General features: G+C 71.6%; 198 protein-coding genes, 4 tRNA genes, 1 other RNA gene and 5 pseudogenes (1 of these 208 only partly in view). 134 read left to right on the top strand and 74 right to left on the bottom strand.

The annotated features are described in order from the left end of the window. Positions 1–678 precede the first annotated feature (678 nt). The gene (locus ACT2CW_RS30915) at positions 679–1,050 is read right to left on the bottom strand and encodes an Rv3235 family protein (RefSeq protein ID WP_037954809.1); all 372 of its coding nucleotides are present in this window, start codon (positions 1,048–1,050) and stop codon (positions 679–681) included. Between the two features lie 58 nt (positions 1,051–1,108). Between ACT2CW_RS30915 and ACT2CW_RS30920 the strand changes: the two genes are divergently transcribed. From ACT2CW_RS30920 to ACT2CW_RS30930, 3 genes are all read left to right on the top strand, one after another. Continuing rightward, a complete protein-coding gene (locus tag ACT2CW_RS30920) occupies positions 1,109–1,528 on the top strand; it encodes a hypothetical protein (RefSeq protein WP_445519025.1) in 420 nt (139 codons plus the stop codon). Positions 1,529–1,871: 343 nt separating this feature from the next. Then, entirely contained in the window at positions 1,872–2,378 is a 507-nt protein-coding gene (locus ACT2CW_RS30925) for a DUF6912 family protein (RefSeq protein WP_432048460.1), read from the top strand. Positions 2,379–2,413: 35 nt separating this feature from the next. Continuing rightward, entirely contained in the window at positions 2,414–3,082 is a 669-nt protein-coding gene (locus ACT2CW_RS30930; RefSeq protein ID WP_445519026.1) for an HAD family hydrolase, read from the top strand. A 155-nt stretch (positions 3,083–3,237) separates the two neighbouring features. Here ACT2CW_RS30930 and ACT2CW_RS30935 read toward each other — a convergent pair whose 3' ends face one another. Further along, positions 3,238–3,804: a DJ-1/PfpI family protein gene (locus ACT2CW_RS30935; RefSeq protein WP_414084636.1), complete on the bottom strand. Its 567-nt coding sequence runs from the start codon at positions 3,802–3,804 to the stop codon at positions 3,238–3,240. 454 nt (positions 3,805–4,258) lie between these two features. Between ACT2CW_RS30935 and ACT2CW_RS30940 the strand changes: the two genes are divergently transcribed. The 3 genes from ACT2CW_RS30940 to ACT2CW_RS30950 all read left to right on the top strand — a co-directional run bounded on the left by ACT2CW_RS30940 (position 4,259) and on the right by ACT2CW_RS30950 (position 13,762). After that, positions 4,259–9,235, top strand: a complete 4,977-nt coding sequence (locus tag ACT2CW_RS30940; RefSeq protein WP_164436491.1) for an NAD-glutamate dehydrogenase — start codon at positions 4,259–4,261, stop codon at positions 9,233–9,235. Between the two features lie 176 nt (positions 9,236–9,411). Further along, a complete protein-coding gene (locus ACT2CW_RS30945) occupies positions 9,412–11,664 on the top strand; it encodes a bifunctional glycosyltransferase/CDP-glycerol:glycerophosphate glycerophosphotransferase (RefSeq protein WP_445519027.1) in 2,253 nt (750 codons plus the stop codon). An 88-nt stretch (positions 11,665–11,752) separates the two neighbouring features. Then, the gene (locus ACT2CW_RS30950) at positions 11,753–13,762 is read left to right on the top strand and encodes a glycosyltransferase family 2 protein (RefSeq protein WP_445519028.1); all 2,010 of its coding nucleotides are present in this window, start codon (positions 11,753–11,755) and stop codon (positions 13,760–13,762) included. 250 nt (positions 13,763–14,012) lie between these two features. Here ACT2CW_RS30950 and ACT2CW_RS30955 read toward each other — a convergent pair whose 3' ends face one another. After that, the gene (locus tag ACT2CW_RS30955; RefSeq protein ID WP_445519029.1) at positions 14,013–16,025 is read right to left on the bottom strand and encodes a glycosyltransferase; all 2,013 of its coding nucleotides are present in this window, start codon (positions 16,023–16,025) and stop codon (positions 14,013–14,015) included. A gap of 214 nt (positions 16,026–16,239) precedes the next feature. Continuing rightward, on the bottom strand, positions 16,240–18,294 hold the full coding sequence (locus tag ACT2CW_RS30960; protein WP_445519030.1) for a hypothetical protein: 2,055 nt from the start codon (positions 18,292–18,294) through the stop codon (positions 16,240–16,242). A gap of 146 nt (positions 18,295–18,440) precedes the next feature. On the opposite strand from ACT2CW_RS30960, the gene ACT2CW_RS30965 reads away from it, so the two are divergent. Both ACT2CW_RS30965 and ACT2CW_RS30970 read left to right on the top strand, forming a co-directional pair. Beyond that, complete coding sequence (locus tag ACT2CW_RS30965) at positions 18,441–20,249, top strand: glycosyltransferase family 39 protein (RefSeq protein WP_445519031.1); 1,809 nt, start codon at positions 18,441–18,443, stop codon at positions 20,247–20,249. Positions 20,250–20,290: 41 nt separating this feature from the next. Beyond that, positions 20,291–20,644: a VOC family protein gene (locus ACT2CW_RS30970; protein ID WP_445519032.1), complete on the top strand. Its 354-nt coding sequence runs from the start codon at positions 20,291–20,293 to the stop codon at positions 20,642–20,644. A gap of 81 nt (positions 20,645–20,725) precedes the next feature. Here the strand turns inward: ACT2CW_RS30970 and ACT2CW_RS30975 are convergent, their stop codons facing one another. The 4 genes from ACT2CW_RS30975 to ACT2CW_RS30990 all read right to left on the bottom strand — a co-directional run bounded on the left by ACT2CW_RS30975 (position 20,726) and on the right by ACT2CW_RS30990 (position 26,581). Continuing rightward, entirely contained in the window at positions 20,726–21,832 is a 1,107-nt protein-coding gene (locus ACT2CW_RS30975) for an FkbM family methyltransferase (RefSeq protein WP_445519033.1), read from the bottom strand. Next, positions 21,805–23,652, bottom strand: coding sequence for a stealth family protein (locus ACT2CW_RS30980; RefSeq protein WP_445519034.1), 1,848 nt, complete (start codon positions 23,650–23,652; stop codon positions 21,805–21,807). The genes ACT2CW_RS30975 and ACT2CW_RS30980 overlap by 28 nt, the downstream gene beginning before the upstream one ends. Positions 23,653–23,711: 59 nt before the next feature. Beyond that, positions 23,712–26,012, bottom strand: a complete 2,301-nt coding sequence (locus ACT2CW_RS30985) for a bifunctional glycosyltransferase/CDP-glycerol:glycerophosphate glycerophosphotransferase (protein WP_445519206.1) — start codon at positions 26,010–26,012, stop codon at positions 23,712–23,714. A gap of 152 nt (positions 26,013–26,164) precedes the next feature. After that, complete coding sequence (locus ACT2CW_RS30990) at positions 26,165–26,581, bottom strand: hypothetical protein (protein WP_445519216.1); 417 nt, start codon at positions 26,579–26,581, stop codon at positions 26,165–26,167. Here ACT2CW_RS30990 and ACT2CW_RS30995 point away from each other — a divergent pair. Then, positions 26,481–26,705 (top strand): annotated as a pseudogene (locus ACT2CW_RS30995) (hypothetical protein); the annotation flags it as partial. The gene ACT2CW_RS30990 and the pseudogene ACT2CW_RS30995 overlap by 101 nt on opposite strands. 210 nt (positions 26,706–26,915) lie before the next feature. Here the strand turns inward: ACT2CW_RS30995 and ACT2CW_RS31000 are convergent. The 4 genes and pseudogenes from ACT2CW_RS31000 to ACT2CW_RS31015 all read right to left on the bottom strand — a co-directional run bounded on the left by ACT2CW_RS31000 (position 26,916) and on the right by ACT2CW_RS31015 (position 30,229). Further along, positions 26,916–27,645 (bottom strand): annotated as a pseudogene (locus ACT2CW_RS31000) (phosphotransferase family protein). Between the two features lie 921 nt (positions 27,646–28,566). After that, positions 28,567–29,109 (bottom strand): DUF4232 domain-containing protein, encoded by a 543-nt coding sequence (locus tag ACT2CW_RS31005; RefSeq protein WP_445519035.1) that lies wholly within the window; start codon positions 29,107–29,109, stop codon positions 28,567–28,569. A gap of 105 nt (positions 29,110–29,214) precedes the next feature. Next, the gene (locus ACT2CW_RS31010; protein WP_445519036.1) at positions 29,215–29,352 is read right to left on the bottom strand and encodes a DUF397 domain-containing protein; all 138 of its coding nucleotides are present in this window, start codon (positions 29,350–29,352) and stop codon (positions 29,215–29,217) included. Then, positions 29,315–30,229: a helix-turn-helix domain-containing protein gene (locus ACT2CW_RS31015; protein WP_445519037.1), complete on the bottom strand. Its 915-nt coding sequence runs from the start codon at positions 30,227–30,229 to the stop codon at positions 29,315–29,317. The genes ACT2CW_RS31010 and ACT2CW_RS31015 overlap by 38 nt, the downstream gene beginning before the upstream one ends. 168 nt (positions 30,230–30,397) lie before the next feature. On the opposite strand from ACT2CW_RS31015, the gene ACT2CW_RS31020 reads away from it, so the two are divergent. Further along, complete coding sequence (locus tag ACT2CW_RS31020; RefSeq protein ID WP_445519038.1) at positions 30,398–30,859, top strand: ATP-binding protein; 462 nt, start codon at positions 30,398–30,400, stop codon at positions 30,857–30,859. A gap of 64 nt (positions 30,860–30,923) precedes the next feature. Here the strand turns inward: ACT2CW_RS31020 and ACT2CW_RS31025 are convergent, their stop codons facing one another. From ACT2CW_RS31025 to ACT2CW_RS31040, 4 genes are all read right to left on the bottom strand, one after another. Continuing rightward, the gene (locus ACT2CW_RS31025; protein WP_445519039.1) at positions 30,924–31,805 is read right to left on the bottom strand and encodes a carbohydrate ABC transporter permease; all 882 of its coding nucleotides are present in this window, start codon (positions 31,803–31,805) and stop codon (positions 30,924–30,926) included. Further along, entirely contained in the window at positions 31,802–33,175 is a 1,374-nt protein-coding gene (locus ACT2CW_RS31030) for a carbohydrate ABC transporter permease (protein WP_164436759.1), read from the bottom strand. The genes ACT2CW_RS31025 and ACT2CW_RS31030 overlap by 4 nt, the downstream gene beginning before the upstream one ends. A gap of 24 nt (positions 33,176–33,199) precedes the next feature. Continuing rightward, the gene (locus ACT2CW_RS31035; RefSeq protein ID WP_445519040.1) at positions 33,200–34,558 is read right to left on the bottom strand and encodes an ABC transporter substrate-binding protein; all 1,359 of its coding nucleotides are present in this window, start codon (positions 34,556–34,558) and stop codon (positions 33,200–33,202) included. Positions 34,559–34,913: 355 nt separating this feature from the next. Beyond that, complete coding sequence (locus ACT2CW_RS31040; protein ID WP_445519041.1) at positions 34,914–39,545, bottom strand: FtsK/SpoIIIE domain-containing protein; 4,632 nt, start codon at positions 39,543–39,545, stop codon at positions 34,914–34,916. A 683-nt stretch (positions 39,546–40,228) separates the two neighbouring features. On the opposite strand from ACT2CW_RS31040, the gene ACT2CW_RS31045 reads away from it, so the two are divergent. From ACT2CW_RS31045 to ACT2CW_RS31060, 4 genes are all read left to right on the top strand, one after another. Continuing rightward, on the top strand, positions 40,229–41,959 hold the full coding sequence (locus ACT2CW_RS31045) for a serine/threonine-protein kinase (RefSeq protein WP_445519042.1): 1,731 nt from the start codon (positions 40,229–40,231) through the stop codon (positions 41,957–41,959). A gap of 244 nt (positions 41,960–42,203) precedes the next feature. Beyond that, positions 42,204–43,544: a serine/threonine-protein kinase gene (locus tag ACT2CW_RS31050; protein WP_414082059.1), complete on the top strand. Its 1,341-nt coding sequence runs from the start codon at positions 42,204–42,206 to the stop codon at positions 43,542–43,544. Positions 43,545–43,584: 40 nt separating this feature from the next. Next, positions 43,585–44,697 (top strand): peptide chain release factor 2, encoded by a 1,113-nt coding sequence (gene prfB, locus ACT2CW_RS31055; protein ID WP_164435293.1) that lies wholly within the window; start codon positions 43,585–43,587, stop codon positions 44,695–44,697. A 294-nt stretch (positions 44,698–44,991) separates the two neighbouring features. Continuing rightward, positions 44,992–45,660, top strand: a complete 669-nt coding sequence (locus tag ACT2CW_RS31060; RefSeq protein ID WP_445519043.1) for a hypothetical protein — start codon at positions 44,992–44,994, stop codon at positions 45,658–45,660. 235 nt (positions 45,661–45,895) lie between these two features. Here the strand turns inward: ACT2CW_RS31060 and ACT2CW_RS31065 are convergent, their stop codons facing one another. Continuing rightward, positions 45,896–46,090 (bottom strand): hypothetical protein, encoded by a 195-nt coding sequence (locus tag ACT2CW_RS31065; RefSeq protein WP_020870883.1) that lies wholly within the window; start codon positions 46,088–46,090, stop codon positions 45,896–45,898. Between the two features lie 327 nt (positions 46,091–46,417). Between ACT2CW_RS31065 and ftsE the strand changes: the two genes are divergently transcribed. The 5 genes from ftsE (at position 46,418) to ssrA (ending at position 50,292) form a co-directional block, all read left to right on the top strand. Continuing rightward, positions 46,418–47,107 (top strand): cell division ATP-binding protein FtsE, encoded by a 690-nt coding sequence (gene ftsE / locus ACT2CW_RS31070; RefSeq protein WP_009717451.1) that lies wholly within the window; start codon positions 46,418–46,420, stop codon positions 47,105–47,107. A gap of 9 nt (positions 47,108–47,116) precedes the next feature. Then, positions 47,117–48,028: a permease-like cell division protein FtsX gene (gene ftsX, locus ACT2CW_RS31075; protein ID WP_020870885.1), complete on the top strand. Its 912-nt coding sequence runs from the start codon at positions 47,117–47,119 to the stop codon at positions 48,026–48,028. 68 nt (positions 48,029–48,096) lie between these two features. Beyond that, the gene (locus ACT2CW_RS31080; protein WP_445519044.1) at positions 48,097–49,308 is read left to right on the top strand and encodes a S41 family peptidase; all 1,212 of its coding nucleotides are present in this window, start codon (positions 48,097–48,099) and stop codon (positions 49,306–49,308) included. Between the two features lie 18 nt (positions 49,309–49,326). Beyond that, positions 49,327–49,806 carry an SsrA-binding protein SmpB gene (gene smpB, locus ACT2CW_RS31085; protein WP_164435300.1) on the top strand — a complete coding sequence of 160 codons (480 nt, stop codon included), beginning with the start codon at positions 49,327–49,329 and terminating at the stop codon, positions 49,804–49,806. Between the two features lie 116 nt (positions 49,807–49,922). Then, positions 49,923–50,292, top strand: a transfer-messenger RNA (tmRNA) gene (gene ssrA / locus ACT2CW_RS31090). Positions 50,293–50,357: 65 nt separating this feature from the next. Here ssrA and ACT2CW_RS31095 read toward each other — a convergent pair. Together ACT2CW_RS31095 and ACT2CW_RS31100 are read right to left on the bottom strand one after the other, a co-directional pair. Then, positions 50,358–50,582: pseudogene (locus ACT2CW_RS31095) on the bottom strand (ATP-grasp peptide maturase system methyltransferase); the annotation flags it as partial. A gap of 12 nt (positions 50,583–50,594) precedes the next feature. Then, positions 50,595–51,520, bottom strand: a pseudogene (locus tag ACT2CW_RS31100) (zinc-binding dehydrogenase). A gap of 99 nt (positions 51,521–51,619) precedes the next feature. Between ACT2CW_RS31100 and ACT2CW_RS31105 the strand changes: the two are divergent. Next, on the top strand, positions 51,620–52,321 hold the full coding sequence (locus ACT2CW_RS31105) for a TetR/AcrR family transcriptional regulator (RefSeq protein WP_445519045.1): 702 nt from the start codon (positions 51,620–51,622) through the stop codon (positions 52,319–52,321). A 289-nt stretch (positions 52,322–52,610) separates the two neighbouring features. On the opposite strand, the gene ACT2CW_RS31110 is transcribed toward ACT2CW_RS31105, so the two are convergent. After that, entirely contained in the window at positions 52,611–53,018 is a 408-nt protein-coding gene (locus tag ACT2CW_RS31110; RefSeq protein ID WP_445519046.1) for a DUF3592 domain-containing protein, read from the bottom strand. Positions 53,019–53,144: 126 nt separating this feature from the next. Between ACT2CW_RS31110 and dacB the strand changes: the two genes are divergently transcribed. After that, the gene (gene dacB, locus ACT2CW_RS31115) at positions 53,145–54,749 is read left to right on the top strand and encodes a D-alanyl-D-alanine carboxypeptidase/D-alanyl-D-alanine endopeptidase (protein WP_445519047.1); all 1,605 of its coding nucleotides are present in this window, start codon (positions 53,145–53,147) and stop codon (positions 54,747–54,749) included. 70 nt (positions 54,750–54,819) lie between these two features. Here dacB and yicI read toward each other — a convergent pair whose 3' ends face one another. The 5 genes from yicI to ACT2CW_RS31140 form a co-directional block, all read right to left on the bottom strand. Then, a complete protein-coding gene (gene yicI, locus ACT2CW_RS31120) occupies positions 54,820–57,105 on the bottom strand; it encodes an alpha-xylosidase (RefSeq protein ID WP_445519048.1) in 2,286 nt (761 codons plus the stop codon). A 13-nt stretch (positions 57,106–57,118) separates the two neighbouring features. Beyond that, positions 57,119–57,883, bottom strand: coding sequence for a carbohydrate ABC transporter permease (locus ACT2CW_RS31125; RefSeq protein WP_445519207.1), 765 nt, complete (start codon positions 57,881–57,883; stop codon positions 57,119–57,121). A 113-nt stretch (positions 57,884–57,996) separates the two neighbouring features. After that, complete coding sequence (locus tag ACT2CW_RS31130) at positions 57,997–58,911, bottom strand: carbohydrate ABC transporter permease (RefSeq protein WP_445519049.1); 915 nt, start codon at positions 58,909–58,911, stop codon at positions 57,997–57,999. Between the two features lie 7 nt (positions 58,912–58,918). Beyond that, positions 58,919–60,223: an ABC transporter substrate-binding protein gene (locus ACT2CW_RS31135; protein WP_164435313.1), complete on the bottom strand. Its 1,305-nt coding sequence runs from the start codon at positions 60,221–60,223 to the stop codon at positions 58,919–58,921. A 150-nt stretch (positions 60,224–60,373) separates the two neighbouring features. Next, on the bottom strand, positions 60,374–61,267 hold the full coding sequence (locus tag ACT2CW_RS31140) for a LysR family transcriptional regulator (RefSeq protein WP_182471306.1): 894 nt from the start codon (positions 61,265–61,267) through the stop codon (positions 60,374–60,376). 93 nt (positions 61,268–61,360) lie between these two features. Between ACT2CW_RS31140 and ACT2CW_RS31145 the strand changes: the two genes are divergently transcribed. Then, positions 61,361–62,245: an alpha/beta fold hydrolase gene (locus ACT2CW_RS31145; RefSeq protein ID WP_445519050.1), complete on the top strand. Its 885-nt coding sequence runs from the start codon at positions 61,361–61,363 to the stop codon at positions 62,243–62,245. Here the strand turns inward: ACT2CW_RS31145 and ACT2CW_RS31150 are convergent, their stop codons facing one another. Together ACT2CW_RS31150 and ACT2CW_RS31155 are read right to left on the bottom strand one after the other, a co-directional pair. Further along, a complete protein-coding gene (locus ACT2CW_RS31150; RefSeq protein ID WP_164435316.1) occupies positions 62,246–62,497 on the bottom strand; it encodes a hypothetical protein in 252 nt (83 codons plus the stop codon). Then, a complete protein-coding gene (locus tag ACT2CW_RS31155) occupies positions 62,494–62,850 on the bottom strand; it encodes a hypothetical protein (protein WP_164435317.1) in 357 nt (118 codons plus the stop codon). The genes ACT2CW_RS31150 and ACT2CW_RS31155 overlap by 4 nt, the downstream gene beginning before the upstream one ends. A 420-nt stretch (positions 62,851–63,270) precedes the next feature. Between ACT2CW_RS31155 and ACT2CW_RS31160 the strand changes: the two genes are divergently transcribed. The 8 genes from ACT2CW_RS31160 to ACT2CW_RS31195 all read left to right on the top strand — a co-directional run bounded on the left by ACT2CW_RS31160 (position 63,271) and on the right by ACT2CW_RS31195 (position 72,967). Further along, positions 63,271–64,245 carry a LysR family transcriptional regulator gene (locus tag ACT2CW_RS31160; protein WP_445519051.1) on the top strand — a complete coding sequence of 325 codons (975 nt, stop codon included), beginning with the start codon at positions 63,271–63,273 and terminating at the stop codon, positions 64,243–64,245. A 364-nt stretch (positions 64,246–64,609) separates the two neighbouring features. Continuing rightward, positions 64,610–64,975 (top strand): MmcQ/YjbR family DNA-binding protein, encoded by a 366-nt coding sequence (locus tag ACT2CW_RS31165; protein ID WP_037954790.1) that lies wholly within the window; start codon positions 64,610–64,612, stop codon positions 64,973–64,975. 214 nt (positions 64,976–65,189) lie between these two features. Beyond that, a complete protein-coding gene (locus tag ACT2CW_RS31170) occupies positions 65,190–66,590 on the top strand; it encodes a nitrate/nitrite transporter (protein WP_445519052.1) in 1,401 nt (466 codons plus the stop codon). A 233-nt stretch (positions 66,591–66,823) separates the two neighbouring features. Continuing rightward, complete coding sequence (locus ACT2CW_RS31175; RefSeq protein WP_164435323.1) at positions 66,824–67,993, top strand: uroporphyrinogen-III synthase; 1,170 nt, start codon at positions 66,824–66,826, stop codon at positions 67,991–67,993. A gap of 250 nt (positions 67,994–68,243) precedes the next feature. Continuing rightward, complete coding sequence (locus tag ACT2CW_RS31180) at positions 68,244–68,846, top strand: CGNR zinc finger domain-containing protein (RefSeq protein ID WP_164435325.1); 603 nt, start codon at positions 68,244–68,246, stop codon at positions 68,844–68,846. Positions 68,847–69,107: 261 nt separating this feature from the next. Further along, complete coding sequence (locus ACT2CW_RS31185; RefSeq protein WP_020870913.1) at positions 69,108–69,629, top strand: sigma-70 family RNA polymerase sigma factor; 522 nt, start codon at positions 69,108–69,110, stop codon at positions 69,627–69,629. Continuing rightward, positions 69,626–70,390 carry an anti-sigma factor family protein gene (locus tag ACT2CW_RS31190; protein WP_138915384.1) on the top strand — a complete coding sequence of 255 codons (765 nt, stop codon included), beginning with the start codon at positions 69,626–69,628 and terminating at the stop codon, positions 70,388–70,390. The genes ACT2CW_RS31185 and ACT2CW_RS31190 overlap by 4 nt, the downstream gene beginning before the upstream one ends. A 63-nt stretch (positions 70,391–70,453) precedes the next feature. Beyond that, positions 70,454–72,967 carry a HelD family protein gene (locus ACT2CW_RS31195; protein WP_445519053.1) on the top strand — a complete coding sequence of 838 codons (2,514 nt, stop codon included), beginning with the start codon at positions 70,454–70,456 and terminating at the stop codon, positions 72,965–72,967. 255 nt (positions 72,968–73,222) lie between these two features. On the opposite strand, the gene ACT2CW_RS31200 is transcribed toward ACT2CW_RS31195, so the two are convergent. Next, positions 73,223–73,432, bottom strand: coding sequence for a cold-shock protein (locus ACT2CW_RS31200; RefSeq protein ID WP_020870916.1), 210 nt, complete (start codon positions 73,430–73,432; stop codon positions 73,223–73,225). A 280-nt stretch (positions 73,433–73,712) separates the two neighbouring features. Here ACT2CW_RS31200 and ACT2CW_RS31205 point away from each other — a divergent pair, with 280 nt between their 5' ends. Both ACT2CW_RS31205 and ACT2CW_RS31210 read left to right on the top strand, forming a co-directional pair. After that, positions 73,713–75,134, top strand: a complete 1,422-nt coding sequence (locus tag ACT2CW_RS31205; protein ID WP_138915386.1) for an NAD-dependent malic enzyme — start codon at positions 73,713–73,715, stop codon at positions 75,132–75,134. Between the two features lie 255 nt (positions 75,135–75,389). Continuing rightward, positions 75,390–75,671, top strand: coding sequence for an HU family DNA-binding protein (locus tag ACT2CW_RS31210; protein ID WP_009717479.1), 282 nt, complete (start codon positions 75,390–75,392; stop codon positions 75,669–75,671). Positions 75,672–75,779: 108 nt separating this feature from the next. Here the strand turns inward: ACT2CW_RS31210 and murA are convergent, their stop codons facing one another. After that, a complete protein-coding gene (murA, locus tag ACT2CW_RS31215; RefSeq protein WP_037954796.1) occupies positions 75,780–77,123 on the bottom strand; it encodes a UDP-N-acetylglucosamine 1-carboxyvinyltransferase in 1,344 nt (447 codons plus the stop codon). A gap of 255 nt (positions 77,124–77,378) precedes the next feature. Between murA and ACT2CW_RS31220 the strand changes: the two genes are divergently transcribed. The 11 genes from ACT2CW_RS31220 (at position 77,379) to ACT2CW_RS31270 (ending at position 90,776) form a co-directional block, all read left to right on the top strand. Then, entirely contained in the window at positions 77,379–77,966 is a 588-nt protein-coding gene (locus tag ACT2CW_RS31220; RefSeq protein WP_044581864.1) for a YqgE/AlgH family protein, read from the top strand. Between the two features lie 21 nt (positions 77,967–77,987). Further along, positions 77,988–78,275: a DUF3039 domain-containing protein gene (locus ACT2CW_RS31225; protein WP_075200572.1), complete on the top strand. Its 288-nt coding sequence runs from the start codon at positions 77,988–77,990 to the stop codon at positions 78,273–78,275. A gap of 165 nt (positions 78,276–78,440) precedes the next feature. After that, a complete protein-coding gene (locus ACT2CW_RS31230; RefSeq protein ID WP_020870921.1) occupies positions 78,441–78,851 on the top strand; it encodes a hypothetical protein in 411 nt (136 codons plus the stop codon). A gap of 157 nt (positions 78,852–79,008) precedes the next feature. Then, on the top strand, positions 79,009–80,346 hold the full coding sequence (locus ACT2CW_RS31235) for an extracellular solute-binding protein (protein WP_445519054.1): 1,338 nt from the start codon (positions 79,009–79,011) through the stop codon (positions 80,344–80,346). Continuing rightward, positions 80,343–81,341 (top strand): carbohydrate ABC transporter permease, encoded by a 999-nt coding sequence (locus tag ACT2CW_RS31240; protein WP_445519055.1) that lies wholly within the window; start codon positions 80,343–80,345, stop codon positions 81,339–81,341. Before ACT2CW_RS31235 ends, ACT2CW_RS31240 begins: the two co-directional genes overlap by 4 nt. Continuing rightward, positions 81,338–82,207: a carbohydrate ABC transporter permease gene (locus tag ACT2CW_RS31245; protein WP_037954800.1), complete on the top strand. Its 870-nt coding sequence runs from the start codon at positions 81,338–81,340 to the stop codon at positions 82,205–82,207. Before ACT2CW_RS31240 ends, ACT2CW_RS31245 begins: the two co-directional genes overlap by 4 nt. A gap of 93 nt (positions 82,208–82,300) precedes the next feature. Continuing rightward, positions 82,301–83,956: a beta-N-acetylhexosaminidase gene (locus ACT2CW_RS31250; RefSeq protein ID WP_445519056.1), complete on the top strand. Its 1,656-nt coding sequence runs from the start codon at positions 82,301–82,303 to the stop codon at positions 83,954–83,956. Between the two features lie 275 nt (positions 83,957–84,231). Beyond that, positions 84,232–85,131: an FAD binding domain-containing protein gene (locus ACT2CW_RS31255; RefSeq protein WP_138915390.1), complete on the top strand. Its 900-nt coding sequence runs from the start codon at positions 84,232–84,234 to the stop codon at positions 85,129–85,131. Next, complete coding sequence (locus ACT2CW_RS31260; protein ID WP_445519057.1) at positions 85,128–87,485, top strand: (2Fe-2S)-binding protein; 2,358 nt, start codon at positions 85,128–85,130, stop codon at positions 87,483–87,485. Before ACT2CW_RS31255 ends, ACT2CW_RS31260 begins: the two co-directional genes overlap by 4 nt. Next, complete coding sequence (locus ACT2CW_RS31265; protein ID WP_445519058.1) at positions 87,482–89,803, top strand: xanthine dehydrogenase family protein molybdopterin-binding subunit; 2,322 nt, start codon at positions 87,482–87,484, stop codon at positions 89,801–89,803. The genes ACT2CW_RS31260 and ACT2CW_RS31265 overlap by 4 nt, the downstream gene beginning before the upstream one ends. A gap of 169 nt (positions 89,804–89,972) precedes the next feature. Then, positions 89,973–90,776 (top strand): polysaccharide deacetylase family protein, encoded by an 804-nt coding sequence (locus tag ACT2CW_RS31270; protein ID WP_164430238.1) that lies wholly within the window; start codon positions 89,973–89,975, stop codon positions 90,774–90,776. A gap of 79 nt (positions 90,777–90,855) precedes the next feature. Here ACT2CW_RS31270 and gntA read toward each other — a convergent pair whose 3' ends face one another. From gntA to ACT2CW_RS31290, 4 genes are all read right to left on the bottom strand, one after another. Beyond that, positions 90,856–91,548: a guanitoxin biosynthesis heme-dependent pre-guanitoxin N-hydroxylase GntA gene (gene gntA, locus ACT2CW_RS31275; protein ID WP_445519059.1), complete on the bottom strand. Its 693-nt coding sequence runs from the start codon at positions 91,546–91,548 to the stop codon at positions 90,856–90,858. A gap of 202 nt (positions 91,549–91,750) precedes the next feature. Further along, positions 91,751–95,761: an amino acid adenylation domain-containing protein gene (locus ACT2CW_RS31280; RefSeq protein WP_445519060.1), complete on the bottom strand. Its 4,011-nt coding sequence runs from the start codon at positions 95,759–95,761 to the stop codon at positions 91,751–91,753. Between the two features lie 316 nt (positions 95,762–96,077). Further along, a tRNA-Cys gene (locus tag ACT2CW_RS31285) sits at positions 96,078–96,152 on the bottom strand. 182 nt (positions 96,153–96,334) lie between these two features. Beyond that, complete coding sequence (locus tag ACT2CW_RS31290) at positions 96,335–97,210, bottom strand: alpha/beta fold hydrolase (protein ID WP_414082035.1); 876 nt, start codon at positions 97,208–97,210, stop codon at positions 96,335–96,337. Positions 97,211–97,473: 263 nt separating this feature from the next. Between ACT2CW_RS31290 and ACT2CW_RS31295 the strand changes: the two genes are divergently transcribed. The 9 genes from ACT2CW_RS31295 (at position 97,474) to ACT2CW_RS31335 (ending at position 106,738) form a co-directional block, all read left to right on the top strand. Next, positions 97,474–98,379, top strand: coding sequence for a LysR family transcriptional regulator (locus ACT2CW_RS31295; RefSeq protein ID WP_164430250.1), 906 nt, complete (start codon positions 97,474–97,476; stop codon positions 98,377–98,379). Positions 98,380–98,462: 83 nt separating this feature from the next. Next, positions 98,463–99,032 carry a cysteine dioxygenase family protein gene (locus tag ACT2CW_RS31300; RefSeq protein ID WP_445519061.1) on the top strand — a complete coding sequence of 190 codons (570 nt, stop codon included), beginning with the start codon at positions 98,463–98,465 and terminating at the stop codon, positions 99,030–99,032. After that, positions 99,029–100,117 (top strand): YeiH family protein, encoded by a 1,089-nt coding sequence (locus ACT2CW_RS31305; protein WP_445519062.1) that lies wholly within the window; start codon positions 99,029–99,031, stop codon positions 100,115–100,117. Before ACT2CW_RS31300 ends, ACT2CW_RS31305 begins: the two co-directional genes overlap by 4 nt. A gap of 122 nt (positions 100,118–100,239) precedes the next feature. Then, a complete protein-coding gene (locus ACT2CW_RS31310) occupies positions 100,240–101,697 on the top strand; it encodes an MFS transporter (protein WP_445519063.1) in 1,458 nt (485 codons plus the stop codon). 41 nt (positions 101,698–101,738) lie between these two features. Continuing rightward, complete coding sequence (locus ACT2CW_RS31315) at positions 101,739–101,936, top strand: ribbon-helix-helix protein, CopG family (RefSeq protein WP_014061073.1); 198 nt, start codon at positions 101,739–101,741, stop codon at positions 101,934–101,936. After that, complete coding sequence (locus ACT2CW_RS31320) at positions 101,937–102,320, top strand: type II toxin-antitoxin system death-on-curing family toxin (protein ID WP_445519064.1); 384 nt, start codon at positions 101,937–101,939, stop codon at positions 102,318–102,320. Between the two features lie 111 nt (positions 102,321–102,431). Further along, a complete protein-coding gene (locus ACT2CW_RS31325; protein WP_445519065.1) occupies positions 102,432–104,228 on the top strand; it encodes a DEAD/DEAH box helicase in 1,797 nt (598 codons plus the stop codon). A gap of 752 nt (positions 104,229–104,980) precedes the next feature. Beyond that, on the top strand, positions 104,981–105,622 hold the full coding sequence (locus ACT2CW_RS31330; protein ID WP_037962091.1) for an IclR family transcriptional regulator: 642 nt from the start codon (positions 104,981–104,983) through the stop codon (positions 105,620–105,622). 330 nt (positions 105,623–105,952) lie between these two features. Then, a complete protein-coding gene (locus ACT2CW_RS31335; protein ID WP_182471291.1) occupies positions 105,953–106,738 on the top strand; it encodes a S16 family serine protease in 786 nt (261 codons plus the stop codon). Here ACT2CW_RS31335 and ACT2CW_RS31340 read toward each other — a convergent pair. The 4 genes from ACT2CW_RS31340 to ACT2CW_RS31355 form a co-directional block, all read right to left on the bottom strand. Next, positions 106,677–108,035 (bottom strand): MFS transporter, encoded by a 1,359-nt coding sequence (locus ACT2CW_RS31340; RefSeq protein WP_445519066.1) that lies wholly within the window; start codon positions 108,033–108,035, stop codon positions 106,677–106,679. The genes ACT2CW_RS31335 and ACT2CW_RS31340 overlap by 62 nt on opposite strands. Position 108,036: 1 nt before the next feature. Next, the gene (locus tag ACT2CW_RS31345; RefSeq protein WP_138915401.1) at positions 108,037–108,252 is read right to left on the bottom strand and encodes a hypothetical protein; all 216 of its coding nucleotides are present in this window, start codon (positions 108,250–108,252) and stop codon (positions 108,037–108,039) included. 21 nt (positions 108,253–108,273) lie between these two features. Next, the gene (locus ACT2CW_RS31350) at positions 108,274–108,870 is read right to left on the bottom strand and encodes an ArsR/SmtB family transcription factor (RefSeq protein ID WP_445519067.1); all 597 of its coding nucleotides are present in this window, start codon (positions 108,868–108,870) and stop codon (positions 108,274–108,276) included. Positions 108,871–108,961: 91 nt separating this feature from the next. Then, positions 108,962–109,429, bottom strand: coding sequence for an Lrp/AsnC family transcriptional regulator (locus ACT2CW_RS31355; protein WP_037962099.1), 468 nt, complete (start codon positions 109,427–109,429; stop codon positions 108,962–108,964). Positions 109,430–109,588: 159 nt separating this feature from the next. On the opposite strand from ACT2CW_RS31355, the gene hppD reads away from it, so the two are divergent. From hppD to ACT2CW_RS31370, 3 genes are all read left to right on the top strand, one after another. Beyond that, positions 109,589–110,737, top strand: coding sequence for a 4-hydroxyphenylpyruvate dioxygenase (gene hppD / locus ACT2CW_RS31360; RefSeq protein ID WP_445519068.1), 1,149 nt, complete (start codon positions 109,589–109,591; stop codon positions 110,735–110,737). A gap of 258 nt (positions 110,738–110,995) precedes the next feature. Beyond that, positions 110,996–111,991 (top strand): phage baseplate protein, encoded by a 996-nt coding sequence (locus ACT2CW_RS31365; protein ID WP_250853137.1) that lies wholly within the window; start codon positions 110,996–110,998, stop codon positions 111,989–111,991. A 123-nt stretch (positions 111,992–112,114) separates the two neighbouring features. Further along, entirely contained in the window at positions 112,115–113,482 is a 1,368-nt protein-coding gene (locus tag ACT2CW_RS31370; protein ID WP_445519069.1) for an FAD-binding oxidoreductase, read from the top strand. Positions 113,483–113,633: 151 nt separating this feature from the next. Here ACT2CW_RS31370 and ACT2CW_RS31375 read toward each other — a convergent pair whose 3' ends face one another. Together ACT2CW_RS31375 and ACT2CW_RS31380 are read right to left on the bottom strand one after the other, a co-directional pair. Beyond that, positions 113,634–114,683 (bottom strand): NAD(P)-dependent alcohol dehydrogenase, encoded by a 1,050-nt coding sequence (locus ACT2CW_RS31375; protein ID WP_138915410.1) that lies wholly within the window; start codon positions 114,681–114,683, stop codon positions 113,634–113,636. A gap of 150 nt (positions 114,684–114,833) precedes the next feature. Next, positions 114,834–115,754 carry a helix-turn-helix transcriptional regulator gene (locus ACT2CW_RS31380; protein WP_138915411.1) on the bottom strand — a complete coding sequence of 307 codons (921 nt, stop codon included), beginning with the start codon at positions 115,752–115,754 and terminating at the stop codon, positions 114,834–114,836. Between the two features lie 303 nt (positions 115,755–116,057). Between ACT2CW_RS31380 and ACT2CW_RS31385 the strand changes: the two genes are divergently transcribed. The 3 genes from ACT2CW_RS31385 to ACT2CW_RS31395 all read left to right on the top strand — a co-directional run bounded on the left by ACT2CW_RS31385 (position 116,058) and on the right by ACT2CW_RS31395 (position 119,223). Next, entirely contained in the window at positions 116,058–117,863 is a 1,806-nt protein-coding gene (locus tag ACT2CW_RS31385; protein WP_445519070.1) for an RDD family protein, read from the top strand. Positions 117,864–118,007: 144 nt separating this feature from the next. Continuing rightward, positions 118,008–118,601 (top strand): RDD family protein, encoded by a 594-nt coding sequence (locus ACT2CW_RS31390; RefSeq protein ID WP_445519071.1) that lies wholly within the window; start codon positions 118,008–118,010, stop codon positions 118,599–118,601. A gap of 115 nt (positions 118,602–118,716) precedes the next feature. Continuing rightward, positions 118,717–119,223 carry an RDD family protein gene (locus ACT2CW_RS31395; RefSeq protein ID WP_138915414.1) on the top strand — a complete coding sequence of 169 codons (507 nt, stop codon included), beginning with the start codon at positions 118,717–118,719 and terminating at the stop codon, positions 119,221–119,223. Positions 119,224–119,248: 25 nt separating this feature from the next. On the opposite strand, the gene ACT2CW_RS31400 is transcribed toward ACT2CW_RS31395, so the two are convergent. Continuing rightward, the gene (locus tag ACT2CW_RS31400) at positions 119,249–119,530 is read right to left on the bottom strand and encodes a hypothetical protein (protein ID WP_445519072.1); all 282 of its coding nucleotides are present in this window, start codon (positions 119,528–119,530) and stop codon (positions 119,249–119,251) included. Between the two features lie 320 nt (positions 119,531–119,850). Here ACT2CW_RS31400 and ACT2CW_RS31405 point away from each other — a divergent pair, with 320 nt between their 5' ends. Together ACT2CW_RS31405 and ACT2CW_RS31410 are read left to right on the top strand one after the other, a co-directional pair. Further along, complete coding sequence (locus tag ACT2CW_RS31405; RefSeq protein WP_445519073.1) at positions 119,851–122,238, top strand: immune inhibitor A domain-containing protein; 2,388 nt, start codon at positions 119,851–119,853, stop codon at positions 122,236–122,238. A gap of 134 nt (positions 122,239–122,372) precedes the next feature. Then, the gene (locus ACT2CW_RS31410; RefSeq protein WP_086886108.1) at positions 122,373–122,687 is read left to right on the top strand and encodes a hypothetical protein; all 315 of its coding nucleotides are present in this window, start codon (positions 122,373–122,375) and stop codon (positions 122,685–122,687) included. Between the two features lie 1,060 nt (positions 122,688–123,747). On the opposite strand, the gene ACT2CW_RS31415 is transcribed toward ACT2CW_RS31410, so the two are convergent. Then, on the bottom strand, positions 123,748–124,332 hold the full coding sequence (locus ACT2CW_RS31415; RefSeq protein ID WP_445519074.1) for a nicotinamidase: 585 nt from the start codon (positions 124,330–124,332) through the stop codon (positions 123,748–123,750). Positions 124,333–124,495: 163 nt separating this feature from the next. Further along, entirely contained in the window at positions 124,496–125,830 is a 1,335-nt protein-coding gene (locus tag ACT2CW_RS31420; RefSeq protein ID WP_445519075.1) for a nicotinate phosphoribosyltransferase, read from the bottom strand. Positions 125,831–125,913: 83 nt separating this feature from the next. On the opposite strand from ACT2CW_RS31420, the gene clpS reads away from it, so the two are divergent. The 8 genes from clpS (at position 125,914) to ACT2CW_RS31460 (ending at position 131,513) form a co-directional block, all read left to right on the top strand. Continuing rightward, positions 125,914–126,225, top strand: a complete 312-nt coding sequence (gene clpS, locus ACT2CW_RS31425) for an ATP-dependent Clp protease adapter ClpS (RefSeq protein ID WP_164430304.1) — start codon at positions 125,914–125,916, stop codon at positions 126,223–126,225. Continuing rightward, entirely contained in the window at positions 126,225–126,836 is a 612-nt protein-coding gene (locus ACT2CW_RS31430; RefSeq protein WP_445519076.1) for a DUF2017 domain-containing protein, read from the top strand. The genes clpS and ACT2CW_RS31430 overlap by 1 nt, the downstream gene beginning before the upstream one ends. A gap of 211 nt (positions 126,837–127,047) precedes the next feature. Then, a complete protein-coding gene (locus ACT2CW_RS31435) occupies positions 127,048–128,466 on the top strand; it encodes an amino acid permease (RefSeq protein ID WP_164430308.1) in 1,419 nt (472 codons plus the stop codon). Between the two features lie 81 nt (positions 128,467–128,547). Next, positions 128,548–128,973, top strand: a complete 426-nt coding sequence (locus ACT2CW_RS31440) for a Mov34/MPN/PAD-1 family protein (protein WP_182471280.1) — start codon at positions 128,548–128,550, stop codon at positions 128,971–128,973. A gap of 91 nt (positions 128,974–129,064) precedes the next feature. Next, positions 129,065–129,181, top strand: coding sequence for a putative leader peptide (locus ACT2CW_RS31445; protein WP_014061047.1), 117 nt, complete (start codon positions 129,065–129,067; stop codon positions 129,179–129,181). A gap of 94 nt (positions 129,182–129,275) precedes the next feature. Next, a complete protein-coding gene (locus ACT2CW_RS31450) occupies positions 129,276–129,554 on the top strand; it encodes a MoaD/ThiS family protein (protein WP_445519077.1) in 279 nt (92 codons plus the stop codon). Continuing rightward, entirely contained in the window at positions 129,554–130,504 is a 951-nt protein-coding gene (locus ACT2CW_RS31455; RefSeq protein ID WP_138915421.1) for a PLP-dependent cysteine synthase family protein, read from the top strand. The genes ACT2CW_RS31450 and ACT2CW_RS31455 overlap by 1 nt, the downstream gene beginning before the upstream one ends. 256 nt (positions 130,505–130,760) lie before the next feature. After that, on the top strand, positions 130,761–131,513 hold the full coding sequence (locus ACT2CW_RS31460) for an MBL fold metallo-hydrolase (RefSeq protein WP_037962143.1): 753 nt from the start codon (positions 130,761–130,763) through the stop codon (positions 131,511–131,513). Between the two features lie 95 nt (positions 131,514–131,608). Here ACT2CW_RS31460 and ACT2CW_RS31465 read toward each other — a convergent pair whose 3' ends face one another. Next, positions 131,609–132,859, bottom strand: a complete 1,251-nt coding sequence (locus ACT2CW_RS31465) for a PTS transporter subunit EIIC (RefSeq protein WP_138915422.1) — start codon at positions 132,857–132,859, stop codon at positions 131,609–131,611. 198 nt (positions 132,860–133,057) lie between these two features. On the opposite strand from ACT2CW_RS31465, the gene ACT2CW_RS31470 reads away from it, so the two are divergent. From ACT2CW_RS31470 to rdgB, 4 genes are all read left to right on the top strand, one after another. Beyond that, positions 133,058–133,291: a glucose PTS transporter subunit EIIB gene (locus ACT2CW_RS31470; protein ID WP_037962146.1), complete on the top strand. Its 234-nt coding sequence runs from the start codon at positions 133,058–133,060 to the stop codon at positions 133,289–133,291. Positions 133,292–133,377: 86 nt separating this feature from the next. Continuing rightward, complete coding sequence (gene rph / locus ACT2CW_RS31475; RefSeq protein WP_164430320.1) at positions 133,378–134,109, top strand: ribonuclease PH; 732 nt, start codon at positions 133,378–133,380, stop codon at positions 134,107–134,109. Positions 134,110–134,205: 96 nt separating this feature from the next. Next, entirely contained in the window at positions 134,206–134,601 is a 396-nt protein-coding gene (locus ACT2CW_RS31480) for a hypothetical protein (RefSeq protein ID WP_445519078.1), read from the top strand. 48 nt (positions 134,602–134,649) lie between these two features. Further along, a complete protein-coding gene (gene rdgB, locus ACT2CW_RS31485) occupies positions 134,650–135,285 on the top strand; it encodes an RdgB/HAM1 family non-canonical purine NTP pyrophosphatase (RefSeq protein WP_164430324.1) in 636 nt (211 codons plus the stop codon). A 66-nt stretch (positions 135,286–135,351) separates the two neighbouring features. Here the strand turns inward: rdgB and ACT2CW_RS31490 are convergent. Together ACT2CW_RS31490 and bcp are read right to left on the bottom strand one after the other, a co-directional pair. Next, a tRNA-Leu gene (locus tag ACT2CW_RS31490) sits at positions 135,352–135,435 on the bottom strand. A gap of 58 nt (positions 135,436–135,493) precedes the next feature. Then, positions 135,494–135,961, bottom strand: a complete 468-nt coding sequence (bcp, locus tag ACT2CW_RS31495) for a thioredoxin-dependent thiol peroxidase (RefSeq protein ID WP_037962151.1) — start codon at positions 135,959–135,961, stop codon at positions 135,494–135,496. Positions 135,962–136,113: 152 nt separating this feature from the next. Between bcp and ACT2CW_RS31500 the strand changes: the two genes are divergently transcribed. Both ACT2CW_RS31500 and ACT2CW_RS31505 read left to right on the top strand, forming a co-directional pair. Continuing rightward, positions 136,114–136,476, top strand: a complete 363-nt coding sequence (locus tag ACT2CW_RS31500; RefSeq protein WP_086884603.1) for a DUF3618 domain-containing protein — start codon at positions 136,114–136,116, stop codon at positions 136,474–136,476. 130 nt (positions 136,477–136,606) lie between these two features. Next, positions 136,607–136,909 (top strand): GroES family chaperonin, encoded by a 303-nt coding sequence (locus ACT2CW_RS31505; protein WP_044581870.1) that lies wholly within the window; start codon positions 136,607–136,609, stop codon positions 136,907–136,909. Between the two features lie 347 nt (positions 136,910–137,256). Here ACT2CW_RS31505 and ACT2CW_RS31510 read toward each other — a convergent pair whose 3' ends face one another. Next, the gene (locus ACT2CW_RS31510; RefSeq protein ID WP_445519079.1) at positions 137,257–139,608 is read right to left on the bottom strand and encodes a transglycosylase domain-containing protein; all 2,352 of its coding nucleotides are present in this window, start codon (positions 139,606–139,608) and stop codon (positions 137,257–137,259) included. Positions 139,609–139,930: 322 nt separating this feature from the next. Between ACT2CW_RS31510 and ACT2CW_RS31515 the strand changes: the two genes are divergently transcribed. From ACT2CW_RS31515 to ACT2CW_RS31530, 4 genes are all read left to right on the top strand, one after another. Beyond that, on the top strand, positions 139,931–140,731 hold the full coding sequence (locus ACT2CW_RS31515) for an ABC transporter permease (RefSeq protein ID WP_445519080.1): 801 nt from the start codon (positions 139,931–139,933) through the stop codon (positions 140,729–140,731). Between the two features lie 71 nt (positions 140,732–140,802). Next, a complete protein-coding gene (locus tag ACT2CW_RS31520; protein WP_244202629.1) occupies positions 140,803–141,567 on the top strand; it encodes an ABC transporter permease in 765 nt (254 codons plus the stop codon). A 32-nt stretch (positions 141,568–141,599) separates the two neighbouring features. Beyond that, the gene (locus tag ACT2CW_RS31525) at positions 141,600–142,577 is read left to right on the top strand and encodes an ABC transporter ATP-binding protein (RefSeq protein ID WP_445519081.1); all 978 of its coding nucleotides are present in this window, start codon (positions 141,600–141,602) and stop codon (positions 142,575–142,577) included. An 84-nt stretch (positions 142,578–142,661) separates the two neighbouring features. Continuing rightward, on the top strand, positions 142,662–143,426 hold the full coding sequence (locus ACT2CW_RS31530) for a DUF1707 SHOCT-like domain-containing protein (RefSeq protein ID WP_233361813.1): 765 nt from the start codon (positions 142,662–142,664) through the stop codon (positions 143,424–143,426). Between the two features lie 224 nt (positions 143,427–143,650). Here the strand turns inward: ACT2CW_RS31530 and ACT2CW_RS31535 are convergent, their stop codons facing one another. Continuing rightward, positions 143,651–144,961 (bottom strand): SGNH/GDSL hydrolase family protein, encoded by a 1,311-nt coding sequence (locus ACT2CW_RS31535; protein ID WP_445519082.1) that lies wholly within the window; start codon positions 144,959–144,961, stop codon positions 143,651–143,653. 247 nt (positions 144,962–145,208) lie between these two features. On the opposite strand from ACT2CW_RS31535, the gene ACT2CW_RS31540 reads away from it, so the two are divergent. The 6 genes from ACT2CW_RS31540 to ACT2CW_RS31565 all read left to right on the top strand — a co-directional run bounded on the left by ACT2CW_RS31540 (position 145,209) and on the right by ACT2CW_RS31565 (position 151,822). Further along, positions 145,209–146,561, top strand: a complete 1,353-nt coding sequence (locus ACT2CW_RS31540; RefSeq protein WP_445519083.1) for a DUF445 domain-containing protein — start codon at positions 145,209–145,211, stop codon at positions 146,559–146,561. 176 nt (positions 146,562–146,737) lie between these two features. Then, complete coding sequence (locus ACT2CW_RS31545; RefSeq protein ID WP_445519084.1) at positions 146,738–147,532, top strand: class E sortase; 795 nt, start codon at positions 146,738–146,740, stop codon at positions 147,530–147,532. Positions 147,533–147,859: 327 nt separating this feature from the next. Then, positions 147,860–148,180, top strand: coding sequence for a DUF6412 domain-containing protein (locus tag ACT2CW_RS31550; RefSeq protein ID WP_445519085.1), 321 nt, complete (start codon positions 147,860–147,862; stop codon positions 148,178–148,180). Between the two features lie 165 nt (positions 148,181–148,345). Further along, on the top strand, positions 148,346–149,005 hold the full coding sequence (locus ACT2CW_RS31555) for a YidC/Oxa1 family membrane protein insertase (protein ID WP_445519086.1): 660 nt from the start codon (positions 148,346–148,348) through the stop codon (positions 149,003–149,005). A 158-nt stretch (positions 149,006–149,163) separates the two neighbouring features. Then, positions 149,164–150,030: a fumarylacetoacetate hydrolase family protein gene (locus tag ACT2CW_RS31560; protein WP_086885923.1), complete on the top strand. Its 867-nt coding sequence runs from the start codon at positions 149,164–149,166 to the stop codon at positions 150,028–150,030. A gap of 319 nt (positions 150,031–150,349) precedes the next feature. Then, positions 150,350–151,822 carry a hypothetical protein gene (locus ACT2CW_RS31565; RefSeq protein WP_445519087.1) on the top strand — a complete coding sequence of 491 codons (1,473 nt, stop codon included), beginning with the start codon at positions 150,350–150,352 and terminating at the stop codon, positions 151,820–151,822. A gap of 2 nt (positions 151,823–151,824) precedes the next feature. On the opposite strand, the gene ACT2CW_RS31570 is transcribed toward ACT2CW_RS31565, so the two are convergent. Continuing rightward, positions 151,825–152,310, bottom strand: coding sequence for a heme-degrading domain-containing protein (locus ACT2CW_RS31570; RefSeq protein ID WP_445519088.1), 486 nt, complete (start codon positions 152,308–152,310; stop codon positions 151,825–151,827). Further along, entirely contained in the window at positions 152,307–153,407 is a 1,101-nt protein-coding gene (locus tag ACT2CW_RS31575) for a Gfo/Idh/MocA family protein (RefSeq protein ID WP_445519089.1), read from the bottom strand. Before ACT2CW_RS31575 ends, ACT2CW_RS31570 begins: the two co-directional genes overlap by 4 nt. Before the next feature lie 69 nt (positions 153,408–153,476). Here ACT2CW_RS31575 and ACT2CW_RS31580 point away from each other — a divergent pair, with 69 nt between their 5' ends. Both ACT2CW_RS31580 and ACT2CW_RS31585 read left to right on the top strand, forming a co-directional pair. Beyond that, on the top strand, positions 153,477–154,739 hold the full coding sequence (locus ACT2CW_RS31580) for an ROK family protein (RefSeq protein ID WP_445519208.1): 1,263 nt from the start codon (positions 153,477–153,479) through the stop codon (positions 154,737–154,739). Between the two features lie 118 nt (positions 154,740–154,857). Beyond that, complete coding sequence (locus ACT2CW_RS31585) at positions 154,858–156,432, top strand: hypothetical protein (protein WP_445519090.1); 1,575 nt, start codon at positions 154,858–154,860, stop codon at positions 156,430–156,432. A 42-nt stretch (positions 156,433–156,474) separates the two neighbouring features. On the opposite strand, the gene ACT2CW_RS31590 is transcribed toward ACT2CW_RS31585, so the two are convergent. Beyond that, positions 156,475–156,663: an antitoxin gene (locus ACT2CW_RS31590; RefSeq protein ID WP_020870990.1), complete on the bottom strand. Its 189-nt coding sequence runs from the start codon at positions 156,661–156,663 to the stop codon at positions 156,475–156,477. A gap of 222 nt (positions 156,664–156,885) precedes the next feature. Here ACT2CW_RS31590 and ACT2CW_RS31595 point away from each other — a divergent pair, with 222 nt between their 5' ends. The 4 genes from ACT2CW_RS31595 to ACT2CW_RS31610 all read left to right on the top strand — a co-directional run bounded on the left by ACT2CW_RS31595 (position 156,886) and on the right by ACT2CW_RS31610 (position 160,227). Continuing rightward, the gene (locus ACT2CW_RS31595) at positions 156,886–157,668 is read left to right on the top strand and encodes an HAD-IIA family hydrolase (RefSeq protein WP_182471261.1); all 783 of its coding nucleotides are present in this window, start codon (positions 156,886–156,888) and stop codon (positions 157,666–157,668) included. A gap of 147 nt (positions 157,669–157,815) precedes the next feature. Further along, positions 157,816–158,427: a hypothetical protein gene (locus ACT2CW_RS31600; RefSeq protein WP_164430356.1), complete on the top strand. Its 612-nt coding sequence runs from the start codon at positions 157,816–157,818 to the stop codon at positions 158,425–158,427. A gap of 44 nt (positions 158,428–158,471) precedes the next feature. Continuing rightward, positions 158,472–159,176 carry a class F sortase gene (locus ACT2CW_RS31605; RefSeq protein WP_166483679.1) on the top strand — a complete coding sequence of 235 codons (705 nt, stop codon included), beginning with the start codon at positions 158,472–158,474 and terminating at the stop codon, positions 159,174–159,176. Continuing rightward, positions 159,166–160,227, top strand: a complete 1,062-nt coding sequence (locus ACT2CW_RS31610; protein ID WP_445519091.1) for a glycoside hydrolase family 6 protein — start codon at positions 159,166–159,168, stop codon at positions 160,225–160,227. The genes ACT2CW_RS31605 and ACT2CW_RS31610 overlap by 11 nt, the downstream gene beginning before the upstream one ends. 27 nt (positions 160,228–160,254) lie before the next feature. Here the strand turns inward: ACT2CW_RS31610 and ACT2CW_RS31615 are convergent, their stop codons facing one another. Continuing rightward, positions 160,255–162,201, bottom strand: coding sequence for a galactose oxidase-like domain-containing protein (locus ACT2CW_RS31615; protein ID WP_445519092.1), 1,947 nt, complete (start codon positions 162,199–162,201; stop codon positions 160,255–160,257). 403 nt (positions 162,202–162,604) lie between these two features. Between ACT2CW_RS31615 and uppS the strand changes: the two genes are divergently transcribed. Together uppS and ACT2CW_RS31625 are read left to right on the top strand one after the other, a co-directional pair. Further along, positions 162,605–163,306: a polyprenyl diphosphate synthase gene (gene uppS, locus ACT2CW_RS31620; RefSeq protein WP_164430364.1), complete on the top strand. Its 702-nt coding sequence runs from the start codon at positions 162,605–162,607 to the stop codon at positions 163,304–163,306. After that, entirely contained in the window at positions 163,228–164,814 is a 1,587-nt protein-coding gene (locus tag ACT2CW_RS31625; protein WP_445519093.1) for an oxygenase MpaB family protein, read from the top strand. The genes uppS and ACT2CW_RS31625 overlap by 79 nt, the downstream gene beginning before the upstream one ends. Before the next feature lie 5 nt (positions 164,815–164,819). Here ACT2CW_RS31625 and ACT2CW_RS31630 read toward each other — a convergent pair whose 3' ends face one another. Next, positions 164,820–165,500 carry a FadR/GntR family transcriptional regulator gene (locus tag ACT2CW_RS31630; protein ID WP_445519094.1) on the bottom strand — a complete coding sequence of 227 codons (681 nt, stop codon included), beginning with the start codon at positions 165,498–165,500 and terminating at the stop codon, positions 164,820–164,822. A gap of 126 nt (positions 165,501–165,626) precedes the next feature. Here ACT2CW_RS31630 and ACT2CW_RS31635 point away from each other — a divergent pair, with 126 nt between their 5' ends. Further along, a complete protein-coding gene (locus ACT2CW_RS31635) occupies positions 165,627–165,854 on the top strand; it encodes a hypothetical protein (RefSeq protein ID WP_445519095.1) in 228 nt (75 codons plus the stop codon). A 540-nt stretch (positions 165,855–166,394) separates the two neighbouring features. Here ACT2CW_RS31635 and ACT2CW_RS31640 read toward each other — a convergent pair. The 5 genes from ACT2CW_RS31640 to ACT2CW_RS31660 form a co-directional block, all read right to left on the bottom strand. Further along, positions 166,395–167,171, bottom strand: a complete 777-nt coding sequence (locus tag ACT2CW_RS31640) for a hypothetical protein (protein ID WP_445519096.1) — start codon at positions 167,169–167,171, stop codon at positions 166,395–166,397. Further along, positions 167,168–167,689: a hypothetical protein gene (locus ACT2CW_RS31645; protein WP_445519097.1), complete on the bottom strand. Its 522-nt coding sequence runs from the start codon at positions 167,687–167,689 to the stop codon at positions 167,168–167,170. Before ACT2CW_RS31645 ends, ACT2CW_RS31640 begins: the two co-directional genes overlap by 4 nt. Further along, positions 167,686–169,923, bottom strand: a complete 2,238-nt coding sequence (locus tag ACT2CW_RS31650; protein ID WP_445519098.1) for a glycoside hydrolase domain-containing protein — start codon at positions 169,921–169,923, stop codon at positions 167,686–167,688. Before ACT2CW_RS31650 ends, ACT2CW_RS31645 begins: the two co-directional genes overlap by 4 nt. Before the next feature lie 30 nt (positions 169,924–169,953). Beyond that, the gene (locus tag ACT2CW_RS31655) at positions 169,954–170,484 is read right to left on the bottom strand and encodes a hypothetical protein (RefSeq protein WP_445519099.1); all 531 of its coding nucleotides are present in this window, start codon (positions 170,482–170,484) and stop codon (positions 169,954–169,956) included. 392 nt (positions 170,485–170,876) lie between these two features. Beyond that, positions 170,877–170,950: transfer RNA gene (locus ACT2CW_RS31660), tRNA-Lys, on the bottom strand. A 173-nt stretch (positions 170,951–171,123) separates the two neighbouring features. Here ACT2CW_RS31660 and ACT2CW_RS31665 point away from each other — a divergent pair. Continuing rightward, entirely contained in the window at positions 171,124–171,717 is a 594-nt protein-coding gene (locus ACT2CW_RS31665) for a lytic polysaccharide monooxygenase auxiliary activity family 9 protein (protein ID WP_164430373.1), read from the top strand. A 51-nt stretch (positions 171,718–171,768) separates the two neighbouring features. Here the strand turns inward: ACT2CW_RS31665 and ACT2CW_RS31670 are convergent, their stop codons facing one another. Continuing rightward, complete coding sequence (locus ACT2CW_RS31670) at positions 171,769–171,978, bottom strand: DUF397 domain-containing protein (RefSeq protein WP_051573419.1); 210 nt, start codon at positions 171,976–171,978, stop codon at positions 171,769–171,771. Positions 171,979–171,995: 17 nt separating this feature from the next. Next, positions 171,996–172,880 (bottom strand): DUF5753 domain-containing protein, encoded by an 885-nt coding sequence (locus tag ACT2CW_RS31675; protein WP_164430376.1) that lies wholly within the window; start codon positions 172,878–172,880, stop codon positions 171,996–171,998. A 154-nt stretch (positions 172,881–173,034) separates the two neighbouring features. Between ACT2CW_RS31675 and ACT2CW_RS31680 the strand changes: the two genes are divergently transcribed. The 6 genes from ACT2CW_RS31680 to ACT2CW_RS31705 all read left to right on the top strand — a co-directional run bounded on the left by ACT2CW_RS31680 (position 173,035) and on the right by ACT2CW_RS31705 (position 178,163). Beyond that, positions 173,035–173,436 carry an ATP-binding protein gene (locus ACT2CW_RS31680; protein WP_445519100.1) on the top strand — a complete coding sequence of 134 codons (402 nt, stop codon included), beginning with the start codon at positions 173,035–173,037 and terminating at the stop codon, positions 173,434–173,436. Positions 173,437–173,485: 49 nt separating this feature from the next. Then, complete coding sequence (locus ACT2CW_RS31685) at positions 173,486–173,920, top strand: hypothetical protein (protein WP_445519101.1); 435 nt, start codon at positions 173,486–173,488, stop codon at positions 173,918–173,920. Between the two features lie 390 nt (positions 173,921–174,310). Then, on the top strand, positions 174,311–175,105 hold the full coding sequence (locus ACT2CW_RS31690) for a response regulator transcription factor (protein ID WP_445519102.1): 795 nt from the start codon (positions 174,311–174,313) through the stop codon (positions 175,103–175,105). Positions 175,106–175,159: 54 nt separating this feature from the next. Continuing rightward, positions 175,160–176,032, top strand: coding sequence for a helix-turn-helix transcriptional regulator (locus ACT2CW_RS31695; protein WP_445519103.1), 873 nt, complete (start codon positions 175,160–175,162; stop codon positions 176,030–176,032). 488 nt (positions 176,033–176,520) lie between these two features. Continuing rightward, a complete protein-coding gene (locus tag ACT2CW_RS31700) occupies positions 176,521–177,084 on the top strand; it encodes an ABC transporter permease (RefSeq protein WP_240813168.1) in 564 nt (187 codons plus the stop codon). Positions 177,085–177,110: 26 nt separating this feature from the next. Continuing rightward, entirely contained in the window at positions 177,111–178,163 is a 1,053-nt protein-coding gene (locus tag ACT2CW_RS31705; RefSeq protein ID WP_182471245.1) for an ABC transporter substrate-binding protein, read from the top strand. Between the two features lie 16 nt (positions 178,164–178,179). On the opposite strand, the gene ACT2CW_RS31710 is transcribed toward ACT2CW_RS31705, so the two are convergent. From ACT2CW_RS31710 to ACT2CW_RS31725, 4 genes are all read right to left on the bottom strand, one after another. Beyond that, entirely contained in the window at positions 178,180–179,490 is a 1,311-nt protein-coding gene (locus ACT2CW_RS31710; protein WP_445519104.1) for an MFS transporter, read from the bottom strand. Continuing rightward, positions 179,487–180,269, bottom strand: a complete 783-nt coding sequence (locus ACT2CW_RS31715) for an LLM class F420-dependent oxidoreductase (protein WP_037956226.1) — start codon at positions 180,267–180,269, stop codon at positions 179,487–179,489. The genes ACT2CW_RS31710 and ACT2CW_RS31715 overlap by 4 nt, the downstream gene beginning before the upstream one ends. Positions 180,270–180,355: 86 nt before the next feature. Continuing rightward, positions 180,356–181,372 (bottom strand): zinc-dependent alcohol dehydrogenase, encoded by a 1,017-nt coding sequence (locus ACT2CW_RS31720; RefSeq protein ID WP_182471244.1) that lies wholly within the window; start codon positions 181,370–181,372, stop codon positions 180,356–180,358. A 76-nt stretch (positions 181,373–181,448) separates the two neighbouring features. Next, entirely contained in the window at positions 181,449–183,014 is a 1,566-nt protein-coding gene (locus tag ACT2CW_RS31725; protein WP_138915464.1) for an MFS transporter, read from the bottom strand. A 344-nt stretch (positions 183,015–183,358) separates the two neighbouring features. On the opposite strand from ACT2CW_RS31725, the gene ACT2CW_RS31730 reads away from it, so the two are divergent. The 21 genes and pseudogenes from ACT2CW_RS31730 to ACT2CW_RS31830 all read left to right on the top strand — a co-directional run bounded on the left by ACT2CW_RS31730 (position 183,359) and on the right by ACT2CW_RS31830 (position 201,528). Beyond that, a complete protein-coding gene (locus ACT2CW_RS31730) occupies positions 183,359–184,108 on the top strand; it encodes a LuxR C-terminal-related transcriptional regulator (protein ID WP_445519105.1) in 750 nt (249 codons plus the stop codon). Between the two features lie 286 nt (positions 184,109–184,394). Then, on the top strand, positions 184,395–184,646 hold the full coding sequence (locus tag ACT2CW_RS31735; protein ID WP_020871025.1) for an acyl carrier protein: 252 nt from the start codon (positions 184,395–184,397) through the stop codon (positions 184,644–184,646). A gap of 38 nt (positions 184,647–184,684) precedes the next feature. Further along, positions 184,685–185,926 carry a beta-ketoacyl-[acyl-carrier-protein] synthase family protein gene (locus ACT2CW_RS31740; RefSeq protein WP_086883395.1) on the top strand — a complete coding sequence of 414 codons (1,242 nt, stop codon included), beginning with the start codon at positions 184,685–184,687 and terminating at the stop codon, positions 185,924–185,926. Beyond that, positions 185,923–187,086, top strand: coding sequence for a beta-ketoacyl synthase N-terminal-like domain-containing protein (locus tag ACT2CW_RS31745; protein ID WP_445519106.1), 1,164 nt, complete (start codon positions 185,923–185,925; stop codon positions 187,084–187,086). Before ACT2CW_RS31740 ends, ACT2CW_RS31745 begins: the two co-directional genes overlap by 4 nt. Continuing rightward, a complete protein-coding gene (locus ACT2CW_RS31750) occupies positions 187,083–188,285 on the top strand; it encodes a beta-ketoacyl synthase N-terminal-like domain-containing protein (protein WP_445519107.1) in 1,203 nt (400 codons plus the stop codon). Before ACT2CW_RS31745 ends, ACT2CW_RS31750 begins: the two co-directional genes overlap by 4 nt. Further along, positions 188,282–189,274 carry a hypothetical protein gene (locus tag ACT2CW_RS31755; RefSeq protein ID WP_445519108.1) on the top strand — a complete coding sequence of 331 codons (993 nt, stop codon included), beginning with the start codon at positions 188,282–188,284 and terminating at the stop codon, positions 189,272–189,274. The genes ACT2CW_RS31750 and ACT2CW_RS31755 overlap by 4 nt, the downstream gene beginning before the upstream one ends. Continuing rightward, positions 189,274–190,518, top strand: a complete 1,245-nt coding sequence (locus ACT2CW_RS31760) for a beta-ketoacyl synthase N-terminal-like domain-containing protein (RefSeq protein WP_445519109.1) — start codon at positions 189,274–189,276, stop codon at positions 190,516–190,518. Before ACT2CW_RS31755 ends, ACT2CW_RS31760 begins: the two co-directional genes overlap by 1 nt. Then, positions 190,515–191,600, top strand: coding sequence for a beta-ketoacyl synthase N-terminal-like domain-containing protein (locus tag ACT2CW_RS31765; RefSeq protein WP_445519110.1), 1,086 nt, complete (start codon positions 190,515–190,517; stop codon positions 191,598–191,600). The genes ACT2CW_RS31760 and ACT2CW_RS31765 overlap by 4 nt, the downstream gene beginning before the upstream one ends. After that, positions 191,597–192,388 (top strand): SDR family oxidoreductase, encoded by a 792-nt coding sequence (locus ACT2CW_RS31770; protein ID WP_037956204.1) that lies wholly within the window; start codon positions 191,597–191,599, stop codon positions 192,386–192,388. Before ACT2CW_RS31765 ends, ACT2CW_RS31770 begins: the two co-directional genes overlap by 4 nt. Continuing rightward, positions 192,385–192,711, top strand: a complete 327-nt coding sequence (locus ACT2CW_RS31775) for a DsrE family protein (protein ID WP_037956203.1) — start codon at positions 192,385–192,387, stop codon at positions 192,709–192,711. The genes ACT2CW_RS31770 and ACT2CW_RS31775 overlap by 4 nt, the downstream gene beginning before the upstream one ends. Next, a complete protein-coding gene (locus tag ACT2CW_RS31780; protein ID WP_086883415.1) occupies positions 192,711–193,118 on the top strand; it encodes a DsrE family protein in 408 nt (135 codons plus the stop codon). Before ACT2CW_RS31775 ends, ACT2CW_RS31780 begins: the two co-directional genes overlap by 1 nt. A gap of 3 nt (positions 193,119–193,121) precedes the next feature. Further along, on the top strand, positions 193,122–193,517 hold the full coding sequence (locus tag ACT2CW_RS31785) for a hypothetical protein (protein ID WP_182471238.1): 396 nt from the start codon (positions 193,122–193,124) through the stop codon (positions 193,515–193,517). A gap of 50 nt (positions 193,518–193,567) precedes the next feature. Continuing rightward, entirely contained in the window at positions 193,568–194,686 is a 1,119-nt protein-coding gene (locus ACT2CW_RS31790) for a beta-ketoacyl synthase N-terminal-like domain-containing protein (RefSeq protein ID WP_445519111.1), read from the top strand. Positions 194,687–194,723: 37 nt separating this feature from the next. Next, a complete protein-coding gene (locus tag ACT2CW_RS31795; RefSeq protein WP_445519112.1) occupies positions 194,724–195,713 on the top strand; it encodes an ACP S-malonyltransferase in 990 nt (329 codons plus the stop codon). Positions 195,714–195,762: 49 nt separating this feature from the next. Continuing rightward, complete coding sequence (locus tag ACT2CW_RS31800; protein WP_020871038.1) at positions 195,763–196,017, top strand: acyl carrier protein; 255 nt, start codon at positions 195,763–195,765, stop codon at positions 196,015–196,017. A 1-nt stretch (position 196,018) separates the two neighbouring features. Next, on the top strand, positions 196,019–196,480 hold the full coding sequence (locus ACT2CW_RS31805) for a 3-hydroxyacyl-ACP dehydratase FabZ family protein (protein ID WP_445519113.1): 462 nt from the start codon (positions 196,019–196,021) through the stop codon (positions 196,478–196,480). Next, positions 196,477–196,983 carry a 3-hydroxyacyl-ACP dehydratase FabZ family protein gene (locus ACT2CW_RS31810; RefSeq protein ID WP_414083927.1) on the top strand — a complete coding sequence of 169 codons (507 nt, stop codon included), beginning with the start codon at positions 196,477–196,479 and terminating at the stop codon, positions 196,981–196,983. Before ACT2CW_RS31805 ends, ACT2CW_RS31810 begins: the two co-directional genes overlap by 4 nt. Before the next feature lie 34 nt (positions 196,984–197,017). Then, a complete protein-coding gene (gene fabG, locus ACT2CW_RS31815) occupies positions 197,018–197,839 on the top strand; it encodes a 3-oxoacyl-ACP reductase FabG (RefSeq protein WP_445519114.1) in 822 nt (273 codons plus the stop codon). A gap of 26 nt (positions 197,840–197,865) precedes the next feature. Next, positions 197,866–198,657, top strand: coding sequence for a DsbA family protein (locus tag ACT2CW_RS31820; RefSeq protein ID WP_445519115.1), 792 nt, complete (start codon positions 197,866–197,868; stop codon positions 198,655–198,657). A 146-nt stretch (positions 198,658–198,803) separates the two neighbouring features. Continuing rightward, positions 198,804–199,733, top strand: a complete 930-nt coding sequence (locus tag ACT2CW_RS31825) for an alpha/beta hydrolase (RefSeq protein ID WP_445519116.1) — start codon at positions 198,804–198,806, stop codon at positions 199,731–199,733. A gap of 54 nt (positions 199,734–199,787) precedes the next feature. Further along, positions 199,788–201,528, top strand: a pseudogene (locus ACT2CW_RS31830) (acetyl/propionyl/methylcrotonyl-CoA carboxylase subunit alpha). Positions 201,529–201,622: 94 nt separating this feature from the next. Here ACT2CW_RS31830 and ACT2CW_RS31835 read toward each other — a convergent pair. Beyond that, positions 201,623–202,534: an alpha/beta hydrolase gene (locus ACT2CW_RS31835; RefSeq protein ID WP_037953182.1), complete on the bottom strand. Its 912-nt coding sequence runs from the start codon at positions 202,532–202,534 to the stop codon at positions 201,623–201,625. Between the two features lie 278 nt (positions 202,535–202,812). On the opposite strand from ACT2CW_RS31835, the gene ACT2CW_RS31840 reads away from it, so the two are divergent. The 3 genes from ACT2CW_RS31840 (at position 202,813) to ACT2CW_RS31850 (ending at position 205,008) form a co-directional block, all read left to right on the top strand. Further along, positions 202,813–203,646 (top strand): 4'-phosphopantetheinyl transferase family protein, encoded by an 834-nt coding sequence (locus ACT2CW_RS31840; protein ID WP_445519117.1) that lies wholly within the window; start codon positions 202,813–202,815, stop codon positions 203,644–203,646. Between the two features lie 30 nt (positions 203,647–203,676). Next, positions 203,677–204,531, top strand: coding sequence for an alpha/beta fold hydrolase (locus ACT2CW_RS31845; RefSeq protein WP_445519118.1), 855 nt, complete (start codon positions 203,677–203,679; stop codon positions 204,529–204,531). A gap of 258 nt (positions 204,532–204,789) precedes the next feature. Then, positions 204,790–205,008: a DUF2277 domain-containing protein gene (locus tag ACT2CW_RS31850; RefSeq protein WP_164435911.1), complete on the top strand. Its 219-nt coding sequence runs from the start codon at positions 204,790–204,792 to the stop codon at positions 205,006–205,008. Positions 205,009–205,056: 48 nt separating this feature from the next. Here the strand turns inward: ACT2CW_RS31850 and ACT2CW_RS31855 are convergent. The 6 genes from ACT2CW_RS31855 to ehuB form a co-directional block, all read right to left on the bottom strand. Beyond that, positions 205,057–205,130, bottom strand: a tRNA-Lys gene (locus ACT2CW_RS31855). A 61-nt stretch (positions 205,131–205,191) separates the two neighbouring features. Then, positions 205,192–205,953, bottom strand: a complete 762-nt coding sequence (locus tag ACT2CW_RS31860; protein WP_445519119.1) for an IclR family transcriptional regulator domain-containing protein — start codon at positions 205,951–205,953, stop codon at positions 205,192–205,194. A gap of 260 nt (positions 205,954–206,213) precedes the next feature. After that, positions 206,214–206,984 (bottom strand): ectoine/hydroxyectoine ABC transporter ATP-binding protein EhuA, encoded by a 771-nt coding sequence (gene ehuA / locus ACT2CW_RS31865; RefSeq protein ID WP_051573182.1) that lies wholly within the window; start codon positions 206,982–206,984, stop codon positions 206,214–206,216. 22 nt (positions 206,985–207,006) lie between these two features. Next, a complete protein-coding gene (gene ehuD, locus ACT2CW_RS31870; protein WP_037953178.1) occupies positions 207,007–207,657 on the bottom strand; it encodes an ectoine/hydroxyectoine ABC transporter permease subunit EhuD in 651 nt (216 codons plus the stop codon). Then, positions 207,654–208,406, bottom strand: coding sequence for an ectoine/hydroxyectoine ABC transporter permease subunit EhuC (ehuC, locus tag ACT2CW_RS31875; RefSeq protein ID WP_138915484.1), 753 nt, complete (start codon positions 208,404–208,406; stop codon positions 207,654–207,656). Before ehuC ends, ehuD begins: the two co-directional genes overlap by 4 nt. Beyond that, positions 208,403–209,326, bottom strand: a complete 924-nt coding sequence (ehuB, locus tag ACT2CW_RS31880) for an ectoine/hydroxyectoine ABC transporter substrate-binding protein EhuB (protein ID WP_445519120.1) — start codon at positions 209,324–209,326, stop codon at positions 208,403–208,405. The genes ehuC and ehuB overlap by 4 nt, the downstream gene beginning before the upstream one ends. 120 nt (positions 209,327–209,446) lie before the next feature. On the opposite strand from ehuB, the gene ACT2CW_RS31885 reads away from it, so the two are divergent. Then, entirely contained in the window at positions 209,447–209,956 is a 510-nt protein-coding gene (locus tag ACT2CW_RS31885; RefSeq protein ID WP_086882731.1) for a DUF3830 family protein, read from the top strand. Positions 209,957–210,083: 127 nt separating this feature from the next. Here the strand turns inward: ACT2CW_RS31885 and ACT2CW_RS31890 are convergent, their stop codons facing one another. Both ACT2CW_RS31890 and ACT2CW_RS31895 read right to left on the bottom strand, forming a co-directional pair. Continuing rightward, a complete protein-coding gene (locus ACT2CW_RS31890; protein WP_164435917.1) occupies positions 210,084–211,499 on the bottom strand; it encodes an amidase in 1,416 nt (471 codons plus the stop codon). A gap of 26 nt (positions 211,500–211,525) precedes the next feature. Beyond that, entirely contained in the window at positions 211,526–212,473 is a 948-nt protein-coding gene (locus ACT2CW_RS31895; RefSeq protein ID WP_445519121.1) for a D-2-hydroxyacid dehydrogenase, read from the bottom strand. A 209-nt stretch (positions 212,474–212,682) separates the two neighbouring features. On the opposite strand from ACT2CW_RS31895, the gene ACT2CW_RS31900 reads away from it, so the two are divergent. The 6 genes from ACT2CW_RS31900 (at position 212,683) to ACT2CW_RS31925 (ending at position 220,572) form a co-directional block, all read left to right on the top strand. Beyond that, positions 212,683–213,666, top strand: coding sequence for a maleate cis-trans isomerase family protein (locus ACT2CW_RS31900; RefSeq protein ID WP_445519122.1), 984 nt, complete (start codon positions 212,683–212,685; stop codon positions 213,664–213,666). 114 nt (positions 213,667–213,780) lie between these two features. Beyond that, a complete protein-coding gene (locus ACT2CW_RS31905; RefSeq protein WP_086882728.1) occupies positions 213,781–214,536 on the top strand; it encodes a maleate cis-trans isomerase family protein in 756 nt (251 codons plus the stop codon). A 139-nt stretch (positions 214,537–214,675) separates the two neighbouring features. Continuing rightward, positions 214,676–215,923, top strand: a complete 1,248-nt coding sequence (locus ACT2CW_RS31910; RefSeq protein ID WP_414084461.1) for an EfeM/EfeO family lipoprotein — start codon at positions 214,676–214,678, stop codon at positions 215,921–215,923. Then, entirely contained in the window at positions 215,920–217,143 is a 1,224-nt protein-coding gene (efeB, locus tag ACT2CW_RS31915) for an iron uptake transporter deferrochelatase/peroxidase subunit (protein WP_445519123.1), read from the top strand. The genes ACT2CW_RS31910 and efeB overlap by 4 nt, the downstream gene beginning before the upstream one ends. Positions 217,144–217,310: 167 nt before the next feature. Further along, a complete protein-coding gene (locus ACT2CW_RS31920) occupies positions 217,311–219,185 on the top strand; it encodes a phospholipase C (RefSeq protein ID WP_445519124.1) in 1,875 nt (624 codons plus the stop codon). A 256-nt stretch (positions 219,186–219,441) separates the two neighbouring features. Next, positions 219,442–220,572 carry an LLM class flavin-dependent oxidoreductase gene (locus ACT2CW_RS31925; RefSeq protein ID WP_138915492.1) on the top strand — a complete coding sequence of 377 codons (1,131 nt, stop codon included), beginning with the start codon at positions 219,442–219,444 and terminating at the stop codon, positions 220,570–220,572. Here ACT2CW_RS31925 and ACT2CW_RS31930 read toward each other — a convergent pair. Further along, positions 220,569–222,212: a putative bifunctional diguanylate cyclase/phosphodiesterase gene (locus tag ACT2CW_RS31930; protein ID WP_445519209.1), complete on the bottom strand. Its 1,644-nt coding sequence runs from the start codon at positions 222,210–222,212 to the stop codon at positions 220,569–220,571. The two genes, ACT2CW_RS31925 and ACT2CW_RS31930, sit on opposite strands and share 4 nt — an antisense overlap. 696 nt (positions 222,213–222,908) lie before the next feature. Here ACT2CW_RS31930 and ACT2CW_RS31935 point away from each other — a divergent pair. The 3 genes from ACT2CW_RS31935 to ACT2CW_RS31945 all read left to right on the top strand — a co-directional run bounded on the left by ACT2CW_RS31935 (position 222,909) and on the right by ACT2CW_RS31945 (position 226,754). Further along, complete coding sequence (locus ACT2CW_RS31935) at positions 222,909–224,174, top strand: M6 family metalloprotease domain-containing protein (RefSeq protein ID WP_445519125.1); 1,266 nt, start codon at positions 222,909–222,911, stop codon at positions 224,172–224,174. Between the two features lie 190 nt (positions 224,175–224,364). After that, positions 224,365–226,008 (top strand): AMP-binding protein, encoded by a 1,644-nt coding sequence (locus ACT2CW_RS31940; RefSeq protein WP_445519126.1) that lies wholly within the window; start codon positions 224,365–224,367, stop codon positions 226,006–226,008. 140 nt (positions 226,009–226,148) lie between these two features. After that, positions 226,149–226,754 (top strand): response regulator transcription factor, encoded by a 606-nt coding sequence (locus ACT2CW_RS31945; RefSeq protein ID WP_445519127.1) that lies wholly within the window; start codon positions 226,149–226,151, stop codon positions 226,752–226,754. Between the two features lie 84 nt (positions 226,755–226,838). Here ACT2CW_RS31945 and ACT2CW_RS31950 read toward each other — a convergent pair whose 3' ends face one another. Beyond that, positions 226,839–228,045: the 3' portion of a sensor histidine kinase gene (locus ACT2CW_RS31950; RefSeq protein WP_233361809.1), read on the bottom strand. Its footprint extends 14 nt past the window's final position; 1,207 of the gene's 1,221 nt are visible here — the last part of the coding sequence; the start codon falls outside the window, past its right edge; its stop codon occupies positions 226,839–226,841.

Consider the following 228,045-nt stretch of genomic DNA (forward strand, 5'->3'; position numbering starts at 1 on the left):
CCCCGTGACCTGGGGCTCCGCTTCCGGGTCCCCGTGACCTGGGGCTCCGCTTCCGGGTCCCCGTGACCTGGGGCTCCGCTTCCGGGTCCCCGTGACCTGGGGCTCCGCTTCCGGGTCCCCGTGACCTGGGGCTCCGCCTCCGGACCCCTGTGACCTGGGGCTTTGCCTCCGGGCCCCCGGTGCCTGGGGCTTCGCTCCCGGGTCCCCGTGACCTGGGGTTCCGCCCTCGGGCCCCGGTGCCTGGGGCTTCGCTCCCGGGTCCCCATGACCTGGGATTCCGCTCCCGGGTCCCCGTGACCTGGGCTTCGCCTCCAGACCGCCGTAACCCGGGGCTCTGCCTCCGGACCCCGTTACCTGGGGCTCCGCCTCCGGGCCCCTGTGACCTGGGGCTTCGCCTCCGGACCCCCGTGACCAGGGGCCCCGCCCCCGTCACGCGGTGGAGCCGCATACCTACCGCTGCTGCGGGAAGGGGCGGGGAGCCAATCCAGCCCCTCCAGGGGGTACCTCCCAGCGGTAGCTGGGGGAGTTTGAGGAGCGGGGTCCAGGGGCGGAGCCCCTGGTAGCGGGAAGGGGCGGGGAGGGGAAAGACCCCGTCACCACAACCCATAGGTGCCCCTGGCGTCGCAGCCCCGGCCGAGGACCAGCCCGCCGCAGGCGTCGAGATCCGTCGGACACCGCCTACGCGAGCGGCCCAAGGTCGATCGCGGCGCAGCGCCAGCGCGCGTCGGCGCCGAGCTCGAGCCGGAACGCGAGCGCTGTGAGCCGGTCTCCGGAGGCGATCCGGGCGAACGCCTCGATCACCCCATGCCTGGGCTGGTACTCGCCACAGCGCCGCACCAGGGGCGCTGTGGCCCGCTCTCCGGCGGGACGCAGCGGCGCGCGCGGAGCGAGCTCGATCAGCTGGTCGTAGGCGGCCGGGAGGGCGTGCCCGAGGAGCGTGTGGACGGGGCGCTGACCGCTGAGGGTGAGCACCAGCCGGTTGGCGAACCAGTAACGCGGCAGCCGATCCCGCTCCCGCCACGCCGCGGCGGCCGCCGCGGACCGCGACACGGCCGCGGCACGGGACGCGGTGGCCGCGCGGTGCGCGGCCGGGGCAGGCGGTGCGGTGATGCCCAGCGCGGCCGTCCTGGGCGGCGCGGCCGGGGCGGGCGGTGTGGTGATGCGCGGTGCCGTAGTCGTGGGCCGTGCGGCCGGGGCGGGCGGTGTGGCGCCGCGTGGTGCCGTCGTCGCGGGCGGTCCTGCTGTCGCGCTGGGCCGTGCGGCCGTCGTGCGGGCCGTCTGGGGTGGTGTGGTCGTGGGCGGCGCGGCCGTGGTGTGGGGTGTCGCCGTTGTGGGGGTGGTGCGGGGGCGGCGGGGGTCCTTGCGGCCGGGTGGGCCGCTTCGTCCTGGGCCGCTGCCGCCGCGCCGGCGTACGGCCTCCCCGGCCGTCGTAGCGCGGTTCGTGGCCCGGTTCGTGGTGGCCCGGTTCGTGGCCGGGTTCGTGGTGGCCCGGTTCGTTGCCCAGTTCGTGGTCCCGTTCGTGGTCTGATCCGTCGCGTGGACGCCCTCGCTCATGCCGCTCGCCCCGTTCTCCGCGGCCCGGTGGAATACCGGGCGGTAGCTTTCGTCGGAGAGTCTTCTACCGGCGGGTTTTCGGCCTCCGCAATCAGCGCCGAGCCCCCTTCGCGCTCGCACCGCGGTTCACCTATTCGGGGCATGCGGCGGATCGTCGGCCCCGGTCATCGGCTCGAGCGCGGCTCGGTCTCGTCTTCGTACGGGCCCTTCGGCCGCTGTCCCCCGAAAGGGGACCAGCGGCCCTTCGCGGAAGGCTCGGGCCCGGGGACGGGCGATCGTATGCTGGGGGCCTATTGGTCTCTATGAAAGCGGCAGTCATGCGCGTCTACGTCCCCCTGACCCTCTCCGGTCTCGCCGAGGCGTACAAGGAGGGCCACCTGGGGCCGATGCCGCTCACCGCCTATGCGGTCACCCCGGCGCTCCGCGAGTGGTATCTGTCCGACGACATCGAGGAGCTGGAGTACGCGGCGCTGAGCCGAGCCGCGCAGGCGTCGCTGCGGCTGCTCGCCGTCGACCCCCAAGCGCCCCGCCGCCGGGTCGTGGTGGCCGTGGACGTGCCCGACGGTCAGGCGGTCGCCGATCCGGACCGGGGGCTGGACCAGTCCGCGCTGGGCGAGGTGCGGATCAAGGCGGCCATACCGCTCGCGAAGGCGGCCGCCGTCCATCTGGACGCCGACGACGCCGAGCGGGACATCGCCGCGGCCGCCGACGCGCTCGGCGCGGCCGACCTCGGTGACGACGACGCGCAGTTCACCGTGGACGGCGCCGAGGACCACGAACTGCTCTGGTACGCCACCCAGGAGATCCCCAATCTGATCGATTGATGCCCGCTGTCCGACCCTCCGGGTACGGTCGTGGGATGGGGAAGAACCACGTGACGCACCTCGTCTGGGACTGGAACGGCACGCTGCTCCACGACATCGACGCCGTGATCTCGGCGACGAACGCCTCGTTCCAGGAGATCGGGCTGCCGCCGATCACCCTCGAGCGCTATCGCGACCTGTACTGCGTCCCGGTGCCCCGCTTCTACGAGCGGCTGATGGGGCGGCTGCCCACTGACGAGGAGTGGGCGGTCATGGACCAGGCGTTCCACCGGCACTACTGGGCGCTGGCCGAGAGCGCCGCGCTGGCGATCGGCGCCCGGCAGCTGCTCACCGAGTGGCAGGAGGCGGGTCTCACCCAGTCGTTGTGCTCACTGGCCCCGCATGAGTATCTGCTCCCCCTCGTGCGGACGCACGGCATCGAGCGCCATTTCGTCCGGGTGGACGGCCGCACAGGACAGAGCAACACCGGCAAGGCCGAGCAGATGATGCGCCATATCGCCGCGCTCGAAGGGGTGCCGCCGCAGCGGATGGTGGTGATCGGGGACGCCCTGGACGACGCGGTGGCGGCGCGGCACGTGGGGGCGCGCGCCGTGCTCTACACGGGCGGTTCGCACAGCCGGGCCAGTCTGGAGGCGGCCGGGGTGCCGGTCGTGGACACGCTCGAGGAGGCCGTACGGGAGGCCGAGCGCATGGCCGACGAGTGAGCCAGGTGAGACATGCCGATGAGTGGGTCGTGTGAGGCGGTGAGCCAGGTGAGACGAGTGCCCCCGGGGCCGCACCGTCACCCTCACACCGCCACTGCCCCCTCAGACCACCGTCACCCTCACACGGCCACCGCCCCCTCACACCCCCGCCCCCCTCACACCACCGGCGCCTTCGACCGCAGCACCGCCAGGAACTCCCGCATCCACGCCGGATGGTCCGGCCACGCCCGCGATGAGACCAGCGTGCCGTCGACCACGACCTCCGCGTCCTGGTAGTCCGCCCCCGCCGCCTGCATGTCCGGCTCCAGCGCCGGATACGCCGTGACCCGCCGGCCGCTCAGGCCGCCCACGGCCGCCGTCAGCAGCGGGCCGTGGCAGATCTGCGCCACCGGCTTGTCCGCGTCGAAGAACGCCTTGCAGATCTTGCGCAGCTCGGGGTCGTTCCGCAGATACTCCGGGGCCCGGCCGCCCGGGATCACCAGCGCGGCGTACTGCCCGGGGTCCACCTCGGAGAAGGCCAGGTCGGCGGGGATCGTATAGCCCGGCTTCTCGGTGTAGGTGTCGAAGCCCTCTTCGAAGTCATGGACCACCAGGCGCAGCGTCTTGCGGCTCGGGGCCGCGACATGGACCTCGTACCCCTCCTCGCGCAGCCGCTGGTACGGATAGAGCACCTCCAGCGATTCGGCCGCGTCGCCGGTCACCAGCAGGATCTTCGCAGCCATGCCACGCACCTCCAGGTCCACGCCTACCACCGTGCTTACCACCGTCCAGATCACGGTGCATCCGCGTCCACGCTTTGCCAAGGGTGCATAAGCGGCGCATCATCGGCCCGTGCGCCCCTCCAGGTCGCTGTCCATTTCGTCAAACTTCAGGGCCCGGTTTTGTACACGAACGGCTCATGACGGCCCCCTGGGGAGGAGCGATAGCCTTACTGCGTGATCAGCGCGATAGTCCGTGAGGGCAACGAGGCCCTCGCTCCGCGCCCGGCGCCCCACCAGGCCCGGGCCCGAGCCGCCGCTGACCCGTGGCGCGTGGGGTCTTGGTCACTTACGGCCGAGTACACCCCGGCCATTTCCCGATCCGGCATACCGTCGTTCACGACCGGATTTTTCGCGTCGCGGCGTCATGCCACCGCCATCGATGTCACGCAACGGCGCGCGACAGGAGCCAGAGGACATGCAGACCAAGCTGGACGAAGCCAAGGCCGAGTTGCTCGAACGGGCCGCCCGGGTCGCTGAGAACAGCCCTGCCGGGGGGCAACCGGTACAGGGCCCAGGACCGGAGACCCTGACCGCATACCTCCAGCACTACTACCTGCACACGCCTCCCGAGGACCTCGCCGATCGTGACCCGGTCGATGTCTTCGGGGCGGCGCTCTCCCACTACCGGCTCGCCGAGGTGCGTCCGCAGGGCACGGCGAACGTCCGGGTGCACACCCCGACCGTCGAGGAGCACGGCTGGACGTGCAGCCACTCCGTGGTCGAGGTGGTCACCGACGACATGCCGTTCCTGGTCGACTCGGTCACCAATGAGCTCACCCGCCAGGGGCGCGGCATCCATGTCGTGATCCACCCGCAGGTGATCGTGCGCCGTGACATCACCGGCAAGCTGATCGAGATGCTCGACATCTCCCCGGACGGCCCGTCCCGGAAGAAGCGGAAGAAGCTCCCGCATGACGCGGTCGTGGAGTCCTGGATCCATGTCGAGACCGACCGCGAGACCGACCGCGGCGATCTGAAGCAGATCACCGCCGATCTGCTGCGCGTCCTGTCCGATGTCCGCGAGGCCGTCGAGGACTGGGAGAAGATGCGCGACTCCGCGCTGCGCCTCGCCGAGGGCCTGCCGGACGAGCCGAAGGCCGCCGAGGTCCGCGAGGAGGAGGTGGAGGAGGCCCGTGAGCTGCTGCGCTGGCTCTCGGACGACCACTTCACCTTCATCGGCTTCCGCGAGTACGAGCTGACGCGGGTCCCCACCGAGGCCGGTGGCGAGGAGGACGCGCTGACCGCGGTGCCCGGCACCGGCCTCGGCATCCTCCGCTCCGACCCGCAGCACAAGGACACCGACGAGAGCGCCCACGCGGGCCCCGGCACCCCGGTGTCCCCGGCCTTCAACCGGCTGCCGGCCGACGCCCGCGCCAAGGCGCGCGAGCGCAAGCTGCTGGTGCTGACCAAGGCGAACAGCCGCGCCACCGTCCACCGCCCCTCGTACCTGGACTACATCGGCGTGAAGAAGTTCGACGCCGAGGGCAATGTGATCGGCGAGCGCCGCTTCCTGGGGCTGTTCTCCTCCGCCGCGTACACCGAGTCGGTGCGCCGGGTCCCGGTGATCCGTCGCAAGGTCGACGAGGTGCTCGCGGGCGCGGGTTTCGCGGCCAATAGCCACGACGGCCGTGACCTGATGCAGATCCTGGAGACCTACCCGCGCGACGAGCTGTTCCAGACCCCGGTCGACCAGCTCCGCTCGATCGCCACCAGCGTGCTCTACCTCCAGGAGCGCCGTCGGCTGCGGATGTTCCTGCGCCAGGACGAGTACGGGCGCTACTACTCCGCGCTGGTCTACCTTCCGCGCGATCGTTTCACCACCGATGTGCGGCTGCGGCTGACCGACATCCTGCTGGAGGAGCTGAGCGGCCGCCCGCCGGTCGACTTCACCGCCCTGCACACCGAATCGGTGCTCTCGCGGCTGCACTTCGTGGTCCGCGTCCAGCCCGGCACCGAGCTGCCCGACCTCACCGACTCCGATGTGGAGCGGATCGAGAGCCGGCTGATCGAGGCCGCCCGCTCCTGGGCCGACGGCTTCACCGACGCGCTGGTCTCCGAGGTCGGCGAGGAGCGCGCCGCCGAGCTGCTCCGCCGCTACCAGCACGCCTTCCCCGAGGGCTACAAGGCGGACCACACCCCGCGCGGCGCCGTGGCCGACCTCCAGCACCTGGAGCGGCTGAAGGACGGCGAGAAGGACTTCGCGCTCAGCCTCTACGAGCCGGTGGGCGCGGCCCACGCCGAGCGCCGCTTCAAGATCTACCGGGCCGGGGCCCAGATCTCGCTGTCCGCGGTGCTCCCGGTGCTCAACACCCTCGGTGTCGAGGTGGTGGACGAGCGCCCGTACGAGCTGCGCTGCTCGGACAAGACCACCGCCTGGATCTACGACTTCGGGCTGCGGCTGCCGCTGCGCGAGGGCGAGGCGCTGGCCGACGACGCCCGTGAGCGCTTCCAGAACGCGTTCGCCGCGGTGTGGACCGGCCAGGCCGAGAGCGACGACTTCAACCAGCTGGTGCTGGGCGCGGGTCTGGACTGGCGGCAGGCGATGGTGCTGCGGGCCTACGCCAAGTACCTGCGGCAGGCCGGTTCCACCTTCAGCCAGTCGTACATGGAGGACACCCTCCGCAACAATGTGCACACCACCCGGCTGCTGGTCTCCCTCTTCGAGGCCCGGATGTCGCCGGAGCGGCAGCGGGCGGGCCTGGAGCTGACCGACGCCCTGCTGGAGGAGCTGGACGCGGCGCTGGACCAGGTGGCCTCGCTGGACGAGGACCGCATCCTGCGCTCGTTCCTCACCCTGATCAAGGCCACTCTCCGGACCAACCACTTCCAGAAGAACGCCCACGACAAGCCGCACGACTACCTGTCGATCAAGCTGGACCCGCAGGCGGTGCCGGATCTGCCCGCGCCCCGCCCGGCGTACGAGATCTGGGTCTACTCGCCCCGGGTCGAGGGTGTGCACCTGCGGTTCGGCAAGGTCGCGCGCGGGGGCTTGCGCTGGTCCGACCGGCGTGAGGACTTCCGCACCGAGATCCTCGGCCTGGTCAAGGCGCAGATGGTGAAGAACACCGTCATCGTGCCGGTGGGCGCCAAGGGCGGCTTCGTCGGCAAGCGGCTGCCGGACCCGTCCGTGGACCGCGACGCCTGGATGGCCGAGGGCATCGCCTGCTACAAGACCTTCATCTCCGGTCTGCTCGACATCACCGACAACATGGTCGCCGGGCAGGTCGAGCCACCGAAGGACGTGGTCCGCCACGACGGGGACGACACCTACCTGGTCGTCGCCGCCGACAAGGGCACCGCGACCTTCTCCGACATCGCCAACGACGTGGCGCAGGCGTACGGCTTCTGGCTCGGGGACGCCTTCGCCTCCGGCGGCTCCGCCGGATACGACCACAAGGGCATGGGCATCACCGCCCGCGGCGCCTGGGAGTCGGTCAAGCGCCACTTCCGCGAGCTGGGCCATGACACCCAGACCCAGGACTTCACGGTCGTGGGCGTCGGTGACATGTCCGGTGACGTGTTCGGCAACGGGATGCTGCTGAGCGAGCACATCCGGCTGATCGCCGCCTTCGACCACCGGCACATCTTCCTGGACCCGAACCCGGACGCGGCCACCTCCTACGCCGAGCGCCGCCGCCTGTTCGAGCTGCCGCGCTCCTCGTGGGAGGACTACAACGCCGAGCTGCTGTCGGCGGGCGGCGGCATCCACCCCCGTTCGGCCAAGGCCATCCCGATCACCCCGCAGGTGCGGGCCGCGCTCGGGATCGAGAAGCGGGTCGCCAAGATGACCCCGGCCGATCTGATGAAGACGATCCTCAAGGCCCCGGTGGACCTGCTGTGGAACGGCGGCATCGGCACCTACGTCAAGGCGTCCACCGAGTCGCACGGCGATGTGGGCGACAAGGCCAATGACGCGATCCGGGTGGACGGCCAGGATCTGCGGGTCAAGGTCGTCGGCGAGGGCGGCAACCTGGGGCTGACCCAGCTCGGCCGGATCGAGTTCGCCTCGAACGGCGGCCGGATCAACACCGACGCGATCGACAACAGCGCCGGTGTGGACACCTCCGACCACGAGGTGAACATCAAGATCCTGCTCAACGCCCTGGTCACCGAGGGCGATCTCACCCTCAAGCAGCGCAACAAGCTGCTCGCCGAGATGACCGACGAGGTCGGCGCGCTGGTGCTGCGCAACAACTACGCGCAGAACGTGGCGCTGGCCAACTCCGTCGTCCAGTCCTCCAGCCTGCTCCACGCCCACCAGCGGCTGATGCGCCGCCTGGGCCGCGAGGGGCGGCTGGACCGGGCGCTGGAGTTCCTGCCCACCGACCGCCAGATCCGCGAGCGGCTCTCCGCCGGGCGCGGTCTGACCCAGCCCGAGCTGGCGGTGCTGCTGGCCTACGTCAAGATCACGGTGGCCGATGAGCTGATCACCACCGGGCTGCCCGACGACCCGTACCTCCAGCGGCTGCTGCACGCGTACTTCCCGCAGGCGCTGCGCCAGCGGTTCCCCGAGTACATCGACGGCCACGCCCTGCGGCGCGAGATCATCACCACGGTGCTGGTCAACGACACCGTCAACACCGCGGGGTCGACCTTCCTGCACCGGATGCGGGAGGAGACCGGGGCCTCCACCGAGGAGGTCGTGCGCGCCCAGACCGCGGCCCGTGCGATCTTCGAGCTGAACCAGGTGTGGGACGACGTCGAGGCGCTGGACACGGTGGTCGACGCCGACATCCAGACCCGGATGCGGCTGCACTCCCGCCGGCTGGTCGAGCGCGGCACCCGCTGGCTGCTGAACAACCGCCCGCAGCCGCTCGAGCTGGCCGAGACGATCGACTTCTTCGGCGAGCGGGTCAGCGCGGTCCGGGCGCAGCTGCCCAAGCTGCTGCGCGGCTCCGACATCGAGTGGTACCAGCGGATCTACGACGACCTGACCGCGGCGCGTGTCCCGGAGGACCTGGCCACCCGGGTGGCGGGCTTCTCCTCGGCCTTCCCGACGCTGGACATCGTGGCCATCGCGGACCGCACCGGCAAGGACCCGCTGGCGGTCGCCGAGGTCTACTACGACCTGGCCGACCGGCTGCGGATCAGCCAGCTGATGGACCGGATCATCGAGCTGCCGCGCGCGGACCGGTGGCAGTCCATGGCCCGGGTCTCCATCCGCGAGGACCTGTACGCGGCCCAGGCCGCCCTGACCGCCGATGTGCTGTCGGTGGGCAACGGCGGCTCCACGCCCGAGCAGCGCTTCAAGGCGTGGGAGGAGAAGAACGCCGCGATCCTCCAGCGGGCCCGCACCACGCTCGATGAGATCCAGTCGTCGGAAACCTTCGACCTGGCCAATCTGTCGGTCGCGATGCGGACGATGCGGACGCTGCTGCGCACCCACAGCTGACGCGGTCGGCACGCTCCTACGGCGCCCCCGGTGGACTTCATGCCCGCCGGGGGCGTTTGTCACCCGCTTGGACGACCCTCCAACGACCGAGCGGGCATACCGGGACGAACCCACCTAGCGTGGGTGGTCAGTGAGTGCTTCGCGCCTCGAACCGCCACCGCGTCCCGAGGAGCCTTATGCCCCGCTTCACCATCGTCATCGCCGCCTATCGCGTCCAGGGCTATCTGGGCGCCTGCCTGGACTCCGTGCTGACGCAGTCGTATCCCGACCTCGAGGTGGTCGCCGTGGACGACCGCTCACCGGACCACTGCGGCGCGATCATCGACGTGTACGCGGCGCGCGACAGCCGGGTCGTGCCCGTGCACCAGCGGGTCAACTCCGGCCCCGGCCGGGCCCGTAACGCCGGGGTGGAGCGGGCGAGCGGGGACTATCTGCTCTTCCTGGACGGCGATGACACCCTCGCCCCGGGCACCCTCCAGGGCCTCGCCGACCGGCTCGCCCTCACCCACGACCCGGAGATCCTCTACTTCAACCACGTACGCACCTACTGGTCGGAGCGCCGGGCCCCCAGTCTCTTCGGGGAACTGCTGGCCTCGGCGGGCACCGATGTCTTCTCCGCCGTCGAACGCCCGGAATTCCTGCGGCTGTTCGCGATGTCGTCCAATCGCGTCTACCACCGGGATTTCTATACCCGGCACGGCTTCGCGTTCAGCGAGGGCATCTACGAGGACGCCCTGCTCTCGTACAAGACGATGCTCACCGCGCGCCGAATAGCCTGTGTGGACCTGGTGGGCCTGGAATACCGGCAGCGGCGGGTCGGGGCCAGTACGTCAAGCCCCGGCGAGAAGCACTTCATCATCTTCCAGCAGTACACCCGGCTCTTCGACTTCCTCGACGACCGGCCGCATCTGGATCCGCTGCGCCCGCTGCTCTTCGAGCGGGCCGTATCGCATTTCCTGTTCTGTCTTGACCGGACCTCCCGGGTGGCGACGGCGGACCGGCCGCGCTTCTTCGCCCGCGCCGCCGAGTGGTACCGCGCCCATCTCCCGGCCGGGTTCACCCCGCCGGTCGAGGGCCGTTGGCGCTTCGAGGCGCTGGCGTCCGGCTCCTTCCTCCGCTACCGCGAGCACGAGCTGGCCGTACGGGCCGCCGCCGGGGCCCGCAAGCTGCGCCGTACCGTCCGGCCGCCGCTGGCGGCGCGCGCCAAGCAGGGTCTGTACCGGCTGCACCGGCAGCGGCCTGTCGACCCCCAGTTGGCCGTCTACTCCGCGTACTGGGGGCGTGGGGTGCTGTGCAATCCGGGGGCGATCTACCACAAGGCGCGGGAGCTGGCGCCGGAGATCCACGGGGTGTGGGCGGTCAAGAAGTCGGAGATCGAGACGCTTCCGGAAGGCGTCGACTACGTCGTCATCGGCACCCGCGACTTCTACCGCACGGTGGCCCGCGCGAAATACCTCATCAACAACGTCAACTTCCCCAATGAGGTGGTGAAGCGGCCGGGCACGGTGCATCTTCAGACATTCCACGGCACCCCGCTCAAATGCATGGGCCTGGATCAGCAGCGCTATCCCGCCGCCGCGGGCGGAATGAGCTTCGGCAATCTGCTCAAGCGCATCGACCGCTGGGACTTCGCCCTCTCCTCCAATCCGCACTCCAGCCAGATCTGGGAGCGGGTCTACCCCGCCGCGTACCGGCTGCTGGAGTACGGATATCCGCGCAATGACGTCTTCTTCACCGCGACCGAGGACGATATCCGGCGGATCCGCGAGGAGTTGGGAATCCCGGCCGGGAACACCGCCCTCCTCTACGCGCCCACCCTCCGCGACTACCAGAAGGGGTTCACGCCCCGGCTGGACCTGGAGCGCCTCAGCCGCGAACTCGGCCCGGAGACCACGCTGTTGGTGCGGGCCCACTACTCCTACCGGCCGGATGACGAGCTGGCCCGGCTCCAGGAGGCCGGGTCGGTGATCGACGTCTCGCGCCACCGGTCGGTGGAGGAGCTGTGCCTGGCGGCCGACGCGCTGATCACCGACTACTCGTCGATGATGTTCGACTACGCCGTGCTGGACCGCCCCGTCGTGATCTACGCCGACGACTGGGACATCTACCGGTCCTCCCGCGGTGTCTACTTCGACCTGCTGTCGGGGTCCCCCGGCGAGACCCCGGGGGCCGTCGCCCGCACCGAGCGGGAGCTGGTCGAGGTCTTCCGCGAGGGCCGCTGGTGCGACGCGGACGCGACCGCGCTGCGGACCGCCTTCCGGGCCCGCTTCTGCCGGTTCGACGACGGCCGCGCGGCCGAGCGGGTGGTGCGGGCCCTGATGCTGGGCCAGGACGAGACGGCGCTTCCCGTTCCGCCCGTGCCCCAGGTGCGACCCCTGGCGGACAGCGCCCCGGCGGGGCCGCACGGCGGCGTCCTCACCGCCGAGTGACCGATCCGCTGCGTGGTCCGGCGGTCCGCCGTGTCCTAGGTCCCACCCCGACCCCGACCCGTCGAGAGCCCGGAGTCAGGAGCCCGTCATGCCCGCTCTGTCCCGACCTCGTGTCAGTGTGATCATCCCCGCCTACAACGCCCTGCCGGAGCTGACCCGGGCCGTCACCTCCGCGATGGACCAGACCCTCGGCCAGGACCGGGTCGAGATCATCGCGGTGGACGACGGTTCGGCCGACGGCACCGGCGAGGAGCTGGAGCGGCTGGCCCGCACCTGCCCCGCGCTCCACGTCATCCACCAGGAGAACTCCGGCTGCGCGGGCGTCCCCCGCAACACCGGCCTCGACCACGCCCGGGGCGACTTCGTCTTCTTCCTCGACTCCGACGACTATCTGGGCCCGGACGCGCTGCGCCGCATGGTCGCCATGGCCGACGCCCACGGCACCGACATCGTCCTCGGCAAGATCGCCTCCGTGGGCGGACGGGCCGTGCCCCGGGCCGTCTTCCAGCGCAATCAGCCCCGTACGGACATCTTCTCCTCCCACGCCTATCTGACCCTGGGCCCGTGGAAGCTGTTCCGGCGCTCCCTCATCGAGCGGTTGCAGCTGCGCTTCCCGCCCTACCGCAACTGCGAGGACAAGCCGTTCACCGCGGCCGCCTACCTCAACGCCTCCGGAATCTCGGTGGTCGCCGACTACGACTGCTACTACGTCCGCTACCGCGAGAACCGCACCAACCTCACCCTCACCGCCTCCGACCTCGCCCACCGCATGGACGGCACCCGGCTGTGCTTCGAGACCGTGGCCCGCTATCTGGAACCGGGCCCGCGCCGGGACCAGATCATGCGCCGCCATGTGGAGTGGGAGCTGTGCGGGCCACTGCGCGCCCTGCTGCCCCGCGAGAGCGAACAGGACGCGCGGGAGCGGTTCTTCCCCGAGTTCCGGCACTGGGCGAGCACCTGGGTGACCGACGCCCTCTTCCAGCGGCTCGACGCCCCCGACCGGCTGCTGGTCCATCTGCTGCGCGCCGACCGTTTCGACGATGTGCTGACCGTGGCCCGGAACGCCGGACGGGACGAGCGGCGCGGCCATCTCGTCGACAAGGGCCGGGTCTACTGGCTGCACCCCTTCTTCCGCGACCACACCGCCGCCGTCCCCGACATCTGCTTCGACGTCACCGACCGGCTGCCGGTCCAGCACCACCTGGAGGCGGCGAGCTGGCACGGCGGGGTGCTGCGGCTGGCCGGGCACGCGTATGTCGAGGACGTGGACTCCCTCGAACCGGCCACCGAGATCGTGCTGCGCAAGTACCGGGCCGACCGCCCCGAGGTCCGGCTGCCCACCACGCCGTGCCCGTCCGCCCATCCGCTGCCGGGCGAGGGGCGGCGGTACGAGATGGCGGGCTTCACCGCCGAGATCGACCCGGCCACCGCCGACGGCGGCGCCCCCCTGGAGCGGGGGCTGTGGAACATCTACCTGGACGTCCGTGCCCAGGGCGTCAGCCGTACGGTGCGGTTCGGCAACCGGCGCGAGGGCGGTGAGGTCACCCGTCCCACCCGGCGCCGCGTCACCACCTGCCAGGGCCCGGTGACGGTGGTGCCGTACTTCACCCCGTACGGAAATCTCTCGCTCGACGTCGGCGAGGTGGCCCATCCCCTCGACCCGCCCTGCCAGGTGCTCAGGACCATCTGGCGCAGCCGCGGCACCCTGCTGGTCGGCGGACGGCTGACCGAGGAGGCGGTGCGGGACGGCGGGGTGCTGCGGCTGCGCGCCGAGACGGGGGCGGGCGGGGTGTACGAGGTGCCGGTGCGCGGTGAGCAGGGCGGCTCCGTGAACGTCTTCACCGCCCGGCTGCCGATCGGCCGCCTGGGTCCGGGCTGCTGGACGCTGACGCTGGTCATGGACGGCCCCGGGGAGGACGCGCCGCGCCGCACCGCGATCGTGCCGTACTTCGACCGGCTGGCCGCCACCCGCTGGCTCCGCTTCGGCTGCCGTCCGTACTACGCCAAGCCGGTGGCCCTGGGCCCGGCGCGGGCCCTGGGCCTGGAGGTGGCCCCGATCAAGGTCGTCACGGGGGTGCGGCGGCGGCTGGGGTGGTGAGCGGGACAGATTCCCCTACCCGCCCCTTCCCACAACTGGGGCTCCGCCCCAGACCCCGCTCCTCAAACGCCGGAGGGGCTGAAATCAGCCCGTCAGGGGGCACCTCCCAGCGGTAGCTGGGGGAGATTGAGGACACGCCCGAAGGGCGTCCCGGGGTCCAGGGGCGAAGCCCCTGGTAACGGGAAGGGGCGGGTAGGGGAAAGCGTCGATATGCGGCTCCGCCGCGTGGCCCGCCGCAGGCGCCCGGCGGTCAGTTCAGGCCCAGCCGGTTGCGTACGGCGGCGAGCAGTCGGACCGGGGCCACCCGCAGCTCCAGGGTCACCTCGCCGCGCCCCATGAGCGGCTTGGCGTAGTACGGCCGCCCGCGCCGCACCCAGCGGGCGCCGGGCAGCCGGGCGGGCGGCGGCACGGGCGCGGCGGGCGGCGCGGTGCGGCCCCGGCCCTGGTCGTCGCCGGGGGAGACGACGGCCAGCGTCACCGTCCACCGGCCGCGGCCCAGGTCCCGCACCGGCAGCCGGGCGGTGAAGGCGCCCGCCGGATGCCCCGCGGCGAACCGCACCGGATGGTCGTGGACCCGTCCGTCGGTGTGCTCGGCGCGCAGCCGCAGCACCCGCCCGCGCGCCGGGGTGCCGGGCGGCAGCAGCCGTCCGGCGACGACGAGGGTGCCTTTGTCCGACGGGTGCCACACGGCCTCCGTCACCTCGCAGGGCGCCCCGCGCGGGGCCGGGCCGATGTCGAGGGAGAGATTGCGGTACGGGCTGGTGAAGTACGGCGTGACCCGGGCGCGCAGCCCGGGCCCGGCGGCCACCACCCGGCGCGCGGTGCCGATGTCGAGCAGGTCGTCATGGCGGCTGCCGAACCGCACGGTGCGGCTGATGCCCTGGGCGCGGACGTCGAGGAAGACGTCCCAGACCCCGGGGCGCAGCGGGGTGCCGCCGTCGGCGGTGGCGATGTCCACGTCCGCCTCGAACCGCGCGGGATCGTCCTCCGACACGGCGTCCACCGGGATCCGCACCTCGTCCCGCGCCTCGCGGCGGCGCAGCACCAGCTCGGCGCGGTCCTCCTCGGGGTCGGCCTCCAGCCCGTCGATGGCCGCCCGGCCGCGCACCCGCAGGGTGCTGCGGCCGTGCCAGCCCGCGCCCGCGAGGTGGTGCCGGACCGGCAGCCGGTCGGTGACGTCGAAGCAGGCGTCGGGGACCTCGGCGTCGGGGTCGCGGAAGAAGGGGTGCAGCCAGTAGACGCTGCCCTTCTCCACCAGATGGCCGCACCTGGCGTCCCGCTTGGCGTTGCGCACGACGGACAGCAGATCCTCGTAGCGGCCGGTGCGCAGCAGATGCACCATCAGCCGCTCGGGCGCGGTGAGGGTGGGGAAGAGCGCGTCGGAGCAGTGGGCCAGCGCCCAGCGGCGCAGCTCGGGCAGGAACCGCTCGCGGACCTCGGTCTCGTCCTCGCGCGGCAGCAGGCGCAGGGCCGGGCACAGCTCGCGCCGGATGTGGTGGCGCATCACCGCGTCGCGGCGGGCGCCGGACCGGGTGTGCCGGGCGGCGGTCTCGAACAGCGGCCGCATGGCCTCGACGCGCTCGGCGAGACCGGGGGCGGCGCGGCCCGCGTTCGGGCCCAGGTGGTAGCAGTCGTAGTCGGCGACGACGGAGATCCCGGAGGCGTTGAGATAGGCGGCCGCGGTGAAGGGCTTGCCCTCGCCGTGGCGGAGGTGGGCGGGGAAGCGCAGCCGCAGTCGTTCGATCAGGGAGCGGCGGAAGAGCTTGCACGGCTCCAGGCTGGCGTAGGCGTGCGAGCTGTGGACGTCGGTGCGCAGCTGGTTGTGGCGGAAGACCGCCTTGGGGACGCCGCGCCCGTCCGGGGAGACCATCTTGCCCAGGACCACGTCGGTGCCGTTCTGGTCGGCCATCGCGACCATGCGGCGCAGCGCGTCGGGCGCGAGCCGGGCGTCGGCGTCCAGGAAGAAGACGAAGTCGCCGGTGGCGCGGGCCAGTCCGGTGTTCCGGGGGCCGCCGGCGCCGCCGCGGCAGGGGTGGGGGTCGCGGACCACATGGAGCGAGGGGCAGCCGGCGGCGAGCCGGTCCAGCTCCTCCGCGGTGCCGTCGGCCGATCCGTCGTCGACGGCGATGATGTCGAGGCGGCTGAGCCCGAGGGTCTGCTCCATGGCGGAGGTGACGGCCCGGGTGATTCCGGGCATGGCGTCACGGGCGGGGACGATCACGCTGACACGGGGAGGCGGGCCGGTGCGGTGATTGCGCGGCATGCTGGCTCCGGAAGGTGTGCGGGGGGCTCAGGAGGCGTGGGAGGGGGGCTCCTGGGGGCGGGGCCGGGGGCGGAAGCTCATGGTGGGGGCCTGGGGTGAGATCCGGGTGTGGGAAGTGCTGCCACCGGGTGACGTAGATGTGGGGTGTCGTGTTACCGGGTGCTGTACGTGTGGGGTTTCGTGTTACCGGGTGACGTACGTGGGGGATGTCGTGTTACCGGGTGATGGACCAGCGTCCGGCGCCGGGCGGCGGGGCCGTGTGGAGGTCGCGCAGCCGGACGACCGCCTCTCCCTTCTCGGCGAGCGCGTCGACGGCGTCGGTGAAGCGCTGGATGGACGGTGGTGTGGCGGGGCCGAGGAGAAATTCCTTCACCTCGCGGCGGGCGGTGCGCAGCTCGTCGAGGGAGGGGTCGAAGAGCGGGCGCAGGAGGTTCCGCATTGCTGATGCCCCGGGACCGAGTGGATAGGCCGCCCTGGCCATGACGTGTCGCCGCCGGAACTCCTCCTCGCCGAGCCCCGCCGGGACGGTGAGGGCGTACGGCTTGAGGGTGGCGAGGAAGTCGCCGACCACGTCGGAGGGGTCGCCGATCAGCAGATCGGCCTGGTCGAAGCAGGAGTGGAGGGTGGGGGTGTCCCCCTCGATCACCTGGTGGAGCCAGGGCGGTGAGGCCGCCCAGTGGGCCTGGTGCCACTCCCGGCGCAGCCCCTCGGCCTCGGTGAGCAGGGCCGGGTCGGGTGCGGCGCGGTCTCTGGTGAGCATGGCCTCGTCGGCGTCCGCCCGGCGCAGGCGGGCGTCGAGCGCGGCGATGCGCTTGGTCAACTCGGCGCGGCGGCGGGCGGCTTCGGTGCGGAGGGCCTCGGCGGCGAAGGTGCCGTTGTCGAGGGCGTTCGCCGCGAGGGCCGCCGCGGCCCGTCGCTCGTTCGCGGCCTGGATCAGGGCGACGATACGGCGGTGGGCGGCCTGGTCCTCGGGGGAGCGGTGGCCGGTGGGCGGATGCGGCCGGTAGAGCACCCGGACCGGGCGTTCGCTCTCCAGCAGCGCTCGGACGATCGGCTCACCCGCCGGGAGGTCACGGGTGGGCGCGTACAGCACGGTGGGCAGGGGCGTGGGCGTCGGCGCGGGGCCATGGCCGGCTCCCGCGACGCGCAGGCCGTCGAGCTGGGGGCGGCCGATCTCCACGATGTCGGCCTCCTCGACGCCGACCGCGGCCCGCACATAGCGGCGGCGCCCCGCCTCGCCCGCGACCCACACCTGGTCGTAGACCTTGCTGTACGGATCGACGTCGGCGGTCTCGTCGCCGTCGCCGGGGGCCAGGAAGACGTGCTGCATGGTGGGGATCCGCAGGAGGTGGATGTTCCGGCCGGTGTTGGCGGGGTAGAGCGCGACCCGTACTCCGCTCAGGTCCAGCTGTGACAGATGCGCGGCGCTCGGCACGCACAGCACCGGCAGCGGGGTCGGCTCCAGGGCCTCCAGCAGTTCCCGTTCGCGCAGGATGACCAGGGACGGGGTGTGCAGCGCGGCCACCGGCCCCAGCCAGCGGGCGACCTGGTCGGCGCGTTCGCGCGGGCCGGAGAAGTAGAGCACCGTGCGGGGGCGGTGACGGATCAGCCAGGCGTCCACCTCGGCCAGCACCTCGGCGGCGCCGGGCAGCCGACGGGTGGCCCGGACCAGGTACGGAACGAGCGCCACCACCGTGATCAGGGAGGACCCGGCGGCGAGGGTGAGCGCCGCCACCACCCAGCGGGCGTCGCCGGTGGTCAGCGACGCGGTGAGCCCGAGCAGGGCGGACAGCTCGTAGACCAGGATCCGCTGACCGGGCCATTCGGTGAGTCTGCGGGGCGGCCGGTCGCTGATGTCCAGTCGGCGCAGATCGATGTTGCGGGCCGCGACCGCGAGGGCGCGGCGCCGCCGGATGAGGGTGGTGAGCGCGGCGTGCAGGGCCTGCCCGGCGAGCAGACACAGCACCAGCGTCATGGCGGCGGCCAGCCCGATGGGCCCGGTGACATGGAGTCGGCCGAGCAGCAGGAGCAGCAGTACGCAGCGGAACTCGAAGCGTGAGGTGGCGCCCATGTGGAGCCGCCCCAGACGGGTCATCAGCCCCGGCGCGGTGCGGTGCAGCAGCAGCTCGCAGCCGCATCCGGCCAGCCCGGCGGCGGCGAAGACCTCTCCGGCCCCGGTGAGCGCCGCCACCGCCATGGTCACCAGACACCCGGTCAGCGCGGCGAAGGCCACGAGACCGCGGGGGCTTTCGATACCGAGGCGGTTCATGACGCGTGCCCTTCGCGGCGGATGAGTCGTTCTGACTGCACACTGTAGGCGAATAGTCGTATTTATGCCTTTTGTTGCCGTGTGGAGTGGGTGAGGTGAGGGTGCGAAAGCGCGGGATCTCCAGGCCAACGGCGATCGTGGTCCCGATGGCCGTCATGCTCGGCCTGGGGCTGTGGGGGCTGGACCGGGGCACGATGTGGCGCGATGAGTCCGTGACGTACCAGATGGCCCGGCGGACCCTCCCTCAGATCCGCCACGCGCTCGGCACGGTGGACGCCGTCCACGGGCTCTACTACCTGCTGATGCACCCGGTCCTGGCGCTCTGGCCCTCCGAGGTGACCATGCGTCTGCCCTCGGTGCTCGCCGCCGTGGCCGCCACCGCCCTGGTCGCCGCCCTGGGCTGCCGCCTGGCCCGCCCCCGGGTGGGCCTGTGGGCCGGTCTGCTCTACGCGACCACGCCCGTGGTCACCCACTACGCCCAGGAGGGCCGCTCCTACGCACTGGTCGCGGCGAGCGCGGCGGGGGCGACGTATCTGCTGGTGGGCGCGGCGGGGCTGGCGCCGGAGGCGAGCGGAGGGGGCAGTAGGGCGGGCAGTAGAGGGGTCAGGCGGGCGGCGAGCCGGACGACCGGCCGTGCGCGCGGATGGTGGGTCGGTCGGACGGCCGGGCCAGCGGCCGGTCGGGCGACCAGCCGAGCGGGCTGGGCGGGTGGCCAGGCGGGCAGCCGGGCGGACCGGCCCGCGCGGGGTCCGGCGCTCGGGCCCGGCGAGGGAACGGCCCTCGCGCCCGGTCCCGCGCCGGGCGCGGCCCCCACGCCCCCGCCCGCCTCCGGCCCGGGGGCGGCGTCGGCCACACGGGTCCGTTCGGCCGTACGGGTACGCGGCGACGCGCCCCGCCTGGCGCCGGGTCCGGGTCCGGGTCCGGGCGGGCCCGAGGCGCGGGGCCGTGCGGCGGGGTGGCGCTGGGCCGCGTACGGGGGAGTGGTGGCCGTGACCGCGCTGCTGCACGTGTTCGCCGTGCTCATGCTCGCCGCGCACGCGCTGACGCTGCTCGTCTCGCGCGCCCCGCGCCGCGTGTGGTGGGGCTGGGGGAGCGCGGCGGCCGGGGCGGTGGGGGCGGTGGTCCCGCTGGCGTTGGTGGCCCGGCGGCAGAGCGCGCAGATCGCCTGGATACGGCATCCGACGCCGGGTCGGCTGTGGGCGGTGGTCGAGGAGTTCGCGGGCCCCAGCGCCCTCGTCCTCGCCGTCAACCTCCTGCTGCTCGCGATCGCCGTGATCCGCCCCCGCCGACGCACGCTGACCGCCGTCGCCCTGCCCCTGATCTGCGTCCCGCCCGTCCTCCTCTTCGCCCTGGCCCTCCACCGCCCCTGCTTCCACGAGCGCTACCTCCTCTTCGCCCTCGCGGGCATCCCCCTACTGGCCGCAGCGGGGGCCGACCGACTGGCGGAGGCGGTGGCCGGTCGGCCGGTGGAGACGCTGGCCGCTCGGCGCCGGGCCGTGGTCGCGGCGGCCGGGGTCGTCGCGATCGGCTGCGCGTTCGGCTGGCAGTTCCCGCTGCACCAGCGGGAGCGGGAGCCGTTGAGCCGTCAGGACGATCTGGCGGCGCTGTCCGCCGCGGTGGGGCGCCTCACCCTGCCGGGTGAGCCCGTGCTGTACGACCCGCCCAAGGAACGGCGGATCGCCATCGCCTATCCGCGCCCCCTCGCCGGGCTGCGCGACATCGCGCTGGCCACCCCCGGCCCGGCCTCCGGCACGCTCTACGGGGTCGATGTCGGCCCCACCGAGCTGCTGCGACGGCTGGACGGAGCGCGCTCGGCATGGCTGATCGCGGCCGATGAACCGGAGACCCGCGGCCCGAAGGCCCCGGTGCTGACGGGGCACTTCCGGCTGGCGTACTCGCTGTGCCTGCCCGGCGTCCGCCTGGAGCGCTATGTGCGCGTGGGGCCCGCGCACTGAACCGATGGTTTTCCGCAGCCTCGCAGGTCTAAGCTCTGCGGATGACCTTGGAATGGGAACAGGTAATCGTTCATTCGGAAGATCCGGTGGCCCTGGGGCAGTGGTGGGCCGAGGCTCTTGGCTGGGTTGTGGTCCACTCCTCCGATGACGAGTTCGAGATCCGCCCGGCGCCGGATCGCGTGCCGGGGTTGGACTTCGTCCGGATCAATGAGAGCAAGAAGGCCAAGAGCCGGCTGCATCTCGACTTCCGGCCCGATGACCAGGACGCCGAGGTGGCTCGTCTGGTGGCGCACGGCGCACGGCGTGTCGATATCGGCCAGGGTGAGCAATCGTGGGTCGTATTGGCGGATCCCGAAGGCAACGAGTTCTGCATCCTGGGTCAGCGGCGCCAGTAAGGCTCGGTTATCCAGCCCCTCCGGGGATTGAAGAGCGGAGCCCGGGGCGGAGCCCCGGCGCGGTAAGGGGGCGGAGCCCCCTCATCCCCGCAACGACCCACTCCCCGTAGCCTGCGCACCGGGCGCCCGCCGAGCCGGAACAACGGCGCGGCGCGCCATCGCCGCGGCGCCCGCCAGCCGCAGCAGCCCGGTGAGCGGAACCCGCGCCGCACCCCGCGGACCCGTACGGGGCACCCGCACAGCACCCCGCGCCGCCCCCCGCGCCGAGCGGTACGGCGCGTTCCAGCCGTACGGGAAGGACGCCTTGTCGGTCGTGATGATGTTCGTCGTCTCGTCGCACGCCAGAATCGCGATCAGCCACCGCCGCACCACCCGGTGGAAGGCGGGCGTCAGCGGCCGCGGCGCCAGCAGCCAGTCGCGGCACTGGCCGCTCACCGCGGACCGGTACGTGGTCTCGTCATAGCGGTGCCAGGGCGCCTCCGGGGTGATCGGGTGGAGGCCGTAGTCCATGGCGGTCAGCGGCGCCAGCGCGGTGCGCAGCGCCGTGTGGTCCGCGCCGGGGAGCAGTTCGCACACGATCCACGGCCGGTGACGCCGGATCGTGTCGTACGACCCGCGCAACACCGCCGCCTCGAACGTCTCCACATCGATCTTGATCAGATGCGGGGCGAGACCGCGCTCCCCGGTGAACGTGTCGACCGTCGTGACCGGCACCGTGACCGACTCGGTGTGCCGGCGGTGGGCCGGGTTCAGCGAGTTGGAGGACTCCGACTTGAGGGAGAAGTACAGCTCGGCGGTGCCCGGTTCATCGGCCAGCGCGGTCTGCTGCACCTCGAAGCCGAGCCGGTTGCAATCCCGGATCCGGCGGCACAGGGCGGCCGTCTCCGGGGTCGGCTCGAACGCGATGGCCCGCGGTCCGCGCCCGCCGTCCCCGTACACCGCGCTGATCAGCGCCGAGTACAGCCCGATGTGCGCGCCGATGTCGTACACCGCGCTGCCCTCCGGCGCCTGCTGGGCCAGCGCCAGCAAGGTGGCTTGGGTGGTCGGCTCGTAGCCCGCGAGCCCGGCGCGCCGCAACTGCCGCTGCACGGCGGTCTGTTTGCGGCTGAGCACATTGAGCGCCCGCGGATACGGCCCGCCCGCCTCGAGGACGTCCGGGTTCAGGGGAAGGGTGATGGCGAGGGGCATGGCTGCCGCGTCTCCTGTCGGGTGACGGCCCGCTCCAGCGGGCTGGGGAGGGGGAAGTAGGCGTCGAGGAAGGGGCGGACCAGCGCCAGCTGGTCCTCGAGGTCGTGCGCGGAGGAGACCGTGTCGTTGAGGCAGAACGCCTGGCAGTGGCGGGCCCGCAGCAGTCTGGCCAGCCGGGCGCGGATGGCGGGCTGGGCCAGGTCGAAGTAGTCGTAGCGCAGCTGGGCGGGGACCGCGCGCCCGGTCAGGAACGCGTAGTAGTGGTGGAGCGAGGACGGTACGGAGATGTCCGACGTCGAGCGCACCCGGCTGGCCATGGTCGCGCGGACCGCGTCCGGGAACTCCTTCTCGATCTCGGCGAGCACGCTGGTGCGCAGGGCGTGCGGGGTGTGCTTCATCTTCTGGGTGATGGCCGGGCCGAACCGCTCCTCCAGCAGCGCCCGGTTGTTCTTGCCCGCCGCCGATACGGGCACGTCGCCGGGGCCCACGGGGGTGAGCGGGATCAGCGCGCGGGACGGGAAGAACTTGGAGACGCCGTTGGCCAGGAAGAAGTCCTGCGGAGTGACCGGCGAGCCGAGGAAGACATCGTCGTTGAAGTAGAGGAAGTGCTCGGCGAGTCCGTCGATGTGGTGCAGCCGGGTCTCGATGGCGTGGGAGTTGAAGGTGGGCAGCACATCGGGGTCGTCGAAGATGTCGTGGTGGTCCACGACGGTGATCCCCGGGTGCGAGACGGCCAGCCAGTCGGGCACCTGACGGTCGGTCACCAGGTAGATGTGTCGCACCCAGGGGGCGTACAGGTACAGCGAGCGCAGCGAATAGCGCAGCTCGTCGCGGTTGGCGTAGCGGGCGGCGTTGGCGGCCTGGGCGTGATAGCCCGTGCCCGCGAGGGCCGCACGCCGCCGCTGCCACTGCGGATCCGAGCCGTCCACCCAGGTGTAGACGACGTCGATGGGGAAGCGGACCTCGTCCGGCAGCCGGGTCAGGAACTCCGGGCGGGTGCGCACCAGCGGCCCCGGCTGCCAGCCGACGGGCGGGGCGAGCCGGGTGAACAGCTGGTCGGGGGCGCGCACCGGCTCGCCCACGAGCGGCACCGACGCGGTGGTGCGGTTGAAGCGCGGCGCGATCAGCACCCGCTCCTCGCCCTGCCCGCCCGGCTCCCAGAACTCGATGTCGCAGCCGTGCGCCGGGCCGAGGACCAGCCGTCCGCCCGGCCCGGTGTGGAAGCGGGTGAAGCGGACCACGGGGGCGGCGGCCAGCCGCCGCCAGGCCCGTCGGGTACCGCCGAGCCGGGGCGGGGGCGCCGGGTGGCCGCGCCGCGGGGGCAGTGAGACATACCCGGCCTCCTCGGCGCACAGCGCGGCCAGCGCCTTGACCACCTCGGCCCGCTGATCGGCCCGGACGCCCACGGCCGAGCCGACGTTGCTGTAGCAGCGGACCACGAAGTGGTCGATCCGGGCCCGGTCCAGGGCCTCGCACACCAGCCGCAGATTCTCGGCGCGCGCGAACAGCGGGGTGGGGGAGGGGACCAGGGTCGCCACGAGGGCGCCGCCCCGTCCGTCGGCGATCACCATCCGGCCGGATGATCCGGCCAGCAGCCCGGCCCGCCGCATCCGCCGCCGGGCCCGGCGCAGCCGCAGCGAGCCGGAGGCGGCCGACAGCCCGCCCAGGCCCCGCATGGCCGCCCGGCGCAGCCCGGGGCCGGTCACGGCGACGACCGCGCGGCGCAACGGCAGCGGGACCGTACGCCGGTAACCGCGCACCAGCGGCGGCGGGTCGGCGAGCCAGGGGCGAGGGGCGACGGGCGGTGCGGTGAGGGGCATCGTGCGTCCTGGGTCGGGGCGTCGGGACGGGGGCGCGTCGGGGCGGGACGGGGCGGGGGCTAGGGGAGGCGGCTCCGGTGGGGGAGTGCGGCAGCGGGCGAGGCGGCCGGTAGAGGGCACACGACGTGAGCGACCGGAGCGGTACGCACGACGGCCGGGGCCGGACGTCGCTCGGCGAGCGGGACGACGGGCGGCAGCAGTTCGGGGCGCTCGCCGAGGAACACCCGGCGCACCACCCGTTCGGCCGCCCGCCCGTCGTCGTACGGACAGAAGCGGTCCCGGAACGCGGCCCGCAGCGCGGCCGAGCGCGGACCACACCAGGCGCCCGTGGCGAAGAGGGCGATCAGCTCGTCCTCGGTGCGGGAGACCGGGCCGGGCGGGGCGGCGGTGATGTCGAAGTAGGTGCCGCGGGCGGCGCGATAGGCGTCCCAGTCGTCGGCGTGGATGACGATGGGGCGGTCGAGGTTGGCGTAGTCGAACATGATGGACGAGTAGTCCGTCAGCAGCGCGTCCGCCGCCAGGCACAGCTCCTCCACCCGGCCGTACCCCGAGACATCGAGCACCCGGCCGCCCGCACTGTCGATGGCCCCGTCCGGCGCGTGGAAGTAGTGCGGCCTGACCAGCAGCGTGAACCCCGGCCCCAGCGCGCGGGCCATCCGCTCCGGGTCCAGCCGCGGCACGGCGCGCCGCTGGTAGTCGCGGTGGGTCGGCGCGTACAGCACGGCCACGCTGCCCTCGGGGATGCCGAGCCGGGCGCGCAGCCGGGCCACGTCGTCCTCGGTGGCGTGCTGGAAGACGTCGTCGCGTGGCGAGCCGTAGGGGAGCGTGGTGTAGCCGGAGGGGTAGACCCGCTCCCAGACCAGCGTGGTGTGGCGGTTGGCGGAGAGGCTGTAGTCCCAGCGGTCCACCCGCTCCAGCAGCTTGCCGAAGTCCATGCCGCGGGCGGCGGCCGGACGGTCCCGCAGATCCAGGCCCATGTGCTTGAGCGGGGTGCCGTGGTGGGTCTGGAGATGGATCTGCCCGGGCCGCTTCCGCATCCCCGGCGTGAAGTTGACGTTGTTGACGAGGAAGCGGGCGCGGGCCAGCGCCGTCCAGTACGCGGCCGAGCCGGGGTGCAGCCGGCGCACCCCGGGCGGCAGGGTGGGGGCGTACTCGGGGGTGGTGATCCAGGCGGTACGCACCCCCGGCACCAGCTCGCGCGCCTTCGCCTCGATGGCCGCCGGATGGCAGGCGTAGCCCTTGTGCCAGTACGCGGCGAAGACGGCGAGCCGGGGATCGACGGGGAGGCACAACTGCACCCGGTAATGCACCCGAAGCGCGGCCGCGCGCGCCTGCCCGTACGCCGCGCGGGCGCATTTGTGGACACTCCGCCACACCCGATCGCCGTCCCGCAGCAGCTGATACGCGTGGCCCGCACCCAGCCGCAGCAGCAGACACCGCCACCCGGCACGCCCGGGCGGGGTGGCCGCGCCGTACGGCCGGTAGCGCCGGTGGTGCGCGCCCGCCCGGCGGAAGAACTCGGCCCGGACCCGCACCGGCAGCCGGTCCGGCGCGGCGGCGATCACGCCGAGGTGGTCGACCATCCGCCGGAACAGCGCCGGGCGCCAGTGGGCCAGCTCGGGCCGCGCGTCGAGAAATCGGAACACCCGGTCGTACTGGTCGAACACATCGAGGTGGCGCCGGCTGGTGGTACGCAGGATCCCGCCGCGCCGCCGCTGCCGGTAGTGGACGCACACCCGGTCCAGGACGGCGATGGACTCCGCGCTGAGCAGCACGGAAAAGGTCCAGGGCGTGTCCTCATAGAACCCGGGCGGAAACGCGAAGTCTCCTTCCCGGACGAAGTCCCGCCGATACGCCTTGTTCCAGGCGACCATCAGCAGCCGCAACAGCTCAGGCCGCTGATCGAGCCGGAACACCTGCCGGACGCATCCAGGATCCCCCTCCCGGAGCAACTCGGCCCGGACGTTCCGTACGACGTCCCCCGTCCAGTCCACCCGCGCGTAGTCGAAGACCAGCACCTGCGGCTCGCCGGTCCGCGCCAGCCGGTCGGCGACGGCGCGCAGCGAGCCGGGGGCGAGGGTGTCATCCCCGTCGAGGAAGAGCAGATAGTCCCCGGTGGCTCGCCGAATCCCGGCGTTCCGCGCCCGCCCGAGCCCCGCGTTCTCCGCCAGATGCACGGCCCGCACCCGAGGGTCCCGCTCGGCGGCCTCATCGATGATCGCGCCACACGCGTCCGGCGAGTGGTCATCGACCGCGATCAGCTCCAGGTCCGTGAAGTCCTGCTCCAGCACGGACCGCAGACAGTCACTCAAGTACGGCTGGACCTCGTATGCGGGCACGATGACGCTGAACCGGGGCACGGCGCATCCCATCGGTCGAAGCGGCACGGATGGTTCCTCACACCATCATCTGAACGCCCACCGAATAGGACGACGCCATGGCGAGGCACCCCGCAAAAGCCCCCCGTTCGGCCCAACACCCGACCGCTCATGACGTTCAGGACACGACTGTCCTACCGATTGACCCCGCCCGCCGAGGCCGCCCGCGCGCTGCGCGACATCGAGCAGCGCCGCGACCAGGCCCGCGCCTCGGCGCAGGAATCCCGCTGGGTCAGCGTCGTGTTCGGCGTCGCGATCTTCGCCCAAATGGCGGCATCCGACTTCGTCGGCGACGACGTGCGCTCCTGGATCTCCACGGCGATCGCCGTACTCTCCTTGGTGTACGTGGTGATGCTGCGCAACCCCCGAGGCGGCGCCCTCCTGGGTCGGCCCACCCGCGTGCGCAGGGACGAAATCTCCCCGCGCTTCATACGGCTGGCCCAGCTGGTGATGGCCGCCGTGGCGGTGATCTGCTTCCTCGCCACACGCTTGCTGCCGCACGCGCCGTTCCCGTACACGGGGACGGTGGTAGGCGCGGTGATCGGCGCCACCCTCATCCTCTTCGGCTCGGTCCTGCTCGACCCGACGCGGCTGTCGATCGTGTCGCTGCTGGTGAGTGTGGAGTGGGCCGAGTTCGGATGGGTCCGCGAGTCGGCAGGATTGTCGCCCAGCGCGCTCTCCGAGCAGGTCAGCACGCTCGAGACCCGGGGCTACGTCGAGGTGAAAAGGGCTACGTGGGCAAACGCCCCCGAACCTGGTTCGCGCTCACCACGGCCGGACGGACCGTCCTCGAAAGACACGTGGCGGCGCTGCGCCGCGTCGTCGAGGAGTCCCAGGTTGCGCCGCACTGGTTGCGCCGCCTGCGCATCCGCTGGGAGATCCGCCTCACATCCGGGATCTCAGCACCTCGACTTCACAGCCCGGCGCGAACGGGTCAAAGCCGAACCCCCAGCAGGCTTCGCAATGACCACCACGCGCGGATCACGTCGGGGTCAACGTCGGTGCCATAGCCGGCAACGACGTCGCCGAGGTGCTCCTCGTGTCCGAGCGTCAACGTGGCGAGGTCGAACAGGGCATCACCCTGGCCCGCCTCGGACCAGTCGATGATGCCCGTGATCTCGTCGCTGTCGACGAACACGTGAGTGATCTGTAGGTCGCCGTGCGTGAATACCGGAGTCCACGGCCGGAGCGCGGCCTCGGCGACCTGGCGGTTGGTGGTGACCAGGTCGGCGGGCAGGACGCCGTTCGTCACGAGCCACTCGCACTCGCCGTCGAGTTCCGCGGCCAACTCGTCGAGGCCCTGGCCCGCCCGGCCGGGCCAGGGCGGCAACGGCGCGTCGTGCAACTTCCGGATGGCGGCACCCGCCGCAGCCCACGCCGCCGGGGACGCGGTCGACGGCTCGCCGAGGCGGCCGAGCGCCGTCCCCGGGACCGCCGCGATCGCGAGCACGGGCGGCTTGCGCCACAGGACCTTCGGGGTCGGGACCGGCGCCAGGGCCATCGCCTCGACCTCGACGTCGATGCGCGCCTGATCTGCGTCCACCTTCAGGAACACGTCGCCGACGCGCAGGGTCGCGCGCTCGGAATGGGCAACGACGACTTTGACCTCATTCATGGGCGACCAGTATCCCGGGGATGATCGTCGACGTCGCCGGGTTTATCGCGTGCGATGGCGCGGCTGACCGCGCTCCGCTATCCGGCTGCCTCGTGCGTGACGCCAACCGCTGGCCAGGTCAAGTCCACCACTTTTGTTAGGAGCTCTAAGCAGGTCGGAGGAAGTCCGCTACGGTTCGGGCAGCGCCCCGAAGGGGCGCGGGGCTGTGTCGATATGCGGCTCCGCCGCGCGGGCGCGACCAGCCGCGACGGCGCCGCAGTCGGCCGACGACGCATCGCGACACTTCCAGCGGAGTGCTTAGCCCTTACGTGCCCGCTCCTCGGTGAGCCACCCAGGCCCGAGCGGCCCCGACCATGTCTTCGAGCCAGGAGGCGTCGGCGAACCGGCGGGCCCGCGACCGGTACATGCGCAAGGTGGCGGCGGCGAACGCGTCGATCGCGGCAGAGTCCGCATCCCCCAAGCCTGACAGCGAACGGCCCAGGACTCGGCACCCCGGGCCGTGTGCCCGGCCGCGATGAGCTGGATGACGAGGGAGGCCACGTCAATGAACGCGGCCCCTCTCGTCGGCCACGCCCAATCCACGGCCCAGGCGCCGTTCTGACTGATGATCAGGTTGCTCGGATTGATGTCCCAACGGGTCTCGGGCCAGCCCCGCGCGACCTTGGGCAGGTCGAGCGCGCTGATCCGGTTCAAGGTGTCGACCACGGCGGGCAGATCCGGCGGTGCGGGTGCGGATGGTGCCCCCAGGTCCGCGTTCCCGTCGCCGCTCCAGGTATCCGGCGGACTCCAACTCCCGTAACGCCCGCGAGATCAGGATCTCGCCCTCGGCTGAAGTGCTCGCACAGTGCGGCGATGCTGACGGGGGTGCCGTCGGGGAGCGAGCCGGACCCCCGCGTACGAGGGTCCGGCGGGCCGGCCTGGCTACAGCCCGACCGGGTTGAGGTAGGTGGCCGGGTGGGTGGCGCCGTCCTGCTTGAGGATCTGGCCGCCGAACGGCCACTTCAGGGTGAAGTGCGCCGCCTCGTTCGGCGGGGTGACCAGGAACTTCGCCGGAACGAACTTCTCCTTCTGCGGCGTGGACTCGGCCACCGGGAGCAGGTTGATGCTGAAGTCCGTCGTATCTCCCGGCTCCAGGACCATCTTTTCGGGCGTCTTGGAGGAGCGTGCCAGCGACCAGGTGCCGTCAGTCCCCTGAGCGCCGATCATGTCGACACCGGCGAAGCCGGACAGGGTGCAGGTGCGGGTGCTCTTATTGGTGAACCAGATGTACGCCTGGGTTTGCCTCTCGGTCTGATCCATCTCCGGTCTCGCGTCCTCCCCCGTGGCGAAACCGGCCTTCAGGTCGGCGGTGTGGCAGCGGGTCGGCGCGGCCTTGGCGGTGGCGGCCGAGGCCGGGATGGCCGTAGCGGCAGCGCCCGCGACGACGAGGGCCGCAAGGGCCACGGCGGTCAGCTTGTTCTTCATGAAGTTCGGGGTTCCCCTCGCATACGAATCGGCGCGCGAAGTCAGTCGGCGCCTGCGCACCGGAAGATGTGCGGTGACCGGGGGAAGTTCCGTGTGCCGGAGAGCCTATTTCGGACAGTCATGCTCCCAACTTTTCAGCTCATCGATGAAGGTGGCCCAGGAACCTGCCGGGAAGACCAGAGCGGGGCCGTCGGGCTGCTTGCTGTCACGGACGGGGACGACGCCGGGTATGCCGTCGGCCACCTCTACGCAATTGCCACCCTCCTGATTGCTGTAGCTGCTCTTGCGCCAGGCGGCGCCGCTCAGATCGGGACGGGACGCTCGCTCCACGGTGGTTGCCCTCCATCACGGATCGGATCATGTCGAGCGACATGAGTGGGGGCAGGGACGCTGCCCGCAGCCGATCGTAGGACAGGGAGAAGCGCTTGACGTCGTCCGGTTCCTCGATGAGTTGGCCGTAGTGGGCACCTTCCGTGTAGGCCACTTCCGAACCGTCAGGGGTCGTCAGGATGGTCAGGGAGCCGCCCATCACATCGTGCTCCCTTTGGTCGAACGGCAGCACCTGCACCGTGATGTGGGGTTGCGTGGCCACCTCCAGCAGTCGGGCCAACTGGGCTCGCATGACTGCCCGGCCACCGATCGGGCGTCTCAGCACCGCCTCGTCCAGGACAACCCACAGCTCGGGGCGGTCGGGTGAGGAGAGCCGTTCCTGGCGCCTGAGCCTGGCGGCCAAACGGTCTTCCAGCTGTTGCTCACTGGTGAGCGACACACCCACGCTCAAGACGGCCCGAGCGTAGTCCGGGGTCTGCAACAGACCCGGGACAACGTGGGCCGCGTACTCATGAACAGAGCTGGCCCGCTCCGAGTACGCCATGAACGCCCGCGACCAGTCCGGGAACGCCTCCCGGTAGACGTACGGCCACATGTCCACGAGCAGGCTGTCCGCCCCGAGGACGGTGTCGAGCGTCCGTGTCAGCTCGAACGTCGGTTTCGCCCCGGACGCGCGCTCGATCTGCGTGATCCGGGTGCTGACCACATGCGTTCGCTCGCCCAGCTCGGCCTGGGTCAGACCGGCGGCCGTGCGGAGTCTGCGGACCCGCGAACCGAATAACGCCGCCATGGACGAGCGGGGATCAACTTCTTTGGCCAAAACATCACTTCCGTTCCTTACGGCCTGAAAGGTAAGGCGTTACGGCCTTTCGAGCGTAGACCCGCGCCACGATCCTTGGGCACGGAACGTCACGATGCGCACACGCTGCGAATCGTACGGACAATCGATCGGACGGAAATGGACAACACCGTGCTGAAGACGACCACGGCGCCGGACCCCGAGCCCGAACTCCGGGAGCTCACCCAGCAGTTCCCCGCCACACCGCGCGGAGCGCGCCTCGCTCGGCGGCTGGCTGTGCGGCGCATGGAGGAGTGGGGCTATCCGCCCGCGTCGGACGCGTCCTGCACGGTGGCCCTGCTGGTGGCGGAGCTGGCCTCGAACGCCGTACGGCACGGCCGCGTACCCGGGCGGGACTTCCGGCTCCGTCTCGCCTGCGCGCCCTCGACGCGGACGATCCGTATCGAGGTCTCGGACGCCCGCGAGGACCGCCTCCCGGCCATTCCGTCGGCGCTGACGGCCGATGACGAGTCGGGGCGTGGGCTGCTTCTGGTGGATCTGCTGGCCGTCCGCTGGGGGACGACCCGGCGTATCCCCGTCGGCAAGACGGTGTGGGCGGAGGTGCGGTGCGCCGTGAGGTGAAAAAGGGGGGCGGCCCGGCGCCCCCTGGACGGGGTGCCGGGCCGCCTGCCGGTTTCGGCGCGCGTTACTTCACCGCGCCCGCCATCACGCCCGCCACGAACTGCCGCTGGAAGGCGAAGAAGACCGCCAGCGGGATCAGCATCGAGACGAAGGCGCCGGGGCCGAGGATGTCGATGTTGTTGCCGAACTGGCGGACCTGCTGCTGGAGGGCGACCGTGATCGGGGGGTTGCCGCTGTCGGCGAAGATCAGGGCGACCAGCATGTCGTTCCAGACCCAGAGGAACTGGAAGATGCCCAGGGAGGCGATGGCCGGGCCGCCGAGGGGCATGACGACGCGCAGGAAGAGCCGCAGCTCGCCCGCGCCGTCCAGGCGGGCGGCCTCCAGGAGCTCGCGGGGGATCTCCGCGAAGAAGTTGCGGAGCAGGAAGATCGCGAAGGGGAGGCCGAAGGCGGTGTGGAAGAGGACCACGCCGGTGGTGGTCTGGAAGATGCCGATCTCGCCGAAGAGCTTGGCCACCGGGATCAGGGCGACCTGGATCGGGACCACCAGCAGGCCGACGACGATGAGGAACCACGCGTCGCGGCCGGGGAAGTCCATCCAGGCGAAGGCGTAGCCCGCCAGGGCGCCGATCACCACGACCAGCAGGGTCGCCGGGACGGTGATCGCGAGCGTGGTCCAGAGGGAGTCGGTGATCTGCTGGTTGCCCAGCAGATTGTCGTAGCCGCTGAAGGTGAGCTGCCCGGGGTCGGTGAAGACCTTCCACCAGCCCGAGAGGTCCACCTCCGACGGGTCCCGCAGGGAGGACAGCAGCAGTCCGGCGGTCGGCATCAGCCACAGCAGACCGACCAGGATGAGGACGACACGCAGGGCCCCGCCGCCGACGCTCGCGGCGATCCGCGCGACCGGGGACTGCTTCGCCTGTACGACCGTGTCCGCACTGGTCATCGGCGGCTCTCCCTTCGGATCCGGCGGATGTTGATGAACATGACGGGCAGCACGAGCAACAGCAGCAGCACGGCGATCGCGCTGCCGAGCCCCTGGTTGACGTCGGTGCCGAAGGACGACTGGAAGAGCTGGAGGGCGAGGACGTTGGCGTCGTCCTGGGAGGGGCCGGGCGCGATGATGTAGACGAGGTCGAAGATCTTCATCACGTTGATCATCAGCGTGACGACGACGACCGAGAGCACCGGCGCCAGCATCGGCACCGTGATCCGCCGGAAGACCTGCCACTCATTGGCGCCGTCCATCCGCGCGGCCTCCATCAGCTCGCGCGGCACCCCCGCGAGCCCCGCCGCGATCAGCACCATCGCGAAACCGGCCCAGATCCAGACGTACGCGCCGATGACCGCCGGGGTGACGAGGGACGGGCCGAGCCAGTCCACGCCGTTGTACGGCTCGGAGAAGTTCCAGGCGGGCAGCCGCAGCTGGGCGCCCTCGGCCTTGGCGGGGAGGGTGTACGTACCGTCCGCCGCCGTCGTGGTCTTGGCGACCACCTTGCCGTCCTTGACCGCCTCCACCTTGAGGTCGGCCATCGCCTTCTCGCCCTTGTCGATGGCGCCCTGCTCGCCACCGCCGCCCCGGGTGAAGTCGAACCAGACGGTGCCGGTGATCTTCCCGGGCTCGGCCTTGGCGGGCTTGGCGTCCTGCGCCCCGCTGATGTCCCCGCGCTTGGCCGCGACCAGCGGCAGCGAGGCGGGGGTGCCCGCGCGCACGGTGTCCTTGGTGGTGAACGAGCCGTTCGACGCCTCGGTCAGCCCGGCGGTGGGACGCGGATGGGCGCCGGGGAACGGCGGCGACTCGCTGAAGGAGTCATGGACGCTCACCCACATGGCGTTGGCCACGCCCTTGTCCGGGTCCTGCTCGTAGACCAGCCGGAAGATGATGCCCGCCGCCAGCATCGAGATCGCCATCGGCATGAAGACGACCAGCTTGAAGGCGGTGGCCCAGCGCACCCGCTCGGTGAGCACGGCGAAGATCAGGCCCAGTGCGGTGGAGACGGTCGGGGCCAGGATCAGCCAGATGACGTTGTTCTTGATGGCCGTCTTGGTGGCGTCGTCGGAGAACATCTCCTGGTAGTTGTCCAGGCCGACGAAGCCATTGCCCGAGGCGTCGAAGAAGCTCCGGTAGACGGAGTAGACGATCGGATAGACGACGAGCGCCCCGAGCAGCACCAGGGCGGGCAGCAGGAACACCGCCGCCAGCCAGGGCCGGGTGCCCATGAGGCCCTTACGCTTTTTCGCGCTCGGCCGTTTGGCCGGTGGGGAGGACGATGCCCGGCCAGGTGTGGCCGCGCCGTCCGCTGTCGCGGTCGACATGATGTGGTTCTCCCGGTCGAGTCGTCAGTTCTTGTACGCCTTGGCGGCATCCCGCTCCAGCTGGCGCTGGATGCCGTCGACATTCCTCGGGTTCTTGAGAAAGTCCTGGAGCGCTTTCCACTCGCCCTGCGCCGGCTTGCCGCCGAAGGAGGCGGGAGCCTGGTCGGACATGTCGAACCGGAAGTCATTGCCCGCCGCGATCAGCGCCTGTGCGATCTTGCGCATGGAGGCATTGGGATAGGCGCTGAACTTGACGTTCTTGTTCGCCGAGATGAACCCGCCGGACTGGGCCCAGATGGTCCCGGCGTCCGGTGAGGCGAGGAAGGTGAGCAGCGCCTGCGCCGCCTTGCTGTTCTTCAGCGCCACGCCGACGTCGCCGCCGGTCACCACCGGCGCGTCCGCGCCCACCGCCGGGAACGGGAACACCTTCGCGTCCTGGTCCAGCTCCGCGCCCGCGTCGGCGACGTTGGCGGCGACGAAGTCGGCCTCGAAGACCATGCCCGCGTCCGGCTCGGCCTTGTTGCCGAACGCCTTGGTGACGGAGTCCGGGAACGCGGTCTGGAGCGCGCCGCTCCGGCCGCCCGCGACCAGGCCCTTGGTGCCCCAGAGCTGGGCGAGCGTCTCGAGCGCCTTCTTCACCGAGGGATCGGTCCACTTGATCTTGTGCTGGGCGAGCTGGTCGTACTTCTCCGGGCCCGCCTGGGAGAGATAGACGTTCTCGAACCAGTCGGTGAGCGTCCAGCCGTCCTGGCCGCCGATCGCGACCGCGTCGGTGCCGGAGTCGGAGATCAGCTGGGCCTGCTCCAGGAATTCCCGCCAGGTCTTGGGCACCTTGGCGCCCGCGTAGTCGAACGCGGAGGTGTTGTACCAGAGCAGGGATTTGTTGCTGGTCTTGAAATACACCCCGTAGGGCTTGCCCTGGTACGAGCCGAGGTCCTGCCAGCCCTTGGCGAAGTTCTTGGCCAACTCGGCCTTGGCGGCGGCGTCGAGCGGTTTGGCCCAGCCCTTCTGGGCGAACTCGCGCATGACGCCGACCTGTCCGACCATCGCGACATCCGGCGGGGCGCCACCCGCGATCTTCGAGCCGACGAAGCCCGCCATGTCGTCACCGCTCGGTACGAAGGAGACCTTGGCGCCGGTGCGCTTCTCGAACTCCTTGAGCACCTTGGTGAAGTTCTCCTGCTCGGTGCCCGTCCAGACCGCCGTGACCTGGAGTTTCTGCCCTTTCAGATTCGGCAGTTTCACGGTGTTGGGCGGCGGGCCGCCGCTGACCGTGTCTCCGTCGTCGCCGCCGCAGCCCGCGGCGGTGAGCATGAGTGCTCCCGCCGCCAGCAGGGCCACCGCGGCTCGTGTCGAACGCTTCGCAGGAAGCGATACGTGCATCCCCGTGTTCCCTCCGATGCCGGCCGCCCCCGCGCGGCCGTGTCCCGTGCTGAGTAGTCCTACGCCCGGTCACCGAACGTGGCAATACTGCGTCCGGCGTTCACTCACGGATCGTGACCGGGCCGTGATGAAGGGTCGGCCGTGAAACGGGGCAGGTGGGACAGACGGGCGGATGGCCGGAATGGATCGGGAAGTCGGCCGGGGGCGGGGGGAACGGTCGGGAACGGGCGCGAAACGGGCAGGAATCGAGCAGGAAACGGGCAGGAATCGGACCGGTATCGGACCGGTATCGGACCGGTATCGGGGCAGGTATCGGGCAGGGTGCGGGCGGTGGTGGACGCGGTCGGTCGGCCGGTCAGATCAGCGCGGGTGCGGTGGGCGCGTCCGCCGACTGCGCGGCGCGCTGGAGCGCACTGGCGAGAAGTGCCAGGTCGGTGGGGCCGTTCCCGAGCTCGCGCAGCGGACGGCGGGCGGGCGGATCGCCCATCCGCCGCCACTCCAGCGGTACGACGGTGGGCCGCTGGGTCGCGGTGCGCGGTATCCGTCCGGTCACCCGGCCCGCCTGAAACGGCGTTCCGACGGCGTCATCCGGACGGAACAGCCGCCCACGGCCCGGCGCCGGGTCGCCGCCCGGGGCGGCCGCGGCGGCCGGGGTGGATGTGACCGAGCGTGTCGATGCGGCGGGGGATGTATCGGGCCTTCCGGGCTCGCCGGGGCGGGGGGAGCCGGTGGGATGCGCGGGGGTCGCCGAGGGCGCGGGGTTGAGCGGGCGCGCGTCCAGGGCGATCCGCATCGCGGCCCGCTCGACGGCCGCCGTCTCCGCCGTACGGTCCGGCCGGCCGGACGCCACGACCAGATGCACCCCGAGCCGGGCACCGTCACGGGCGACCGCCTCCAGCGCGCGCACGACCGAACCGGACGCCGGCCGGCCGGGGCTGCCGAGGGCCGGGGCCACCAGCGCGTCGAAGTCGTCGACGATCACGACGAGGCGGGGGAGCAGGGAACGAGGACGGGCGGACACCGCGCTCGCGGTGCGCGTGCGCTGTGCGCGCAGATTGAGCGTATGGAGGGTGTCGCTCGGGGGCGGGTCGATATCGCCGGGCGGACGAGGCGCGACGACGCGGGGCGTGCCAGGGTCGGACGGGCCCGTGTTGGTGCCCATGGTGGCGCCCGGGTCCGTGGCGCCCTCGCCGTCGCCGGGGTCTTGGGGCCGGGCGTGCCAATCCGTGAAGTCCTGTCGGCCCAGCAGTTCGGCGCGGCGCTTGAGCTCTGAGCTGAGCGCCTGCGCGAACTCCCGCATCCGTACCGGGTCGGTGGCCGACAGATGCGTCGAGACATGCGGCAGATCCGTGCACACCCGCAGCCCCTCGCCCGCCCCCGCCCCGGACCCCGACCCGGCGCCGTCGACCAGGATGAGCTCCAGCCGGTCCGGCCGTTCGGCGGCCGCGAGTGAGGCGGCGAACGAGCGCAGCAGCTCCGTCTTACCGGTGCCCGCCGCGCCGTCGATCAGTGCGTGCGGACCCTCCTCGGCGGCCAGATCGACCGCGAGCGGGCCGCGCGGACCGGCGCCGAGCACCGCCAGCGCCCGGCCGCCCGCCGGGACCTCGTCCGCCGCGGCCGCCCAACGGGCCAGCAGGGACGCGGGCGTGGCCCGCGCGAGCCCCAACTCGTCCAGCAGCCGCGCCGAGTCCGGCAGCGGCACGGTCGGCGGACCGTCGGAGCCGCCGAACGCGCCGTCCTGCGCGGAGGCGGCCGGGCGCAGGGGCGCGAGCGCCCGCGCGAACCGCTCGGCCCACGCCGCCGACACCGCGTCCACGGTCACGGTCGTGGTGGCGCCGGTCGCACCGGTGATCCCGTTGACCCCGCTGGTGCCGGGCGCCGTCCCGTCCCCGTGGACGATCTGGAGACCCGTGGCCACGTCACCGCTCAGCACGGCCGCCACTCCGCACGCCGCGAACGCGGCGGACGCGGAACGCGCGGCCTCATAGCTCATGGGCAGCGGGGAGGTGGGCGACGCGGCGGGCGCCTCGGCCAGAGAGAGCAGATGGATTCCGGCCGCGGAACCGCTCACCGCCAGCCGGGCGAGGGTGTCGTGCAGCGCGCCCGGACCGGGGGCGCCGTCCACGACCACCACGGTGTACGGCCCGAAGTGGCGTGCTGCCACGGACTGCGCGGCGGCCGGGGAGGCGCTCGCCCAGCCGGGGCCAAGCGGACCGTCCTCCAGCCGCCGGGTGAGCTCCTCCGTACGGGCCGCGGCCTGCTCCACGTCGTACGCGAGCAGCAGCCGGCAGTCCTGCCCGCGCAACGGCTGGACGTGCGGCAGCCAGCCGAGCCACGACCACTCCGCGAGCCGCTCCTCGCCGCTGATCAGCACGATCTCCAACACGGCCGGTGAGTGCAGGGCCGCCAGCTGCGCCACGACGGACCGGGCGAGCCCCGCAACCCGCGTGCGCGGGCCCGCGAGCCCCAGCGAACCGCACTGCCGCAGATCGACGGTCACGGGCGCGGCGGGGAGCAGCCCGCCGTCGGCCGTCAGCTGGTCGGCCGAGCCGAGCCGTACGGTGAGCGTGTCCGGATGCCCGGGGGCGCGCTCCCACAGGCGCGAGCCCGGCCCCAGCGCCGTCATCAGCATGGTGGCCGGATCCGGCCACCGCCGCTGCAACGCCTCGGCCTCCGCGGCCGCCCGCGCCGCCGCGCCCCGGTCCTCCCGCACCCCACCCCGCTCGGCTGCTTTCCCTCCGGCCAACTGCCGCACCCAGGCCCCTATCCCCCGCCGCCGAGCCTGCGCCCCCGGCGCATCCAGCGCATATCCCGCCCCATGCGTACGCTCCCTGGCGCCCGGCTGCCCGGGGGCGCCGTGGCCCGCACCGGCGGCCTGCGGCCGGCCGCCGCGCGGCCCGGCACCCGGCTGGGCCCCGGGGTGGGGCGTCTGCTGTCCGGACCCGCCGTACCCAGCGCCCCCGGCCTGCGGCCGCCCACCGCGCTGGTCCCTGTTGGCGGGAGCCCCGCCATCGCCCGCGCGGCCGGGGTCGGCCGAATCGGAGCCGCCGCGCAGCCCCGCGTCCTGCTGGCCGCCGGGGTAGGGAGTGCGCTGTTCGGGAGCGGCGGACCGGCCGTCGTACGGCGCCGCGCCGTAGCCCACGTCGGCGGAGGGCCCCTGCGGGCCCTCCTGGCCGCGTCCTCGGGCGTACCTCGCGCCCGGACCGGGCTGCCGCCCGGATTCGGCGTCGCCTTCGCGATACCGGCTGCGGCCCGCGGCCGCGCCGCCGTACGGCGAGCCGCCGGGGTCCGCGTCGGCGGGCCGGTCGCCAGCGGACCGGGCCCGCTGCGGGCCCTGGCCGCGTCCGTCCGTGTCGCCGCGTCCTCGGCCGTACCGCCGACCGCCGTGCGGGGCGTCGCCGTACCCCGCCTCGGCCTCGTCCGGCCCGCTGCGGCCTGCGGCCGTGCCGTCGTAGGGGGCGCCACCGGGGCCTGCCGGGTCGCCGGTGGTTCCACGGGAGGTGGGCCGGTGGTCCTGGGCCGCGTCCGGGTGGCGGGTGCCGGTCGGGCGTGGGCCGTGGCCCGGATGGGCGCTGCCGCCCGCGCCGGGGCGGCCCTGGTCGGCTCGCGTGGGCCGCCCCGCCGGGCCCTGTCCGGTGGCTCCGGCCCCGGGGGCGCGCTCGCTGCGGCGGGTGCGGGCGGTGGACGGGTCGTCGTACGGCTGGTCGCCGGGGGCCGAGGGGCGGCCCTGCGGGCCCCGGCCGCGTCCGGCCGCGTCGCCGCGCGGCCCGGTGCCCGTACTGCCGCTACTGCCGCGTGGCCCGGGCGCCGCATCCGCACCGGGTCCCCATCCGTCGTCGTTCCGGTGGGCGTAAGAACTCGCCCCGTCCGGGGTGCCGGTGCCCGCGTCGCCGCGTGGCCCGGGGGCCGCGCCCGCACCGGGCCCCCACCCGTCGTCATTCCGGTGGGCGTAGGGGCTCGCCCCGCCGCCCTGGGTCCCGGTGCCCGCCTCGCCGCGCGGTCCGGGGGCCGCGCCCTCGCCGGGGCCCCAGCCGTCATCCCCGTAAGCGGCAGCCCGGTCATGGGCCGCGTGAGACTCGTCACCCGATTGGCCCACCCTCGTCCAGCCCGTGCCGGGGTGGTGGGTGGGAGGGGTCCAGGGGCCCTGGGTGGTGTGGGTGGGGGCGGCCGGTTGGGGGGCGCCGGGCCAGGGGGCCTTGGTGTGGGTGGGGTGGTCACCGGCGGGGGTGACGCGGAGGTGGCCCTCGCCGTCCGCCTGGACGGGGAGGCGGGTGGGGGCCGAGGGCATCGCCGATGCCGTGGAGGGGACGCGCAGCCGCAGGGCGGACTCGCCGATCCGTAGCAACACCCCGGGCTCCAGGGGCACCGGCTGGGGGCCCACGGGGACGCCGTCGGCGGCGGTGCCGTTGGTCGAGCCGAGGTCGGCGATGGTCACCCGGCCGTCCTCGGCGACCGTGACCGCGCAGTGCAGCCGGGAGACATCGGGGTCGTCCAGGGGGACATCCGCGTCGGCGGAGCGGCCGATGCGGACCTGGCCGCCGTGCAGCAGATGGACGCCGCCCGCGTCGGGCCCCGCGACCACGTCCAGGTGGACCGTGGCGTCGGCGACGGCGGTCTCGGGCAGGCCGGGGTAGCCGGGGTAGTGGTCGGAGTCGGGGTCGGCCGGGCCGTGCAGGGAGAGCACCGCGCCGTCCACCAGCGGCGGCTCGCCGAGCGCACAGCGCTGCGGGTCCAGCCGCTCGCCCCCCGCGTACAGCACCACCGGGCCGCCGCTTCCGCCGCCGGCGCCCCCCGCCTCGTACCCGGCCGCGGCGACCGCGTCGGCCAGCCCGCCGGCCACCGCGGCGAGTGCCGTGCCGGCGGGGGCGGTGACCAGGACGTCCACCGCGCCCACGAGGGCGTGCGGCCCGGACGCGGGCGCAGGATGGTGGCCGGAACGGCCCGGGTGGGCGCTGCGCGGCCCGAGGACGGTCAGCCGAATCTGCATCGCCGTCAACGGTCCCTTCTGTCCAGGGGGCCGGGCAGGGGTGCCGACCCCCACCACCGCCCCCAGGCCCTTCGGCACGTACAGGTCCGTACGGGGTCGTACGGGTCACGGAGCGTGAGCCTCCCGCCGCTCGGCGCTTCCGTGCTGCCTGCATCCTCGCACCTGCCACCGACACTTCGCCCGCCGCCCGGCGCTACATGATCTTGATTGGTCGGCTAGTCGGCCGAAACTGGCTGATTGCGACCGGAACGGCCTCCCTTGGGCCGCCCTTGAGCCGTCCTCGCGGTGATGGAAGGTGATGGAAGGTGATGGAAGCCGCCCGGTCGCGCCCCTCCGCGCCCCATCGCGCCCGTTTGAGCGGCGATTGAGCGGTCAACGAGCGATCTCGACCACCGTTGGCAACCAACCGTTGGCAACCATCCGTCCGGATCACACGTCTTCCCCCGCGCCGGACACCCGAGCCGGACCCCGTGTCGGACGCCCTTCCCGGACACCCGCGCCGGACCCGTTCCGGACCCTCGTGTGGTGATCGGATAGGGCTCACCGTGCGCCGCCATTACAGTGGGGCGGACGAGTACAACAAGTCGAGCACCAGAGCAGACCCACCCAGCAGATCACCATCAGACCACCCAGCAGACCAACGCAGTACGCCGATGTAAGACCACGATCAGGGAGCGCATGACGTGCGGCCGGTAGGCAGCAAATACCTGCTCGAGGAGCCGCTCGGGCGCGGAGCCACGGGCACCGTCTGGCGAGCCAGCCAGCGGGAGACGGCGGGGGCCGAAGCGGCCGTGGCCGGGCAGCCCGGCGAGACCGTCGCGATCAAGGTCCTCAAGGAGGAGCTCGCGAACGACGCGGACATCGTCATGCGCTTCCTCCGCGAGCGCTCGGTGCTGCTCAGGCTCACCCACCCCAACATCGTCCGCACCCGCGACCTGGTGGTCGAGGGTGATCTGCTGGCCCTGGTCATGGATCTGATCGACGGCCCGGACCTGCACAACTACCTGCGCAGCAACGGCCCGTTCACCCCCGTGGCCGCGTCGCTGCTCACCGCTCAGATCGCCGACGCGCTCGCCGCCAGCCACGCCGACGGTGTGGTGCACCGCGATCTGAAGCCCGCCAACGTGCTGCTCGCGGGCACCGGCGAGGGCCAGGAGATGCACCCGATGCTGACCGACTTCGGCATCGCGCGCCTCGCCGACTCGCCCGGCCTCACCCGCACCCAGGAGTTCGTCGGCACCCCCGCCTATGTGGCGCCGGAGTCCGCCGAGGGCCGCCCGCAGACCTCCGCGGTGGACATCTACGGCGCGGGCATCATGCTGTACGAGCTGGTCACCGGCCGTCCGCCGTTCGCCGGCAACACCGCCCTCGAGGTGCTCCACCGCCACCTCAGCGAGGAGCCGCGCCGCCCCTCGACCGTGCCCGAGCCGCTGTGGACCGTCATAGAGCGCTGTCTGCGCAAGCGGCCCGAGGAGCGCCCGAGCGCCGAGAGCCTGGCCCGGGCGCTGCGCGTGGTCGCCGCCGGTGTCGGGGTGCACGCCTCGCCCGCGCAGGCCGAGGCGGCGCTCGGCGTGGCCGCGCTGCTCGCCCCGGACCCGGCGCCCGCGCCGGTCCCGGACACCGCGCCCGCGGGCTCGGCCGACCCGACCCAGGCGCTCCCCACGAACGCCCCGGGCGGCACCCCCTCGTACGACCCCGCCGCGGCCACCAATGTGATGCCCACCACAGGCGCGAACGCCGGGGCCAACGCCGACCCCACCCAGGTGCTGCCGACCGGCTCAGGACCGGCCGGGGGCGCCGATCCGACGCGCGCCATGCCGCCCGTACCGCCCGGTGGGCCCGGCCAGGACGATCCGCACCCCTGGCAGAACCAGCTGCGCGCGGCCCGCGACCGCAATGAGCAGACCCAGGTCCAGTACCTCGACCCGAGCGAGGACCCGCTGCGCCGCCGCCCCCACCGCGCCGCGCCGCAGCAGCCGTACCAGCAACAGCAACAGCAGTACCAGCAGCCGCAGCAATACCAGCAGCCCCAACAGCCGCCCCAGCGTCGGCGGGGCCGCCAGCAGCCGCAGCAGTACCAGCAGCCCCAGCAGTACGCCCCGGCGCCGCACCACCCGCAGCAGCCCCAGCCGCAGCGCTACGCTCCGCCGCCGCAGCAGCCGGAGCCGCGCCGCGAGCCGCGGCAGCGGGGCTCCAACCCCAACCGGATGAAGATCCCGGGCCTGGGGTGCCTCAAGGGCTGTCTGTTCGTGATCGTGGTCCTGGTCATCGGCTCCTGGCTGGTCTGGGAGCTGAGCCCGCTCAAGGACTGGATCGCCGACGGCAAGGGCTACTGGGACGCGGTCTCGGGCTGGGCCAAGGACATCGGCAACTGGATCGAGGATCTCGGCGGCCCCAGCAAGCCCGGCGGCTGATCCGCCCCGGCCCTGATCCGGCCCCGGCCCTTTCGGGCCCGGGGCCGGATCCCGTATCTCCGCCTCCGTATCTCCGCCTCCGTACCTCTCATTCCGCTTCCCATTCCGGTGATTTGTCGACATCCGAAGGGTGTTTTCCGCCGCAGAAGTGACAGTTGGCGTTGTCTGGTGCACCCAACGCGCCAGTAGCCGCGTAGCTTTGTCGCCAACGTGCCCCCCTTGTTCGTGAGGATTCGGAGCAGTCTTGTCACGGAAGATCGGCAGTCGGTACACCGCGCATCAGCTCCTGGGGCGCGGCAGCGCCGGCGCGGTGTGGCTGGGCGACGGGCCCGAGGGACCCGTCGCCATCAAGCTCCTGCGTGAGGACCTCTCCTCCGACCAGGAGCTCGTGGAGCGCTTCGTCCAGGAGCGCACCGCACTGCTCGGCCTCGACCACCCCCGGGTGGTCGGGGTGCGCGACCTGGTGGTCGACGGCAATGACCTCGCGCTGGTCATGGACCTGATCCGCGGTACGGATCTGCGCACCCGCCTGGACCGCGAGCGCCGCCTCGCCCCCGAGGCCGCCGTCGCGATCGCGGTGGACGTCGCCGACGCGCTGGCCGCCGCGCACGCCGCCGGGGTCGTCCACCGCGACGTCAAGCCGGAGAACGTACTGCTGGACATGCAGGGGCCGCTCGGTCCCGGCGGTGCGCACCCCGCCCTGCTCACCGACTTCGGCATCGCCCGGCTGGTCGACGAGCCGACCCCGATCCGCGCCCAGCCCGCCCGCGACCGGACGTCCTCCCAGGGCCGCTCGCCGAACCCGCGCAGCGTGATCGGCACCCCCGACTATCTCGCCCCCGAGATCGTCGAGGGGCTGCCGCCCCGGGCCAGCGTGGACGTGTACGCCCTGGCGACGGTCCTGTACGAGATGCTGGCCGGCTTCACGCCCTTCGGCGGCGGCCACCCCGGCGCGATCCTGCGCCGCCATGTGACCGAGACCGTGGCGCCGCTGCCCGGGATCCCCGACGAGCTGTGGCAGCTGCTCCTCCAGTGCCTGGCCAAGGCACCCGCCTCCCGACTGCGCGCCTCCGAGCTGGCCGCCCGGCTGCGCGAGCTGCTGCCCGGTCTGGCCGGATATCCGCCGCTGGACATCGACGAGCCCGATGAGCAGCAGGAGGGCGGCGAGCGGGAGGGCGCGGAGGCCGAGACTCCGCACCGCGGCGTCTCCGTCCCCGCCTCCGGGCCCGCGCCGCATACGCCCCCGCGGCGGCGTGGCGCGGTGCCGCTGGTCCCGGGCGCCGTGCCGGACTCCAGCCGCGAGACCCACACCAGCATGCGGGTGCCCAGCGCGGACGAGCTCGCGGGCGGCGCCCACGGCACCGCGCGCGCCCCCCGGGTGCACGGCCAGCGCCGGGCGGGCTCGGCCCGCAACCCCGCGGTCGCGGGCGCGCTGCGCCGCCGCCGGCTGAAGGTGGCCGCGGTCACCCTGGCCGCGCTGATCGCGGTGGGGCTCGGCGGATGGCTGGCGGCGAGCGGCGACGACGGCGGCGATCCGCCCAAGGGCGGCGAGCACTCCGTCTCCCAGGACCCCGGTACCCCATGACCGGGGACGGTCAGTCTTCCGTAGCGGTTACGCTGGTCCCGTGGCAGTCGTCGATGTATCCGAAGAGCTGAAGTCCCTCTCCTCGACCATGGGGTCGATCGAGGCCGTCCTGGACCTCGACAAGATGAGGGCCGACATCGCCGTGCTCGAGGAGCAGGCGGCGGCCCCGTCCCTGTGGGACGACCCGGAGAACGCGCAGAAGGTCACCAGCAAGCTCTCCTATCTCCAGGGGCAGCTGCGCCGGGCCGAGGAGCTGCGCGGCCGGATCGACGACCTCGAGGTGCTGTTCGAGCTCGCCGCCGACGAGGGCGATGACGACGCCCGCGCCGAGGCCGAGGCCGAGCTGGAGGCCGTGCGCAAGGCCGTCGACGAGATGGAGGTGCGCACCCTCCTGTCCGGCGAGTACGACTCCCGTGAGGCGGTCGTGAACATCCGCGCCGAGGCGGGCGGGGTGGACGCCGCCGACTTCGCCGAGCAGCTCCAGCGGATGTATCTGCGCTGGGCCGAGCGCCACGGCTACAAGACCGAGGTCTACGAGACGTCGTACGCGGAGGAAGCCGGCATCAAGTCGACCACCTTCGCCGTGCAGATCCCGTACGCCTACGGGACGCTCTCGGTCGAGCAGGGCACCCATCGCCTGGTGCGGATCTCGCCGTTCGACAACCAGGGCCGCCGCCAGACCTCCTTCGCGGGCGTCGAGGTGCTGCCGGTCGTCGAGCAGACCGACCACATCGAGATCGACGAGTCCGAGCTGCGCGTGGATGTCTACCGCTCCTCGGGCCCCGGCGGCCAGGGCGTCAACACCACCGACTCCGCGGTGCGGTTGACCCACATCCCCACCGGCATCGTCGTCTCGTGTCAGAACGAGCGCTCGCAGATCCAGAACAAGGCCACCGCGATGAACGTCCTCCAGGCCAAGCTGCTCGAGCGGCGCCGCCAGGAGGAGCAGGCCAAGATGGACGCGCTCAAGGGCGACGGCGGCAATTCCTGGGGAAACCAGATGCGTTCGTACGTCCTGCACCCGTACCAGATGGTCAAGGACCTGCGCACGGAATTCGAGGTCGGCAATCCGCAGGCCGTGCTCGACGGTGAGCTGGACGGTTTCCTCGAAGCGGGGATCCGCTGGCGCAAGCAGCAGGAGCAGGGGAAGTAACCTTCCCGCTCGCCCCCGCAACGGGCCGCGCCCGCCGCGTTTTTGGTCACAGTCCTGTACCCATGCATCCGGCAAGCACTTCCATAGCGGACATCTCGCGTGCAATGGGCTTGACGGTGGTTTGAAAACTGGGAAGGCTGACGCGCGGCATGCGTATGACTGGGGCGCGTGTTGCACGGGGGCCGGCGGACCGCCTCGGAGGGATAGGGGCCCGCGGACACTGAGACACCCCGAGCCGCTGCCCCGTGCATAGCTGCTCCATTGACGAGTACAGCTACTGGGGGTAGCAGGCAGATGACGAAGAAGACGCGGCTGCGCGTGGCGCGAATAGCTGCCGGTGCGGTGATCGCCGCCGGCGCGTCGCTCACCGCCGCCGGCGCCGCATCGGCCGTTGGTGTTGATGTCGGTATCGGTGGCGTGAACGTTTCCGCGAACGCGGACGAGAAGGGTCTGGACGTCGGCGTCGGCATCGGCAAGGACGACCCGACCGACGAGCCCACCGACGAGCCGACCTCGATCCCGACGGGCGAGCCCACGGACGAGCCGACCGTCCCGCCGACGGACGAGCCGACTCAGCCGCCCACCGACGAGCCCACTCAGCCGCCCACGGACGAGCCGACCGAGCCGCCGACCGGCGAGCCGACGGACGAGCCGACCGGGCAGCCGACCGACGAGCCCACCGACGGCCCGACCGCCCAGCCGAGCACGCCCGGCCAGGGTGGCGGCGGCGGTGGTGACGACAGCACCTGCACGGTGGACCTCGACAGCACCAACTGCGACGACAACACCGGCACCGACAATGTCGGCTCCAAGCCGGTGGAGCAGGGCAAGGCCAAGGAGCAGCTGGCCGAGACCGGTGCCTCCGAGACCACGTTCCTGCTGGTCGGCGCCGCGACGATGATCGCCGGCGGTATCGGCTTCCGCTTTGTGCCGCGTCTGGTGAACCGCAACAACGTGGCCTGATCGCGCGCCTCACGCACGGTAAGGGGCCCGGAGCGCTTCCGCGCTCCGGGCCCCTTGTTCGTTTTTTTTGCCCCGGTCGCGTTTCGGGGCGCCCCCCCCCCGGGGGATGGAGAGAAAACAAAAGAAAGGGGGGGGGACAAGGAGATCTCAAACCCCCCGGGCCCCTTGTGCGTTTGTCTTGCCCCGGTCGCGTTCAGGGGCGCCCCTATCCGGCGTATCGCCTCGTAACGCTCCGCTACGCCGTCGCCATCTCATGCGCGAGCACGGCCACCGCGATGAGCGCCACCAGCAGCGCTATCAGCGCGGCCGGGGTCAGCCCGCCGAACATGCCCTCCTGCTGGAGGCGCTCCCTGCTGGCCCGGCAGACCGGGCAGCGGCCCTCGCTGACGGGGCTCGCGCAGTTGGCGCAGACGAGCCTGTCGTACGTCATGCGCTTTCTCCTCCCGCGCGGCGGTGCCGCAGTAGACACGGGGCCAACGCTCAGGGAAATGGGTTGGTTCCCCTTCCACTGTGCCAGCTTCCGTCCGGTTCGGCGCGCCCCGCACGATTCCGTGCCGCATCCGTACCGGTTTCGTGGCCGTTTCAGCCGCGCCGACAGGCGGTTTGTCAACCGTTTGACCCCAATAGTGCAGTGAAGAAACCCACCCACGCCGGACGGCGGACTGCGCGCCCATGCGCGCTTCGCGTATGGTCACGCTCACCGACGGGAGCCGCTCCGGCAGCCCGTACCGCTACCCAGGTCGACCGTGGTGCATCAGTGATCCGATTCGACAACGTATCCAAGACTTACCCCAAGCAGACCCGTCCCGCACTTCGGGATGTCTCGCTCGAGATCGAGAAGGGCGAGTTCGTCTTCCTGGTGGGCTCCTCGGGGTCGGGAAAATCCACTTTCCTCCGGCTGCTGCTCCGCGAGGAGCGCGCCAGCCATGGCGCGGTCCATGTGCTGGGGAAGGATCTCGCGCGACTGTCCAACTGGAAGGTGCCGCAGATGCGCCGCCAGTTGGGGACCGTCTTCCAGGATTTCCGGCTGCTCCCCAACAAGACGGTCGGCGAGAATGTCGCCTTCGCGCTCGAGGTGATCGGCAAGCCGCGCGGCGCCATTCGTAAAACCGTTCCCGAGGTGCTCGACCTCGTGGGTCTGGGCGGTAAAGACGACCGTATGCCCGGCGAGCTCTCCGGTGGTGAACAGCAGCGGGTGGCCATCGCCCGCGCGTTCGTCAACCGTCCGATGCTGCTGATCGCCGACGAGCCGACGGGAAACCTGGACCCCCAGACCTCCGTCGGCATCATGAAGCTGCTGGACCGGATCAACCGGACCGGCACCACGGTCGTCATGGCCACGCACGACCAGCAGATCGTGGACCAGATGCGCAAGCGCGTGATCGAACTTGAGAAGGGCCGCCTCGTCCGCGACCAGTCCCGCGGCGTCTACGGCTACCAGCACTGAAAGGACGCCATGCGCGCCCAGTTCGTCCTGTCGGAGATCGGCGTCGGTCTCCGCCGCAATCTCACGATGACCTTCGCGGTCATCGTCTCCGTGGCCCTTTCGCTCGCCCTGTTCGGCGGGTCCCTGCTCATGCGCGAGCAGGTGAGCACGATGAAGGGCTACTGGTACGACAAGGTCAACGTCTCGATCTTCCTCTGCAACAAGAACGACAAGGAGACCTCGGCCAACTGCGCCAAGGGCGCGGTCACCGAGGCGCAGAAGCAGGAGATCGAGTCCGAGCTCAAGCAGATGAACATCGTCGAGTCGGTGCACTTCGAGACCAGTGAGGAGGCGTACAAGCACTACAAGGAGCAGTTCGGCGACTCGCCGCTGGCCGACTCCCTGACCCCGGACCAGATGCAGGAGTCCTTCCGCATCAAGCTCAAGGACCCCGAGCGCTATGACGTCATCTCCACGGCCTTCGCCGCGCGGCCCGGGGTGCAGGAGGTCCAGGATCAAAAGGCCCTGGTCGACGACTTGTTCAATCTGCTCAACGGCATGAATTTCGCGGCGCTCGGCGTGATGACGCTGATGCTGATCGTCGCGCTGATGCTGATCGTCAACACGGTGCGGGTGTCGGCGTTCAGCCGCCGCCGGGAGACCGGCATCATGCGATTGGTCGGCGCGTCCAGCTTCTATATCCAGATGCCGTTCATCATGGAGGCCGCCATCGCGGGGCTGCTGGGCGCGGGCTTCGCCTGTGTACTGCTGGTGAGCGGGCAGTACTTCCTGGTCAACAACTGGCTGGTGGACAAGATCGATGTGATCAACTTCATCGGCTGGGACGCGGTGCTGGCGAAGCTGCCACTGGTGCTCGCGATTGGCCTGCTCATGCCCGCTCTCGCGGCGTTCTTCGCGCTCCGCAAGTACCTCAAGGTGTGACATTCGCCTAGGGCGCCGTACCGGATAACGCCCGGTACGGCGCCTGTTGGTGCCCTACACTCACCGGCATGTCGGGCCCGTGTTTGTTCGTCCATCCCCGCCGCATTCGCCGTGGGGCCGCCCTGACATTGGTCTTCGCCAGCGTGCTCGCCACCGGGGCGGCCGTCGGTTCCTGGGGCGCCGAGCCCGGATCGCGCCGGGACCCCCAAGCCGCCCGGATACCGGCCCGCGCCTACGTCGGCGCGGTCGAGAGCGACCAGGTCAAGGCGGCCGCGGCCGCGGCCCAGGAGGACGGGAAGTCCGGTTCCAAGGCCGCCCGTGAGGTGGTGAGCCGCAGCGGAGACCGGTGGGGCGCGGTCTACAGCGCCCGTGAGTACGAGGGCTACCGCCAGACCCTCGACGGCGCCTACGTCGGCGTCGGGATCTCCGCCCGCCGGGACGCCCAGGGGCGGATCGCGGTGGAGCGAGTGGAGCCCGGCAGCCCCGCCCAGAAGGCCGGGGTCCGGGCCGGTGACCGACTGCGCACGGTCGACCACAAGTCCGTGACCGGGCGGCCCGTCACCGAGGTCGTGGCCCTGCTGCGCGGCCCCGCCGACGGCTCGCCGGGCACCCGGGTGGAGCTCGGGCTGCGGCGCGACGGCCACGAATGGACGCAGGAGCTCCGCCGGGCCCGGCTGACCACGGACCCGGTGACCGTCGACCGGCTCAGCGGCTACGACGACCACAGACCCGGCACCGTCCGGATCAAGGTCGACTCGTTCACCAAGGGCACCGGAGAGCGCATCCGGCGCGCGGTGCGCTCCATCCCCCGGGGCGACGGCATACTGCTCGATCTGCGGGGCAACTCGGGCGGACTGGTCTCCGAGGCCGTCACCGCCGCCTCCTCCTTCCTCGACGGTGGCCTGGTCGCCACCTATGACGTCCGCGGTGACCAGCGAGTTCTCGACGCGCGATCGGGCGGTGACACCGACACCCCGCTGGTGGTGCTGGTCGACGGCGGCACCATGAGCGCCGCCGAGCTGCTCACCGGCGCCCTCCAGGACCGCGGCCGCGCCGTGGTCGTGGGCTCCCGGACCTTCGGCAAGGGCTCGGTCCAGATGCCCAGCGAACTCCCCGACGGCTCGGTCGCCGAGCTCACCGTCGGCCACTACCGGACCCCCGCCGGGCGTAACGTCGACGGCGAGGGCATCGACCCGGACCTCACGGTCAGGGGCGACGACGGCCCGTCCGCGGAGGCGCGGGCGCGCACGGTATTGAGTGGCCTCGGGGGCGGGTCCTAGTGCGAGAATGGCCTGACCATGGCTAAAGAGACGGGTCGCAAGCTGATCGCGCAGAACAAGAAGGCGCGGCACGACTATCACATCCTGGACACCTACGAGTGCGGTCTGGTGCTGACCGGGACCGAGGTGAAGTCGCTGCGCCAGGGGCGGGCCTCGCTCGCGGACGGCTTCGCCCAGCTCGACGGCGGCGAGGCATGGCTGCACAACGTGCACATCCCCGAGTACAGCCAGGGCACCTGGACCAACCACTCGGCCCGCCGCCGGCGCAAGCTGCTGCTGCACCGGGCGGAGATCGACAAGCTGGCCGGCAAGACCCAGGAGACCGGCCACACCCTGGTGCCGCTGGCCCTGTACTTCAAGGACGGCCGGGCCAAGGTCGAGGTCGCGCTGGCCAAGGGCAAGAAGGAGTACGACAAGCGCCAGACCCTCCGCGAGAAGCAGGACCGCCGCGAGGCCGAGCGGGCCATCTCGGCGGCCCGCCGCCGCCAGCGCGCCTGACCAGCCGGAAGGCGCACCCCAAGCGACGGGAATGATGTGGCCCCGTCGCGCGTTGTTCACCTATGATGGCGCTGTGCCCCTCCGAGGGCGCGGCACCACCATTGAAAAATCAACATGGGGATGATCGGTTTCGACAGCGGCTGTCGAAGCAGGGGAAGCGAGCCGAGGAAGCGGCAATGATCTCGTTAACCATATGTCGCAACCAATAATCGCCAACACCAAGCGCGATTCCTTCGCCCTCGCTGCCTAAGTAGCGACTTGCGAAGTGTCAGCCCGGGGCTGTTCCCGACCCGGATCCTGGCATCGACTAGGGAACTAAACCACTAGACCCGGTCACGGGGTGTAGTGGGAAATCAAACAGTGACTGAGCCCGTCGGAGACTTGTCCGCGTGATCTCCGGGGCCGAGAAAATCACAGCGGACTGCGCTCGGAGAAGCCCTGATTCCGCACCGTTGGACGCGGGTTCGATTCCCGCCATCTCCACTCATCCCATGTACGACGAAGGGCCCCGCCACCACGGCGGGGCCCTTCGTCGTGTCTGCGGCCCGTGATCAGCCGAGCCGGTGTTCCCAGCGCAGTGCGGCGGGCCGGTCGTCGATCCAGTACGTATGCGAGCGGGGGGTGACGCGGAGCCGCACGGTGGTGATATCGGGACGTTCGGCGTCCTGCCAGGCGAGTAGCGTCCGCTCGATGTCATCCCACAGCGCCACCGGGCCGCCTTGCCGGACGGTCCAGCCGGAGCCGTTCTCGGTGAACGCGGCGAAGGACTCGCGGTCGGCAGGTGATGGTCAGCCGATGTCCAGGACCGCCTTGCCGTGGAGGCGGCGGTCCAGGAGGGCGGTGACGGCCTCTTCGGCTCGGTCCCAGCCGCCGCGCCAGGCGATCTGGGGGTCGAGGTCGCCCGTCGCGACGCGTTCCGCGAGCCAGCCGAGGTCCGGGCCGATGTCGGGGCGGTCGAGGAGGTAGAAGGTGACGATGGAGCGGTTGTGGCGGCCCTCGTTGCCGTAGAGGGCGCCGAACGGGAAGGTCTCGGGCTGGCCCGTGACATGACCGACGGAGACCAGGGTGCCGTGCGCGGCGAGCTTGTCGTACGCGGCGACCAGCTGTGGTCCGCCGACCATGTCCACCACTCCGTGCACCGGCTCGCCGACCTCCTCCGGCTTCGCGATCACCTCATGCGCGCCGAGCGCCCGTAGGTCGTCGCCGTGGGCGGCGGGGTCGCCGGTGGTGGCGATGACGTACGCGCCGCCGAGCCGGGCGAGCTGGACGGCGTACCGGCCGACCCCGCCGGTGGCGCCCTGACCAGGATGCGCCGGCCGAGGGTGTCGCCGATCCGGCGCAGTGCGCGCAGGGCGCTGCCGCCCGCGACCGGGATGGTGCTGATCGCGCCGGGATCGGCACCGGCGGGCGGGAGGCCGAGCATTCCGGTGTCCACCGCGCGCAGCTCCGCCCAGCCGCCGTCCGCGCCCAGGGTGACGACGGGGGTTCCGGCGGCCGGTCCCGAGCCGTCGGCGGCCGCGCGCTCGACCACTCCGGCGGCGTCCCAGCCCAGCACGGTGCCGTCGGGGGCCTCGGTCCGGTGGGCGACCTCGCCGTAGTTGAGGGAGGTGGCGGTCACCCGGACCAGGGCTTGGTGGGAGGCGGGTTCGGGGTCGGCGGCTTCGCCGATGCGGAGGCCGGAGGGGGAGGAGTGGTCAACGAGCAGGGCGCGCATGGCGGTTCGCCTTTCCGGTGAATGATGGCGACATCAGTTATGCCACTGAGTGGCAAACGCGTGCAAGTGGCATCGTCGATGACGGCTACACTTTTCGCCGTGACTGCCGCTCCCAACTCCTCACTGCGCGAACGCAAGAAGCGGCGCACCCGTCAGACGCTGATAGACACCGCGCTGGAGCTGTTCACCCGGCGCGGCTTCGGCGGGGTGACGCTGGATGAGCTGTGCGAGGAGGTGGAGGTCTCCAAGCGCACCTTCTTCCGCACCTTCACCAGCAAGGAAGATGTCGCGATGGCCCCCGACCAGGACCTGTGGCGGGCCTTCCTGGAGGAGCTGGAGACCGCGGACCCGGCCGGGCTGCCGGTGGTGGAGCTGGGGCGGGACGCGCTGCTGGCCGCGCTGGCGCGGATGGACGACGAGGGCTGGGCCCGCCGGTTGCTGCTCAGCCGGCGGCTGGCCGAGCGGACGCCCTCGATGGGCGCGCACGGTTTGCAGTTCTGCGAGGCCACCACGCAGGAGGCGCTGGCGATCCTCCGCCGACGGTTCGGCCTCGGCGCGCCGGGCGACCTCCGGCCGCGGCTGGCCGTGGACATGCTGGTCGCCGCGTTCCACGGGGCGCTGGCGAGCTGGGTGGCGCGGGCGGATGAGGCCGACGCGGCGGTTGGCGCGGGCCGTACCGAGCCGCCCACCGCCGGGGAACTGGCCGACCGCCTCCGCGAGGCCGTCGCCGCCCTCCCCGCGAGCCTCGCCCTGACGGCCGCGGATGGCGGGGACGGCGGTTCCGGCGGGGACGGCGGTTGATGTTCGGGCCTTGGCGCCCGTGGATGGCCCTGCGGCTTCGCGCGGCCTGCCGGCGGCCCGCCGACGCCCCGCGCGGTCGATGGGTGACGCCCCACGTCGGCCTGCCCTTGGGCCCGCGCTCCGCGCCGACGGCGGCTGATGGCAGCCGGGCCAGGCCGCCTGCGGTCGGCCCAGCTGCGGCATGGGTGGGGCCGGGTCGGCCCGGACCCACCCGCACCCGGCGCAGCTTGCCCGCCCACGGCGGTGACCCCCCGCCCCGGGGCCGCGCCCCCCGCCCCGCGGGCGGTGGTCAGCTGAAGGTGATCACCAGGCCGAAGCCGAAGAAGATCGTGCCGCCCAGGGTCAGGCCCGCCGCCGGGCCGAGTATGTGGCGTCGCATCCATACCCGGGCCTTCTGCGACTCGCCCGGGAGGTACCTCACGTCCACCCTCCGGCCGGTCGCCAGGCCCAGGCCGACGCCCTGGATCGCGGTGGTGAACTCCACCATGTAGCCCTGGTGGTCGTGGAACCGGATGACCGGCGTCTGGGTCGGGTGCCGGTTCCGCTCCCGGCGGTCCACGACGTTGGCGACCACCACGCCCTCCGTACGGACTCCCTCGCGGCGCAGCCGTCGCACCAGCCGGGCATCGCGGACGGCGCAGGCGTAGAGCAACAATCCGACCGCGACGCACAGCAGATCGGCTCCGGGCACGGCCATCGGTGGTTCGCCTCTCGTCGTGTTCGGTTCCCCCTTCTGACACAGGGGACGCGGTGATCCGGAACTTCGGTTGCCACCTTCGGGCGCTCTGTCGCGAAGGGGCGGGGTGCGGGATCCTCCCGTGGCATGAGGAGACCTGTGAATCGTCGTGCGCGCGCCTGGAGCTGGCCCCTCGTCATCGGGCTGGTCTGTACTCTCACCTGGAGCTCACCTGCCGGTGCCGACGCCTCCCGCGCCGCCGACGCCTCCCGCGCCGGGATCGGCGACGCCATCGACACCATCCTCGCCGACCCCCTCCTGAAGGGCGGCGCGGCCGGGGTCGTGGTCGCCGACGCCGACTCCGGTGCCGTGCTCTACCGGCACCGGCCCGACGACCGGCTGATGCCCGCCTCCAACACCAAGCTGTTCACCTCGGCCGCCGCCATGGGGCTGCTCGGCCCCGACCACCGCTTCCGCACCGATGTGCTGACCGACGGCGCCCGCCGCGGGCACACCCTCCGGGGCGATCTCTACCTTCGCGGCACCGGCGACCCCACGATGCTCGCCGGGGACTACGACCGCCTCGCGAAGGGCGTCGCCGACGCGGGGATCACCAAGGTCAGCGGGCGGCTGATCGCCGATGACACCCGCTTCGACGCCCAGCGGGTGGGCCGCTCCTGGGCGGCCGACGACGAGTCCTCGTACTACGCGGCGCAGATCTCCGCGCTGACCCTCGCCCCCGACACCGACTACGACGCGGGCAGCGTCATCGTGGAGGTCACCCCGGGCGCGGCGGCCGGCGACCGGCCGAAGGTCACCGTCACACCGCCGAACGCGTACGTACGGATCGACAACCGCGCGACCACCGGAAGCGGCACCGGAAGCGGCAGCCTCACCTTCGAGCGGCAGCACGGCTCCAACACCATCACCGTCAGCGGCGCCCTCCCGGCCGGGTCGGCGACCGCCAAGGAGTGGGTGAGCGTCTGGGAGCCCACCGGCTACGCCACCTCGGTCTTCGCCGACGCCCTCGAACGGCACGGCGTCCGCGTGGCCGGGCCCACCCGCCTGGGCCTGGCCGCCCCGGCGGACGCCCAAGAGCTCGCCTCGCACCGCTCCATGCCGCTCAAGGAACTGCTCATCCCCTTCATGAAGCTGTCCAACAACATCCACGCCGAGGCCCTCACCAAGGCCATCGGCTATGCGACGGCCGGGCGCGGCACCTGGGACGCGGGGCTCGCCGCCATCGCCGACTGGCTGAAGAAGCAGGGCGTGGACACCGGCGCGGTGCGCCAGGTGGACGGCTCCGGGCTGTCCCGGATGGACAACATCGCGGCCGGGCGCCTCACCGAACTGCTGCTGTCGGTGCGCGACGAGCCCTGGGACGCCGACTGGTACGCCTCGCTGCCGGTGGCCTGCGCCCCAGACCGGTTCGTGGGCGGCACCCTGCGTACGCGGATGTGCTCCACCCCGGCGGCCGGGAACGCGCGCGGCAAGACCGGCTCCCTGACCGGCGCCTCCGCGCTCTCCGGCTATGTCACCGACGCGGACGGCAGGGAGCTGGTCTACAGCGTCGTCCTCAACAACTACCTCGCCCCGTCCGTGAAGAACCTGGAGGACGCGATCGTGGTGACGCTCGCGAAGTCCGGCGAGGGCCATGCGGAGGCGGTGCGGCCCCGTGCCGTACGGGGTGCCGCGGCCGCCACGGCCGACGCCGGACGCGAATGCTCCTGGGTCAAGCCCCGGCGTTGCTGAGGTCAGGCCCCGCCGCTGGTGAGGGCAGGCCCCGGAACTGCTGAGGCCAAGCCCCAGCGCTGAGCTGAGGTCAGGCCCCGCCGCCGCCAGGCGGAAGCCGCACCGTCAGCACCGCCGTCCCCGCCGCCGCCTCCGCGGACGGCCCGCCGGCCACCTCCAGCCGCCATGGCGCCGAGGTGCCGACGGCCTCGGCGCGCAGCACCGCCCCGTCCCGGACGACGGTGAAGGTGGCGGCCGTCGTGCCGTCCGGGCGGGGCACCCGCACCGTGACCGGGCCCGCCGCCGGTTCGTACACCCGCAGCGTGACCCCGTCCGCCCAGTCCGCGTCGGGGCGGTCGTCGGCCGCGCCGAACGGGATCACCGCGCCGGGGCGGGCCAGCAGCGGGACGCTGCGGAAGCCGTGGGTCTCGCGCACCCAGCGCGGGCCGCGCACCGTCCGCCCGCTGGGCACATGCGTCCAGACGCCCTCGGGCACGTAGTACGTCACCTCGCCCTCGTCGTCGAAGACCGGGGCGACCAGCAGATCCCCGCCGAGCATGTACTGCCGCTCCAGACCCGCGCACCCGGGGTCGTCCGGGAACTCCAGGACCATGGCGCGCATCACCGGGACGCCCTCGGTGTGCGCCTGCCGCGCCGCCTCGTACAGATACGGCATCAGCCGCAGCTTCAGCCGGGTGAAGTGGCGCAGCACCTCGACCGACTCCTCGTCGAAGAGCCACGGCACCCGGTACGAGGACGAGCCGTGCAGTCTGCTGTGCGAGGACAGCAGCCCGAAGGCGATCCACCGTTTGAACAGGGCCGGGTCCGGGGTGCCCTCGAAACCGCCGATGTCATGGCTCCAGAAGCCGAAACCGGAGAGGCCCAGCGAGAGCCCGCCGCGCAGCGATTCGGCCATCGCCTCGTAGGTGGACTCGCAGTCGCCGCCCCAGTGCACCGGGAACCGCTGGCCGCCCGCCGTGGCCGAGCGCGCGAAGACCACCGCCTCGCGCTCCCCGCGCCGCTCGCTCAGCGCCTCGTGGACGGTGCGGTTGTAGAGGTGGGTGTAGTAGTTGTGCATCCGCTCGGGGTCGGAGCCGTCCGCGTAGACCACGTCCAACGGCACCCGCTCGCCGAAGTCGGTCTTGAAGCAGTCCACGCCCATGTCCAGCAGCGCGGTCAGCTTGGCCGCGTACCAGGCGCGGGCGGCCGGGCTGGTGAAGTCCACCAGCGCCATGCCCGGCTGCCACAAGTCGCACTGCCACACCGACCCGTCCGGCCGCTTCAGCAGATGCCCGGCCGCCTTGCCCTCGGCGAAGAGCGGGGAGCGCTGGCCGATGTACGGATTGATCCAGACGGAGACCTTCAGCCCCCGTTCCCGCAGCCGCCGCAGCATGCCCTCCGGGTCGGGGAAGACCCGGGGATCCCAGGTGAAGTCGCACCACTGGTACTCGCGCATCCAGAAGCAGTCGAAGTGGAAGACGGACAGCGGCAGCGCGCGCTCCGCCATGCCGTCCACGAAGCCGGTGACGGTCTCCTCGTCGTAGGAGGTGGTGAAGGAAGTGGACAGCCACAGCCCGAAGGACCACGCGGGCGGCAGCGCGGGGCGGCCGGTGAGCGCGGTGTAGCGGCGCAGGATGTCCTTGGGGGTGGGCCCGTGGATGACGTAGTACGTGAGCTCCTGGTCCTCGGCGCTGAACTGGATCCGGGAGACCGCCTCCGAGCCGACCTCGAAGGAGACCCGTCCCGGGTGGTCCACGAAGACGCCGTAGCCCGCGTCGGTGAGGAGGAACGGGACGTTCTTGTACGCCTGCTCGGTGGCAGTGCCGCCGTCGGCGTTCCAGATGTCGACGGCCTGGCCGTTCCTCACCAGCGGGCCGAAGCGCTCGCCGAGGCCGTAGACGAAGGTGCCGACCCGCAGCGCGAGCCGTTCGCGCAGGTGGTGGCCGCCGTCGGCGGTCTCCATGATGCCCATGTCCTTGACGCCGCTGCTGGTGAGCGTCTGCCCGGCGGCCTCGAAGTCCATCCGCCAGGGCCCGGTGCGGGCGAAGCGCACCGAGAGCGCGCCCGAGGTGAGCCGGGCCTCCCCGTCGTCACAGCGCACCTCGGCGTCGTACGTCTCGTGGGCGATCTCGAACGACGGGCCGCGCTCGACCCCGCCCGCGAAGTGGGTGATCCGGACGGCGATCACATCGGGCATGGGGGCGGTGCAGGTCAGGGTGAGGGCGGGGCCCTTGAGCAGATCGCCGCGGTGGCGTACGGGATGGGTGGGGGCGTGGACGGTGAGGGTGCCGGGGCCGGTCTCCACGTCGAGCACCCCCTGGGGGTAGGCGGCGTGGACGCCCTCGCGCAGTCTCCAGTAGCCGTCGCTGAACTTCATGCGGGCCTCCTCGTCATTTGACCGCGCCCATGGCGATGCCACGGGTCAGGGTCCGCTGGAAGATCAGGAAGAAGCAGAACGCGGGGAGCACCCCCAGCAGGGCGGCCGCGTTGGTCATGGTGGCGTCCATCAGCCGCTGGCCCTGGAGGACGCCGAGCGCCACCGAGACCGTCTGGTTGTCGTTGGAGATCAGCATCACCAGGGGCAGCAGGAACTCGTTCCAGGTCCAGATGAAGAAGAAGACCAGCAGCACCCCGATGGTGGGGCGGCTGACCGGCACCACGACCCGCCACAACACCTGCCACTTGGTGGCGCCGTCGATCCGGGCCGCCTCGATGACCTCCCTGGGGAAGGCGCCGAGCACGGAGGAGAGCAGATAGGTGCCGAAGGCCGACTGGATCACGGTGAAGACGATGATCACGCTCAGCCGGGTGTCGTACAGGCCCACCTGCTTGGACAGGTAGTAGACGGGGTAGACCAGGGCCTCCTGCGGCAGCATGTTGGCCAGCACGAAGAAGGCCAGCACCCAGGGGCGGCCCCTGACTCGCCCGATGCCGATCGCATACGCGTTGAGCACCGACAGCAGCGCGGCGAGCACCGCCACCGAGCCGGAGATCAGCGCGGAGTTGAACAGCTTTTGGCCGAAGTCCACGCGCTGCCAGAAGTCCCTGAGGCCGTCGAGATGGATCCCCTCGGGCAGGCTCAGCGGGCCGTGCGCGGAGTAGTCGGTGGGCGATTTCACGGCGTTGAGGGCCACTACGAGGAAGGGCAGCACCATGAGGGCGGCGGCCACGATCAGCGCGGTCAGCACCGGGAAGCGGGCCGGGGCGCGTTGTCCCTTGACGGCGTTCACCGGTCCTCCGACGGCGTTCACCGGTCCCTTGACGGCGTTCACTGGTCCTCCGCCCGGGTTTGCAGGCGCAACGCCACCAGGGCCAGCGCCAGGATGATCACGGTGAGGGCGGTGGAGACCGCGGAGCCGTACCCGACCTGCGTCTTCTCGAAGAAGGACTGGAAGGAGAAGTACGAGGGGACGTTGGTGGCCCCACCCGGCCCGCCCTTGGTGAGCACATACACCGCGCCGAAGACCTTGAGCGCCGCGATGGTGCACCACAGCAGCACGACATAGATCTCCGGGCGGATCTGGGGCAGCGTCACATGCCAGAACCGCCGCCACCACGAGGCCCCGTCCAGCTCGGCCGCCTCGTGCAGGGACGGGTCGGCGCGCTGGAGCCCCGCCATGAAGACCACCAGCGGAAAGCCGAGCTGGACCCACACCATCACGGCCATCACGCTGTAGAGCGCGAAGTCCGGGTCGCCCAGCCAGTCATGGCGCAGCGAGTCGAACCCTACGGCGCCCAGCGCCTCGTTGAGCGCGCCGTTCTCCGGGGCGAGGATCCAGCTCCAGACGATTCCGGCCACCGCGATCGGCAGCACCTGCGGCAGATAGAAGCAGGCGCGCAGCACGCTCGCGGTGCGGGTGCCGATGTGTTTGGCGATGTAGTCGAAGAGCGCGGCGGCGAGCACCAGGCCGAGGGCGGTGGGGAGTACCGCCATCGCCACCACCATGGCCAGGCTGTGCCGGAAGGACTCCCAGAAGGCGGAGTCGTCCAGCAGCTCGCGGTAGTTGGCGAGCCCGGCCCACTTCGGGCTGCCCACCCCCTGCCAGTGGGTGAGGCTGATCCCGGTGTTCATCAGGAACGGGACGACGATGACGGCGAGGAAGGCCAGCGCGCCGGGGAGCAGGAACAGGGCGTACGGATACTCGCGGCGCCGCAGCGGCGGTGCCTTGCTGTGGGAGCTCATCGGGAGCTCATCCCTTCGGCGCGCCCGCGTCGTACGCCTTCTTCACCGCGTCCAGATAGGCGTCGGGCTTCGCGCTGCCGTTGATCAGCTTCTGGGTCTCGGAGACGAGGACGTCGTAGAAGCCGGGGACCGGCCAGTCGGGGTAGAAGGCCAGGCCGTCGCCGTCGGCGTAGCTGGTGAAGTCCTTGATCAGGGCCTTGGACTTGGGGTCGCTGATCGCCGAGGGGTCGGCGGCCACGGGCACTCCGCCGTTGTTGCCGAGGGTGTTCTGGATGCCCTTCTTCATCGTGATGTCGATGAAGTCGTAGGCGAGCTCCTTGTTCTTGGCGCCCTTGGGGACGACCCAGAGATTGCCGCCGGAGCCGAGGGTGAGCTTGGAGCCGGGGAAGGGGAAGGTGCCCCACTCGTCCTTCATCTCGGACTTGAAGCGGCCGAACCACCAGCTGCCGGAGAAGAACATCGGATACTTCCCCGCGATGAAGGCCGCGCCCGCGTCCTCGGCCTTGGCGCCGCTCGAGCTCTTGGCGATATAGCCCTTCTTCACCCAGTCGGCGAAGGTGGTGGCGCCATAGGTCCAGGCGGCGTCGTGGAAGTCCGGCTTGCCCTGGTACTGCTCGTAGGCGTCCACCCAGGAGCGGTCGGCCTTGGAGAGGGCGAGCTGGTAGACGTACTGGTGGGCGGGGTATTCGGCGCCCGCGCTCGCCAGCGGGGTGACGCCCTTGCCCTTGAACGCCTTCAGGGCGGCGGTGAACTCGTCGAAGGTGGTCGGGACCTTGATGTGGTGCTTGGTGAAGAGGGTCTTGTTGTAGAAGACCATCGTGTACTCGGCGTAGTTGGGGATCCCGTACCAGTTGCCGGAGCCCATCACGCCCTGGGCGTCATAGCGGCTGGTGGTGCGCACGCCGGAGCTGAGCGGCTTGTCCCAGCCGCGCTTGGTGACCTCGGGGGTGAGGTCGGTGAGCAGGCCCTGCTTGGAGAGCAGCCCGGTGGTGGCGTTGCCCTTGTTGTACTCCATCAGATCGGGCGCGTCACCGGAGTTGAGGACCATCGAGGCGGTCTTCTGGATCTGTTCGAAGCCCTTCTCCTCGACCTTCACCGTGACGCCCGGATGGCTCTTCTTGAACTCCTCGATCGCCTGCTTCCAGGCGATGCCCATGGCGCTGTTGGGCGCCTCGTAGTGCCACAGCTTGAGCGATTTGCCGTCCCCGGCCTCGTCCCCGCCGTCCCCGCAACCCGCGATGACCAGGGATGCCGCGAGCGCGGCCGCGATGGTGGCCACCGTTCGTTTCGTCCGTTTCCGTGCCGTCAACATCCGCTGCCTCCGGAGTGTTGGAAGGAAGGGCGCATGTGCAACGTTCGTCGAAGCGCTTCGATGGGGAGAGGTATACGAGGGGTGGTAGAGATATGTCAATGGCGTTGACAAAACGGGCGGGAGCAGGCGCACCCGAAAACGCTGTGGGTCTCAGCCCTTGTGGACCTGGCGCACCGTGCGGAGGAAGGCGCCCAGGACGCTCGGGACCGGGCCGAAGCGGTGGGCCAGGTGGAACTCCAGCCCGGCGGCGGCCGGTTCCAGCGGCAGCAGGGTCACCCCGACATGCCGGAAGCGCCGCATCCCCGCCGGTCCGATGCCGATGCCGAGACCGCAGGCGACCAGCCCCAGCAGGGTGTGCAGATTGTGCGCCTCATGCGCGATCCGCGGCTCGACCCCGGCGGCACGGCATACGGCCAGCGCCACATCGGCGGCGGCGGGCTCGGCCTGCCGCGAGGAGAGGATCAGCGGCTCGCTGTCCAGCGCCCGTACGGGCACGGCGGCGGCGCTGGTCAGCGGGTGGCCGGACGGCACCGCCGCCACCAGGGTCTCCCGGCCCAGCGGCAGGCTGGTCAGCCGCCGCCGGGCGGCCGCGGGCGGTGGGCCGCAGATGACCCCGGCGTCCAGGCTGCCGTCCAGCAGCGCCTCGATCTGCCGGGCGCTGGGGAGTTCCCGCAGCTCCAGCCGGACCTGAGGGCGGCGGGTCCGGAAGGCGGTGAGCACCTCGGGCAGTACGGCGGCCAGCGCGGTGCCGAGGAAGCCGATGGCGAGCGAACCGGTCTCACCCCGCCCGGCGTCGGCCGCGTCCCGTACGGCGAGGTCGAGGTGGTCCAGCACCTGCCGGGCCCGGGCCAGGAACGCCTCACCCGCGGCGGTGGGCCGCACCCCGTGCCCGGTGCGGTCGAAGAGCCGTACGCCCAGCTCGGTCTCCAGCGCCTTGATCTGTTGGGACAGCGGGGGCTGCCGGATGCCCAGCGCGGCGGCGGCGCGGCCGAAGTGGGCGTGCTCGGAGAGGGCGAGCGCGTAGCGGAGATGGCGCAGCTCCATAACGACCAAGCCTATATCTGATCGCGAATAATCCCTTTACCTCTCATATATCAAAGAGGAAAGTATCGTCGCGCCGGTGTTCGACTGGCCCGCATGAGCGAAACGCTGGAACACCGCGAGACGACGATCGAAGGCGTACGGCTGCACTGGGTGCGGGCGGCGGGGCCGGGAACCCCCGTCGTGCTGCTCCACGGCTGGCCGCAGACCTGGTACGCCTGGCGCAAGGTGATCCCCGAACTCGCCCGCCACCACGAGGTGTTCGCGGTGGACCTGCCGGGCCTGGGCGACTCGGGCTCCTCCCCGCGCGGCCACGGCGTCCGGATCGCCGCCGACCTGCTCGACGCCTGGCGTGCCGAGCTGGGCCTGGACCGGGTCCATGTCGTCGGCCACGACCTGGGCGGCCCCATCGGCTACGCGTGGGCCGCCGCCCACCCCGCCCCGGTCCGCAGCTTCACCCTGCTCGCCGTGCCACTGCACGGCTTCGGGCTGAGCGAACTGATCGCCCGCGCCGGGCTCTGGCACTTCGGCTTCTTCTCGGTGCCCGGCCTCGCGGAGCGGCTGGCGGAGGGCCGGGAGCGGATCCTGCTGGAGCACTTCTACGGGCATGCCCTGGAGGCCGGGGCCATCCGCCCCGCCGATGTCGACACCTATCTGCGCAGCTACACCCGCCCGGGCCGGCTGGCCAACGGCTTCGCGTACTACCGCAACGCCCCCGCCGATACCGCCGCCCTCACCGAACTCGCCCGCACCCCGCTCCCGATGCCCGCCCTGGCCGTCGGCTGCGGCCGGGCCGGCGGCCCGGCCCCCGTCCACAGCCTCGGCCAGGTCGCCCCGGCGACCCGCGGCGCCGTGATCGACGACAGCGGCCACTTCCTCCCCGAGGAACGCCCCGGCCCCCTGCTGTCTCTGCTCAGGCCCTTTCTGGCGGAGGCGGACGCGTCGGAGGGCGGTCCCCGCCGCTTTGGCGCTTCGGGGTGATCACCAAGCAGTGATCTGAAGCAGGTAGACCCGCTCATGCCGGGGAACCACCTGGCAGAAGAACATGCCGCCGGGCACGAGAACGTTCTCACCGCGCGGCGACGGCCCCTGGTACGCCGAACCGTCCAGATACAAGGCGGCCGCCGCACGGACCAGCTCGTCCGCCTTCTTCTCCACTTCGGCGATCAAAGCGGGCGGGGCGCCGCTCGCGACGTGGTCTTCGCTGGGGTCGTACTCCCAGGCCCAGCTCACGCGGTGGCCTGCCGGGCCTCGTTCACCACGGCCAGGAGTTCGTCCATGGCGGCCCGCCAGGTTGGGTCGTCCTTGTCGAGCGTGTGCACCGCGTGTTCGGCGTTACGCCGTCGTGCGGCCAGGTCCGGGCGGCGCTCGATCTCCACCTCGCCGGCCCAGATGGTCAGCCATTGGTGGATGGGGCCGAGGTTGTTGTGTTCGGCTGCCAAGGCGAACGCCTCGTTCTTCTGGGTTTCCATCTCGCCCAGCCGATGGGGAGCTACGCGGGCGAGCGCGAGGCGCAGGGATTCGGGAGTGCGCTCCGGCCGGGGGATGAGGCCCCCCGTGGGCGGCTCCATAGGGTGTGCGCTCATGCGGTCCTCCGGGCTGTTCGGTGTCCGTATGCACCGTACTGGCCATGACGGGGCCTGCGCGGCGAGCGGCGGCTTGTATGACGAATCCGGCCGATGGCGGGGACCCGCGTCGGCCGGGAGCGTCAGTCTCGCGACGGCCTGGGGTCGCGTGGCCGGGATGTCGGTTCGGCCGCGCGGGTGCGGTTCTGGGCTCGCAGTCGTCGGGCGAAGGCCGCGAGGGTGGTGAGCGGGGAGCGGCGGCGTGGTGGGGTGGTGCCGGGGCGGGGGACGACGGGGCGGGAGGCGAGGAAGAGGATCACGTCACTACGGTCCCGGGCCCGGCCGGGGGCGGTCCAACACCTGATCGGGGGCCATTCACGCATCTGTGTTGTCAATGGCGGCCGGGTGAGGATCGCGGGGCGCGTCGGTCACCATGTGCGGGTGAACCGGGACATCGAACCGCGCCTGCTGCGCGCCTTCACCGCCGTCGCCGACGAACTGCACTTCACCCGCGCCGCCGCCCGCCTCTACGTCGCCCAGCAGGCCCTCAGCCGTGACATCCGGCGCCTGGAGCGGGAGTTGGGCGCGGAGCTGTTCGTCCGTACCACCCGCCAGGTCGCCCTCACGGCCGCGGGTGAACGGCTGCTGCCGCACGCCCGGCGGGTGCTCCAGGCCCAGGACGATCTGGCGGCGGCCTTCAGCGGGGCCGAGCGCCGTCCGCTGCTCGTGGACGTGAGCGCCCCGGTGAGCACCGGATACCAGGTGCTGGCGGAGGCGCGGCGCCGCATCGGCCCCGAGACCGAGCTGGTGGCCCGCTTCCACAGCGGGCTGGCCGGGGCCGCCGCCGAACTCCTCGCCGGGCGCCTCGACGTCTCCTTCGGCCGGGCCCGCGGCCTTGACCCGGCCGTGCTCGCCCGGCTGGACCACCGGCTGATCCGCTATGAGCGCATCGCGGTGGTCCTGCGCGAGGACCACCCGCTGGCCCGGTTCGAGGAGATCCCGCTGGCCGCGCTCGCGGGCGAGACCCTGTACGCGGCGGCGGGCAACGACACCACCACCGAGTGGACGGACCTGGCCGCCCAGCTCTTCGCGGGGCGCGGGATCGCGATGGCGGAGCCGTTCCCGGAGATCGACGGGGACGAGGAGTTCATCCGGGTGGTGACCAAGCGCCGCTGGTCGGTGCTGGCGAGCGAGGTGTTCACCCACCTGCCCGGCGCGGTGCTGCGGCCCCTCGCCGAGCCCGTGCCGCTCTCGCCGGTCTCCATCGTGTGGCGCAAGGGCCTCGTCCACCCCGGACTGGACGCCCTCCACGCGGCGGCCCGCGCGCTCGCCACGACGTCCGGCTGGCTCCATCGCCCACCGGGCGCTTGGCTGCCGCGTCCTGAGGCGGACCATGGGGTGTCCGGCGGATCGTGAAGCCTGCGGCGGGCTGCTCCCCTCCCCGCCCCTTCCCACGACTGGGGCCCCGCCCCAGGCCCCGGGCCGGTGCTCCGCCCCTTCCCACGGCATCGATATGCGGCTCCGCCGCGTGGCGGGGCTCTCCGCCCCAGCCCTCGGGGTCCAGGGGCGAGGCCCCTGGTAGCGGGAAGGGGCGGGGAGGGGAAAGCATCGATATGCGGTTCTGCCGCGTGGTCCGCCGGATACTCCTAGAGGCGGATCGGCGGTGTGCGTCCGTCGCGTGCGCCGCTGCCGTCACCAGTCCGCTGTCGGAGGCGTGCTCTACGGTGGGGATCGTTCTGGCCCCTTCGGCCGAGCGAGTCCAGTGCGAGGAGAATCCGGAGTGACCCCTGAGCAACTGCGGTCCTTCTGCCTCTCCTTCAACGCGGTGGTGGAGGAGTTCCCTTTCTCCCGGCACCCGGAGGTCTCGACCTTCAAGGTGCTCGGCAAGATCTTCGCCCTGACGACGCTGGACGCGCGTCCGCTCACGGTGAATCTGAAGTGCGACCCGGCGGACGCGGGCCGGCTCCGCGAGGGGCACCCGGAGCTGATCGTCCCGGGCTGGCATATGAACAAGCGCCACTGGAACACGGTGACGGTCGACGGCGGCCTTCCGGACCGGCTGGTCCGGGAGCTCATCGAGGACTCCTACGACCTGGTGGTCGCGGGGCTGCCGAGGGCCGAGCGGCTCCGGCTCGACCGGCCATGAGAGTGCCGCGGTCGGCCTCGAGGGTGTCGCGGTCCTGGCTCTCGCGAGTATCGCGGTCCTGCGCGCTCCCAAGGTCCCGGGCCCCCGGGAACGCCCCTCACCGCCACCCGGTCCCCCTGGTGAGAGCAAGGTTTCGTCCGCGTCACCTGCCGCCACAGCCCGGAAATCCGCCGTCCCTACCGTCTGTGGCGACACCGAGAACTGTGGAGGCGTGATGACTGCCCCGACCACCACCGCCGTACGCAAAGGGGGCCGCTGGATCGAGCAGTGGGACCCGGAGGACGAGAGGTTCTGGAGGGAGAAGGGCGAGCGGATAGCCGCCCGGAACCTGGTCTTCTCCATCCTCTCCGAGCACATCGGGTTCTCCATCTGGAGCCTGTGGTCGGTGATGGTGCTGTTCATGGGGCCGGAGTACGGCGTCGACCCGGCCGGGAAGTTCTTCCTGGTCGCGATGCCCACCCTGGTCGGCGGGGTGCTGCGGGTGCCGTACACCTTCGCCGTCGCGCGGTTCGGCGGGCGCAACTGGACGATCGTCAGCGCCGGGATGCTGCTGGTGCCCGCGATCACCGCCGCCGTGGTGATGGAGCCCGGGACCTCGTACACCACGTTCATGGTGGTCGCGGCGCTCACCGGGGTCGGGGGCGGCAACTTCGCCTCGTCCATGACCAACATCAACTCCTTCTACCCGCTGCGCAGGAAGGGCTGGGCGCTCGGCCTCAACGCGGGCGGCGGCAACATCGGCGTGCCCGTGATCCAGCTGATCGGGCTGCTGGTGATCGGCACCGCCGGGGCGGCCCATCCACGGCTCGTGCTCGCCGTCTACATCCCGCTGATCGTCGTCGCGGCGGCGCTCTCGGCGCTGTTCATGGACAACCTGGCGCCGGTGCGCAACGACGCCGGGGCGGCCAAGGAGGCGGCGCGGGACGCCCACACCTGGATCATGTCGCTGCTCTACATCGGCACCTTCGGGTCGTTCATCGGCTACAGCTTCGCCTTCGGCCTCGTGCTCCAGAACCAGTTCGACCGCACCCCGCTCCAGGCCGCCTCGCTCACCTTCATCGGCCCGCTGCTCGGCTCGCTCATCCGCCCCGTCGGGGGCAGGCTCGCCGACGCCCACGGCGGCGCGAAGATCACGCTGTGGACCTTCGCCGCCATGGCCGCCGCGACCGTCGTGGTCGTCTACGCCTCCGCGCAGAAGTCGCTGGCCGTCTTCCTTGTCGGCTTCATCGCCCTCTTCGTCCTCAGCGGGCTCGGCAACGGCTCCACCTTCAAGATGATCCCCGGCATCTTCCAGGCGAAGGCCGTGGCCCGCGGCCTGACCGGCGAGGAGGCCGCGGCCTACGGGCGGCGGCTGTCGGGCGCGGCGATGGGGCTGATCGGGGCGGTCGGCGCGCTCGGCGGGCTCGGGATCAACCTCGCCTTCCGTGAGTCGTTCGCGAGCGCCCACTCCGGGACCCCCGCCTTCGTCTCCTTCCTCGGCTTCTACGCGGTGTGCTCCGCGGTCACCTGGGCCGTATACCTCCGTGGCGCGCGGCGCCCGGCGACGGTGCCCGCAGGGCAGGCGGGTGCGCATGATCCGCGGTCGGAGCGGCAACCCGCCTACGCGGACGTCTGAGCGGGGTGCCCAGGGGGCGCCGGGCGTCCTACGGGCGGGCGTCCCGGCGGTCCGGGGCGTACGGTCGGCCGGGAGAAGCCCGTACGGTCGGCCGGGGAAGCCCCCGGCCGTCACCTCCGTTACGCCTGGGAAACCTCCGTGAACCGCCACCGACACGGGACGGCGACAGGATGCGGAACCGAAGGCGCCCATACACGAGCGAATCGGGAGATCGGAAGATCGGGACGAGAGCCATGCACCGAGAACAGACCGGAGCCGCGGGCGACGACGAGCAGCCCGTCGGTCCTCTCGCCGGATTCACCGTGGGGGTCACCGCCGCGCGCCGCGCGGATGAACTCGGCGCCCTGCTGCGGCGCCGAGGCGCGGAGGTGATGCATGCGCCCGCGCTGCGGATCGTGCCGCTGGCCGACGACTCCGAACTCCTCGCCGCCACGAAGCAGTTGATCGACAGCGCACCGGATGTCGTGGTCGCCACCACCGCCATCGGCTTCCGCGGCTGGGTCGAGGCCGCCGACGGCTGGGGCTTGGGCGACGCCCTGCTCGACCGGCTGCGCCAGGTGCGGCTGCTGGCCCGCGGGCCCAAGGTGCGCGGGGCGATCCGGGCCGCCGGGCTGACCGAGGAGTGGTACCCGGCCTCCGAGTCGATGGCCGAAGTGCTCGAGCGGCTGCTGGACGAGGGCGTCGAGGGGCACCGTATCGCCGTTCAGCTGCACGGCGAGCCGCTGCCCGGCTTCGTCGAGTCGCTGCGGGCCGGGGGAGCGGAGGTGGTCGGGGTGCCGGTGTACCGCTGGATGCCACCGGAGGACATCGGGCCCGTGGACCGGCTGCTGGACGCGACGGTGGCCCGGACCCTGGACGCCGTCACCTTCACCAGCGCGCCCGCCGCCGCGAGCCTGCTGGACCGGGCGGAGCGGCGCGGGATGCGCGAGGAGCTGCTGGACGCGCTCCGCCATGATGTGCTGCCCGCGTGTGTCGGGCCGGTCACCGCGCTGCCGCTGGAGGCCCACGACATCCCCACCTCCCAGCCCGAACGGTTCCGGCTCGGGCCGCTGGTGCAGCTGCTGACCGCGGAACTTCCCGGGCGGGTGCGGCCGTTGCCGGTCGCCGGGCGGCGGCTGGAGATCCGTGGCCACGCGGTGGTCGTGGACGGGGAGCTGCGTACGGTGCCGCCCGCCGGGATGGCGTTGCTGCGGGCCCTGGCCCGGCGGCCCGGCTGGGTCGTGGCGCGGTCGGAGCTGCTGCGGTCGTTGCCGGGGGCGGGGCGTGACGAGCATGCGGTGGAGACGGCGATGGCTCGGCTGCGGACGGCTCTCGGCTCGCCGAAGCTGATTCAGACGGTGGTCAAGCGGGGGTATCGGCTGGCGCTTGATCCGTCCGCCGACACGAAGTATGGGGGCGAGTAGCTGTTTTGTCGGCGGGGCTCCGCCCCGGACCCCGCCGGGGCTCCGCCCCGGGCCCCGCTCCTCAAGCGCCGGAGGGGCTGGAATATGGGGCTCTGCCCCGGGCCCCGCTCCTCAAACTCCCCCAGCTACCGCTGGGAGGTGCCCCCTGGAGAGGCTGGTTCCCCTGGTCTTGAGGGGTTACGGGTAACCCGCGAGGCGGGCACTCTGAGGGGTGACCGGATCGGGCCTTCCCCGAAGGGGTGACAGGAACATGGCGTCGGCGTCGGCCTACGACCTGCGGTTCGACTCGGGGCGGATCTGCCTGGACCTGGTGGCCACGGTCGGCGGTCGGCTCAGCGAGGCGCCCGTCGAGCGACTCGGCGGGGTGGAGCCCCTCAGGGCGTGGCTGCTGGGTGCCGGGCTGGTGCCCGGCGGCACCTCGCTCGACGCCGTGGACCACCGCTGGCTCATCCGCTTCCGGGCCGCCCGCGACCTGCTGCACCGCATCGTCCACACCGAGGTCGAGGGCCATGCCGCGGCCGCCGATCTGGAGCGGATGAACGCGCTGGCCGCCACCGCCCCGCCCGCTCTGCGCGCCGTACGGGCCCCCGACGGCGTCTTGGTGAGCGCCCTCGCGGGGAAGCCGGACTGCGGCGCTCTGCTCTCCCAGATCGCCCGGGACGCGGTGCAGCTGCTCACCGACCCGGTGGCGCGCGGGCAGTTGCGGCGCTGTGCGGGGGAGACCTGCTCGCTGGTCTACCTCGACACCTCGCGCGGCCGCCGACGCCGCTGGTGTTCGAGCGAAGTCTGCGGAAACCGCGAGCGGGTTGCCCGTCACCGCCGTCGGGTAAACCCAAGCATCAGCAAAGCATGAGCGATATTCGGCCATGACCCGGACATGACGCAGGCCCCGGATGGGGGGACCGGGGCCTGCGGGGCGGATTTGGGGAGGGAGCCCTTCCTGGTGGCCGGCGCCCGCCCGGCGTCGGCCTTACTCGGACTCAAGTACGCACCGCACAGGGGGAGATGTTCAGCCCGGGAATGGGATGTACATCACACGTGTGTCGATGAACGGCGAGCGTTTCCAGCCCGTACCCCCCTCGACCCGGCGGCTTGCGTACGCAAAGATGCCCTCGTGACCGAGAGGACGACACCGGACGACGCGCTCATGCGCGCGCTCTACGCGGAGCACGCAGGCCCGCTTCTCGCCTTCGTCCTGCGCCTGGTCGCGGGCGACCGGCACCGCGCCGAGGACGTGGTCCAGGAGACCCTCCTGCGGGCCTGGCGCAACGCCGACCAACTGCGGCGCTCCGGAGGATCGGTACGACCCTGGCTGGTGACCGTGGCCCGCCGCATCGTCATCGACGGCCACCGCCAACGCCGCGCACGCCCCCACGAAGTGGACGCGGCGCCGCTCCATGTGATGCCCGCCGCGGACGACATCGACCGCGCATTGCGCCAGATGACCATTTCTGACGCGTTGAATGACCTCACCGATGCACATAGAGCGGCCCTCGTAGAGACATACTTCAAGGGACGGACGGTGAGTGAGGCGGCCGAAGTGCTGGGCGTTCCCGCCGGGACGGTGCGGTCCCGGGTCTTCTACGCGCTGCGCTCCCTGAAGCTCTCGCTCGAGGAACGGGGGGTCACGGCATGATGCCGGCAGCGGACGACCAGCAGCACACCGCGGTCGGCGCCTATGCGCTCGGGGTGCTCGACCCCGCCGACGCGGCGCGCTTCGAGGACCATCTCATCGGGTGTGAGCGGTGCGCCGCCGAGCTCGACGAGCTGATGGGCCTCCCGCCGCTGCTGGCCGAGTACGCCACCGCCGCCGACGGCACCGCGCTCCCGGATCCGGCGGTGGTCACCGCCCGCCCGGGGCCCGAACTGCTCGACCGGCTGATGGACGACGTCGCGGTGAGTCGCAAGGCCTCCGGCAGAAGGCGGCTCTTCCTCGTCGCCGCGGCCGCCGTCCTCATCGTCGGCGGCCCGCTCGCGGGAGCGGCCATCACCGCGAGCTCCGACGACGACGGGGGCAAGGGCCAGGTGGTGGCCTCCTCCTCCAAGCAGGTGTACGACCAGGGCCAGAAGTTCAGCGCGGTCGACCCCGTCACCAAGGTGGACGCCTCCGTCTCGCTCCAGCAGAAGGGGTGGGGCACCTCCGTCGCCCTCAAGCTGGGCAACCTCAAGGGGCCGCGCACCTGCGACCTGGTCGCCATCGGCAAGGACGGCCACGAGGAGACCATCACCACCTGGGCCGTGCCCACCTCGGGCTACGGCGTCAAGGACGGGGACGGCTCCCGCTGGAGCAAGGAGCCGCTCTACGCCCAGGGCGGCGCCGCCATGAACACCGACGACATCGAGCGGTTCGAGGTCCGCACCCTGGACGGCCAGCGCCTGGCCCAGGTCAGGCTCTGAGAAACCCCCTCCCTGGAGGTGTACGGTTGACGGCTGCCCTTAAGAACACAGAAGGGGGCCTGGGTGGCCGCGCAGAACGCCACGCATGACGACCGGACGGCCCCGCGGGGGGACCGCGGGGACGGGGTCCGGGACAGCGAGATCCGGATCGAGCAGGCGCATCTGGACCGGGTGTACCACCGCCTCGCGGAGAAGATCCACGAGGCGGAGTTCCTCATGGACGACGCCGCCAAGCGCGGTCAGGTCGGCACGCCCGGCGCGCTCGCCGAACGGGACGCCCAGGTCTTCCGGGCCGGGGTACATCTCAACCGGCTGAACAGCGAGTTCGAGGACTTCCTCTTCGGCCGCATCGATCTGCTGCCGGGCAAGGACGGCCAACGCGGCCCCGACGGCGCCTACACCTCCGTGGAACCGGCCGACGACGCCATCCGCAGCGGCCCGGACGGCGACCGCGCGGAGATCGCCGAAACGTTGCACATCGGCCGCATCGGCGTCCTGGACGCCGACTACGCCCCGCTGGTGATCGACTGGCGAGCGCCCGCCGCCGCGCCCTTCTACCGCTCCACCCCGGTCGCCCCCGGCCGGGTCGTCCGCCGCCGGGTGATCCGCAGCAAGGGCCGCCGGGTGCTCGGCGTCGAGGACGACCTGCTGCGCCCGGAGCTCAGCGCCACCCTCGACGGCGGGGCGCTGCCGGTGGTCGGCGACGGCGCGCTGATGGCCGCGCTGGGCCAGGCCCGCGGCCACACCATGCGGGACATCGTGGCCTCCATCCAGGCCGAGCAGGACCAGGTGATCCGCGCCCCCGCCGCCTCCGTCACCGAGGTCGAGGGCGGCCCCGGCACGGGGAAGACGGCGGTCGCGCTGCACCGCGCGGCGTACCTCCTCTACCAGGACCGGCGGCGGTACGCGGGCGGCATCCTCGTGGTCAGCCCCACCCCGCTGCTGGTCGCCTACACCGAGGGCGTGCTGCCCTCGCTGGGCGAGGAGGGCCAGGTGGCCATCCGGGCGGTGGGCTCGCTGGTGGAGGGCGCCGAGGCCACCACGTACGACACCCCGGCCGTGGCCCGCGTCAAGGGCTCGTCCCGGATGGTGAAGGTGCTGCGCAAGGCCGCCCGGGGCGCGCTCGAGCTGCCGCGCGGAGCCGCCGCGCCCGCCGGTACGGACCCTTCGCCGTCATCGGCTTCGGCTTCGGTTTCGGCACCGTCGTCCGACAACGGCCAGCTGACGCTGGACGGGGCGATGGACGGGGCCCTGGACACCCACGGCGGCAGACCCGGCGCGGGCTCCGGGTCCAGACCCGGCGGTCCGCCCGAGCGGCTGCGCGTGGTCGCCTTCGGCGCCCGGATCGAGCTGGGCGCCGATGAGCTGCGCACCATCCGCCAGAATGTTCTGAGCGGGACCGCGCCCGTCAATCTGCTGCGCCCCCGCGCCCGCCGGCTGCTCCTGGACGCGCTGTGGACCCGCTCCGGCGCCCCCAGGCGGTACACCGACCCCGAGCTGGCCGCCGAGGCGCGGGAGGGCTTCGACGAGGACATCTCCTCCGAGGACTCCTTCCAGGAGTTCCTCGACGCCTGGTGGCCCGAGCTCACCCCGCGCTCCGTCCTCGCCGCCATGGCCGATGAGAAGCGGCTGAACCGCTGGTCACGGCGGGTGCTCAACACCCGCGAGGTCCGTCAGGTGGCCCGGTCGCTGGCCCGGCTCGGCCCGGACGGGCAGGGCCCGCTGTCGGTGCACGACGTGGCGCTGCTGGACGAGCTGACCACCCTCCTGGGCACCCCCGCCCGCCCCGCGGCCCCCCGCGAGGCCGATCCGCTGGACCTGCTCACCGGTCTGGACGAGCTGACCACCTACGCCGACCGGGCCAGCCCCCGCCGCAGCCGCGCCGAGCGGGCCGAGCGGGAGCGCGCCGACTACGCCCATGTGATCGTCGACGAGGCGCAGGACCTCACGCCGATGCAGTGGCGGATGATCGGACGCCGCGGCCGCCACGCCACCTGGACGGTCGTCGGCGACCCGGCCCAGAGCTCCTGGTCCGACCCGGACGAGGCGGGGCGGGCCCGGGACGAGGCGCTGGGCAGCCGCCCGCGCCGCCGGTTCACCCTCACCGTCAACTACCGCAACCCGGCGGAGATCGCCGAGCTGGCCACCAAGGTCCTCACCCTCGCCATGCCCGGCACCCCCGCCCCCGAGGCGGTCCGCTCCACGGGCGTGGCGCCGCGCTTCGTACCGGGCGCGGACGGCGGCCTCGGCGCGGCCGCGCGCCGCGAGGCGGTCCGGCTGCTGGAGGAGGTGGACGGCACCGTCGGCGTCGTCGTCGCGATGAACCGGCGCGCCCAGGCCCGGCAGTGGCTGACCGGCCTGGGCGACCGGGTGGTGGCGCTGGGCAGCCTGGAGGCGAAGGGGCTGGAGTACGACGCGACGGTCGTGGTCTCGCCCGCCGAGATCGCCGACGAGTCCCCGGCCGGGCTCCGGGTGCTGTACGTGGCGCTCACCCGCGCCACCCAGCGGCTGACGGTGGTCTCGGGCGACCGCGACGAGCCGGACGGAAACGCCGTCCCGGACCTGCTGCGGGACTGACCGCAACCCTGGTCGGAGGCCCTGGCGCCCGGTGTTCGGAAGACCTCAGAACCCGGTGCTCCGAGGCGCTCCAAAATCCACCCCCGGGAGGGGAATCCCTTCCCGGGCCTGTTTGTTAGCCTTGACGTGGCACCGGCCCGATCCAAGCCCCCGGGCCCAACCTTCGTCGCTTCGAGCGACCACTTGCCGCGAGGCGAGCATGGCGGGTCGGTGCCACCTTTCATCTCTTCCGTAAGGGGTCCGCGCCCGGCGGCGTCAGCCGCCCAGGACGCGGACCTCTTCCGCTTGGGGGCCCTTGCGGCCCTGCACGATCTGGAATTCGACCCGCTGCTCGTCGACCAGGCTGCGGTAGCCGCTGCCGTCGATCGAGCTGTAGTGGACGAAGACATCCGGTCCGCCGTCCTCCTGGGCGATGAAGCCATAGCCCTTCTCGGCGTTGAACCACTTCACGGTGCCCTGAGCCATGCCCGCGCTCCTCGTTGTCTCTTCCTCGACGTCCTTACGACGCTGTAGCGCGCCAGAGCCTAGGGCGGCGGCTGCGGCGGACGGTCCGCCTCGCCAGGCGTTCCCGCGAAGGAGTGGGGCTTTCCACTCGCCTGACCCCACTCTGCTATGTCAGAACAATATGTCCGAAAGTCGGGCCGGGTTACCCCGTACCCAGAGGTAGGTGTAACCATCTGAGGACGTGGCCCCGGCATCCCGCGGCCCCGACAGCATGAACAAGGGAAAGCAGAGGAAGCAGGCCATGGCAACGGCGCCCAGCGTCTCGTACTCGATGACGGTCCGGCTGGAGGTGCCCGCGAGCGGTACCGCGGTCAGCCAGCTGACCACGGCCGTGGAGTCCTCCGGTGGCTCGGTGACGGGCCTCGATGTGACCGCGTCCGGCCACGAGAAGCTCCGTATCGACGTGACCATCGCCGCGACCTCGACCGCGCACGCCCAGGAAATCGTGGAGAAGCTGCGGGGCATCGAGGGTGTCTCACTCGGCAAGGTCTCCGACCGTACGTTCCTGATGCACCTCGGCGGCAAGATCGAGATGTCGTCCAAACACCCCATCCGCAACCGTGACGACCTCTCCATGGTCTACACCCCGGGTGTGGCCCGGGTCTGCCAGGCGATCGCGGACAACCCCGAGGACGCGCGCCGCCTCACCATCAAGCGCAACAGTGTGGCGGTCGTCACCGACGGCTCCGCGGTGCTGGGCCTCGGCAACATCGGCCCCAAGGCCGCCCTGCCGGTCATGGAGGGCAAGGCGGCCCTCTTCAAGCGGTTCGCGGGCATCGACGCCTGGCCGCTCTGCCTGGACACCCAGGACACCGACGAGATCGTCGCGATCGTGAAGGCCATCGCCCCCGGCTTCGCGGGGATCAACCTGGAGGACATCTCCGCCCCCCGCTGCTTCGAGATCGAGGCGCGGCTGCGCGAGGCCGTGGACATCCCGGTCTTCCACGACGACCAGCACGGCACCGCGATCGTGGTGCTGGCGGCCCTCACCAACGCGCTGCGGGTGGTCGACAAGAAGATCGAGGATGTGAGGGTCGTCATGTCCGGCGCGGGCGCCGCCGGCACGGCCATCCTGCGGCTGCTGATCGCCGCGGGTGTGCGGCACGCGGTGGTGGCCGACATCCACGGTGTGGTGCACGCCGGGCGTGCGGACCTGGTCTCCGCCGACCCGGAGTCCCCGCTGCGCTGGATCGCGGACAACACCAACCCGGAGGGCGTCACGGGCACCCTGCGCGAGGCCGTGCGGGGCGCGGACGTCTTCATCGGCGTCTCGGCCCCGAACGTGCTCTCCGGCGACGACGTGGCCGCCATGGCGGACGGCGCGATCGTCTTCGCACTGGCCAATCCGGACCCCGAGGTGGACCCGGCGATCGCCCGCCAGACCGCGGCCGTGGTCGCCACCGGACGCTCGGATTTCCCGAACCAGATCAACAATGTCCTGGTGTTCCCGGGCGTTTTCCGTGGTTTGCTGGACGCGCAGTCGCGTACGGTGAACACCGAGATGATGCTGGCTGCTGCCGGTGCACTCGCAGACGTCGTCCACGACGACGAGCTCAATGCCAACTACATCATTCCGAGCGTCTTCAACGACAAGGTCGCGGGGGCGGTCGCCGGGGCCGTGCGAGACGCGGCCCGCGCTGTGACCGGTACCACTGCGGTCTAGGCGGGGCACGGCGCGTCGCGCGCTCCGGGGTCCCGGAAGCGGCCATAGGGTGGCGGACAGGAAAACGACCGCCACGGCGCTTTTCGTGTGACTCTCCAGGGCTCCGGATTGGCATTCCCGCCACAGGTGGGGGCAGGATGCGTTCCGGGCGCGAGGGTCTGAACAGCAGACCCGGGTCCGGGGACTGTCCGAGGGCCCTGGCAGCATCGGCTTCGATCTCACGCCTCATTGGCAAGATGAACACGGGAGTACAACATGAACCGCAGTGAGCTGGTGGCCGCTCTGTCCGAGCGCGCCGAGGTGACCCGAAAGGACGCCGACGCCGTGCTGGCCGCCCTCGCCGAGGTGACTGGTGAGGTCGTCGCGAAGGGCGACGAGAAGGTCACCATCCCCGGCTTCCTGACCTTCGAGCGCACCCACCGTGCCGCTCGCACCGCGCGCAACCCGCAGACCGGTGAGCCGATCGAGATCCCGGCCGGCTACAGCGTGAAGGTCTCCGCGGGCTCCAAGCTCAAGGAAGCCGCCAAGGGCAAGTAAGCCCCCGCGAACAAGAGGGGCGGCCACCCAGGAGGGTGGCCGCCCCTTTCGGCGCTCCTACGGGCCCTGAGGCCCGTCCACGGGCCTCTACGAGGCCCCACGGAGGCCCTACACCGCGTTGCCGCCGCCCGGGAGCTCAACCTTCGCGCCGAGCTCGACCAGTTTCTCCATGAAGTTCTCGTAGCCGCGGTTGATCAGGTCGATGCCGTGGACGCGCGAGGTGCCCTGCGCGGCCAGGGCCGCGATCAGGTAGGAGAAGCCGCCGCGGAGGTCGGGGATGACCAGGTCGGAGCCCTGGAGCTTGGTGGGTCCCGAGACGACCGCGGAGTGCAGGAAGTTCCGCTGGCCGAAGCGGCACGCCGAGCCGCCCAGGCACTCCCGGTAGAGCTGGATGTGCGCGCCCATCTGGTTGAGCGCCGAGGTGAAGCCCAGCCGGGACTCATAGACCGTCTCGTGGACGATGGACAGGCCCGACGCCTGGGTCAGGGCCACCACCAGCGGCTGCTGCCAGTCGGTCTGGAAGCCGGGGTGGACGTCGGTCTCCAGGGCGATCGCGTTGAGCTTGCCGCCCGGGTGCCAGAACCGTATGCCCTCGTCACCGATGTCGAAGGCGCCGCCGACCTTGCGGTAGGTGTTCAGGAAGGTCATCATCTCGCGCTGGCGGGCGCCGCGCACATAGATGCTGCCCTCGGTGGCCAGCGCCGCGCTCGCCCAGGAGGCGGCCTCCAGGCGGTCCGGGAGGGCGCGGTGGTTGTAGCCGCCGAGCTGGTCGACACCGGTGATCCGGATCGTCCGGTCGGTGTCCATGGAGATGATGGCGCCCATCTTCTGAAGGACGCAGATGAGGTCCTCGATCTCCGGCTCGACCGCCGCGTTCGAGAGTTCCGTCACACCCTCGGCGAGCACCGCCGTCAGCAGCACCTGCTCGGTGGAGCCCACCGACGGGTAGGGCAGCCGGATCTTGGTGCCGCGCAGCCGGTGCGGGGCCTCCAGGTACTGGCCGTCCGCCCGCTTCTCGATCGTCGCCCCGAACTGGCGCAGCACGTCGAAGTGGAAGTCGATCGGCCGGCCGCCGATGTCACAGCCGCCCAGGCCCGGGATGAAGGCGTGGCCGAGGCGGTGCAGCAGCGGGCCGCAGAAGAGGATCGGGATCCGCGAGGAACCTGCGTGTGCGTCGATGTCGGCGACATTGGCGCTCTCCACATGCGTGGGATCGAGCACCAGCTCACCGGACTCGTCACCGGGGCGCACCGTCACACCGTGCAGCTGGAGCAGCCCGCGCACCACCCGCACATCGCGGATGTCGGGGACGTTGCGCAGCCTGCTGGGCGCACTGCCGAGCAGGGCGGCCACCATGGCCTTCGGCACGAGGTTCTTCGCGCCGCGGACACGGATCTCGCCTTCGAGCGGGGTGCCGCCATGGACGAGCAGGACATCGTTCGAGCGGGTCATCTGGTCTCGCGTTCCTGAGACGGGCAAGGGCCAAAAGGCACAAGGGCCAAAGGGCAAGAGTAATAGCCCCGGAGACCGCCTCCGTAAGGCTCTTGCACCCTTTGCGTCACCCCGTAGGCGACACAACACGTTCCGTTTCGATCGAAAGGCCCACCGTCACGTGCGCCGCATCTGCTGTCTTGCGCCCCGACCTGCTCTCATACGGGACTCGACTTCCACTCCCCCTCCGGCCCGGATATGGGGGATCATGTGGCCATGACCGAGGTGTCCTCGCTCACAGGACGGCTGCTTGTCGCGACACCGGCGCTTGCTGACCCGAATTTCGACCGTGCGGTGGTGCTGCTCCTCGACCATGACGAGGAGGGCTCGCTCGGCGTGGTCCTGAACCGTCCGACCCCGGTGGGGGTGAGCGACATCCTGGAGTCGTGGGCCTCGCTGGCCGGGGAGCCGGGGGTGGTCTTCCAGGGCGGTCCGGTTTCGCTGGACTCGGCGCTGGGCGTGGCCGTCGTACCGGGCGAGTCGGGCCGGTCCTCGGCGCGCAGTGAGGACGGGCCACTCGGTTGGCGCAGAGTGCACGGCGCCATCGGCCTGGTGGACCTGGAGGCGCCGCCGGAGCTGCTGGCGGCCGCCGTGGGCTCGTTGCGCATCTTCGCCGGTTACGCGGGCTGGGGGCCCGGTCAGCTGGAGGACGAGCTCGCCGAGGGCGCGTGGTACGTGGTGGAGTCCGAGCCGGGCGATGTGTCCTCGCCCGCGCCCGAGCGGCTGTGGCGGTCGGTGCTGCGCCGCCAGCGCAGTGAGCTGGCCATGGTCGCCACGTATCCGGACGACCCTTCTCTCAACTAGGCATGAGTACCCTAGGGCTGTATGAGCACTCTTGAGCCCGAGCGCGGGGCAGGCACGGGGACCCTCGTTGAGCCGACACCACAGGTGTCGCACGGTGACGGCGACCACGAGCGCTATGCCCACTATGTACAGAAAGACAAGATCATGGAGAGCGCCCTCTCCGGATCTCCCGTCGTCGCACTCTGCGGCAAGGTCTGGGTCCCGGGTCGTGACCCGAAGAAGTACCCGGTCTGCCCGATGTGCAAGGAGATCTTCGAGGGCATGGGCGCCGGTGGCGACAAGGGCAAGGACGGCGACGGCAAGAAGTAGCCGGTCCGTCGGCCCTGGGCACTGACGAGAACAGCCTCGCCGAAAAGCCTCGCGCGCGAAACAGGCGGCACGCCCGGTCCGCGATCCCGAGACGGGGTCGCGGGCCGGGCGTGCCGTGCCTTGTGCGCCCTGCCGCGCGCCGGACGGCCCCAGTAGGGTCGGCCCATGAGCGGGCGTACGGAGAACGGGGCGGCGCGGGCCGCCTATCTGGTGTTCGGGGCGCGTGAGGTCGACGAGCCCGAAGCGGAAGGCGCCAGCGCCTACTGCCAGTTCGAGAAGGACTGGGACGCCCAGCTGGAGCGGTGCGGCCGGCTGGCCGCCGAGCGGGGTTACCGGCTCTCCGGCGGCTGCGTGATGTCGGTCGCCCAGCCGACCCTTCCCCGGCTCCTGGAGTGGGCGGAGGACCCGGGTGCCGAGGTGGTGCTGGTGGCCAGCGACCGCGTTCTGGAGCGGTTCCGGAAGACCTGGCCGGACTGGGACCGGGTGGTCGAGCGCCTGGCGGAAGCGGGTGCGCGGGTAGAGGCCGTGCCGTATGTTGAACCCGCCTATCCGGGCGAGGAGTTGCCGCGTCGCTAGCGCGAATTCCCTTTTGTGGCGGAGTGCTTCGGCTCGCTTTATCACGAAGTGGTTCAGACCTCTTGTGGGGTCGCTCAAGGTTCCCTAGCCTCACGCGTATTGTGCTGAGCGAAACATGCGTTGCATTACTTGCAACGCCAAATGTTTAAGGGTCCTTATGAAGTCGTCCCATCTCGCTGTTTCCTCCCGGCTGTCCTCCCGCGTCACCGTGCCCGTGGTGGCACTCGCCCTGGCGGGGCTGGCCATGACCGGATGTGCCCCCTCCACCTCCGACAACAGCTCCAAGGAGGACGAGAAGAGCGGCAAGCTGCGTGTCTGGCTCTTCCAGGAGGTCAATAACGCGCCCAAGAAGAAGGTGATCGACGAGGCGGTCGCCGGCTTCGAGAAGGAGCACGACGGAACCGACGTCGAGGTGACCTACATCCCCGTCGACACCCGGGCGCAGAAGATCAAGGCGGCTTTCAACGACCCCAAGAGCGCTCCCGACGTCATCGAGTTCGGCAACACCGACACCGCCGGCTATGTCAAGGACGGCGGGCTGATGGACATCAGCAAGGAGATCGGCGCCTGGGGCGACTCGACCAATATCGACCCCACCGCGAAGTACTCGCTGACCATCGGCGGCAAGGTTTACGGCGCCCCGCTCTTCGTCGGCGTACGGGCGCTGTACTACCGGACGGACGTCTTCAAGGAGCTCGACCTGGAGCCGCCGGCCACCCAGGACGAGTTGATTGCGACCGCGAAGAAGATCCGCTCGGAGCGGCCGGATCTGTACGGTCTCGCGGTCGGCGGCGCCTACACCTACGGCGCGATGCCCTTCATCTGGGCCAACGGCGGCGACCTCGCCGACGAGAAGGGCAAGTTCGGCTCCAACGAGTACGAGGCGGCCATCGACAGCGCCGACGCCCAGAAGGGCGTGAAGGCGTACACCTCGCTCTTCGGCAACGACAACTGCCCGGCCGCCAAGTGCGCCCAGTGGGGCGGCAACGACACCGTCGAGGCGTTCGCCTCGGGCAAGGCGGCCATGGCGATCGGCGGCGACTTCAGCCGCCAGGCCATCGAGGCGGGCAAGGTCAAGGGCAAGTACAAGGTCGTGCCGCTGCCGGGCGTGAAGAAGGGCGAGATCGCACCGGCCTTCGCGGGCGGGAACAACCTCGGGGTGCTCAAGAGCAGCTCGCACCGCACGATCGCCGTGGACCTGGTCAAGACGCTCGCCGGGAAGAAGACCCAGCGCGAGCTCTACGACGCCATGGGCTTCCTGCCCACCTTCACCGATGTGCGCGGCGACATCGCCCACAAGGACGCCTTCGTGAAGCCCTTCGTGAAGACCCTCAACGACAGCGCCAAGTTCGTGCCCGCCTCGCCCGGCTGGGCGGCCATCGACGCGCAGCTCGTCCTGCCCACCATGTTCCAGGAGATCGTCAGCGGCCGTAAGAGCGTGCCCGCCGCCACCCAGGACGCCGCGAAGAAGATGGACGAGGCATTCGAGCAGTGAGCGCCGGCACCGCACAGCACGCCCGGCGAGCCCCCGCCAAGGGCCGCCGGTCCCGGCCGGGATCCACCGTCCCGGCCGGGCGCCGATCCGGGAAGGGCGCCCGGCGCTCCACCTGGACCCCCTGGCTCTATCTCGCCCCGGCGCTCGTCGTCCTGGGCGGGCTGCTCGTCTACCCCATCTACCAGCTCGGCCTGATCTCCTTCCTGGAGTACACCCAGGCGCAGGTCAGCGGCGGCGCACCGACCACCTTCCAGGGATTCGCCAACTACGCCGAGCTGTTCGGCGACAGCGAGTTCTGGAACGTCGCCGTCGCCACCCTGCTCTTCGCCGCCGTCTGCGTGGTGTCCACCCTCGCGGTCGGCTGTGCGCTGGCGGTGCTGCTCACGCGCGTACGGGCGATTCCGCGGCTGGCGCTGATGCTGGCCGCGCTCGGCGCCTGGGCCACCCCGGCGATCACCGGCTCGACGGTCTGGGTCTTCCTCTTCGACCCCGACTTCGGGCCGGTGAACAAGGTCCTGGTGTGGTTCGGCCTCTCCGGCTTCGAGGACTACTCCTGGACCTACGACCGCTACAGCGCCTTCGCCCTGGTGCTGTTCGAGGTCGTGTGGTGCTCGTTCCCGTTCGTCATGGTCACCATCTACGCGGGCATCCGGGCCATCCCCACCGAGGTGCTGGAGGCCGCCGCCCTGGACGGCGCCTCCACCTGGCGGATCTGGCGCACGGTCATGGCGCCGATGCTGCGGCCGATCCTCGTCGTGGTGACCATCCAGTCCATCATCTGGGACTTCAAGGTCTTCACGCAGATCTACGTGATGACGAACGGCGGCGGGATCGCCGGCCAGAACATGGTGCTCAACGTGTACGCGTACCAGAAGGCGTTCGCGTCCTCGCAGTACAGCCTGGGCTCGGCGATCGGCGTGGTGATGCTGCTGATCCTGCTGGCCGTCACGCTGGTCTATCTGCGGCTGCTGCGACGCCAGGGAGAAGAACTGTGAGCCACTCGCGCGTCTCGCTGCGCATCCGCCGTCCCTGGCGCTTCGCCGCCGAGGCCACCGCCCTGCTCGTGGCGGCCGTGGTCGCCTTCCCGCTGTACTGGATGGTGCTCTCGGCCTTCAAGCCGGAGGGGGAGATCCAGTCCACCGAGCCCCGGCCGTGGACCGGGTCCCCGTCGCTGGACTCCTTCCGGCGCGTCTTCCAGCAGGAGGACTTCGGGCGCTACTTCCTCAACAGCCTCTTCGTGGCCGGGGTGGTGGTGGTCGCCTCGGCGCTGATCGCCTTCCTGGCGGCCACGGCGGTCGCCCGCTTCACATTCCGGTTCCGCACCACGCTGCTGATCATGTTCCTGGTCGCCCAGATGGTGCCGATCGAGGCGCTGACCATCCCCATGTTCTTCCTGATGCGCGATCTGGGGGAGTCGGTGCCGGGGGTGGGGCTCAACACCCTGGGGTCGCTGATCCTGCCGCATATCGCCTTCTCGCTGCCGTTCGCCATCTGGATGCTGCGCGGCTTCGTCAAGGCGGTGCCCGAGGCGCTGGAGGAGGCGGCCTATCTCGACGGGGCCAGCCGCTCCCGCTTCCTGTGGCAGATCCTCTTCCCCCTCGTCTTCCCCGGACTCGTGGCGACGAGCGTCTTCTCCTTCATCTCCGCCTGGAACGACTTCCTCTTCGCCAAGTCCTTCATCATCAGCGCGACCGAGAACTCCACCCTTCCGATGGCGCTGCTGGTCTTCTTCAAGGACGAGGGGAACGACTGGGGAGGGATCATGGCGGCGTCCACCGTCATGACCATCCCCGTGCTGATCTTCTTCGTGCTCGTCCAGCGCCGGCTGGTCTCCGGGCTCGGCGGCGCGGTGAAGGACTGACGAGCAATTGATGGCTGACGATTACCGAGGATTGCCGAGCACTGCGGACCGACGAGCACTGACAAGAACTGACGAGGGCCGACAGGGGAGCAGATGACTCACGACGCCGCGGGGCTGATCCCCGCGCCCCGCCATGACCAGAGCCGTCCCGGCCGCGCGGGCGCGCGGATCCACCCGCGGCGCACCGCCCTGGCCGCCGGGCCCGGGACCGAAGGGGTGGCGCGGCTGCTGCGCACCACCCTCGGCCAGGCGCTCGGCCTGTCCCTGCCGGACGGCGAGCCCGGCGGCGACGACACCGTCAGCCTGCGGATCGACACCGCGCTGGAGCCCGAGGGCTACCGGCTCACCGTGGCCGACGGCCGGGTGGAGATCGCGGGCGGCACGGCCGCGGGCGTCCACTGGGGCACCCAGACCCTCCGTCAGCTGCTGGGCCCCGACGCGTACCGCCGCGCCCCGCTGAGGAGCGCGGAGACCGGCTGGGAGCTGACGGAGCGGACGGTCGAGGACGCGCCGCGGTTCGCCTGGCGCGGGCTGATGCTGGACGTGGCCCGCCACTTCATGCCCAAGGACGGCGTCCTGGCCTATCTGGACCTGCTCGCCGCCCACAAGCTCAATGTGTTCCACTTCCATCTCACCGACGACCAGGGCTGGCGCGTCGAGATCCGCCGCTACCCGAGGCTGACCGAGGTCGGCGCCTGGCGCGAGCGCACCAAGCTGGGCCACCGGGCGTCCCCGCTGTGGGACGAGCGGCCGCACGGCGGTCACTACACCCAGGACGACATCCGCGAGATCGTCGCCTACGCCGCCGAGCGGCATATCACCGTCGTGCCCGAGATCGACATCCCCGGACACTCGCAGGCCGCCATCGCCGCGTACCCGGAGCTGGGCAACACCGATGTCATCGACACCGCCTCCCTCGGAGTCTGGACCACCTGGGGCATCAACCCGAACGTACTCGCACCCACCGACAACACGCTCCGCTTCTACGAGAACGTGCTGGAAGAGATCCTGGAGCTGTTCCCCGGCAGCTTCGTCCACATCGGCGGCGACGAGTGCCCCAAGGACCAGTGGAAGGCGTCCCCGGCCGCCCAGGAGCGCATCCGCGCCCTGGGTCTCGCCGACGAGGACGAGCTCCAGAGCTGGTTCATCCGCCACTTCGGCCACTGGCTCGCCGCGCGCGGCCGCCGGCTGATCGGCTGGGACGAGATCCTCGAGGGCGGCGCGCCCGACGCCCCGCTGCCCGAGGGCGCCGCGGTCTCCTCCTGGCGCGGCTACGCGGGCGGGATCGCCGCCGCGCGGGCCGGCCACGACGTCGTCATGTGCCCCGAGCAGCAGGTGTACTTCGACCACCGGCAGGCGCCGGGCGAGGACGAGCCGGTGCCGATCGGCTATGTCCGCACCCTGGAGGACGTCTACCGTTTCGAACCGGTTCCACCGCAGCTCACCGGCGTAGGAGCGGACCGGGTGCTGGGCGCCCAGGCCAATGTCTGGACCGAGGTGATGGAGGACCGCAGGCGGGTGGACTACCAGACCTTCCCCCGGCTCGCCGCCTTCGCCGAGGTCGTCTGGTCGGCGCTGCCGCCGTCTCCCGAACGGGACTTCGAGGCGTTCCAGGGGCGCATGGAGGCACATTACGCGCGCCTGGACGCGCTCGGCGTGAGCTACCGCCCGCCCGCCGGGCCGCTTCCCTGGCAGCGGCGCCCCGGCCTTCTCGGACGCCCGCGCGAGGGGGCGCCCCCGATCGTGTGAGCCGCCCGTAAGGTGCGCACCGCGCTCCGCCGCCCCTGGGAGCGTAGTCCCACCGGCGCAAGCCCAAATCGCACAAGGGTCCCTGAAACGTGGCAATCCACTCCCGACGGAGACGTCGTAAGAAACCCGTACCATCCCCCAGGTCAGGGACGGATCCACGGATCACGGACCCCCGCGACGGCGGGCTCGCAAGATGTGCCAGAGTTGCCACGTCCGGGCTGTCAGCACGTACCGTACGGCGCAACAGCCGGGACACCGGGGAAGGGGCAGCTGGGTTGACCACGCACGCACCGCAGGCGGCGCACACGGTGACGTTGCCGGGCACGCTCGACGAGGCCGTGGCGGCGCTGGCCGCCATGCCCGCCGCCGTGCCCGTGGCGGGCGGTACCGATCTGATGGCCGCGGTCAACTCCGGCCTGCTGCGGCCCGCCGCGCTCGTCGGGCTCGGCCGGATCAGCGAAATCCGCGGCTGGCGCTATCTGGACGGGCACGCCCTCCTCGGCGCCGGACTCACCCACGCCCGGATGGGCCGCCCCGACTTCGCCGCGCTGATCCCGGCGCTGGCCGCGGCCGCGCGCGCCGCCGGGCCCCCGCAGATCCGCAACGCCGGCACCCTGGGCGGCAACATCGTCACCGCCGCCCCCACCGGCGACGCGCTGCCGGTGCTCGCCGCCCTGGAAGCCACGGTGATCATCGCCGGCCCCGAGGGGTCCCGCCGCGAGATCCCGGTCAGCCATCTGCTCGCCGGGGTCGATCTGCTGCGCCCCGGTGAACTCGTCGGATTCGTCCGGGTTCCGCTGCTGCACGCCCCGCAGACCTTCCTGAAGGCCACCGGGCGCACCGGGCCCGGCCGGTCCACCGCCTCCGTCGCCCTCGTCCTGGACCCCGCGCGGCGCGGGGTGCGCTGTGCCGTGGGCGCGGTCGCGCCGATGCCGCTGCGCCCCCTGGAGGCCGAGCGCTGGGTCGCCTCGCTCATCGACTGGGACGGCGACCGAGGCCATCTGGACCCGCAGGTCACGACCGCTTTCGGCGAGTACGTCGCCGCCGCGTGCATCCCCGATCCGCTGCCTCCGCAGGACGGCGGCGAGCCGGTCCCCCTGCCGCCTGCCGCGATCCACCTGAGGCGTACCGTGGCAGCTCTGGCCCGCCGAGCACTGGGGAGGGCACTCGCGTGAGTGATGAACAGCAGCCGCACCGGCCGGAGCCGGGGAGCGGATGGCAGCCGATGCCGCACGGCCCGGAGTACGACGCCGAGTCGACGGCCTTCGTCCAACTGCCGCCCGAATTCGCCCACCCGGACCCGACCGACCCCTCCGGCCGTTGGGACCCGCTCGCGGCGCCCGGCACGGGCTACGCGCCCCCGCCCATGGACACCGGGCACGGCGACCCGTCCCAGGGCGGCCACTGGCAGCCGTCAGGACATGGCCAGGGCGCGCCCCATGACCAGGGCATGCACGGCCAAGGTATGCATGACCAGGGCATGCACGACCAGGGCATGCACGACCAAGGCATGCACGACCAGGGCATGACCGGGCACTGGACCACCGCCGAGACCGATGGCGGCTACCTCTACGGCGGCCACCACGATCCCCACCACGGGTCCGGCCAGTGGCCGGCGCCCACCGAGGACCAGCAGGGCCACCATCCGCCGCACACCGGCCACTGGCCGGCTCCGGCGGCCGAGGAGCCGGTGGACGACTGGCCGGTGCCCGCCCCGTCCGACGACGGCGCCGGCGGGCCCGTGCACACCAGCCAGTGGACCATCCCGGTCGCGGGCGACGACGGTGTGGACGAGACCGGTGAGTACCGCGTCGACGACCACCCCGGCCCGGCCGCCCCTCCGTACGGCGGCCACGCGGACGGTCCCCAGGACCCGCAGACGACGGCCCAGTTGCGGATGCCGTTCGCCGGGCAGACACAGCCCCGGCAGCAGCCGCAGCAGCCCCCTCAGCCGCAGCAGCCCCTCCAGCCCCAGCCCGGGCAGCAGCAGGGGCACTCCGGCCAGTGGTCGGTTCCGGCCGCCGACGAGGGCACGGAGGACTCCGGGGAGTACGCGGTCGAGGGCCATCCGGGCCCGGCCGCGTCCGCGCCACCGGCCGTGCCCATGCCGCCGCCCGCCCGCCGCCGGCTGCGCATGCCCGACCGCGATGAACCGGCCCCGGCCGCGGACCCGGCGTGGCCGGGCCCCGCCGCCGGGGACTCGGGCGAGTTCGCGACCGACGGGCACCAGGGGCTGCACACCCCGCCCCGCGGCACCCCGCCACACGGGACCCCGCCACATGGCACGCCCCCTGGCACCCCGCCGCACGACGGCCCCGCGTCCGGGCGGCCCGCCGCCGACGACCCCGGCCGGCGGCCGGGCGATCCGGCCGCCGGGGGCTCGGGCGAGTTCCCGGTCGACTTCCCCGTCGACGGGCAGCACACCGGGCTGGAGACCCCGCCGCACGGCAGCCCGGCGCCCGCGCTGCCCCAGGAGGCGTCCTGGCCCGGCGCGTTCGCGGACGACCGGTTCGCGGACGACCGGCTGACGGACGACCGGTCGGCGGACGACCGTTTGCCGGGCGCCCCCTTCGCGGGGGACGCCCATGGGCACGCCCCGCACCCCGGCCCCGAGGACGGCGCGGGCCACACCGGCGCCGCCGACGCCGCCGACGCCGCGCCGGGCGCCCCCGAGGCCCCCGCCGAGGCGGTACCGGACGACGCCGGGCCCGAGCTCGCCGATCCCTCGGCCGAGCCCGAACCGGCCCCGGCCGAGGGCGAGTTCACGGACGCGTCCGACGCCGCCGGAGCGCCCGCCCCGGCCGGGACCCCGGCCGACGCCCCCGAGGCCGCTGACACCCCCGTCGAGCCCCTTGCCGAGCCTCTTCTCGCCGAGGCCGCCCAGGCCGCGGACGAGGGCCCGAGCCACAGCGAGCATCCGCTCGCCTCGTACGTGCTGCACGTCAACGGCGCCGACCGCCCCGTCACCGACGTCTGGATCGGCGAGTCGCTGCTCTACGTGCTGCGCGAGCGCCTCGGCCTCGCCGGGGCCAAGGACGGCTGCTCCCAGGGCGAGTGCGGGGCCTGCTCGGTCCAGGTCGACGGGCGGCTCGTCGCCTCCTGCCTGGTGCCCGCCGCCACCGCCGCGGGCAGCGAGGTCCGCACCGTCGAGGGCCTCGCCACCGGCGGACAGCCCTCCGACGTCCAGCGCGCGCTCGCCCGGTGCGGGGCCGTGCAGTGCGGCTTCTGCGTGCCCGGGCTCGCGATGACCGTGCACGACCTCCTCGAGGGCAACCACGCCCCGACCGACCAGGAGACCCGCCAGGCGATCTCCGGCAACCTCTGCCGCTGCTCCGGCTACCGCGGGGTCCTCGACGCCGTCCGCGAGGTCGTCGCGGGCCGTGAGGCCGCCGAGGACGCGGAGGCCGAGGCGGACGAGGGACACGACGCCCACCAGGACCCGGCCCGCATCCCGCACCAGACGGGACCGCACGGCATCACCGGCAACGGGAGCGTCAACGGAAGCGGCAGCGGAAGGGCATCGGCATGACCGGAATCGCGGACGGCACGGGCGCCGTCACCGCCACCCCCGCCGCCGGAACGCCCGTCAAGAACCCGTCCACCATGGGGCTCGGGGTGTCCCTGCCGCCCACCGACTCGGCCGCCAAGACCTCGGGCACCTTCCCGTACGCGGCCGACCTGTGGGCCGAGGGGCTGCTGTGGGCGGCCGTGCTGCGCGCCCCGCACCCGCACGCCCGCATCGTCTCCATCGACACCAAACAGGCCGTCGAGATGCCCGGCGTACGGGCCGTGGTGACCCACAACGACGTGCCCGGCGACGCCTCCCACGGCCGCCGGGTCGCCGACCGTCCGGTGTTCGCCAAGGACCTGGTCCGCCACCACGGCGAGCCGATCGCCGCGGTCGCCGCCGACCATCCCGACACGGCCCGTCTGGCGGCCGCCGCCATCGCCGTCGAGTACGAGGTGCTGGAGCCGGTCACCGACCCCGAGCAGGCGTTCTCCGCCGAGCCGCTGCACCCCGACGGCAATCTGGTCCGCCACATCCCGCTGTCCTTCGGCGACCCGGACGTGGTCGGCGAGGTCATCGTCGAGGGGCTGTACCGGATCGGCCGGCAGGACCCGGCGCCCATCGGCGCCGAGGCGGGCCTGGCCGTGCCACGCCCCGACGGCGGGGTGGAGATCTACACCGCCTCCACCGATCCGCACGCCGACCGCGACCTGGCCGCCGCCTGCTTCGGTCTCGAGCCGGAGCGGGTGAAGGTCGTCGTCACCGGCGTCCCCGGCGCCATGGGCGAGCGCGAGGACCCGGGGATGCAGCTTCCGCTCGGGCTGCTGGCGCTGCGCACCGGCCATCCGGTGAAGCTGGCCGCGACCCGTGAGGAGTCCTTCCTCGGCCACGCCCACCGCCACCCCACCCTGCTGCGCTACCGCCACCACGCCGACTCGCAGGGCAAGCTGGTCAAGGTCGAGGCGCAGATCCTGCTGGACGCGGGCGCGTACGCCGACTCCTCCGCGGACACGCTGGCCGCCGCCGTCTCCTTCGCCTGCGGCCCCTATGTCGTTCCGCACGCCTTCATCGAGGGCTGGGCGGTGCGCACCAACAACCCGCCCTCCGGCCATGTGCGCGGCGAGGGTGCGATGCAGGTGTGCGCCGCGTACGAGGGCCAGATGGACAAGCTGGCGGCCAAGCTGGGCCTCGATCCGGTCGAGATCCGGATGCGCAATGTGATGGCCACCGGCGATCTGCTGCCCACCGGACAGACCGTCACCTGCCCGGCCCCGGTCGCCGAGCTGCTGCAAGCCGTAAGGGACGCACCGCTGCCCACGCTCCCCAAGGACGACCCCGAGGAGGAGTGGCTGCTGCCGGGCGGCCTGGAGGGCGCGGGCGATCCGGCCGCGGTGCGGCGCGGGGTCGGCTACGCCCTGGGCATGGTCCATATGCTCGGCGCCGAGGGGAGGGACGAGGTCTCCACCGCCACCGTCAAGGTCACCGGGCCGGTGGCCACCGTCATCTGCGCGGCCGTCGAGACCGGCCAGGGCTTCACCACCCTGGCCCGCCAGATCGTCCAGGACGTCCTCGGTATCGAGGAGGTCCATGTGGCGCCCATCGACACCGACCAGCCCCCGGCCGGGCCCGCCTCGCGCGGCCGCCACACCTGGGTCTCGGGCGGTGCGGTCGAGCGTGCGGCGAAGATGGTCCGCACCCAGCTGCTCCAGCCCCTGGCGCATACGTTCGGCATGTCCACCGAGCTGCTCAGCATCGCCGACGGCAAGATCACCTCGTATGACGGGGTGCTCAGCACGACCGTCGAGGAGGCCCTGGAGGGCAAGGAGCTGTGGGCCACCGCGCAGTGCCGCCCGCACCCCACCGAGCCCCTGGACGAGACCGGCCAGGGCGACGCCTTCGTCGGGCTCGCCTACTGCGCGGTGCGCGCCGTGGTGGACGTCGACATCGAGATCGGCGCGGTACGGGTCGTCGACGTGACGGTGGCCCAGGACGTGGGCCGGGTCCTCAACCCGCGTCAGCTGAGGACCCGTATCGAGGCGGGTGTCGCCCAGGGCATCGGCGCGGCCCTCACCGAGAACCTGCGCACCTCACGCGGTGTGGTCCGGCACCCGGACCTGACCGGCTACGCCCTGCCGACCGCTCTGGACGTCCCCGACATCCGCATCGTCAAGCTGGTCGAGGAGCGGGACGTGGTGGCCCCCTTCGGCGCCAAGGCGGCCAGCGCGGTGCCGGTGGTCACCACCCCGGCCGCGGTGGCGGCGGCGGTCCGCGCGGCCACCGGCCGCCCGGTCAACCGCCTCCCGATCCGCCCCCAGGCGGCGGTCGTCAACCGGGGCTAGGCACCCGACAAGGAGGCCGCGGGCGGGCCCACCGCCCGCGCCTCGCCGCCCGCGTCGCCGGCTACGGCGCGGGATTGTCCGAGATGTGTAACAGAGGGATCCCTCCCCGCCCCAACTCCATCCTCATGTTTGCGAAAGCGACACGGGAGACATGGGGAGCGAGGCGGACATGGCACGGCACCGGTTCATGGGGGCGAACAGCCGGATACTGGCGGCGGCGTTCGGTGTGGTGGGGGTGACCGCCCTGGCCGCCGTGTGGACCGCCCAGTCCGGAACCGCCGAGGCCGATCCGGGCGCGTCCCCGACGCCGAAGCCGACCCCGATCGTGGGCCAGACCTCCAAGCCGGACCCCGAACTGCCCGCTCCCGTGGTCAACATGGACATAGCCCACGCCTCCGACAAGGGCGCCAAGGGCGTCAACATCACGATCGACGACGGCCCGGATCCGACCTGGACCCCGCAGGTCCTCCAAGTGCTCAAGGCCAACGGCGTCAAGGCCACCTTCTGCATGGTCGGCCCGCAGGCCCAGGCCCATCCGGACCTGGTCAAGGACGTGGTCGCGGACGGGCACCGGCTGTGCGACCACTCCATGTCGCACGACACGACGATGGACACCAAGTCATCCGCGTACCAGTCCAAGGAGATCCTCGACGCCCAGCGAATGATCACCAAGGCCTCAGGTGGCGTCAAACCGCTCTACTACCGCGCCCCGGGCGGTGCGTTCACCCCGTACAGCCGCCAGATCGCCGCCTCGCAGGGCATGCGGCCGCTGGGCTGGAACGTGGACTCCAAGGACTTCAAGCAGCCGGGTGTCGAGACCGAGGTCAACACCGTCAAGAACGAGATCTCCAACGGCCCCACCGTCCTCTTCCACGACGCGGGCGGCGACCGCGGCCAGACGGTCGAGGCACTGCGCCAGGTCCTGCCGTGGCTGAAGGAACAGGGATACAGCTTCGGCTTCCCGGTCCGCTGACGCCGCATACATGGACCCGCGCCGACGACACCCTGGTCACCGGCGGGCGTCGTCCGCCCGCCGGTGACGGGCGCTCCGGTCAGGCCGGGGGGCGACCCATCAGGGCGGGTTCGCGTTCGTCCTCGCGGGCGGTGAACGGGCACTGCCAGTCGGCGGGCTTGGGGCGGCCGGAGTAGCGGCGGGCCTCGGAGAGCTCCTCGTACTCGAGCAGGTTGGGGTTTATGTCGCCCTGGAGTTGGATGTCCTGCTTGCGTATCTTCTCCGCGAGCCGGTCCCACATCTTGGCGCCCTTGATGCGGTCGAACTGCTCATGCGAGTTGAAGGCCAGCATCGGGAAGGGCGGACGGCGGCCCCAGCGGCGGTGGGTCTCGTGCAGGCCGATGACGAAGAAGGGGTGACCGGCGACGCTGTAGGCGAACTCCCTGGTCTGCGGGTCGGACGAGCGGCCCTCGGCCCAGCGGTGGGACCGGGAGTCGTGTTCGTGGAGCAGCTGGAGCTGTTCCCACAGCAGCTCCTCGAACCGCAGCTCATCCACTCCGCGAGGGTGCTCGAAGGTCGCGATGAAGCTCGTGAACGACCGGTGGCTCCAGTCGGCCGAGGCCACGAAATCCGCGAGGTCGAGTGCCATCAGCCGGGCCGACTCGTCGGATCCCATCCGGTCGTAGTGACGATGGGTGATGCCGCCCTTGCGCCAGGCGGACCGTCCCGCCAGGCAGGCGAACCGGTCCCCCAGGATGAACCGCTCGACCTCGTCCGTTGCGTCCACTGTCATGGCCAGCCTTCCTTCCAACTACGTGCCTCCTCGCTGGGAGCTCATCTCCTTCTCCACATGAAGGCGCCCACCCTGCTCACCTGCGTAGGAGAGCAGGAGAACGAGATGGGGCGCCTGGCTGAATTGTGATCGTCGAGGGCCCGATCGGCGAAATCGGGTCGCGGGCCGCCCTCCGGGGGAAGGGGGGAGCGGCCCCGGCCCGTCAGCTGCGGGCGCGGTCCAGTGCCGCCGCCACCACCGGGCCGATCCGGTCCAGGGACTCCTCCCGCATCATCCGGTAGTGGTGATCGGGGACGCCGTGCACCACCAGGGCGCCGTCCACGAAGGAGAGCCAGGCGTCCGCCACGTGCAGTGGGTCGCGCCGGTAGCCGGGGATCTCCTCCACGGCCCGGAACAGCAGCATGTCGCCCTGGAACCGCTCGGGCGCGAACTTCCGCATCAGCTCCTGGTCGTTGAGCAGGATGTCGAGCAGCGGGAAGCTGGTCTCGCCCTCCAGCAGCCGGGCCGGCAGCCCGGTCTCCCGGCAGAGGTCGGCCACCAGGTCGGCGGTGCCGTCCGCCCCGTCGGGGTGGGCTTCCAGCCAGCCCGGCGCGAAGATGTCGCCGCCGCCGATGTCGTCGAGCAGCACCCCCAGCCACTGGCGCTTGCTGAGCTCGGGCGCCTCGGGCAGGGCCTGGGCGTTGTCGGGGTAGGCGTCCACCACGGCCAGCGTGGCGACCTCCTCGCCCCGCGCCTGGAGCCGGGTGGCCATGGCGTGGGCGATCAGCCCGCCGAAGGACCAGCCGAGCAGATGGTAAGGACCGGTCGGCTGGACGGTCCGGATCTGCTCCAGATAGTCGGCGGCCATCTCCTCGACGCTCGCCGGGAGGATGTCCGGTTCGGTGAGACCGCGCGCCTGGAGGGCGTACACCGGCTGGTCAGGGGCGAGATGGCGGAGCAGCCCGGTGTACGACCAGCCGAGACCGCCGCCGGGGTGGACGCAGAACAGCGGCGGGCGCGCCCCCTCGCCGCGCAGCGGCAGCAGGATGTCCAGCGGCTGCCCCTGGTGCGCCTCGGCGGGGCCCGCGGCGTCCAGGCGGGCCACCAGCCGGGCGACGGTCGGCGCCTCGAAGAGGTCGCGCATCGACAGCTCGGTGGCCAGTGCGGCGCGGGCCTGGCTGGCCAGCTTGGAGGCGAGCAGCGAATGGCCGCCGAGCAGGAAGAAGTCGTCGTCCACGGTGACGCCGTCGACGCCCAGGACCTCGCCGAAGAGCGCGCACAGCGTCTCCTCGCGCGGGGTGCGGGGCGCGCGCCCGCCCGTGGTGGCCTCGAAGGAGGGCGCGGGCAGCGCGGCGCGGTCCAGCTTGCCGTTGGCGTCCAGGGGCAGGGTGTCGAGGACCACGAACGCACTCGGCACCATGTGCTCGGGCAGCACCTCGTCCAGCGCCTCGCGGACCGCGGCGACGTCCGGCGGGGTGTCCCCGGCGGCCGTCACATAGCCGACCAGCCGCTGGTCGCCGGGCCGGTCGGCGCGGACCGCCGCGGCGGCCTCGGCCACCTGGGGGAGCGCCCGCAGCGCCGCCTCGACCTCGCCCAGCTCGACGCGGAAGCCGCGCAGCTGGACCTGGCCGTCGGTGCGGCCCACGTACTCGACCTCGCCGTCCGGCCGCAGCCGGGCCAGGTCGCCGGTGCGGTACATCCGGGTGCCGGGCGGGCCGTAGGGGTCGGCGACGAAGCGTTCGGCGGTCAGGGCGGCCCGGCCCAGATAGCCGCGGGCCAGCTGCGCCCCGGACACGTACAGCTCGCCGGTGACCCCGGCCGGGCAGGGCTTCAGCGCGGTGTCCAGGACGTACATCCGGGTGTTCCACACCGGCCGGCCGATCGGCACCGGGCCCTCACCGCCGGGCGCGGAGGGGTGGTGGGCGATCTGGATGGTGGTCTCGGTGGGCCCGTAGAGGTTGTTCAGCGGTACGCCGGGGAACCGCTCGTGGAACCGCTCGGCGGTCTCGCGCGGCAGCGCCTCACCGCCGCTGGAGGCGTGCCGCAGGATGCCGGCGCACGCTTCGGCGGCGCCCGGCTCGGCGAGGAACGCCTGGAGCATCGACGGCACGAACTGGAGCGCGGTGATGCCCGCCTCGCGCACCGTACGCGCCAGGTACGCCGGGTCCTTGTGGCCGCCGGGCCTGGCCACCACCAGGGTGGCGCCGCTGAGCAGCGGCCAGAAGAACTCGCAGACGGAGGCGTCGAACCCGGCCGGGGTCTTCTGGAGCATCCGGTCCCCGGGAGCGAGGTCGTACGTGCCCCGCATCCACTCCATGCTGTTGGCCACGGCCCGGTGGGGCACCAGGACGCCCTTGGGGCGGCCGGTGGAGCCCGAGGTGTAGATGATGTACGCGGGGTGCTCGGGGTCGATCGCCACCGCCGGGGCGGAGCCGCCCGCGGCGCCGCCGGCGCCCGTGAGGTCCACGACGTCCAGCAGCAGCCGCCCCACGCCACTTCGCGCGGGCAGCGCACCGGCGCTGTCGCCGCGGGTGACCACGAGGGCGGGACCCGCGTCGTCGAGCATGTACGCCAGCCGCTCGGCCGGGTAGTCCAGGTCCAGGGGCAGATACGCGGCCCCCGTCTTCAGCACCGCGATCAGCGCGATGACCAGGTCCGCGGAGCGGGGCAGGGCCACGCCTACGGTGCGCTCGGGCCCGGCGCCACGCGCGATGAGCACCCGGGCCAGCCGGTTGGCCGCCCGGTCCAGCTCCGCGTAGCTGAGCACGGTGTCGTCGCAGACCAGGGCCTGGGTGCTGGGGGTGCGGGCGGCCTGGGCGGTCAGCAGCTCCGGGAGGGTGGCGCCGGAGGTGGGGTGCGCCGTGTCGCCCGGTGCGCCCAGGACCCGCCGGCGCTCCTCGGCCGACAGCAGCTCCAGCGAGCCGACGGTGCGTTGCATGTCGGAGGTGTCGGAGAGGGTGCGCAGCAGGCCGAGATAGCGCTCCCGGTGGGCGATGAGGGCGTCCTCGGTGTAGAGGTTGGAGTTGGCGTTGAGGTCGATCCGGATACCGGTGCCGTCGGACCGGTCGTATGCCATGATCGAGAGGTCCTCGACGGTGCCGTTGGAGAGGTTGTGCGCCTTGACCCGGTGACCGGCGAAGTGGAAGTCGTAGTCGTACGTCATGATGTTGACGTGCGGGCCGAGCAAACCGTTTCCGCCGTCCGGCAGTCGCAGATCCCGGGCCAGGTCGATACGGCGGTAGCGCTGATGGCGAAGGGCCTGCCTGACTTCCCGCGAGATCTGCCGGACCAGGTCCCGTATTCGCATATCGGCGCGCACCTGGATGCGCAGCGGCACCACATTGGCGAACATCCCGGGAATGGCGCGGGAAGTGGCATCGGTACGGCCGGATACGGGCAGCGTCAGAATGATGTCCGATTTACCGGTCAATCGGTGCAGATACAGCGCGGTCGCCGTGATGATCATAGCGGACCAGTGGGTGGCGTATTTACGCGCGGCGGCCCGCAGCTCGACCGCTTCCGCCTCGGTCAGGTAGGCGGTCTGGCGGAGGACGGTGGAAAGTTCCCTGGTGGGGTGGGTGGAAAGCCGTGCCGGGCGCGGGGAATCACCGAAGTGTTCCAGCCAGTACGCGCGGTCTTTGGCGAAATCCGGTGAGGCCCGGTATTCCGCGTCCTGGTCGAGCATCGCCCGCAGGGAGCCGAAGACCGTTTCCCCCTCGGCCGGGTCGGTCCCCTCGACGAGCGCGGTGTACACCTCGGCGGTCCGCCGGCCCAGCAGGGCGGCCGAACCGGCGTCGGAGACGATGTGGTGGGTGCCCTGGTACCAGAGGAACCGCTCGGCCTCCACCTTGATCAGGGCGAACGAGAACGCCGGGTGGTCGCCCAGCTTGAGCGCCCCCGTGGCCAGGTCGTTCTTCATCCACCGCTCGGCCGCGGCCCAGGGGTCGTCCTCGGCGGTGAGGTCCAGCTTCGGGAGCTCCCAGTCGGTCACCGGGTCCAGGGCCTGCCAGGGCTCCCCGTCGTCCTCGCCGACCCGGATGTTGTAGGGCTCGGCCTCCGCCACGGCTCTGCGCAGGGCCCGCTCGAATAGCTCGGTGTCTATCGGTCCTTGTATCTCCAGGTACTCACCGACCCGGAAGGTGGTGCTCTCCGGCGGCTCCAGCTGCTCTATGAACCAGATTTCACTCTGGCCGGTCGAGAGCGGCAGACGGGCGGCCGGTACGGCGGGCTGCACATTTCCCCCACTGAGAATGGGACCACGGTCGAAAATGTGCCCGCCGACCGGGAGTAGTTTTCCGCGCGGTCGCAGGCACCACACGCGACCCTATGAGACGGAATTGCACTCAGTGCGGGGGTCAAGAGACCGTTCGGTGGCGAGACTGTGAAAATCGCCGGGCCCTAGGTGTTTACCTGGAGTATCGCGATGCCGGAACGGCATGAGCGCGTGCATGAGCATGCGCTCTACGGGCGCGAGTGTCCAGAGGGTGTCGGGAGTTCACCGGGAGGCAACCCAAAGCGCGGGCGCCGAGTGAGGCGCCCGCGCCGGGGTGTGGAGGCCGTGGCGGGAATCGAACCCACGTAACTCGATTTGCAGTCGAGCCCCTCAACCACTCGGGCACACGGCCGATGTCGTGTTGTGTTCTCGACGATAGGACCGGGGTGGGGCGGGCACAACGGAGCGGCGGGGGCTGCCATACGACTGACACACTGCGTTCACGGCCGCCGTTGACGGCCGCTGTTCACGGCCGTCGTTCATGGCCTGACGGCCGCGCCCCCGCCGGGCCCCCGGCCCCTGCGCCGTCCGCCTTCACTGCGTGGGGCGCTGGGCCAGGAAGTCCTCGACCACCTGGCGGAAGAGGTCCGGCTCGTCGACCCATGGGTAGTGGCCCACTCCGGGCAGCGGCCGCGCCCGGCCGTCCGGGAAGGACTCGGCCACCAGTTCCCCGGCCCGCATCCCGGTCACCGCGTCCCGGTCGCCGGTGATCGCCAGCACCGGGCAGGGCACCTCGCGCAGCCGGGCCAGCACCGCGCGCCGCCCCGCCTCGTCGACGCCCTGCCAGAAGCCCGCCCGTGCCACCCGCCCCAGCTGCTCGCCCTCGCTCTCGGCGTGCGCCCGCTGGGGCTCCTCCCAGCGGCCGTACGCCATGGGGGCGGCCTGGAGCAGCAGCCTGCGCATCTCGGGGAGGTCGGTGGTGTCGGGCAGGAGCTGCACCGCCGTGTACGCCTCCTCCCACCAGGGCTCGTCGGCGCGGGACTCGAAGATCTCCCGGGCGTCCTCGGGGAGTTCGCCCTGAAGCCGGGCACCCGGGCTGACCACGATCAGACGGCTGAGCCGCTCGGGGTGGGCGGCCGCGTACGCCTGGGCGGTGGCGGCGGCCGCGTCGTGGGCGAGCAGCGGGAAGCGGACGAGGTCCAGATGGCGGCGGAGCGCCTCGAGGTCCTCGGCGAGCCCGGGGAAGGCGTAGCCGATGGGGTCGACGGACGGCGGCGAGTCCCCGGTGCCGCGGCTGTCGGGGATGATCAGGGTGTGATGGGCGTCCAGCCCGCCGAGGTCGCCCAGATACGCGGCGTCCCGCCCCGGCCCGCCCGCCAGGCAGATCAGCGGTGGCCCCGCCGAGCCGTCCCGGGCCTCCAGGACGCGGTAGGCCAGCTCGGTTCCGTCGTACGAGGTGTAGTGCGGCATGGGGTCAGCTTGCCCCAGCTTTGTCATCTTGACCGTCCTTGACCGGGTGTCTCTCGCGCAACGGGTGTGGCGCCGGGCCGTATGCCTCGTGGCGCCGGGCGGTATGTCTCGTGGCGCCGGGCCGTGGGGCGGCTCCGGCCCGGCTCGGTGGCCCGGCTCGATGTCCCGGCCGCCCGCGTGACGCAAAAGCGCCGGTAGGGGCGATCTTGTGCGGCCCCAAATCCCGCTTATGGTTTCCGTTCCGGGCTCCGTATGATGCGAGTGTGTTCGATTCCCGGCACATCAAGACGTTCCACGAGGTGGTCCGCTCCGGCTCCTACTCCGGGGCCGCCCGTGCCCTCGGCTACACCCAGCCGGCCATCACCCAGCAGATGAAGGCGCTCGAACGGGCCGTGGGCAGCCCGCTGTTCATCCGGGTCGGCCGGGGGATGCGGCTCACCGAGGCGGGGGAGACCCTCGCCCGGCACGCCGACACCATTCTGACCAGCATCTCCACCGCCCAGCAGCAGATGAGCGCCATCACCCGGCTGCGCTCGGGCCGGGTGCGGGTCTGCGCCTTCCCCAGCGCCAACGCGACCCTCATCCCCGAGACCATGGCCCGGCTCGCCGCCGCCCATCCGGGGGTGCGGGTGGAGCTGCTGGAGGGCGAGCCGCCGGACTCGCTGGGGCGGGTGGTGCGCGGGGAGTGCGACATCACCCTCGCGTTCACCTATCCGGGGCTGCGCGAGGAGACCCCCGCCGAGCTGGTGGAGATCCCGCTGCTGGAGGACCAGCTGACGGTGCTGCTGCCGACCGGCCATCCACTGGCCCGGCGGCGGGCGGTCAAGCTGGCCGAGCTGAGCGAGGAGCGCTGGATCGCCGGATGTCTGCGGTGCCGCGCCAACTTCCTGCACGAATGCGCCGAGCAGGGCTTCGCCCCGGACATCGCCTACACCACCGACGACAATCTGGTGGTGCAGAGCATGGTCGCGGCCGGGCTCGGCGTGGCGATGATGCCGGGCCTGGTGCTGTCGTTCCTCTGCCACCAGAAGGTCACCGGGCGCGCCCTGGACCCCGCCTCGCGCCGCCATGTCTCGGCGTACGTCCTCCGCGAGCACCTGGGGATACCGGCCACCGCGCGGGTGCTGGAGGAGCTGAAGACCGTGGCCGGGAACCGGGTCGGCTGTTGACCCCTGACCCATAAGCGGAACTTGGGGAGGGCTCAACAACCTGTCGTTGGACGTGATGGTGCGGGCGGCAGGACGCTGCCACCATGACCACCCCGACCGCGTATCCGTCCTCCCGTCTTCTCACGGCACGCCTCGGCGCGTTCGTCGGCGACGTCCGCGAGGCCGTCGGCCGGGGCCTGGCGCCCGATGTGACCGCCTATCTGGTGGGTGAGCGGCTCGCCCCCCACCTCGGCGCGGACGATCTGCTCACCCCCGAGCAGCGCGCGGGCGACCCCGACCGCTACCGCCAGCACGTCCTGCACGCCGAGCCCGACGGCAGCTTCTCGATCGTCGCGCTGGTGTGGTTGCCCGGCCAGCGCACGGCGATCCATGACCATGTGTCCTGGTGTGTGACCGGCGTCCACGAGGGCGAGGAGCACGAGCGGCGCTACCGCCTCGTCCCGGACGGGCCGGGCTCGCGGCTGATCGCGGTGGAGGATGTGGTCAACCCGCGCGGCGCGGTGTGCGGATTCGCGCCGCCAGGAGATATCCACAGGGTGTGGAACGCCTGCGGGTCGAAGGCGATCTCGATCCATGTCTACGGGGCAGACATCGCCCGCCTGGGCAGCAGCGTCCGGCGGGTCTACGACCTCCCGACGGCGGACGGCCAGTGACGCTCACCGCCGCGCCCGGCCGGGCGCGGCAGGCTGCCGGATGGCGGCCGCCCGCCCCGGCGTACGGGCTCGGGCTGGCCGCGGCCGGGGTCGCGACCGCCTGGGGCGTCCACCGGCTGCTCCCCGTCGTCCCCCTGCTGACCGCCGCCGTGGTGCTGGGCATCGTCGCCGCGCATCTGCCGGGGGCGCGCGGCCTGGTCCGGGGCGTCTGCCGGGCCGGGCTCTCGCTCGCCGGGAAGCGTCTGATGCGCCTGGGCATCGTGCTGCTCGGCCTCAAACTCAGCCTGAACGATGTGCTGGGCCTGGGCTGGGCCACCGTGGCGATGGTCCTGGGCGTGGTCGCGGCCACCTTCTGCGGCACCTGGTGGCTCGGCCGCCGGATGGGGCTGCGCGGCGACCAGCCGCTGCTGATCGCCACCGGCTACTCGATCTGCGGGGCGTCCGCGATCGGCGCGGTGAGCGAGGTGTCGGACAGCGATGAGCGCGATGTGGCCACCTCCGTGGCGCTGGTGACGCTCTGCGGCACGCTCGCCATCGCCGTTCTGCCGCTGCTCCAGCACCCCTTGGGGCTCGGCGACGAGGCGTTCGGCCGGTGGGTGGGGGCCAGCGTGCACGACGTGGGCCAGGTGGTGGCCACCGCGCAGACCGCGGGGCCGTCGGCGCTGGGCGACGCGGTGCTGGTCAAGCTGGTGCGGGTGGCCCTGCTCGCCCCGCTGGTCGCGGCGCTCGCGACGTCCGTACGGGCGCGGGGGCGCGCCAAGCGGACGGAGGACCGGGCGGCGCAGGGCGAGGGGGCGGTACAGGGCGAGGAGACGCAGCGGCGGCGGCCGCCGCTGGTGCCGCTCTTCGTCCTCGGCTTCCTCGCCATGACGGCCCTGCGCAGCACGGACGTCCTGTCCAGCACCGTGCTGGACACCGCCGCCACGGCCCAGGAACTCCTCCTCGCCGCCGCCCTCTTCGGCCTGGGCAGCGCCGTCCACCTGCCCTCCCTCACCCGCACCGGCGCCCGGGTCGCCGCGCTGGGGCTGTGCGCGTGGGTGGTGATCGCGGGCGCGTCGTACGGGGGCGTCCTGCTCACCACGTAGGGCCGGGGGCCTCACCACGTAAGGCGTCACGTAGGGCGGCGGATGTACCTAGGCCCAGCGGCCGAGCGCGGCTCCGTCCCGCGACAGGTGTGACGTCCTGGAACGCCACTTACCCTGACGCCATGACCCCTCGCGACCCCCTCGACGTCGGTGCCGCCGACGCCGCCGTCCACCCCGAGCCGACAGCCGGAGGCCGGGGTCCGGCGGAAGCCGGTGACACCGTACTGGGGAGGCGCTACCGCGCCCTCACCCTCGGCATCGTCAGCGTCGTCTCCCTCATCGCCTTCGAGGCGAGCGCGGTCAACACCGCGATGCCGGTCGCGGCCCGCGCGCTGGACGGGGTCGAGCTCTACGCGTACGCCTTCTCCGCCTACTTCACCGCGAGCCTGTTCGCGATGGCCCTGTCGGGGGAGTGGTGCGACCGCAAGGGGCCGCTGGCGCCGCTGTTCGCCGGGATCGCGGCGTTCGCGGCCGGGCTGCTGGTGGCCGGTTCGGCACAGCGGATGTGGATGTTCGTGGGCGGCCGGGCGGTGCAGGGCATAGGCGGCGGGTTGGTGATCGTCGCGCTGTACGTGGTGGTGGGCCGCGCCTATCCGCAGCGGCTCCAGCCCGCCGTGCTGGCGTCCTTCTCCGCCGCCTGGGTGCTGCCGGTCATCGTCGGCCCGCTCGCCGCCGGGACCGTCACCGAACACGTGGGCTGGCGCTGGGTGTTCCTCGCCATCCCGGTGCTGGTGCTGGCGCCGCTCGCGGTGATGCTCCCCGCGCTGCGCGCTCTGTCCCCGAGCGAGCTCTCCGCGGGCATGGACCGCCGCCGCATCCTGCTCGCGCTCGCCGTCGCGGTGGGCGCCGGGCTGCTCCAGTACGCGGGCCAGGACCTCAGCTGGCTCTCCCTCGTCCCGGCCGCCGCCGGGCTCGCCCTGCTCGTCCCGTGCGTACTGCGGCTGCTGCCCAAGGGCACCTTCCGCGCCGCCCGCGGCTTGCCCTCGGTGATCCTGCTGCGCGGGGTGGCGGCGGGGTCCTTCCTGGGCGCGGAGAGCTTCGTCCCGCTGATGCTGGTGACCCAGCGCGGCCTGTCCGCGACCGCCGCCGGGCTCTGCCTCACCGGCGGTGGCCTCACCTGGGCCCTGGGCTCCTACACCCAGAGCCGTCCCCGCCTGGAGCCGCACCGCGAACGGCTGATGGGCCTCGGCATGCTCCTCATGGCCGTCTCCATCGCCATGGTGCTCCTGGCCCTCACCGACTCCGTCCCCGCCTGGATCGTCGCCGTGGCCTGGGTGATCGGCGGTTACGGAATGGGGCTGACCATCTCCAGCGGGAGCGTGCTGCTGCTGAAGCTCTCCCGCCCGGAGGACGCGGGCAGCAACTCCGCCTCCCTCCAGGTCTCCGACGCGCTCGGCAACATCACGCTGGTCGGCCTCAGCGGTGTCCTCTTCGTCACCTTCGGCGGCGGCGAGATCGCCCCCACCGGCACCGCGGCCACCCACCAGCCGGCCGCCTTCGGGGCGGTCTATGTGGCGATGGCGGCGGTGGCACTGTGGGGCGTCTGGGTGACGACGCGGTTGCGGCCCGTCACCGAGTAGTACCATTTTGGCCCCACCAGTGGTACCGTTTTGGTATGGCTATGAATCTCCGACTGCGCGACGACCAGCAAGAGGCGCTCAAGCAGCGGGCCGAGGAGGAGGGCCGCAGTATGCACGCCATAGTGCTTCAGGCGATCGACCGGTATCTCGAGCAAGAGGCGGACCGGGAGTCGGTCCAGCGCCTGGGGGCGAAGTACGCGGCACGCCACGCGGACCTTCTGCGGAGGCTGGGGGAGTAAGTGAAGTACCTGACGGTCCAGGAAGTGCTGGACCTGGTGGAAATCGCCTGCGGGGGGCAGCAGATCGCGGTGCGCGATCTGGGGTTGCTGAGCTCGGCTGTGCATCGTCCGCAGTCGCAGATGTTCGGCATAGAGGCGTACACCGACCACTTCGAGAAGGCCGCCGCGCTGCTCCAGTCGCTCGCCGTCAACCACCCGCTGGTGGACGGCAACAAACGGATGGCGTGGATGTGCACGGTGGTCTTCCTCGATCTCAACGGCACCGAAATGCTCGACGTCGACCAGGACGAGGCGTACAAGCTGGTGGTCGGCGTGGCCGCGGGCGCGCTTGAGGACGTCGTGGACATCGCGGCCAGATTGCGGAGGCTGCACGAGGGAATGTGAGTCTGATCCCACCCCCGGGTGGGATCGGCCCGTACCCCGGAGTGTGAAGGACGGCACCGGTAGGCTGACGCGGTTCCCGATCGACCCCGCCGAGTCAGCCCGACGGAGACCGTGAGTACTACTGCCGCCTCCACCAGCCATCACCTCTCGCCCGCCTTCCCCGGCCGGGCGCCTTGGGGTACCGCGAGCAAGCTGCGCGCCTGGCAGCAGGGTGCGTTGGACAAGTACATCCAGGAGCAGCCGCGGGACTTCCTCGCGGTGGCGACCCCCGGGGCCGGGAAGACCACCTTCGCCCTGACCCTCGCCTCCTGGCTGCTGCACCACCACGTCGTCCAGCAGGTGACGGTCGTCGCGCCGACCGAGCACCTGAAGAAGCAGTGGGCGGAGGCCGCCGCGCGGATCGGCATCAAGCTGGACCCGGAGTACAGCGCGGGCCCGCTGAGCCGGGAGTACCACGGCATCGCCATCACCTACGCGGGTGTCGGCGTCCGGCCCATGCTGCACCGCAACCGGATCGAGCAGCGCAAGACGCTGGTCATCCTCGACGAGATCCACCACGCCGGTGACTCCCGCTCCTGGGGCGAGGCGTGTCTGGAGGCGTTCGAGCCGGCCACCCGGCGGCTCGCGCTCACCGGCACCCCGTTCCGGTCCGACACCAACCCCATCCCCTTCGTCACCTACGAAGAGGGCAACGACGGCATCCGGCGCTCCTCGGCCGACTACACCTACGGCTACGGCAACGCGCTGGGGGACGGCGTCGTGCGCCCCGTCATCTTCCTCTCCTACAGCGGCAACATGCGCTGGCGCACCAAGGCGGGCGACGAGATCGAGGCGCGGCTCGGCGAGCCGATGACCAAGGACGCCGTCTCCCAGGCGTGGCGCACCGCGCTCGACCCGCGCGGCGAATGGATGCCGAACGTGCTGCGCGCCGCCGACCAGCGGCTGACCGAGGTCCGCAAGGGCATCCCGGACGCGGGGGCGCTCGTCATCGCCTCCGACCAGGACTCGGCCCGCGCCTACGCCAAGCTCATCCGCGAGATCACCGGCACCAAGGCGACGCTCGTGCTCTCCGACGAGGCGGCGGCGTCCCAGCGGATCGAGGACTTCAGCCACTCCGACGACCGCTGGATGGTCGCGGTCCGCATGGTGTCCGAGGGTGTGGACGTGCCCCGGCTGGCGGTCGGGGTGTACGCGACCACCATCTCCACGCCGCTCTTCTTCGCCCAGGCCGTCGGCCGTTTCGTACGGTCGCGGCGGCGCGGCGAGACCGCGTCCGTCTTCCTCCCCACCATTCCGAACCTGCTCGGCTTCGCCAATGAGATGGAGGTCGAGCGCGACCACGTCCTGGACAAGCCGAAGAAGGAGGGCGAGGAGGAGAACCCCTACGCGGAGGAGGAGAAGCTCCTCGAGGAGGCCGAGAAGCAGCAGGACGAGGACACCGGCGAACAGGACCAACTCCCCTTCGAGGCGCTGGAGTCGGACGCGGTCTTCGACCGGGTGCTGTACGACGGCGCCGAGTTCGGCATGCAGGCGCATCCGGGCAGCGAGGAGGAGCAGGACTACCTGGGCATCCCGGGGCTCCTCGAACCCGACCAGGTGCAGATGCTGCTCCAGAAGCGGCAGGCCAAGCAGATCGCGCACAGCCGGAAGAAGCCGGACACGGAGGCGGATCTGCTGGAGCTTCCGGCGGAGCGGCGGCCGGTGGTCACCCACAAGGAGCTGCTGGAGCTGCGCAAGGAGCTCAACTCGCTGGTGGGGGCGTATGTCCACCAGAGCGGAAAGCCGCATGGCGTGATCCACACGGAGCTGCGGCGGGTGTGTGGTGGGCCGCCGAGTGCGGAGGCGACGGCGGGGCAGATCCGTGAGCGGATCAAGAAGGTCCGGGAGTGGGCAACGCGCATGCGCTGACGCACGGATCCTTCCCCTCCCCGCAAGGGCTCCGCCCCTGGCCCCCGGGGGGTCGAGGGGTGGAGTCCCGGACACCCCCTAGCACGGCGGCACGCCAGCAGGGCGGGGCCTGGCGGCGGGTCTTTCCCCTCCCCGCCCCTTCCCGAAACTGGGGCCAGCCCCAGCCCCCGGGTTCGGGGGCGGGGCCCCGGACACCCCTTGGCCGACTGCCTCGCCAGGACGGCGGGGCTTGGCGGCTGGGCCGGCGCGACTTTCCCCTCCTCGCCCGTCCCCGTGCATCGATATGCGGCTTTCGTTCGCGCTGGGGTCTGGGCGCGGCCCTTCCCTGGCCCTACCTCTGCGTCGATTTGCGGCTCCGCCGCGTGGTGGGTCCGGGGGCTGGGGCGGAGCTCCAGTTGAGGGGAGGGGCGGGTTTGGGGAGTGGCCCGTTGCAGGCGTCTTGGCCTCCGCAACCCCCTTTCGAAAAATTTCATGAACCGGCCGCAGGCCTCCTTCGTGAATCCGGGCAAACCGCAACCTTTTGGGGTGCCCGCGCACCGCGCACCTTGGCAGCTCCGCTCGGATTCTGGACAAACCCTTCCGCAAAGCGGACCGGCTCGCTAGCGTTCGGGCACGCACACGCCCCGTGGCAGCGCCGCCGCGGAGCGCAGCCGGTGCGTACCACCGCGACCGGCGGCCTCTTCGCGCGCCGTCGTCGGGACCGGCGGGCCACCGCACGAAGAGCCGCCACTCATCACCGAGGAGGGGGCGTCGTGACCGCGGAGACCTCTCAGACGCTCGATCGGGGACTGCGCGTCCTCAAACTGCTCGCCGACACCGACCACGGGCTGACCGTGACCGAGCTGTCCAACAAGCTCGGCGTCAACCGCACCGTGGTCTACCGGCTGCTGGCCACCCTCGAGCAGCACTCCCTGGTCCGCCGGGACATCGGCGGGCGGGCGCGCGTCGGGCTCGGGGTGCTCCAGCTCGGCCGCCAGGTGCATCCGCTCGTACGGGAGGCGGCGCTGCCCGCGCTGCGCTCCCTCGCCGAGGACGTCGGCGCGACCGCCCACCTCACCCTGGTCGACGGCACCGAGGCACTCGCCGTAGCGGTCGTCGAGCCGACCTGGACCGACTACCACGTGGCCTACCGGGCTGGATTCCGGCATCCGCTCGACCGGGGCGCCGCCGGGCGCGCGATCCTCGCCGCCCGCGCCGGCCGCCCCGACGACCCCGGGTACGCCCTCACCCACGGCGAACTGGAAGCGGGCGCGAGCGGCGCGGCCGCCCCGCTCGTCGGGGTGACGGGGATAGAGGGCAGCGTCGGGGTCGTGATGCTCTGCGACTCGGTCCCGGAGCGCGTCGGCCCCCGGGTGGTCGACGCGGCCCGGGAGGTCTCGGACGCCCTGAGGTGAGGGCGGGCGGGCCGCCACGCGGCGGCCCGGTGGCAGCGGTGGCCCTCGCCCGGTGGAGGTGGTGGGCCCGCGCCCGGCGGTAGCGGTGGGCCCGCGCCCGGTGGCACTGGTGGGCATGCGACCGGCAGTAGCGGTGGGCTCGCGCCCGGCGGGACCGGGGGCGGCCCCCCAACCCGCACGCCCCCAACCCGCACGCCCCCAAGCCCGCCCGCCCGCGCGGGGCCCCGCCTCGCGCGGCCGGGCGCCGCGGCCGAGTTCACGCCGCCCCGGGCGGCCCCATGGAGCCGGGGTGGCGGCTCATGCTCCCCGGCGGTCAACTAGATTCACACCATGCCTGCCGTCTCCCCCCGCGCCCGCACCCTCGCGCTCTGCTCCGCACCCGTGCTCGCCCTGCTCGCGGTGGCCGCGTTCGCGCCGCTGCCGTTCACCGTGGCCCAGCCCGGTTCGACCGTGAACGTCCTGGGCTCCGACCGCGGCAAGCAGGTGATCAGCGTCTCGGGGACCGGCACCCGCAAGACCGCCGGGCAGCTGCGGATGACGACGATCCTGGCGACCGGCCCGGAGGCCACCGTGCGGGTGAAGGACGTGGTCAGCGGCTGGTTCGCCACCGACCGCGCCGTCATGCCGCATGACTCGGTCTACGTCGGCGGCACCACCAAGGAGATCGAGCGGCACAACGCCGAGGAGATGGAGGAGTCCCAGTCCTCGGCCACCAGCGCCGCGCTCGGCTACCTCCACCGCTCCCCGCGCGACGTCAAGGTCACCCTGCGCCTCGCCGACGTCGGGGGTCCGAGCGCCGGGCTGCTCTTCTCTCTCGGCATCGTCGACAAGCTGGACGGCGACGGCCGCGGCGGCGACCTCACCGGCGGCCGGACCATCGCGGGCACCGGCACCATCGACGCCAAGGGCAAGGTCGGGGCCGTGGGCGGAGTCCCGCTGAAGACGCAGGCCGCCAAGCGGGATGGCGCCACGGTCTTCCTGGTGCCGAAGGCCGAGTGTGCCGACGCCACGGCCGAACTGCCCAAGGGGCTGCGGCTGATCCCCGTCACCACCCTCAAGGGTGCGGTGACGGCTCTGCGGGCGCTGCGGTCGGGCGGCGCGGTCCCGCACTGCTGAGCGGTGCCGCCCCCTCCTCCGCCGTCATCGCCGCCCCCTCGTCCATCCCGCGCCAGGCCGGGAAGACCAGCGGACTGAGCGTGGCCAGGAAGTAGACACCGCCCGTCACCAGGAAGGCGGCGGTCAGCCCCACCCCCTCCACCAGGCACCCGGCCGCGAGCCCGCCGAGCGGCATCACCACCCACACCCCCGCGGTGAGCGCCCCCGAGACCCGGCTGCGCAGTTCGTCGGGGACGGCCTCGTACGTCACCGTGGTCAGGATCGGGTTGAGCATCCCCGCCGCGACCCCGCTGATCGCCATCGTCACGGCGAGCGGGGACACCCCGGGCACGAACGCGGCGATCAGGAACCGCGGCAGCCCGCACACCAGGAAGCTCACCGCGAACACGGTCCGGCGCGGGAAACGGTCGCCCACCGCCCCGTACAGCAGCGCCCCCACCAGCGCCCCGCCGCCGAACAGCGCCGTGAGCAGCCCCAGTTGCACCGAACCGCCCAGATGCCGCTCGGCGTGGACCGGCAGCAGTACGGAGGACAGACCCTGGTCGAGGCCGTTGGTGACCATGACCATCAGCACGATGGCGAGCAGCAGCCGATGGCGCAGCAGGAAGCGGTACCCCTCGCCCAGCTCCGCGCGGTAGGCGCGGGCGGACACCGGGACGACGGGCTTGCGTGGCGCGGCGGCGGGCAGTCCGCCCAGCCCCGCCATGATCAGCACCGCGGACGCCGCGAACGTGGCCGCGTCCAGCAGCAGTACGGACGGCGGGCCGAGCAGCGCGATCAGCAGCCCGCCGAGCGCGGCGCCCAGCATCCTGGCCCCGCGCGAGGCCCCGTCGTAGAAGCTGGCCGCGCGGCTGAGGGTGGTGCCCGCCCGTTCGGCCAGCGCGGGGACGAGCACCTGGCGGGCGGTCTCGCCCGGCGCGTGGAGCAGCCCGCAGAATGCCATCAGCGCGCACAGCTGCCAGAACCGCAGCAGCCCGGCGAAGTGCAGCACCGGAATCGTGGCGACGGCCACCCCGCACAGCGAGTCGGACGCGACGGAGACCCGTCGCCGGCCGATCCGGTCGATGACCGGTCCGCCGATGACGGCGGAGACGACCACCGGCAGGGTCGCGCAGAAGGAGACCAGCCCGGCCTTGGCGGCGCTGCCCGTGGTCTCCAGGACGAACCACGGGACGGCGATCAGGGTGAGGGAATTGCCCGCTATGGAGACGGTGTTGGCGGCGAGGACGAGTAAGAGTGGTCCTCGGTCGTCCCCGCCGTTCCCCCGGCGCTCTCTGTCTCCTGTGTCGTCGGCCATGTCAGTGGTCGAACCGGGCGGTCAGACCGGATTGCGGCAGCCGCGGCGTGGCCAGCCGCAGCCCGACCTCCACCAGCGTCCAGCCGACCCGGGTGCGCAGCACCCGGGCGCGGGCGGTGCGGGAGCGGCGGTGCGGCCGGGACGCCGCGCGGGCCTCGTCGCGCAGCCGCTCGGCGCGTATGTGGTGCAGCCACAGATGGATCTCGTCGCCGTACATGTGGTTCCCCCCAGGGATCGGTCAGTCCTCGTCGCGCGGGAAGGCGTGCAGATGGACGCGGTACGGGGCGGAGCCCTCGGTGTCCCGGTCCACCTCCTTCTCGCGGTAGCTCTCGATCAGTTCGTGCACCTTGTCGCGCATTTCGCGGGCGAGTTCAGGGGTGAGGCGCATACCGAAGTCGCTGATGTCCCAGGCGGCCCGCCACTCCTCGGACCAGTCGTGCAGGGTGCCCAGCCAGGTGGACATCCGCTGGGTGTGGAGGGTTGCCACCTCGTGCAGCACGGTGTTTATCGCCCCCCTCACGGCCGCGTCGGGGTGGGCCAGGAACTTGTCGCTGCCCAGCCGCGTGCCCATGTGCGCGGCCTTCCACCACCGCTCCCGCCCCTTGCCCCGCCCCGGGTCGTCCTTGACGAATCCATGGGCGGCCAGTTGCCGCAGATGGTAGCTCGTGGCGCCGCTGGACTCGCCCAATCTGTCGGCCAGTTGGGACGCGGTGGCCGGTCCGTACTCGCGTAGCGCTCCGAGCAGGCGTATCCGCAGCGGATGCGCGAGTCCGCGCAGGGAGCGTGGGTCGAGCACCTCGACTTCGTCGGGCACAGGCTGTTCGTTCTCTGCCATGAGCGGAGCCTAAGCATGCAAAGATGTGCTTGCAACACCTTCTTTGCAACGGAGTCTTTGGATCCGCTTCAACGGCTCGAAACCGCCCCGCTCAGTCCCGCGCCGCCTGCCGCACCAACGGAATGATCCGCAGCGGCACCGGGTTCTCCATCACGATCGCCGTCGAGGCCCGGACGATCCCCTCGATCCCCACCACCAGGTCGATCACCCGCTGGAGATCGGCGTTGGAGCGGGCCACCAGGCGGCACAGCATGTCCCCGTGGCCCGTCGTGGTGTGCAGCTCCAGCACCTCCGGAACGGTCGCCAGATGGGCCCGTACGTCCGGCCCCTGCCCCTGCTTGATCTCCAGCGTCGCGAACGCCGTGACCGGGTAGCCGAGCGCCGCCGGGTCCACATCGGGGCCGAAGCCCCGGATCACTCCCTGTGCCCGCAGCCGGTCCAGCCGCGCCTGCGCCGTGCCGCGCGCGACACCGAGGCGGCGCGACGCCTCCAGCACCCCTATCCGCGGCTCCTCGGCGAGCAGCTCGATCAGGCGGGCGTCGAGCCCGTCGATTCCCATGCGGTCCCCCTCCAGGTCCCAGGCTTCTCTTGAGGTGTCCTCTGTGACGGTAGTCACCCTGTACAGGATGCGCTGCCGAACGCGACTCTAGCTATACAGCCTGACCAGCAATTTCGTGAAGTGTTGCGCACCTTGAGCCGTCGGGGGACGCTTCGAAGTATGACTGAGACGACAGAGATGCTGAAGCATGGGGACGCACGGCACGCCGACCCGTTCCCCGTGAAGGGGATGGACGCGGTCGTCTTCGCCGTCGGCAACGCCAAGCAGGCCGCGCACTACTACGCCACGGCCTTCGGTATGAAGCTCGTCGCCTACTCGGGTCCGGAGCACGGCAGCCGGGAGACGGCCAGCTACGTCCTCGTCTCGGGCAGCGCCCGCTTCGTGTTCACCTCCGTCATCAAACCGGTGAGCGCCTGGGGCCACTTCCTGTCCGGGCATGTCGCCGAGCACGGCGACGGTGTGATCGACCTCGCGGTCGAGGTGCCGGACGCGCGCGCCGCGTACGCGTACGCCCTCGAGCACGGCGCCACCGGGATCGAGGAGCCGCACGAGCTCAAGGACGAGCACGGCACGGTGGTCATGGCCTCGATCCGCACCTACGGCGACACCCGCCACACCCTCGTCGAGCGCACCGGCTACTTCGGCCCGTACCTCCCCGGCTACGCCGAGGCCGAGCCGATCGTCGCCCCGCCGGCGCGCCGGAACTTCCAGGCCATCGACCACTGCGTGGGCAATGTGGAGCTCGGCCGGATGGACGAGTGGGTCCGCTTCTACAACGACGTCATGGGCTTCACCAACATGAAGGAGTTCGTGGGCGACGACATCGCCACCGAGTACTCCGCGCTGATGTCGAAGGTCGTGGCGGACGGCACCCGCAAGGTGAAGTTCCCGCTCAACGAGCCCGCGGTCGGCAAGAAGAAGTCCCAGATCGACGAGTATCTGGAGTTCTACGGCGGCCCCGGCGTCCAGCACATCGCGCTCGCCACCAACGACATCGTCGCCACGGTGCAGGCGATGCGCGCGGCCGGGGTGAGCTTCCTGGACACGCCGGACTCGTACTACGACACCCTGGGGGAGTGGGTCGGCGACACCCGCGTCCCGCTGGAGACCCTCCGTGAGCTGAAGATCCTCGCCGACCGGGACGAGGACGGCTATCTGCTCCAGATCTTCACCAAGCCGGTCCAGGACCGGCCGACCGTCTTCTTCGAGCTGATCGAGCGGCATGGCTCGATGGGCTTCGGCAAGGGCAACTTCAAGGCGCTCTTCGAGGCGATCGAGCGCGAGCAGGCCAAGCGCGGCAACCTCTGACTCCGAGCCCTGACCGCCGCGCGGGGCGGGCCGCGCGACCGCGGCCCCGCCCCGCACGGCCGCGCCCATCCCCCCCACTCCCCTCACACCCACCCACACCCCCTCCCCCCCCCTCCCCCCCTTCCCAAAAATGCGAACACCTGAATGGGAGCGCTTTCCCACCGTCTACACTCACGGCGATCTGTTCACTCCAACACGGCGTGATCACACGGGAGTTGTTGAGTATCAATGCACACGGAAAAGTACGCTGCGGGCCGTTTGACCAGGCGTAGGTTCACCCTCGGTGGAGGAGCCGCCGCGGCCGGCGCGCTCGGTGCCTTCGCCGCCCGCGCGGGGGCCACCACCGTGGCGGGGGGCCGGTTCGATCTGTCGGTGCCCTCCACCCAGCTGATCCGCGAGAAGACCCCGCACAACTCCACCGTGCTCCAGTCCTTCGCGTTCGACGACGTGGGTGGGCACATCTACACGATCCAGCTGATGGAGGGCGGGATCCGGCTCAGCGGGGAGTCCGCCCCCGTCTCCGGTGCCGACCGCGCCGCCCACGGCGATCTGTGCGTCACCAAGCTGTCCCTGGCCGGTGCCGAGCTGGGCTCGATGTACCTCAAGGGGTTCGGGCACGGCGTCGCCATGGGCTGTGAGCCGGTCGGCTCCACCGTCTATCTGTGGACCGAGTCGGACGCCAACCCCGACTCCGGCTACGGCCGCGCCATCAGCCGCTTCAAGTTCGCCGACGGCACCGTGCTGTCGTCCGGTTCGTCCTCGCCGGCCAAGCACCGCCCGGTGCCGGGCTCCACCAGCAACCAGCCCGCCGTTGACATGCTCAACCGCCGGCTGCTGCTGCGCTACCGCCTCGACGGCGAGGTCCGCTACCGGCTGATGAGCCTGTCCGGGGTCAGCGCGGGCGACTACACCGCCGTGTACGACGACATACCCCAGACCGGTGTCGAGGACGGCGAGGTCTTCCAGGGCTTCACGGTGCTCGGCGACTACGTGTACCAGCTGACCGGAACGGCCTACACCGGCGAGGACGGCGCCAACCCGCCCTCCGGCCACGGCAACACCTACGTCTCCTGCGTCGATCTGCGCACCGGCGAGCTCGTCCAGCGCACCCGCACCGAGGCCGCCTACTCGCTGAGCTACCGCGAGCCGGAGGGCATGGCCGTCCAGCTGTCCAGCCCGCGCCGGCTGTGCATGGGCTTCGCCTCCGGCGCCGCCGGGGACCGTAAGGTCAGCGTCTACTACAAGCCGCAGTAGCCCCGTACCGCACGGCCGCCCTCCTCACGGCCCTCCTCGCCGCCCTGCTCACGGCCCTCCTCGCGGTCACCCGTCCGTTGCAGCGATCTTCCCCGGGCGCTTCCCGGGTGCGAGTCTGGAGATATGACGGACCTCATCGAGCTGCTGCGGGAGGGCCTCCCCGAGGAGGCGGTGCTCACCGACCCCGACGTGACCGGGGCCTACGCCAATGACATGGCGGGCTTCTGCGAGGCGGGCGCGCCCGCCGTGGTCGTCCTCCCGCGCACGGTGGAACAGGTGCAGCACGTGTGCCGCACCGCCACCGCGCTGCGCGTTCCGATCGTGCCCCAGGGCGCGCGCACCGGGCTGTCGGGCGCGGCCAACGCGTCGGACGGCTGCGTCGTGCTGTCCCTGGTCAAGATGGACCGGATCCTGGAGATCAACCCGGTGGACCGGATCGCGGTCGTCGAACCGGGCGTGATCAACGCGACCCTGTCCCGCGCGGTCATGGAGAAGGGCCTCTACTATCCGCCGGACCCCTCCAGCTGGGAGCAGTGCACGATCGGCGGCAACATCGGCACCGCGTCCGGCGGGCTGTGCTGTGTGAAGTACGGCGTCACCGCCGAATACGTCCTCGGGCTCGATGTCGTCCTCGCCGACGGCCGACTGCTGAAGACCGGCCGCCGCACCGCCAAGGGCGTCGCGGGCTACGACCTGACCCGGCTCTTCGTCGGCTCCGAGGGCAGCCTCGGCATCGTCGTACGCGCGGTCCTCGCCCTCAAGCCCGCCCCGCTCGAACAGCTCGTGCTCGCCGCCGAGTTCCCCTCCACCGCGTCCGCCTGCGACGCCATCTGCCGGATCATGGAGCGCGGCCACGCCCCCTCGCTGCTGGAGCTGATGGACCGTACGAGCGTCCGCGCGGTCAACGCGATCGGGAACATGGGCCTCCCGGAGTCCACCGAGGCCCTGCTGATGGCGGCCTTCGACACCCCGGACCCGGCCCCCGACCTCGCCGCCGTGGCCGAGCTGTGCACGGCGGCCGGTGCCACGGAGGTGGTCCCGGCCGAGGACGCCGCCGAGTCCGACATGCTGCTCCAGGCCCGCCGGATGACGCTTCCGGCGCTGGAGGCGGTCAAGGGCGTCACCATGATCGACGACGTCTGTGTGCCCCGCTCCCGGCTCGCCGAGATGATCGACGGCACGGCCGCCATCGCCGAGAAGCACTCCCTCACGATCGGCGTCGTGGCCCACGCCGGGGACGGCAACACCCATCCGACGGTGTGCTTCGACCCGGCGGACCCCGACGAGTCGCGGCGGGCCCGGGAGTCGTTCGACGAGATCATGGCGCTGGGCCTGGAGCTCGGCGGCACCATCACCGGGGAGCACGGCGTCGGCGTCCTCAAGCGGGAGTGGCTGGCGCGTGAACTGGGCCCGGTGGGGGTGGAGATGCAGCGCGGGATCAAGCAGGTCTTCGATCCGCTGGGCCTGCTCAACCCCGGCAAGCTGTTCTGAGAACCGGCTGTTGTGGGGGGCCGGCTGTTGTGGGGGCCGACTGTTGTGGGGGCCGACTGTTGTGAGGCCGCCCGGACCCGGGGGTGGTCCGGACGGCCTCGGTCTCAGTGGCTGATCAGCCCTTAGTCGCTGATCAGCCCTTGGCGGCCGATCACGCCTTGAGCGAGGCGATGTCGATCACGAAGCGGTAGCGCACATCGCTGCTCACGACGCGGTCGTACGCCTCGTTGATCCGCTCGCCGTCGATCAGCTCGATCTCCGCGCCGAGCCCGTGCTCGGCGCAGAAGTCGAGCATCTCCTGGGTCTGCCGGATGCCGCCGATCTTCGATCCGGCCATCGACCTCCGGCCCATGATCAGCGAGAACTGGTTGAACGCGCTGGGGTTCTCCGGCGCGCCCACGTGCACCAGCGTGCCGTCCAGCTTCAGCAGCGACAGATAGCCGTCCAGCGGGAGGTTCGCCGAGGTCGTGTTGACGATCAGGTCGAAGGTGCCGGCCAGCTCGGTGAAGGTGGACTCGTCGCTGGTGGCGTAGAAGTGGTCGGCGCCCAGCCGCAGCCCGTCGTCCTGCTTGCGGAGCGTCTGGCTGAGCACGGTCACCTCGGCGCCCATCGCATGGGCGATCTTCACGCCCATGTGGCCGAGGCCGCCGAGGCCCACGATGGCGACCTTCTTGCCGGGACCGGCGTTCCAGTGGGCCAGCGGGGAGTAGAGGGTGATCCCGGCGCACAGCAGCGGGGCGGCGACGTCCAGCGAGATCCCCTCGGGGATGCGCAGCACGTAGTTCTCGTCCACCACGATGTGGGTGCTGTAGCCGCCGTAGGTGGGGGCGCCGTCGTACTCGTTGCCGTTGTACGTGGGCACCTCGCCCTTGAGGCAGTACTGCTCCTCGCCCGCGAGGCAGTTCTCGCACTCGCGGCAGGAGTCGACGAAGCAGCCCACGCCGACCCGGTCGCCGACGGCGTACTTGGTGACGGCGGGGCCGACCTCGGCGACCACACCGGCGATCTCATGGCCGGGCACCATCGGGAAGAGGGCGGTGCCCCACTCCTCGCGGGCCTGGTGGATGTCGGAGTGGCAGATACCGGCGTAGGCGATCTCGATCAGCACGTCGTGCTCGCGCAGGGCGCGGCGCTCGACGGTGGTCCTTTCCAGCGGGGCCTTCGGAGCGGGGGCTGCGTAGGCGGTGACGCTGGTGGTCATAAACGTGTCTCCCTGTGACGAACTAGGAAAAAGGGGATGGGCGAAGGGAAGGGGGAGGTAAGGAGGGGAGAGGGGAACGGGGAAGGGTGTGCGGGGGAAGGGGATGGGATCAGAAGGGGCGGATCGGGCGGATCAGGGGGATCGGGCGGATCAGGGGGAGACGTCGGAGGACGGTCCCCCCGAAGGACGCGCTTCGGACGAGGGCGCGGAAGGATCGGCCGAGGGAGTCGCGGTCCAGCTCGCCAGCAGCCGCAGGGCCGCTTCGGAGGGGGAACCGGGCTCGACCGTGTAGATGCACAGAGCCTGGTCGGGATCGCCGGGCACGGTCACGTTCTCGTAGGCCAGCGTCATGTCCCCGACCACCGGATGGTGGTAGAGCTTGACGCCGTGGGTCTTCTCCCGCACGTTGTGGTCGGCCCACCAGGTGCGGAACTCAGGGCTCTTGATGGTGAGCTCGCCCACGAGCTCGGTCAGCCGGGGATCGTCGGGATGACGCCCGGCCTCCAGCCGGAGGGACGCCACCATCTCCGCCGCGACCGTCTCCCACTCCGGCCACAGTGAACGGGCCGCCTCGTCGAGGAACATGAAACGGGCCATGTTCCGCTCGTGGTACGGGAGCGCCTCGAAGTCGATGATCAGCGCCCGGGCCAGCTGGTTGGAGGCCAGGACATCGCCCCTGCGCCCGAGGACGAAGGCCGGTGAGACCCCGTCCAGCATGCGCAGCAGCGCGTGCACCCCGGGCCGCACCCGCTGGGGGCGGGGCGGTCGGCGGCGCACCGTGCGCCGGGGGCGCGGCCGGGTCAGCTCGAAGAGGTACGCACGTTCGGTTTCATTGAGCTGAAGAGCGCGGGCCACGGCGTCCAGCACCGTCTCCGACACGTTGAGGTGACGGCCCTGCTCCAGCCGCGTGTAGTAGTCCGTGCTCACGCCGGCCAGCTGCGCCAGCTCCTCGCGGCGCAGCCCCGGCACCCGGCGGGGGCTGTCGTTGCTCACGCTCACGCCCGCGTCGCCGGGGCTCAGACGTGCCCTGCGGCTCCGCAGGAACTCACTGAGCTCGGTATTGCGGTCCATGGGTTCCAGTATTGGCAACGGAAAAGGCATCTGAGCGTGCCAAAGTAGGTCTGCTGAACCTAGGCCGGGCGGGGCCATGCGGGCCGTCGCCGCTCGTATGGCTTCGTGGCGCTCGCACGGGAGAGTGGTGGCGGGAGCGGTGGGCTGGTGCCGGGGGGCCGGTCTGATAGACCTTGACCGCGCGCTCCGGGTTGCACTGCGGCTCCTGTACGGCAAACTGCTTACGCCCCACCCTCACCGCGAGGCACCGCAAAGGCGCAGCGCAGTACAGCACGGCCGAGCAGATATGGGACATCGGAGATCATGAGCGCCCCTACCTCAGGATCCGCGGACGGCAGCTCCATTCCTGGTTTTTATCCCGATCCGTCCATCCCTGGCTACATCCGTTATTGGAACGGCGCCGCCTGGGTGCCCGGCACCAGCCGTCCCGCTCCGGCCGAGGGCGAGGCCATGCCCGCCCCGCCGCCCGGGGTCACCCATACCCAGGTGATCAGCCCGCCGCCGGACGAGACGGGCCCGATGTTCCTGGACGAGGATCCGGCGCCGCGGGCCGCGGAGGAGACCGGCAGCGCACTGCCCGAGCTGCGCCGGAGCGCCGAGATGGACGTCCGGGGCGCGGGCGGACCGCCCGAGCAGGCGGCCGGTGGCATGGGGACCCAGCCGGTGCCGCCCGGCGGGGTCCCGGCGTCCGTGGACTGGAACGATCCCCAGCGGCTGCACGGCACCCGCCCCGACGCCGGGTCGGCCTGGCAGGCGGACGCCGCCCAGCAGGGCGGATTCGGCGGTGAGCAGGACCGCCGGGTCTCCTGGGGCGCGGAGTCGGACGCCCCCGGCGACCCCCGGGCGGGTGGTGGGCAGCCCGGCGACCCCCGGGCCGGTGGCGGGCAGCCCGGTGGTGCCCAGGCCGGTGCCGGGCAGCCCGGTGGTGGGCAGTGGCCCGGGGTGCCCGACCCGCGGCGCGCGGGCCCGGGTGAGGACGCCGGTCGCGATGACGGCACGCTGACCATGCGCGCGGGCGGGAGCGGGCGCACCGGGGACCGCTCGACGCAGGCCCTGCCGCCCGTCCGCCGGGCCCCGGAGCTGCCCCCGGCGGACGAGGGCGAGACCCCCGCTCCGGCGGGCGACGGGACGATGACGTTCCGCACGATGGGGCGCGGCGGCGGAGCGGCACCCGCGACCGGCCAGGGTCAGGGTCAGAGCCAGAGGCAGGGCCAGAACTCGGGGCAGGACCAGGCCCGGGGCCAGGCGGCCGGCCGGGACGACGGGACGATGGCGATCCGGGCGATCGGCCGCGGCAGCACGCGGCGCAAGGGCGCCGAGGCCGCACCCCCGGCCCAGCCCCCGCACCAGTCCCAACAGCCCCCGCAGACACAGCAACCCCAGCAGCCCCCGCAGCCGCACCAGCCCCAGCAGCCTCCGCAGCCCTTCGGCGGTATCCCCGCCCAGGGCGGCGGCCCGGCCTGGCAGCCGCAGGGGCAGTTCGCCCAGCGGCCCGGCCCGCCGCAGGCCACCCCGCATGCTCCCCAGGCGGCCCCGCACGGCGCGGGCCCGGGCGCGCCCGAGGGCGTCATCCCCTGGAAGCCGCCCGTCGACAACCCCTTCCTGCTGGCCGCCCAGGCCGAGGGCCGGCCCGCCTCGCTCGGCCGCCGCCTCGCCGCCCGGCTGATCGACTCGGTCGTGCTGCTCGGCGTCGTCGGCGCCGTCGCGTTCCCGCTGTGGAGCAAGGCGAGCGACCACATCGACGAGAAGGTCGAGTCGGCCAAGCAGAGCGGCGAGACCGTCACGGTCTACTTCCTGGACGGCACCACCAGCGGCTATCTGGGCATCGTCCTCGGTCTGCTGCTCGTCCTCGGCGTCGTGCTGGAGGCGCTGCCGACCGCCAAGTGGGGCCGTACGCTCGGCAAGAGGCTGTGCGGGGTGCGGGTGCTGGACATCGAGGAGCACGACACCCCGTCCTTCGGCGCCGCGCTGCGCCGCTGGCTGGTCTACTCGGTGCTGGGGGTGCTCGTCATCGGCGTGCTGAACGTGCTGTGGTGCCTGTTCGACCGCCCGTGGCGGCAGTGCTGGCACGACAAGGCGGCCCGCACGTTCGTCGCGTCGGCAGACTGAGCGTCGGCCGACTGAGGCAGCGGCCGACCGAACCGCCCGCCGCCGAACCGAACATCCGCCCAGGCTGCGGCGGATGGACGATCCCGGTCGCCCGAACGGGGCGCGCCGGATGCGGCCGTCCCGGCTCCGGGGTCGACTCGGGCCATGAGCACCGACCAGCCGCCGCCCGGGCCCGATGAGCCCCGGGACCGGGACAGCAGCGATCCGTTCGCGAAAAGGCCGCGCGCGAACGGCTCCCCGTACGGGGACCACGGGGACTACGGGGACCACGCCGCCGGGCCCGAGCCGTACGCCGGGATGCCCCCGCTCGCGCACCTCGGCCGCCGTCTGATCGCCCGGATCATCGACGCGCTGCTCATCGGCATCCCGGTCGGGCTCGTCGTGACCGCCGTCGCCGGGGCCTACGACCCGATCGAGGGCAGCGCGCGTTCGACCACCGTCACGCTGGTCTACGTCCTTGTCTACTTCCTCTACGAGGGGCTGATGCTGACCCGGGACGGCCAGACCGTCGGCAAGAAGGCGATGAAGATCCGGGTCGCCATGCTGGAGAACGGCCGGCCGCCGGCCGGCCAGGCGGGCTGGCTGCGCGCCGGGGTGTACGCCCTGCCCGAGATCGTGCCCTGCTGCGGCTTCCTCTTCTGGCTGATCAATGTGTTGTGGTGCACCTGGGACCGGCCCTACCGGCAGTGCCTGCACGACAAGGCGGCCAAGACCCTGGTGGTCTCGGCCGTACCCTGAGCCCCGGGGCGCCCCCGAGCCCCGGAGTGCCCCCGAGCCCCCGAGGTGCCCCCCCCGGCCCCCGGAGTGCCCCCTGAGCTTCCGGTCCTCCGGCACCGCTGATGTAATCGGGGGCATGGCCCCCGATCCGCTGTCCTCGCCCCCGCCTGTGATCCCCCCGGGGATGCCCCCGCTGGCCACCCCCGGTCAGCGCTTCACCGCCCGGCTCATCGACATCGTCATCCTCGGCGCGATCTGGACGGTGGCGCTCACGGCGACCGGCGCGCTCCAGTACACGATGGACCACCCGGGCGAGCAGGACATGGGCAAGGTGACCCTCGCGCTCATCATCACGATGGCGCTCTACTTCGGCTACGAGGGCGTCATGCTGGCCCGCAGCGGCCAGACGCTCGGCAAGAAGGCGCTGCGCATCCGGGTGGCGATGCTGTCCGACGGGAATGTGCCGGCCGGTCAGGGCTGGGTCCGCGCGGCGGTCTACGTACTGCCGGGGATGCTCATCCCGCTGCTGGTCGGCACGGTCTTCTGGCTGGTCAACTCCGCCTCACTGCTGTGGGACAAGCCGCTCCAGCGCTGTCTGCACGACAAGGCCGCGCGGACCGTCGTGGTGTCGGCCGTGCAGTGAGCGGATCAGCCGCACAGTAAGTGGGTCAGCCGCGCACTGAGTCGGCGTGCGCCCGGGCGTGCGCCCGCGCCGGGTCGGCCGGTCCGGACCCCGCCACGGGGCGGCTGGTGCGGACGGTGCGGCCGGTGCGGGCCACGCGGCCCACCGGCACGGTGACGGCGACGAGGAGCCCGAGAACGAGCCCGACCACGGTCACCACCGCCACGCCCAGCCCCGATCGGGTCTGGGAGAGCAGCAGCATGGCGAAGGTCGAGAGAACGACGGTGGCCGAACCATAGGCAAGCTGTGCAGGAGTCGGACGCGGCATGGCGGGATCCGTCCTCGGGGGCGATATGCAGGGGGCATGAGTCAGGCTGATGTGCACCGTCAGTCCTGACTCTACGGTCCTGCATGCCCGTGGGGAACGGAAGTAAGCGTGACCTCACCCACGGCGCCGTTGCACAGGGGGCGCACGGAATCATCGGGTGTGCCAACCGGCGTGCATGGCGCGCCCGTTGCCGTCCGTTAAACGGAACGTCGGGATCGCAGAACGTACTTGTCTCTACCAGTCCAAGTCAAGGTCTGTCTTTTCTCCTGCCACTCCGGTCAAATGTCCGGCACTGGTGTGGAAAGGGGAGGACTGAGCGAGTGAACAGCCAACGGAGGACGGCCAGATCGGCCGCCATAGCCACAGTGGTGGCCGCGCTCGGAGCGGCGGCACTCTCGACCGGCATGGCCCAGGCGGACGCACCATCTACGCGTGTCGAGCGCCATGATCCGGCGCCCGCGAAGACGGATGTCCAGCACGACCTCGAAGGTCCCTACAGCAAGCAGCGGGAAGCGCAGCGCCAGGAGGCGCTGCGTCAGGTCATCTCCGGTGACGCCAAGGCGACCACGCGTGGGGCGTCCAAGGTCGTGAAGCTCGGCAAGGGCAAGTACGTCGAGCTGGCCCGGGAGAAGACCGACAAGATCTTCACCATCCTGGTCGACTTCGGCGACAAGGTGGACGACACCACCATGTACGACCCGGACGGGGACGGCCCCAAGCCGCCGGTGAAGAAGTACGGCGGCGACCCGGGCCCGGCGCACAACACCATCGCCGAGCCGGACCGCGCCGACGACAACAGCACGGCCTGGCAGAAGGACTACAACCGCCAGCACTTCCAGGACCTCTACTTCTCCACGGACAAGAAGAAGCAGTCCCTGAAGAAGTACTACGAGAAGCAGTCCTCGGGCCGTTACTCGGTGGACGGCGAGGTCTCCGACTGGGTCAAGGTCGACTGGAACGAGGCCCGCTACGGCTCCAACTACTGCGGCGACACCAACTGCGCCAACGCCTGGGACCTGATCCGCGACGGCGTCAACCAGTGGGCCAAGGACCAGAAGGCGGCCGGCCGCACCGACGCGCAGATCAAGGCGGACCTGGCCAAGTACGACCAGTGGGACCGCTACGACTACGACGCCGACGGCAACTTCAACGAGCCCGACGGCTACATCGACCACTTCCAGATCGTCCACGCCGGTGAGGACGAGTCCGCGGGCGGCGGGGTCCAGGGCGAGAACGCCATCTGGGCGCACCGCTGGTACGCGTACGGCACCGACGCGGGCAAGACCGGCCCGGGCGAGAACAAGTCGGGCGGTACGCAGATCGGCGACACCGGCATCTGGGTCGGCGACTACACGATGCAGCCGGAGAACGGCGGCCTCGGCGTCTTCGCCCATGAGTACGGCCATGACCTGGGCCTGCCGGACGAGTACGACACCACCGGCAAGGGGGAGTCGTCCGTCGCCTACTGGTCGCTGATGTCCGCGGGATCCTGGCTCGGCACCGGTAAGGACTCCATCGGCGATCTGCCCGGCGATATGAACGCCTGGGACAAGCTCCAGCTGGGCTGGCTGAACTACGCCTCGGCCAAGGCCGGTAAGAAGTCCACCCACACCCTGGGTGTGGCCGAGTACAACACCAAGAACAAGCAGGCGCTGGTGGTCGAGTTGCCCGCCAAGGCCGTCACCACCGAGGTGGTCGCCCCCGCCGAGGGCTCCAAGCAGTGGTGGAGCGGGATGGGTGACGACCTCAAGAACACCCTGACCCGGTCCGTGGACCTCACGGGCAAGTCCAAGGCCAGCCTGGACCTCCAGGGCTGGTGGGACATCGAGGAGAACTACGACTACCTCTACGCCGAGGTCTCCACGGACGGCGGCGCCAACTGGACGCCCGTCGACGGCACCGCGGACGGCAAGGCCATCCCGCGCGACGCCGGTGACAAGCCCGCGCTGACCGGCACCTCGGGCGCGTACAAGAAGCTCTCCTTCCCGCTGGACGCCTACGCGGGCAAGAAGATCGACCTGCGCTTCCGCTACCAGACCGACGGCGGTGTGGCGCAGAAGGGCTTCGCGGCCGATGCGATCACCCTGACCGCGGACGGCGCCCCGGTCTTCAGCGACGGCGCCGAGGGCGACGACAACGGCTGGACGGCGAACGGCTTCTCGCGCATCGGCGGCTCCTTCACCAAGGACTACCCGCAGTACTACCTCGCCGAGAACCGCCAGTACGTGTCGTACGACACCACCCTCAAGACCGGTCCTTACAACTTCGGCTGGGCCTCCAGCCGACCCAACTGGGTCGAGCACTTCCCGTACCAGAACGGGCTGCTGATCTGGCAGTGGGACACCTCGCAGCCGGACAACAACGTCGGCGTCCACCCCGGCAGCGGTCTGATCCTGCCGATCGACGCGCACCCCGCCGCCGAGAAGTGGGCGGACGGCAAGCTGATGCGCAACCGGATCCAGGCGTACGACTCGCCCTTCAGTCGGCTCCCCTCGGACGGCTTCACGCTGCACAACGACGGCAAGGCCGCCAAGGTGAAGCCGAAGCCCGGCATTCCGGTCTTCGACGACCACAAGGGTACGTACTGGGACGAGAGTAACCCGACCGGCAGTGTCAAGATTGCTGACACCAACACCCGGATCAAGATCCTCAAGGAGCTCCCGGGCGGCTCGACGATGACCGTCCAGGTTGGACCGTCCGCCTCCTAGATCCACACCAGTCTGCGTTTTCGCAGGTCAGAGCGGTAGCGGCCGTCGCCCCCTAGCGGGCGGCGGCCGTTAGCGTTTAGATGCCCCTTAGACCTGCTTGTTGACACGACGTCTCACGGGGGACATGACCCGCAATGGCCGACGGAGGATTTACCAAGTTGCCGGGCGGCAGTGTGGTGGTCGCACTGACGCTGCCGCGCCCGCTGGGCGAGGGTGGCGTGCGCGTACTGGTACACGCCGCGAACCGTCAGCGAGCCTTGACCAGGCTCCGCAATCTCGGGCTTCGCGCTGTCTATCTGCGCGGTAATACCGCGCCGCCGACGCCTGACGAGGTGACGGCGGTGCTCCACCATCCCGACGGGGTGGTGTGGCGTACCGCGCCGGACCGCGGAGGGGAGCTCTGGCACCCCATGGCCGCCCTCCTCAGACCCCCGGCCCCGGCCTCGTAGGGGTGCCCGGCGGATCCTGCCGCCTGCGGCGGGCTTCTCCCCTCCCCGCCCCTTCCCGAACCTGGGACTCCGCCCCAGACCCCGCTCCTCAAGCGCCGGAGGGGCTGGAAGGCGGGGCTTCGCCCCAGGCCCTGGGGTTCCAGGGGCGGAGGGGCTGGAGGGCGGGGTTCCGTCCCAGACCTGGGGGTCCAGGGGCTGAGGGGCTGGAGGGCGGGGCTCCGCCCCAGACCCCGCTCCTCAAGCGCCGGAGGGGCTGGAAGGCGGGGCTTCGCCCCAGGCCCTGGGGTTCCAGGGGCGGAGGGGCTGGAGGGCGGGGCTTCGCCCCAGGCCCCGGGGGTCCAGGGCGGAAGGGCTACGGGGCTCCGTCTCAGGCCCCGCTCCTCAAGTGCCGGAGGGGCTGGAAGGCGGGGCTCCGTCCCAGGCCCTGGGGTTCCAGGGGCGGAGGGGCTGGAGGGCGGGGCTCAGCGCCAGGCCCCGCTCCTCAAGCGCCGGAGGGGCTAGAGGGCGGGGCTTCGCCCCAGGCCCCGGGGGTCCAGGGGCGGAGGGCCGGGCTCCGTCCCAGGTCCGGCTCCTCAAGTGCCGGAGGGCTGGAGGGCTGGAGGGCGGGGCTCCGTCCCAGGTCCCGCTCCTCAAACGCCGGAGGGGCTAAGCAGGTCGGAGGAAGTCCGCTGCGGTTCGGGCAGCGCCCCGAAGGGGCGCGGGGCTGTGTCGATGTGCGGCTCCGCCGCGGCTGTGTCGATATGCGGCTCCGCCGCGTGGGCGACCAGCCACGATGCGGCCGCGGACGCACGACGGCATTTCGCGGCACTTCCCGCGGAGCGCTTAGAAGGCGGGGCTCCGCTCCAGACGCCGGGGGTCCAGGGGCGGAGCCCTTGGTATCGGGAAGGGGCGGGGAGGGGAAAGACCCGCCGGGCACCCCATAGCGCCAGGGCCCGGGAGGGCGGCCGACCAAGCCCGGCCGGTCGAGCCCGGCCGGTCGAGTCGCCCGGAAGCGGCCGCCAAGCCGCCGCCAAGCCGCCCGGAAGGGGGCTGGGAGGCGCTCTGAGCGCCTCCGGTGGTCTCAGACGACCGGCTTGCCGGTGAGTTCGACCCCGGCCGCCCGCAGCTCCTCCAGAGCGCGCTCGGTCGTGGCCGGAGAGACACCCGCGGTCAGGTCCAGCAGGACATGCGTCGCGAACCCCTCGCGGCGCGCGTCCAGCGCCGTGGCCCGCACACAGTGGTCGGTGGCGATACCCACCACGTCCACCTCGGTCACCCCCCGCTCGCGCAGCCACTGCGCGAGCGAGGCGCCGTGCTCGTCGGTGCCCTCGAAGCCGCTGTACGCCCCCGTGTACGCGCCCTTGTCGAAGACCGCGTCGATCGCCCCGGAGGCGACGGCGGGCGCGAAGTTCGGGTGGAAGCCGACACCCTCGGTGCCCGCGACACAGTGCACCGGCCAGGTGTGCTCATAGTCCGGATTGTCCGAGAAGTGATCGCCCGGATCGATGTGGTGATCACGGGTGGCGACGACGTGCCGGTAACCGGGCGTGGCCTCCCCGATCAGATCGGTGATCGCGGCGGCGACATCCGCGCCCCCCGTCACCGCGAGGCTTCCGCCCTCGCAGAAGTCGTTCTGGACGTCGACGACGATCAGTGCCCGGTGCATGTCACCGAGGGTAGACACTCCACGTCGATTGCGGCAGTGGGCGTGCTCAGCGTTCCCGCTCATGACCTGTCCGTGTTCCCGTTCACGACCCGTCCGCGTTGCCAGTCATGACCTGTTCCGTGTTCCCGCTCATGACCCGTCCGCCTCAGCCCCGCGCGTACCCTCAGCCCCGCGCGTACTCGGTGGGCAGGACCGGCTCCCCGCGCGAGAGCTGGGTCGCCGACAGCGGCAGTCCGGCCCGCGCCGCGATGTGCCGGTCCCGCGCCGCGTCCAGCGGCTCGCGGGCCACGATCTCGCCCCCGCGCACCAGCTCCACCAGCAGTTGATGGTCCGCCAGCTCCTCGGGGACCGCGCCGGTGCCGATCACCTCCGCCTCGGCCACACCGTGCTCGTCCATCCGCCGCGCGGCCCATTTGCGGCCGCCCACCGAGGTCTTGGCGCCCATGGACTTCTTGGCCACCGGCAGCAGCGGCGCGTCCGCCTCGTCCGAGACCGCCCGCGCCACCAGCTTGTAGACCATGGAGCTGGTCGGGTGGCCGCTGCCGGTGACCAGCTGGGTGCCCACCCCGTACGCGTCCACGGGGGCCGCGGCCAGCGAGGCGATCGCGTACTCGTCGAGGTCGCTGGTCACCACGATCTTGGTGTTCTTGGCGCCCAGCTCGTCCAGCTGCTGGCGCACCCGGTGGGCGAGCAGCAGCAGATCGCCGGAGTCGATCCGTACGGCGCCCAGGTCCTTGCCGGCCACCTCCACGGCGGTGCGCACCGCCTCGGCGACGTCATAGGTGTCCACGAGCAGGGTGGTGTCGCTGCCGTGCGCCTGGACCTGCGCCGTGAAGGCGTCCCGCTCGCTGTCGTGCAGCAGGGTGAAGGCGTGGGCGCTGGTGCCCACGGTGGGGATGTTGTAGCGGAATCCGGCCGCGAGGTCGGAGGTGGTGGTGAAGCCGCCGACGTAGGCGGCGCGGGCTGCGGCCACGGCGGCCAGCTCATGGGTGCGGCGGGCGCCCATCTCGATGAGCGGCCGGTCGCCGGCGGCGGTGGACATCCGGGACGCGGCGGCGGCCACCGCGGAGTCGTGGTTGAGGATGGAGAGGATGACCGTCTCCAGCAGCACCGCCTCGGCGAAGGTGCCCTCCACCCGGATGATCGGCGAGCCGGGGAAGTAGACCTCGCCCTCGGGGTAGCCCCAGATGTCGCCGCGGAAGCGGTAGTCGGCGAGCCAGGAGAGCGTCGGCTCGTCCACGATCCGCTGCTGGGCGAGGAAGTCCAGCACGCCCGCGTCGAAGCGGAAGTTCTCGACGGCGTCCAGCACCCGCCCGGTGCCCGCCACGACGCCGTAGCGCCGGCCCTCGGGGAGGCGCCTGGTGAAGACCTCGAAGACCGAGCGGCGGTCGGCGGTGCCCGCCCGCAGCGCGGCCTGAAGCATGGTGAGTTCGTACCGGTCGGTGAAGAGTGCGGTCGACGGCACGTCCACCGGCAGTCCCAAGTCCGCAGTGTCCATGGTTGACGATGCTACCTCCCGTACTCGTCAGAGTGACGAGATCTGGGTGCCGGTTTAGGCGACGGCCCCTGCCGGGTGGCAGCATGGGACGTGTGAGTGTCGCGCCCGTGGAGATCGAACGTCCCGAAGCCCGTGAAGCACCCTCGTCGGTGCCGGAGCCCGACGTTCCCTGGGTGACGGTGGTCCATAACGACCCCGTCAATCTCATGAGCTATGTGACCTACGTCTTTCAGAGCTACTTCGGCTACTCCAAGGACAAGGCCAACCGTTTGATGCTCGACGTCCACCACAAAGGCCGCGCGATCGTCTCGAGCGGCACCCGCGAGGAGATGGAGCGCGACGTGCAGGCGATGCACGGCTACGGCCTGTGGGCGACCCTCCAGCAGGAGCGCTGATGTCGGGACGTTTCGAGCCGTTGCCGGGCGGCGGCGCCGCCATCGCCCTGGACGAGGTGGAGATCTCCATCCTGCGCAGCCTGGCCATGCAGCTCGCCGAGCTGATCGGCCCGGGCGACCAGCCCGCCGGGGGCGAGGATCCCCTGGCCGCGCTCTTCGCGGACGGCCCCAGCAAGCCGCCGGAGGATCCGGCGCTCGCCCGGCTCTTCCCGGACGCCTACTCCCCGCCGGACCAGGAGCTCGGGGCGCGGGAGGAGCAGGAGGCGCGGGAGGCGTCCGCGGAGTTCCGCCGCTTCACCGAGAACGACCTGCGGGCGCGCAAGCGCGACGACGCCCTGACGGTGGTGCGCGACCTGGACGCGCTGGGCCCCGGCTCCTCGGGTGGGGCCCCCGCGGTGCTTGAGCTGGCGCCGGAGCGGTCCCGGCACTGGCTGGGCGCGCTGAACGACCTGCGGCTGGCCATCGGGACCCGGCTGGAGGTCACCGACGAGGACGACGGCGGTGAGCTGCTGCGGCTGCCGGACTCCGATCCGCGCAAGCCGATGGTGATGGCGTACTTCTGGCTCGGCGGGCTCCAGGAGACGCTGATCGAGACGCTCATGCCGGAATGATTCCCTCCGGCAACTACTGAGTGTTCGTTTAGAGGATGCTCAACTCCGGATAACGATCGCATCACTGCGATCGCTGCCTTTGTTGCGCAGCACAACTTTTGTCCGCTTCTTCCTGTGGTGTGCGCCACACGCCGCGCAGTCGATCAGCGTGGCGGTCGTGGTAAATCTTCACGATCGCAGCCAGCCGCCACAGGGAGAAAGGCGCAGCAATATGACCTCAGCGGCTCCTGAAGAGGGCTATGAGCGCGGCCTTGGCAGTCGCCAGGTCCAGATGATCGCTATCGGCGGCGCCATCGGCGTCGGCCTGTTCATGGGTGCCGGGGCGAACATCGCCAAGGCCGGCCCCAGCATCATCCTGATGTACGCCCTCGCGGGTGTGGTCATCTTCTTCATCATGAGAGCGCTCGGTGAGCTGCTCCTGTACCGCCCGGTCTCCGGGTCCTTCGCGGAGTACGCCCGGGAGTTCCTCGGCCCGTTCTTCGGCTTCGTCACGGGGTGGACGTACTGGCTGATGTGGGTGGTGACCGGTATGGCCGAGCTCACGGCCGCCGCCATCTACATCAACTACTGGTTCCCCTCGATCCCGCAGTGGGTCAGCGCCCTGGTCTTCCTTGTGGTGCTGTTCGGCGTCAACCTGATCTCGGTGAAGATCTTCGGTGAGGTCGAGTTCTGGTTCTCGATGGTCAAGGTCACCGCGATCATCGGCATGATCGTCATCGGCCTTGGCGTCCTCACCCTCGGCTTCTCCGACGCCGGTGACACCGCGGCCGCCTCCAACCTCTGGTCGCACGGCGGGTTCTTCCCCAACGGCATCGGCGACAGCCTGATGACCCTCCAGGGCGTGATGTTCGCCTACCTCGCCGTCGAGCTGGTCGGCGTCACCGCGGGCGAGTCCGAGGACCCCGAGAAGACCCTGCCCAAGGCGATCAACACCCTGCCCTGGCGCATCATCATCTTCTACGTCGGCGCCCTGGTGGTGCTGCTCGCCGTCGTCAAGTGGACCGAGTTCTCGGCCGGCGAGAGCCCCTTCGTGCACGCCTTCTCCAAGATCGGCATCCCGTTCGCGGCCGGCATCGTCAACTTCGTGGTGCTCACCGCGGCCCTGTCCTCCTGTAACTCCGGGATGTACTCCACCGGCCGGATGCTGCGCGACCTGGCCGCGAACAGCGAGGCCCCCAAGGCCTTCGGCATGCTCAACGCCCGTAAGACCCCGGCGATCGGCATCACCGTCTCCGTGGCGCTGATGGGCATCGGCGTGATCCTCAACTACATGGTCCCCGAGAAGGCGTTCGAGTACGTCACCTCGGTGGCCACGGCCGCGGGCATCTGGGCCTGGGCGATGATCCTGGTCAGCCACATCAAGTACCGCAAGGCCGTGACCTCGGGCCGGCTGCCGGCCTCGTCCTTCCCGGCCCCCGGCGGCGCGGTCTTCAGCTGGGTGGCGCTGATCTTCCTGATCATCGTGACCGGCCTGATCGCGTACGACAAGGACGCCCGGATCTGTCTGTACGTGGGTGCCGGCTGGGCCGTGCTGCTGGTGATCGGCTGGTTCCTCCTGAAGTCGAACGGCGGCGGCGCCCAGCCGGGTGCCCGTGACGCCCAGGCGGAGCCGGAGTACGCGCGCAAGTAAATCTGTATCGCCTTTCGGGCGCGGAATCTCAGCAGGCGGGCTCCGGACCTCTGTCCGGAGCCCGCCTCCTATTGTGTGGTCATGCTGACCATCACCCAGGCGCTCCACGACAAGATCGTCGCGCACGCCCGCGCCGACCACCCCGACGAGGCATGCGGCGTGATCGCGGGCCCGGCCGGAAGCGGCCGCCCCGAGCGGTTCATCCCGATGCTGAACGCGGCCCGTTCCCCCACCTTCTACGAGTTCGACTCGGGTGACCTGCTCAAGCTCTACCGCGAGATGGACGACCGGGACGAGGAGCCGGTGGTCATCTACCACTCGCACACCGCCACCGAGGCGTACCCCTCCCGTACCGACATCTCCTACGCCAATGAGCCCGGTGCCCACTACGTCCTGGTCTCCACGGCGGAATGCGGCAATGACGAGGGCCCCTTCCAGTTCCGGTCCTTCCGGATCGTGGACGGCGAGGTCACCGAGGAAGAGGTGGAGATCGTCCCGGGTGGCTGAATCGCCGCGCCGTCTCGTATCACGGCCACTACCCGTCCGTATCGCGGGATCACCTACCGGAGCCCGGTTCGGGAATCGATACGATGAGTCCATGGTTTTCGATGACGTGAGCGAGAAGACGCCGGGCATGCTGCTCGTGGCGCGGCTCCACGTCGACCTGTGCCGGCTCGCCAGCGCGATGTGTCCGCGCCGCGCCGTGGCCGCCTGAGCGCGCGCCCGAGAAGCCCCGACGCCCTTCGACGACGCCCTCCCGGCCGCTCCCGGTCCGGGAGTCCACCCCGCCCTCCGACAGGAGCCCAGACATGGCCATCGAGGTCCGCATCCCGACCATCCTCCGCACCTACACCGACGGCCAGAAGGCGGTCGAGGGCAGCGGGGCCACGCTCGCCGAGCTCTTCGCCGACCTGGAGAGCCGGCACTCCGGCATCCAGGAGCGCCTGGTCGACGGCGGCGAGCTGCGCCGCTTCGTCAACGTCTATCTGAACGACGAGGACGTCCGCTTCCTCGAAGGCATCTCCACCAAGCTCTCGGACGGCGACAATGTGACGATCCTCCCGGCGGTCGCAGGCGGAATGGTCTGATGCGGTACGACAGCCCCCTGGCCGCGGTCGGCAATACGCCGCTCGTAGGGCTGCCGCGGCTCTCGCCCTCGTCCGACGTACGGATCTGGGCCAAGCTGGAGGACCGCAACCCCACCGGCTCGGTCAAGGACCGCCCCGCGCTCCATATGATCGAACAGGCCGAGAAGGACGGCCGGTTGACCCCCGGCTGCACCATCCTCGAGCCCACCTCCGGCAACACCGGCATCTCCCTCGCGATGGCGGCCAAGCTCAAGGGCTACCGCATCGTCTGCGTGATGCCGGAGAACACCAGCGAGGAGCGGCGCCAGCTGCTCGCCATGTGGGGCGCGGAGATCATCTCCTCGCCCGCCGCCGGCGGCTCCAACACCGCCGTCCGGGTGGCCAAGGAGCTGGCGGAGCAGCACCCGGACTGGGTGATGCTGTACCAGTACGGAAACCCGGACAACGCCGGCGCCCACTACGCCACCACCGGCCCCGAGATCCTGGCCGACCTGCCCTCCATCACCCACTTCGTCGCCGGTCTGGGCACCACCGGCACCCTGATGGGCGTCGGCCGCTTCCTGCGCGAGAACAAGCCGGACGTCCAGATCGTCGCCGCCGAACCGCGCTACGACGACGTGGTCTACGGACTCCGCAACCTCGACGAGGGCTTCGTCCCCGAGCTGTACGACGAGTCCGTCCTGACCACCCGCTTCTCCGTCGGCTCCGAGGACGCGGTGTCCCGCACCCGGGAACTCCTCGCCCAGGAGGGCATCTTCGCGGGCGTCTCGACCGGGGCCGCGCTGCACGCCGCGCTCGGTGTCGCCCGTAAGGCCGTCACGGCCGGGCAGAGCGCCGATGTGGTCTTCATCGTCGCCGACGGCGGCTGGAAGTACCTCTCCACCGGTGTCTACACGGCGGCCACCACCGAGGAGGCGATCGAGACGCTGCACGGCCAGCTCTGGGCGTAGGGGCCGGATCGGCCGGCGGGGAGCATGGCCCGCAGGGCCGGATCGGCCGGCGGGGGGCATCGCCCGCAGGGCCCGGATCGGCCGGCGGGGGGCATGGCCGGGCGCCACCCGGCTCCGTCCTGGTGATTCCGCCCACAACGCGGCCCCGTGGAGGAGCTGCCTGGGCTTATGCGCCTTACGCTCGTGGGCACCGCATGACCCCCCGCACCCGCCCATGGCCCTCGGCATGGGGACCCTCCAAGGAGGTTCCTGCTTCATGAAGCTCACCGTCGTCGGATGCTCAGGGTCGTTCCCGTCCGCGGAATCGGCCTGCTCGAGCTACCTCATCGAGGCCGACGGCTTCCGGCTGCTCCTCGACATGGGCAATGGCGCCCTTGGTGAGTTGCAGCGCCACTGCGGTCTCTACGACCTCGACGCCGTGCTGCTGTCCCATCTCCACCCCGATCACTTCATCGACATGTGCGGATACTTCGTCGCGCGCTACTACCGGCACGACGGTGGCCGCGCCGAGGCGATCCCCGTCTACGGCCCCGAGGACACCGAGCGGCGGCTGGTCCAGGCGTACGACGACGTGCCCGACGAGAAGTCGATGCGCGAGGTCTTCGACTTCCGCACGCTCACGCCCGGCAGCTTCGAGATCGGCCCCTTCACCATCCGCGCCGAGCGCGTCTGCCATCCGGTGGAGGCGTACGGCTTCCGGATCGAGTACGGCGGCCGCTCGCTGGTCTACTCGGGCGACACGGGCCCCTGTGAGGCCCTGGTGGACCTGGCCAGGGGCGGCGACCTCTTCCTGTGCGAGGCGGCCTTCACGCACGGCAAGGAGGACATCCCGGGGCTGCACCTCAACGGCCGCGAGGCGGGCGAGCACGCGCTGCGGGCGGGGGTCGGGGCCCTGGTGCTCACCCATGTGCCGCCGTGGACGGACCCCCAGATCAACCAGCGCGACGCCCAGGCGGTCTTCGGCGGGCCGGTGGAGCTGGCCAAGGCGGGGGCGGTCTACGAGGTGTAGGCGCGCGGTCCCCGTACGCACGCGGTCCCCGTACGCGTGAAGGCCCCGGAACCGAACCGGTTCCGGGGCCTTCGCGTGGGGCGCGGGCCGAGGGCCTACGCCTTGGTGAGGTCCTCGACCTCTTCCTCGGGTTCACGGCCCGGGGTGGGCAGATCGAACTTGGTGATCGCGAAGCGGAAGACCACGTAGTAGACCACCGCGAAGACCAGCCCCACCGGGATGATCAGCAGTGGTTTGGTGGCATGGCTCCAGTTCAGCGCGTAGTCGATGAACCCCGCGGAGAAGTTGAAGCCCGCGTGCACGCCCAGGGCCCAGGTGATCGCCATCGAGAGGGCGGTCAGCACCGCGTGGATCACATAGAGCAGCGGGGCGATGAACATGAACGAGAACTCGATCGGCTCGGTCACACCCGTGACGAACGAGGTCAGCGCCAGCGAGATCATCATGCCGAGCACGGCCTTGCGGCGCTCGGGGCGGGCGGTGTGCGCCATGGCCAGGGCGGCGGCCGGCAGGCCGAACATCATGATCGGGAAGAAGCCGGACATGAACATGCCCGCGCTCGGGTCACCGGCCAGGAAGCGGCTGAGGTCGCCGTGCACGGTGTCACCGGCCGCGTTGGTGAAGTCGCCGAGCTGGAACCAGGCCACCGTGTTCACGAACTGGTGCATGCCGATCGGGATCAGGGCGCGGTTGACGGCGCCGAAGAGGGCCGATCCCGCGGAGCCGAGCCCGGTCATCCACTCGCCGAAGTTGCTGATGCCGTCGCCGATGGGCTCCCAGACCAGGCCGAAGAAGACGCCCACCGCGATACCGGTGAAGGCCATGATGATCGGCACCAGCCGGCGGCCGTTGAAGAAGCCGAGCCAGTCCACCAGCCGGGTGCGGTGGAACCGCTGCCACAGCACCGCGGTGAGCAGCCCCATGATGATGCCGCCGAGCACCCCGGGGTCGTTGAACTTGGCCGGTATGTCCTCGCCCTTCTGGATCACCGCGTCGGCGACCGGGAACGCCTCCAGCACCTTGCTGTAGACCAGGAACCCGACCACGGCGGCCAGCGCGGTGGAGCCGTCCGACTTCTTGGCGAACCCGATGGCCACGCCGACGCAGAACAGCAGCGGAAGGGCGCCGGTGAGCGCGCCACCGGCGTTGTTGAACACGGCGGCGACCTTGTCCCAGCCCAGTCCGTCGGCGCCGAACACATCGGGCTGTCCGAGCCGGACCATGATTCCGGCGGCGGGCAGGACCGCGATCGGCAGCTGAAGGCTGCGGCCGACCTTCTGGAGTCCCTGGAACAGGCCGGCACCCCGCTTCTGGGCGGGCGCCGCCTTGGCGGTGGCCGTACTCATCGGATTCCTCCTGGTGAGGCGGGCTCTCGGGGGGAAGGAACGGCCCGCTTTATGGTCTAAACCACATGTGGTGTAGACCTGTTGTAGCACGGAGGGATCCGATGAAGGAATCTATCGTTCCAAGTGACGTGTAACGTCTTCGCCCGCATAATGGTGTAGACCACTTACCGCATGGCGAACGGATGGCAGGGAGCGAACATGGCCAGCAAGGCTGAGAAGATCGTCGAGGGGCTCGGCGGCATCGACAACATCGTCGAGGTCGAGGGCTGCATCACCCGACTCCGTACCGAGGTCAAGGACGTCTCCCTGGTCGACGAGGCGCTGCTGAAGGCCGCGGGCGCCCATGGCGTGGTGAAGATGGGCAGCGCGATCCAGGTGGTCATCGGCACCGACGCGGACCCCATCGCCGCCGAGATCGAAGACCTGATGTGAGCCGCTGAGCCCGTCGTGCCGTCCCCGGGGCGGGGCCCGCGCCGGACGCGGACCGGGGGCCCACGCGATGCCGATAGGCTCATCCCATGTCTCGTATCGACGGCCGCACCCCCGACCAGCTCCGCCCCGTGACCATCGAGCGCGCTTGGAGCAAGCATGCCGAGGGCTCGGTCCTCGTCTCCTTCGGCGATACGCGGGTCCTGTGCACCGCGAGCGTCACCGAGGGCGTGCCGCGCTGGCGCAAGGGCAGCGGCGAGGGCTGGGTCACCGCGGAGTACGCGATGCTGCCGCGCTCCACCAACACCCGGGGCGACCGCGAGTCCGTCCGCGGCAAGATCGGCGGCCGTACGCATGAGATCTCCCGGCTCATCGGCCGCTCGCTGCGCGCCGTCATCGACTACAAGGCGCTCGGCGAGAACACCATCGTCCTGGACTGCGATGTCCTCCAGGCCGACGGCGGCACCCGCACCGCCGCCATCACCGGCGCCTATGTGGCCCTGGCCGACGCCATCGGCTGGGCCCGGGGGAAGAAGCTGATCAAGGCCAGCCGACAGCCGCTGACCGGCACCGTCTCCGCCGTCAGCGTCGGCATCGTCGGCGGCGTCCCCCTCCTCGACCTCTGCTACGAGGAGGACGTGCGCGCCGAGACCGACATGAACGTGGTCTGTACCGGTGACGGACGCTTCGTCGAGGTGCAGGGCACCGCCGAGGGTGAGCCCTTCGCCCGCGAGGAGCTGAACGGCCTGCTGGACCTCGCCGTGGCGGGCTGTGACGCCCTGTCCGGAATCCAGCGCGCGGCACTGGCCGAGGAGAACTGACGGCGGCATCGGGCAACCACCGCGCGGCGCCTGGCGTTTAGTCAGGTACCAGCACAGTCAGGTACCAGCACCTTTTCCCGGGGAAGGACCCACTCCATGGCGCCGCGCCACCGTCACCGCCGTACCACCGCCATCACCGCCCTCGCCGCCGTCGCGCTCGCCGTGCCGGTCACGGTGGGTTGCAGCGCGGTGGAGAAGGCCCTGGACTGCGCCCAGCTCGCGGTCGAGATATCCAACGACGTGGACGACCTCCAGGACGCCCTGACCGGCGCCGCCGTCGACCCGCAGCAGGCCGACAAGATCCTGGACGCCCTCGACAAGGACATCGACAAGGTCGGCGACCGCACCGACAACGCGGACGTCGGCAAGGCCGTCGACGACCTCCAGAAGGCCGTGGACAACGTCCAGAAGTCCGTCGACAGCGGCAAGGACCCCGATCTGACCCCGGTCAAGGACGCGGCGGGCGAACTGACCGACGTCTGCTCGCCCTGACCGCCCCTCCGATCGGCACGAGCCATCCACCCTCGATAATCGAGAGCTATGCAGCAACGCACTGAGGGACACCCTCCGCACCCCCGCCGTCTCGTCCTCGCCACCCGCAACGCCTACAAGATCACCGAGCTGCGCTCGATCCTGGGCGAGACCGGCCTCGACGTCGAACTCGTCGGCGCCGACGCCTATCCGGAGGTCCCGGACGTCAAGGAGACCGGCGTGACCTTCGCGGAGAACGCCCTCCTCAAGGCCCACGCCCTGGCCCGGGCCACCGGCCACCCCGCCATCGCCGACGACTCCGGCCTCTGCGTGGACGTCCTCGGCGGCGCCCCCGGCATCTTCTCGGCCCGCTGGTCGGGCCGGCACGGCGACGACCGCGCCAACCTCGATCTGCTGCTGGCCCAGCTCGCCGACGTCCCCGACGAGCACCGCGGCGCCCACTTCGCCTGCGCCGCCGCCCTCGCCCTCCCCGACGGCACCGAGCGCGTGGTCTCCGGCCGCCTCACCGGCACCCTCCGCCACGAGCCCGTGGGCGGCGGTGGGTTCGGCTACGACCCGATCCTCCAGCCCCACGGCGAGACCCGCACCTGCGCCGAACTGACCCCGGACGAGAAGAACGCCATCAGCCACCGCGGCAAGGCGTTCCGCGCCATCGCCCCGGTCGTGCGCGAACTCCTGGGGTGAACGGCCCCGGAGAGCGCCGCAGGCCCGGCCCGCGCTGAGGCGGGCCGGGCCCGCGTATGCGTGGCGTGCGGCCGGAGGGACTCGAACCCTCACGGGTGTTACCCCACTGGGACCTAAACCCAGCATGACTGCCAATTCCATCACGGCCGCTCGGCACGGTCATGGTATCGCCTGGTGAGCGGGGGCCGGGGCCGGAGCCCCGGGTCCGTCACAGCCCCAGGTCTTTGATGATCTTGGCTACGTGGCCGGTGGCCTTGACGTTGTAGAGGGCGCGCTCGACCTTGCCCTGTTCGTCGACGATGACGGTGGAGCGGATCACGCCCGTCACCGTCTTGCCGTAGAGCTTCTTCTCGCCGAAGGCGCCGTACGCCTCCAGGGTCTCCTTGGAGGGGTCGGCGAGCAGGGTGACCTTCAGGTCCTCCTGGGCGCGGAACTTGGCCAGCTTCTCCGGCTTGTCGGGGGAGATGCCGATGACGTCGTAGCCGTGGCCGGAGAGGAACTCGAGGTTGTCGGTGAAGTCGCACGCCTGCTTGGTGCAGCCGGGGGTGAGGGCCGCGGGGTAGAAGTAGACGATCACCTTGCGGCCGGCGTGCTCGGCGAGCGAGACCTGCTTGCCGTCCGCGTCGGGGAGGGTGAAGGCGGGGGCGGTGTCGCCGGGCTGGAGTCGCTCGCTCATGGTCTGGTGCTCCTCGTGGCATCGGGGGTACACACCCGACATTAGCCAGCTTCCCGTCCGGGGGTGCCGTGGGGCGGTACGGAGAGCGAGCTGACAGACTGTCCACTACGAATCATCGAGATTGAATCATCGAGATTGACGGAGGCAGCGCGGTGTCGGATGCCAGGACCCCTGCGCAGATCGAGGCGGACATCGCCCGCAGGCGGCAGGAGCTCGCCGTGACGCTCGACGAGATCGGGGTGCGGGTGCACCCGAAGACGATCATCGGGGACGCGAAGGCGAAGGCGGCGTCGGCCGTGGACCGGACTGCCGGGCGGGCCTATGTGTCCGTCAACCGAGTGGTGACGGGCGTACGCGGCCAGCTGGTGTCCGAGGAGGGCGGGCCCCGTATGGAGCGGATCGTGCCGGCCGCGCTCCTCGTGGTCGGGCTGGTCGGCGTACTCGCGCTCTCGGCCAGGTCCTCCCGGTCCGCCAAGACCTCCCGCTCCTCGTGGTGCGGCAAGCGGCGCAGGTGAGGGGGTAGGGCGGCGGGCTCGGTGGCGGGCTCCGGCCCTGAGGCGTGGCCCTGAGGCGTCATTCTGCTCTTCGGCCAGGTACGGTCATGGCGTGAGTGTGAACACGACCCATGACAAGCTGCCCATCCGGATGCTGCACGACCGCGTGCTGGTCCGCACCGACATTCCGGAGGGCGAGCGCCGGTCGTCCGGCGGAATCGTCATCCCCGCCACCGCGGCGGTCGGCCGGCGGCTGGCCTGGGCCGAGGTGGTCGCGGTCGGGCAGAACGTACGGACCGTGGAGCCCGGTGACCGGGTGCTTTACGACCCGGAGGACCGGGCCGAGGTCGAGGTTCGCGGGGTCGCGTACGTACTGATGCGGGAGCGCGATCTGCATGCGGTGGCCGCGGAGCGGCTGGAGGGCGCGGACGACTCCACGGGGCTTTACCTGTAGGACGCCCGCGGGTGTGCCCCGGCGGACGCCCGCGGGTGTGCCCCGGCCTGCCGGTGAGCGGCTGCGGCGCCGTTGTGGCTGGTCGCGCCCACGCGGCGGAGCCGCATATCGACGCTGCGGGAAGGGGCGGGTAGGGGAAAGCCTCGACCGGACGCCCCGTAAGCGCTCCGCAGGATGTGCCCCGGCCTCGCGTCGATCGTCTGCCGCGCCGTCGTGGCTGGTCGCGCAGTTCCCCGCGCCCCTTCAGGGCGCCCGTCCGGCCGGGTGGGGGGCTCCGCCCCCAGGCCCTCGGGTCCAGGGGCGGAGCCCCGTACGCGGCGGAGCCCCGCGCCCCTTCGGGGCGCTCCTCAGCCGCCCGCTGGGCCTCCGGGGTCGCCGCCCGGGTCGCCTGGGCCTCCGGGGTCGCCGGGGCCGCCTGGGCCGGGTTCTGTTGTTGGGCCGCCGGTGGGGAAGTCCGTCGGTGGGGTGGGGATCGTCGGCTCGTCCGTCGGCAGGGTCGGCGGGGTGTAGGTCGGCGCCGTGGGGACCGAGGTGTCCGGCGGCGTGTCGGTCGGGGGAGTGGTGACCACCGGCGGCGGGGAGACCGGCGGCTGCTGGGTCTCGGAGCCGCCGGGGGCGTCCGCGCCGTCCTCCAGTCGTAGATCGAACTCGGCCGGTTCCTTGCCGTCCAACGCCCCCGATGTGTACTGCGCCCAGATCTCCGCGGGGTAGCCGCCGCCGTTGATCCGCTCCAGGCCCGTCGCCCCGTACAGCGACTTCTGCACGCCGGTATTGGAGTCCTGGCCCATCACGGCGACCACGGTGGCCAGATCCGGGGTGTAGCCCGCGAACCAGGCGGCCTTGTCCTCCTCCGCGGTGCCGGTCTTGCCCGCCGCCGGGCGCTCGGCGGCCTGGGCGGCGGTGCCGGTGCCGCCGTCGACCACGCTTTGCAGTATCGAGGTGGTGGTGTCGGCGGCGCTGCGCGGGATGGCCTGGCGGCTCTCCCGCGCCGGGAGCTTGATCCGCGCCCCGTCCTTGGTGACCTCCTCGACCAGGCTGTACCGGCCGTGCTCACCGTGGTTGGCGAGGGTCGCGTACGCCTCGGTCATGTCCAGCACGCTCGCGGTGGCCGGGCCGAGCGCGATCGAGGGGGAGGCGTGCAGATCGGGGGTGCTCTTGGGGATGCCCAGGTCGATGGCGGTCTGCTTGACCTTGGCGGGGCCGACGTCCTCGGCCATCTGCGCGTACACCGAGTTCACCGAGTTGTCGGTGGCCGTGGTGACGTCGATGTCACCGTAGTCCACGTCGTCCTCGTTGGCCGGGGAGTAGCCGGTGGGCCCGTCGGCGCCGATGACCTCGCGCTTGTTGTCGCCGTTGTAGAGGGTGTCCGGGGTGATCGTCTGGCCGTCCTGGGTGGTGGCCCCGTAGCGCACCGCCGAGGTGAACACGAATGGCTTGAAGGTGGATCCCACCTGGTAGTCACGGCGGGTCGCGTTGTTGACGAACTGCTTGGTGTAGTCGATCCCGCCGTAGAGGGCGACCACCTTCCCGGTCTTCGGATCGATCGAGGCGCCGCCCGCGCGGACGTAGGCGTCGACCTTGCGGTCCTTGCTGAGCTTGCTCATCAGCCGGTCGCGCACGGCTTCGGTGAAGGCGTCCTGCTTGTCCTTGTCGATCGTGGTGGTGATGCGGTAGCCGCCGCGCGCCAGGGTCTGCTCGTCGATGATCCCGTTGCTGGTGAGGTAGTCCTCGACGGCCTCGATGAGATAGCCGCGCTGGCCGGACATGCCGGAGGGGGCCTTGGCCTCGGAGGGCCCGGGGAAGGTCATCTTCTGCCGCTCGGCCCTGGTCAGCCAGTGCTTCTTGACCATGCCGTCCAGGACGTAGTTCCAGCGGGCCACGGCCCGGCCCTTGTTCTGCGGATGGGCGACGATGTCGTACGAGCTGGGGGCGTTCAGCAGGGTGGCGAGATACGCGCCCTGGGCGGTGTTGAGCTCGCCGATGTCCTTGCCGTAGTACGCCTGGGCGGCGGCCTGGATGCCGTAGGCGTTGCGCCCGAAGTAGCTGGTGTTGAGGTAGCCCTCCAGGATCTTGTCCTTGCTCACCTCGCGGTCCAGCTTGATCGCGATGAAGAACTCCTTGGCCTTGCGGGAGACCGTCTGTTCCTGGTCCAGGTAGTAGTTCTTCACATACTGCTGGGTGATGGTGGAGCCGGACTGCTTGCCCTTGCCGGTGGCGGTGTTCCAGGCGGCCCGGATCATCGCCTGGGGGTCGATGGCCGACTCCGCGTAGAAGTCCCGGTCCTCGGCGGCCAGCACCGCGTGCTGGATCCGCTTGGGCACCTGGCTCAGCTGGACGTTCTCCCGGTTGACCGTGCCCTCACGGGCCAGCTGGGAGCCGTCGGAGTAGAGGAAGACATTGCTCTGGGCGATGGCGGCCTTGTTGGCCGGGGGGATGTCGACGAGCAGATAGCCGGTGACGAGCCCGCCCGCGATCAGCAGGACGATCAGCAGGAAGCCCCCGAGGACCATGCGCCAGGTGGGCAGCAGACGGCGCCATCCGGTGCGTTGGGGGCGCCCCTTTCTGCCCTTGGCCGGTTTGCCCGCCGTCACGGTCAGGCCGTCGGCGCGGTGCGGCGTGTCGTGGTTGCCATCGTCGGTGCCGGGCCGGTCACCCGATCCGGCCGCGCCACCATCGATCAACTGGGGCTCGTCGCTCATGTCTCCTGAGACTCCTCGGCCGCCGTCGAGGGTTGCGCGGCGGCGGGATCGTGCACGGTCGGGCGATTCGCGTCGTACGCCCGATAAAACACTGTCGCATCATCCGTTCCGGGCCGAGGACGAGGCGCGCACCTGTGACTGGTCTGTGACCGGTCGAATGGATGATTCCGCTCACACCATCCGGTGAATAATGCCTGGCCGTCTCTCCCGTCACCCCACTAGGCTCCGGATTTTGGTGCCGTTCGGGGCAGTGCGGTCGGGTCGGCCGGTCGGGCCGGCCGGGCCGGTCGGGCGGTGCGGTCGGGGAGGGAGGCAGGGGAAGATGCGGCTGTACGCGGCCGTCGCGGTCAGCGGCTTCAAACGCTACGCGACGTATCGGGTCGCCACGGTGGCCGGGGTCTTCACCAACACGGTTTTCGGCTTCATCCTCGCCTACACCTACACCGCGCTGTGGGACGAGCGGCCGCACCTCGGCGGCTACGACCTCGCCCAGGCGCTGACCTTCGTCTGGCTGGGCCAGGCGCTGCTGGCGGCCGTGGCGCTGATGGGCGGCGGTTTCCAGGAGGAGCTCCAGGACCGCATCCGCTCCGGGGACATCGCCGTGGACCTCTACCGCCCGGTCGACCTCCAGCTGTGGTGGCTGGCCACCGAGCTCGGCCGGGCGCTGTTCCAGCTGCTGGGGCGCGGTGTGGTGCCGATGGCCGTCGGGGCGCTGGTGTTCGAACTCCGGCTGCCCGCCTCGCCCTTGACCTGGTTGTGGTTCCTGCTCGCCGTGGCGCTCGCGGTGTGCGTCGGCTTCGCGGTGCGCTATCTGGTGTCGCTCGCCTCCTTCTGGCTGCTCGACGGGACGGGGCTGTCCATGCTGAGCGGGCTGCTGTGCCTGTTCTTCTCCGGGATGATCCTGCCGCTCAACGTCTTCCCCGGGCAGCTGGGCGAGATCGCCCGCGCGCTGCCCTGGGCGGCGATGCTCCAGGTGCCCGCGGACGTCTTCCTGGAGGAGCGCCGGGGGACGGGGCTGCTGGCGGCGTTCGCCTTCCAGGCGGGGTGGGCGGTGGCGCTGCTGGCGGCCGGGCGGGCGGTTCAATCGGCGGCGACCCGGAAGGTGGTGGTCCAAGGTGGCTGAGAAGGTGGTGGTCCGGGGTGGCTGAGTCCGCCGTGTCCAACGGGCTGCGGGCCTACGGCCTGATCGTCGGGATGTGGGTGCGCTCCACGATGGCGTACCGCACCTCGTTCCTGATCATGACGCTGGGGAACTTCCTCGCGACCGGCCTCGACTTCGTCGCGATCGCGTTGATGTTCACCCACATCGGGGAACTGGGCGGCTTCACCCTGGACGAGGTCGCCTTCCTCTACGGCACCACCAGCGTCGCCTTCGGCCTCGCCGACCTCGCGCTGGGCACCATGGGCCGGCTGGGCCAGCGGGTGCGCGACGGCACGATGGACACCCTGCTGGTGCGGCCGGTGCCGATACTCGCCCAGGTGGCCGCCGACCGCTTCGCGCTGCGCCGGCTGGGCCGGATCACCCAGGGGGCGGTGCTGCTGGGCTGGTCGCTGGCCCGGCTGGACATCGACTGGACGCTGGACCGGGCGCTGCTGATGCCGGTGATGCTGCTGAGCGGGGGCGCCATCTTCGGGGCGCTGTTCGTGCTCGGCGGCGCCTTCCAGTTCTGGGCCAAGGACGCCTCCGAGGTGCAGAACGCCTTCACCTTCGGCGGGACCACGCTGCTGGAGTACCCGCCGACGGTCTTCGGCAAGGAGCTGCTGCGGGGCGTCACCTTCGTCATCCCGCTGGCCTTCGTCAACTGGCTCCCGGCCCTGTACATCCTGGGCCGCCCCGATCCGCTGGGGCTCCCGGCCTGGATCGGCTTCGCGGCGCCGCTGGTCGCGGGCGGCTGCTGTGCGGTGGCGGGGCTGGCGTGGCGGGCGGGGCTGCGGGCGTATCAGAGCACGGGGAGCTGAGGGGAATTGTGGAATCGCCGCTGGGGAGTGCCGTGGACGATCTGATCGAGCTCGACGGTGTCGAGAAGGTGTTCCAGGTGCGGCGCAAGGCCGGGCTGATGCGCCGTGAGCGCCGCGAGGTGCGCGCCGTGGACGGCATCAGCTTCCGGGTGCCGCGCGGCGAGATGGTGGGCTACATCGGCCCGAACGGCGCCGGGAAGTCCACCACCATCAAGATGCTGACCGGGATCCTGGTGCCCAGCGGCGGACGGCTCAGGGTCGCCGGAATCGACCCCTCCAGGGAGCGGACGAGGCTCGCGCGCCGGATCGGGGTGGTCTTCGGGCAGCGCACCACCCTGTGGTGGGACCTGCCGCTGCGCGATTCGTACGCGCTGGTGCGGCGGATGTACCGGATCCCCGACGACCGCTACCGGCACAACCTGGACCGCTGTGTGGAACTGCTCAACCTCGGCGCGCTGTTGGACGTGCCGGTGCGTCAGCTCTCGCTCGGCCAGCGGATGCGCGGCGATATCGCGGCCGCCCTGCTGCACGACCCCGAGGTGCTCTATCTCGACGAGCCGACCATCGGGCTCGATGTGGTCAGCAAGGCGAAGGTGCGGGAGTTCCTGCGCGATGTGAACGCGGAGCAGGGCACGACGGTGCTGCTCACCACCCACGATCTGACCGATATCGAGCTGCTGTGCAAGCGGGTGATGGTCATCGACCACGGGCGGCTGGTCTACGACGGCGGGTTGGACGGGCTGCACGCGGTGGGGGAGAGCGAGCGCACCCTCGTGGTCGACCTGGAGCGGGAGCTGCCGCCCATCGAGGTCCCCGGCGCCCGGACGGTGCGGGTCGAGGGGCCCCGGCAGTGGCTGGCCTTCCCGGCGACCAACAGCGCGGCACCGATCGTCGCGGCCGTCGCCGACGGCTATCCGCTGGTGGACCTCTCGGTGCGCGAGCCCGAGATCGAGGACGTCATCGCGAGGATGCTGCACGGGGCGGAGGGCTGGGCGGGGCGGACCATGTAGTGGGCAAGGGCGCGGTGCGGGAGAGCGGGGCGGGCCCGGTGTGTGAGAGGGGTCAGGGCCGGTGCCCGCCATTAGTCTGTCCGTATGACGAGCGCTGGTTCTTCCCAGGGGGCGAGCCCCGACCTCCCGGACCCGGCCGGGATGCGGGCATCGGACGCCGAGCGTGAGCGGATCGCCGAGGTCCTCCGCGAGGCGGTCGCCGAAGGCCGGTTGGACATGGAGGAGTTCGAGGAGCGGCTGGGCGCGGCCTACGCGGCGCGCACCCATGGCGAGCTGGAGCCGCTGGTACGGGACCTCCCGGTGCCCGGCAGCGCCGCTCCGGCCCCGCCGGCCCCCGCCGACCGCACCGGCTGGGCCGAGCGGATCGGCGGCACCCCGACCTCGAAGTGGGCCGTGGCGATCATGGGCGGCTTCCAGCGCAAGGGGACCTGGACCGTTCCGCGTGCCTTCACCGCATTCGCCGTCATGGGCGGCGGTGAGATCGATCTGCGCGAGGCCCGGTTCGAGGGCCGCGATGTGGTGATCCGCTGCTTCGCGCTCATGGGCGGGGTGCAGATCACCGTTCCGCCGGACCTGGAGACGCATGTCAGCGGCATCGGGCTCATGGGTGGTTTCGACCACACCGGGTCCGCCGACGGGGACCCCACCGGTCCTCGGGTGACCGTGACCGGCCTCGCGCTCTTCGGCGGGGTCAGCGTCGAGCGGAAGCTCCGCAAGGAGGAGCACAGGCGCATGAAGGAGGAGCGTCGGCGGCTGAAGGCCGAGCGCCGGGAGGAGCTGCGGGGCGCGCGGCGCCAGGAGCGGGAGGAGCGTCGGCTGTCCCTGGAGAAGGAGCGTCGCGAGGACTAGGGGGCGACGGGCCGTGGCGCCTGCGGCGGGCTGTTCCCCTCCCCGCCCCTTCCCGCAGTATCGATATGCGGCTCCGCCGCGTGGCAGGGGCTCCGCCCCTGGACCCCGGGGTCTGGGGCGGAGCCCCAGTTTCGGGAAGGGGCGGGGAGGGGAAAGAACCGCCGGACACCACCCGTAGCCCTTACGACTCTCACGGGGCGCGTGAGAACTGTAAGGAGGGCCCTCTAGAGCTCGGCTGCCGTGCGGCCGCGCAGGTGGTCCAGGTTCAGCGCCCGCGCCATCGCGCGGTAGCCGTCGTCGCTGGGGTGCAGATGGTCGCCCGAGTCGAACATCGGGCGCAGCCGCAGCGGGCTGATCGGGTCGCGCAGCGCCTTGTCGAAGTCCACGACCTCGTCGAAGACCCGCCCGGCGCGGATCTGCGCGTTGATCTGCTCGCGCACGGCGTCCAGCCGGGGGGTGTAGCCGCGGTGCCCGTAGAAGGGCGTCAGGGTGGCTCCGATGACCCGCAGGCCCCGGGCGTGGGCCTGCTCGGTCAGCCGCTTCAGGCCCCACACGATCCGTTTGGGGTCGGTCTGATGGGGGATGCGGAGTATGTCGTTGACGCCCAGCTCGATGATCACGGCCTTGACGCCCGTACGGGACAGCACGTCGCGGTCGAAGCGGGACAGCCCGCTGGGGTTGTTGGGCGGGAACTGCGTGCCGTCGCTCAGCACGCGGTTGCCGCTGATGCCCTGGTTGAGCACGCCGAAGCGGGGCGCCCCGGGCTCGCTGCGCAGCCGCTCGGAGAGGAAGTCGGTCCACCGGTGGTTGGCCCCGGCGGTGGAGGTGATGCCGTCGGTGATCGAGTCGCCCAGCACCGCGACGGCGCCCTCGGCCTGCTTGGACCACACGTCCACGCCGGTCAGATAGCGCCAGTACGGGCTCTGCTGGGTGTAGGCGGAGCCCGCCGTGTCCTCCGTACGGTCGCCACGCGCCATGTACGACGTCTGGCGGGCGTGCGGGTGGTAGGTCACGGACCCGGACGCCTGCGGGGTGTAGGTGGTGACCAGCAGATCGGCCGCGTCCGGGACGACGAGCCGCACCGGGTCGCTGGTGGCGGCCTTACCGGGCGGGATCGTCACCCAGGTGCGGTTGTTGAAGCTGAGACGGCGCATGGTGCCGGCGGCCGCGGTGGGGTTGCTGGGCGCGGCGGCCAGCGCCACCGAGGCATGCGTGATCGTCAGCGGGCGGTTGCTGTAGAAGTTCGAGAGCTGGATCCGGGTGCTGGTGCCGCCGATGCTGGTGTGCACCACGTTCCGTATCGACATGCCCGAGAGGCCGCCGCGCAGCGTCCTCGGCTCGGCGGCCGCGGCCGAGGTGGACCAGGTGCCCACCCAGGCACCGGCCGAGGCCGGGGCGGCCGAGCCGCGGGCTCCCTGCGCACGGGCGTCCGAACCGCCGTTGTCACCACCGAGCCCGATGAATATCGCGGTGGAGACGAGGATCACCACAGCCGCCAGCGCAGCGAGCACGGCATACCCCGTGCGTCTGGGCATAGGGGGCATGCTCATGGGCGGGTTGTCTCCTCGGGCAGACGGAGCCCGAGGCTCCGGAAGTGGACGGGAACGGCGGGTGGTATCCGGCAATGCCGATGCGGTCCGGTCGGTCTCCCATGATCCCATGGTGAGACCCGGCTCCGCCCGTCGGCCTGCCCCCAATGTGCTGGGTCGCTCCCCCAGACAGACGACGGGAACTCACCGTTCGTTCCACACATGGGCGACTGAGACCGGAAAGAGACAATGCATGGGGGGACGGGCCGACCAGGTGGAGCGTATGGAGCGAAGAACGACTGGTGAGACGGCGGCCCCGCGGTCGCGGGGATCGGCTGTGCCCTTCGTCACGGACAGCCCCCTCGACGTGGAGCGGCGGCGCGGAGTGCGCCGGATGAAGGCGTTCGCCACCGGGCTGCTGCTCGGCGTCGCACTGGTGTACGTGCTCGCCACCTGGGCGCGGTCCTCCGGTATCGGCGGCTGGCCCGGCTATGTGGCCGCGGCCGCCGAGGCGGGCATGGTGGGCGCCCTGGCCGACTGGTTCGCGGTCACCGCGCTCTTCCGGCGGCCCATGGGGCTGCCCATTCCCCATACGGCGATCATCCCCACCAAGAAGGACCAGCTCGGGGCCAGCCTCGGGGAGTTCGTCGGGGAGAACTTCCTCTCCGGCGACGTCGTACGGATGCGGCTGCGCGCGGTCGGCATCGGCAGCCGGCTCGGCACCTGGCTCGCCGAGCCCGAGCACGCCGACCGGGTGACCGCCGAGCTGGCCACCGCGCTGCGCGGCGCGCTCACGGTGCTGCGCGACTCCGATGTGCAGGCGGTGGTGGGCGAGGCGATCACCCGCCGGGCCGACAGCCAGGAGATCGCGCCGGGCCTGGGCAAGCTGCTGGAGCGGGTGGTCGCGGACGGCGGTCACCGCCGCGCCGTGGACCTGGTGTGTCTGCGCGCCCACGACTGGCTGGCGGAGCACAACGACTCGGTGATGCTGGCGGTGACCGGCGGCGCCCCCGGCTGGACGCCGCGGTTCGTGGACCGCAAGGTCGGCGAGCGCGTCTACAGGGAACTGCTGCGCTTCGTGACCGAGATGCGGGACATGCCCGACCATCCGGCGCGCGGCGCCCTGGACCGCTTCCTCACCGACTTCGCCGGGGACCTCCAGTCCGACACCGACACCCGGCTGCGGGTGGAGCGGGTGAAGAGCGAGGTGCTGGGGCGCGGCGACGTCCAGGACCTCATCGCCTCGGCCTGGGCCTCGGTGCGGGCGATGATCGTCGCGGCGGCGGAGGACGAGCGCAGCGAGCTGCGGCAGCGGGCGCGGGCGGCGATTCTCTCGCTGGGCAGGCGGATGATGACGGAGCGACGGCTGCGGGACAAGATCGACGGCTGGCTGGAGGACGCCGCCGTCTATGTGGTGACGACGTATCGGGACGAGATCACCTCGCTGATCAGCGAGACGGTGGCGAGCTGGGACGCGGACCACACCTCGCGGAAGATCGAGGCGCACATCGGTCGGGATCTCCAGTTCATCCGGATCAACGGCACGGTGGTGGGTGCCTTGGCCGGGCTGGTGATCTATACGGTCTCGCGGGTGCTGGGCGCATAGTGCGCGGGTGACGGGCAGTCGGCTCGTGGCTCGTGGCCCGTGGCTCGTGGCTCGTGGCTCGTGGCTCGTGGCTCGTGGCCCGTGGCGCGCGGGCGGTGGGGGTTGGCTCGCGGCGCCGGGCGGATTGCCGCGTCGCGGCTCTGGAAGGTGTACGCGGCCTGGCCTATGGTGCGCGCGTGCGACGTCGTGAAGGGCGTGCCGTGCTCGCCCGGGGGCTGTGGACGGCCGGTGAGCTCGCCGTCACCCTCGGGGTCGTGGTGCTGCTCTTCGTCGTCCACCAGCTGTGGTGGACCAACCGGCAGGCGAGGGCGGAGGCGCGGCACGAGGTGTCGGTGCTGGAGCGGCGGTGGCAGGACGGGGCCGAGGAGTCCGTGACGCCGACGCCGACGCCGGGGGCGACGGGATCCTCCGATTCCGCTCAGGGGGACGGCCGCGGCCGTGACGGTGACCGCGACCGTGACCGGTCGGCCGGGAGCGGCGCCGGGGGGCAAGGGCCGCGCCGGGACCAGGCGTACGCGGTGCTCCGGATCCCGCGTATCGGCCTTACGGTGCCCATCGCCGAGGGCATCAGCCGCGCGGCGGTGCTCAACAAGGGCTATGTGGGCCACTATCCGCGCACCGCCCAGCCGGGCCAGGCGGGCAACGTCGCCCTCGCGGGCCACCGCAACACCCATGGCGAGCCCTTCCGGCAGCTGGACGAGGTGCGCCCGGGCGACACGGTGCGCATCGACACGGCCGACGCTCGCTTCACGTACGTGGTCGAGCGCACCCTGCCGCGTACCTCGCCTGCCGACGGCACGGTGATCGCGCGGGTGCCGTACAGCTCCGCCCACCCTCGCTACCGCTACACCGAGCCGGGCTACTACCTCACGCTGACGACCTGCACCCCCGAATTCACCTCCCGCTACCGCCTGGTGGTCTGGGCCCGGCTGAAGGCTGCCGCCCCACGGGATGTTGGCGGGGGCCGCTAGGGGTGTCCGGCGGGTCGTGACGCCTGCGGCGGGCTGTTCCCCTCCCCGCCCCTTCCCGAAACTGGTGCTCCGCCCCAGGCCCCGGACCGGGGTTCGGCCCTAGGCCCCGGACCGGGGCTCCGCCCTAGGCCCCGGGCCGGGGGTTCGGCCCTTCCCGCAGCATCGATCTGCGGCTCCGCCGCGTGGCGGGCCTTTGCCCCAGCCCCCTGGTAACGGGAAGGGGCGGGGAGGGGAAAGTATCGCTCTGCGGCTCGGCCGCGTGGCCCCGATCTGCTTAGACTGGCAGCGCCAGGAGGGGAGACCGGCCGGGAGAGGGGGGATGTCACGGTGTCGCGACGACTTGACGCGTTGCGAACGCAGCTGGGCGTCTGTCTGTTTCTGCTGACCGGGGTTTTGCTGGCGCAGAGCGGTGTGGTCAGCGCCGTCGCCCTCGCCGCCACCGTCGCCGCTACGACCGCCGTCGCCGCCGCGCTGGCCCTGTGCGCGGTCCTCGCCTCCCGTGGCCGAATACCCGTGCCCGCCGGGCGGATTCGCACCGCGATACGGGACCGGGAGCGCCGTACGGCGTTCCTGCCGCAGCGGGATCCCGACGCCGCCGGGCGTCCGAGGCCCCGAGCGCCGGGCCGTCGGCTGTCGACGGCCGCGTAGGCGCACCCATATCGCTGTACGGCGTACCTCCAGCCTCTCCGGCGTCTGAGGAGCGGGGTCCGGGGCGGAACCCCGGAAGCTCCAAGACTCGTACTGCCGCGCCACGCGGCTCGTCACGCCGATGTCTTCCACACTCCGGCACGACGAGACCCGCGGAGGGCTCCCATGTCCCTTTTCTCTTCCCTCGGCTCCCTGTTGACCACCATGGCGGACGGACTCGATCCGCTCTTCGGCGCGTCCGCGGCGGCGGCCGCCATCGTTCTGTTCACGCTGTGCGTCCGCGCCGCGCTGCACCCCCTCGCCCGGGCCGCGGTGCGCGGCGAGAAGGCGCGGGCCGCGCTCGCGCCGAAGATCACGGAGCTGGGCCGCAAGCACCGGGACGACCCGGAGCGGATGCGGCGCGCCATGGCGGAGCTCCGGACGCGGGAGGGCGCGTCACCGCTGGCGGGGTGTCTGCCGACGCTCGTCCAGCTTCCGGTCTTCTTCGTCATGTACCACGTGTTCTCCACCGGCAGCGGCGCCGGGGACCTCCTCGACCACACGCTCGCCGGGGCCCCGCTCGGTGCCCACTGGGGCGGGGTGGTCAGCGGTGGGCCGGGGCTGGTCTACCTCGGGCTCTTCGCGCTGATCGCGGCCGTGGCCACCTGGACGTATCTCCGCACCCGTAAGGTGACCGTCCCCGGGGCGCCCGGAGTGGCCCGGGCGCTGCCGCTGCTGTCGTTCGGCACCCTCGTCACCGCCGCCGTGGTCCCGCTGGCGGCGGCGCTCTACCTGGCGACCAGCACGACCTGGACGGCGGTGGAGCGGGCCCTGCTGCACCGCTGACGACTCTGCTGCACCGCTGACGACGTCCCCCGGCGCGGTCACCCTTCAGACCGATGTCCCAGTCCGTGAACGAGGTCTTGCGGGCTGGACGCCCCTGAAGGGAGGATCAATCGGCCGGTAGGCGTCTCGCACCGGCCTGTGACCTCGGGAGTCTTGGGATGAAACTGCTGCGAGTCGGACCGGCGGGCGCGGAACGCCCCGCGCTGCTCGATCAGAACGGCACCCTGCGCGATCTGTCCGCCCTGGTCCCGGACATCGACGGCGCCCTCCTCGCCGATGAGGCCGCCCTCGCGCGGGTGCGCGCGGCGGCGGCCGCCGAGGGGGACGACGCGCTGCCCGCGATCGAGGACGGCGGGGTGCGGATCGGCCCGCCGCTCGGCCGTATCGGCAAGATCGTGTGCATCGGGCTGAACTACCACGACCACGCCACCGAGACCGGCGCGAGCATTCCCGAAGAGCCCATCGTCTTCATGAAGGCCCCGGACACGGTCGTCGGCCCGGAGGACACCGTCCTCGTCCCGCGCGGCAGCGTGAAGACCGACTGGGAGGTGGAGCTGGCCATCGTCATCGGCCGCACCGCCCGCTACCTCGACTCCGACGAGGCCGCCCTCGCCGCGGTCGCGGGCTATGCGGTGGCCCACGACGTCTCCGAGCGCGCCTTCCAGATCGAGCGCGGCGGTCAGTGGGACAAGGGCAAGAACTGCGAGACGTTCAACCCCCTGGGCCCCTGGCTGGTCACCGCCGACGAGGTCCCCGACCCGCAGGCCCTGGGCCTGCGCCTCTGGGTCAACGGCGAGCTCCAGCAGAACGGCAACACGGCGGACCAGATCTTCGGCGTGGCCCAGGTGGTCCGCTACCTCAGCCAGTTCATGACCCTCTACCCCGGCGATGTCATCAACACCGGCACCCCGGCGGGCGTGGCCATGGGCCGCCCCGAGCCCAAGCCGTATCTGCGCGCCGGGGATGTCGTCGAGCTCGAGATCGAGGGGCTGGGCCGCCAGCGCCAGGAGTTCAAGGACGCCTGACCATCGACGGCCCCGGGGCCACTCGGGCTCACTTGCCCGGGTGGCCCGCCTTCTTGGGCGTCTGAACACCCGCCGCGCGCCGAACCGGTCCGCGAGCGCCTACCGCTTCGGTCAGGACCGAAGCGGTAGCGGAACGGGCCCATCCGATGCTGGAACCACGTGCTCATGGTGAACGTCTTTCCCCGGATTCCTGATCACGGTGGAGTGTGAAGCAGTGGTGGATACGGGGGCTGTCTCCTTCGCGGCAGGCGTGGTGAATGCGGCAGGCGTGGTGAAGTGCGCGGCGAGAGCTGTCGCGCGTGCCGCGCTCATTCCGACGGTGGCGGGGGCCACCGCGGTCATGGTGGCTGTGCCGTCCGCGCGGGCGGACGACCACTCGGGGCAGGTGCGCGTCGAGGATCTGCCCGCCGACACCTATGTTCCGGAGCCGGGCAATGACGAACGGTCGATGGACCTGGCGTTCTCCGTCGTGCCGAAGCGGGCGGGGCGGGTCACGGTGGTCATCGACACCTCACGGCTGGCCGGGGTCGCCACGGTCGGCCGGCTGAGCGATTCCTGCCGCCGCGAGGGCGCCCGGGTGACCTGTTCGTACCGCGTCTGGAACAGCGGGCAGCCGAGCACCGTACGTCCCTTCCGGCTGCGCCCGGCGGAGGGGAGCAAGCGCGGCGACCACGCCCGGGTCACCGTACGCGCGTCCCAGGACGGTTCGGCGGCCGCGGGGAGTACCGCGGTGATCGTCGGGCTGCCGAAGCTCACCGTGGGCGAGCGGGGCAGCCTGGAGCACCTGCGGCCCGGCGCTCCGCTGCCGCTCCGGGTGGCCGTGCGGAACGCGGGCGGGATCCCCGCGCGCAACGGCTTCGGCATCGCGGTCGGCGCGGGCGGGGACCAGAGGATCACTCCGAGGTACCGCAACTGCCGTAAGGAGGGCCCCGACCTCGACCCCGAACTGCGATGTGTCTTCGGGCGGTCGCTGACGGCGGGTGAGTCGGTGTCCACGGCTGGGCCCCTCGGAGTGACCGCGTCGAAGCGGCGGTTGTACAGCCACCTCTCCATCACCGTCTACGCCCTCGGCAGCCCCGACGACCCCGCGTACGACCCCGACGAGCGTGACGAGGAGCCGTACCCCACCACCCCGGGCGAGGACCCGCCGCTCGGGCTGACGGACGCGTCGGCGGACCGCGGTCGGTTCAGGGAATCCCTCAGCGAGGCCACGGTGGGGCTCGACCGGCACGTGGACTTGGACGCGGTCGCGCGGCCCGCCCGGGGCAGGGTCGGCGAGACGGTGCCCGTCCGGGTCGGCGTACGGGCGCGGGGGAACGGAGACCTGGACCTGTCGTACTGGGATCAGAGCGCCTGGTCCGTGCGGTTCACGGCGCCCCGGGGGACGCGCATCGTGGGCGGGCCGGAGGACGACGCACAGCCGCTGTGCACCATCCGGCACGGGGGGACGGTGGCCATGTGCCCCGAGTCGGCGGAGGGAGCGGCGTCGGGGCCGGGGGCGGGCGCGGGGATGGACTTCCGCCTGCACATCGACAAGAAGGTCCACGGTGCGCGGGGCCGGGTCGAGGCCGTCCCCAACCCCGACTTCCCGCCACACGACCCGCGCCCGGCGAACGACAGCGCCCCGGTGGCTCTGGAGACCACCACCGCTGCCGCCGAGCCGGAAACGCGGCCTTGGCTGTACGGGGGAACGGGCGGTGCCCTCGTGCTCGCTCTGGGAGTGCTGTACGCCGTACGCCGTCGGACCCGGGCCCGGGCGGAGTCCGTCCGTCAGGGCCCGGTGGGCACGTAGCGTCAGGGCCCGGTGAGCGAGAACCGCTCCAGCGCCTCCACCACCAGCGCGTGGTCCTCTGCCTGCGGCAGCCCCGAGACCGCGACCGCGCCGACGACGCCCGTGCCCGTCACATGGATCGGGAAGGCGCCCCCGTGCGCCGCGTACCGGTCGGGGTCGAGGCGCGAGGACTCCTCGAAGCTGCTGCCCTTGGCGCGGAACCGGGTGCCGACCAGGAACGAGCTCGCCCCGTAGCGCTCCACGACCCGGAACTTGCGCTCCAGCCAGGCGTCGTTGTCCGGGGAGGTGCCCGGCAGCGCGCGGTGGAAGAGGCGCTGCCCCGCTCGCTGGACGCCGATCGTCACGGCGGCGCCGCGCTCCTGGGCCAGGTCGGCGATGAGGCAGCCCAGCCGCCAGGCGTCGTCGTTGTCGAAGCGGGGCAGCCGCAGCCGACGCTCCTGCTCCTCCAGCTCCGCCACCCGGGCTATCGCGTCGGTGTGCTCGCTCATGCGGGGACCTCGATCCGGACGGTACGGCGCTCCGCGGCCGCCACCCGGGCCGCCTCCAGCACATGCAGGGTGGCCGCGGCCTCGGCGGCGGTGACCGGTGGCGGGGTGCCGTCGCGGAGGGCGGCGGCGACGGCGGCGTAGTACGCGGGGTAGTCGCCCCGGAGGGTCTCGACCGGAACGCCGCCGCCGGTCGTAGGGGACTCTCCCGCGCCCAGCCGGCCCCAGTCGCCCTCCGGCTCGGCACCCCATTCGACGGACGGTTCGCCGGGGCGCAGCCCCTCGCGCAGGGCGGCCTCCTGCGGGTCGAGGCCGTACTTCACGTAGCCCGACTCGCTGCCCAGCACCCGGAAGCGCGGCCCGAGCTGGGCGGTGGTCGCGCTCATCCACAGATGGGAGCGGACCCCGCTGGTGTGGGTGAGGGCGATGAAGGTGTCGTCGTCGGTCTGCGCCCCGGGCCGGCGCACATCGACCTCGGCGTAGACGGACTCGACCGGGCCGAAGAGGGTGAGCGCCTGGTCGACCAGATGGCTGCCCAGGTCGTACAGCAGCCCGCCGACCTCGGCCGGGTCGCCGGACTCCCGCCAGCCGCCCTTGAGCTGCGGCCGCCACCGCTCGAAGCGGGACTCGAAGCGCTGCACCTCGCCCAGCGCGCCTTCGGCGAGCAGCTTGCGGAGGGTGCGGAAGTCGTTGTCCCAGCGGCGGTTCTGGAAGACGGTCAGCAGCAGCCCGCGGGCCTCGGCGAGCGCGGCCAGCTCCTCGGCCTCGGCGGCGGTCGCGGCCAGCGGCTTGTCCACGACGGTCGGCAGCCCGGCCTCGAGGGCGGCGCGGGCGAGCGGGACATGGGTGCGGTTGGGGGAGGCGATGACGATCAGGTCCAGCTCATCCGCCCGGGCCCACAGCTCATCGGCGGAGTCCGCGAGTCGGACGTCGGGGAACTCGGCGCGCGCCTGCCGCTGCCGTTCCGGACTGGAGGTGACGATGGTGTCGAGGACCAGTCCCTCGGTGGCCGCGATCAAGGGGGCGTGGAAGACGGATCCGGCCAGGCCGTAGCCGATCAGTCCCACGCGGGTGGTGCTGCTGTCATCGGTGGCATCCATGAAGCCTTACTTTGGCAACAGTGTTGTCAAAGTGCAAGCGGTGGCCACAATGGAGGAGTGAACAGCACGATGTCCGGAGCGGCCGGGCCCGGAGCCAATCTGACCGCCCTGCGCAGCTATAACGCGGCACTCGTCCTGCGGCTGCTGCGGGACGCGGGCGAGGACGGCGTCAGCCGGCCGGAGCTGGCCGGGCGCACCGGCCTCACCCCCCAGGCCGTCAGCAAGATCACGGCCCGGCTGAGGGCGGAGGGGCTGCTGGCGGAGGCCGGTCAGCGCGCCTCGACCGGCGGCAAACCGCCCACCGCGCTCCGGCTGGTCCCGGACGCCCGCCATGCGATCGGGCTCCAGCTCGACCGCGACGAGGTGACGGCGGTCCTGGTCGACCTCGCGGGCACCTCGGTCGCGGCCCGCTCGGCCCCCTTCGACTTCGGCGCGCCCGCGGAGGAGGCGCTCGCGGCGGCCACGGCCGAGGTCAGGGCGCTGCTGGCGGACGCGGCGGGCAGGGGTGTGATGGGCGGAACGGCGGGCGGCGGCATCGCGGCGGGTGCCGGGACGGACGTCGTGGCGGGCGGCGGTACCGACGTCGCGGTGGGCGCCGTTACGGACGTCGCGGTGGGCGGCGGTACCGACGTCGCCGCGGGCGGCGGTGGCGCCTTGGGTGGCGGTAGCGCCCTGCGCGGCGGGCTGCTCGGCGTGGGCGTCGCCGCGCCCGGACCCCTCGACCACGGCTCCGGCGTGCTGCACCGCGTCACCGGCTTCCCCCAGTGGGACGGCTTCCCGCTGCGCGACGCGCTCGCCGAGCGGCTCGCCCTCCCCGTCGTCCTCGACAAGGACACCAACGCCGCGGCGCTCGGGCTGGTGACCGCCGGGACCGCCGAGTCGGCCGCGTATCTCCACCTGGGCACCGGCCTGGGCGCCGGTCTGGTGCTCGGCGGGGATGTGTACCGGGGCGCGCGGACCGACGCGGGGGAGTTCGGGCACCAGGTGATACAGCTCGACGGCCCGCCCTGCGACTGCGGCAACAACGGCTGTCTGGAGGCGCTGTGCCTCGCCGCCGTCGCGCGTGGCGACCGTACGGACGCCGCGCGGCTGCTCGGCATCGGCGCGACCAACCTCGTACGGCTCCTCGACATCGACCGGGTGCTCCTGGGCGGCCGGATGGTGCTGGCCGACCCCGAGCCGTACGTTCGCGGTGTGGCCACGATGATCGCCGAGGACTCCGTCCGCGCCAGCCGCCCCCCGGTCTCCGTGGACGTCGTGGAGCGGGGCGAGCGCGCCGTCGTCGAGGGCGCCGCCCGGCTGGTGCTCGCACCGCTGTTCGCACTGGGCTGATCGAGGGGGATCCTGCCCGCCAGTCGGGGGCAATCCGGGCCTGGTGCGGTGTGTCGGCGTGCGGACGCGGAATGTAGCGGAGTGCTCGGGGAAAACCGCAGCACAGCAGAGGTCACTCATGCGCTTGCCCACCGCACTGTCCCTACGAGCTGTCCTTCCGGCGGCCGCGCTCGCGTTCGCCCCGGCCCTCTACGGGGTCCCGGCGTACGCCGCCGAGGCCGAGCCCGCCGCCTGCGGGGACCGGAACGCCTCCGACTTTCCCATCGAAGCCCATCTGCGCGGCGGGCCGGACCAGTACGCCCTGGGCGGCGGCTGGCGCGGCTGGCACCTCGAACTGCGCAACGCCACGGACACCGGCTGCCGCGCCATCCACCCCATCGCCGTCCTGGTCGACCAGGCCCGTCAACTGCGGCCCCGCCACATCGGCTTCGAGTTCCTGGACCCCGCCGCGGACGGCGGCGCCACCTGGCGGACCGTCTCCTTCCAGACCACGGACGAGGACGAGAACATCGGGGTCTTCGAAGACCACTTCAAGGGCTTCACCGTGCCCGCGCACAAGACCGTCGACGTCCAGGTGCGCACGCGCTTCACCGCGGACGCGCCCGAGGGGCCGGTGACGGCCAACGCGATCGCCGTGCAGCGGCGCGCGGACGACGGCGACTGGGTGGGGCAGTCGAACGACTACGTCTTCCGCATCGGCGGGACGGCGGCTACGGGTTCGGGTACGAGCACGGGTTCGGGTACGGGTGCCGGTACCGCGGGTACCGACACCGGCACCGGCACCGGCACCGTTGCCGGAACCAAGGGCCCCGACGCCGGAACGCGTACGAGGGCTGCCACGCGCTCCGGCGGCCTTACGGAGACCGGGACGGATACCGACGTCGGCGCCGGAGCCGCCACCGACGGGGACGACGAGACGACGCCCGCTCCGGAGCCGACCACCCGCTCCAAGCGCCCCACGGCCACGTCGAGCCGGACGGCCGAGGAGACCGAGGAGACGGAGACCCCCTCGGCCGCGCCGAGCCGGAAGCCGAGCGCCACCAGAAGCTCCGGCGCGACCCATAAGGAGAGCAGCCCGGCCGCGGTGCCGCCCCGCGCCGACAGCGACGTTGATGCCGACACGGAGGCGGACGCCGACGTCGGCGCGGATCCCGACGTCGACACCGATACCGATACGGATACCGAGTTGGGCGCGGATGTCGACACGGACATGGACACCGATGTCGGGGCGGACACGGACACGGGCTCGGACCTGGGCTCGGACTCAGACGCGGACGCCGATACGGGTACCGACACCGAGGCGGGTACTGACACCGGTACCGACTCCGACACCAGCACCGGTACCGACCTCGACGAGGGCCTAGACACCGATCCCGGCACCGACACCGACCTCGGTACGGAGACCGATCCCGGCGCCGACACCGGGCTGGGCACGGAGACCGACGACCCCGGAGCCGAGACCGACCCCGGAGCCGACCCCACCCGCGAACCCCAAGCCGAGCCCAGCACCGGCACCGGCGGTGAGGGCCGTCACGAGGAGGACGGCGGCCACGAGCGCGAGCACGAGCGGATTCCCGAACTCGCCGCGACGGGCCGTCACACCGCCCTGCTCGCGGGGCTCGGCGTCATCAGCGCCGCGCTCGTGACCTGCGGAACCGTCCTCGTGGTGAAGTCCAGGCGCTCGGGAGTCTGAAGCCCGGCGCCCCGACGCCCTCACATCCGGCGCGGGTACGAACTACTGGCCCCGGGGCCCCTCGCCCCGGCGGCGCAGTTCGTCGTCGACTTTGTCCGAGCCGGACTGGATCTGCTCCGAGTACTTGCCGCCGGTCTTCTTGTCCGCGGTCTCGGCCCCCTTGCGAGCGCCCTTCCGAGCCTTGTCGGGGTTCTTGCTGATCGCGCCCTTGAGCTTGTCCATCATGCCCATCGTGGCCTCCTTACGGTCCGGCCTCACGGTCCGGCTCGTTCCACGGAGGGGCGGATTCCGCCCCTTCCCCAGGATCAGACACCTGTGCGGATCTGTCGCGCTGGGACGGAGCGCGAACGGATGGCGAACGGACCGTGCTCCCGGACACAGGGCGGTCTCCCCAGCGCTTTCCCCGGTTAGGCTGAGGTCGTCGCAGAGTCGATTTCGAGCGGAGAGCAACCAGTGGCGGAGCGCAAGCCGATCGAGTCATGGCTCACGGACATGGATGGTGTGCTGATGCACGAGGGCATACCGGTCCCCGGTGCCGACGCCTTCATCAAGCGGCTGCGCGAATCCGACACGCCCTTTCTGGTGCTCACCAACAACTCCATCTACACCCCGCGCGACCTCCATGCCCGGCTGTCCCGTATCGGGCTGGACGTTCCGGTGGCCAACATCTGGACGTCGGCGCTGGCCAGCGCCCAGTTCCTGGACGAGCAGCGCCCCGGCGGCACCGCGTATGTCATCGGCGAGGCGGGGCTGACCACCGCGCTGCACGACATCGGCTACGTCCTTACGGATGTCGAGCCGGACTATGTGGTGCTCGGCGAGACCCGTACGTACAGCTTCGAGGCGCTCACCAAGGCCATCCGGCTGATCAACGACGGTGCGCGGTTCATCGCCACCAACCCCGATGAGATCGGCCCCTCCGCGGAGGGTGCGCTGCCCGCCACCGGCTCCGTGGCCGCGCTGATCACCAAGGCCACCGGCCAGAAGCCCTACTTCGTCGGCAAGCCCAACCCGCTGATGATGCGGTCCGGGCTGAACGCGATCGGCGCCCACTCCGAGTCCAGCGCGATGATCGGCGACCGGATGGACACGGATGTGCGGGCCGGGCTCGAGGCCGGCATGGAGACCTTCCTGGTGCTCACCGGGGTGACCAAGGCGGGCGAGGTGGATCGGTACCCGTACCGCCCGTCCACGGTCGTGGAGTCCATCGCGAACCTCGTGGAACGCATCGTATGACCCGCCGGTGAGCGTGGGCATGACGTGTCGGTGAGCGCTGGCACGGCCCGCCGGTGAGCCCTGTGCCCCGGATGGCGCAGTAGGCGACCGCAGCGGATGCGGGGCCCTGCCGGGCGCGTGAGCCTCTTGGTATCGGGAGGTTTCACCATGCGCATTGTCGCACTCACTCTCTGTAGCGCAGCATGTGCCGCCGTCGCGGCGCTGACGGCCGCCGCTCCGGCCCTCGCCGAGCAGCGCCACTCCGCCACCACCACGATCCGGATCAGCCCACGGGCCCTCGCCCCCGGCGCCGAGGTCGAGGTCTGGGCCTTCGGCTGCCCGGACCGGGTGGCCACCGCCTCGTCACCGGTGTTCGTGGACGACGCGGAGCTGACGCCCGAGGGGGACGCGCTCTTCAGCGAGGCGACGATCCGCTCCACGGCGGCCAAGGGGGCGCACCGGGTCACCCTCGACTGCGCGGGCGGCGGCCTCGTACGCGAGGACGGCGGCCTCGTACATGAGGACGGAACGGGCGCGGACGGCGCGGCCGGGGACGGGCAGGGCGGCGCGGACCGGGTCGCCCTCGCCGTGGAGCGCCCGCCCTCGCCCGTCGCCCCCGTCCGCGCCGGCGGGGGCGGCACCGCGCCCGACGAGGCGCGGCCACGCGACGACATCGGCGCCGCGGAGGCGTACGGCCTGGTGCTCTCGGGCGGTACGGCCGTGGCCGTCGGCGGCCTCGCGGTCCACCGCCGCCGCCATCCCTCCCGTACCGCGAGCTGATCGCCCCACGGATCTGGATACCGAATACCGAGATGGACGGACACATGGACGGCATCGGGAATCGCTTCTCCGGCCTCGGGCGGCCGGCCATCGGACTCGCCTGGGCGGCGCTGCTGCTGGGCCTGTGGATGTGGGGCCGCGATACGACGGAGGGGACGGGCGGTCCAGCGCCCATGACCGGGGACGTGGCCGCGGTCGGGCGGCCGTCCGCCCATCCGCTGCCCCCGGCGCACGCGCCGCTGGCCTCCGCCCGGCCCGAGCGGGTCGTGATCGAGGCGGCAGGGGTCCGCGCCCCTGTAGTCGCCAGCGGCCTCGACCGCGACGGAGCGGTGAAGCCCCCGCCCTTCAGCCGCCCCGGCACGGTCGGCTGGTACCGCGCCGGCCCCGAGCCCGGCTCCCCGGGCGCCGCCCTGCTGGTCGGCCACCTGGACACGAAGAGCAAACCGGCGGTCTTCCACGGGCTGAGCGACCTCAAGCGGGGGGAGCGGGTGCGGGTCGCGCGATCGGACGGGACGACGGCGGAGTTCACGGTCGAGGACGTCGAGGTGGTGCCGGAGAAGCACTTCGACGCGCGGCGGGTGTACGGGTCGCGGTCCCATGACCGCGCGGAGTTGCGGCTGATCACATGCGGGGGCAAGTACGACCGCTCGACCCGGACGTACTCGGCGAACGTCGTCGTCTCGGCCTACCTGACCGGCACAACGGGCTCTCCCGGCAACGTGTCGGCCGGCAGCCGCAATGCGCACTAGGGGCGGAGCCCCTGCGACGCGGCGGAGCCGTACGCGCGTGGTCGCCGTCGCCGGGGCGATCCTGTCGTGTCTCGTGGTCTCCGGGTGTTTCGGGCCCTCGGAAGGGGACAGTGACCATGCCTCGCTCGTCGCCCGGCAGCCGAAGCAGCGGCCCAAGGCCACGATCCCCTATTGGGTGAATCCGGACGGCAGCGCCGCGCGCCAGGTCGCGGCGTATCGGAAGAAGGGCGAGGACGGCGAGGCCAGGCTGATCGAGAAGATCGCGGAACAGCCCGTCGCGGAGTGGCTGGGGGTGGAGGACCCGGAGGGGCGGGCGCGCGGGTTCACCGCGGCCGCGGATCAGGTGAACCGGGATGCGCTGCTGGTCTTCTACAACATCCCGCACCGCGACTGCGGGCAGTACTCCAAGGGCGGCGCGGCCGACGGCGACGCCTATCGCACCTGGCTGGACAAGGTGGTCCGGGGGATCGGACACCGCCGGGCGACGGTCGTCCTGGAGCCCGACGCGCTGCCCCATGTGGTGGACGGCTGTACGCCCAAGAAGTTCCACGAGGAGCGGTACGACTTGCTGACCGGCGCTGTGGACAAGCTCAAGGGGCTGTCGCGCACCAAGGTCTATCTGGACGCCGGAAACCCCCACTGGATCAAGGACCCGCGGCGGATGGTCGAGCCGCTGAAGCGGGCCGGTATCCGTAAGGCCGACGGCTTCGCGCTGAACACCTCCAACTACCAGACGACCGAGGAGAACCGGACATACGGCAAGCGGCTGTCCGCGCTGCTCGGCGGCAAGCCCTTCGTGATCGACACCAGCCGTAACGGCAATGGCCCGGCCCCGGGCAAGAACGACCCGCAGGCGTGGTGCAACCCGAAGGGCCGGGCGCTGGGCGAGCGGCCGACCGTCGACACCGGGGACAAGCGGATCGACGCCTATCTGTGGATCAAGCGTCCGGGCGAGTCGGACGGCACCTGCAAGGGCGGTCCCACCGCGGGTCGGTGGTGGCCCCGGTACGCGCTCGATCTCGCCCGTAACGCCGACCGCAGAAGTGGCTAGCCGTCACTTCTTCGCAGTAGTCAGCCGTCACTTCTTCTTCGGGGCAGGGACCCTCACCCAGACCGCCTTCGACGGCGTCCCCCGGTCGTCCACCGCGTTGAGCATGTACCACCCCGGCGGCACCACGGACGAGTCCTTCGGCAGAGTCACCGTCACCGCGTCCTTCGTCCGGGTGAAGTCAAGGGCGATCGACCGCTGCTCGACATTGGTCACATGGGTGAAGGAGCCGGGCCGGAGCAGCCGCATCTTGGTGATCGCCGACGCGTACGCGGTCCGGTAGGTGATCCTCCCGCCGAGCTTGACCGTCCTGGGCGCGGTGTCGGCGAGCTTCGGCCGAGAGTCCCGGAAGAGATACGGCGGGGTGTAGAGGTCGATCTGCTGCTGGAACTCACCCGGCGTGGTGTTGGCCTTGTCGGCGAAGAGCGAGTCCGAGCCGAAGGTCATGACCCGGCCGTCCGGCAGGAGCAGCGCGCCCGAGTGGTAGTTGCGGCCCACCAGCGGATCGGCCACCGCGCGCGCGGTGTTGCTCTTCGGGTTGTAGAGCTCGGCCTTCAGCACATTGGTGGCGCCGCGCCCCCGGTAGTCGCCCGAGCCGTTCGTGGTCAGCACGGTGTCGTCGGGCAGGATCACACTGCTCGGATAGCGCACCTTCGCATACAGCTCCGGGCCGTCGCGGAACCGCGGCTTCTCGGCGTGCAGATCGACGATCCGGGTCTTCGCCGAGGACTTGGGGTCCTCGCCGACCCCGCCGCCGCCCTGCACCATGTACCGCTGGTCCTGCGCGGGCGGCAGCAGCACCGACATCGACGTCTCCAGGGCGTCCGAGTCGCTGATCCCCGGGACCACATCGAACCGATTGTTCTTCAGATTCCAGATGCCGGGCGTGCGGCCCTTGTCGTCCGGGCCGTATCCGGCGTTCGAGCCGGTGTAGAAGATCCGGCCCTTGTCGGTCAGGAACAGCGCGGGGTAGGTCGGGAAGAAGCGCTTCTTGGGCAGGTACTTCCACTTCTTGGTCTTGGGGTCGTAGATCTCGTTCTTCCCCGGCACCACCTGGCCGATCTCGTCCAGCCCGGAGACCGCGAGCACCTTGCCGTCCTGGAGGCTGGTCAGGGTCGGGTACCAGCGGGCCTCGTTCATCGGATCGACCGGGACATACCGCTCGGCCTTCGGGTCGAACTCATACGCCTGCTTGATGCCCTGGAAGTCCTTCTTGTCGAACGACAGCTTCTGCGCGATTCCGTAGAAGTTCCGCTTGTCCTTTCCCTTCAGCCCGGAGATCCGATAATTGTCCTCGGTCCCGGTCTGGTACTTCTTTCCCCTGCGCAGCGCCTCCACATAAACCCGCGCCGTGCTCGCGGTGACGATGACCTTCCCCTTGCGATTCTTGCTCTTCTTCGCGCGCGGAACGAGAATCGGGTCCTTGGACTCGAAGGTCTTGCCGTTCTCCTTGCCCGTGAAGCGGGTCCCGGCGGGGAGAGTCTTCGGCTTGTCGGGGCTCTCGTTGTGGACGAACATCAGTCCGCCCGCCTTCTCGACATTGCCCCTGAGCTTCTCATAGCGCTGGGTGCCGCCCGCCACCAGCAGCTTTCCATCCGGGAGCTGGCTGTGCCCGGAACAGAAGAGGTCCTTGGGGGTGGGAATGTTGGTGAAGGTGTTCTTCTCCGGGTCCCACAGGACGCTGCGGAAGGATTTGGCGGCGAAATTCTTGGCGTTGTTCCCGGAACCGGCCACCAGCAGTACCTTGCCGGTGTGCAGCAGCGCGGCGTGGATCGTATTGATCCGGTACGCCTCGGGGACATCGACCACATCCCAGTGGCCGTTCTCCGCCTTGTACTCCGGTTGGTTGATTTTGTACGCGTGGTACTTGTCCGAGCTGAAACGGTAGAGGGCCGGGCCGTTCATCCCGGCCAGCACGAAGATGGCCGCCGCACCGATCCCGAAGCGGCGGGTGCGGCGACTCGGTCGGTACTTCACTTCTTATCGTCCCCCAAAGGGCGGGCTGCGTGTTCCGTTTCTCCTGGCGGACGGTCCACCGTCAGGGCGATGATCCGCGCGGCTGTGACAGCCAGGGCAAGTGATGCGCAAACAGTCATCGCGGGATGACTGTGGCCGAAGTAGCAGGAAGAGGCGAGCGACCCGCCGAGGACCAGCAGGAAGTCGGACAACAGTTCCAAGGGTGAATACGTGGCTCTGGTCCGCCATTCGGGCTCGGGGGCTGGCACTCTGCTTCAGGCGCGATCGCCGTGTTGACGTGTGGTGGCGGGCCGAGGGGAGGGCTGGCGTGGTAGCTGGGCACACCGCGGGCGATGCGTTCGCCGATCCCACGTCCGCCTCGCGGTTCGCTGATGGTGACCGGTCGCTTGGCGGGCCGCGTCACGTGGCGTGTGTGATGGACGGCAACGGACGGTGGGCGGCCCAGCGGTCGCTGCCGCGTACGTCAGGTCATCGGGCGGCGGAGACGACCGTGATCGACGTCATCGAGGCGGCTCGGGCCGCGGGCGTGGAGTGGCTGAGCCTGTACGCCTTCTCCACCGAGAACTGGAGTCGGCCGGGTGCCGAGGTCGACTATTTGATGCGGCTGGTGCGCGCGGTGGTGCGCAAGCACGCGCCGCTGCTGCACGCGCGGGGGATCCGCTGCCGTTTCCTCGGGGTGAGCGACCCGAGGATCCCTGGGGCGTTGGCACGCGACTTCGCCGATCTGATGACACTGACCGGCGACAACCGAGGCATGACCTTGACCGTCGCGTTCGATCACGGCGGCCGCGGGGACATCGTCGCGGCCGCGCGGTCACTGATCCGCGCGGGCGTGCCGGCCGAGGCGGTGGACGAGCGGAGTTTCGCCGCCCATCTGCCCTTCCCCGACACACCCGACGTGGACCTGGTCATCCGGACCTCGGGGGAACAGCGCATCTCCAACTTCATGCTCTGGCAGGTCGCCTACGCGGAATGGGTCTTCCCCACCGTGCTGTGGCCCGACTTCCGTGCGCCGCACTTCCTCGAATGTCTGCACATCTACCGGCAACGCGATCGCCGCTTCGGTGGCGTGCTGCCCGAGCGGAACGGAGATTCCCGATCGTGACCGACGCAGACGGCGGAACCCCCGACAGCGGCCAGGACGGTGCGACCGAGTTCGACGGCGGTACGTCACGGCCGAGTGCGGCGAACGGACGCGGGCCGTTGTTCGGCGCGGGCTCGCAGTTCCAGGAATTCGTCCACGATCCGCGCTGGGCGCTGGCCATGGTCCGGGCGACCGTGCTGGAGGCCGCGCACCCGCAGGTCGGAGCCGCGCTGATCGACAACTCCACTTTCGTCGCCCACCCGTGGCGACGGCTGCGCAACACCTTCCGCAGCTTGCAGCGCATGTTCGGGGACGACGAACAGGTACGGCTCCGCGAGGCGGCACGGCTGAACCGCCTCCACGCACGGCTCAAGGGAACCGACCCGCGGGGCCGGCCCTACAGCGCGATGGACCCCGCCGTACGGGCCTGGGTGGTGGCGACCATCTTCGAGTCCACCGTGACCATGTGCCGGCTGAGCGGACAGCCTCTTGAGCAGCACGCCATGGAGCGGCTGTACGCCGAGTTCCAGGCATACCTGGCCGCCATGGGAGACGAGGCCGGTCACCTGCCGCCCACCCTCTCCGAGTTCTGGCTCTACTACGACCACGTGGTGGCACAGGAGCTGGAGAACACCGAGGCGATGCGGATCATCCTCTACAAGCTGTTCGACCATCTGCCCGCTCCGGCCCTGCTGGGCGGGGTGCCCACGCTATGGGCCACCGGCCGGGCCGTCGTCGGCCCGCTCATCGGGGCGATCACCGTTGCCTCGCTCCCGGAGCCCTTCCGCCGGCGTGCCGGGCTGCCCGAGATGCCCGGTGCTCAGATGCTGATGCAGGGGGCTTATCTGGCCGTCGGTCTGGCCCGGTTCCTGCCGAATGGCTGGGTCCGCGCTGACGCCATCGCCGACCTGCTGGCTCTCTCGCCCCACAGTGACGACCCGCGAGCTCGGGCGGTCACCGCCCTGCACGACAAAATGCGGCGGGCCGGTGCCCTGATCCGGCTCATCACGCCTCTCCCTCCGCAACCGGAACCCGTCTCCCGCGACGGCACCGAACGCAGTGCGGAGGAGTTCTTCCGCGAGGTACTCGACCAGACTGGCGACGGGTACCTGGACTGGCCGGACCTCGCCGCCATGGCCCGCGAACTGTCCACCCGCCTCGATCTGGAGGAGCCCGAGGAAACGAGGCTCTACAACGCCTACGCCGACTGGTGGCGCGAGCTCCAGACGGCACTGGACACCGACGGTGACGGCCGCGTCAGCGCCCGCGAGTACGCCACCGCCGTTCCCGCCCTGGCCGGTCCCGCACTGATCAAGGTCGCCGAGGTCCTCTTCGACGCCACGGACAAGGACGGCGACCAGCACATCGACGCGGACGAATACCGGGCGCTGTTCCAGACCGCGTTCCACCGTGACACGGTCGGCACCGACCGTACGTACACGCGGGGCGCCTTCATCGGGGACTTCCTGGCCTTCATGTCCGGCCGCCGACGATCGACAGCCTACGACCCTCTGCTCGCCCAGGCGTGAGCCGCTCAGCCGCGATGCGCCGAACGCAGTCGGATGCGGATGTTGCCGAAGTGGTCGCGGATCGCCTCTTCGGCTCGCAGGGCGTCACCCGAGCGCACCGACTCCAGGATCTCCCGGTGCTGCTTGCAGGTGACCCTCGGATCCGTGGGCACGTCCACGAGGTCGGTGCGCACCCGGTGGAAGGCGTCCCAGAACGCCTCCAGCACCTCGCTCAGCAGCGAGTTGTCCAGGCTCCCGTAGAGCGCGGCGTGAAACGCCCGGTCCGTCTCGGCGCGCACCGAGCCCTCCGCCGCCTCCGCCTCCATCCGCCGCACGACCGCTTCCAGCTCGGCGAGATCCGCCTCCGGGATGCGGCCTGCCAGCCGCGCGATCAGGCCCGTCTCCACGGCCTCGCGCAGCTCGAGGAGTTCGAGCAGGCTGTCCTCGCCCCGGTAGTGCCCGGCGACGGTACGGAAGATCAGCCCCTCGATCATCGGCGCCATCGACATCGGTCCGACGTACGTCCCGAAGCCGTGCCGGATCTCCACGATCCCCATCGCCTGGAGCGCCTTGAGCGCCTCGCGTACGGAGTTACGGCTGACGCCGAGGAGCTCCATCAGCTCGGTCTCGGTGGGCAGCGGGGCGCCCGAGGGGAGCCGCTGGTCGATGATCAGCCGCTTGATGCGTTCCTGTATGTGCGCCGCCACCGCCACCTCCGATCCGGACAGCTTAGCGGCGGCGGCACGAGCAGGTCAGATGTGTGCGATGAAGGCGGCCCAGGCTTCGGGGGAGACGGTGAGCCGACCCCCCTGGGGGGGGGTTTGGAGTCCCGGATGTGGACGGTATCGGTGCGTATCGCGCCCGGCTCGCCCGGCTGCTGGCCGTCCACCAGCTCACCGAGTGGGGGTTCGCCCCGGAGTTGGGGCGGCTATGACGCGGCGATCCTGGACGAGGAGGGGAGGGGGCTGATGCTGGTCGAGGCGGTGGCGGATCGCTGGGGCATCAGGGAGCGAAGGGGGCTGGGCAAGACCGTATGGGCGCGGATCACCGAGGCGAGGTGACTTTGAGCATGGGGCCGGGGGATGGGGGGGCGGGGGCCTCGCCGCCGGCCGCCGGGCCGGTGGGGGCCGGTGCCGTGGCGGCTTCCGTGCCCGAGGGCCGGGGCCGATCCGGGGTGCGGGTCGACGGGCCCAGGGCGGCCCCTCCGGGTACCCCTCCCAAAAACGCTTGATCTGAAGCAACTAATTTGTCAAACGTTTTCGAGAGGGGTACCCCACCCCCGGCAGGCGGTCCGGCAGCGGCCCCTGCCCCGGAAGGCCGTAGCCGCCACCGGCGCCCACGTCCGGCCGCCCGGCGCCCGGCGACGCGGCCGCGCCCCCACCCCCTGCCCCGCTGCTCAAATGCGCCGAAGGCGCGAGACGGCGCCGCGCCCGACCGAGCCGCGCAACCCAAGGTCCCCTCCCCGAGGGGCGGCCCGGCGTGATCGCCCGGCGTGCCAGCGGATCGCTGAGCGCGGCTGATCGCAACTGACCCGAGAGGGAGCCCTCGGCGCCCCCACGCGCCGGGGGCTCCCCGGTTCTCGGCAGAACTTCGGAACTTCGTCAGGCGGCCGCGCGCTGGCTGCGGGCCAAGGACGTCGCCGCCTTGCGGCGCCCCGGCGCGAGCACGTCGACCGGGGCGCCCGCGCCGCTGCCCGGCGTCTCGCGCCAGCGGTCCAGCCGGGCCACGACCTCGGCCAGCCGCCGATCGCCGGGACGGACGGCCACGTAGAAGAGCGACTCGTCCGGCTTCCGGTCGTCCCCGCCCCAGCGGACCACGCCGTCGAGCTCGGCGAGGATGTCGCGGATCACCACCTCCTGCTGGGGGAAGAAGCCGCCCTTGACGCCCGGCGGGTAGTGGCCGGGCCGGATCCGGACGGCCGTACCGGACGCCTGGTTGCCCTCCGGCAGCCCCTTGCGGACCGAGCCGGGGCTGCGCCAGCCGATCACATCGCCCTTGCGGAGTTCGTCGATCTCGTAGTGGAAGCGGCGGATCACATGGACCAGTACGGTCTCCGGTGCGCCGATGCGGACGGTGACACCCTCCAGCGGGGTGCCGGGCACCGGACGGGACCAGATGGCTCCGCCGCCGTCGGCGACCTTCTCCATCTCCCAGCCGTTGGGGCTCGGTCTGCCCGTCAGCACCCGGGCCCGGTTCGCCTGATAGCGGCGGTATGCCTTCCGGATCTCCTCGCCGGTGGGCGTCTTGGAGTGCGAGGACGCGGCGTACGCGGGCGTCGCCAGCAGCGCGGAACCGGGGAGGGAGGCCAGCGCGGCCGCGCCGAGCAGTGCGCCGGAGCGGGCGAGCAGCTGCCTACGGGATGGGTCGAACACGCTCATTCATCGTCCCCTCGTGACGGTGGGCTGGTGGACCGCTTCTGGTCGCGGGTCGCCACGGATACCGCGCCCGTGGCGATGGCCAGGACGAAGGCGATGCCCATGGCCGGGTTGATGTATCCCGGGACCGCGGCGTCGTAACTTCCGCCCTTGTCGATCCGGCAGGTGAAGCGAAGGGGAAGGTAGCTCGCCGAATAGCCGTCGACCTGGGCCGCCTTCTCCGGGCTGTGTGCCTTGGCGCACGCGTCGCGCATGGTGTCGCTCTCCATGAACATCAGGTGGAGCGCGCCCCAGATGTACAGGGCGATGGTCACGCAGACGGACAGCAGGGCGATTCCGCCGAGCCATTCGGCCCGCGTCTTCCGGCGACCCCTGCGCTTGGCCATGCCGGAGCCGAGGAGGGCGATCAGGGTGCAGAAGGTGATGACCCCGATCAGGCAGATGAACAGCAGCAGGATCGAGTTGAGTCCATCCGGCGCATCGGACGCCAGCGATGCCGGCGATGAAGGTGCTTCGTTCACCGCATCATCCTGTTGTACTTCTCGAAGATGTAGTAGAGCGGCATGCGCTTCTTGGCGTCGCTGAAGGCGGGTTCCTTCGGGCCCTGGTAGCGCCGCAGCACCTCGTAGATCTCCGACTCCTTGTAGTCCAGCGAGGGCCGGCGGATCGCCGTCTCCGTGTCGACGCTGCCGGGCTTGCCGTCGGCTCCCCAGATATGGGCGTGGCCGACGGAGGTGAGGGCGAAGTCGTTGTCCGTGCGGAGCTTGTCCCACACCGAGAAGACGTCGGAGTCCTTGTCCGGGTCCTTCGGGGTGCCGGTCACCAGGCCGGTCCTGATGGAGTTGTTCCAGCAGAGGACGCCCACCAGCCCGAACATCTGGGCCACACCGGTGCTGCTGTCGCGCAGCGAGACCACCCCGGGCAGGTCCTTGGCCCAGTCCGGCACATAGCCGTTGTGGTACAGCCACACCCCGGCGTCCTTGACCAGGTCCTCATTGCCGTAGTGCCGGAACTCCCAGAACGCCGTGGTCTGGATGAGCGCCTTCCGCATGCCGTACGCCCGTGCCGTGTTCGTGACGGCGACATCCCCGGCGATGATTGTTTCCAGGCACTGGGTGGTGGTGTAGATCCTGCCGTCGTCCTCGGGGAAGCCGATGGATTGCATGTAGGTCTGGACGTCGGCGAGCAGCCCCGGGAAATAGGCCTGGTTGAAGAGGCTGTCCGGCATGGTCGCCACCGGGGGGTTGAACGACCCCTGTCCGGTGTCCAGGCCGGAGGCGATGTTGTTATCGATGTTGATCGAGCCGTCGCCGGAACCGATCGTCTTGGTGACGATCTGGTCGAAGGCCCAGTTGGGCGGCAGCGGGTAGCCGTAGTTCCCGGAGAAGCCGCTGGACATGTCGGAGACGAAACTCGCCGTGGCGTGGCCCGCCTCGGAGACCCGGATGCACACATTGCGCGGTCCGTAGACCCCGATCTTGTACCGGTTCCCGGCGATGGCCATGCCGTCCACGATGCCCTTGAAGTGCGGCAGGACATTGTCGGTGACCTCGTAGTCGTACGCGTCGAAGTCCACCGCGAAGAAGATCCGGGTGCCGTCCTTGAAGCCGTGGTCATCGGCCGCGTTCGCCGCCGCGATGGCCGCCGCGTTGCCCGCGGTGTAGTTGAAGCCCGAGGCGTCGCGGCCGAAGGTCTGATAGATCGGGAAGCAGCGGAGCCCGTTGTCGGCGAGGGTCTGGAGCTCGCCGATCTGGATGGCCTTCTCGGGGAGGTCGGTGGTGCTGGGGTTGGTGAGATAGCGGCCGATGTACTTGTAGCCTGCGGCCTTCAGGGTGTTGGCGCGGGCCTGGGTGATCTTGGTGACGCCGTCGCACGCCTGGCCCTTGCGGTCCTGGTCGCCGTAGGAGACCAGCAGCGACGCCCAGGTGGAGTAGTCGCCCTTCCCGGTGACCGGGAGCTTGGCGAAGTCCTGGAAGCTGTTCACCGCGGATTGCAGCGCCGATCCGAACGAGGAGCTGAACGGCACATTGGGCCGCTGGTTCAGGATCATCGCGGCGGAGAACAGCCGTACCCAGGTGCTGGTCTCGCCCGAGGCGACGGTGTGCTGCTTCAGCCCGGACTGGGTGCCGGGGCCGAAGTTCCCGTTGGCCACACCGTCGGCCATGCCGAGCTCGTACTGCACCGCCAGCAGCATGGACTTGGCGACGGTCCGCGAGTGGTGTCCGTCGCACGGGATGATGAAGTAGTCCTGACGCTTGACGTAGTTGGCGTTCAGATACTGCTGCACCGTGCGGATGCCGGCGCCGCCGTCCCCGGTGACGATGTAGGCGTCCATGGTGAGCAGCCCCTTGAAGACCTTGGGGGAGAGGCTGCCCGCCTCGAAGACGCCCGCCACGCCCATGTCGGTCATCAGCTCGGTGAGCGAACTCGCCACCGTGGAGCTGAACACCCCGTCGATCCCGCCGCCGTTGTACCCCTTGCAGTACAGCCCCGACTGAATGATCTTCGTGAACTTGGCCGAGGGCGTCGTACTGGCGTTGAGCTTCGGGTACTTCGACTGGAGCGTGCTCAGCGTGGTGGGGCCGAAGCTGTCCGAGAGGCTGGTGATGCCCAGTTCGTACTGGAGCGCCCGGGTGAGCGCGTACATCACCGTCCAGCTCGTCTTCCCGTCGACCTCGAGCGCCGGAATACCCAGCTTCCCGCCGTATGTGTCGTTGATGAACTGCTGCGCCCGCATGACCATGGCGTCGGCCATGACGTCTCCTTCAGTGCCGAGTGACGGGGGTCAGTTGCACGCGAAGACGTAGTCGGACTTGTAGTTGATGTAGAGGCTGCTGGAGGTCTTGCCCATCTTGGCGGTCACCGGGGCGCAGGCGATGCTGGAGACGTAGACCGGGCCCGCGTACTCGCTGAAGTTGCCCGAGTCGGTGTCGCAGCCGGTGCCGTCCACCTTGCAGACCTTGAGGTACATGTACTGCGAGGCGCCGTAGTTGTTGTCCAGGATCGCGCAGCCCTTGCCGCTGCCGTTGGTGTAGCTGAACAGCGTGGCCAGGCGCATGTTCGGGTCGGTGCCCTCGGGCAGCGGAATGGCCTTGTTCAGCGAGTAACCGGTGCCGCACACGGTCGCGGCGGCCGCGGTGGGCCCGGGGTTGGCCTTGGCGAACGCCTTGGTCTCGGCCGACGCCAGCGGGGACACCTTGACGTCGGCCGCCGAGGGGCGCTCGGCGGCGGAGGCCTGGGGTGCGGTCAGCGTGAGAACGGCGGCCGCGGCGGCGGCGAGGGCGGCACCGACGGTGGATCTGAGGATCGTGGACATGGACGTACCCCTCCCGTGAAGGCAGATGAGAGAAAAGATCGCCGGGGCCTCTCCCCAAGGCCCGAACGCGGCGACAAGCGCTTCCCGCGCTGTGGTCGCACGGAAGATATTCACTGGTCGGGGCCTTGGACAAGGGGTCTAGACAAGTCGGGAGAGCGGAGCCCGGCCTTCCGGCGATGGGCCGTCACGGAGGAAGTACGGGGTGCATCCCCAATGAGGGGATAAAGCGACTCATGTGCAATGAGCTCGGTATACAGAGGGTTGATATGTGTCCCTGGTCACTATCTCCGGACTCGGAGCGGCCGTCGGTGGCCGTGGCTCCAGACGTTCGTGAAACGCGAAAGGGCGTCCTCGGAAACCGAGAACGCCCAGGTCAGCGACCTATTCGCGAGTGCGCCGCCAGGGACTCGAACCCCGGACCCGCTGATTAAGAGTCAGCTGCTCTAACCAACTGAGCTAGCGGCGCCCGCTGACGCGGAAATCCTACCCGACCCGGGTGGGTGTTCAGGACGCCGAGGGGGCGCGTGGACCTGCGCCATTGGTATGGACATGACTATTGACTCATGGATACTCTCAAACTTGGTCTAGACCGCCGTGCACGGCTCGTCGAAGCACTCCCCACGTCTTCAGGAGCGAAGCATGCGCAAGAAGATCAGCGCCGCCGTCATCGGCATCGGTCTCGCGGCGATTTCCGTCCTCGCGACCGGCGGCAGCGCTTCCAGCCACGGTTACACCGACTCGCCCATCAGCCGCCAGAAGCTGTGCGCCAACGGCACGGTGACGGGCTGCGGCGACATCCAGTGGGAGCCCCAGAGCGTCGAGGGGCCGAAGGGCTTCCCCTCGGGTGGTCCGGCGGACGGCACCATCTGTGCGGGTGGCAACAGCCGGTTCTCGCAGCTCGACGACCCGAGGGGCGGCAACTGGCCCACGACCAAGCTGACCGCCGGGCGGAGCTACACCTTCAACTGGCGGTTCACGGCCTCCCACGCGACCACGGACTTCAAGTACTACATCACCAAGAATGGCTGGAACCCCAGCCAGAAACTGACCCGTGCGAGCCTGGACTCCCAGCCCTTCCTGACCGTTCCGTACAACGGCCAGCGTCCGCCGTCCACGCTCTCCCACTCGGGGACCATCCCGAGCGGTAAGACCGGCAGACACGTGATCCTCGCCGTGTGGACCGTCGCGGACACCTCGAACGCCTTCTATGCCTGCTCGGACGTCCAGTTCTGACGTCGCTGGTGTGGTGCCGTCCCGGGGCGGCACCACACCGTCGTCATACGGTCAGGCGTCGAACGCGCCCGACTTGGCGCTCCGGACGAAGGCGGCGAGCACCGCCGGCACGGTGGTCAGGACGGTGCCGGGGTCGTCGCTCTCCCGCAGCCGGACGCGGCCGCCGGCGGCGGCGACCTCGACGCACTGTCCCTCGCCCACGGAGTACGTGGACTTGCGCCAGTGGGGGTGGCGATGCGCGGTCATTGCAGAGGTGTTCATATGTGGGGCCCTCTTTCTCATACCAGACCAGCGATGAGGGCCTTCGTCGCATCCGTGGACAGTGCGCAGTCCACGATATGGCCGAAGGCGTCGGCGAAGACGTTGACGTCGTCGACTCCTTCGACGTATGTGGGGCCGCGCAGGTTCTCCTGGGTGACGACATCCGGCATGGGCCCGGGGAAGGCCACGAGTGTGAACGCTCCCGCGTCCCCGGGGTTGGGGGCCGCGTCGATCGGTATCACCTGGAGCGTGACGGTGGGCCAGTCCGCCACGTCCAGCAGCCGCTTCAGCTGATCGGCCATGATGCCGGGCCGGCCGGTGAACCTGCGGCGCAGCGCCGCCTCGTGGATGACGGCCCACAGCCGCAGCGGGTGGCGGGAACGGGTGAGAACGGCCTGGCGGGCCAGGCGCACCTCGGCGAGGGCGTCGACCTCGGAGGCGGTGCGGGCCACGGCGTTCGCCGCGATGGTCTCGCGGGCGTAGTCGGCCGTCTGGAGCAGACCGGGGACGACCAGCGAGGCGTAGTCGCGGACGCTCTCGGCGTCGCTCTCCAGCGAGATGTAGTCGGCGTAGGCGGGGCCCACGACGCCGCGATAGGTCTGCCACCAGCCGCGTTTGCCCGCGTCCTTGGCCAGTCCCTCCAGGGCGATACGGGTATTGGGGTCGGTGACGGCGTAGGCCCTCAGCAGGGTCTCGACCTCGGTGGTGCGGATCGTGGCGTTGGCGTTCTCGATCCGGGAGAGCTTCGGCGCCGTCCAGCGGCGGGCGTCGGACGATCCGTTCGCGGCCGCGTTGAGTGCGTCGGCCGCCGCGTCCAGTGTCATCCCCGCTTCGGTGCGCAGTTTCCGTAGCGTGGAGCCCAGGCGCCTGCGCCGAACGGTGGGCACTGGCTGGTAGGACATGTCGCCAGTCTGTCGTATTGCCAACTACGCCTACCAGCCAGGCATATGCCAGTCTTGTGCGAGTGGGTCGAAACATTGCGAGTGGGACGTTCCATAGGCCAGGATCGCTAGGGGACACGGCAGCGCGTCGTGCTTTGGAGGGGCCCCGGAGCATATGGCTGAGAACACCTCACAGCGATACGAACTGCGCCTCCGTGCCCATCCGCGGATACTCGCCGACATACGCCGCGCCGTCGGGGCGCGGCTGCGGCTGTGGGGGCGTGAGGAGCTGATCAGCGCGGCGGGGATGTGCGTCACCGAGCTGCTGTCCAATGTGCACAAGCACGCGGCCTCTCCCGAATGCGTCCTCACCCTGGAGAACCTTCCGTACGGGATCCACGCGGCGGTGAGCGACTCCGAGTCCGGGCTGCCGGTGGTCAAGGAGCCGGACTTCCTCTCCGAGAGCGGCCGGGGGATGTTCCTGCTGAGCAAGACCGCCCATGACTGGGGCACGGATCTCACCCCGGCCGGCAAGACGGTCTGGTTCACCCTCCGCGCGGAAGCGGTGGAGCGGTGACCAGCGGCGCCGGTAGCGTGGGGCCCCGACCGAGGGCAGGGGGTGGGCCATGGACCCGGTGACGGCGGGCGCGCTGGTCACGGCGGTCAACGCAGCGGTGTCGGGCGCCGGCGGTGAGGCCGGGCGGCGGGCCCTGGAGTCCTTCGGCACGCTGGTCCGCAGGGTGCTGCGGCGCGGCGAGGGCGAACCGGCCGGTGAGCCGGGGCCGGGTGGTCCGGATCCGGGTGGTCCGGGCCCGGGGGGTCCGGATCCGGTGGCGATTCCGTACGACGACGGTGCCCGGCTGCGCCAGTTGGCCGATCTGCTGGTGGAACGGGCCCGGCAGGACCCGGAGTTCGGCCGTGACCTGGCCGCCTGGATGCGTGAGCACGGCGAGTCGGCCGGGGAGGCGGGGGCCGTGCACAACCGCATCGGGGGCAACGCCCGTATCACCGGCCCGGTGGTCCAGGGACGGGACTTCCAGGGGCCGATCAGCTTCGGCTGACGCCGATCGGGCGTGCCGAGTTGGCAGTAACCGGACATCAGCCCCCACTCCGCGTCGCCGAACGGCGTCGATTCGCTGCGGTCCGTAGTCTCCCCGGGGCCGGAAGGTGGACTCGCCGGTAACTTGTGGACACGCGCCCCCGGCGCATCGGCGGCTCGACAGCATGACGCGCGCCGCCGCACGCCGTTTTGTCAACTCTTTACCTCACGCCCCGCGTTGACGCGGTCGCTGTGCGCGAATTAGTGTCGTCATGGATTTCGCACAATGCTGCCCGCGCATTTCGGGGCAGGGAAATTGACGAGAATCAGGCCGGTATTCGCATAACCAGGTCACTGTCACCCGGCAGGGGAAGTCATGGTTGGTCTTGTGAGGGTGTCCGAGCCTTCTCCCATGAGCACGGAGAGCACGGAGACTCCCTCGTCAGGCGCCATCGACTATGTCGAGCACGCGCTGCTGGCCGCCCGTGATCTGATCGAGTCCACGGTCACCCGGCACCGGAGGGAGCTGGCCCAGGACTCCTGGGCGGGGACGGCTCTGGGGAAGGTGCCGCTCGCCGAGGTCGTCGACACCCTGGTCGACTGCGCCGAGCGGACCGTCAGCGTGGTGCTGTCGGGGAACGAGGAGCAGACGCGGGCCGTCTGCGCCGCGCTCGCCCGCCCGGCCAGGGGAGCCCGGCGCGCCGTCGTCGTACGGCTGTTGTGCGAGGAGCCGGTGCTGGCCTCGGGGGCGGTACGGGCGCTCGCGCGCACCGATCCGCGGTGCGAGATCCGGGTCTGTGACGGCGGGCTGCCGGCGTTACCCGAGGCGCTGCTCATCGACGGCGAGGTGGTCTATCTCAGGAGGGGGCCGTCGGAGCCGGGGCGGGGCCCGGGGCAGGCGTCGCTCGTCGAGGATCCGGCCACGGTGCGGGCCCTGGAGATGATGTTCGCCGGGACCTGGGGGAACGCCGTGGCGCTCGCCGACTATCCACGGCTCGGCGGGCGGTTGTGCCCGGACTCCGTACGGCGGATCCTGGAGTGTCTGCGCACCGGCCACACCGATGAGGTGGCGGCGCGCCAGATGCAGGTCTCGTTGCGCACCTACCGCCGGTACGTGGCAGAGATCATGCGCGAACTGGGGGCCAACTCCCGCTTCCAGGCGGGGGTACGGGCGGTGGAAATGGGGCTGCTGCCCAGCCGTCACTGAACGGCGCTCGAGACCTTGACCACGTCACGAGGCGGAAAGTGCGGGAATGTCGAGATGATGGAGCGCGGACGCGATCCTGGACCGGAGGCCGCGCTCGCGGGAGACGCCCTGGAGGGGACGCTACGGGAGGTACGGGACCTCATTGAGTCCACGGTGATCCAGCATCGCGCCCGGCGGGCCCGGGACGCGCGGTTCACCGAGGTGGGGGTGGAGGACGCCGCGTTCCTCGCCGCCGCCGAGGAGGTGATCGGCCAGGCGGGGCGGAGCGTGGACGCCGTCTTCCCCGAGTGCTCGGCCCGGATGGTGCCGGTGCAGGCCGCGCTCGGCGCGCTGCTCACGGACCTCGGCGAGCCGGTCGGGGTGCGGGTGCTGCGCGGCAGATCCGCGCCCGGGGCCGGATCCACCGGGCCTGCCTCCGGGTCCGCTGCCGGGGCGGCGCCGTCCGGGCCCGTACCCCGGCCCATCCCCGGACCCGCGCCGCCCGCCGAGACGTCCGGCGCCGCCCCGGCCGCCCGCCCCGCGCAGGTGCGGATCGCGTCGGTGGCGCTGCCCACGGCGGTGATCGCCGACGGCCGTACCGCCCTGGTGTGCACCGAGGCCGAGGAGGGGCGGCAGACCTCGGTCATCGAGGACCCGGTGGTGGTGGCCACCCTGTACGGAATGTTCCGCTCCATCTGGGGCGGTGCCGTGCCCGCCGCCCGCCCGCTGGACTTCGGCAACCGCGCCCGTACCGAAATGGTCCGCCGGGTGCTGGCCCGGCTGCGCGACGGGGTCACCGACGAGGCCGCCGCCCGCGATCTGGCGATCTCGGTGCGTACGTACCGCCGCTATGTCACCGGGATCCTGGAGCTGCTGGAGGCCAACTCCCGTTTCCAGGCCGGGGTGCGCGCCACTGAGCTCGGCATCCTTGGAAATAGTTCCACATGATTATTTCGTTTTCCCCATCGACATTGTGATCCGGAGCGTGCTGGCGATAGGTTGCCTGCGGGCGTGCCGAGATCTGGCAACAGCCGGTAATGCAAGGGGATTTGGGGATGACCGAAGGGCACGGAAGGGGCGCGACCGCCACGGCGGGCGCGGACGGCGAGTCGGCTGCGGACGAGCCGCATTCACCCCGACCGGGACATGCGCGAAAGACCGGCGACGGCGGCGGAAATGGTGAGAAATCGCGGTCCGGGGCCGGCCGGAAAATGACCGGAGCGGCATCCGGGTCGGCACTCGTCAACCGGCGCGGAACGCTGTTCCGGAGCGTGCTGCCGCCGCTGGTATTCGGGCTGTCGCTGCTTGTCGTCTGGGACATCGTGACCCGGACCGGCGCCGTTGCGGAATTCTATCTTCCGGCTCCGCTGGACCTCGCGCGGCAATTCCTCGATGACGTCTTCCACGGCGATCTCGTCGACTACACCGAGGAGACGGTGTGGGAGGCGCTGGCGGGCAGTGGTATCGGCATCGGAGTGGCGCTGCCGCTCGGCTATCTGATCGCCCGCAGCGAGATCGCCGCGGCGGCCCTCCAGCCGTATGTGGCCGCCTCGCAGGCCATGCCCGCGGTGGCGCTCGCCCCCCTGCTGGCCCTGTGGATCGGGTACGGACTGCTGCCCATCGCGGTCCTGTGCGCGCTGCTGGTCTTCTTCCCCATCCTCGTCAACACCGTGCTGGGGCTGCGTTCGCTGGACCCCGATGTGATGGGGGCCGCGCGGGTGGACGGGGTGGGGTGGTGGGGGATGCTCTGGTACATCGAGCTTCCGCTCGCCCTGCCCAGCGTTCTCGCGGGGGTGCGCAACGGCCTCACGCTCTCGATCACCGGCGCGGTCGTCGGCGAATTCGTGATGGGCGGCGACGGCCTTGGGCAGCTGCTGTCGGTGCAGCGCCAGGAGGCCGACACCATCGGACTGTTCTCGACGCTCGTCATGCTCGGCCTTCTCGCCGCCGTCTCGTACGGAGTGGTCCGCCTGGTCGAGCGGCTCGTTCAGCGCGACTGACAACTTTCACCCAAGAGGAGAAGTACGTGCGTTTCGTGCAGACGTCCATGAGGCGTGCCCACAGACATCGGGTCACGGGCGCGGCCGCCCTCGCCTCGGTGGTGGTACTGGCCACTTTGACCTCATGTGCCGAGGAGCCGAAGAACGCGGGGGCCAAGGGCGGCGCAAGCATCACGGTGGGGCTGACCTACACCCCCAACATCCAGTTCTCGCCGTTCTATGTGGCCGCCGAAAAGGGCTACTACAAGGACGCCGGACTCAATGTGACACTGCGCCACCACGGCGCGGCCGAAGATCTCTTCGGGGCTCTCACATCGGGCAAGGAAGATGTGATCTACGCGGGCGGCGACGAGATGCTTCAGGCGCGCGCCAAGAATGTGCCCGTCGTGGACATCGCCACCTTTTACCAGAAATACCCGGTGGGCCTGATCGTGCCCAAGGAATCGAAGATCCGGACCCCCGCCGACCTCAAGGGCCGGAAGATCGGTACCCCCGGTGCCTTCGGCGAGACCTATTTCGGTTTGCTGGCGCTCCTGAAGGAGGGCGGCCTTTCCACCAAGGACGCCAAGGTCCAGAACATCGGCTTCACCCAGCAGGCGGCCCTCACCGGAAACAAGGTCGAGGGGGTGATGGGCTATCTGAACAATGACGCCGTCTCGTTCAAGGAGGCGGGCAAGGAGGTCCGGTCGATAACCCTCAACTCGGGCTCTGCGGGGGACCAGTTGGTGGGTGTGGGCCTGGGCGCCAAGAAGAAGACGCTCGACAAGCGCGGTGATGACATCAAGAAGTTCGTCGACGCGTCCTTGCGCGGATTGCGCTATGCGATCGACCACCAGGACGAGGCCATCAAGCTCAGCGAGAAGTACGTACCGGGGCTGCGCGGCGAGAAGCAGCGGAACAACGCCCGCGCGGTGCTGAAGGCCACGGCGCCGCTGATGAAGAACGACCAGGGGGAGCTGGGCGCGATCGACCCGCAGACCTGGACCCGGATGGCCGACTTCATGTACGACCAGGGGCTCCTGGAGAAGAGCGTCACGCCTGAGGACGCCTACGACACGTCGTATCTGCCCAAGTCGTAGGTGCGCTGGTCGGCGGTCAGGCGTCCGTCGTCCGGCTGTGCAGCGCGGCGGCCACGGTGAACGCGGCCGCCGCGCCCAGTGCGAGGGCCAGCCAGCTGCCCGTGGCCGAGGCGTTGGCCACGACGAACAGTCCGATCGGTGGGCCGGAGGCGGTGCCCAGGTTCCAGGCCAGCGACGCCAGGGCGCTCGCCCGGCCCACCGCCTCCTCGCCCGACCAGCGCAGCAGCAGCGGATAGAAGGCGGAGGAGTACATCAGCTCGCCCGCCGCGAAGATCACCGCGAAGGCGAGCAGGAGCCCGTACCGCACGGCCGCCGGGGCCGCCTCCCCGGCCAGCGCCGCGCCCAGACCGCAGCCGAACGCCCCGGTCCACAGCACCGGACCGGCGGCCAGGCTCACGGTCTCCGGCAGCCGTTCCAGCCGGCGGCGGAGCAGCGGCTGAAGGGCGATCAGGGCGAAGGAGTTGGCCGCCACCACCGCGCTGACCCAGCCCAGGGTGACCGCCATACGGTCGTGCATCAGCAGCGGCACGGTCGCCTCGATCTGGGTGAAGCCGACGATCGCGAAGAGCGCCTGGGCCAGGATCAGCAGGGCCATCGGGCGGGCCCGCAGCAGGGTCCGATAGGTCGGCCCGGCCCCGGGCTTCTCTGCGGGCTTCTCCTCTCCCCGCCCCTTCCCGGCAGCATCGATATGCGGCTCCGCCGCGTGGTCCGCCGGACCGTGCCCAGGCCGGGCCCGGGGCCGTACGCCCAGTGTCACCGCGATCAGCGGCAGCGCCGCCAGCCCGTTGGCCAGGTACAGCCAGCGCAGCGCCCCCACCGGGGTGGCCGCGCCGTGCAGCGCGAGCCCGGCCGCGACCGAACCCAGTCCGATCCCGGCGTTGTTGACGATGTGCCGGATGGCGAAGGCCGAGCGGCGGCCGCTCTCGGGGACCGCGAGGTCCACGATGCCCACGATCGAGGCGTAGAAGAGCCCGAAGCCCGCCCCGACGCACACCCCGGAGGCGAGCACCAGCGCCACCGAACCGGCCGGTGCCAGCAGGGCGTACCCGACCGCGAGCGCCGCGCCGCCCAGTGCGCCCACCCGGTGCGGGCTGCCCCGGTCGGCCAGTGGCCCGCCGGCCAGGGCGGCGGCGAAGCTGGCCGCGGCCATCGCGATGAAGTAGCCGCCCGCCGCCCGGCCGCCGAGCCCCAGCAACTGGCTGATGTAGATCGAGGTGAACGGGAAGCACAGCCCGTTGCCCAGGCTGGAGAGCAGCAGCGCGCCCATGAGCAGGCCGAAGCGGCGCCCCAGGGGCGTACGGGGCGCCGTGGCGCGTATGGCCGTCACGAGGTGAGCGCGGCCCGCACCTTGAGCAGCTCCTCGACCCTGCGCAGGTCGTACGGGGCCGGGAGGGAGAGCACCACATGGACCGCCCCGGCCTCGGCGAACCCCTCGACCAGCGGCAGCTGGTCGGGGTTGACCATGACCGTACGGGCCACCGCGCCCGGGTCCCGGCCGACCCGTTCGCACCACTCGTCCAGCACGCCGCTCAGCTCGCGGAAGTCGGCGACCGGGTCCTCGGAGGCCCAGCCGTACCAGTTCCACCAGTCGGCCTCGCGGGCCACCAGCTCCAGGGTGCGCCGCCGCCCGGCGCCGCCGATCAGCAGCGGAAGCGGGCCCGCGGGGCCGGGGTTGAGCTTGGCCAGCCGCTCCTTGACGGCGGTGACGGACGCGGCGAAGGCGTCCATGCGCCCGGCCGGTCCGGGGAAGGGCAGCCCGTACTCGGTGTGCTCGGCCTCGAACCAGCCCGCGCCAAGACCCAGCACCAGCCGCCCGCCGCTGAGCTGGTCGACGGTGCGGGCCATGTCCGCCAGCAGATGCGGATTGCGGAACGCGGTGCAGCTCACCAGCGGCCCGATGGTGGCCCGCCGGGTCTCGACCGCCATCGCGGACAGCAGCGACCAGCACTCGTAGTGGCGCCCGGCGGGGTCGCCGGTGTGCGGCAGGAAGTGGTCCCAGGTCCACAGCGAGTCGACCCCGATGGCGTCGGCCTCCCGCCACGCGGTGCGCAGCTCGGCGATTCCGGTGTGCTGGGGGTGGAGTTGGACGCCTACGCGCAGGGACACGGAGGGGAATCCTTTCACTCGGCGATTCGGGTCTGGTGCCTCTGGCGCCGGTTCGCCCACGACGGGTGGGAGGGCGCCGCGGGCGGCTACGGAGTGACGACCACGCGGTAGACGGGCGTCTCCGCGGCCTGCTTGAGCGCCTTCTCGACCTCGTCCAGCGAGTAACGCGCCGTGACCAGCGTCTCCAGCCGCCCGGACAGCCGCCCGCCGCGCAGCAGTTCGGCGGCGGCCCGCCAGTCGTCCGGCTCATGGCTGAAGGAGCCGGTGACGGTCAGCTGGCGGCGGTGCACCTCATAGCCGGGGAGTTCGGCGGGCGGGCCGCCGGGGCCGCCGCCGTAGAGGACGATGGTGCCGCCGTCGGCGACCGCGGCGAGCGCCGAGGCGATGGCCTCCTTGGACGCGATGGTCACGAAGACCACGTCGGCGGGCGGCAGTTGGCCGACGTCCTCGGGGGTGACGGCCGCGTCGGCGCCCGCCGCCGCGATGGCGGCCAGCCGCTGCTCGTCCCGTTCGACCACCGCGACGCCACGGGCCTGGAGCTGCGCGGCGACGGCGAGGTGGAGATGGCCCATGTAGCCGGCGCCGATGACGGTGACCCGGTCCCCGGCGCGGAAGCCGCCGCGGCGCAGCGAGTGGACCACGCAGGCCAGCGGCTCGCCCATGGCGGCGACGGCGGGGTCGGCGTCGCCGACCGACCACACCCGGGAGGCGGGCAGGGCGATGTACTCGGCGAGCCCCGCGCCCATGGTGATCGCGCCGTCCTCCCGCTTGTGCCCCTGGAGCGCGACGCAGATGGCGGTCTGGCCGCGCCGGCAGCTGCGGCAGGCGCCGCAGCGCGGCAGTCCGTCGAGGGCGACGAGGGAGCCGACGGCGGGCATGTCCTCCAGCGCGGCGGCCTTGGCGCCGATCCGCTCGACCCAGCCGGAGATCTCATGTCCGGCGGCGGCGGGGTAGACGGTCATCCGCCCCGCGTAGAGATTGGCCTCCATGGTGCAGATACCGCAGGCCGCGATGCGTACCAGCACCTCGGAGTCACCGATGTCGGGGACAGGTATCTCTCTGGTCTCCACCTGGCCTGCCGCCGTGATGACAGCTGTACGCATGTGAACTGCCTTCCCCGTTTACGGATGTTGTGCCGGGAGGCTATTCCGGGGCGCCGGGGGTGGCAAGGAAGAACGATCACATGCTGGATCGCGCTCCGGAAGATGTCCTGCGGAAGCCCCACCAGATGATCAGGGCTCCGGCCGCGGCGGCGGCCGCGCCGACGACGGAGGCCACGTGCATGGCGTGGACGAACCCCTCGTCGGCGATGTCCGACAGCCGGGGCAGCCGCATCTTCGCGCCGAGCAGCCGGGTGGCCTCGGGCGACTCCGCGGCGCCGTCGGCGGCACCGGACGGCAGCCCGCTCAGCCGCGGGGTGACCCGGTCGCGGTAGACGCTGACCAGGACGGAGCCGAGGACCGCGACCCCGAGGACGCCGCCGATCTGCCGCAGCGAGTTGTTGACGGCGGAGCCCGCGCCGGTCCGGTCGGCGGGGAGGATCGCCATGATGGCCTCGGTGGTCGGGGCGACGGCCGCGCCCATGCCCAGCCCCTGGAGGACGAGGAAGACCCAGAACAGCGGCAGTCCGCTGTGCTCGTCGAGGAACACGTACGCCACGAAGCCGGTGGTGGCGATCAGCATGGCCGCGGTGACGACCGGGCGCACCCCGTAGGCCCGTACCAGCTTGGCCGAGAGCGGGGCACCCAGCAGTACGCCGAGGGCGACCGGGGCGATGGAGAGACCGCACTCCAGCGGGGTCTGGCCGTGGACGCCCTGGAGATAGAAGCTGGTGTAGTACATCGAGCCGTTGAGCCCGAAGAACGTGAGCATGACGGCGACGCTGGCGCCGGTGAAGCGGATGTCGCGGAAGAGCCGTACGTCGAAGCTGGGGTTGGCGACGCGCAGTTCGACGAGGACGAAGACCGCGACCAGCAGCACGCCCCCGGCCAGCGAGCCGACGATGGCCGGATCGGTCCAGTCGTTGCGGTGGCCGCCCTCGATGACGCCCCAGACGATGGCGAAGAGCCCGGCGGTGGAGAGCACCACGCCCAGCGGGTCGAACTTCTGCCGCACCCGGGTGACCACACCGGGCAGGAAGACGAACGATCCGGCCACGCACGCCACCACGATCGGCACGTTCACCAGGAAGACCGAACCCCACCAGAAGTGGTCGAGCAGCGCTCCACTGAGCATCGGCCCGGTGGCGATCGCGATTCCACTGGAACCCGACCAGATGGCGATGGCGGTGGCCCGGTGCCGCTCGTCGAAGACCTGGGCGATCAGGGCGAGGGTCGCGGGCATGATCAGGGCGCTGCCGATGCCCATCGCGCCGCGGGCCACGATGAGTTCGGTGGCCGAGCCGGAGTAGGCGGCCCAGGCGGAGGCCGCGCCGAAGAGCACCATGCCGGTGAGCAGTAAGCGGCGGTGGCCGTAGCGGTCGGCGAGCACCCCGCCGGTGAACAGCAGTACCGCGAAGACCAGGGTGTAGGAGCTGATGCTCCACTGGAGCTGATTGGGGCTGGCGCCGAGCCCCTCGGTGGGGTCGGCCAGGGTCTTGAGGGCGACGTTCAGCACGGTGTTGTCCAGCCACACCGCGAGTTGGGACAGGACGAGCACCGAAAGCGCGAGCCATTGGCGACCGGTGGGGGAGTGGGAAGGGCCGGCCTGGGTGGCATCGGTGGTCGCGGTGTTCTGTGCAGCCATGGGGGCGGCGCCTTTCGGGACCCAAGGCATGGTGGGGGGTCCGCGTCGTATGGCAAGGGATGGCGTGCTGGCTCTAGAGGAAGTTACCAATCCGCCGAGCGGAGGCGCAGCCCCTTGCCGACACGGGGAGGTGTCGTGGCCGGAACGCGAGGGTATTTCCCGGCGGGAAGTGTCCCATAAGGAACGATCTTCCTTGCCGTGTGCCAGGGGGCTCGTTACTGTTCCCGGAAAGGGAACGGGGGTGTCCTTTGAGCCATTTCGGAATTCAACCAAATGGGCGAGTGCCTATTGACGGATTTGACGGGGAGGTGGGCGCGGGAGGCGCGGTTCGAACGGAGCCGGACATGGGGTCGGACAACCTGGAGGAGACTCTGGGCGAGGCGTTACGCCTCCTGGAGTCCGCCGTGCACCACCACCGCCGCTCCGCGCTGGCCTCGGCGTCCGCCGAACTGCCGGTGGACGGGGAGGCCGTGGCCGGGTGGGTGGCGCGGCTGGTGCTGCGCGCCGAGCGGGATGTGATCTGGAGTCTGCCGGAGATCACGGGCGAGGACCACGCCCGGCTCGTCGGACAGACGCTCGCCCAACTGGCGGGCAAGGGGGTCAGGACCCGGATGCTGTGCCCGCCGGCGGTCATCCGGGGCGCGGCGTGGCAGCGTTCGGTGGGCACCGTGGCGCGCCTGGAGGTGCGCGTCTTCGAGGGGGTGCGGCAGGAGCTGGTGGTCGTGGACGGCGCGGCGGTCATCGCGCCCGACGCCTCGCCGGGTGAGCCCGGCGGCTCCCGCGCCTCGATGATCCAGAACTCGACCGTGGCCGATATGCTGCACCAGCTGCTGTGCGGCATGTGGGACACGGCCCAGCGCCCGATGCGTCCGCTGTCGTTCGAGGGCGGCGCGCGCGGCCGGGTGCTGCGCGAGGTGCTGACGCTGATGGCGGAGGGCTACAAGGACGACGCCGCGGCGCGCAAGCTCGGCCTTTCGGTGCGTACCTACCGTCGCTATGTGGCCGACATCATGCGGGACCTCCAGGTCGAATCGCGGTTCCAGGCCGGAGTGCGCGCCGTGCGCGCCGGGCTGATGGAGTCCGACCCCGAGTAGGGGCGGGCCGCGCGATCGGGGCGGCAGCCGGGTTGTTGGCGGTTTGAACGTTATTGGCACGCTTCTGTCCGCCGACGACCTGGCAGCTTCCTGTCGATTCCATCTTCTGACCGCGGGGTAACCGGCTGTCATGTGCAGCTTTATGACACGCCGACTAGTCGAACGCTGGTGTTCATCGGGCGCGTGACAGCTAGTGGACTCTGGGGTTGTCCCCTCCCGGACCGGCGCCTAGCGTCAGCGGAAGCTTCGTCGCTTTGCCCATGCCCGAAAATGGAGGTGCGCGGTAATGACCGCCATCGTCGAAGAGCGTCGTGAAACCATCAAGGAAATCGTCACCGATATTCTTGAGATCGACCCCGACGAGGTCACCGAGACCAGTCTCTTCAAAGAAGAGCATGACGCGGATTCACTGCGTGCCATTGAAATACTCGCGGCATTGGAGAAGACCTTCAACATTGTCATAGACCAATCCGAACTCAGCCGGATGGTAAACCTCCGGGGCGTCTATGAGGTTGTCTCCGACGCGGCGGGCTGGTGACCGCCGATCCTGGCGGACTCCTCGGAAGGCAGGGCGAAATGCGTGGTGAGCCGGGTCGTAGGGTCGTTGTCACCGGTCTCGGGGCGGTGTCCGGCATCGGCATCGGCGCGGCGGAATTCCTCGCCGGACTGCGCGCCGGGAAGAGCGCGGCGGGGCCCATCACCGCGTTCGACACGGAGGGCTTCGACCGTTCTACGGCGTGTGAGGTCAAGGATTTCGAGCCGGACCGGTGGATTCGAAATCTCGATGTGCGGACGCTGGGCCGGGCCAGCCGGTTCTCGGTCGCGGCGGCCCGTATGGCGGTGGCCGACGCCGGATTCCCCGAGCCGGAGAGCGCGTTGCGCGACATACCCTGTCTGATCTCCGTCGGCACGACCGACGGCGAGTCCAGGGACCTGGACCATCTGGTCGAGGAGGAAGTGGACCTGGGGCCCGAGCGGATGGATCCCACGGTCGCCCGGCGGGTGCCCGCCGGACGGCTGTCGAGCGCGATCGCCCAGGAGTTCGGCCTCACCCGCGCCGAGGCGGTCACCCTCCCCACCGCGTGCGCCGCCGGGAACTACGCGGTCGGGTATGGCTACGACGCCATCCGCGGCGGGGACGTGGACGTGGCGCTGTGCGGCGGGGCCGACGCCCTGTGCCGCAAGACCTTCACCGGCTTCTACCGCCTGGGCACCATCGCCCCGGAGCGCTGTCAGCCCTTCGACAAGGACCGCAAGGGCATCCTGACCGGCGAGGGCGCGGGCATCCTGGTGCTGGAGAGCCTGGAGTCGGCGCTGGCCCGCGGCGCCCGTATCTACGCCGAGGTGCTCGGCTACGGCCTCAACTGCGACGCGGACCACCCCGTGGCCCCCAACCAGGACAGCGTGGTCCGCTGTATGCGGCTCGCCCTGGAGAACGCCCGTGTCAAGCCGGACGAGGTCGACTTCATCTCCGCGCACGGCACCGGCACCAAGGCCAACGACACCACCGAGGCCCGCGCCATCCGCCAGGTCTTCGGGGACACCGCCCCGCCGCGCACGGTCTCCATCAAGTCGATGATCGGCCACTCCATGGGCGCCGCCGGGGCCTTGGCGTCGATCGCCTGCTCCCTCGCGCTCACCGAGGGCTTCATCCCGCCGACCATCAACCATGAGCACACCGACCCCGAGTGCGGTCTGGACTGTGTGCCCAACCAGGCCGTGACGGCGGACCTGAAGGTGGTCCAGAACAACGGGCTGGCCTTCGGCGGCAACAACGCCGTCGTCATCTTCGGCAAGGCCCGAGCGGACTGGTCATGAGCCAGCTGGTGACGGGCGCGGGCGCGGTGGCGAGCGTGGGCGAGGGCGTCGACGAGGTCTTCCGGGCCCTGTGCGCGGGCACCAGCGGACTCGGTGAACTGCGCGGCTTCGACCGGGAGCGGTACCGCACCCGCCACGCCTACGAGATCGACGACCGCCCCGCGCCCGGCACCGACCTCCCCGGCCGCGCCACCGACTGGCTGCTGCGCGCGGTCGGCGAGGCCACGGCCCAGGCGGGGCTCGGCGAGGACCTGAGCGAGGTGCCCGTCCTCATCGGCACCGGGCTGCGGGAGCTGCGCTCGGCCGAGCTCGCCTGGCGCGACGGCACCCCCTTCGACATCGACCGGCTGCACTTCGGCACCGCGCTGCGGACACGTTTCGGCGCGGTCCGCACCCACACGTTCTCGGGGGCCTGCTCGGCCTCCCTCTACGCGCTCGCACTCGCCGCCGACCTGCTGGCCTCGGGGGCCGAGGACACCGTCGTGGTGGCCGGGGTCGACACCCTCACCGAGTCGATGTACGGGCTGCTGGACCGCGTCAACGGCGAACCCCCCGACCGCGTCCGGCCGTTCGACCGGGACCGCCGCGGGGTGCTGATGGGCGACGGCGCGGCCGCCGTGGTGCTGCGCCGGGAGGAGCCCGGCGCGGAGACCCGCGCGCTCGGCCGGGTGCGCGCCGTCAGCATGAACTGCGACGCGAACCATGTGACCGCCCCCGACCCCCGGGGCATCGCGCGGGCGGTGCACGAGGCGCAGTGGCGGGCGGGCGTCAAGCCGGGCGACATCGACCTGGTGCTGCTGCACGGGACCGGCACCCAGCTGAACGACGCCGCCGAGGCGACCGCCATCGCCGAGGTCTTCGGCCGCGAGGTCGGCGGGCCCCTGATGACCGCCATAAAGTGCATGACCGGCCACACCTCGGGCGGCTCCGGGCTGCTCAGCCTGATCGTCGCGCTGGAGTCCATGGCTTCTGGCCGGGTGCCGCCCACCCTGGGCCTGGTCGAACCGCTGCCCGAGGCCGAGGCGTTCCGCTTCGTCCGGGAGGAGGCGCGGGAGGGCGGGGATCTGCGGGTCGCGCAGATCGACGCGTTCGGCTTCGGCGGGGTCAACGCGGTCGCCATCGTCGAGAGGGCCGGCCGAGCCGAGAGGGTCGGCCGATGACGCATGGCCCCGGCGAAGTCGTCGTCACCGGCGTGGGCCTGGCCGTCCCCGGTGCCGACACCCCCGAGGCGCTGCTGCGCCGCACCGCCTGCCCCGTCACCGGGCCCGCCCCCGAACCGTTCGACACCGCCGCCCGGATCGGCCGCCGGGGCCACCGCTACAAGGACCGGGCCACCCGGCTGGCGCTGTGCGCCGCGCTGGAGGCACTGCGGAACGCCGAGCTGATCCCCTCCGACGGCGAGGAGGTGACCGTGCCCGGCGACAGCGTCGGCGTGGTCGCCAGCTCCAACCTGGGCAACCTCGACACCGCCTGCCTCACCGCAGCCGCCATCGCCGAGCGGTCGGCCGTGGACCTCAGCCCCATGAGCCTGCCGAACGCCTCCAGCAATGTGATCGCCTCCTGGGTGGCCATCCGCCACGGGCTGCGCGGCCCCAATCTGATGCTGTGCAACGGGGCGACCTCCGGTCTGGACGCCGTGCACTGGGGCGCCACGCTGGTCGCCGCAGGCCGGGTCCGGCGCGCGGTGGTGATCGGCGTGGAGACGCACAACGCCGTGGTGGAGGATCTGCTCGGCCGGTCCGCGGGGGAGCTGCTGGACGGCGCCGCCGCCGTCGTCGTCGAGGGCGCGCGCTGGGCCGAGGCCCGGGGGGCGCGGGCCGTCGCCGCACTCGGGCCGTACGAACGGCGGGCCGGGCTCAGCGGCTGTGTGGAGGCCCTGCTGCCCGACGGTGCCGCCCCCGGCGTCTGGTTCACCCCCGAGCGTTACGCCGAGGGGCCCGCCGGGGCCGTACCGGCGCCGGGGGGCGTACCCGTGCCGGGGGGCGTGCCGGTGCCGGAGGGCGTGCCGGTGCCGGGGGGCGTGCCGCGCTACGACGTCACCAGTGCGGTGGGCCGGGCCTCCGGGGCCCTCGGGGTGCTCCAGTGCGCGGCGGCCGTCGGCTGGCTGGCCCGCGCCGGGGCCGGGGCCGGGGCCAGGGCCGGGGTCAGCGCGGAAGCGGGAGCCGGGAGCGTCATCGAGGCCGCCGGTCCCGGTCCCGGGGCCGCGCCGGACCCGGTGCCCGCGTCCCGTCAGGCGCTGATCACCAGCGGGGACGACACCGCGGACGCCGTGGCCGGACTGCTGCTGCGCCCCACGCCCGACCGGTGCGATTCGCACCCCGCACGTGCCCCCCTTATCTCCATGGAGTGTTCCCGATGACCGCCGTCGCCCCGCCGATGTCGACCAAAGCCCTGCTGACGGATGTCACCACCGTCCGGCTGCGCCCGCGCTACGAGGGGTCGAACATCTGCACCTGGATCGGCTTCAAACACGTCAACTACCTCGTCGAGGAAGCCGTGCTGGTGCACTTCGCGGACTCCGGGGCGCCCGCCCGGCGGCTGTACGAGGAGCACGGTCTCGGGCTGGACGTCGTCGCCCTGGAGACCCGCATCCTGCACGCCTTCCACATGGACGACGTGGCTGAGGCCGAGGTGGTGCCGGACACCGAGGACGACGACCGCACCCTCGGCTTCCGGGTGACCCTCCGGGTGGAGCGCGACGGCTCGGTCCTCAAGGCCGTGGCCGCCAAGGTGCGGGTCTCGCTGCGCGCCGACACCTATCTGCCGGAGCTGGGTGAACCCCCGGCCGAGTTCGCGCCCTTCGTGGTGGACCGGCTGGGGGCCGAGGCGCGCCCGGACGAGCTGGCGCCGATCCGGGTGCGGATGCCGGACGGGGACGAGGCCGCCGTCCTGGCGTCGCTGACCGCGGGCCGCAACGCCTACGCCTGGAAGTGGAACATCCCCTACCCCTACTGCCACTTCACCGAGCGGCTCCAGATGTCCGGCTATCTGCGGCTGTTGGAGGAGGCCAAGGACCGCTTCGTCCTCGACCGCGGCATCTCCATCAAGACGCTGCTGGACGACCGCAGATGGATACCGGTCGTCCCCCAGTCCTCGGTGCGCGTCCTCGACGAGGCGGTGATGGAGGAGGACCTCTACACCGTCTACACGGTCGAGGAGATCTTCAAGGACCTCACCTACACCGCCCGGATGGACTGCTTCGTGGTCCGCGACGGCGCGCTCACCCTCACCGCCACCGGCCGGATCACCCACGGCTACGCGGTGATCGACAACCGCAGCGACTGGCGGCTGGTCTCCTTCGACCGGCGGGTGCTGGACGCGCTCGGCGGAGAGCAGAGCGGCACCTGATGGACGACGTACTGGTCACCGGCCTCGGCGCGCTGTCCCCGCTGGGCGCGGGCACGGACGCCTTCTGGCGCGGGATGCACAAGGCGGACACCGCGCCGTCGCGGGTCCCCGATCCGCTCGCCCATATGGACCATCCGCTGATGTACCTGGTGCCGGAGGCCGACATCCCGGACGGCCCGGAGGAGCAGGACGGGCTGCCGCTGGGGCGAGGCTCGCGGTTCGCGCTCGCGGCGGCGCGCGAGGCGGTCGCCGACGCGGGGCTGGCCGCGCTGCCGGGGCCGGGCGAGAGGCCGGAGGCCGAGGGCCTCGATCCGCGCCGGGTGGCCGTCGCCCTCAGCACCGGTATGGGCGACACGGATCTGCACGAGGGCTGGTGGTCCGGCGCGGCCCCCGCGTCCGGCCGCTGGGCGCCCCCCTTCCCGCTGGCCTCGGTGGTCGGCGGGTGGTTCGGCGCCCAGGGCGTCAACACCTGCGTCAGCAACGCGTGCGCCGCCAGCGGTTACGCGCTCTCGGTGGGCGCCGATCTGATCCGCGCGGGCGAGGCCGACGTGGTCATCGCGGGTGGCGCCGAGGCGTACTCCCGGGTCGCCCTCGCCTGCTTCAACCGGCTGGGCGCCATCGACCCCGAGCGCTGCCGCCCGTTCGCCGCCGAACGGCGGGGCACCGTCTTCGGCGAGGGTGCCGCCGTGCTCGTCCTGGAGTCCGCCACGCACGCCCGCGCGCGCGGCGCGCGCACCGTCTACGGCCGTCTGGCGGGCGCCGGCTGGAGCTGCGACGCCTACCACGCGACCGCGCCCGAGCCCTCCGGTGAGCAGATCGAGCGCGCGATGCGCGAGGCGCTCCGGGAGGCGGGGGCCGGAGCCGGGGCGGAGCCCGGGGCCGGATCCGGCCCTGGTTCCGGCGGGCTGGGGTTCGTGATCCCGCACGGCACCGGCACCGAGCTCAACGACGTTGTGGAGAGCCGGGTGCTGGACGCGCTGACCCCCCGTACGCCCCTCTACAGCGTCAAGGCGCTCATCGGGCACACCGGCGGCGCGGCGGGCGCCTTCGCCGCGCTGGCCGCCAGCCTGGTGCTGCACCACAGGACGCTGCCGCCGAACGTGCCGGTCGGCGAGCGGGACCCGGAGTGCGCGGTCTCGCTGCCGTCCGGCTCCGCGCCCATGACCGGGGCGTACGGGCTGGTCAACGCCTACGCCTTCGGGGGCAACAACATCTCGCTCGTCTTCGGGGAGGCCGCCGCGTGAACGACGAACCGGCCGTCGGCCTGGTGGTGACGGGCATCGGCACCGTGGGCGCGGACGGCTTCGACTTCCGTACGGCGCTCGGCAGGCACGGCTACAAGTACCTGCCCGCCGCCTCCCAGTACTTCCTCGCCGCGGCCAAGCGCGCGCTGGCCCAGGCGGGCCCGGACGCCCTGGCGGCGGTCGGGCCCGAGGAGCGGGGCGCCGCGGTGGGCACCAACAGCGCGGCGCTCGCCCTGCACCACACGATGGACGGTACGGTCACGGCCACCGGGGCGGGCGATCTGTCCCCGGTCACCGCGCCCTACTTCTCCATCAACCTCTTCGGCAGCCGACTGGCCACCGAACACGACCTCAAGGGCTTCAACCTCACCTTCACCAGTCCCCGGGTCGCGGGCCTCGAGGCGCTCCAGACCGGCCAGCGCGCCCTCGCCACCGGCCGGGCCCGGCGGCTGCTGGCCGGGGCCACCGAGGAGGCCCTGCCCGAGGGCGAGCCGGGCGCGGACACCTCGGAGGCCGGGGCCGTCGCGCTGGTGCTCGAGCCCGAACCGGCCGCCCGCGGCCGGGGGGTGGCGGCGCTGGGCCGGGTGGGCGTCCGCTCGTTCTTCCTGCCGCCGAAGGTGGCCGCCTCCGCCGAGGGGGCCGAGCGGGCCGCGGCGCTGCTGCGGGACGCGCTGGACGCCCTCGGCCACCGGCCGGACCGGCCCCTGGCCGTCACCGCCGTCCTCGACGGCTCCCCGGTCGGCGCGGCCATGGCGGCGGCGCTGGACGAGCAGGCGCAGGGTGGGCGGGCGCTGGGCGGACAGGCGCTGGGCGGACGGGCCCTGGCGGGGAAGTCCGAGCGGGTCGCGGCGGGCGCGGGCGCCCTGGAGCCGGTGGCACGCGTGGCCGCCGCCCTCGGCGCACCGGACGGCCACCCCCACGCCGTGGTCACGGCGGCGGCCGAGGGGAACGCCGCCGTCTGCCTGGTGACCCCGGGTGCCCGGCTGAACGCACGCGCCGGGACCGAAGCGAGCGCCATACAGGACGCACCCGCCGGAAGCGAGCAGCCCATGAACGGACGACGGAGGGCGAGCGACCGATGATCACCCGACTCGAAGGTTCCTGGTGCCTGGTCCTGGGCGCCTCCAGCGGTATGGGCCTGGCCATCGCCCATGAACTGGCCCGCGAGGGCGTCCACATCCTCGGCGTCCACTTCGACACCACCGACGGCCAGGAGAAGGCCGCCGTCGCCCGGGAGGAGATGCGCGGCCACGGCGTCGAGGCCCACTTCTTCAACGCCAACGCCGCCTCCGCCCGCACCCGCGAGGAGCTGCTGCCCCGGTTCGAGGAGCTGACCGGCGGCACGGGCATCCGGATCGTGGTGCACTCGCTCGCCTTTGGCACCCTGCTGCCGTACGTCGGCGCCGAGGGCGAGGACAGCCTGACCGCCCGCCAGATGAACATGACGCTCGATGTGATGGCCCACTCGCTCGTCTACTGGACCCAGGACCTGTTCACCGCCGGGCTGCTGCGCCAGGGCGCCAAGGTGTACGCGATGACCAGCGCCGGGGGCGCCAGGGTGATGCCCCACTACGGCGCCGTCTCCGCCGCCAAGGCCGCCCTGGAGTCCCATGTGCGCCAGCTCGCCCTGGAGCTCGCGCCCTCCGGCATCGCCGTCAACGCGCTGCGCGCCGGAGTCACCCCGACCCCGTCCATGGAGCGCATCCCCGGCAGCGACCGGCTCGCCGCGTACGCCCGGGACCTCAATCCGCACCGGCGGCTGACCCGGCCCGAGGATGTCGCCGAGGCGGTCTCGCTGCTCTCGCGCACCGACTCCTCCTGGATCACCGGCAATGTGATCGGCGTGGACGGCGGTGAGCTGCTGACATGACGGCCCATCTGCTGATCGAGAGCGGCGGGCCGCAGACCGGACCCGCCTGTGAGCGGTTCCTCGGCGATGCCGCGCGGCTGGCCAGGGACGGCCACCAGGTGGTGCTGTTCCTCGTGGAGAACGGCGTGACCGCCGCCGTCCCCGGCACCGCGCCGGGCATCGAGACGTTCCTGAGCGACGGCGGCGAGCTGTGGGTGGACACCTTCTCCGCCGCCCAGCGCGCCCTGCCCGCCGCCGATCTGACGCCCCGGGCGCGGCTGGTGGAGATGGACGACGTGGCCGCCAAACTGCTGGAGCCGCGGATCAGGGCGGTGTGGCACTGATGCCCAGGCCCGTCCCCCGTACCGATGTGCTGCTCAACCTCTTCGGCGCGCCCCACCAGACCGACCTGGTCACCTCGGCGCTGCGGCTGGCGGCCGCGCTGCTCGCCCGGGGCGCCCGGGTGCAGATCTGGACCTGCGGCGACGCCACCCGGCTGACCGGCGCCGCCCTCGGCGACACGAAACCGCGCGACTACACCGACCTGGGGCGCGAGCACCCCTCCACCGCCCGGGTCGTCCGCGAGCTGATCGAGGACCACCCCGACCGGCTGTACTGGTACGTGTGCCGCTTCTGCGCCGAGGAGCGCGGCGCCGCCGAGCAGATCCCGCAGGTGCGCAAGCGGGCGCCGTTCGTCTTCGCCGAGCATGTGAACGCGGCGGACAAGAGCCTGCTCATGGGGGTGTGCTGAGCCATGGGCGACCAGGCGCGCTGGCTGCTGATCGTGGAGAAGGCGTACCGGGGCTCGATCGAGACCCAGTACGCCGACGTGCTGTACTGCGTGCCCGATCTGCACCGGCAGAGCGGCGGCTGCGATCTGGCGCTGCGCGGCCCCGCCGCCGGTTACGCCCTCGACACCGGCTCCCGGCCCGCGCTGCGGCTCGGCGGCCGCACCCTGGACACCCTGCCCCATCCGCCCACCTCCGTGGCGAGGCTGCTGGCCGCCGGGGTGACCGTGCTGGTCGAGGAGGACGGTCTGGCCGCGCTCGGCCGCACCGCCGCGGAGCGGCTGCTGCCCGGCGTACGCGTCATCGGGGGCGACGACCTCGCGGCCCGCTGGCCCTCCTACGAACAGGTGTGGTTCCTGTGACCCGCCGCTCCCACGGCCCCTTGGCCCCAACCGAAGGAGTACCCGTACCCATGGTCAACGCCCCCTCCGGGGCAGCCCCGGTCATCTCGGCCTGGACCGCCGTATCGCCCCTGGGACTGCGCGGGTCCGACTTCACCGCGGCCCTGCGGTCCGGCCGCTCTGCCGCCCGGCCGCTGGACCCCGAGGAGTGGTCGGCGCCGTTCCACGAGGCGAGCCTCGTGCCCGACTTCCACATCCGGCAGATCCTCGGCCGCAAGGGCACCCGCTCCATGGACCGGGCCACCGGCCTCGCCGTCACCGCCATACGCCAGCTGCTCACCGGGGAGCGGGAGTACGGCGAGGGCGAGCGGCTGCCGGGGGTGGGCGAGGAGACCGGCCTCGCGCTCGGCACCAGCACCGGCTCCGCCCAGAGCATCATGGACTTCACCCGGGACTCGCTGGTGGGCGAGAAGCCCTTCTACGTGGACCCGGCCCGGTTCCCCAACACCGTGATGAACTGCGCGGCCGGTCAGTCCGCCATCTGGCACGGGCTCAGGGGCCCCAACACCACCATCGCGGGCGGCCGCGCCACCGGGCTGCTCGCCCTGCGGTACGCGGTGCGGCTCCAGCGCGCCGGACGGGCCAGGGCCGTGCTGTGCGGGGCGGTCGAGGAGTTCTCCTCGGCCCGCGCCTGGCTGGAGTGGCACGCCCGCGCGGACGAGAACAGCGCCGCCGTGCTCGGCGAGGGCGCGGCCGTATGGCTGCTGGAGCCCGACGCCTCGGCGTGCGAGCACGGCCGTGCGGGGCTGGCCGAGGTGGTGGGCCTGGAGTTCGGCTGCGCCGCGGACGCGAAGGCCGCCCGTACGGTGCTCGCCGAGACGATCGGCCGGCTGCTGGACCGCACCGGGGTGGCCCCAGGCGAGCTGAGCGCCGTCGCCGACTCCGGCGCCCCCGGCGCCGAGGGGGAGGCCGAGCTCGCCGCGCTCGCCGACGCCCTCGGCGGCAAGGAGCCGCCGCGGATCACGGCCGCCGACACCATTGGGGACACCTGCGCCGCCGCGGCGGCCTTCCAGATCGCCGCCGTGCTCGCGATGGCCGAGCGCAAGGAGATCCCCTCCGGCGGAACTGCCCTGGTCACCACAGTGGACCGGGACGGTGTGGTCGGCGCGGCCCTGCTGCGGATCCGGTGACGGGCCGCCGCCCCCTGAACTGAAGGAGCTGGTTGAGATGACGGACCGAGAGACGATGGCCAGGCCCCCCGCGGCCCCCGGTGGCGACGAGGCGCCCCGTACGGCGCTGGTCTTCCCCGGGCAGGGCGCCCAGAAGGCGGGCATGGGCGAGGCGTGGCGGGACACCGCGTCCTGGGCGCTGGTGGCGGAGATCTCCGAGTACACCGGTATCGACGTCGAGGAACTCCTGCTGAAGGCCGACGACGAGACGCTGCGCCGCACCGACCTCGCCCAGATCGCCGTCTTCACCGTCGAGGTGCTCGCCCACCGCGAGGCGGAGGCCGCCGGGCTGCTGGGCGGCGTGGTGGCCTGCGCCGGGCACAGCCTGGGCGAGTACACCGCGCTGCACGCCGCCGGGGCCGTGCCGCTCGCCGACACCGCCCGCCTCGTGGCCGCCCGCGGCCGGACCATGCGCGCGTGCGCCGAGCGGTCGCCCGGCACCATGGCCGCCGTGGTGCGGCTCGGCCCGGAGACCGTGGAGGCGCTGGTCGGCCAGGTCCAGGAGGACGGCGGCCAGGTCTGGATCGCCAATGTGAACGCGCCCGGCGCCATCGTGCTCTCGGGCACCGCCGAGGCCGTGGACCGGCTCGCCGAACTGGCCGTGGAGAGCGAGGGCAAGGTGATCCGGCTCGCCGTCGGCGGCGCCTTCCACAGCCCGCTGATGGCCGCGGCCGCCGATGAACTGCGCGCGGCCCTGGCCGCCGTGGACTTCGCCCCCGAGCACACCCCGGTCGTCGCCAATGTGGACGCCCGCCCGTACGCGAGCGGCGAGCGCTGGCGGGACCTGGAACTGACCCAGCTCACCAGCCCGGTGCGCTGGGAGGAGAGCGTCCGCACGCTCTCCGGCGAGCTGGGCTGCGCCCGGTTCGTGGAGCTGGGCCCCGGGCGCCAGCTGACCGGCATGATCCGCCGGATCGCGGACGGCGCGCTCACCGTCCCGGTCGAGTCGGCCGCCGCCCTCGCCAAGCTCACCACCCCCGAACCCTGAGCCCCGAACCCTGAGCCCCGCGCTCCGACAGCGGAAAGGAGACCCCCGCATGGCCGACGCCACCGCCGCCCTGGACATGGACGAGCTGCGCACCTTCGTCGCGGATGTGCTCGACGTGGACGAGGAGGACGTCACCGACGACGCCGACTTCGTCAAGACCCTCGGCGTGGACTCCCTGATGGCCCTCGAGGTCATGGTCGTCCTGGAGAAGAAGTACTCGGTGAAGCTGGAGGAGCGGGAGATGAAGGACATCACCACGCTCCGGAAGGTGCACGACCTGCTCGCCTCGAAGATGGGGAAGTGAGATGACGACGGCGGCGTGCGGGCCGGTGGACGGCGCCGTGGAGGTCGTGGACCCTGGCCTCCCCGGTGAGCGGCCCGCCCGGTGCGTGGCCGTGGTCGGCGCGTCGGAGAAGGTGTTCGCCGGGCACTTCCCGGGGTTCGCCATCTTCCCCGGGGTGTGTGTCGTGGAGTACGTCCAGCGCGGCGCCCTCGCCACCATGCCGGAGCGCGAACCGGGCGGGCGCTGGGTCCTGGCGGCCGTCGAGTCCTCCCGCTTCCTCAGCCCGGTCTACCCCGGTGACGAGCTGACCAGCGAATACGTCTGGTCGCGCAAGGACGGTGGCTGGCGCTGCCGGGCCTCGGCGGCCACCGGGCGCGGGCCCGCCGCGCAGATAAGGCTGCGCTTCGAGAACCGGGACGTCCCGGGCGCGGCGGCCGGGGCGGGGGAGCGGAGCGACCAGGACCGAGGAGCGGACGCCGGATGATCACCGTCGACGAGATCAAGCGGATGCTGCCGCACCGCTACCCCATGCTGCTGGTCGACCGGGTCACCGAGCTGGTGCCGGGCGAGCGGGCGAGCGGGCTGAAGGCGGTCACCTGCAATGAGCCCTGGTACGAGGGGATGCCGGACACCGCGACCGAGGAGGACTACCACTATCCGTGGACGGTGCTCATCGAGTCCTGGTGCCATGTGGCCGGGGTGCTGGTCACCTGGGACCGGCCCAACCCCGATGTGCGCTCGGGCAAGGCGATGCTGCTGGGCGGCATCTCGGACGCGGAGTTCCACCGGCCGGTGGTGCCCGGCGATGTGGTGGAGCATCATGTGCGGCTGGCCCGCCAGGTCGGCGAGACCTACGTCTTCGAGGGCGAGAGCCTGGTCGGCAAGGAGACCGCCCTCACCATAGGGCGGCTGACGATGACCATGCGCCCGGCCTCCGACCTGGCCGCCCCGCCCGTGCCCGACCCGCCCGTGCCCGACCCGCTCTGACTGCACACCACCCCCGGGAGAAGGGCCTCACCGTATGTCCGACCGAATATCCGACGACACGGGCCGCGCATCCGGTGACGAGGCGCTGACGCCTGCCGAGAAGCCGGCGTCTGCCGAGAAGCCGGCGCCGCGCGTCGCGCTGGTCTCCGGCGGCTCCCGCGGTATAGGCCGGGCCACCGTGCTCCGGCTGGCCCGGGACGGTTTCGACGTGGCGTTCTGCCATCGCTCCAGCCCCGACGCCGCCCGTGAACTGGAGGAGGAGGCGGCGCGGCTCGGCGGCGGGCGGGTGCTCGGCAGACAGACGGACGTCCGCGACGCCGACGCGGTGCGCGAACTGGTCGCCTTCACCGAGGAGTCGCTCGGCCCGGTCGAGGTCGCGGTCACCTCCGCCGGGGTCACCCGGGACAATCCGCTGCTGCTGATGACGGACGAGGAGTGGCGCGGCGTCCTGGAGGTCAATCTGGACGGCACCTATCACCTGTGCCGTTCCGTGGTGTTCGGAATGATGAAACGCAAGTCCGGATGCGTCATCAACATCTCGTCCGTGGCCGGTGTCCACGGCAATGCGACCCAGAGCAATTACGCGGCCTCCAAGGCGGGGATCATCGGCTTCACCAAGTCGCTCGCCAAGGAGGTCGGCCGGTACGGCATTCGAGCCAATGTGGTGGCACCCGGCTTCGTCGAGACCGATATGACGGCCGGGCTCTCCGACCGGATGCGCGAGGAGGCGGAGCGGAGCGTCCCGCTGCGCCGCTTCGGCCGTCCGGAGGAGGTCGCCGACATGGTCGCGTACCTGGTCGGAGCGGAGTATGTGACCGGCGCGGTGTTCCAGGTGGACGGCGGCCTCGTCCTCTGACGACGGACGAGCGAGGGGGTACGGAAGTGGCAGCCAAGCGCAGCAAAGTACCGCGGTTCTATTTCAATTTCCGCAGTCCGTACAGCTGGATCGCCTACCGTGATCTGATGGACCGCTATCCGGATGTCGCACAGGTGGTGGAATGGCACCTGTGGTGGGAGCCGGACGCGGACGGGGAGCGCCGTATGGCCGAACTCGGCCATCACTTCCCCTATTCGCCGATGTCCCGGGAGAAACATCTCTATATCCTCCAGGATGTGCGCCGGCTGACGACCGACCGCGGCCTCGCGGTCAGCTGGCCGGTGGACCACGACCCGGTCTGGGAGGTGCCGCATCTGCCGTACTTCCTCGCGCTCGACGCGGGGCTCGGCCCCGCCTGGATCGAGCGCGTCTACCGGGCGCGCTGGCAGGAGGGCCGCGACATCTGCGACCGTACGACCATCGCGGAGATCGCAGGTGAGCTGGGGCTGCCGGCCGAACGGGCGGCGGCGGCCGCCGATGACGAGGAGCTGCGCGGTGGCCGGGGGCTCCGGGCCCTGCTCGCGGTCAGCGACGCCGGGGCGTTCGGCGTGCCGTTCTTCACCCATGGCTATGACAAGTTCTGGGGCGTGGACCGGCTGGCGGCCTTCGTCGCCTCGGTCCGCTCGGGGTCGGGGTCCGGGTCGGGGTCGGGGTCGGGGGCCGAGTCGGGGTCCGGGGCCCGGTCCCGGGACACGCCCCTCGCCGGGGCGCCGGACGCGGGCTTCGCCGAGTTCTCGGACGCGGACTTCGCCGCCGCCCGGTCGGCCGATCCGGGCCATGCCGGAGGCTGTGGCTGACTCTTCGGCCGCCCGCTCGTTCACACGTTGTCGCCCGACCGCCCGCCCGTTCCGACCGTCCAGCCCCCGCCCGTCCAGCAGCCCGTCCCGACCGAGACGAGAACGCCCTGACCGCCGACGGACACTCCCCCTCCTGGAGGACGCAGATGCCCGAGCCACGCCAGACGTCGGTGCGGCCTCCTTCCCTGGGAGCCCGCGCCCTCTCGGTCGCGGCCCTGCCGATCGCCCCGCTGTTCGGGGTCTCGCTGGCGTATCTGGCCTTCCATCCGCGGCGCCGGGAACAGCGGGCGCACCCCCGGGACCACGGGCTGCCCTGCACCGAGCTGAAGATCCCCTTCGCGGCGCGGAAACACCTCGACGCCTGGCTGTGCCCGGGGTCCCCCGAGAAGGTGGTGGTGCTCGGGCACAGCATGGCGACGGCGAAGGACCACAGCCTCCGCCACGCCAAGTTCCTGCACGACGCCGGGTACACGGTCTGTCTGTTCGACCACCGCAACCACGGGGCCAGCAGCGACGACCGGGCGCTGTTCGGGCTCGGCGACCGGTTCGCGAGCGATGTCACCGCCGTGGTGTCCCATCTGCGCGGTCGGCGCGGGTACGGAGGGGCGCGGATAGCCTTCTATGGCTTCTCGTTCTCGTGCTTCTCGTCCATGTGGGCGCTGACGCACGACGGATTCGAACTTGACGCGCTGGTGTGCGACAGCGGGCCGGGGCACGATGTCCCACCGCTGCTGCGCAAGTTCCTGGAGGCGGAGGCGCTGCCGCTGCCCGCCGTGCTGAAGGGCGAACCGGCCCGTTCGGTGGTGGCGCGGACGCTGTGCGCCGTGGGACCGGCCATGCTCCGGGCCCAGTGGCCACCGCCCGCGACGGGCAAGTTCGCCAAGATCCCCCTGTTGTTCATGTCGGGCGAGCACGATGCGATCGTGCCGCCCTCCTCGGTGGACGCGCTGGCCGAGCGCTATGCCCAAGCCGAGACGCACGTCCTGCCGGGAGCCGAGCATCTGCTCGGGCTGGAGACCGATCCTGAAGGCTACGCGAGCGTGGTGCTGGATTTCCTCGAGCGGGCCCTGGGGTAGCCACCTTGACCGTCCTCGACGGGACGGAACTTTTCGGAAGAGGGAAGAGAGAGCATGCAAAAGGTGCTCATCGCCAACCGTGGCGAGATCGCTGTCCGTGTTGCCCGTGCCTGCCGGGATGCCGGGATCGCGAGCGTAGCCGTATACGCCGATCCGGACCGGGACGCTGTGCATGTGCGCGCGGCCGACGAGGCCTATGCGCTGGGTGGTGACACCCCGGCGGCCAGCTATCTCGACCAGGCCAAGGTCCTGGCCGCGGCCGCCGAGTCCGGCGCCGACGCCGTCCACCCCGGCTACGGATTCCTCTCCGAGAACGCCGACTTCGCCCAGGCCGTCCTGGACGCCGGCCTGACCTGGATCGGCCCCCCGCCGCACGCCATCCGCGACCTGGGCGACAAGGTGGCGGCGAGGCACATCGCCCAGCGCGCGGGTGCCCCGCTGGTCGCCGGGACCCCCGACCCCGTCTCCGGGGCGGAGGAGGTCGTGGCCTTCGCCGAGGAGCACGGTCTCCCGATCGCCATCAAGGCCGCCTTCGGCGGTGGCGGCCGCGGTCTGAAGGTCGCCCGCACGATGGAAGAGGTCCCCGAGCTCTACGACTCCGCCGTCCGCGAGGCCGTGGCCGCCTTCGGACGCGGCGAATGCTTCGTCGAGCGCTACCTCGACAAGCCCCGGCACGTGGAGACCCAGTGCCTGGCCGACACCCACGGCAACGTGGTCGTCGTCTCCACCCGCGACTGCTCCCTCCAGCGCCGCCACCAGAAACTCGTCGAAGAGGCCCCCGCGCCAGAACGCCCAGCTCTACGCCGCCTCCAAGGCCATCCTCAAGGAGGCGGGCTATGTCGGGGCGGGGACGGTGGAGTTCCTGGTGGGGATGGACGGCACGATCTCCTTCCTGGAGGTCAACACCCGGCTCCAGGTGGAGCACCCGGTCACCGAGGAGGTCACCGGCATCGACCTGGTGCGGGAGATGTTCCGTATCGCGGATGGCGAGGCCATCGGGTACGACGACCCGCCGATGCGGGGGCACTCGTTCGAGTTCCGGATCAACGGTGAGGACCCGGGCCGGAACTTCCTGCCCGCCCCGGGCACGGTGACCTCCTTCGTACCGCCCGCCGGGCCCGGTGTCCGGCTGGACGCGGGCGTGGAGTCCGGCAGCGTCATCGGCCCCGCGTGGGACTCGCTGCTGGCCAAGCTGATCGTCACCGGCGCCACGCGGAGGCAGGCCCTGGAGCGTGCGGCCCGCGCCCTGGCCGAGTTCCAGGTCGAGGGCATGGCCACCGCGATCCCGTTCCACCAGGCGGTGGTGAAGGACCCGGCGTTCACCAGCGAGCCGTTCACCATCCACACCCGCTGGATCGAGACCGAGTTCAACAACACCATCGCCCCGTTCACCCCGACCGGGGCGGACGAGGCCGAGGAGCCCACCGCCCGCGAGACGGTCGTGGTCGAGGTCGGCGGCAAGCGTCTTGAGATCTCCCTCCCGGCGGTCCTCGGCCTGGCGGTGTCGCCCGGGGAGGCCGCGGGCGGCTCGAAGAAGCCGAAGCGCAAGGCGGTCAAGAAGTCCGGCTCCGCCGCCTCCGGCGACGCCCTGGCCTCGCCCATGCAGGGCACCATCGTCAAGGTGGCCGTCAACGAGGGCGACACGGTGGCCGAGGGCGACCTCGTCGTGGTCCTGGAGGCCATGAAGATGGAGCAGCCCCTGAACGCCCACCGAAGTGGCATCGTCAAGAACCTGAACGCGAACGTCGGTGCCTCGGTCAGCGCGGGCGCGGTGATCTGCGAACTGAAGGACTGACCCGCCGCGATGGCGTCCTTACGCCGTCATGGCGTCTTTAGGCCGTCATGGCGTCCTTACGGTGGGCCTGGCCCGGCCGGGCCCACCGTAAGGCTCAGTCCTTGAGCGTCCGCTCCAGGAAGCCCAGGACGGTCGCCGCGTACGTCTCCGGCTGGGTCTTGATGCCCTGAAGATGCTCGGTGTCCGGCAGGGTGTGCACCTCGGCCAGCGGATAGCGCTCGGCCAGCGCCCGTACCCCCGAGGCGGGGATCATGGTGTCGCGCTCACCGGCCAGGAAGAGCATCGGGGTGCGCTCGTACGCGCCCCCGAGCGGCGGCGGCCACTGCACCCGCAGCATCGCCACCGCCGCCGACGAGGCGACCGACTCCACGACCGGGCGGGAGGGGCCGGCGCCCAGCGGGCCGGGGATGGGCACCCCGCCGGCCGCGACGAAGTTCCGGAACAGCGGGGCCAGCTCCAGCGCCGGGCCGCTGTCGAAGACCACCGCGTCGACCGGGCAGTCCTCCCTCTTGAGCATGTAGAACGAGGGGAAGGTCGAGATCGAGAAGCCGTAGATCGCGATGCGCGCCGCGGCGTACTCGTCCATCGACCGCATGTGCCGCACCACGGCGACCACATCGTCGGTGTGGCGGTCGCTCATGCCCCAGCCCGCCCGGTCCGCGACGCTCTTACCGTGGTTGCGGTGGTCGAACATGGCGACCGTGTAGCCCGCCTCGCTGAGCAGCCGCGCGTGCGCCAGGCTCGCGGACTTGCTGAGCCCCAGGCCGTGTCCGAGCACCACGACCCGCTCGGCGTCGCCGGGGATGAGCCAGACATGCAGCCCGCGGCCCTGCTGCCCGTTCAGCGGAACGTTGACGTCGGTGCTGGTCAGCCCGAGGTCGGCGGGGGTCTTGTGATGCGGTCTGCGGGGCGGGTGGAAGATCATGTACGAGAGGAAGGCGCCATACAGCGGTGCCACCGGGAGGGTCACCGCTGAGGCCGCCTTGGCCAGGAATCCCGTCGCCATGGTCGTCAAACCCCCATCACCGATCGTGCCCGGACGTGCGCGATCGTAGTGCGGACGGGCAGGTGACCGCGTCGGCCGGAAGGCGAACGTGGCCTAAGTCACCGGGTGTCCGCGATCGGCAACGCGGCCTTGTGGCAGGGGTGTTGGGGGCGTGTGAAGCGGTCGTGGTGGCGCGTTCCGACGGCGGGGCACTCACGGCGCGCCGCGCGCGCCGCTGTACCGTCAGTACGTCCACAGCGAGCGCATCATCGGCCGATAGCACGGGGGGAAACCGAACAGTGTCCTTCACCAGCCCGGTTCAGCCCGCACCCGAGCCCCGGCGATGGGCCCCGGTCCGCTCCCTGCCCGGCCCCGGGGACCGCCCCGGCCCCGGCGAGGTGGCCGTATGGCTGCTGCGGATCCCGCCGTACGCCGCCGCTGCCGCCGCCGTCGCGGAGGGCATGCTGGACGAGCGGGAGCGCGAGCGCGCGGCGCGGCTGCGGTCGGACGTGGCGCGCGAGCGCTATGTGACCTCCCATGTGGGGCTGCGGACGCTGCTCGGCGGCTATCTCGGCATCGCCCCGGCCGAGGTCGCGTTCACCCGGGAGACCTGCGGCATGCCGGACTGCGAGAAGCCGCACGGCCGCCCTGCCCTGGCGGGCGGGGACGCGCTGCACTTCTCCCTCTCCCACTCCGGCGACGCGGCCCTGTGCGCCGTCGCCCGGGCGCCCGTGGGCGCCGATGTCGAGGAGCGGGACCCCGGGCGCACCGGGGCCCGGCTGACGGGTCTTGTCGGGCAGTTGCACCCCGAGGAGCGGGCGGCGATCGACGCGCTTCCGGAGGAGCTGCGGGAGGAGGCGTTCCTGGGCTGCTGGGTCCGTAAGGAGGCGTATCTCAAGGGCATCGGCACCGGGCTGCCGGGCGGGATCGCCGCCCACCACGTCGGGCTCGCCGATGGCCTGGCCCCGGTCGGCGCCCCGCCCGGCCCGCCCGGCTGGGCCTTCGCCGACCTCGACACCCCGCCCGGCTACTACGCGGCGGTCGCCGTAAGGGACGAGGGCGTACGGGAAGAGGCCGCGTCCGGCGGTGCGGCGCGTCCCGTGGTCACGCTGGCCGGTCTGCCACTGGGTTGATCACCTATCACCCCGGGTAAGGTCGACGCCATGCCGCATCTCGAGGTGGAACTCTCGGCAGGCACCATCGAGTACGAGGACACGGGAGGCGAGGGCCCCGTCGCGGTCCTGCTGCACGGGGTCGCCATGGACGGCTCTCTGTGGCGCGAGGTGGTCGCCGCGCTGGCCCCCGACATCCGCTGTGTCGTCCCCACGCTCCCCCTGGGCGGGCACCGCCGCCCGATGCGGCCCGACGCGGATCTGTCGGTGCTCGGGGTGGCCCGGCTGGTCGCCGAGTTCCTGGACCGGCTCGACCTTACGGATGTCACGCTGGCCATGAACGACTGGGGCGGCGCGCAGGCGCTGATCGCCGACGGCCGCGACCAGCGGATCGGCCGATTGGTGATCACCTCCTGTGAGGCGTTCGAGAACTACCCGCCCGGGCTGCCCGGCAGGAATCTGCGGCTGGCCGCGAAGCTGCCGGGCGGACTCAACGCCGCCTTCAAGCTGCTGAGGCTCGCACCCCTGCGCCGGCTGCCGATGACCTGGGGCTGGATGACCAAGCGCCCGGTGGACCGCGAGGTGATGGACGCCTGGTTCCAGCCGCTGTGGACCTCCCCGGAGGTCCGCCGCGACCTGCGGAAGTACGTCCTCGGCGTGCCACCGGTGAACGAGCTGCTCCACTGGGCCGAGGCCCTGCGCACCTTCGACCGCCCCGCCCTGGTGGCCTGGGCGTCCGAGGACCGCGTCATGCCGCCCGAGCACGGCCTCCGCCTGGCCGGTCTGCTGCCCCGCGGCAGCCTGGCGGAGATCCCCGACAGCTACACCCTGATCCCCCAGGACCAGCCGGGCCCCCTGTCCGACCTGATCCGCGCCTTCGTCCTGGACGGCCCCGACCCGGCCTAGGCATCGATATGCGGCTCCGCCGCGTGGTGGGGCTCCGCCCCGGACCCCGGCCGGGCGACCGGGATGTGCGCGGGGGTGTCCTGGCCGGTGAGCTGTTCCCGGCGACACGGCGACACGGCGGCTCGTCGGCCCCGGGGTCCAGGGGCGGAGCCCTTGCCGCGCGGCGGAGCCGCATAGCCGTGCCGCGGGAAGGGGCGGGGAGGGGAAAGATCCGCCACGGCCCAGGGACTGTCGTACCCCCGGCGTACCGTCGTCAGTATGTGCAGATCCATCAAGACGCTCCGCCCGCCATACGCCGACTCCGTCACCGAGGCCGACATGCGCGCCGCGGCCCTCCAGTACGTCCGCAAGATCTCCGGCTTCCGCCAGCCCGCCGCCCACAACGCGGAGGCGTTCGACAAGGCCGTCGAGGCCATCGCCGCCGCCACGGGGGAGCTGCTGGACGCGCTCGAGGTGCGCGGCGGGGCAGCACGCTGAATGGCCCGGGGCTGTCGAGAGCACCCGGGCCATTCGCTTGATCAGTTGTGCGCCGCCAGGGACTCGAACCCCGGACCCGCTGATTAAGAGTCAGCTGCTCTAACCAACTGAGCTAGCGGCGCCCGCTGACGACATAAATACTACCTGGTCCGGAGGGGTGCTCCTGACCACGCTCAGCCGGGCTCAGATGGACAGGGAGAGCAGCATCGGGGCCGCCTCGCGGTTCAGCGTGTCGGCGGCCTGGCGGAGCCGGTGGGCATGGGCCAGCGGAAGGGAGAGGGCCAGGCAGCCCACGGAGCGCCCGGCGCTGATCGGGACCGCCGCACAGACCGTGCCGACCGCGTATTCCTGGAGGTCGAGGACGGGCACCGTGGCGGGCTGGCTGTCCAGCTTGCGGAACAGCACCTTCTCGTTGGTGGTGGCCCGGGAGGTGAGCCGCACCGTCTTGTGGCGGGCGAGGTGATCGCGGCGGCTGTCGTGGTCGAGCTGGGTGAGCAGGCATTTGCCGAGCGCCATGGCATGGGCGGCGGAGCGGAAGTCCACCCACTCGTTGACCTTGGGAGTGCGCGGCCCGTCCGCATACTGCGTGATCTTGATTTCGCCGTCCACATAGCGGCTGAGGTAGACCGCCGCGCCCACCGAGTCGCGCAGGGTGATGAGCGACTGCTGGAGCTTGTCCTGTACGGCGTGGCCGCGGCCGGGGGCGGCGGAGCCCAGCAGGGTCAGGGCGTTGCCCCCGACGTAGGCGCCGTCGGCGATCTGCTCCACATAGCCCTCGCGGCGCAGCATCCGCAGCAGATCGGCGAGCTGGTGGGCCGGTAGCCGGGTCTCCCTGGCGAGCATGATGTCGCTGACGCCGGACGAGTGTTTGGCGACGACCTCCAGGATGCGGAGGGCGTGCTGCACCGAGTGGAACGGCGCGGTCGGCTCGGGCCTGAGCGCCACGATTTCCCCCCTCGCAGGTTGGCGTGGCTTTGTATCACGATAACCGCCAAGGGGCTTATCCGGATCGGCTGTTGAGGATATTGCCGAGGCGTATCCGCCCCGGTCAGCAGGGGCGTATGTCCTCGGCATATGACAATGGCGTGCCCCCGCGGGAGGGCCGCGGGGGCAGCGCCGGACCGGGCCCGGCGAGCGCCGGATGATCAGCCCGGTGGGGCCGGATGATCTGCCCGGCAGGCGCCGGGCCCGGTCCGGCCGAGAGCTCAGAGAACCGCGCTCAGGAACTCCCTCGTCCGCTCGTGCTCCGGCTCGGTGAAGATCTTCTCCGGCGGTCCGGACTCGATCACCCGGCCCGCGTCGAACATCAGTACGTCGTCGGAGATGTCCCGCGCGAAGTTCATCTCATGGGTGACACAGAGCATGGTGATGTCCGTCGTGTGCGCGATGTCGCGCAGCACATCCAGCACTCCGGCCACCAGCTCCGGGTCCAGCGCCGACGTCACCTCGTCCAGGAGCATCACCTGCGGCCGCATCGCCAGCGCCCGGGCGATCGCCACCCGCTGCTGCTGACCGCCGGACAGCTGCGTCGGGTACGCGTCGCACTTGTCGCCGAGGCCGACCAGGTCGAGCAGCTCCCGGGCGCGGGTCTCGGCCTCGTCCTTGCTGAGGCCCAGCACGTTCACCGGGGCCTCGGTGATGTTCCGCAGCACCCGCATATTGGGGAAGAGGTTGAACTGCTGGAAGACCATGCCGATCTTCTTGCGCACCTCTCTGGTGTGCTTCTCGCCCGCCGGGACCAGCTTGCCGGCCCTGTCCTCATGGGTCAGGTAGTCGCCGTCGACCTTGATCGTGCCCTCGTCCGGCTTGATCAGCGTCATCAGCAGCCGCAGGATCGTGGTCTTGCCCGACCCCGAGGGGCCGATCAGGGTGACGTGCTTACCGGAGGAGACCGAGAAGTCGAGGTTGTCCAGGACCGTGTTGCTGCCGAAGCGCTTGGTCACCTGGTCGAAGCGGATCAGTTCACTGCCGTCCACGGCAGGGTTCGTGTGGTCGGTTTCAGTGGCCAAGACGACGCTCCAGGGCTCGCATCAGAAGGGAAGCCGGATAGGCGATGACGATGAAGGCGATGCCGACCATCGTGTAGGGCTCGATGTACTGGAAGGACGACGCGCCCTCCGCGCGCGCCTTCTGCAACATGTCGACGACGCCGATCAGCGCGAGCATCGGGGAGTCCTTCAGCATCGCGATGACGTAGTTGCCCAGTGCGGGCACCACCCGGCGGATGGCCTGCGGCAGGATCACCGCGGTCCAGGTACGGCCGCGGGAGAGGCTGAGCGCGGTCGCCGCCTCCCACTGGCCCTTGGGCACACCGTCGATACCGGCCCGGTAGACCTCGGCGGTGTACGTCGAGTAGTGCAGACCGAGCGCGATCACCCCGGTGGTGAGCGCCGAGAACTTGATGTCCCAGGTCGGCAGCACGTAGTAGAAGAAGAACAGCTGCACCAGCAGCGGAGTGTTGCGGATGAACTCCACGACCGCCGCCACCGGCCAGCGTATGAAGCGGGTCGGCGAGCGGAAGGCCATCGCCCACACCAGCCCGAGCGCGAACGCCAGGACCGAGCCCAGGGCGGTCGCCTCCAGGGTGATCAGCAGCCCGTTGCCCAGCTCGGGGAGGAAGTCCTTCGCCACATCCCAGTTCCAGCTCACTGGGCACCTCCCGCCGTGATGATGTTGGACGACTGCTCGGCCTCCTGGCGCGCGGACAGCTTCCGGGTGATCAGCGGGCCCTTGCCGGACTTCACCGGGGCCTGGCCGATGCCCGCCTTGGCGCGCCGCTCCAGCAGCCGCATCAGCCGGGTGAGGACGAAGGCCAGCACGAAGTAGAGGACCAGGATGATCGCGTAGATCTCCAGGCTGTCACCGGTCGCCAGCCGCGAGAGCTGGGCGGCGAAGGTGATGTCGGCGACGCTCACCGCGGAGACCAGGGCGGTCGCCTTCAGCAGCTCGATCAGTAGATTGTTGAAGGGCGGGATCATTTCCGGGATCGCCTGCGGCAGGATCACCCGGCGCATCCGCTGCGCGGGCGTAAAGCTGAGCGCGATGGCCGCCTCACGCTGCGCCGGGGCCACCGCGGCGATCGCGCCACGCACGATCTCCGAGCCGTACGCCCCGTAGGTGAGGCCGAGCGCCAGCACCGCGGCCCACATCGGCACCAGCTGGAACTGGAAGGCCAGTGGCATCACGAAGAACAGCCAGAACATCAGCACCAGGGCCGAGGTGCCGCGGAAGACCTCCACATAGAAGCCGGTCAGAAAGCGGACGATCCACAGCGGTGAGGTGCGCGCGATCCCGATGCCGAACGCCACGACGGCCGCGAAGACCGCGCTGTACAGGGTCAGCTGGATGGTGATCCAGACGCCCGGAAGAAGCCAGTTTTCCCACAGCCCGGCCGTCATGAGCACAGCTCCTTGGCGGTCAGATCGGTCATTTCTTCCTTGGTGAAGCCGAAGGGCCGCACGATCCGCAGCAGCTCCCCGCTCTTCTTCATCTTGTGCAGCTCGACGTTGAAGGCGTCCCGGAGCTTGGTCTCCTCCGGCCGGAAGGCGAAGCCGCCGGCGCCGATGTCCGGTTTGCCGTCGACGTACGCCTGGAACGGCTCGGTGGCCTCGGCCAGCCGGCTGTTCCGCTGCTTCACCACGTTGTGCACGGTCACGGTCGTGCCCGCGAAGACATCGGCCCGGCCCTGTTCCACGGCCAGCAGCCCGGCCAGCTGGTCGGGGAGGATCAGCATGTCGCTCTGCTTGATCCCGGCGTCCTCCGCGTAGCCGATCTCGGCGTAGGCGGTGCCGGTGGCCATTTTGGCCTTCTTCTTGAAGATGTCTTCGTAATTGTGCAGGTTCTTGGGGTTCCCCTTGCGCACGATGAACGCGTCACGCATGCGGTAGTCGGGGTCCGAGAAGATCACTTGGGCGCAGCGCTCGGGGTTGATGTACATCCCCGCCGAGACCACGTCGAACTGCTGCGAGCGAAGGCCCGGGATGAGCGAGCCGAACTCGGTCGGTACCGGCTGGACCTTGGGCACCCCCAGCCGCTTGAAGATGATTTTCGCGATCTCCGGCGCCTCGCCGGTGAACTCGCCGTTCTCGTCGATGTAGCCGAATGGGATCTCCCCCGCAATTCCCAGCCGGACCGTCCCCTGCGACCGGAGTCGCTCCAGCAGATTGCCCCCGTCCTTGGCGCCCGAGCCGGACACCCGGCTACAGCCGGCCGCGCCCAGCAGGCCCAGGGCCGCACCGCCGGCGAGAAGAGCGCGGCGGCTTGGGCCCATTTTGGCTATTTCTCTGCTATCGGTGTCTTTCCCACGTGGTGGAGCCATGGGCGCGCGGCTACCCGACTCCGGCAAATGTATGCGGGTCGTTTCCGGCCCTTGATACAGCCGATGTCTGGGTAGTCCCCTGGGACAGGACTGGTTCCGAAGCGACCTGGAGGAAAGTCGATGGTTGACCGAGCCGACCGGTTCATCGAGGTCTCGCTCGACAAGCGCGGGGTGAGCTGTACGGCCAAGCTCCTTGACGAGCTCGCGCCGATCACCTGCGACGCGGTGTGGAACGCGCTGCCGCTCGGGGGTGATGTGTATCACGCCAAGTACGCACGCAATGAGATCTACACCCTGCTGCCCCCCTTCGCGCCCGAGGAGCCGCCCCTCGAGAACCCGACGATCACCCCGATCCCCGGGGACCTGTGCTACTTCACCTTCACGGACACCCAGCTCGGGACCAAGTCGTACGGATACGAGACCGAGGCCAAGCACCAGGGGCGGCGGCAGGTGATCGACCTGGCGCTCTTCTACGAGCGGAACAACCTGCTGATCAACGGTGACGCGGGCTGGGTGCCCGGGATCGTCTGGGGCACGATCGTGGACGGCCTCGACCGCATGGCGGACGCCTGCCAGGACCTGTGGCGCGCGGGGGCGCTGGGGGAGACGCTGAACTTCCGCCGGGCGTAGACCTCGGCTCGCGCGGGGCAGGGGCCCCTCGGCCTGTGCCCGCGGTCGGCCCTCGGTCCGTGCCCGGCGCGGCGCAGGGGCCGGACGCGGGTCCGGGGCGGAGCCGTCCCGGACCCGGCAACGGGCGTTATGCCGTCGGCGGACGCACCCCGTCCGCCAGCCCCGCCTCGAACAGCGCGTGCGCCGCGCGCAGCACGAGCGCGTCCGCGTGGCGCGCGCCCACCAGCTGCACCCCGATCGGCAGGCCCGCGCCGCTGAGGCCGCACGGCACCGACGCCGCGGGCTGCTGGGTCAGGTTGAACGGGTAGGTGAACGGCGTCCACCCGGTCCACCGGGTGTGCTCCGACCCCTTGGGCACCTCGACCCCCGCCTCGAACGCGGTGATCGGCAGCGCGGGGGTGACCAGCAGGTCGTACGCGGAGTGGAACCGCCCCATGGCGTGGCCGAGGGCCATCCGCACATCCACGGCCGCCAGATAGTCCAGCGCGCTGTACGACGCCCCCTGGGCGCAGATCTCGCGCAGCCCCGGGTCCAGCAGCTCCCAGTCCTCCTGCCCCAGCGGCTGCACCACCCGGGCCGCGCCGCTGAACCACAACGTGTGGAACGCCTCCACCGGATCCTCGAACCCCGGGTCGATCTCCTCGACCACCGCGCCCAGCTCCGCCAGCAGGTCCACCGCCCGCCGCACCGACGCGGCCACCTCCGGGTCGACCACGGCCGCGCCGCCGAGCGCGGGGCTGTAGGCGACCCGCAGGCCGTCCACCCCGCCCCCGCCGGAGCTGAGCGCCTCCCGGAAGCCGCCCTCGACGGGGCCCAGCTGGGACCAGTCGCGCCAGTCCGGGCCGGAGATCACATCCATCAGCAGCGCCGCGTCCGCCGCGTCCCGGGTCATCGGCCCCACATGGGCCAGGGTGCCGAACGCGCTCGCCGGATAGAGCGGAACCCTCCCATAGGTGGGTTTCAGCGCGAAGATGCCGCAGAAGGCGGCCGGGATACGGACCGAGCCCCCGCCGTCCGTCCCCAGGCTCAGCGGACCCGCGCCCAGCGCGACCGCGGCCGCGCTGCCGCCACTGGAGCCGCCCGCGGTCCGCTGAGGGTCGTACGGATTGCCGGTGACCCCGTGGGCCGGGCTGTCGGTGACGCCCTTCCAGCCGAACTCCGGGGTCGTGGTCTTCCCCACGAACACCGCGCCGTGCTCGCGCAGCCGCGCCACCGAGGGCGCGTCCTCGTCCCACGCCTTGCCCTCGGGCCGTACGGTCCGCGAACCGCGCAGGGTGGGGGCGCCGCGCTGCAACAGGATGTCCTTCACCGACACCGGGACGCCGTCAACCAGGCCCGCCGGGGCCCCGCGCCGCCACCGCTCGGCGGACTCCTCCGCCTGCCGCAGCGCGTCCTCGGCGTCCACCCGGGTGAAGGCGTTCACCTCCGGCTGAATCTGCTCGATCCGGTGGAGGACGGCACGGGTCGCCTCGACGGGGGAGAGCTCGCCGGAGGCATAGCGCTCGACGAGTTGAACGGCTGTCAGGTCGTGAATGTCGGTCATCCGGCTCTCCGTTCAGGGTCCTGCGATCAGTCCACCGGTACGTACCCGAGGCGTTTGTCGACGATGTTGAGCAGTGGTTCGCCCGCGCACCAGCGCTCGTAGTTGTCCTGGAACTGATCGGCCAGGTGGTCGCGCCACCCGACCGTGTCGCCGCTCATATGGGGCGAGACAAACAGCCCGGGCACGTCCCACAGGGGATCGTCCGAGGCCAGTGGCTCGTGTTCGAAGACGTCCAGGGCCGCGCCGGCGATCCGCCGGGCGACCAGGGCCGCCGTGAGGTCCTTCTCGACGACCAGGGGGCCGCGGCCGACGTTGATGAACCGGGCGGAGGGCTTCATCCGGTCGAAGACGGTGCGGTCGAACATGCCGCGGTTGGCGTCGGTGAGCGGCGCCGCGCTCACCACCCAGTCGGCCGACGGAAGCAGCTCGGGCAGCTCGTCGCCGCCGCGCACGCCCTGCCGCGCGGTGCGGCCCACCAGGTCGACCACCACGCCGAGCGCGGCCAGGGTGGAGCCGATCGCCCGGCCGATGGGGCCCGCGCCCACGACCACGGCGCGCGTCCCGGCCAGCCGCATCGTCTCGCGGTGCTGCCAGCGTCGCTGCCGCTGGAGCTCCCAGCTTCCGTGGAAGTCCTTGGCCATGGCGACCACCAGACCGGCCACATACTCCGCGATCGGCTGCTCGAAGACCCCTCGGGCATTGGTCAGTACCGTGTCGGACTCGATGAGCTCGGGGCAGAGCAGCCGGTCCACTCCCGCGCTCGCGGTATGGACCCACGCCGGCCGGGGACCCTCACCGGGCCAGGCGTCGCGGACCGCGTCGGAGGTGAAATCCCAGACCAGGAGCACATCCGCGGTGGGGAGCGCCTGGGGCAGCGAATTCTCGTCACAGACGAGCACCTTGGCCCGGCCGGCCACCCGGTCCAGGTGGACCGGTGGCTGGTCGCCGAAGACGACAACTGTGCTTTCGGACATAGGCGGGAAACCGTTTCGAAACGTGGATGGGTTTGCCTGGAGAAGGAGCGGGCAGGCGCCTCTGTTTGAGGATTGACCACGCTAGGCAGCGGAAACTACCGTCGTCAACAACGGCATCTGTCCCGGCGTCCCCGGCATCAGGCCGGCTCTCTCCATCCAAAATCTCTGGCCAATGGTCCAGTCCCTCCGTTTCCGTATTGGGGCTCGCTTTGGACGTCTCTTTTCTGGGTGGCCCACAGTCGCAGCGCGGCGTGGGTGTGGTGGCACCGTTCGACTTCGCACTCGATCGTGAGCTGTGGCGCTGGGTGCCGGACGAGGTATCCCTCCACCTCACCCGTACCCCGTTCGTACCGGTCGAGGTGAGCCTCGACCTGGCGCGGCTCGTCAGTGAGCACGAGACCTTGCACGACGCGGTGCAGGCGCTGGCGGCCGTCGCACCGGAAGTGGTGGCGTACGCGTGCACCTCGGGCAGCTTCGTCGGCGGTGTCGCCGGGGAGCGCGCGATGTGCGCGGCCATGTCCCAGGCGGGTGAGGTCCCGTCGCTGACCACCTCGGGCGCGCTGCTGGAGGCGCTGCGGGAGATCGGCGCCCGGCGGATCGCGGTGGTGACGCCGTACACCCAGTCCGTCACCGACTCGCTGGAGGAGTATCTGGCCGAGGGCGGGATGACCGTCACCGGCCGGGCGTACCTCGGACTGACCCGGCACATCTGGAAGGTGCCGTACCGCGATGTGGTCGACATGGCCAGGCAAGCGGTGGTCGGGGCCACCGACGCGCTCTTCATCAGCTGCACCAATCTGCCGACCTACGACGTGATCCCGCAGCTGGAGGCGGAGCTGCGGATGCCCGTGCTGTCCGCGAACCAGGTCACCATGTGGGCGGCGCTGCGGGCGATCGGCGCCCGGGCCGTCGGGCCGTACCAGGCGCTGCTGGACCCGGCCGCCCGGTCCGGTCCGGCGGGGATGTCGGTGTCGCCGAGCGGCCCGTTCCCGGTGCCGGACCCGGTCGTCGAGTCGATGCTCGGGGCCGTGGAGGCGGTCGAGTCCGTGGTGGACGAGCCCGAGGCTGCGCTGGCCGGGGCGGCCTCGCCGGGGTCGGACGGCGACCCGGCCGACGGGCTCGACCCGGGCTTCGGCACCGGCCTCGGCGAGGGCCCCTACCTCGACGATTCCGGCGGCCCGGCCGCGGGGTGAGGCGAGGGCCCGGCGTGCCCGGCGGGTGGGAACCCGCCGGGCTTCCGCGGTGTATGAGAAGTGACAGCAGTGCAGGGGCGGCGCTCGCGGGGGCCGCCAGTCAAGGAGGCAGTCATGGTGGACTCGACGCACCCGGCCCCGGACACGGTCGGCTTTCTCTACCCCGGATACTCCGCCGAGGACGAATACCCGCGCCTGGAAGGCATGCTCGGCGGCGACAGCGGCGACATCCGGCTTCCGTTGGTCCACACCGACATCGGTGAGGACGCCCATCGGGTGGACGCCCTGCTGGAGATGGGGTCGGCGGCCCGCCTCGCGGCCGGGGTCGCCGAGCTCGCCGAGCGCGGCGCCCGGGCCGTGGTCTGGGCGTGCACCAGCGCCAGCTTCGTCTTCGGCTGGGAGGGCGCCAAGGAGCAGGTGCGCGAGCTGGGCGAGACGGCCGGGATGCCCGCCTCCAGCACTTCCTTCGCCTTCGCCCACGCGGTGCAGGCGCTCGGCGCCGACCGGGTGGCCATCGCTGCCACCTATCCGGAGGATGTCGCCGACTACTTCCGGGCATTTTTGAAGGCGGCCGGCGCCGAGGTGGTCTCGATGCGCGGCAGCGGGATCATCACGGCGGCGGAGGTCGGCACCTGGGGCCGGGACGAGGTGCTGGAGCTGGGCCGCGCCGGGGACCACCCCGAGGCCCAGGCGGTGCTCCTGCCGGACACCGCCCTGCACACCGCCGCCTGGATTCCGGATCTGGAGGCGGAGCTGGGGAAGCCGGTGCTCACGGCCAATCAGGTCACGGTCTGGGAGGGGCTGCGGCTGCTGGGCCGCGATCCGGTCCATGACCGGCTGGGCGCGCTCTTCGCCCGGAGCGGCGGATAGCGACGGGCGGCGCGGCCGGGGACGGGTGCGCCGAAGGCCCCGAGGAGTTGGTGACGGGGAGCTGAACCCCGGCAGAATTCCATGCAGCTCTTTGGCCATCGGTGCATTCCGCTTATCGCACTGCCCCTAGCATGCAGCCGTGCGTCGCCAACATCTCTCCCCGGTCCCGCCGGCACGTCATCTGCTGGTCGCCGGTGCGGTGACGGTGGCCACGGCCGTCGGAATCGGCGCGCTGGCGGTCGGCGGAGGCTCCTCGGACGGTCCTCGTGCGCACCCCTCCGCGAGCGGAAGCGCGCTCACGAAGGCATCGGACGGGCTGCGGCATACCTCCGTCGAGGTGTCCGAGGGCGGCTGTGGCCGTGGCTGGACCGATGCCGCCCGTGGCAAGCAGGTCTTCGAGCTGCGGAACACCTCCAGCAGACCGGCCGAGGTCTATCTCACCAATCCGGCGAACGGCGCCGTCTACGGAGAGGTGGAGGGCCTGGGCCCCGGCACCAGCAGACCGCTGAGCGTCACGCTCGGCGGGGGCTCCTACGCCTTCGTCTGCCTGCCCGAGGACGCGGACGCGGTCACCGGGCCCACCGTCACCGTCCCCGGACCGGCGCGAGGCGGTGGACCGGCCGCGATCCCGGTCGGCCAGCAGGATCTGATCCCGCCCACCATCGCCTACCAGAAGTGGGTGGCGGGCCGGATGGACGAGCTGGTGCGGCGCACGGACGCGCTGCGCTCGGCCATCCACTGCGGTGACCTGGCCACGGCCCGCGCGGTCTGGCTGCCCGCCCATCTGGTGTACGAGCGGATGGGCGCCGCCTATGGCACCTTCGGCGACGCCGACGGGGCCATCAACGGCACCACCGCGGGGCTGTCCGACGGGGTCCACGACCCGGACTTCACCGGCTTCCACCGCCTCGAGTACGGCCTGTGGCACGGCGAGTCCGCGAGCTCACTGCGCCCGGTCGCCGACCGGCTCGTGAGGGACGTCCGAGGGCTGCGGGACGATTGGCCGCAGGAGCGGATGGACCCGGCCGACCTGGGCCTGCGGGCGCACGAGATCATGGAGAACACCGTGCAGTTCGAGCTGACCGGCCGCACCGACTACGGCAGCGGCACCAATCTGGCCACCGCGCGGGCCAACCTGGACGGCACCCGGGCCGTGCTGCGCCGGCTGGAGCCGCTGCTGAAGCCCCGTGCCCCCTGGCTGCCCGAGCTGGAGGGCGACCTGGACCGCACCCAGCGGACCCTGGAGCGCTCGCACCACGGCGACCGCTGGACCCCGCTGGACCGGCTGAGCCGCACCGGGCGCCAGCGGCTCAACGCGGACACGGGTGCGCTGGTGGAGCGGCTGGCGCAGGTGGCGGCGCTGATGGATGTGCGGAGGACCCGGTGAGCGAGGTGCTGCGCAGGGGCTTTCTGCTGGGCGCCGCCGCGGGCACGGTCGGCGCGGTGGCGGGCGCGGCCGTCGCGGGCACGGCGGCCGCGAAGGAGGACGGGCCGGAGGAGAGGCCCACCCATGTCCCCTTCCACGGCACCCATCAGGCCGGGATCCTCACCCCGCCCCAGCGGGCCACCGCGTTCATCGCGTTCGACACCGTGGCCGAGGGGCGCAAGGAACTGGCCGACGCCTTCCGTACGCTGACCGAGCGGTGCCGCTTCCTCACCGCCGGAGGCACCCCCGACCCGGTCGGGATCACCGCGCCGCCCGCCGACTCCGGCACCCTGGGCCCCGAGGTGGCGGCCGACCGGCTGACCGTGACCGTCGGCGTGGGTGCCTCGCTCTTCGACGAGCGTTACGGACTGCGGGACCGCAAGCCCCGGCGGCTGCGCGCGATGAGGTCCTTCCCCGACGACGATCTCGACCCCGACTGGTGCCATGGCGATCTGAGCCTCCAACTGTGCGCCGACAGCACGGACACGGTGCTGCACGCGCTGCGCGACATCGCCCGGCACACCCGGGGCGCGTTGCAGATCCGCTGGCGTATCGACGGCTTCGTCAGCCCGCCGCGCCCGTCCGGCACCCCGCGCAACCACATGGGGTTCAAGGACGGCACCGCCAACCCCGACACCGGGGACGCCCGGGCGATGGACCGTCTGGTGTGGGTGGGCGCCCACTCCGGGGAGCCCGCCTGGGCCACCGGCGGCAGCTATCAGGTGATCCGGCTGATCCGGATGCTGGTGGAGTTCTGGGACCGGGTGTCGATCAGCGAGCAGGAGCGCATGTTCGGCCGCAGCCGGGACTCGGGCGCCCCGCTGGACGGTCAGCACGAGTTCGACACCCCGCGCTTCGCACAGGACCCCAAGGGCGACGTCATTCCGCTGGACAGCCATATACGGATGGCCAATCCGCGCACCTCCCGGACCGAGGACCAGCGCATCCTGCGCCGTGCCTACAACTACGACCGGGGCATGGACGGCAATGGCAATTTGGACATGGGGCTGCTGTTCTGCTGCTATCAGCAGGACCTCGAGCGCCAGTTCGAGACCGTGCAGAAGCGGCTGGCGGGGGAGCCGTTGGTGGACTACATCACCCCCTTCGGCGGCGGCTATTTCTTCGCGCTCCCCGGGGTGCGGGACCGCTCCGACTGGCTGGGACGGACCCTTCTGTCCTGATCGGGGCTTGAAGTCGCCCCACCATCCGGTCAAGAACGCCTCAAGAGTTCCTTGGATTCTTCTGACCCTCTATTCACTCGGGCGCCTCCATGGATTCCATCGGAGAGTCCTGCCCGCGGCACAGGATCAGGCGCAGGCGTGAAACGCGAATCATGTGGAGGCATGGCATGGGCGGCACGGCAGGATCCGAAGGCGGCCGACGGCGTGGCCGGGCCGCGCGCTGGGGTGCCCTGGCCGGCGCCGCGGCCCTGGCGACCGTGGGCGGGGTGGCCCCCGCATGGGCCGCGCCCGCGAAGGGTGGCCACACCGCGACCCCGGTGAAGCATGTGGTGGTGATCTTCGACGAGAACATCTCGTTCGACCACTACTTCGGCACCTACCCCAAGGCGGCGAACACGGACGGCACCAGGTTCACGCCGGCCAAGGACACCCCCAAGGACATCGACACCCTCGCGCACGCGGGGCTGCTGGAGAAGAACCCCAATCTCTACAAGCCCAAGCGGCTGCGCAGCGACCAGGCCATGACCTGCGACCAGAACCACTCCTACGGCCCCGAGCAGTACGCCGCCAATGGCGGCAAGGCCGATAAGTTCGTGGAGAACACCGAGGTCAGCAAGTGCACCGGGCTGTTCGGCGAGCCCGGTCTGGTGATGGACTACTACGACGGAAACACCGTCACCGGCCTGTGGAACTACGCCCAGCACTATGCGATGAGCGACCGCTCCTTCAGCTCGGCCTACGGTCCCTCCACCCCCGGAGCGCTGGAGCTGATCTCGGGCCAGACCCATGGCGTGATCTCCACCGACCCCAAGTCCTCCACCGAGAACCCGATCCAGACCGACAAGCCGGACGCGTACACGGTGGCCTCACCGGACGCCCAGGGCGTCGGCACGATGATCAACGACCCGGACCCGGCCTTCGACGACTGCTCCAACAAGGACCACACCAGCGGCAACGCCCTGGCGCGGATGAAGGGCCGGAACATCGGCGATCTGCTCAATGCCAAGGGGGTGAGCTGGGGCTGGTTCCAGGGCGGCTTCCGGCCCAGCACCGCCTGGGACGGCGAGCAGGACCACTACGCCAAGTGCTCCGGCACCACCCACAAGAACGTCGGCGGTGCTGCCTCGGTGGACTACAGCCCGCACCACGCGCCGTTCCAGTACTACAAGTCCACGGCGAACCCGCATCACCTCCCGCCGAAGAACGTCCAGGAGATCGGGCACAGCGGCCGGGCCAACCACAACTACGACCTCACCGACTTCGACGCGGCGCTCAAGACGGGGCATCTGCCGTCCGTCAGCTTCCTGAAGGCCGCCGAGTACCAGGACGGCCACGCCGCCTACTCCGACCCGGTCGACGAGCAGCACTTCCTGGTCGAGCAGATCAACGCGATCCAGAAGTCGCCGCAGTGGAAGGACACCGCGATCGTCGTCGCGTACGACGACAGCGACGGCTGGTACGACCACGCGTACGCCAAGCCCCGCAACGGGTCGACCGACAAGACCACGGGTTCGGGCGGCAAGGCCACCGACAGCCCCGCCTGCCAGTCCGCTCCGAAGCCCGCGGGCGGCTACCAGGACCGCTGTGGCCCCGGCCCTCGGCAGCCGCTGCTGGTGATCTCGCCCTTCAGCAAGTCCAACAAGGTCGACCACACCCAGACCGAGCAGACCTCGATCACCCGCTTCATCGAGGACAACTGGCACACCGGCCGGATCGGTGACGCCTCCTTCGACCGCCGGGCGAACACCCTCTCCGGGCTCTTCGACTTCCGTCACCCCAACAACACCCAGGTGCTGCTGAAGTCCGACGGCTCGGTCGCGTCGGTCCACAAGGCCGGTCACTACACGACCTCCGCCCTGGCCGCCCACGCCCCGATCGTGAACGCCGCGGCCGCCGACGCCCTGACCGCCCGGCGTCTCGCCGACGACAAGGGCATGTCCGCCGCCCTGCCCATCGGCCTCACGGCGGGTGTGCTGGTGCTCGGCGGCGCCGGTACGGCGCTGGCCCTCCACCGCCGCCGCACCGCGGGGACCGCGGGCTAGGCCCGTTCCGCGCGAGCGCGCGGCACACCGCCGTCGGGTTCGCCGCCACACCTCCTCCCCAGGTGGCGGCGGACCCGGCCGTTCTCCGTAGGCCGGGGAACGAGGGCCGGAGCCGGGGCCGGGGCCGGGAATAAAGCGGAGCCTTTCTCCGGTTGACTGTCGGCGGTAGACGTAGAGGCGTGGCGGCGCACCGCCGCACACGCGCACGCACACGACATACGCGCACCGCGCAGTGCGACCAGGGAGGCGGGCCACCGTGGCCGATGAGCAGGACCGGCGAGACGACCAGCGCGACCCCATCCGGGCCCGGCCCCTCGGCAGCGCACCGGTGCCCCTGTCGGTGCTGGACCTCGCGACCGTCGGCAGCGGGGTGACGGCCGCCGAGGCGCTGCGGACCACCACCGAGCTCGCCCGGCTCGCCGAGCGCCGGGGCTTCCAGCGCTTCTGGGTCGCCGAGCACCACTCCATGCCCGGGGTCGCCAGCTCCTCCCCGGCGGTGATCCTCGCCCATCTCGCCGCGCACACCGAGCGGATCCGGCTGGGCTCCGGCGGCGTGATGCTCCCCAACCACGCCCCGCTGGTCATCGCCGAGCAGTTCGGCACCCTGGAGGCGCTCGCCCCCGGCCGGGTGGACCTCGGCCTCGGCCGTGCGCCCGGCACCGACGGGGCCACGGCCGCCGCGCTGCGCCGCACCGAGCGGTTGCGCGAGGGCGCCGACGACTTCCCCCAGCAGCTCGCCGAGCTGACCCGCTTCCTCGACGACGACTTCCCCGACGGCCACCGCTACGCCCGTATCCACGCGGTGCCGGGGCCGGTGCAGGGCACCGTGCCCGGCGGGGTCCAGTCCGCCGACCGGCCGTCGGTCTGGCTGCTGGGCTCGAGCGGGTTCAGCGCCCGGCTCGCGGGGATGCTCGGCCTGCCGTTCTCCTTCGCCCACCACTTCTCCGCGGCCAACACCGTCCCCGCGCTCGACCTCTACCGCGAGACCTTCCGGCCGTCCGCCGTGCTGGACAAGCCGTACGCCTCGATCGGCGTGTCGGCCTTCGCCGCCGAGGACGAGAAGGAGGCCCACCGCCAGGTGCTCACCGGCGCCCTGGCCATGATCCGGCTGCGCACCGGACGCCCCGGCCTGGTGCCGACGCCCGAGGAGGCCGAGGGGTACGAGTTCAACGAGATCGAGCGCGACTTCATCAACAGCTGGCTCGCCAATGTCGAGTACGGCAGCCCGGACCAGGTCCGCGAGGGGCTCGACGGGCTGATCAAGCGCACCGGAGCGGACGAGGTCAAGATCACGGCCAATGCCCACGGCCGTGCCGCCCGTCTGCGCTCGTACGAGCTGATCGCCGACGCCTACGATCTGCCGACGGCGCAGACGGAGCAGCCCTAACGCCGTGCCGGGCAGGTGATCATCGCCTGGATGCGGTCCGGCGGCACCGGACGGGAGTAGAACCACCCCTGTCCCGTATCGCAGCCGATCCGCCTCAGCCGCTCCGCCTGCTCGGCGCTCTCCACACACTCGGCCGTCACCGTGAGGCCCAGCCGGTGCGCGAGCTGCACCAGCGCCTCGACGATGGTCTCGTCGGCCGGATTCGGATGCTCCTCCGCCCGGAACCCCTGGACGAACGAGCCGTCCAGCTTGAGCGTGGAGACCGGCAGCCGGCTGAGATAGGCGAGGTTGGAGTAGCCCGTCCCGAAGTCGTCGATCGCGATGGCCACGCCCATGTCGCTGAGCGCCTGGAGCGCCTGAAGCGGCCGCCCCGTGGACCCCATCACCGCCGACTCGGTCAGCTCCAGCTGGAGCAGATGGGGCGGCAGTCCGGTCTCCGTCAGGATCGCGCCGACATCGGCCACCAGATCGGAGTCCCACACCTGGCGGACCGCCACATTCACGCTGACCACCAGCGGATGCGGCGGTTCGGCCAGCTGCCAGGCACGGGCCTGGCGGCAGGCCGTGCGCAGCACCCACCGGCCCAGCGGCACGATCGCGCCGTTCTCCTCGGCCAGCGGGATGAACCGGTTCGGCGACAGCCGCCCGAACTGCGGATGGTCCCAGCGCACCAGCGCCTCCACCCCCCGGACCACCCCGTCGCCCAGCCCCACCAGCGGCTGGTAGTCGAGCACGAACTCGTCCCGCTCGACCGCCGGGCGCAGCGTGCTGGACAGCGCCTGCCGGGTCATCCGATGGGCGTTGCGCTCCGGGTCGAAGAGGGTCCAGCGCGCCTTGCCGTCCTCCTTCGCCCAGTACAGCGTGGTGTCCGCGGCCTGCATCAGCCAGGTGGTGTGGGTGCCGGCCGCGGGCCGCTCCACCACGCCGATGCTCGCCGACACCGACAGCCGCTGTCCGCCCACGTCGAACGGTTCCTGAAGGGCGGCCAGCACCGTCCGGGCGAGGTCGCACAGCTGCTCGGTGCCGGTGGAGTTGCGGACCAGCAGGGCGAACTCGTCCCCGCCGAGCCGCGCCACCAGATGGCCGTCGGGCGCCGCGCAGTCGGTGAGCCGCTGGGCGACCGCGCCGAGCAGCCGGTCGCCGACCCGGTGGCCGAGGGTGTCGTTGACCGCCTTGAAGCCGTCCAGGTCGAGATAGCAGAGCCCGATCCGGCCGGTGCCCCCGTGGTCGTAGGTGGCCGCCTCCAGCGCCCGGGTCATCCGCTCGAAGAACAGGCTGCGGTTGGGCAGCCGGGTCACCGGGTCGTGCATCTGAAGATGGCGCAGCCGCCCCTGGAGATCCCGCTGGTCGCTGATGTCGGCCATCGACAGCAGCAGACTGCAACTGTCCGGCGCGGGCTCGACGGTGATCTCGGCCCACAGGGCATGGCCGTCGGAGCGCCGCAGCCGCCGGGTGCGGCGCAGCCGCGCGGCACGGCCGCCGAGGACGTCCCGGTACTCCCGCCAGGTGCGCGGATCCTCGCGCAGATCGGCCAGGTCCGCCGCGCTGCGGGTGATCAGCAGGGCCGGATCGGTGCCGAGCAGGGCGCCGAGCGCGGGGTTGGCGTCGAGCACCCTGCCCTCGCGGTCGACGACGGCCATGGCGAGGCGCGCCACGTTGAAGGCGGCGCGGTAGTCGCCGGGCGCGGGGCCGGTCGCGTGCCCGGCCGTGGGACCGGCCGTGGGACTGGTGGCGGGATCGGCGGTATGCCCCGCCGTGGGCCCGGTGGTATGCCCCGTTGGATGCCCCGCGTCCGGGGGCGTGCCGGGGGCCGGGGGCGTGCCCAGGACCGACGGCGCGCCGGGGGCCGGACGTGGTGCGCCGGGGTCCTCCGCGACCGGGAGGACGCTCGGCATGGCCTCACGCTCTGTGATCGTCGGCAGTGTCGCGCCCGGGGCGCGTCCCTGCCCGTCGGGGGTTCCGCTCACCGCTCGCTCCCGCGTGGCGTCTGTTGTTTCCAGGTTGTTCGTACACATCTTGTGCATGTCTCACACCGGGTGCCGGGCCGACCGTAAATGCCTGCCTGAAGGGGGATTCCCCGCTGGAAATGTGCCGATCATAGGGGCTCGTACTTCGGGCGTTCCATCGATGTCATCGCGCTCACCGCCGCCTTGACAATGTGTTTGGTCGTATCTGTTCGACTCTGCGCGGGCCAACAGCCGCTCTGACCGATTGTGACCGTCTGTTACGTACCCGGATCGCGGCCTCTTCACTCGACCAGCCCAACCCAACAGGGCGTACCCCGCCCATTCACCTCAGGGTGGAGTGGGTGTTCCGACTACGCCCGGGAGGTCGACATGGTGCGTCCTCAGGTACCCGAGGGGGTGCACCGGCAGCCTCGGCTGCGTCGGACCGGAGCCCTGCTCACCTCGCTGAGCGCGCTCATCGCGACCACCGTGGTGGCGGGTCCGGCGGTCGCGGCCGGTCCCGGCGGCCCCTGTGACCTGGAACGCACCGACGCCCATCACTCGGAGGGCGTGGACACCTGGAACTCCCGCTATCCGCGCCCGGTCCGGCGCCTGGACGCGGCGATGGTCTTCCTGTCCTTCCCGGACGCCAGGCCCCGGGTGACCCCCGCCCGACTGGCCGCCGACCACATCCCCGCGACCCCCGATTTCTTCAAACGGGCCTCCTACGGGAAGTTCGGCTTACGGGTGCATCCGCTGCGGCGCTGGATCACCATGCCCCGGCGCTCCACCGCGTACGCCATACAGCGCGACTGGAACGCCCAGCGCCGCGCCGCCTATCTGCGCGACGCCATCGCCGCCGCCGATCCGCACCTCGACTTCGCCCGCTACGACCTCGTCTATCTGGTCGCCGACCCCGACGCCCCCGGTGTGGACGCCGACGCGACGAAAGTGGTCAACTTCGAAAAGCCACTGCGCGCGGACGGTGTCGATCTGCGCCGACTGGTCACCGTTTTCGAGCACCATCCGCCGGACCGCAATGTGCTGGCCCATGAGACCGGGCATGTCTTCGACCTGCCCGACCTCTACCACCGGCCGAAGGACACCGACGGCAACGCCGAATGGGACACCTACGTCGGCGACTGGGACCTGATGGGAAGCCAGTTCGGCATGGCACCCGATCCGTTCGGCTGGCACAAGTGGAAGCTCGGCTGGCTCGGCGCGCGCCAGGTGGCCTGCGACCGCGCCACCGGACCGCGCCGCTACACCCTCCAGCCCCTGGCCACCCCCATGGCGCGCGGCCGGTCCGGCGCCGACACCCGCACCCGGCTGGTCGTGGTCCGCACCGGGCCCTCCACCGCGCTGGCCATCGAGGCGCGCGGCGGCCGCGGCAACGACGCGGGCACCTGCACCGAGGGCGTGCTGGTCTACCGCGTCCACAACGACAAGGCGTCGGGCGACGGCCCCGTCCAGGTGCTGGACGGCCACCCCGCCACCTCCGCCTGCTGGAACGAGTCGGTCTACCCCGAACTCGCCGACGCCCCCCTCGGTGTCGGGGACAGCATGTCGGTCAAGGAGGACTCCGTACGGATCACGGTGGCGGGCCGCGCCGCCGACGGGGGCTGGACCGTCCGGGTCAACCGCAGGGCGCGCTGATGACGGCTGACGACGGGGCCGCGAGGACCCGGCGGGCCGCTGCCTGACCCGCGCCGATGCGGCAGGTCGGACCGCAGGCGGACCCCCGCCGAGCACCGGGGCGCGCTCCTCACCGTTGATCAAGTCGGCTTCGAGGTGGCGCTTCGAGACTGTGGGCCCCTTTTCGACACCGGGCGCCCGGGAGTTGCGAATGCCGCGATACGCGAATCTGGCCGAGGCCCTGAAGGAACGGGTCCTCCGGTGCCCCGACGCCACGGCGCTCGCCCACCCCGCCCCCGACGGCACCGAACACCGCGTGTCCTACGCCGCGCTCGACGCCCGTGCCGAAGCCGTGGCCGCCTGGCTGCGCGCCCGGGACGCCACCGGCCGCCGGGTGCTGCTCGCCATGGACCCCGGTCCGTACGCCGCGGTGGCGCTGCTCGGCTGTCTGTACGCGGGGGCCGTCGCGGTGCCCGTGCCCGCGCCGTCCGCCTCCCGGACCGATGCCGAGCGCACCGCCTCGATCGTCCGGGACGCCGTCGTGGACCTCGTCCTCACCGAGACCGCCCACGCCACCGAGACCTCCCGCCGGCTCTCCCGGATCGGCCGCGCCGGTCTGACCTGCCTCGCCGTCGACGGACTCCGCCCCGACGCGGGCGCCGACGCGCCCCGGCAACCCCTCCGCACCACCGCCGACAGCCTCGCGCTGCTCGCCTACGACTCCGGGCCCGCCACCGCCCCCCGCGGCGCCCTGCTGACCCATGGCAACCTTACGGCGGCCATGGCCGGGCTGCGGCGAACGCTCGGCACCGACCGCCGCTCCCGGATCGGCGGCTGGCTGCCCCGCCACCACACCCCCGGCCTGATCGGGCAGGTGCTGCACCCCTTATGGCTCGGCGCCACCGCCGTGACCCTTCCCGCGGAGCCGTACCGCACCGATCCGCTGGGCTGGCTGCGCGCCATCAGCCGTCACGGCATCACCGAAACCCTCGCGCCCGACATCCTCCACGCCCGCTGCGCCGCCCTCCTCGGCGACGAGCCACCGGCCGGGCTCGATCTCTCCCGCTGGCGTACCGCGCTGAACGCCGGGGAGCCGGTCTCGGCCGGGACCATGGCCGCCTTCCCCCACCGCTGCGCCCCGCTGGGCCTGCGTCCGGGCACCCTGGTGGCGGGGTACGTCCCGGCCGAGGGGGCGCCGGTGCCGCTGGCCACGGGGCGCACACCGGTGCCGGGCGCGGACTTCGCCGTGGTCGACCCGCTGACCGGGCGCCGGCTGCCGGACGGGGCGCCCGGGGAGATCTGGGTGCGCGGCCCCGCCGTCGCCGCCGGCCACTGGGGCGGTCCGTCGGACACCGCGCTGCTGTTCGCCGCCCGCGTCGCCGAGGGCCCTGGGGGCTTTCTGCGCACCGGCGATCTCGGCCTTACGGTCAACGGCCGGCTCCGGATGACCGGCCGGGTCCGTGACGCCCTCCTGGTGGACGGCCACACCCTGCACCCGCAGGACGTGGAGCGCGAACTGCTGGGCTGCGCGAAGGCGCTGGGGTCGGCCCGGGTGTTCTGCGCCGGACCCGGTGCGGGGGCGCTGGTGGTCGTCCAGGAGGTCGTCCGTACGGCGGGCGGGGCGCGCACCGGGCTGCCCCGGCTGGCGGCCCGGATCCGGGCCCTGATCGCGGAGGAGTTCGGGGTCGAGACCGGCGCGCTGCTGCTGGTGCGCCCCGGCACCGTGCGCGGGGCGGGCACCGCCAAGATCCCGCGCGCCCTGCTGCGCGAGCGCTATCTGCGGGGCGAAGTGCGCACGCTGCACGCCGAGTTCGGGTCGGCGGTCGGTGAGCCCTGCCGAGGTGGTGCGGCGTGAAAAGGGGGCGCGCGGTCGCGTTCGCGCTACGGGATGGGCGTTCGACGGGCGTATTTCCCCGCGAATCGATGGAATGACCGAGAGGGCGGGGGAATAATCCCCATGCGGGGTGAGGCCGGGCGGGGAAAGCAGGGGGCGGCATGGTCAGGGTGCTGATCGCGGAAGACATGCATATGTTGCGCAAGGCACTGGTCGCCCTGCTGGAATTCGAACCGGATATCGATGTGGTGGCCGAATTCTCCAACGGCGCCGAAATCGTGCCCCGCGCCCGTGAACTCCGCCCGGACGTCGCCGTGCTCGACATCGATCTGCCGGGCGTGGACGGGCTCACCGCCGCGGCCGAATTGAGCACCGCCGTCCCCGAATGCCGCACCATGATGCTCACCAGCCTCGGCCGCCCCGGAAATCTGCGCCGGGCGCTGGCCGCCCATGTCTCCGGCTTTCTGCTGAAGGACAGCAGCCCGGAGAAGCTGAGCGACGCCATCCGGGCCGTCGCCAAGGGCGAGCGGGTGATCGATCCCCAGCTCGCGCTGGCCGCCCTGGACGACGGCCCACAGCCGCTGACCCCACGGGAGCTGGAGGTCCTGCGGTTCGCCGCGAAGGGCGAGGACTCCGGGCAGATCGCGGCCAAGCTGTTCCTGTCCGTGGGCACGGTGCGCAACTATCTGACGTCCGCCGTGACCAAGCTGGACGCCCGCAACCGGGTGGACGCCATCCGGATCGCCCGCGAGGCGGGCTGGCTGTAAGGCGGCATGCGGCCATCCCACGTGCTGCTCAGGCCGTCAGGGGTTCCGTCGCGCTGTCAGGGGCCCTTACGCCGTTGGACCCCGTTACGCCGTCACCGTCGGCCCCGGGCCGTACTCCCGGCCGCTGCGCGGCGGCGCGTCCACGGACACATCCAGCTCAGCGCGTAACTCGAACCAGCCGTCCGGCCGTACGCCCGCGCGCAGCCGCCCGCCGAGGTTCTCCACCCGCACCCGGAGGTTGCCGATACCGCTGCCGCCGTCCGAGCTGTCGGCGCGCAGGATCGTGGACGGCCGGCCCACCCCGTCGTTGACGAGGGTCAGCGACACCCGGTGCCCGCTGCGCCGCGCCTCGACCGCGCAGTGGTCGGCATTGCTGTGGCGCAGCACATTGGTCAGCCCCTCGCGCAACACGCTCGCCAGCACCGTGTCCACCAGCTCCGGCAGCGGTCCGCAGTCAATCTCGGCCGTGGCGCTGATGCCCGCCGCGGCCAGCATCGAACGGGCCGTCGCCGCCTCCGCCGACAGCGACATCTTGCGATAGCCGCTGGCCACCGCCCGTACGTCGGCGAGGGCCTGACGGGAGGTCTGGAGGATCTCCGAGAGCTCCTGCTGGGCGCGGGAGTTCTGCCGGGGCACCAGCCGGTGCACCAGCTCGCATTTGAGGGTGATCGTGGACAGGCTGTAGCCCAGCAGATCGTGCACGTCCCGGGAGAACCGCAGCCGCTCCTGGGCCACCGCCAGCCGGGCCAGCTCGGCCCGGGACCGGGACACCTCGGCGACCAGCCCGGACAGCCGCGAGAGCCCGAAGACCACCAGCCCGGTCAGCGCGGTGGAGACGGTGGTGTACGCGACCTGCCCCCAGCCGAAGCCCACCTGGAACAGCAGCACGTCCGTGCACAGCAGGATGGCCGCGAACGCGGGCCACGCCAGCGCCGGGACCAGCACCAGCAGCGAGGAACCGGCCAGGAAGCCCGGCATGCCCAGCCAGGCGTGCTTGAAGACGGCGAAGGGGGCGAAGGTCAGCACCGCCTGGAGCGCCAGCGTCCAGCGCCGCGCACCGCTGAGCCGGGGCGCGAGGCCGGGGAAGGAGTGCAGCATCTGGAGGCAGAGCAGCACGGTCATCGGCAGCAGCGCGAGACCGAGCATCGCCGCGTCGACCGACCTGCCCGAACGATTGCCGTCGACCACATAGGTGACGGCCACGGCGAAGTACCCCACCAGTACGAGGACCGTGATGACCACGGCCAGACGCGGCGCCAGACCGTCCTGGTGGCGCGGTGGGTGGTTCCCG

Source organism: Streptomyces sp. NEAU-174 (genome assembly GCF_052665095.1).

Coding starts and splice junctions, on each gene's coding strand:
- ACT2CW_RS31790 (WP_445519111.1), top strand. CDS start 193,568: ATGGTCAACGCCCCCTCCGGGGCAGCCCCGGTCATCTCGGCCTGGACC.
- ACT2CW_RS31315 (WP_014061073.1), top strand. CDS start 101,739: ATGAATCTCCGACTGCGCGACGACCAGCAAGAGGCGCTCAAGCAGCGG.
- ACT2CW_RS31515 (WP_445519080.1), top strand. CDS start 139,931: ATGCGGCTGTACGCGGCCGTCGCGGTCAGCGGCTTCAAACGCTACGCG.
- ACT2CW_RS31695 (WP_445519103.1), top strand. CDS start 175,160: ATGATGGAGCGCGGACGCGATCCTGGACCGGAGGCCGCGCTCGCGGGA.
- ACT2CW_RS31610 (WP_445519091.1), top strand. CDS start 159,166: ATGCGCACTAGGGGCGGAGCCCCTGCGACGCGGCGGAGCCGTACGCGC.
- ACT2CW_RS31230 (WP_020870921.1), top strand. CDS start 78,441: ATGAGCGGGCGTACGGAGAACGGGGCGGCGCGGGCCGCCTATCTGGTG.
- ACT2CW_RS31725 (WP_138915464.1), bottom strand. CDS start 183,014: ATGGCTGCACAGAACACCGCGACCACCGATGCCACCCAGGCCGGCCCT.
- ACT2CW_RS31450 (WP_445519077.1), top strand. CDS start 129,276: ATGGCCATCGAGGTCCGCATCCCGACCATCCTCCGCACCTACACCGAC.
- ACT2CW_RS31025 (WP_445519039.1), bottom strand. CDS start 31,805: ATGACCAGTGCGGACACGGTCGTACAGGCGAAGCAGTCCCCGGTCGCG.
- ACT2CW_RS31225 (WP_075200572.1), top strand. CDS start 77,988: ATGAGCACTCTTGAGCCCGAGCGCGGGGCAGGCACGGGGACCCTCGTT.
- ACT2CW_RS31190 (WP_138915384.1), top strand. CDS start 69,626: ATGATGCCGGCAGCGGACGACCAGCAGCACACCGCGGTCGGCGCCTAT.
- ACT2CW_RS31745 (WP_445519106.1), top strand. CDS start 185,923: ATGAGCCAGCTGGTGACGGGCGCGGGCGCGGTGGCGAGCGTGGGCGAG.
- ACT2CW_RS31720 (WP_182471244.1), bottom strand. CDS start 181,372: ATGCGTACAGCTGTCATCACGGCGGCAGGCCAGGTGGAGACCAGAGAG.
- ACT2CW_RS31290 (WP_414082035.1), bottom strand. CDS start 97,210: ATGCCGCACTACACCTCGTACGACGGAACCGAGCTGGCCTACCGCGTC.
- ACT2CW_RS31905 (WP_086882728.1), top strand. CDS start 213,781: ATGGTGGACTCGACGCACCCGGCCCCGGACACGGTCGGCTTTCTCTAC.
- ACT2CW_RS30925 (WP_432048460.1), top strand. CDS start 1,872: ATGCGCGTCTACGTCCCCCTGACCCTCTCCGGTCTCGCCGAGGCGTAC.
- ACT2CW_RS31015 (WP_445519037.1), bottom strand. CDS start 30,229: ATGGCGGCGTTATTCGGTTCGCGGGTCCGCAGACTCCGCACGGCCGCC.
- ACT2CW_RS31930 (WP_445519209.1), bottom strand. CDS start 222,212: ATGGCCGTCGTCGACCGCGAGGGCAGGGTGCTCGACGCCAACCCCGCG.
- ACT2CW_RS31030 (WP_164436759.1), bottom strand. CDS start 33,175: ATGTCGACCGCGACAGCGGACGGCGCGGCCACACCTGGCCGGGCATCG.
- ACT2CW_RS31170 (WP_445519052.1), top strand. CDS start 65,190: ATGACTGCCCCGACCACCACCGCCGTACGCAAAGGGGGCCGCTGGATC.
- ACT2CW_RS31935 (WP_445519125.1), top strand. CDS start 222,909: ATGGTGCGTCCTCAGGTACCCGAGGGGGTGCACCGGCAGCCTCGGCTG.
- bcp (WP_037962151.1), bottom strand. CDS start 135,961: ATGAGCGAGCGACTCCAGCCCGGCGACACCGCCCCCGCCTTCACCCTC.
- ACT2CW_RS31555 (WP_445519086.1), top strand. CDS start 148,346: ATGTCCCTTTTCTCTTCCCTCGGCTCCCTGTTGACCACCATGGCGGAC.
- ACT2CW_RS31395 (WP_138915414.1), top strand. CDS start 118,717: ATGGCCCCCGATCCGCTGTCCTCGCCCCCGCCTGTGATCCCCCCGGGG.
- ACT2CW_RS31265 (WP_445519058.1), top strand. CDS start 87,482: ATGACCGGAATCGCGGACGGCACGGGCGCCGTCACCGCCACCCCCGCC.
- ACT2CW_RS31750 (WP_445519107.1), top strand. CDS start 187,083: ATGACGCATGGCCCCGGCGAAGTCGTCGTCACCGGCGTGGGCCTGGCC.
- ACT2CW_RS30950 (WP_445519028.1), top strand. CDS start 11,753: ATGCCCGCTCTGTCCCGACCTCGTGTCAGTGTGATCATCCCCGCCTAC.
- clpS (WP_164430304.1), top strand. CDS start 125,914: ATGGGACGTGTGAGTGTCGCGCCCGTGGAGATCGAACGTCCCGAAGCC.
- ACT2CW_RS31005 (WP_445519035.1), bottom strand. CDS start 29,109: ATGAAGAACAAGCTGACCGCCGTGGCCCTTGCGGCCCTCGTCGTCGCG.
- ACT2CW_RS31480 (WP_445519078.1), top strand. CDS start 134,206: ATGGCGCCGCGCCACCGTCACCGCCGTACCACCGCCATCACCGCCCTC.
- rph (WP_164430320.1), top strand. CDS start 133,378: ATGTCTCGTATCGACGGCCGCACCCCCGACCAGCTCCGCCCCGTGACC.
- ACT2CW_RS31675 (WP_164430376.1), bottom strand. CDS start 172,880: ATGTCCTACCAGCCAGTGCCCACCGTTCGGCGCAGGCGCCTGGGCTCC.
- ACT2CW_RS31810 (WP_414083927.1), top strand. CDS start 196,477: ATGATCACCGTCGACGAGATCAAGCGGATGCTGCCGCACCGCTACCCC.
- ACT2CW_RS31785 (WP_182471238.1), top strand. CDS start 193,122: ATGGGCGACCAGGCGCGCTGGCTGCTGATCGTGGAGAAGGCGTACCGG.
- ACT2CW_RS31510 (WP_445519079.1), bottom strand. CDS start 139,608: ATGAGCGACGAGCCCCAGTTGATCGATGGTGGCGCGGCCGGATCGGGT.
- ACT2CW_RS31080 (WP_445519044.1), top strand. CDS start 48,097: ATGTCGGGCCCGTGTTTGTTCGTCCATCCCCGCCGCATTCGCCGTGGG.
- ACT2CW_RS31155 (WP_164435317.1), bottom strand. CDS start 62,850: ATGAGCGCACACCCTATGGAGCCGCCCACGGGGGGCCTCATCCCCCGG.
- ACT2CW_RS31570 (WP_445519088.1), bottom strand. CDS start 152,310: ATGAGCGAGCACACCGACGCGATAGCCCGGGTGGCGGAGCTGGAGGAG.
- ACT2CW_RS31795 (WP_445519112.1), top strand. CDS start 194,724: ATGACGGACCGAGAGACGATGGCCAGGCCCCCCGCGGCCCCCGGTGGC.
- ACT2CW_RS31400 (WP_445519072.1), bottom strand. CDS start 119,530: ATGCCGCGTCCGACTCCTGCACAGCTTGCCTATGGTTCGGCCACCGTC.
- ACT2CW_RS31385 (WP_445519070.1), top strand. CDS start 116,058: ATGAGCGCCCCTACCTCAGGATCCGCGGACGGCAGCTCCATTCCTGGT.
- rdgB (WP_164430324.1), top strand. CDS start 134,650: ATGCAGCAACGCACTGAGGGACACCCTCCGCACCCCCGCCGTCTCGTC.
- ACT2CW_RS31345 (WP_138915401.1), bottom strand. CDS start 108,252: ATGTACGGCGACGAGATCCATCTGTGGCTGCACCACATACGCGCCGAG.
- ACT2CW_RS31470 (WP_037962146.1), top strand. CDS start 133,058: ATGGCCAGCAAGGCTGAGAAGATCGTCGAGGGGCTCGGCGGCATCGAC.
- murA (WP_037954796.1), bottom strand. CDS start 77,123: ATGACCCGCTCGAACGATGTCCTGCTCGTCCATGGCGGCACCCCGCTC.
- ACT2CW_RS31890 (WP_164435917.1), bottom strand. CDS start 211,499: ATGACCGACATTCACGACCTGACAGCCGTTCAACTCGTCGAGCGCTAT.
- ACT2CW_RS31270 (WP_164430238.1), top strand. CDS start 89,973: ATGGCACGGCACCGGTTCATGGGGGCGAACAGCCGGATACTGGCGGCG.
- ACT2CW_RS31065 (WP_020870883.1), bottom strand. CDS start 46,090: ATGACGTACGACAGGCTCGTCTGCGCCAACTGCGCGAGCCCCGTCAGC.
- ACT2CW_RS31250 (WP_445519056.1), top strand. CDS start 82,301: ATGACTCACGACGCCGCGGGGCTGATCCCCGCGCCCCGCCATGACCAG.
- yicI (WP_445519048.1), bottom strand. CDS start 57,105: ATGAAGTTCAGCGACGGCTACTGGAGACTGCGCGAGGGCGTCCACGCC.
- ACT2CW_RS31180 (WP_164435325.1), top strand. CDS start 68,244: ATGGCGTCGGCGTCGGCCTACGACCTGCGGTTCGACTCGGGGCGGATC.
- ACT2CW_RS31730 (WP_445519105.1), top strand. CDS start 183,359: ATGGGGTCGGACAACCTGGAGGAGACTCTGGGCGAGGCGTTACGCCTC.
- ACT2CW_RS31410 (WP_086886108.1), top strand. CDS start 122,373: ATGGCCGACGGAGGATTTACCAAGTTGCCGGGCGGCAGTGTGGTGGTC.
- ACT2CW_RS31800 (WP_020871038.1), top strand. CDS start 195,763: ATGGCCGACGCCACCGCCGCCCTGGACATGGACGAGCTGCGCACCTTC.
- ACT2CW_RS31850 (WP_164435911.1), top strand. CDS start 204,790: ATGTGCAGATCCATCAAGACGCTCCGCCCGCCATACGCCGACTCCGTC.
- ACT2CW_RS31380 (WP_138915411.1), bottom strand. CDS start 115,754: ATGGACCGCAATACCGAGCTCAGTGAGTTCCTGCGGAGCCGCAGGGCA.
- ACT2CW_RS31035 (WP_445519040.1), bottom strand. CDS start 34,558: ATGCACGTATCGCTTCCTGCGAAGCGTTCGACACGAGCCGCGGTGGCC.
- smpB (WP_164435300.1), top strand. CDS start 49,327: ATGGCTAAAGAGACGGGTCGCAAGCTGATCGCGCAGAACAAGAAGGCG.
- ACT2CW_RS30935 (WP_414084636.1), bottom strand. CDS start 3,804: ATGGCTGCGAAGATCCTGCTGGTGACCGGCGACGCGGCCGAATCGCTG.
- ACT2CW_RS30940 (WP_164436491.1), top strand. CDS start 4,259: ATGCAGACCAAGCTGGACGAAGCCAAGGCCGAGTTGCTCGAACGGGCC.
- ACT2CW_RS31430 (WP_445519076.1), top strand. CDS start 126,225: ATGTCGGGACGTTTCGAGCCGTTGCCGGGCGGCGGCGCCGCCATCGCC.
- ACT2CW_RS31605 (WP_166483679.1), top strand. CDS start 158,472: ATGGACGGCATCGGGAATCGCTTCTCCGGCCTCGGGCGGCCGGCCATC.
- ACT2CW_RS31600 (WP_164430356.1), top strand. CDS start 157,816: ATGCGCATTGTCGCACTCACTCTCTGTAGCGCAGCATGTGCCGCCGTC.
- ACT2CW_RS31585 (WP_445519090.1), top strand. CDS start 154,858: ATGCGCTTGCCCACCGCACTGTCCCTACGAGCTGTCCTTCCGGCGGCC.
- ACT2CW_RS31945 (WP_445519127.1), top strand. CDS start 226,149: ATGGTCAGGGTGCTGATCGCGGAAGACATGCATATGTTGCGCAAGGCA.
- ACT2CW_RS31690 (WP_445519102.1), top strand. CDS start 174,311: ATGAGCACGGAGAGCACGGAGACTCCCTCGTCAGGCGCCATCGACTAT.
- ACT2CW_RS31110 (WP_445519046.1), bottom strand. CDS start 53,018: ATGGCCGTGCCCGGAGCCGATCTGCTGTGCGTCGCGGTCGGATTGTTG.
- ACT2CW_RS30920 (WP_445519025.1), top strand. CDS start 1,109: ATGCCCAGCGCGGCCGTCCTGGGCGGCGCGGCCGGGGCGGGCGGTGTG.
- ACT2CW_RS31805 (WP_445519113.1), top strand. CDS start 196,019: ATGACGACGGCGGCGTGCGGGCCGGTGGACGGCGCCGTGGAGGTCGTG.
- ACT2CW_RS31220 (WP_044581864.1), top strand. CDS start 77,379: ATGACCGAGGTGTCCTCGCTCACAGGACGGCTGCTTGTCGCGACACCG.
- ACT2CW_RS31640 (WP_445519096.1), bottom strand. CDS start 167,171: ATGAGCGTGTTCGACCCATCCCGTAGGCAGCTGCTCGCCCGCTCCGGC.
- ACT2CW_RS31020 (WP_445519038.1), top strand. CDS start 30,398: ATGGACAACACCGTGCTGAAGACGACCACGGCGCCGGACCCCGAGCCC.
- ACT2CW_RS31560 (WP_086885923.1), top strand. CDS start 149,164: ATGAAACTGCTGCGAGTCGGACCGGCGGGCGCGGAACGCCCCGCGCTG.
- ACT2CW_RS31835 (WP_037953182.1), bottom strand. CDS start 202,534: ATGGCGACGGGATTCCTGGCCAAGGCGGCCTCAGCGGTGACCCTCCCG.
- ACT2CW_RS30930 (WP_445519026.1), top strand. CDS start 2,414: ATGGGGAAGAACCACGTGACGCACCTCGTCTGGGACTGGAACGGCACG.
- ACT2CW_RS31895 (WP_445519121.1), bottom strand. CDS start 212,473: ATGTCCGAAAGCACAGTTGTCGTCTTCGGCGACCAGCCACCGGTCCAC.
- ACT2CW_RS31340 (WP_445519066.1), bottom strand. CDS start 108,035: ATGGCCGACGACACAGGAGACAGAGAGCGCCGGGGGAACGGCGGGGAC.
- ACT2CW_RS31465 (WP_138915422.1), bottom strand. CDS start 132,859: ATGAGTACGGCCACCGCCAAGGCGGCGCCCGCCCAGAAGCGGGGTGCC.
- ACT2CW_RS31625 (WP_445519093.1), top strand. CDS start 163,228: ATGTCTGCACATCTACCGGCAACGCGATCGCCGCTTCGGTGGCGTGCT.
- ACT2CW_RS31520 (WP_244202629.1), top strand. CDS start 140,803: ATGTGGGTGCGCTCCACGATGGCGTACCGCACCTCGTTCCTGATCATG.
- ACT2CW_RS30955 (WP_445519029.1), bottom strand. CDS start 16,025: ATGCCGCGCAATCACCGCACCGGCCCGCCTCCCCGTGTCAGCGTGATC.
- ACT2CW_RS31460 (WP_037962143.1), top strand. CDS start 130,761: ATGAAGCTCACCGTCGTCGGATGCTCAGGGTCGTTCCCGTCCGCGGAA.
- ACT2CW_RS31135 (WP_164435313.1), bottom strand. CDS start 60,223: ATGTTGACGGCACGGAAACGGACGAAACGAACGGTGGCCACCATCGCG.
- ACT2CW_RS31885 (WP_086882731.1), top strand. CDS start 209,447: ATGGTTGACCGAGCCGACCGGTTCATCGAGGTCTCGCTCGACAAGCGC.
- ACT2CW_RS31635 (WP_445519095.1), top strand. CDS start 165,627: ATGTGGACGGTATCGGTGCGTATCGCGCCCGGCTCGCCCGGCTGCTGG.
- ACT2CW_RS31390 (WP_445519071.1), top strand. CDS start 118,008: ATGAGCACCGACCAGCCGCCGCCCGGGCCCGATGAGCCCCGGGACCGG.
- ACT2CW_RS31845 (WP_445519118.1), top strand. CDS start 203,677: ATGCCGCATCTCGAGGTGGAACTCTCGGCAGGCACCATCGAGTACGAG.
- ACT2CW_RS31300 (WP_445519061.1), top strand. CDS start 98,463: ATGACCACCCCGACCGCGTATCCGTCCTCCCGTCTTCTCACGGCACGC.
- ACT2CW_RS31140 (WP_182471306.1), bottom strand. CDS start 61,267: ATGGAGCTGCGCCATCTCCGCTACGCGCTCGCCCTCTCCGAGCACGCC.
- ACT2CW_RS31145 (WP_445519050.1), top strand. CDS start 61,361: ATGAGCGAAACGCTGGAACACCGCGAGACGACGATCGAAGGCGTACGG.
- ACT2CW_RS31440 (WP_182471280.1), top strand. CDS start 128,548: ATGCTGACCATCACCCAGGCGCTCCACGACAAGATCGTCGCGCACGCC.
- ACT2CW_RS31940 (WP_445519126.1), top strand. CDS start 224,365: ATGCCGCGATACGCGAATCTGGCCGAGGCCCTGAAGGAACGGGTCCTC.
- ACT2CW_RS30945 (WP_445519027.1), top strand. CDS start 9,412: ATGCCCCGCTTCACCATCGTCATCGCCGCCTATCGCGTCCAGGGCTAT.
- ACT2CW_RS31755 (WP_445519108.1), top strand. CDS start 188,282: ATGACCGCCGTCGCCCCGCCGATGTCGACCAAAGCCCTGCTGACGGAT.
- ACT2CW_RS31455 (WP_138915421.1), top strand. CDS start 129,554: ATGCGGTACGACAGCCCCCTGGCCGCGGTCGGCAATACGCCGCTCGTA.
- ACT2CW_RS31060 (WP_445519043.1), top strand. CDS start 44,992: ATGACGAAGAAGACGCGGCTGCGCGTGGCGCGAATAGCTGCCGGTGCG.
- ftsX (WP_020870885.1), top strand. CDS start 47,117: ATGCGCGCCCAGTTCGTCCTGTCGGAGATCGGCGTCGGTCTCCGCCGC.
- ACT2CW_RS31375 (WP_138915410.1), bottom strand. CDS start 114,683: ATGACCACCAGCGTCACCGCCTACGCAGCCCCCGCTCCGAAGGCCCCG.
- ACT2CW_RS31445 (WP_014061047.1), top strand. CDS start 129,065: ATGGTTTTCGATGACGTGAGCGAGAAGACGCCGGGCATGCTGCTCGTG.
- ACT2CW_RS31415 (WP_445519074.1), bottom strand. CDS start 124,332: ATGCACCGGGCACTGATCGTCGTCGACGTCCAGAACGACTTCTGCGAG.
- ACT2CW_RS31130 (WP_445519049.1), bottom strand. CDS start 58,911: ATGAGCTCCCACAGCAAGGCACCGCCGCTGCGGCGCCGCGAGTATCCG.
- ACT2CW_RS31575 (WP_445519089.1), bottom strand. CDS start 153,407: ATGGATGCCACCGATGACAGCAGCACCACCCGCGTGGGACTGATCGGC.
- ACT2CW_RS31370 (WP_445519069.1), top strand. CDS start 112,115: ATGACGGACCTCATCGAGCTGCTGCGGGAGGGCCTCCCCGAGGAGGCG.
- ACT2CW_RS31205 (WP_138915386.1), top strand. CDS start 73,713: ATGGCAACGGCGCCCAGCGTCTCGTACTCGATGACGGTCCGGCTGGAG.
- ACT2CW_RS31650 (WP_445519098.1), bottom strand. CDS start 169,923: ATGGCCGACGCCATGGTCATGCGGGCGCAGCAGTTCATCAACGACACA.
- ACT2CW_RS31420 (WP_445519075.1), bottom strand. CDS start 125,830: ATGGACACTGCGGACTTGGGACTGCCGGTGGACGTGCCGTCGACCGCA.
- ACT2CW_RS31825 (WP_445519116.1), top strand. CDS start 198,804: ATGCCCGAGCCACGCCAGACGTCGGTGCGGCCTCCTTCCCTGGGAGCC.
- hppD (WP_445519068.1), top strand. CDS start 109,589: ATGACTGAGACGACAGAGATGCTGAAGCATGGGGACGCACGGCACGCC.
- ACT2CW_RS30960 (WP_445519030.1), bottom strand. CDS start 18,294: ATGAACCGCCTCGGTATCGAAAGCCCCCGCGGTCTCGTGGCCTTCGCC.
- ACT2CW_RS31175 (WP_164435323.1), top strand. CDS start 66,824: ATGCACCGAGAACAGACCGGAGCCGCGGGCGACGACGAGCAGCCCGTC.
- ACT2CW_RS31670 (WP_051573419.1), bottom strand. CDS start 171,978: ATGAACACCTCTGCAATGACCGCGCATCGCCACCCCCACTGGCGCAAG.
- ACT2CW_RS31760 (WP_445519109.1), top strand. CDS start 189,274: ATGGACGACGTACTGGTCACCGGCCTCGGCGCGCTGTCCCCGCTGGGC.
- ACT2CW_RS31590 (WP_020870990.1), bottom strand. CDS start 156,663: ATGGGCATGATGGACAAGCTCAAGGGCGCGATCAGCAAGAACCCCGAC.
- ACT2CW_RS31310 (WP_445519063.1), top strand. CDS start 100,240: ATGACCCCTCGCGACCCCCTCGACGTCGGTGCCGCCGACGCCGCCGTC.
- ACT2CW_RS31780 (WP_086883415.1), top strand. CDS start 192,711: ATGCCCAGGCCCGTCCCCCGTACCGATGTGCTGCTCAACCTCTTCGGC.
- ACT2CW_RS30975 (WP_445519033.1), bottom strand. CDS start 21,832: ATGCCCCTCGCCATCACCCTTCCCCTGAACCCGGACGTCCTCGAGGCG.
- ACT2CW_RS30980 (WP_445519034.1), bottom strand. CDS start 23,652: ATGCCCCTCACCGCACCGCCCGTCGCCCCTCGCCCCTGGCTCGCCGAC.
- gntA (WP_445519059.1), bottom strand. CDS start 91,548: ATGACAGTGGACGCAACGGACGAGGTCGAGCGGTTCATCCTGGGGGAC.
- fabG (WP_445519114.1), top strand. CDS start 197,018: ATGTCCGACCGAATATCCGACGACACGGGCCGCGCATCCGGTGACGAG.
- ACT2CW_RS31505 (WP_044581870.1), top strand. CDS start 136,607: ATGCTGCACGACCGCGTGCTGGTCCGCACCGACATTCCGGAGGGCGAG.
- ACT2CW_RS31680 (WP_445519100.1), top strand. CDS start 173,035: ATGGCTGAGAACACCTCACAGCGATACGAACTGCGCCTCCGTGCCCAT.
- ACT2CW_RS30965 (WP_445519031.1), top strand. CDS start 18,441: ATGGCCGTCATGCTCGGCCTGGGGCTGTGGGGGCTGGACCGGGGCACG.
- ACT2CW_RS30970 (WP_445519032.1), top strand. CDS start 20,291: ATGACCTTGGAATGGGAACAGGTAATCGTTCATTCGGAAGATCCGGTG.
- ACT2CW_RS31655 (WP_445519099.1), bottom strand. CDS start 170,484: ATGTCCACGATCCTCAGATCCACCGTCGGTGCCGCCCTCGCCGCCGCC.
- ACT2CW_RS31920 (WP_445519124.1), top strand. CDS start 217,311: ATGGGCGGCACGGCAGGATCCGAAGGCGGCCGACGGCGTGGCCGGGCC.
- ACT2CW_RS31335 (WP_182471291.1), top strand. CDS start 105,953: ATGCCTGCCGTCTCCCCCCGCGCCCGCACCCTCGCGCTCTGCTCCGCA.
- ACT2CW_RS31740 (WP_086883395.1), top strand. CDS start 184,685: ATGCGTGGTGAGCCGGGTCGTAGGGTCGTTGTCACCGGTCTCGGGGCG.
- ACT2CW_RS31770 (WP_037956204.1), top strand. CDS start 191,597: ATGATCACCCGACTCGAAGGTTCCTGGTGCCTGGTCCTGGGCGCCTCC.
- ehuC (WP_138915484.1), bottom strand. CDS start 208,406: ATGACGGCCGGGCTGTGGGAAAACTGGCTTCTTCCGGGCGTCTGGATC.
- dacB (WP_445519047.1), top strand. CDS start 53,145: ATGAGGAGACCTGTGAATCGTCGTGCGCGCGCCTGGAGCTGGCCCCTC.
- ACT2CW_RS31685 (WP_445519101.1), top strand. CDS start 173,486: ATGGACCCGGTGACGGCGGGCGCGCTGGTCACGGCGGTCAACGCAGCG.
- ACT2CW_RS31775 (WP_037956203.1), top strand. CDS start 192,385: ATGACGGCCCATCTGCTGATCGAGAGCGGCGGGCCGCAGACCGGACCC.
- ACT2CW_RS31355 (WP_037962099.1), bottom strand. CDS start 109,429: ATGGGAATCGACGGGCTCGACGCCCGCCTGATCGAGCTGCTCGCCGAG.
- ACT2CW_RS31210 (WP_009717479.1), top strand. CDS start 75,390: ATGAACCGCAGTGAGCTGGTGGCCGCTCTGTCCGAGCGCGCCGAGGTG.
- ACT2CW_RS31580 (WP_445519208.1), top strand. CDS start 153,477: ATGTCCGGAGCGGCCGGGCCCGGAGCCAATCTGACCGCCCTGCGCAGC.
- ACT2CW_RS31040 (WP_445519041.1), bottom strand. CDS start 39,545: ATGCAGATTCGGCTGACCGTCCTCGGGCCGCGCAGCGCCCACCCGGGC.
- ACT2CW_RS31530 (WP_233361813.1), top strand. CDS start 142,662: ATGACGAGCGCTGGTTCTTCCCAGGGGGCGAGCCCCGACCTCCCGGAC.
- ACT2CW_RS31535 (WP_445519082.1), bottom strand. CDS start 144,961: ATGCCCAGACGCACGGGGTATGCCGTGCTCGCTGCGCTGGCGGCTGTG.
- ACT2CW_RS31540 (WP_445519083.1), top strand. CDS start 145,209: ATGGGGGGACGGGCCGACCAGGTGGAGCGTATGGAGCGAAGAACGACT.
- ACT2CW_RS31235 (WP_445519054.1), top strand. CDS start 79,009: ATGAAGTCGTCCCATCTCGCTGTTTCCTCCCGGCTGTCCTCCCGCGTC.
- ACT2CW_RS31350 (WP_445519067.1), bottom strand. CDS start 108,870: ATGGCAGAGAACGAACAGCCTGTGCCCGACGAAGTCGAGGTGCTCGAC.
- ACT2CW_RS31435 (WP_164430308.1), top strand. CDS start 127,048: ATGACCTCAGCGGCTCCTGAAGAGGGCTATGAGCGCGGCCTTGGCAGT.
- ACT2CW_RS31125 (WP_445519207.1), bottom strand. CDS start 57,883: ATGGTGCTGCCCTTCCTCGTAGTGGCCCTCAACGCCGTGAAATCGCCC.
- ehuB (WP_445519120.1), bottom strand. CDS start 209,326: ATGGCTCCACCACGTGGGAAAGACACCGATAGCAGAGAAATAGCCAAA.
- ACT2CW_RS31665 (WP_164430373.1), top strand. CDS start 171,124: ATGCGCAAGAAGATCAGCGCCGCCGTCATCGGCATCGGTCTCGCGGCG.
- ACT2CW_RS31735 (WP_020871025.1), top strand. CDS start 184,395: ATGACCGCCATCGTCGAAGAGCGTCGTGAAACCATCAAGGAAATCGTC.
- ACT2CW_RS31200 (WP_020870916.1), bottom strand. CDS start 73,432: ATGGCTCAGGGCACCGTGAAGTGGTTCAACGCCGAGAAGGGCTATGGC.